Here is a 230,686-nt window from a genome sequence, read left to right as displayed (position 1 = left end):
GGCCGGCACGCTGTCCGGCGGTGAGAAGACCCGCCTCGCGCTCGCGGGCCTGGTGTCGTCGGCGGCCAACGTACTGCTCCTCGACGAGCCGACCAACAACCTCGATCCCATCTCGCGCGAGCAGGTCCTCGAGGCGCTGCGCAGCTACAAGGGCGCCGTGGTGCTGGTGACGCACGATCCCGGCGCGGCCGAGGCGCTCTCACCCGAGCGCGTGATCCTGCTGCCCGACGGCACCGAGGACCACTGGTCGCAGGACTACCTGGACCTCATCACACTGGCCTGACGGTCAGCACGCCGTTCTCGTCGGTCACCTCGACCGTGCGCCCGACAGACGGAAGCGCATCGGGCCACGCGTCGTCCGCCGTCGTGCGTCCGGCGACACGGCGCCCGTCGGGGGTCTCGGCGATCACCAGGGTGGCGTCGGGCGTCCCCGCGCGGCCGAACGTGGTGGCGGCGGCGAGCACCGTGGCGGGGCCACGGTGATCGGTGACGACGTCCGTGGACGCCGGGGCGACGGTGACGACGTCGCCGTCGCCGACGCGTCCGTCGGGGTGCGGTTCCGCGCCCAGCAGGACGGCGTGCTGGTGCGTCAGGTAGCCGCCGTTGGCGTGGACCAGAGCCGGACCGCCGCTGCGGTCGCGGCGGAGTCGACGCGTGGCCTCGGCGATGCCGTGCAGGCTGTAGCTCGACAGCGGGCCCCCGAAGAACGAGTGGCCGCCCAGCAGGGTGGGGAGCACATCGTCGGCGCCGCCGACCGACTGCAGTTGTGCCAGCAGCAGTTTCGGGACGATCGGGAAGCAACTGTAGGCGTCGACCAGGGCGGGTGGGCCCGCGACACCGAGCCGGTCGATCACCGACGCGAGGGCGGGGGAGTGCTGGAAGCTGCTGCGCAGCACCACATCCGGGGTGTCGGAGGCGCCCGCACCGCCCCACACGTGGACGACGCGATCCTCGGGGACGCCCGCGTCGCGCGCGGTCTGCAGCGAGCACACCACCACGGCCGCGGCCTGGTCGACGAAGGGCATGGCGTTCATCGACAGCGGGTAGGCGTCGGAGACGGCCCGGTTGTCCGGTGTCACGGACGCGATCCGATCGGCGGTGCGGACACCGGGGTTCCAGGCGACGGGGTGTTCCGCGGCGACGCCCGAGAATCGCGCGTACAGGTCCGCCGACTCCGCCCGAGCGCGATCGGCGGTGAGCCCGAGCGCGTGGGCCCGGGCGTTCTCGAACAACGGGTAGATCTGCACCGGCGCGAGGATGCCGGCGCGTTGCATGGCGGCGCTGCCGAGATCCTCCGGGTCGAAGGCGGGCGGTCCGCCGGGCTCGGCGGTCCATCCGGCCTCCACCGGGTCCCGGCCCGCCTTGCCGAGCGCACGCAGCGACGCCTGCGCCTCGCCGCCGACCACCAGGGCGACGTCGTCCGTCCCGTCGGCGATGCCGTCGGCGACGGCGTTCAGCAACGCCACCGGCCAGTGCCCGCCGACCGTCGTCGTGGACGACGTCCGCAGAGTCCAGCCGTGGCGACGGGCGAGGAGGCCGGGAAGATCGTCGTACCGCCAGCTGGTGGTCCGCACCGCGTCCACCCGCGTCACGGCCTGCGCGAGGCGGCCGGACCCGGTGTCGCTCAGCGCGCGACGGACGGCGTCGTCGACGAGGTCCAGCGGTTCCGCGGGGGTCGGCGCCGTGGTCGCCGACCCGCTCGCGAGGTCGGCGACCCCCACGATCACGGGCAGTCGTCGTGAATCGGTGCCGGTCATGCGCGCTCCCGTCGAACGGATTCCTCGACGAGGTCGAGGACGGCGGACAGGTCGTCGGTGTCCTGTCCCGAGGCCAGCCGGGTCACGAGCCCGTCCATGACCAGGTCGAGAAAGCCCAGCAGCACCGTGGTGGGCACGTCGTCACGCAGTCGGCCCGCGGATCGCTGACGCTCGAGGCGGGACAGCACGGCGCCCCGCAGTTCCACCGAGCGCTCGGTCCAGCCGGCCCGGAACTCGGCGTCGGTCTTGAGTCGGCGGGCGATCTCGAGGCGCGTGCCCAGCCAGTCGAAGTCCTGGGGCGCGGCCAGCATGTCGCGCATGACCTGTACCAGACCCTGCTCGGCGGCGACGTCGGCCATGCGATGGGCGTCGTCGCGGGCCAGCGCGAGGAAGAGTCCGTCCTTGTCGCGGAAGTGATGGAAGATCGCACCGCGGCTCAGCCCCGTGGCCTCCTCGAGCCGCCGGACGGTGGCGCCCTCGTAGCCGTACGCGGCGAAGCAGCGCCGGGCACCGTCGAGGATCTGACCTCGGCGGGCGGCGAGGTGATCCTCGCTGACCTTCGGCACGTCCGTCTCCTGTTCGTCGCACGGGGAGCCGGGCCACCATCGCAGAACGCGCACGACCGGCGAGCGATCGTGCGCGTTCCGCGTGGGGTGTCCGGCGAACGGGTCGGCTGAATCAGCCGATCATGTTGCGCAGCACGTACTGCAGGATGCCGCCGTTGCGGTAGTACTCCGCCTCACCGGGGGTGTCGATGCGGACCACGGCGTCGAACTCGATCTTCTCGCCGTTCTCCTTGGTCGCGGTGACGTGCATCGTCTTCGGCGTGCGGCCCTCGTTCAGCTCCGTGATGCCGGAGATGTCGAAGGTCTCGGTGCCGTCGAGCTTCAGCGACGACGCCGACTCGCCTTCGGGGAACTGCAGCGGCACGACGCCCATTCCGATGAGGTTGGAGCGGTGGATGCGCTCGAACGACTCGGTGATGACCGCCTTCACGCCCAGCAGGCGCGTGCCCTTGGCCGCCCAGTCGCGCGACGAGCCGGAGCCGTACTCCTTGCCGCCCAGCACGACCAGCGGGATGCCGGCCTCCTGGTAGTTCTGCGACGCGTCGTAGATGAAGGCCTGCGGGCCACCGTCCTGCGTGAAGTCGCGGGTGTAGCCGCCCGAGACGTCGTCGAGGAGCTGGTTGCGCAGACGGATGTTCGCGAACGTGCCGCGGATCATCACCTCGTGGTTGCCACGTCGCGAACCGAAGGAGTTGTAGTCCTTGCGCTCCACGCCGTGCTCGTCGAGGTACTGCGCCGCCGGCGTTCCCGGCTTGATGGAACCGGCCGGCGAGATGTGGTCGGTCGTGACCGAGTCACCCAGCAGCGCCAGCACGCGAGCACCGGTGATGTCGGAGACGGGCTCCGGATCCTTCGGCATGCCGTCGAAGTACGGAGGCTTCCGCACGTAGGTCGACTCGCTGTCCCACTCGAACGTCTTGCCGTCCGGGGTGGGCAGTCCGCGCCAGCGTTCGTCGCCCTTGAAGACGTCGGCGTAGCCCTTGGTGTACATCTCCTTCGAGATCGACGAGTCGATCGTGTCCTGGATCTCCTTGGGGGAGGGCCAGATGTCCTTCAGGAAGACGTCGTTGCCCTCGGAGTCCTGACCGAGCGCGTCGTGCTCGAAGTCGAAGTCCATGGTGCCGGCCAGTGCGTACGCGATCACCAGCGGCGGCGAGGCCAGGTAGTTCATCTTCACGTCGGGGGAGATGCGTCCCTCGAAGTTGCGGTTGCCCGAGAGCACCGCGGTGACCGTGAGGTCGTTGTCCTGGATGGCCTCGGAGATCTTCGGGTCCAGCGGGCCCGAGTTGCCGATGCAGGTGGCGCAGCCGTAACCCACGAGGTAGAAGCCGAGCTTCTCGAGGAACGGCCACAGGCCGGCCTTGTCGTAGTAGTCGGTGACCACCTGCGAGCCCGGCGCCATCGAGGTCTTGACCCACGGCTTGCTGGTCAGACCCTTGTCGACGGCGTTCTTGGCCAGCAGGGCCGCGCCGAGCATGACCGACGGGTTCGACGTGTTGGTGCAGGACGTGATCGACGCGATCGCGACGGCACCGTGGTCGAGGACGAACGAGCCCTGCTCGTCGGACTGGACCCGCACCGGGTTGGTGGGGCGTCCCTCGGCGTTGGTCGCGGCGGAGTGCAGCGGCTCGGCGTCGTCGTCCGCGAACGTCAGCGTCGCGGGATCGGACCCCGGGAACGTGCTGTCGAGCGCGTCGTCGAGCTTCGACGGGGTCGCGTCGACGTCCTCGCCACCCACGTAGTTGTGGATGTCCTTGCGGAACGCGGTCTTGCTGTCCGAGAGCAGGATTCGGTCCTGCGGGCGCTTCGGGCCGGCGATGGAGGGGACCACGTCGCCGAGGTCGAGCTCGAGGTACTCGGAGTACGCCGGCTCCTTCTCGGGGTCGTGCCACATGCCCTGCTCCTTGGCGTACGCCTCGACCAGAGCCAGCTGCTCCTCGGAGCGGCCGGTCAGGCGCAGGTAGGACACCGTCTCGTCGTCGATCGGGAAGATCGCGGCGGTCGAGCCGAACTCGGGGCTCATGTTGCCCAGCGTCGCGCGGTTGGCCAGCGGGACCTCGGCGACACCCTTGCCGTAGAACTCGACGAACTTTCCGACGACGCCGTGCTGACGCAGCATGTCGGTGACCGTGAGGACGACGTCGGTGGCGGTCACGCCCGGCTTGATCTCACCGGTGAGCTTGAAGCCGACGACGCGGGGGATGAGCATGGAGACCGGCTGGCCGAGCATGGCCGCCTCGGCCTCGATGCCGCCGACGCCCCAGCCGAGCACGCCGAGGCCGTTGACCATGGTGGTGTGCGAGTCGGTGCCGACGCAGGTGTCGGGGTAGGCCTGACCGTTGCGGACCATGACGGTGCGCGCGAGGTGCTCGATGTTGACCTGGTGCACGATGCCGGTGCCGGGCGGGACGACCTTGAAGTCGTCGAACGCGCCCTGGCCCCAGCGCAGGAACTGGTAGCGCTCGCCGTTGCGCTGGTACTCGATGTCGACGTTGCGCTCGAAGGCGTCCGCGCGGCCGAAGACGTCGATGATGACGGAGTGGTCGATGACCATCTCGGCGGGAGCGAGGGGGTTGACCTTCTCCGGGTCACCGCCGAGGGCGGTGACGGCCTCGCGCATGGTGGCGAGGTCGACGATGCAGGGCACGCCGGTGAAGTCCTGCATGATCACGCGGGCCGGCGTGAACTGGATCTCGATGGACGGATCGGCGGACGCGTCCCAGTTCGCGATCGCGTCGATGTGATCCTTGGTGATGTTGGCGCCGTCCTCGGTACGCAACAGGTTCTCGGCGAGAACCTTCAGTGCGTAGGGCAGCTTCTCGGTGCCGGGGACGGCGTTCAGACGGAAGATCTCGTAGGAGTTCTCTCCGACCTCCAGCGTTCCCTTCGCGCCGAACGAATCGATACTTGCGCTCACGTCAGCTCCAGTCGTCTTCTCTTCGCTACCGCCGACGGGGCTGTGTCGACGGTCTACGAGAGGAAGCGGGTCACCCTCGATCGGGTCGGATCGGGCTGGATCCGGCGCCGCTGCTCTCTCGGTTCGATCCTAACAGTACGCTTGTCCTGTAAAAAAGGCGCGGACCGACACGGATCGGCGCGCCGGGGACCGGCGTACAGCGCTCATCGTTCTCCACCGGACACACGGGTGCAACGGGCGGGGTCGGAGAGCCGACCGTGCCGTAGGGTTCGGCGCGATGTCGCTCTCACACGCCGTTCCGGTTCACGCCGCGCCCGCGGCGGCGGAGATCCCGCCGTTCGTGGACGTTCCGTCGACCCTGGCCGACGTCACCGCCGACGGCGTCGCGGCCCCGTCGGAGCTGGTGCCCGGCCTCGAGGCCGTGGTCGCCCGCGCGCGCGACGAGGGTGTCGACCTGCACATCGTCGTCCTGGACCAGCCGGCACGACTCGACTCGCACCTGCGTGACCTGGCCACCGAGGTGGGTGCCGCGGACGGTGGCACCGTGCTGGTGCTCGGGCCCGGCCAGGTGGGGTCCTTCAGCGACAGCATCGACCGCGTGACCCTCGAGGCGGGCCAGGACAGCGCCTACACCGCGGATCCGGTGGTGTCGGCCGACCAGTTCCTCGACGTCGTGACCGCACCGGGGCCGTCGTGGACGGGACTGACGCTGGCCCTGGTCGCCGTGGTCGCGCTCGTGCTGGGTGGCACCTGGTGGGCGAACGTGCGTCGCGGACGGGACGCTGCCGAGTTGGTCTCGACGCCGCCACCGACACCGGAATCGGGAGATGTCACGACGCGGAAGCCGGTCCGGCCCTCGGAGTAGGGACATCTCCCGCATCAATTTGTTCTGTCCATTTCCGGACAACCCCCTGATCAGCGCATATGCCGTTCTGGAACGACATCTGTGTCATTTGTGACTGGAGTTCCCTCAGCGGTCAGAGTGTCGTACGGTTCTCATGGCACTGCTTGGGGAAGAAGTGTCGCAGAGTGATGTTCGTGGTTGCCGAGTCGTGCGTGTCGGGCGCGAAGGCCGGTTCTCGTGTACTTGCCGCTGCGTCGTGCCTTCCCTCGGTGCGGTCTCACCGGCCGCAGGGGGTGCCACGGACTCGGTGGGGACACGAGGGAGACACAGGTGAGTCGAACCGGCTTGATGGGTCGGCGGACGGCCGCGGGCGGAACCCGGCGTCGGTCGATCGGTGTCGCGGCGCTGCTGCTGACACTCGCGGTGGCGACGTCCGCCGCCCCGCCGCTCGCGTCGGCCGTCCCGCCGCCGCCCCCCAACCCGTCGGACGCCGACATCGCCGGAGCGCAGGCCCGCGTCGGCGACGGTGTCGCGCGAGTGAGCGAACTCATCGACCGGGTCGCGGCTGCCAACCAGCAGCTCGCCGCCCTCGACGACGCCGTCGCGGTCAAGCGCGAGGACGTCAACAAGGCGCTCGTCGATCTGCAGAACGCCCGGTCCGCCGCGGACGCTGCGGCGGCCGCGGTCGCCCTCGCCCAGCGTGCGCTCCAGGACGCGGGCCAGGTCATCTCCGACGCGCAGCGCAAGTTCGACAGCGCGGCCGTCGGCGACTACATCCGCGGGACGGGTTCCGCCGGCGCCTCGTCGCTCCTGAACGCGAACGGACCACAGGAAGTTCTCGACCGCGCCCAGCTGCTTCGGATGCTGTCCGCCAAGCAGAACGCGGTGCTCGACGGGCTGCAGCGCGCTCGGACCGAGCAGGCCAACCGTGACTCGGCCGCCCGCGCCAGCAAGCTCGAGGCCGACCGGGCATCCGCCGCCGCCGACGCCAAGAAGAACGAGGCCGAGCAGGCGATCGCCGCCGCCGTGGCGGCCCAGCAGGACCAGGAGGCCCGCAAGGCCGCGGTCGAGGCGAACCGCGACGCCGCGGCCGCCGAGCTCGACCAGGCCCGCGCCGGCGCGGCCGGACTCGAGGGGCAGCGGGACGAGTACACCAGGTGGGACGCCCAGCGGCAGGCCGAGGAGGCCGCGGCCGCCGAAGCCGCTCGCCAGGCCGAACAAGCCGCCGCAGCCGCTGCGGCACGCGTGGCTGCCGATCAGGCGTCCGCCGACCGCGCCGCCGCTGCTGCCGCCGCGACCCCCGACCACACCGACCTGGTCGGCGCCACCCGTCCGGGGACGTCGTCGGGTGCCGGGACGTCGTCGGGTACCGGGACGTCGTCGGGTACCGGGACGTCGTCGGGTACCGGGACGTCGTCGGGTACGGGAACCGCCACGCCGAGCAAACCGACCACCCCGAGCAAGCCGAGCGTCGGCAAGCCCGCCGTGACCGGCAGCGCGGCGATCGAGTCGGTGATCGACCGCGGAATGTCGGTGCTCGGAACGCCGTACTCCTGGGGTGGGGGCAACGAGAACGGGCCCACGAAGGGCATTCGCGACGGCGGTGTCGCCGACAGTTACGGCGACTACAACAAGGTGGGCTTCGACTGCTCGGGCCTGATGATGTACGCGTTCGGTGGGCTCGGCATCTCTCTTCCGCACTACACCGGGTACCAGTACACGGCGGGCAAGCAGGTGCCGTCGTCCCAGATGAAGCGTGGCGACATGCTGTTCTGGGGTCCGGGTGCGTCGCAGCACGTGGCCCTGTACCTCGGCGACGGCACGATGCTCGAGGCGCCGCAGTCCGGTGACGTGGTGAAGGTGTCCCCGGTGCGGTGGAGCGGCATGACGCCGTACGCCGTGCGCATGATCGACTGATCGACCCCCTGCCCGTCAGAACGGGGGTGGTTCGTGGTCCGCCGCCTCGGCCGGGGTTGCGGGGAGTCCGAGGTTGCGGAGGCGGTTGCGGTTCCGCTCTTGTCGGCGGCGGGCGTGTTTCTGCTCGGTGCGGGGCGCGGGTCGGCGACGTTCGGTGAGACCGGGTGGTCGCGGCGGCGGTGGGTCGCCGAAGACGATGCAGTCGAGGCCGGGGTGGGTGTCGTGCCCGGTGAACGCCGGACCCAGCACCGTCCGTCCTTCGGGGATGGTGATGGTGCGGATCAGTCGGCTCGGGTCGGTGGGGTAGGGGTACTGGTCGTCGACGAAGTCCCCGAACGTTTTCAGTAGGTGGTGGAAGCGGCATTTGGCGCCGAGTCCGGTCGCGTCGGTGCGCCCACCCTGGTCGGGGTGGGTGTGGTCGTATTCGGTGATGTGGTCGAGGTCGGCGTCCCAGGCGGGTCTGTTGCAGCCGGGCCAGGTGCAGAACTGATCTCTCGCCCGCACGTAGGCATCGAGTGCCGCGGAGGGGCGGTACGGGTTCGACGGTTGCGTCGCCGGGAGTGGGGTGTCGGTGCCGTCCCCGAGTGGTCGGATGACGGTGCGGGGGTCGGTGGCGAGGCCCCGGACGTGGGCGCCGGAGATGATGCCGATGCCGGAGAGGAAGCCGACGCCGTCGACGGTGTCGAGACCGACGGGCTCCTCGCATCCGTGCGGGTCCTCCGCAACAGAATCCGACGCAACGGTATCCGGCGCGGACGGCTCCGGAATTACCGACTCGGCCGAGCCCGAACCTGCGTCGGCGTCGGGCAGAGGAGACGCAGAGGTGGGCTCGGTGTTCGGTCGCGGCAGGTGCTGTGGCGACCTGCAGACCCTCTCGTTCTCGGGTGCGGGGACGGGGCCGGTGAGGGTGGTGGTGTCGGTGACCAGGTGAATCACGATCCGCGGCGCGGTCGCTGCGAACGTGCCGACGTCGACGCTCTTGTAGCGGCAGTCGGTGATCGGGCGGTCGCAGTCGCACCCGAACTCGGTTCGGGTGACCAACGCGTAGTGCGCATCGGAGGCCCGCGCGGCCGTGGAGCGGGTGTCCTTCGGGCACACCTGCGACGCCAGGCGCTGCACCGCGGCGGCGGCGAGGGCGGTGTCTTCGGCGGACCGGGTGTCCGTCGTCGTGGCCATCCCGTCCCGCCCGGTCTCGACGGAGAAGTTGCGTTTCCGCTGCAGCCTGGCGCGGTGTTCGCGGACGGCGTCGGGGTTGCGGCGGTGCACCATTGTGTCGACCATCGTCTCCACCCGCTTCGTGGACCAGGTTCCGGGTTTGCGGAGGGCGGCGGCGATGTCGGCGTCGACGAGGGCGGCGTAGCACTGCCCCTCGATCAACTCCGTCCGGGAGACGATGGTGCGGATGTGGTGCGGGGTGACCACCCCGTCCCGCAAACATTGCGCCACCGTCGGGAGTCGATCCCGCAGCGCGACGGCATCGGTGAGCAGAGTGGACGCAGCCCACTGGGTGATCGACAGGGTGGTGGCGATCGAGGCGGCGCAGCGAGTGAACGCATCGAACTCCCGGCGGTCCTCGTCCTCGAACGGCACCACCGACTCCGTGTGCATCACCGCGGCGAGCTGGTACTTCAACCACTCCAAATAGGACACCCCGGCCGTCGCGTGCACCAATGCGTCCAACGCTTCGGCAGCAGGTAGGTCGGTCGTGGCAGGCAAGCCGAGCGCGGCGTGGTCCAGCGCAGCCCACGGCGTCACCGCGGACCGTGTCCCCACCTGCACTGCAGCCATGTTGTCGACCCCCCAGTCGCTCGTATGTTCGAGTGTACCGCCACCCACCGACACGGTCCATGACATGCACGCACGAACCGTCGGCGATCACGACCAGACCCCCGCGAACCACCGCTCGTCACTGCTCCCGGTCGGCAGTCGGTGGCACCTGCCATAGTGGACGAGGTCAGTAGTGCACACAGGGCATCCGGCGCGCGCGGAGCCTCGGGCAGAAAGCGGTGGTGTCGAAGGTGACCTCACGAGAGACGAACACGACCGACATGGCGCGGGACGTGCAGACGCTCGAGAAGGCCGTCTACGAGGTCAAGCGGGTCATCGTGGGTCAGGACCGGCTGGTCGAGCGCATTCTCGTCGGTCTGCTCGCTCGCGGCCACGTGTTGCTCGAAGGTGTTCCGGGCGTGGCCAAGACGCTGGCGGTGGAAACTTTCGCGACGGTGGTCGGCGGTACCTTCTCGCGCGTGCAGTTCACACCGGACCTGGTTCCCACCGACCTGATCGGCACGCGGATCTACCGGCAGGGCAAGGAGGAGTTCGACACCGAGCTGGGCCCGGTGGTCGCGAACTTCGTGCTGGCCGACGAGATCAACCGTGCCCCTGCCAAGGTGCAGTCGGCGCTGCTCGAGGTGATGGCCGAGCGGCACGTGTCCATCGGCGGGCGTACGTACCCCATGCCGGATCCGTTCCTGGTGATGGCCACGCAGAACCCCATCGAGAACGAGGGCGTGTACCCGCTGCCCGAGGCGCAACGCGACCGGTTCCTGTTCAAGATCGTCGTGGACTACCCGTCGGTCGAGGAAGAGCGCGAGATCGTCTACCGCATGGGGGTCGCGCCGCCCACCCCGCAGCAGGTCCTCGACCCGAATGAACTGGTTCGGCTGCAGAAGGTCGCGGCCTCGGTGTTCGTCCACCACGCTCTGGTCGACTACGTCGTCCGGGTCATCGCGGCGACCCGCAATCCGCGCGACGTCGGTCTGGACGACGTGGCGTCCTGGATCGCATACGGCGCCTCGCCGCGCGCGACGTTGGGCATCATCGCGGCCTCCCGAGCCCTGGCCCTGGTGCGCGGACGGGACTACGTGGTGCCGCAGGACGTCCTCGACGTCATTCCCGACGTGCTGCGCCACCGACTCGTGCTGTCCTACGACGCCCTGGCCGACGAGGTCTCCGCGGAGCAGGTCATCACCCGTGTTCTCCAGACGGTGGGGCTGCCGCAGGTCGGCGTCCAGGCCGTGCCCCAGCAGTCCCGGCCGCCCCAGCAGGGCCCCGCACCCCAGCAGGGCCCCGCACCCCAGCACGGCCCCGCACCCCAGCAAGGCCCGGCACCCCAGCAAGGCCCGGCACCCCAGCAGGCTCCCGCGGCCGACTCGTCGCGGTGACGGAGAGTCGGCACGGTCGGCCGCCGTCGTTCGCGTCGGGGTCGCTCGAGGATCCCCGGTTGACGTCGGCGCTGCGCACGCTCGAGCTGACGGTTCGCCGTCGGCTCGACGGTGTGCTGCACGGTGATCATCTGGGCCTGATCCCCGGGCCGGGGTCCGAGCCGGGCGACGCCCGCGAGTACCAGCCGGGAGACGACGTCCGGCAGATGGACTGGTCCGTCACGGCCCGCACCACGCAGCCGCACGTGCGGCAGTCGGTGGCCGATCGCGAGCTCGAGACGTGGCTGGCGATCGACCTCTCGGCCAGCCTCGACTTCGGCACCGCGGGCTGCGAGAAGCGCGACCTCGTGGTCGCCGCCTCGGCGGCGATCGCGCACCTGACCAGCGGGGGAGGCAACCGCCTGGGCGCGGTGATCTCCACCGGCGACCGTGTCGTCCGGGTCCCGGCGCGAGGTGGCCGCGCCCACGTGCAGTCGTTGCTGAAGACCGTGGCCACCACACCGCACGCGGCCGACGGCACCCGCGGCGATCTGGCCGGGGTGGTGGACTCGCTCCGCCGACCCGAGCGTCGCCGAGGTCTGGCCGTCGTGGTCAGCGACTTCCTCGGGTCGACCGAGTGGGAACGTCCGCTGCGCGCGATCGCAGCGCGTCACGACGTGCTCGCGGTGGAGGTGCTCGACCCGCGCGACCTCGAGCTACCGGACGTCGGCGACGTCGTGCTGCACGATCCGGAGACGGGCCGGACCCGAGAGTTCTCGGTCACCCCGCAACTGCGGGCCGATTTCGCTCGCGCCGCCGACGATCACCGGCGTCGGGTCGAGAAGATCCTGCGCGGGTGCAACGCGCCGCGGCTGACGCTCCGGACGGACGGTGACTGGATCGCCGACGTCGTGCGGTTCGTCTCCCGTCGTCGGTACGGCGCCGCGGTGGGAGCGAGCACGCGATGAGCCTGTCCGGATTCTCCGCGCCTTGGTGGCTGCTGTTCCTGCTGGTGGTCGTCGGCCTCGTCGTGGCCTACGTGTGGGCGCAGCGCCGCCGCGTCCGCAACACGCTGCGCTTCACCAACATGGAACTGCTCGAGCGGGTCGCCCCGGCCAGGCCGGGTCGGCTGCGGCACCTCCCCACGGCGCTCGTCCTCGTCGGGTTGCTCTTCCTCGGCGTCGCCCTCGCCGGTCCGACGTCCGATCAGCGGGTACCGCGAAACCGCGCCACCGTGATGCTCGTGGTCGACGTGTCGCTGTCGATGGAGGCCACCGACGTCGAGCCGACTCGACTGGCCGCCGCGCAGGAGGCGGGCAAGCAGTTCGCCGACGGTCTCACCCCCGGCATCAACCTCGGACTGGTCGCGTTCGCCGGCACGGCGTCGGTCCTCGTGTCGCCGACCGTGGACCGCGACGCGACCAAGTCGGCCATCGACCGTTTGCAACTGGCCGAGCGCACGGCCACCGGTGAGGCGATTTTCACCGCCATGCAGTCCATCGACACCCTGGGTGCGGTGCTCGGCGGATCCGACGCGGCACCGCCGGCGCGCATCGTGTTGCTGTCCGACGGCAAGCAGACGGTGCCCGACGATCCCGACGATCCGCGGGGTGGCTACACCGCCGCCCGTGAGGCCGAGACCAAGGGCATCCCGATCTCGACGATCTCCTTCGGCACCAGTTACGGCACCGTCGACATCACCGACGAGCAGGGGGACACGCAGCGCGTGGCGGTGCCGGTCGACGATCCGTCGCTGGAGGAGATCGCGAATCTCTCCGGCGGCAGCTTCTTCACCGCATCGAGCCTCGAGGAGTTGACCGAGGTCTACGACACGCTCGAGGAGCAGATCGGGTTCGAGACCACGCGGGGCGACGCGAGTCGGCCTTGGCTCATCGCCGGAGTCCTGTTCGTCACGGCAGGATTCGTCACAGCATTGTCGCTGCGCCAGCGGGTGCCCTGACGCACGTCGGTAGAGTACCGGCGGGCCGCCCCGGCCCCCGATCCTCGCGCCCAGCGGCCGGTCGGTCCCCGAGAGAGAGTCGAGAGTTCATGACGTCCGCACCCGAGTCCTTCGTCGCCCGGTCCGTTCTGGTCACGGGAGGCAACCGGGGAATCGGTCTCGCCGTGGCGCGTCGACTCGCGGCGGACGGGCACAAGGTCGCCGTGACCCACCGCAGCTCGGGTGCCCCGGACGGCCTGTTCGGTGTGCAGTGCGACGTCACCGACTCCGGGTCGGTCGACGCCGCGTTCACCGAGGTCGAGAAGCACCAGGGCCCGGTCGAGGTGCTGGTGGCCAACGCCGGCATCACCGACGACACGCTGCTCATGCGCATGAGCGAGGAGCAGTTCACCTCCGTCATCGACGCCAACCTCACCGGCGCGTTCCGCGTGGCCAAGCGCGCCAGCCGCTCGATGCTGCGCGCCCGCTTCGGCCGCTTCGTCTTCCTCGGCTCGGTCGTCGGCATGGCCGGTGGTCCCGGACAGATCAACTACGCGTCGTCGAAGGCCGGCGTGATCGGGATGGCGCGGTCGCTGACCCGCGAACTCGGGTCCCGGTCGATCACCGCCAACGTCGTCGCCCCCGGGTTCATCGACACCGACATGACCGCCGCGATGGACCAGAAGTACCGGGACATGGCGCTGCAGGCCATTCCGTTGCAGCGCGCCGGTACTCCCGAGGACGTGGCCGCCGTGGTCAGCTTCCTGGCCTCCGAGGATTCCGCCTACGTTTCCGGCGCGGTCATCCCGGTCGACGGCGGCATCGGCATGGGCCACTGACCTCCCCTTCTTCTCTCGTCGACGAAAGGCTCGAAATCCCCATGGGCGGATTGCTCGAAGGCAAGACCATTCTCATCACCGGCATCATCACGGACGCGTCCATCGCGTTCCACGCCGCCAAGATGGCGCAGGAGCAGGGCGCGACGGTGATCATCACCGGGTTCGACCGCCTGCGCCTGATCGACCGCATCGCGCAGCGGCTGCCGCAGCCGGTCCCGCCGGCCATCGAACTGGACGCGACCAACGAGGATCACCTCGCGGCCCTGGCCGACAAGGTGCGCGAGGTCGCCCCGAACGGTCTCGACGGCGTTCTGCACTCCATCGCGTTCGCCCCGCGCACGCTCATGGGACCGGACGCCAAGCCGTTCCTCGAGGGCCCCGGTCCGGACGCGGCCGCGGCGTTCCAGATCTCGGCGTGGAGCTACGCGTCGGTCGCTCGCGCCGTGCTGCCGGTCATGAACGAGGGCGGCTCCATCGTCGGCATGGACTTCGATCCGCGCACGGCCATGCCGTACTACAACTGGATGGGCGTGGCCAAGGCCGCGCTGGAGTCGGTCAACCGGTACGTCGCCCGTGAGGTGGGAGCCGCCAAGAAGGTCCGCTCCAACCTCGTGGCGGCGGGCCCGATCAAGACCCTCGCGGCCAAGGCCATCGCCGGTACCGCCACCGGCGACGCGGCGAAGATGAACCAGCTCAACGAGTACTGGGACGGCGCGGCCCCCATCGGCTGGGACGTCGACGATCCGACCGCGGTGGCCAAGTCCATCTGCGCACTCCTGTCGGACTGGCTCCCGGCCACCACCGGATCCATCGTCTACGTCGACGGCGGCGCGAGCCACAACACCTGGCTGCCCGAGAATCTCTGATCCGCCGGGCCGGGCCGGGTAGCTCCGCCCGGCCGGGCAGAATGGAGCCATGAACTACGACGCGCTGTTGTTGCTGTCCTTCGGCGGCCCGGAAGGCCCGGACGACGTGCGCCCGTTCCTCGAGAACGTCACGCGTGGTCGGGGCATCCCGCCGGAGCGGCTCGACGCGGTGGCCGAGCATTACCTGCACTTCGGGGGAGTCTCGCCGATCAACCGGTTGAACCGCGAGATCATCGCCGCGGTCGAGGCGGAGTTCGCGCTCACCGGCGTCGATCTGCCGGTGTACTTCGGCAACCGGAACTGGCATCCGATGGTGGAGGACACCGTCGCGAGCATGCGTGACGACGGCATCCGGAACGCGCTCGTGTTCCCGACGTCCGCGTGGGGTGGGTACTCCGGCTGCCGCCAGTATCACGAGGACATCGCGCGGGCCCGTGCCGCGGTGGGCGACGGTGCGCCGCAGCTGACGAAGCTGCGCCAGTACTACGACCATCCGTTGCTGGTGGAGTCCTTCGCCGACGCGATCACCGCTGCGCTGCACCGACTTCCGGCGGACCAGCGTGCGGGTGCCCGCGTGGTGTTCACCGCCCACTCGGTGCCGGTCTCGGCGGACGCGGCCGCGGGACCGCCGTCGGCGGGCGGGAATCTCTACAGTCGGCAGGTCGCCGAGGCGGCGCGCCTGTGCGCGGCCGCCGCCGGCGTCGCCCGACACGATCTGGTGTGGCAGTCCCGGTCGGGGCCGCCGCAGATCCCGTGGCTCGAGCCCGACATCTGCGACCACCTCGAGACGCTGGCGTCCGAGGGTGTCGGCGCAGTGGTCATCTGTCCCGTCGGCTTCGTCTCGGATCACCTCGAGGTGGTGTGGGACCTGGACACCGAGGCGGTCGAGAAGGCCGACGAACTCGGCATCACCCTGGAACGCGCCGGAACGCCGGGCGACGACCCGCGTTTCGCCACCCTGGTGCGCACCCTGGTGCAGGAGCGCACGTCCGGGCTGGCCCCGGCGCGGCTGGGGTCCGAGCCCGCCTTCGGAACCACCGTCGACGGATCGCCCTGCAACCCGGGGTGCTGCGAGCCGCCGGTGCGGCGGCGACCCGCCTGACCGTCACGGATGCAGGAAGCGGTCCACCGCGTCGGTGACGGCGACGCGGCGGGCCGTGCGGACCGCGGTGCGCAGTGAACGCACGGTGGTCTCCCGCGCCTCGGCGCCGGTGCTGGTGGGCGCCTCCGACGGCGCGGCGACGTCCGCGGCGTCGAGAATGGCGTCCACTCGGTCCGCGGTGTCCAGGACACGCGTGATGCGTTCGGAGAGACGGGGATACGGGTGCGACTGCGCCGCTGCGAGTCGCTGCTCGATGATCACGCGGGGATCACCCGCCCGCCGGGTGACCACCGCCGGTGCGGAGCCGAGAACGTCCGCCGCGTCCCGCACCACCTCGCGCATCGAGTACTCGACCTCGCCCAGCGCGGTGTCCCGGCGCGGGTGCGGCAGCACGATGCGAAAGACCGTCCAGCGCAGGACGTCCGGCCCCTCGACCGTGGGCACCAGGCCGACACCGGCGGCGCCGGGCACGCCCACCATCACACCCTCGCCGGCGGCCAGCGCGGCGGCGGCGAACGTGCTGCCGACCGGCAGCCCGGCAACGTCGCCCGCGACCGGCAGGACCAACTCCACGGTGGCCGAGGCCTCGTCGGCGGGGGCCGCGGTACGGAGAACCGACAGCAACGTGGCCGATCCGACGTCCTGCGGCGTCGGCCACGGCAGGTCCAGATCCTCCGCCACGGCCGGGTCGGCGGCGACCACCAACGTCAGCGGCGCCCACCGACCGAGCGCGTCGAGCACGTCGTCGGGTGCCGCGGCGCCGCCGAGCCAGGCGCCGGACCAGATCGCGAGTGTTGCGGAGGCTGAGGACACGGGAGAGAAGTCTAGGTGGGGGCACCGACACGGACGGCGTGGCGAGCGTGTTCCCGCGGCGACTCGGACTAGCGTGGATCGGCCCGACCGGGGCGGACACCGAGACGGACGAAGGCAGGACTCGATGGCGAGCCAGGGATACGGGGACATCTTCGCGGGCCATGCGCGACGACGACGCCCGGCGGTACCGACCGTCGCCGCCGAGCGCGACCTGGTGGTCGAGGACGCCGCGACCGGATTCTGCGGCGCCGTGGTGGGATTCGATCGGACGTACGACGGGGACTTCGTTCGCCTCGAGGACGGACGGGGGCGCACGCGCCTGTTCGCGATGCGGGAGGCGGCGTTCCTCGTGGACGGCTCACCCGTCACGCTGACGCGGCCCGCACCGAAGGCCGCCGCACCGCGACGGTCGGCGTCCGGCTCGACCCGGGTCGAGAACGCCCGCGCCTCGGTCGCTCTGCCGAGTCGAATCTGGGTGGAGGGTATCCACGACGCCGCGATCGTCGAGCGGGTCTGGGGTCACGACCTGCGCGTCGAGGGCGTCGTCGTCGAGTACCTCGAGGGTCTGGACAACCTGGCGGATCGGTTGCAGCAGTTCGACCCCGGCCCGACGCGCAAGGTCGGGGTCCTGGTCGACCACCTCGTGGCGGGGACCAAGGAGGAGCACCTCACGCGGTCGTTGGGGCCGTACGTGGAGGTCACCGGTCATCCGTACATCGACGTGTGGCAGGCGGTGAAGCCGTCGGCCGTCGGGATCTCGGCGTGGCCCGTGATCCCGCGCGGAACCGACTGGAAGACCGGCGTCTGCGACGAACTGGGCTGGGGGACACCGCGAGACGGCTGGCGCCGGGTGTACGACGCGGTGTCGTCGTTCCGGGATCTCGAAGCGCCGTTGATCGGTGCGGTGGAGCGCCTGATCGATTTCGTCACCGCGCCCGCCTGACACGCTTCCCGACGCACGCCTGTCCGATTCGCCCGGTTCGGGGACAGGTCGGTAACGATCGGTCGTCCAGCCCGGCGTGCACACCACGCGGTCGGATGTCGTGGTTAGGGTGGAGTCGTGGTTGCACTTCTGTGGCTCCTGGGTGCGGTGATCCTCGCCGCGGGTGAGGCGCTGTCCGGTGACTTCTTCCTGTCGATGTTGGCCGGGGGCGCGCTCGGCACCGCCGGCGTGTCCGCGCTGACCGACTTTCCGGTGTGGGGGGACGCGCTCGTCTTCGCGGCACTGTCGGCCGCGCTGATCCTCGGCGTCCGGCCGGCCCTGACGCGGCGGTTCTCGACTCCGCCGCCGACGCCCACGGGCGTCGCGGCCCTCACCGGTCGGACCGCCCGGGTTCTCGACCCGGTCGACGAGGTCTCCGGGACGGTGAGTCTGGACGGTGACGTGTGGACGGCGCGCCCGCTCGATCCCACGGAGGTGTACGCGGCCGGAACGACCGTCACCGTGATGAAGATCGACGGCGCCACGGCCGTCGTGTGGAAAGGACCCTAGATGGCTGAATACACCGCTCTGATCGCGCTGGTCGTCGTCGTCCTGTTCGTGGCCCTCGTCATGGCCAAGTCGGTCACCCTGGTGCCGCAGGCGGAGGCCGCGGTCATCGAGCGTCTCGGTCGGTACGCCAAGACCGTGTCCGGGCAGCTCACGTTCCTCGTGCCGTTCGTCGACCGCGTGCGGGCCAAGGTGGACCTGCGCGAGCGGGTGGTCTCCTTCCCGCCGCAGCCGGTGATCACCCAGGACAACCTGACCGTGTCGATCGACACCGTCGTCTACTTCCAGGTGACCAACCCGCAGGCGGCGGTCTACGAGATCAACAACTACATCGTGGGCGTGGAGCAGTTGACCACCACGACGCTGCGCAACGTCGTCGGCGGCATGACGCTCGAGGAGACGCTGACCTCCCGTGACTCCATCAACGGGCAGCTGCGCGGCGTGTTGGACGAGGCCACGGGCCGATGGGGTCTGCGCGTCGCCCGCGTCGAGCTCAAGAGCATCGATCCGCCGCCGTCCATCCAGGAGTCGATGGAGAAGCAGATGAAGGCGGACCGCGAGAAGCGGGCCACCATCCTCACGGCCGAGGGCAACCGCGAGTCGTCCATCAAGACGGCCGAGGGTGCCAAGCAGAGTCAGATCCTCTCGGCCGAGGGTGCCAAGCAGGCCGCGATCCTCGAGGCCGAGGGCGAGCGGCAGTCCCGCATCCTGCGCGCGCAGGGTGAGCGCGCCGCGAAGTACCTGCAGGCCCAGGGTGAGGCGAAGGCGATCGAGAAGGTCTTCGAGGCCATCAAGGCCGGCAAGCCGACCCCGGAGTTGCTCGCGTACCAGTACCTGCAGACCCTGCCGAAGATGGCCCAGGGCGACGCGAACAAGATGTGGGTGGTCCCGTCCGACTTCGGCGACGCGTTGAAGGGCTTCGCCAAGCAGCTCGGCGCGCCGGGGGAGGACGGAGTGTTCCGGTTCGAGCCCAGCGCACACGACGACGTCCGCAGCAAGCCCGAGGACGATTCGGACGAGGTCGCCGAGTGGTTCACCACCAAGACCGACCCGGCCATCGCCCAGGCCGTCGCGGCCGCGGAGGCAGTGGCGCGCAAGCCCGTCGACACCTCGCTCGCCGCGGCGGCGCGCGATCAGCGGGCGTCGGAACTCGAGCAGCCGGATACCAAGCAGCTCGACGGCTGAGCGCCCGGCCGGGGGTCATCGGAGCAGTGCGACTCCGACACCCCCGGCCGCGGCCGCCCAGAGAACGCTGGTGAACGTGCCGATGATGAAGTACTCCGACGACTGCGCGCGCCGCAGTTCCGGATAGCGGGCGAGCCCCTTCACCGCGAGGACGACGGCGATGCCCTCGGGCCACCCGGCCAGAATCGAGGCGACGACGGCGGTGCGCTCGAGCGCGCCGATCACCAGTCCGCCGCGCAGCACCGTGTCCGGGTCGTCGGCTGTGTCGGCCGTGTCGTTCATGTCGGCCGTGTCGTTCCCGTGCGCCGGATGGCGCGGCGCGAGGCGGAACACCGCGGGCACCAGCGACGTGCCGCCGACCACCGCGACGGCGCCGCACAGCACCACCGACACCACGGCGGCGACGCCGGTGACCGGGGTCGAGCGGGCCACCGCCGCCACCCCGGCGACGGCCAGGGCGACGGCGGCGACCGCGGAGGGCAACCACCGGGGCGACCGCTGCGCCGGGATCACCGACCCCACGAGCGCGACGATCAGGGCCACCACGACGATCACGATCATCCGACGACCTCCATCATCCGACGACTTCCTGCGCGCGCCGATCGGCGTCACCGAGCATCCGCGCGACGACGGGTCGCGCGGCCCGTTCGAGCTGCCAGCCCGCCACCGCGAGCCGTTGCGACACGGCCTGCGGCGTGATGGACAACGCCTCCGCGACGGCGGACTGCGACCCGAGGCGTCGGAGCGCGGCGACGGCGGCCCGGCCCTGCTCGGTGCGCCGGGTGACGAGCACGGCGAGCAGCGCGGTCACCGCGTCGGCGTCGGCCGCCGCGTCGGCGTCGACCCCGCGCACGGCGATCCGGGCCGGCGCACTCTTGGCGTCGTCGACGGCGTCGCGCGCCGCCTCGAACGCGAGACCGCGGCCGGCGCGGGTGGACTCGGGGAGCGGCATCTCGACCGGGCCCACGCCGATGCCGACGCTCCAGTGGCCGTCGTCGATCAGGGTGAGGGCCACGTCGAGGACGACGTCGGCCCGGTCGGAGACGGCCTGGATCTCGTCGCCGGCCGTTCGCTCGAAGGGACGGAGCAGCGGAGCGAAGTCGGGGTGCCGCACGATGTCGTTGACGCGATCGACGTCGCGTCTGCTTCCGCGTTGATCGACCGTCATGACGAACATCCGTCAACCCTAGAGACTTGAAACAGTGCGATCAAGCCTGCAGCATTGACGAGCGCGTACCGGAACCAAGGCTGCACCCTTGATCGGACCGGATCAAGGCTCCAAGCTGGACGGAACGGCGTCGTCGGACGCACCGGCATCCGCCAACGGGAGCCGGGCGTCCACCACCAGACCCGCCGCACCCACCGCGATGCACACCGCCGAGACGGTGAGCAGCAGCGGGTCGGCGTGCCCGGCGAGGGCATTGCCCAGCAGAACCACCCCGACCGTTCCGGGAATCACGCCGACCAGCGTCGCCAGCGCGAACGGGGTCAGGGCCACCGAGGACACCGCTGCGGAGTAGTTGACCACCGAGAACGGCACGGGTGCGATGAGCCTCAGGCTGCCCACCGCCAACCATCCGCGGCGTTCGAGGCGCGCGTCGACCGCGCGCGCCAGGGGGTGTCGGATGCGCCGGGCCACTGCGTCGCGCCCGACGGCACGCACCAGCACGAACGCCAGCACGGCGCTGACCGTGGTCGCACCGACCGCCACCGCGAGCCCGGTGACGGGTCCGAACAGCACGCCGGCCGAGACGGTGAACAGCGTCCGAGGGACGGGAAGAACCGTCATCAGGGCGTGGGCGACGAAGAACGCCACGACGAAACTCGGCCCGATCGCGACGGCCCACTCGCGCAGACGCTCGACGGAGGGCAGCGGGATCAGGGCGGCGACGACCACCAGCGCGACTATCGCGAGCAGCACCGCCGCGGCGCGGACCACCCTGGTCGAGTTCACGTGGACCGAGCGTAATCGGCCCCGACGCCACCGCGCCTCCGGTGGCTCGGCAAAGCTCGGAGGACCGATGCTCGGACGACCAAGCGTTGTGAACTTTGTCTCAGGTCCGACCGTCGCAGGACACACTCCGCTGTCGTGGGGTGCGGTTAACATCACAACCGTTCCCGCTGTCGAGACCGTCGCGGGCGGATCAGCCGGAGCCCGGCGCGAGCGCGTTCGAGAGGCAGTCATGGTGGCAACCGAGGGTGGCGTCCCGTCGCCGGCGCAGTCGCACGACACCGACGCGGTGGGAGCCGAGGTGCCGGTGCGCAGCGCCGAGGACGGCTTCGCGGCCTGGCGTGAGGCCGTCGCGGGCGTCCTGGCCAAGAGCCGGCGGACGGATCGGTCCGCCCTGCCCGACCGTCCCGAGTCCCTGCTCGAGACCACGACGTACGACGGCGTGACCATCGCTCCGCTCTACGGTCCCCTCGACGAGACGGCGGAACCGCCTCTCCCCGGCCACTTTCCGTACGTCCGCGGCGGGGACCCGCATCGCGACGTCCACGTGGGGTGGCGCGTCGCGGGGCGCTTCGGTCGCGACGGCCACGATGCCGAGACCGTCAACGGCCGCATGCTCGACGGGCTGCAGAACGGGGTCAGCGCGCTCTGGCTGTCCACCGCCGGCATCGGAGCCGACGGTCTGGCCACGGCCCTGACCGGGGTGCTGCTCGACCTCGCCCCCCTCACCCTCGACGCCGGGGCGGACCTGCCCGCGGTCGCCGACGCGCTGTTCGACGTCCTGCCGCCCGAGACGCAGGTCGGTGTGGCGCTGGGCGCCGCCCCGCTGACCGACGTCGTCGCGGGCGTCCCCGCGGTCTCCCTCGAGGACACGGTCGCGCTCGCACGCCGGGCCACCGAGGACGGTCGCGGGGTCCGGGCGATCACCGTCGACGGCACCGTGTTCCACGACGCGGGTGCGGCGGACGGTCAGGAGATCGGCCTCGCCGTCGCCGCGGGCCTCGAGTACGTGCGAGCGCTGGTGGCCGCCGGATCCACCGCGGCGGAGGCACTGTCGCAGCTCGAGTTCCGCTTCGCGGCCACGGATCAGCAGTTCGAGACCATCGCGAAGTTCCGTGCGGCCCGGCGCGTGTGGGCTCGAGTGGCCGAGGTCCTCGGCGCACCCGACCGGGGTGCGGCGCCGCAGCACGCGGTCACGTCCGCCGCGATGATGACGCAGCGCGATCCCTGGGTGAACATGCTGCGCACCACGCTCGCGGTGTTCGGCGCGGGCGTGGGTGGGGCCGACGCGGTCACGGTGCTGCCGTTCGACGTCGCCCTGCCCGGCGGCGCACCCGACGTCAGCGAGACCTTCGCCGCGCGCATCGCCCGCAACACCCAGTTGCTGCTGCTCGAGGAGTCGCACCTCGGCCGCGTCCTCGATCCCGCGGGCGGGTCCTGGTACGTCGAGTCGCTCACCGACGCCACCGCCGACGCCGCGTGGACCGTCTTCCAGTCCGTCGAACGCGCGGGGGGATACCGCGCCGCCCTCGACAGCGGGGAGATCACCCGCACGGTGGCCGAGACACGAGCTGCCCGCGAGCGGGACATCGCGCACCGACGCACGTCGGTCACCGGCGTCAACGAGTTCCCGAACCTGCAGGAGCCCCCGGTGACGCCCGGGGACGGCACGGTCGACGGCCGACCCGTGGCCCGCTACGCCGCCGCGTTCGAGGCCCTGCGCGACCGCAGCGACACCGTCACGGCCGAGCGCGGGAGCCGCCCCGTCGTGCTCCTCGCGCCGCTGGGCTCGGTCGCCGAGCACAACGCACGCACCACCTTCGCCGCCAACCTCATGGCGTCCGGCGGTATCGAGGCGGTGAACCCCGGGGCAGACGCCGATCTCTCGGCCGTCGCCGCGGAGACCGGGTCGCCCGTCGCCGTCCTGTGCGGCACCGACGCGCGGTACGCCGAGGAGGGACCGGCCGCCGTGCGCGCCCTCCGGAACGCCGGGGTGGCCACGGTCCTCGTCGCCGGGAAGGTCTCGACTTTCCCGAACAACGCGGAGAACGCCGACAACCCGGAGAACGCGGACGACGTCCCGGACGGCAGCCTCACCCTGTCGATCGACGCGGTGGCCGAACTGACTCGCATCCTCGACCTGCTCACGGGCGACCACGCCACCTCGGAGGGACAGCACGCATGACCGAGACGCCGAACACCGAGCTGCCGAACACCGAGCTGCCGAACTTCGGGACCATTCCGCTGGTCGACCCCGCCGCGTCCGACACTCCCGACACCGACACCGACACCGCCGCCGCCGACACCGATGCCGCTGCCCACATCGCCGCCGGCGCCGAGGCCAACGGGTACACCACCGACCAGGTCACCTGGTCCACCCCCGAGGGCATCGACGTGCGGCCGGTCTACACCCGGGCGGACCGCTCGGAGGCCGCCGAGCAGGGCTACCCGCTGGACTCCTATCCCGGCGCCGCGCCCTTCCTGCGTGGGCCGTACCCCACGATGTACGTCAACCAGCCGTGGACCATCCGCCAGTACGCCGGCTTCTCCACGGCGTCGGAGTCCAACGCCTTCTACCGGCGCAATCTCGCCGCCGGTCAGAAGGGTCTGTCGGTGGCGTTCGACCTCGCGACGCATCGCGGCTACGACAGCGACCACCCGCGTGTGCAGGGCGACGTCGGCATGGCGGGCGTCGCGATCGACTCCATCTACGACATGCGGCAGCTCTTCGACGGCATCGACCTCGGGTCGGTGTCGGTCTCGATGACCATGAACGGTGCCGTGCTGCCGATTCTCGCGCTCTACGTCGTGGCGGCGGAGGAACAGGGCGTGGGGCCGGAGAAGCTCGCCGGCACCATTCAGAACGACATCCTCAAAGAGTTCATGGTGCGCAACACCTACATCTATCCGCCCGAGCCGTCCATGCGGATCATCTCGGACATCTTCGAGTACACCTCGACGCACATGCCGAAGTTCAACTCGATCTCCATCTCCGGCTATCACATCCAGGAGGCCGGGGCGACGGCCGACCTCGAGCTCGCCTACACCCTCGCGGACGGCGTCGAGTACATCCGTGCCGGGCTCGCGGCGGGCATGGACATCGACACCTTCGCGCCGCGGTTGTCGTTCTTCTGGGCGATCGGGATGAACTTCTTCATGGAGGTGGCCAAGCTGCGCGCCGGCCGTCTGCTGTGGGCGGAGTTGGTGCAGCAGTTCCAGCCGTCGAGCCCGAAATCGCTGTCCCTGCGCACGCATTCGCAGACCTCGGGGTGGTCGCTCACCGCGCAGGACGTGTTCAACAACGTCGCCCGCACGTGCGTCGAGGCCATGGCCGCCACCCAGGGCCACACCCAGTCGCTGCACACCAACGCGCTCGACGAGGCCCTGGCGCTGCCGACGGACTTCTCCGCCCGCATCGCGCGCAACACCCAGTTGCTCCTCCAGCAGGAGTCCGGGACCACCCGGCCCATCGATCCGTGGGGCGGGTCGTACTACGTCGAGTGGCTCACCCATCAGCTCGCCGATCGGGCCCGGGCGCACATCGCCGAGGTCGAGGCCGCGGGCGGCATGGCGAAGGCCATCGGCGAGGGCATCCCCAAGCTCCGCATCGAGGAGGCGGCCGCGCGCACGCAGGCGCGGATCGACTCCGGTCGCCAGCCGCTGGTGGGCGTCAACAAGTACGTGCCCGACGAGCCCGATTCCATCGAGGTGCTCAAGGTCGAGAACTCCCGCGTCCGGTCCGAGCAGCTCGAGAAGCTCGACCGACTCCGGGCGGAACGCGACCAGGACCGCGTCGACGCCGCGCTCGCGGCGCTCACGGCCGGGGCCGAGTCCCGCGAGGGCGGGATGGAGACCAACCTCCTCGCGCTCGCCGTCGACGCCGCGCGGGCGATGGCCACGGTCGGCGAGATCTCCGACGCCCTCGAGAAGGTCTACGGTCGGCACCGTGCGGAGATCCGCACGATCAGCGGTGTCTACCGCGACGAGGCGGGGAAAGCGAGCAACATGGTGCGCGCAGGAGAACTCGTCGACGCCTTCGCCGAGGCCGAGGGACGACGTCCCCGCATCCTCGTGGCGAAAATGGGTCAGGACGGCCACGACCGCGGCCAGAAAGTGATCGCCACGGCGTTCGCGGACATCGGATTCGACGTCGACGTGGGCCCGCTGTTCCAGACGCCCGACGAGGTGGCGCGTCAGGCCGCCGACAACGACGTGCACGTCATCGGCGTGTCCTCGTTGGCGGCCGGTCACCTCACGCTGGTGCCCGCGTTGCGCGAGGCCCTGGCCGAGGTCGGACGTCCCGACATCATGGTCGTGGTGGGCGGCGTCATCCCGCCCGGCGACTTCGACGCGCTGCGCGAGGCGGGCGCCGCGGCGATCTTCCCGCCCGGCACCGTCATCGCGGACGCCGCGGTCGATCTGGTGCAGGCGCTCGCCGAGTCGCTCGGCCACGGAGCGAACGCCTGACCATGGCCGATCGACCCACCGTCGCCCGGCCCGTCGTCGACGTCGACGCCCTCGCGGACTCCGTGCGCGCGGGGGAGCGCGCGGGGCTCGCGCGCGCCATCACGCTCGTCGAGTCGACGCGCGACGACCACCGGGACCGGGCGCAACAGTTGCTCCAGCGACTTCTCCCGCACGCCGGCGGCGCCCACCGCGTGGGCATCACCGGCGTTCCGGGCGTGGGGAAGTCGACGTTCATCGACGCCCTCGGGATGTACCTGATCGGGCAGGGCCACCGGGTAGCGGTGCTCGCGGTCGACCCGTCGTCGTCGCGCACGGGCGGATCCATCCTCGGGGACAAGACGCGGATGGCCCGACTCACGGTGTCCGATCGTGCGTACATCCGGCCGTCACCGACGTCGGGCACGCTCGGCGGTGTCGCCAAGGCCACCCGCGAGACCATCGTGCTGCTCGAGGCCGCCGGCTACGACGTCGTCCTCGTCGAGACCGTCGGCGTCGGTCAGTCCGAGATCACCGTCGCCGGCATGGTCGACTGCTTCTGCTTCCTCACCCTCGCCCGCACCGGCGATCAACTGCAGGGCATCAAGAAGGGCGTGCTCGAGCTCGCCGACCTGGTGGCGGTGAACAAGGCCGACGGCAACCACATTCGGGACGCGAAGAGCGCCGCCCGTGAGCTGGCAGGTGCGCTGCGGTTGATCCACCCGCACGACGCGGTGTGGGTGCCGCCGGTGCTCACCACCAGCGCCATCGAGGAGACGGGCCTGGACGAGTTCTGGGCGACCGTCCTGCGTCACCGCGAGACCCTCACCGCCGCAGGGCAGTTCGAGGAGAAGCGGCGAACGCAGACCGTGCGGTGGGTGTGGACCATGGTCCAGGACCAGGTGATGCGACGGCTCGAGACCGATCCGGACGTGCGGACCGTGCGGGGTGACGTCGAGCGCCGCGTGGCCGACGGCTCACTCACCGCGGCGCTGGCGGCGCAGGAGATTCTGGCGGCCTACGACCGTCCCAGCGACATCTGAGCACGTCGCGCTGCGAACGCGCCGACCCTCGCCACGAGGTCGTCGAAGAAGGCCTCGGGGTCGGTGGCCACGGCGATGGCCGCGTTGGGTTCTCGCCCCCAGTGACCGCGTCGATCGGCCACCGTGGTTCCGCGGGTGAGGGTTCCGGCGAGTTCGACGTCGACCGTGGCCGTGCGGTACTCGGCGATCTCCGGACGCAGCGCGACCGCCGCGGCGAAGGGATCGTGCATGTGCGCGAGGTATCCCTCGCCCTGCGCCTCGTGGAACTCGAAGTAGAACCGGATGGCGTCGGCGAGGTGCCGCACGATCGGCACGTCGGGTCCGCCGGCCGCCGCGATCAGTCGGTCCAGGTAGTGCGGGTGCATCTCGATCGTCTCGGTGAGGTTCAGGCCGCAGACGATCGGCTCGCGTCCCGCCGGCGCCGCGGAGAAGGCGTCGAACACCTCCTTGGCGGCCTCCGGGTCGACCGCGACGTTCCACTCCGATGTCGGGGTCGTGTTGCCCGGGTGGTCGAACGATCCGCCCATGATCACCAGCCGCCGCAGCAGGGTCGGCAGGGTCGGCTCGAGGCGGAGCGCGAGGGCGAGGTTGGTCAGCGGACCGGTGACCAGGCCCGTCAGCTCGCCGGGGTGAGCGCGCGCCAGCTCCACCCAGGCGGTGGCCGCCGACCGCGCGGACAGCGACCGGGTGCTCGGCGGCAGGTCCGCGTAGCCGACGCCGAGAGGGCCGTGGGTGTCCTCGGTGGTCATGAGCGGAGCGACCAGCGGACCGTCCGCGCCGACGCAGACCTCGACGTCGTGGAGTCCGCAGAGATCGAGCCAGGACGCCGTGTTGCGCGTGACCTGCGCCGTCGGCACGTTGCCCGCCGTGCAGCACACGGCGACGATCTCGGCGGCCGGGTCGGCGGCGAGCAGGACCAGGGCGAGGGAATCGTCGATACCGGTGTCGACGTCGACGATCAGACGGGTGGTCACACGGTCTCCGGGGTGGGGTAGCGGGGCTCGTCCGAGCCCCATGGACGGGCGGGCCACGGGTAGTCGTCGTACTCCGCCAGGGCGGGTCGTGCGGTGCGGACGGACCCGTGCGTCACGGTGTGCGTCTCGGGGATCGGAGTGCGCTCGCCGCCGTCCGCCGAGCGCGGCAGGGCGAGCAGGTGTGCCGCCGTCCGGGCCAACGACGCCGTGACGGTGCGTCCGATCCCGCTCTGCGCCCGCAGGGCCAGCGCGTCCACGATCCCGGCCGCGAGGAGAGACCCGGTGGCGTGGTCGAGCGCCTGCACCGGCAACGCTCCGGGTCTGTCGTCCCTGCCGCACAGCACGGCGATTCCGTACGCGGCCTGCACCAGGCTGTCGAACCCCCGTCGACCCGCGAACGGGCCGCGCGTCCCCCACGCCGACACGGACGCGACCACGGCGCCGCCGGGCCGAACGGACTCGACGACGGACATCACCGTCGAACCCGGTCGGTACCCGCAGACCACCACGTCGGCGGTGGTCGCGAGGGCGGCGAGGCGATCGCGCTGGTCGGGATCCTCGACGTCGAGGAGAGTCGACGCCTTGCCCGCGCCGGTGTCGAGGTGCTGCGTCTCGATCTCGGGCAACCGCGGCGAATCGACGCGCAGCACCGCGGCGCCGAGCAGAGCCAGCGCGCGAGTGGCCACCGGCCCCGCGAGGACCCGGGTGAGGTCGAGGACGCGCATGCCCGCCAGAGGACGGCGGGCGTCGGTGGGCGCCTCGGGCAGCGACGACGTCCCGTCCGGGCGTACCGACGTCGTCACCAGGGGGCCGGTGGCGGCGAACCGACCCGCCGGCTCGTCGTCCCACGCCGACGGCGTCCGCACCGCGACCACCAGTGCACCCGCGGCGGCCGCCGCGGTCTCGATCTCCCGCGCCGACACGGTCGCGAGGGCGGCGGCGACGGCGGCCGGATCGTCGGGCACACCGAGCAGCGCACACAGCCGGTCCCGGTGGTGGGGGTAGTTCGCGTGCGTCCGCACCCACCCGTCCGCGGTCGGCCAGAAGCCGGACAGCGGCGCGAATCCCGGTGCGGCACTACCGTTCACGCGCAGCAGATCCCCGCCGCCGAACGACGACGCCACCCGGTCACCGTCGATCGACCACGGCTGCGGGTCGAGCTCCACGGCGCGGCGGTAGCGATCGACCGCGGAGCACAGCGCCGCCACGCTGCCCGTCGCGAGGGCGGGCACCGGCAGCGGGCCGGCCAGGACACCGGGCGACGGCGGCACGACCGCGATGTCCTGCACTCGCTCGTGGCCGTGGTCCGCCTCGTACTGCGTGAGGGTGTCGCGCACGCTCAGACCTTGCGGGCCGAGATCTCCATCCCGGCGGCGCGCAGGCGCGTGATCAGTGCGGTGCCGATACCGGACGCCGGGGTGAGCACACCGCCTCCGAGGGAGGGCAGCTCGTCGCGGTTCTTCACCAGGGCCAGCGCGGACTCGCCGAGCATCATTGCCGTGGCGGCGTAGCCGGGGTCGCCCTTCGCCTTCACCCGCGAGACGTAGTGCTCGCCGCTGGTGGTGGTCGTGTAGATGTCGACGACGAAATGACCCTTCTGCCGGGTCTTCTCGCTGGGGCCGCTGCCCGGAGCGGGCAGCACCTTGTCCAGCAGGAACCGCGTCGGCTTGAACGCCAGCCCGGCCACGAACGCGCCCAGCCCGGCGAGGACACCCGCCGCGAGGACGGGGGACGCGGGGGAGGAGCCCACGCTCATGACCTCGTTGTACTTGAAGGTCTTGCCGTAGGGGTAGCCGAGGATGGCGTTGGTGCGCCGCACCACGCGCGTGTTGTACGACGCCATGACGAACGGTGCCTTCCATCCCTTCAGCGAGGGGTGGATGGACGAGCCCTTGAGCACCGGAGCGTCGTTCTGGCGACCGAAGTCCGGCTCGACCGAACGATCGGGGCTGAGGGAGTACGGGCTCGCGGCGAGCTTGGCGGCGGCCCGGTCCTTGGTGATCTCGTCGATCTGACCACGCAGCGAGTCGATGGTGCCGCCGCTGACGCCGCCGCTCATCGACGTCACCACGAGGGTGGTGTCGGTGAGGTCGCCGGCGCCGTCCTCGGTGACCTTGCGGTGCAGTTCGAAGACCCCGATGTCGGACGGCACCGAGTCGAAGCCGCAGGAATGGACGATGCGTGCGCCGGTGCGTACGGCGGTCTCGTGGTTCTCGTCGGCGCTCGCGCGGGCGAAGAGCACCTCGCCGGTGAGGTCGACGTAGTCGGTGCCCGACTCGGCGCACACGCGGGCGAGGACGCGCCCGTACTTGGCGTACGGACCGACCGTGGTGAGGACGACGGAGGTGCGCTGCGCGAGCGCGGTCAGCGCGGCCTCGTCGTCGGCGTCGGCGACGACGAGGGGCCAGTCCGCCGCCCGCGCCGGAAGTCCCCGACGGGTCGATTCCAGCTTCTCCCGGCTGCGGCCCGCCAGCGCGACGGTGGTGCCGTCGGGGGCGTGCCGGGCGAGGTACTCGGCGGTCAGTGCTCCGACGAATCCCGTTGCGCCGTAGACGACGATCTCGAACTCGCGGGCGGTGGACTCACGCGTGGAATCGGCCATTCCCCGACACTACTAGCGCGCTCACCACGACCACGTGTGGACCGGCTCGCCGTCGTGCATGCGGTCGAGGTAGTCCGAGAGCATGCCCGCGAGAGCGCGATCGCGGTCGTCCCCCGCCCGCTCCCGGGCGGCCAGCGCCGAGCGTTGCCACACGGCGCCGTTCTGGCGTCGCAGACACCGCCCCTCGATCACCCGCAGGTAGCGATCGCGGACCTCGGGGTCGACGCCGAATGCGTCCAGGCCGGCCTCGGCCATCGGCAGCAGGCGCCGGAGCACGAGCTCCTGCGGTGACACCCATCCCACCTCCGGCCAGTACAGGCGCGCGTCGATGCCGCTGCGCGCGGCCGAGTGCAGGTTGTCCTGCGCCGCGTCGAAGGACATCTGACTCCACACCGGGCGGTCGGCGTCGACCAGGGAGCGCAGGGCGCCGTAGTAGAACGCGGCGTCGGCCATCACGTCGATCACCGACGGTCCGGCGGGCAGCACCCGGTTCTCGAGGCGCAGGTGGTGCTCGCCGTTCGAGGTGTCGTAGATGGGCCGGTTCCAGCGGTAGACCGTGCCGTTGTGCATCTTGAGCTCGGTCAGCTCGGGGGTTCGACCGGCCGCGAGCTCGGCCATCGGGTCCTGATCGGACACCACCGGCAGCAGCGCGGGGAAGTACCGCGAGTTCTCCTCGAACAGGTCGAAGATCGACGTGATCCAGCGTTCGCCGAACCACACCCGCGGCCGCACCCCCTGGTTCTTGAGCTCCTGGGGGCGGGTGTCGGTGGCCTGTTCGAACAGCGGGATCCGGGTCTCGTGCCACAGCGCGCGTCCCGCGAGGAACGGCGAGTTCGCCGCCAGGGCCACCTGCACCCCGGCCAGGGCCTGCGCGGCGTTCCAGTGGGCCGAGAACTCGTCCGGCGAGACCTGCAGGTGGAGCTGCACGGAGGTGCACGCCGCCTCCGGCAGGATCGTGTCGACGATGCGATGCAGCGACTCCGCCTCCCGGCTGCCCGGCAGCGGCACCCCGGTGACGTTCAGTTCGATGTCCTCGCCGCGGGCGGCGAAGATCTGCCGGTTCAGCAGGTCGTAGCGCGGATTCTCCGACAGCCAGCGCGCCGCGAAGTGCTCCTCGCGCAGGGTCGGCAGCATGCCGATCATCGCCAGCGCCGACCCCGTGCCCTTCGCTCGCTCGTCGGCGTGATCGAGCGACGCGCGCAGCTCGGTCTCGAGGGTGCGCATGCGCTCGCCGGCCAGCGGGGCGGGAGCGACGTTGATCTCGATGTTGAAGCGGCCCAGTTCGGTCTGGAAGTCCGGGTCGGCGATCGCCTCGAGGACCGCGGTGTTGGCCATGGCCGGATCCATCGCGTCGTCGACGAGGTTGAGTTCGATCTCCATGCCGATGCGCGGCTCGTCGACCGCGAAGGAGTCGTCGGCCAACATGGACGCGAGCGCGTCGAGGCACTGCTGGACCTTGCGCCGGAAGTCCTGTCGGTCCTGGCGGCTGAACGTGCGCTGCTCGACCTCGTCACCCATGGGGGACATCTCATCACGCAGCGGCAGGGCCGACGAAAGACAGGGGCCGACGAGAGACAGGGGCGGGAACGCGACGAAGGCCCCGGATCCGGAGATCCAGGGCCTTCGTGATGCTCTTCGACGTGTCCGAGGGGGGACTTGAACCCCCACGTCCGTTAATAGGACACTAGCACCTCAAGCTAGCGCGTCTGCCATTCCGCCACTCGGACCTGCTCGCACCCGAACTCGCGGTGCGCAGATGAATGTAGTCGATGCGCCGCGTCCCACCAAAACGGCACGTCACGCGGCGCCTACCCACCGCGCCCACCCACTACCCACCCGCACCGTCGATGGTAGGAACGAACCCGTGTCCAGCAGCGAGCAGAGCCCCGAGACCAGCCCCCAGAACACCGCGTCCGGCACCGCCGCCGGCACCGTCGCGGTCGAGGAGGTGGTGGACCTGGTGGCGTCGTTGATCCGCTTCGACACCACCAACACCGGCGACCCGGCGACGACCGTGGGGGAGCGCGAGTGCGCCGAGTGGGTGGCGCGGCAGCTCGAGGAGGTCGGGTACGAGACCGAGTACGTCGAGTCCGGAGCGCCCGGCCGCGGCAACGTGTTCGCCCGCCTGCCCGGGGCGGACCGCTCGCGCGGCGCACTGCTGGTGCACGGTCATCTCGACGTGGTGCCGGCCGAGCCCGCCGACTGGAGCGTGCACCCCTTCTCCGGTGCGGTCGAGGACGGCTACCTGTGGGGTCGCGGCGCCGTGGACATGAAGGACATGGTCGGCATGGCACTGGCCCTCGCCCGGCAGTTCCGCTCGCAGGGCACCGTGCCACCGCGCGATCTGGTCTTCGCGTTCCTGGCCGACGAGGAGGCCGGCGGCACGTGGGGCTCGCACTGGCTGGTCGAGCATCGACCGGATCTGTTCGAGGGCATCAGCGAGGCCGTCGGCGAGGTGGGCGGCTTCTCCCTGACCGTCGCCCGGCCGGACGGCGAGGAGCGTCGGCTCTACCTGGTGGAGACGGCGGAGAAGGGCCTGGCCTGGATGCGTCTGACCGCGAAGGCACGCGCCGGTCACGGGTCCTTCCTGCACGACGACAACGCCGTCACCTACCTCGCCGAGGCCGTTGCGGCCCTGGGCAAGCACCAGTTCCCGCTGGTGATGACCGAGTCGGTCACCGAGTTCCTCGCCGCCGTGTCGGCCGAGACCGGTCTGCAGTTCGACCCGTCGTCGCCGGACATCGACGGCACCCTGGCCAAGCTCGGGAGCATCGCGCGCATCGTCGGGGCGACGCTGCGGGACACCGCGAACCCGACCATGCTCGACGCCGGCTACAAGGCCAACGTCATTCCCCAGACGGCCACGGCCACCGTCGACTGCCGCGTGCTGCCCGGCCGCAAGGAGGCCTTCGAGCGCGAGGTCGACGAGTTGATCGGACCGCACGTGGAACGGTCCTGGATCGCCGACCTCGAGCCGTACGAGACCACCTTCGACGGGCATCTGGTCGACGCGATGAACGACGCCATCCTCGCGTTCGACGAGAACGGGCGGACCGTGCCGTACATGCTGTCGGGCGGAACGGACGCGAAGGCGTTCGCCAAGTTGGGAATTCGGTGCTTCGGCTTCGCGCCGCTCAAGCTGCCTCCGGAGCTGGACTTCGCAGCCCTGTTCCACGGAGTCGACGAACGGGTACCCGTCGACGCGTTGGTGTTCGGCACCCGCGTGTTCGAGCACTTCCTGCTGCACAGCTGACCCGGACCTCGGGTCGGCCACACCGACGTTCGAGAGGAATCGCCCATGTCACGGGACCCCTACGCCGACCTGCCGACGCTGCCCACGTTCGAGCTGACGTCGTCGGACATCACCGACGGCGAACCGCTGCACGAGGATCAGGTCAGCGGCATCATGGGCGCCGGCGGACACGACAATTCGCCGCAGCTGTCGTGGTCGGGCTTCCCCGCCGAGACCAAGAGTTTCGCCGTCACGGTCTACGACCCCGACGCCCCGACGGGCTCCGGCTTCTGGCACTGGGCCGTGGCGAACATCCCGGTCACGACGACCACACTGGTCTCGGCGGCAGGCGACGACTCCTCGACGGGTCTGCCGAACGAGGCGATCACGCTCAAGGGCGACGCGGGACTCGCGCGCTACATCGGCGCCGCTCCGCCGCAGGGGCACGGCGTGCACCACTACTACGTGGCCGTGCACGCGGTCGACGTCGAGCGGCTCGAGATCGACGAGACGGCCACCCCGGCCTACCTCGGCTTCACCCTCTTCTCTCACGCCATCGCCCGCGCCGTGATCCACGGGACCTACGAGCAGTAGGACGAGTACCGACGCGGTCGGCAGCGTCTGGCGTGCCGGGTCACGCCAGGTCGCTGCCGACCGCGTCGGACACCCGGTCGTAGCCCGCGGCGCGGGCCCGCTCGGCCAGCCCGGTCGCGAGGCGCCGAGCCCAGAACGGTCCGCCGTAGACGAATCCGGTGTAGCCCTGCACCAGCGTCGCCCCGGCGCGGATGCGGGCCCAGGCGTCGTCGGGCGTCTCGATCCCGCCCGCGGCGATCAACGTGACCCGATCGCCGACGCGGGCGCGCAGCCGTCGCAGCACGGCGAGCGAGCGGTCCGCCACGTACGGGCCGGACACCCCGCCCGCTCCGAGCTCGGCGGCTCCCGGGGTGCGCAGGCCGTCCCGCGCGATGGTGGTGTTGGTCGCGACGATGCCCGCCGCGCCGAGCTCGACCGCGAGGTCGGCGACCGCGTCGACGTCCTCGTCGGACAGGTCCGGCGCGATCTTCACCAGGACCGGCACCGACACGGCCGCGACGACGGCCCCGAGCAGCGGCCGCAGCGACTCCACGGCCTGCAGGTCGCGCAGGCCCGGAGTGTTCGGCGAACTGACGTTGACGACGACGAAGTCGGCCAGGGGACCGAGCAGCCGTGCGCTGGTGGTGTAGTCGACGGCCGCGTCCGCCGCGGGCGTCACCTTGGTCTTGCCGATGTTGGCGCCGATCGGCAGGTCACCGCGGCGACGACGCAGCCGATCCGCCACCGCACCGGCGCCCTCGTTGTTGAATCCCATGCGGTTGAGCAGCCCGCGATCGTCCGGGAGCCGGAACAGGCGCGGCGGCGGGTTGCCCGGCTGCGGCTGCGCCGTCACCGTCCCGATCTCGGCGAAACCGAAGCCCAGCGGTCCCCAGGCGTCGACGCCCTCGCCGTTCTTGTCGAACCCGGCCGCGAGTCCCACCGGGGTGGGGAAGTGCACGCCGAACGCCTCGGTGTGCAGGACCGGGTCGCGCACCACCAGCACCCGCGCCACCAGGGCGCGGAGCGGGGCGAACCGGGTGACCAGCCGCATCGCGGCGAACGCGACGTGGTGGATCCGCTCCGGCGGAACGAGGAACATCAGGCGCAGCAGAATCCGGTAGGGACTCACGTCGGTACGGTCTCCGTCTCTCTGGTCACAGTTCCGGTTGCGGAACGTGCTCGGCGGTCTTGCGGCGCTTGAGCAGCACGCGCCGGCTGCCGTCGGTGTACAGGCGGACACGGGAGAGTTCCCACCCGCCGAACTCGGCCGAGATCGCCAGCCGCATCGATGCGGTCACCCGCGTGACGTCGGGCGGCAGCTTGATCGGCACGTACTCCCAGTCCTCGGACTGGATCTGCCAGCTCGCGGGAACGGCTCGGTTCGGCATGGGCATCGCGACTTTCGGTCGGGGTCACTCGCGGGTCGGTATCACCTGCACACCGGCACCGTCGTTCGAGCCTACGAACAATCGTCCGGAACGCGAATCGACCGCGAGGGAATCGGGTTGCGTCACGGTGGGGAACCGCGCCGTCTCCACCGGAATTCCGCTCGAGACGTCGAACCCGAGCACCTCGTTGGTGGCCGTTGTCGTGACCCACACGGTGCCGGCGTCGTCGCACGCCACGGCGAACGGCGACCCCGCCACCGGATAGCGCTGGCGCATGATCAGGTCGTCGCCCGTGAAGATCATCAGCTCGTCGTCGGCGGTGTCGGAGACCACGATCGCCCCGGTGGCGCAGCCCACCGTGCGCGTCGCGCCGTCACCCGCCCGCAGTGCTTCCCCGAGCCGGTCGGCGGCGACGTTCACCGTGGTCACGGACGTCTGCCGGGTGTCCAGGGCCACCAGATCGTCCCCGGCGGGGACCAGTCCGTCGACCGACGCGAGGCCGCCGATCGACGACGTCACCGCTCCGTCCGCGTCGAGGACGGACACCAGACCCGTCGCGGACCCCACCGCGTACCCGTCGCCGAACACGGTGGCCGAGATCGCGCCGCCGTCGACCGGGAGTGCGGTGGCGGCACCCGACTCGGCGTCGACCCGCACGAGCCCGTCCGCCGTGGTGACCAGGATCTCTCCGGCGCGGCCGGGATGGACCGACGTGCCCGGCGACGGCAACTCGACCGCGCGCGGGGTGCCCGCGACCGCACCGTCGGTCGATCCGTCGGCGAGCAGCAGCCCGCCGTCGGTCAGCACGGCCACCACCGAGGTCTGCGGATCGACGGCCAGCGAGCGCACCGTCGTCGGCCCGCCGAGACCGGCGGGGGCGACGGTGCCGGCGGGCGTCGTCGCCTGCTCGGGCGAGGCGGCGGCCGTCTCCGGCTCGCGCGTGTTGGTGGGGGTCGACTCCGTCGTCTCCCCGCCGCACGCCGCGATCAGCAAAGCGATCGCGGCCGTGCCGATCACCCCGGCGGACCGGACGACGCGGCGCTGCGCCTTCGTCGTCGCAGGTCGGCGGTCTCGTCTCGTGCTGTCGTCGTTCACCATCGACTCCATCCGATCACGTTGCCCGCCGTGCGCGCCGGGCGGGGACGCGACAGCCGCACCGACGATGGGTACGGTCCGAAGTGTCCGTTACCGCTGGTTCCACGGGAGTGATCGACGTGCACCGTCCGACCCCGCCGGACTCGACCGGCTCCGGCTTCTCCGTCGAGGACGTCACCGCCGGCGCGCACGCGCACGGATTCGGGACGGCCGCCGACGGGCGTGCGTTCGCGTTCCGGGTGCGGGGGAAGACCCTGCGCGTGAAGGTCTACCGCCTCGGGGCCACCCCGACCGTTCCGGACGACGTCGACGTCGACGCGATCGCGGAGGCCGACGTGACCGACCTCGATCTCACCGACGAGCGGTCCGTGGTTGCCGCCGTGCGTGATGCCGTGGCGACGCTGCGCGCTCCCGACGATCCGACGCCGTCCGACACCACGCTGGTCCGGGCTTTGCTGGGCCGGCTGGGTGGGCTCGACCCCCGCGGCGGGTCGGCCTAGCGCCACGGCGAGCTCACGTCGTCCAACGCGGCCGCGATCGCGGCGGGCAGGTCGACCTCCTCGGCCGCGAGCACTCCGGTGAGTTGGCCGATGTCGCGGGTGCCCACCACCGTCGACGCCACCGACGGGCGGTCGCGCGCCCAGGCCAGCGCCACCGCGAGAGGTGAGGTTCCCAGTCCGTCCGCGGCGGTGAGCACCGCTTCGACCACTTTGCCGCCGCCGTCGCCGAGGAACGGGGCGATGCCCGCGGAGCGCAGCGGGTCGGCCCCGCGCGCGTCGGCCGGCACCCCGTCGCGGTACTTGCCGGTGAGTACGCCGCCGCCCAGCGCGGACACCGCCAGGACACCGACCCCGTGCCACGTCGCGGCCGGGACCAACTCGTCCTCGATTCCGCGTGCGAGCAGCGAGTACTCGGCCTGCGCCGCCACCACGGGGACTCGGGACGCCAGCGCCGCCACCTGCCAGCCGCGGTAGCCGCGCACGCCGACGTAGCGGACCCGGCCCGACGACACGGCGGCCTCGAGGGTCGAGGCGATCTCGTCGAGCGGCGTCCGGGTGTCCCACGCACCGACACTCCACAGATCCAGGTGGTCGGTGCCGAGGTCGCGCAACGTGCGGTCGAGACCGTTGAGGAGTGACCGCCGCGAGCAGTCGACCGTCCAGTGTCCGGCGGCGTCGGCGGGGGAGACACCCGAATCGACGCTGAGCACCAGATCGGCCCGCGGGACGACGTCGTCGAGAATCTCCGCGAGCACCCGCACGGCCCGGCCGTCGCCGTACGTGTCCGACGTGTCGACGAGCGTGCCGCCCGCCTCGACGAAGGCGGTGATCTGGGCCGCGGCGTCGTCGCCGTCCACCCCGCGCCCCCACTCGCCCGTCCCGAGTCCCAGGCGGGAGACGCGAAGTCCGCTGGTGCCGACGGTTCTGTGCTTCATGGTGGTGATCTGCTCGCTTCGTTGCCGGACGGCGGGTGACCCCGTGATCGAGGGACGACCCTAGTACGGTCGGCGATCGTGACGTCGACCGTGATCGCCGAATCCATGTCCTGGCTGCAGGCCCTCGTGCTCGGGGCCGTCCAGGGACTGACGGAGTTCCTGCCCATCTCCTCCTCGGGACACCTGCGCATCGTGTCGGAGGTGTTCTTCGGGGACGACGCCGGCGCGTCGTTCACCGCCGTCACCCAGCTCGGCACCGAGGCGGCCGTGCTGCTCTACTTCGCCAAGGACATCGTCCGCATCGTGCGGGCGTGGTTCCGCGGGCTGACCGACCGGTCCCATCGCGGCGATCTCGACTACCGCATGGGGTGGTACGTCATCTTCGCCACGATCCCGATCGGCGTCATCGGCTTCGTCTTCAAGGACGCCATCCGCACCGGCGCCCGCAACCTCTGGCTCGTGGCCACGATGCTGATCGTCTTCGCGCTGGTCATCGCGATCGCCGAGAAGGTCGGGTCGCAACGTCGTCCGATCGAGAAGCTCACCACCCGTGACGGCCTCGTCATGGGTCTCGCCCAGTGCCTGGCGTTGATCCCCGGTGTCTCGCGGTCCGGCGCCACCAGCAGTGCCGGCCTCTTCCTGGGGCTGACGCGACCCGCCGCCGTCCGCTTCTCCTTCCTGCTCGCGATCCCCGCGGTCACCGCGTCGGGCCTGTTCTCCCTGCCCGACGCGTTCTCCCCGTCCGGGGAGGGCCTGCAGGCGTCCGGGGCGCAGCTGCTGGTGGCCACGCTCGTGGCGTTCGGGCTGGGGTACGCGTCGATCGCGTGGCTGCTGCGGTTCGTGGAGAACCACTCGCTCAACTGGTTCGTCGGCTACCGCATCGTGCTCGGTCTTCTCGTGATGGCCCTGCTCGCCACGGGGACCGTCGCGGCGACCTGACGGGCGATCCCTAGGCTGGTCCCATGACGGTCATCCTGCTGCGGCACGGACGTTCGACGTCCAACACCGCCGGTACGCTCGCCGGCCGGTCCGAGGGCGTCGAACTCGACGAGCTCGGACGGGGGCAGGCCGAGAAGGTCGTCGACCGGCTCGACGGTCTCCCGCTCGGCGCGATCGTGCGGTCACCGCTGCTGCGGTGCGAGCAGACCGTGGCGCCGCTCGCCGCCGCCCGCGGCCTCGATCCCGTGGTGGAGCCCCGGTTGCTCGAGGTCGACTACGGCGACTGGACGGGCCGCGCCATCAAGGACCTGACCGGCGAGAAGCTGTGGAAGGTCGTGCAGCAGCACCCGTCCGCGGCCGTGTTCCCCGGCGGCGAGGGGCTCGCGGACGTCCAGGCCCGCGCCGTGCGCGCCGTCCGGGACCACGACGAGCGCCTGGCCGCCGAGGCGGGACACGACGTGCTCTGGGTCGCCTGCACGCACGGCGACGTCATCAAGGCCGTGCTCGCCGACGCCCTGGGCTCGCATCTCGACCAGTTCCAGCGCATCGTGGTGGACCCGTCGTCGATCTCCGTCGTCCGGTACACCGAGACGCGGGCGTTCGTCCATCGCGTCGGTGACCTCGGCGGCGACCTGAGCCAGTTCCTCCCACCGCCGCCGAAGCCCGAGGGCTCGGCCGACGGTGCCGGTGACGAAGCCGGTGACGATTCGGACGCCGTGATCGGCGGGTCGACGGGCCGCTGACCACCGTCCCTGGACAGCACGCGGATAATGACGATGGAGGTCGCCAGACCACCATCACCGCCGGAGGTGACCCCGCACGGGGCCCGGCGCGGATACGGAAGGTGAAAGTATGTCCCGCGCGATTCACGTCTTCCGCACTCCCGATCGGTTCGTCGCCGGCACGGTCGGCGAACCCGGCGATCGGTCGTTCTTCCTGCAGGCCGTGCACGAGGCCCGCGTCGTGTCGGTGGCGCTCGAGAAGCAGCAGGTGCAGGTGCTCGCGGACCGGGTCGGTCTGCTGCTCGACGAGGTGGCCCGACGCTTCGGTGCCGAGGTGCCGCCGTCGGACACCGACCCCTCCGACATCGACCCGCTGGTCACCCCGGTCGACGCCGAGTTCCGCGTCGGCACCATGGGCCTCGGCTGGGACGCCGACGCCGGGGCGGTCGTGGTGGAACTGCTCGCCATCACCGAGACCGAGATCGACGAGTCGGTGGTCCTCGACGACACCGACGAGGGCCCGGACGCGGTGCGCGTCTTCCTCAGCCCGGAACAGGCGCGGGAGTTCGCGGCGCGCAGCGAGCGCGTGATCGCCGCCGGGCGCCCGCCGTGCCCACTGTGTGGCGAACCGCTGACCTCGGGCGGCCACATGTGCGTGCGGACCAACGGCTACCGGCGCGGACCCGTCTCCGGGTCCGCCGTCACCGACTTCGGGGACGACTCCTGACCGCCCCCGACGATCTCGACCTGCTGCGCAGCGCCGAGCTGACCATCGTCGGCCGCGTCGTGCAGGCCTCCAACGCCACGCTCGTCTGCGAGATCGAGCGCCCCGACACGCCGCTGCGCTGCGTCTACAAGCCGGTGCGCGGCGAGCAACCGCTCTGGGACTTCCCGGACGGCACGCTCGCCGGCCGGGAGGTGGCGTCGTACCTGGTGTCGGACGCCCTGGGATGGGACGTGGTGCCCGCGACCGTGCTGCGTGACGGGCCCGTCGGGCCGGGCATGGTGCAGCGGTGGATCGACACCGTCGAGCGGCATCCCGAGTCCGGGGACGGCATCGACCTGGTGGACATCTGCCGCCCCGACCTGGTGCCGGAGGGTTACCTGCCGGTCCTGCGCGGCCACGACGAGACGGGCGAGGAGATCGTGCTCGTCCACGCCGACGATCCGCGTCTGCACCGCATGGCCGTCCTCGACGTCGTCCTCAACAACGCCGACCGCAAGGGCGGGCACGTCCTCGAGGGACTCGACGGCGCGGTCCACGGCGTCGATCACGGACTCGCGATGCACCGGGAGAACAAGCTGCGGACGGTCCTCTGGGGGTGGGCCGGCGACCCGATCGGCCCGGACCTCGTCGCCGATCTGGACCGGGTGTCCGGTGCGCTCCGCGGTGCGCTCGGGGACGACCTCGCCCCGCTGATCACCGACGCCGAGATCGACGCCCTGCACCGTCGCCTCCGCTCGCTGGTCGAGCGGCCCGTGATGCCGTCGCCCTCGTCGTCCCGGCCGCTGCCGTGGCCCGCCTTCTGAGCCTGGCGAACGGTCGGCCGACGGTCACCGGATAGGCTGGGCGCCATGCAGTCCTGGCCCGATGTCGCTGTCCCCACGGTTCCCGGCGAAGGCCCGGCTCTGCGCTTGTACGACACCGCGGACCGCGCCGTGCGGCCCGTCGCACCGGGTTCGACGGCCACCATGTACGTCTGCGGCATCACCCCGTACGACGCGACGCACCTCGGCCACGCCGCCACCTACCTCACCTTCGACCTGGTGCAGCGCGTGTGGCGCGACGCCGGCCACGACGTGCACTACGTGCAGAACGTCACCGACGTCGACGACCCGCTCTTCGAACGCGCCGCCCGCGACGGCGAGGACTGGCAGTCCCTCGGGCAGCGCGAGACCGACCTGTTCCGCTCGGACATGACGGCCCTGCGCGTGCTGCCGCCCCGCGACTACATCGGCGCCGTCGAATCGGTCGCCGAGGTGGTCGAGTTGGTGGAGAAGCTGCTCGCCTCCGGTGCGGCCTACACCGTCGACGACGCCGAGTACCCCGACGTGTACTTCCGCGCCGACGCCACCGAGCAGTTCGGGTACGAGTCCGGGTACGACCGCGACACCATGGCCCGCTTCTTCGCCGAGCGCGGAGGCGATCCCGATCGCGCCGGCAAGCGGGATCCCCTGGACGCCCTGATCTGGAAGGCGGCCCGGCCGGGCGAGCCGTCGTGGCCGTCGCCCATGGGACCCGGCCGTCCGGGCTGGCACATCGAGTGTGCGGCCATCGCGCTGAACCGGATCGGCTCCGGGTTCGACGTGCAGGGCGGCGGCAGCGATCTCATCTTCCCGCACCACGAGTTCTCGGCCGCCCACGCCGAATCCCTCACCGGCGCCGACCGTTTCGCGCGCCACTACGTGCACACCGGCATGATCGGGCTCGACGGGGAGAAGATGTCGAAGTCCCTCGGCAACCTGGTGCTGGTGTCGAAGCTGACGGCCGCCGGCGTGGACCCCGGCGCCATCCGTCTCGGCCTCTACGCCGGCCACTATCGGCAGGATCGCTCCTGGGACGACGCCACGCTCGTGACCGCGCAGCGGCGGCTCGAGGCGTGGACGGCCGCGGTGGCACTGTCCTCCGCGCAGTCCGCGGAGGACACCGTCGCTCGGGTCCGCCAGCACCTCGCCGACGACCTCGACACCCCCAAGGCCCTCGACGCCCTCGACGCCTGGGCCCGCGACGCCGTCACCATCGGCGGGTCCGACACCGCGGCGCCGGGTCTGGTCGCCGCCGCCGTCGACGCGCTGCTGGGTGTGCGGCTGCGCTGAGCACAGCGTGCGGCTCGGACTCCGTGAACGCGGTGTCCCGCCGCAATCGCGGCCGAGGCGCACACCCCGCTCGGTCCACAACCCGTGCTCGATCCCCGGGTCGAATCAGGCTGCGCCGCCACGCCACCTCGCGGTCGGCCTCGGTGATCACCCTGACCGGCATGCACCTCTGGACACGAGCACAGCTTCGCGCGTCGATGTCCGACGCGACCATCTCTCGCCGCTTCATCCGTGTCCTGCCCGGCGTCTACGGTGACGGCGATCCCGGGTTCGTCGATCGCTGTCGCGCCGTCGGACTGTGGCGCCCCGATGCCGTGCTGGCCCGCAGGACGGCCGGTCACCTGTACGGGTGGCTATCGGAGCCCGAGTTGGTCGACGTGATCGTGTCGCGGCGAACTCGCACGCCGCCCTGGCTGCGCGCCCGGGAGGGGTCGGCGCGGTCGGCGTTTCTGTCGGACTTCAGGGTCACCACCCCGGCCCACACGGTGGTGGACTGCGCCGCGGACCTGGACGACGGTGCCGCCGGAAAGCTCGTCGACGAGTGTATCGCCGCCGGCCTGACCGTGAGCGCGATCAGGGCGGAACTACGTCGCGGCGTCCGCCACAGCGCGCGTGTGCGTCGGCTGGTCGACACGGCCGCACGCAACTTCGCCTCGGAACCCGAACGGCTCCTGATCCGCGCCCTTGCGGGCCGCGGATACCGACTCGAGGCGAACGCTCGGGTGGGGCGCTTCGTGGTGGATCTACTCGACCGGCGCGCACGCGTGATCGTGGAAGTCGACGGTCTCGAATTCCACAGTGCGCAGGACGTCTTCCGCCGCGATCGGGTCCGGCAGAACGCGCTCCTGCTCTCCGGCTTTCTGGTCCTTCGCTACGCCGCGTACGACGTCTTACGGAACCCGGACGCCGTGGCGGCGGAGATCATCGACGTCGTGCGACGCCGACGCAGGTCGCTCGCGTGAGCAGGGCGTGCGGCTCGAACGGGAAGTCGGCGGTTTCCCGCTCGAGAAGCCGTCGAGGCGCACACCGTGCTCGGCCCTACACCTCCGCGAAGTCGAGTCCCCCCGACACCGGGGTGGGCACCCGCCGCCGCTGGGGGGAACCGAGGGCGGCGGCGAGGTCGGACCCGTCGTGTTCGGCGAGGAGCTCGCCGTCGTCCCAGACCAGCAGGGCGGCGCTCACGGTGTTCTCGGCGGTGGAGTGGGCCAGGTCGTAGTGCGCACACCCGGGGACTCCGGCGTAGGTGATCCAGAGGTCGTAGCCCGTCATGAACAGGTCCAGGTCGAATTGCACACTGAGGCCGAGCAATTCGCGGCGGCCGTTGTCGTCCACACCGGCGAACGCCTCGTCCAGCGCGAGCAGCCGGGGTGAGTGCGGATCGGCGGAGGACAGCATCACGTGCGCCGCGGCGAAGAGCGGAAGGTGCAGCGACACCGACTGTTCACCGCCGGAGAGCGCGCTGTGCCGTGCGACGGTGAGTCGATCCTCGGATCCGTCCGCGCCCAGGAGAGTGAAGGCGAATACCCGCCACTGCCGGTAGTCGAGTGCCTCCGTGAGGATCTCGGGGTACGAGCGCTCGGGGTGCGCCGCTCGCGCGGAGCGGATGCGCGCCGCGAAGTACGCCCGGATCCGGGCGAGGTCCTCGGGCGCCAGGCCGGCGCTGTCGCGTTCGAGCAGTTTCGACACCGCCCGCCCCTCCTCGTCGAGGGTGTCCGCAAGAACCCAGTGGACCCCGATGGTGGAGCCGGACGACATCCGTCGCTCCTTCATCTCCGCGCCCATCCGCGCGATGAGCGCCCGCGCGTCGACCGTGCGGTCGTGGATCTGCTGAGCCAGACCAGTGAGCAGAGCGTCCTCGAGGATGCGGCGTTCGGCGTCGGTGAGCAGCGACTCCTGGTCACGCCGAGCCTCGGCGACGCGGGCCGCGAAGTCCGCCACCGTGGATCGGCCGCGCTCGTCCTGGACACGCACCACCGTCACCCCGTCGACGGCGTCCCACTCGAGCCGGAAGTCCTGGCCCGACGACGCCAGTCCGGCGTCGAAGTCCTGCAACGCGGCGGTGAGTGCGCCGCGGGTGGTCTTGCGCGCGGAGTCGGTGGCCTTGACGTCGGCGGTGGCGGCGACGAGGGCGTCCAGCAGAGCGCGGACCTCGGGCGGCAGCACGTCCGGGACGTCGTCGGGGTGGGTGGCGGCCTCCATGCGGTAGAGCACCTGGTCGGGGGTGGACCACGCGGACTCACTGGTGGGCCAGGAACACGCCGGGGCCCCGAGCACGGCGAGCAGATCCCGCTCGGCGTACGGGGCGAGACGCCGTGCGTCGCCCAGGGTTTCGGTGATGGCCGCGGTCAGTTCCGCGGACGCCGCCCGCAGTGCGCCGTCGGCCGCGCCCGTGTCCTCGCCCGCCGCCGTCGCGGCCTTGCGGGCGGCGGTCTGCTCCTTCTTGCACTCCTCGATGCGGCGACGGACCACGGCCAGCTCGGCCTCGATCTGGTCCGCGTCGGCTCCGAGCGACTCGCGCAGCACCTCGAGCTTGGCGGACTGCTGCTCGTACCCGGTTTCGGCGATCGCGGCTTCCTCGGCGTACTCCTCGGCGTTCCCGACGGCCTCCTCGAGCCGCGCGGCCGCCTCGCGTTCGCGTTCCGCGGCGCGCTCGACGTCGCCGCGGTGGCGAAGCAGCGCGTGCCCGGTGTTCTCGAAGTGCCGGATCGCGGCGGCGAGGGCGTCGAGTTCGCGGCCGAGGTGGGGCGCCCGGTGCGTCACCGCCGCGGTCCGCAGAGCCTTCTCGGCGGCCGACTGCGCGGCCACCGCCGCGTCGAGATCGCGCTCGGCCGCCTCGGCAGCGGCCGTCCTGGATCGCAGAGCGCCCGCGGCTTCGACGGTGCTGCGCAGCGCGGCCGTCACCGCCGTCGTGCCGGGTAGCCGGTCGACCGAGCGGTGCACGGCGTCGAGCCGGACCCGCGCGTCGGTTCCGGCGCGCTCGGCGGCCTCGATGACGGAACGGATCTCGCCGATCTCGGCGTCGAGTTCGGCCGCGCGGGCAGCCCGGCGCCGCGCCCGCGCCGTGGCGCCGATGTACTCCGCCGCCGACTTGGTGTGGGACCCGAGCAGGACGCCGAGCGCGAACGTGCCGTCGGCGCTCACGCGGACGGATCCGTCGCCGCCGAGCGCCACCGACGTCAACACCCGCCGCACGGCCTCGGCCGACACGGCCGGGTGATCCTCGACGACCAGCACGTCCGCGAGCGACGGGCCGTCCACCGGGTCGAGCGCGGTCAGTGCCGTATCGCCGACGACGTCCACGGCACCGTCCTCGGCTACCAGCGCGTCCAGAACGCCGGCGGCCTCGAGCGCGGCCTCGATCCCGGCCGCGACCGCGTCGTCGACGCCGTCGGCGAACCGCACGAGCTGCCAGAGCGGGGTTCCGCTCGCCCGCGGGCCGCGCGTGTGGGGGACTGGCGGGGCGTCGTCGTGTTCCGCGGCGACACGGGCGCGGTCGGCCTCGACCTCCGCGAGACGACGACGCGCGTCGGCCGCGTCGCGCGCCGCGTCGCGGTCGGCCGCCCGCAGCGCGTCGGTGAGGTCGCGGGTGCGCTCACGCAGGGCGTCGCGGAGCGAGGGGGCGTCGTCGTCGCCGGTCGCGTCGAGAGCGTCGGCGAGGACCTCGGGCACGCCGGGGTCGTCGACGACGCGCGAGGCCTCGGTCCACCAGGAGCGCAACTCGCCGGCGCATCGTGCGCGCGCCGCGGCGACCGTGGCCTCAGCGTCGCGGACGGCCGCCAGCGCGCGATCACGGTCGTCCCGTCCGCGCTCGACCGCCCGTTCCGCCCGTGTCCGTTCGGCCGTCGCCCGGTCGACCTGCAGCACGGCGGCCCGCACCGCCCGGACGTCGGCGTCGCGTTCCTCCGCGTGACCGCGGACGGCGGCGGTGATGCGGTCCACCCGCGCATCGGCGGGCAGAGCCGTCCAGGCGATGCCGGCGTCCTCCGCCGCGGCGGTCAGCTCGTCCTCCGCCCGCGCGATCACCGCGGCCACCTCGCGGGCGCGCTCGGCCGCGGCCTCGGCGTCCCGGCGACGACCGTCGACGGCCTCCTGCGCCCGGACCGCCTTCTCGGCCTGCTGCTGGGTGGAGATCTCGAGCCGACGGACGGCGTCGGCGAGGTCGTCGAGTTGCTGCTTGCCCTCGTAGGCGGAGGATCGCTGCAGGGTCTGCTGGTCGGTCAGAGCACGGTCGAGGGCGCGGTCGGCTTCGTCGAACCGGCGCTCGGCGGCCTCTCGCTCGGCCCGGCGCCGCTCCTGCAGGGCTCGCGCGGCGAAGAGTGCGGTGACGGCGTGGTCGACGGCGTCCAGGCGGCGCTGCACCTGGTCGACGTCGGTGCGCGCCTGCACGGACAGGTAGCGGCCGTACACCCCGAGGAACGACGCCGCGGCGCGGTCCGCCTCGGCGATGCCCTCGAGCGCCCGGCCGACCTCCTCCATGTCGCTGAACGAGCGGGCGGCATCGAGGACGAGGTGCTCGTCGAGGGGGCGCAAGCCGTCAGACAGGGCGCGCGACAGGCCCTTGGGATCGAGGTTCTTCGCGAGCTGCGGACGGCGCAACGTCAGGATCAGGGTGATGAGCTGGTCGTACCGCTCCGCGCCGAGACCGAACATCCGCGCGTCGATCGCGGCGCGGTAGTCGATCGGCCGATCCACGATGGCGTCGGTACCGATCTGCTCGGCCAGTTGCTTCTTGGTGAGCGGCCGATCGTCGTCCCCGAGAAGCGAGAAGTCGACGCCCACCCGGCCGTCGACGACGAAGTACCACCGGGTGACCCTGTCGACCGACCGCGTGGCGCGCATGCCGATGCCGACGGTGACGCACTCGGGGTCGTCGGCGCGGCCGCGGCCGAATTCCATCCACACGTAGCTGTGGGCCGAATCCTGGCCCCGGTACAGCAGATTCGACTTCATGGTGCGTTCCTCGCCCGCGAAGGGGTTGAGGCGACGCGGTTCGATGCGGCCGTCGAGAACGAAGGGGTAGAGCACCTCGAGGGCCTTGGTCTTGCCCGACCCGTTGGGCCCGCGCAGCACCAGCCGTCCGTCGGCGAAGGAGAACTCCTGGTCCCGGTAGTCCCACAGGTTGACGATGCCCGCGCGCGTGGGGCGGAAGCGGGTGCTGCGTGTCACGAGAGATCCTCCGTGCGTGCGGATGCGAACAGGTCGGTGGCGGCCGGGTGCTCGCGCACCGTCACCACCACGCCGCGGTACCGCGCCAGCGCGGGCAGCGCGGCGACGCCGCCGTCGACCGGCGCGACGAGAGCGAGTCGGGCGAGCAGCGCGAGTGCCTCGCGCCGCAACCCGGCCGCGTCCGCGGTCCACTGGGCGGCGAACGTGCGTCCGTAGGTGCGGACGAGGGTGTCGACGGTCGCGTCGAGCCACGCATCGGAGACCACCGGGTGCAGCGTCGGTGCGGCGGGCTCGTCGTCCGGGTCGACCTCCGGATCGGGCTCGTCGACGAGCGTCTCGAAGACGCCGCCGGCGGGGACGGCCGTGTCCAGGGCCGCGACCAGGTCCGCGGTGCGGTCGAGGGTCACCGCGACGCGGGGCAGCGGCTCGCCGTCGGGGTCGAGCACCCGGTCCGCGATCTCCCCGGCCAGGAGCAACGCGACCTGCGCGACCGTCCCGGTGGACGGGAAGCGCACGTCGGACAGCCGCCCCGACGTGTCGATGAGCGCGACACCCTCGGCGCGGCGTTCCGCGGTCAGACCGGTGAGCAGCGCCACGTCCGCGATCGACCGAGCGTCGGGCAGGTTCTCCTCGACCGACGCGCCGTACACGACGGGGCGTTCCACCAGGGCGCGCCGCGCGCGCCGGGCGCGGTCGGCCGCGTCGCGCGGCGGGTCGGCGAGCAGGCCCGCCGCGCCGCCGAGGTGTTGGATCGGCCGCGCGGGTCGGAACAGCGCGGCGACGATCCCGGGGTCGATGTCGTACAGCGCCTCCCCGGCGTCGGGGTCGCGGGCCCAGCCGCCGGCGTCACCGTCGGCGATGGTGATGGCGCCGCGGGTGGCCAGCCAGGAGACCGCGTCGACGAAGGCGTCCCGGTCGGCCGCGCGGTCGGTGTCGAGGTCGATGCCGACCACGCGGCGCGCCTCGGCGGCGACCGCGTCGGCGAGCTCGGACAGGGTCACCTGATCGCCCGCGCGACCGAGCGCGGCGAGGACCAGGGCCGTCAACGCGTAACGACGACGGTCGAAGACCCGGTCGGCGGCCGTGCGGGCGGGGCGGGTGGCGTCCAGCCGGTCGACCACCGGATGCACGCGCGCCGTGGTCTCGGTGACCTCGAGCCGGTACCCGAACGCGTCGAGCAGGTCCTCGCGCAGTTCGGTGGCCCACCGCCGCACCAGGGGCAAGGCGACGCGGTCGGGGTAGGTCCGGGTGATCAGGTGGTGGGACAGCACCGTCCGGACGGCACGCTGGTAGTTGTCCAGGGCGAGATCGGGAACGGAATGCACCCTCATCGGGCACCTCCGCGCTCGCGCCGGGCGACGGTGACGGCCAGTTTGTCGAGGTGGAGCACCCCCCGATGGGTGCGCACCACCGTCGACCGCTCGTGCGGGGCGAGGGTGAGGAACGTCGCGCCCTCGGTCCCCGTGGTGGCGGCGATACGCCCCGACACGGGAACGCGGGCGCCCAGGGCCGCGTCGAGCAGGGACAGCAGGACGTCCGTCTCCTCCGGACCGAGCACCCGGCCGTCGACACCGGCACCCAGTGCGGCCGCGGCCTCGGACCGGCGGCGCTGCGCGTCGAGTTGGCGGTCGCGCAGCCGCCGCAGTCCGGCGTCGTTGCGGTGCACACGCGCCGGCGCCCCGGCCGCGGGGGCTCGTCCGGTCTCGGCGAGGGTTCGCGCGATCTCGACCGGCGGGGCGTCCCACCAGGAGCGGTGGTCGGGGATCACCTCGGCGTCGGGGTGCGCCATCGACAGGTGGCGCGGCCGACCGAGCCCGAACGTGGCGTCGAACAGCGCGTGCGCCGCGTCCTCGGTCGGCGCGGCGGCGAACCACCCGGCGAGATGGCGCAACTGCGACTCACGGCTGACGCCGGTCCGGCGGCTCTCGGTGACGCGCCGCAGCAGCGACAGCACGGCCGCGATGGCGATCGTCGTGCCCTCGCGCAGTCGGTCGACCTCCGCCGTGCCGTCCTCGGCGGAGAACCAGTGCACCAGACCGGCCCAGCGCGCCGCCCGGTCCGCGCGGCGGTCGTCGCGGGAGAGGAACACCCGCTCGTCGCTGTCCGCGGCGCGGTCGAGCATCGCCTCCGTGCCGGACTCCTCGACGGCGGTGATGGCGGCCGCGAGCTTCGGTGCGTACCGGGCGAGGTCGGAGGAGAACTCGCGCATGTGGGCGAGGAGAGCGTCCTTGTGCGCGAGGAAGGACGCCGGCGTGGCGTCCGTGGTGCGCACCAGGTCGCCGAGGGAGAGGTAGAAGTGCGCCGCGCGCGTGGCCATGTCGTCGAGCGCGGACTCGAGGCGACGCAACGTGCGGTGCACCCGGTCGGCGTCCCCCGCCCGGTTCGCCGCCGCCAGACCCGCGAGGTCGGCGAGCAGGTCGGGCAGTGCGAGCCGGGACAACGCGGCGTCGTCGACCCGCGCGGCGACGACGTCCTCCACCGCGCGATAGGCGTGGTAGCCGACCTGGCCGAACTGATAGACGTAGTGCCGATTGCGGTACTCCGCGAGGGTGGCGGCGCGGGAGCCGTCGTAGCTGCGTTCGAGGACGCCCCAGGCGTGGAGTTGCTCGAGCAGGGGGCCGATATCGGCGGCGACCAACGCCGCGTCCGGCTCGGTGCGCGCCAGGATGCCCGCGACGTCCCCGGCGTGCAGGAGCACCACGTATCCCGACCGGGCGTGGTCGAACGCGCGGAGAACCCGCAGGTAGTCCAGCCGTTTCTCGGCCGTGGCGAACGACAGCAGCCGCAGTCGGTCGTCCAGTGCGGTCGAATCGGTCACCGAAACAGGGTAGGGGGCGCCCTCGTCGGACCCCGCGGGGGTGGCGGGGCTCACCGCCGGGTCCCGCGCAGCACGAGCAGGGGCGCGGCGATGCCCAGCAGCAGCGCCGGGACGACGAACGCCACGTGCGGATGCACCGCGTAGAGAGGCGTCAGCGCCAGCGGGGCGGCGGCCGCGCCGAAGAATCGGAACGACTGCACCACGGACACCGCACCGCCCCGATTGGCGCCGGCCGAGCCCAGCACCGCGGTGTTGACCCCGACCAGGATCATCTGGGAGGCGACGCCGGCCGCGGCCCACACCAGCGCCACCACCAGCAGTACGTCGACGGTGCCGGCGACGAGCACTGCCGCCGCGCCCACCGGGGCGGCGAGGACGATGGTCCGGCGGGCACCCCACCGGTCGATCAGCCCGCCCGCGCGCCGCGCCGTGAGGATGCCGGCGACACCGAAGACCGTCAGCAGCAGTCCGCGCTGCGCGGCGGTGAGCCCGAAGGTGTCCTCGCCGCGGAAGGCGACGAGGAAGCTCAGGCCGCCGAGGGCGCCCCAGCCCAGGAAGGCCACCGTGGCCACCCGCAGGACCGGCAGGGTCAGCGCGTCGCGCAGCCGTCCGGCCGGCTCCCCCCGCTCGGCGGCGCGGTCGTCGTCGACCTCGCCGGGCAGTCCGGCGGCGCCGAGCGCCACCGACACCACCGCGAGGACGACGAAGGACAGCCGCCAGTCGAGTTCGGCGGACAGCCCGCCCACCAGGGGTGCGCTGGTCTGACCGGCCGCCTGGCAGGCGCCGAACGTGCCGAGGACGCGCCCGAGGCGCTCGCGCGGGGTGACCGCGGCCAGGGCCGCCAAGAGCAGGGGAGTGGTGAACGAGTTGGCGACGCCCTGCACCGCGCGAGCGCCGAGCAGCAGGCCCAGCGTGGGCGCGAGTGCGCAGGCCAGCGAGGACACCGCGTAGAGCGCGTACGCCCAGCGCACCGTCCGCACCCGACCCCACCGCGCGCCGAGCGTCCCCGAGACGAGCATGACCGCCGCGAACGGCAGCAGATACGCGGTGAGCGACGACGACGCGGTGCCCGTCGACACGCCGAGGTCACCGCCGATCTCCGGCAGCATCGAGGCCACGACACCGCCGCCGAACGGCCCGAGGAACCCGCCCGCGTACAGCGCGGCGACCCGCAGCGACGCCCGACGGCCCTCGCTCACCACCGGCGCGGCCGGTGAGCGGGGCTCACGCGCCGAACCGGCCCGGACCGCGTCGGCGCAGGTACCGCTCGAACTCCGCCGCGAGCGCGTCGCCGTCGACCTTCGCGACCGCCTCGTTCATGTCGACCTCGGCGTCGCCGCGCTCCTCGAGCGAGCGGACGTACTCGGCGATCTCCTCGTCGTCCTCGGTCATCTCGGTGACCTGCTGTTCCCAGTCCTCCGCCTGCGTCGGGAGCTCGCCCAGCGGGACCTCGATGTCGAGGACGTCCTCGACGCGCTGGAGCAGCGCCACCGTCGCCTTGGGGTTCGGCGGCTGCGAGACGTAGTGCGGCACCGCCGCCCACAGCGACACCGCCGGGACACCGGCACGGACGCACTGATCCTGCAGCACGCCGGTGATGCCCGTCGGGCCCTCGTACCGCGTCTGTTCGAGGTTGAACTGCTCGGCGGCGTCGGTGCTGTAGGCCGTGCCGGTCACCGGAACGGGGCGCGTGTGGGGCGTGTCGGCCAGCAGCGCGCCCAGGATGACGACGGTCCGCACCCCGAGTTCCTCGACGAAGTCGAGCAGGTCGTCGCAGAAGCTGCGCCACCGCATGTTCGGCTCGATTCCGCGCAGCAACACCACGTCGCGGTCGCTGCCGGGCGGCGAGCACAGCGACAGCCGGGTCGAGGGCCACTCGATCTCCCGCGTGACGCCGTCGACCTGGCGCACCGTCGGCCGGTTCACCTGGTAGTCGTAGTAGTCCTCGGAATCGAGCTCGGCCAGGGGCGTCGCGTCCCAGATCAGTTCGAGATGTTCGACGGCTCCGCTGGCCGCGTCACCCGCGTCGTTCCACCCCTCGAACGCCGCGACCATGACGGGGTCGCGCAGCGTCGGCACGGCCCGGTCGTCACCGTCGTCCGTCTCGCGGTCGCCCGAGGGCTCGAATGGCTCGATCACCCACCCAGCCTACGACCCCCCTCTCCCGCGCCGATGTGTCGTGGTCGCCCACTAGGCTTGAGGCATGCCTGCCGACTTCCGCTCACGCCTGCTCGATGCGCTGAACCAGCGCGTTGTCATCGGCGACGGGGCCATGGGCACCATGCTGCAGGCGGCGGATCTCACGCTGGACGACTTCCGCGGGCTAGAGGGCTGCAACGAGATCCTCAACGACACGCGTCCCGACGTGCTTCGCGCGATCCACCGCGAGTACTTCGAGGCCGGTGCGGACGCGGTGGAGACCAACACCTTCGGGTGCAACCTGCCCAACCTCGCCGACTACGACATCGCGGACCGGATTCGCGAGCTCTCCTACAAGGGGACGGCTCTCGCCCGCGAGGTCGCGGACGAGATGGGGCCCGGCCGCGACGGCATGGGCCGGTTCGTCCTCGGCTCGCTCGGGCCGGGCACCAAGCTCCCGACGCTGGGGCACGCGCCGTTCCGGGCGCTGCGGGACGCGTACGCCGAGGCCGCGCTGGGCATGATCGACGGCGGCGCCGACGCCGTGCTGATCGAGACCTGCCAGGACCTGCTGCAGGTCAAAGCGGCGATCCTCGGGTCGCAGGCCGCCATGGAACAGCTGGGCGTGCGGATCCCGATCATCACCCACGTCACGGTCGAGACCACCGGCACCATGCTCCTCGGCAGTGAGATCGGCGCCGCGCTGACGGCCATCGAGCCGCTCGGGGTCGACATGATCGGGCTGAACTGCGCCACCGGCCCGGCGGAGATGAGCGAGCATCTGCGCCACCTGAGCAAGCACGCCACGGTGCCGGTGTCGGTCATGCCGAACGCCGGTCTGCCGCAGCTCGGGCCGAACGGCGCGGAGTACCCCCTGGCGCCCGACGAGCTGGCCGAGGCCCTGCGCGGGTTCGTCACCGACTACGGCCTGGCGCTGGTGGGTGGCTGCTGCGGCACCACCCCGGAGCACATCCGCCAGGTCGCCGACGCGGTGCACGAGGTCCCGCGCGGCACCCGCACTCCGGCGCCGGAGAACGGCGTGTCGTCCCTCTACGCGGCGGTGCCGTTCGATCAGGACTCCTCGGTGCTCATGATCGGTGAGCGCACCAACACCAACGGCTCCAAGGCGTTCCGCGAGGCGATGATCGCCGAGGACTACCAGAAGTGCATCGACATCGCGAAGGATCAGACCCGCGACGGCGCCCACATGCTCGATCTCAACGTCGACTACGTGGGCCGCGACGGCGCGGCGGACATGGCGGCACTCGCGTCCCGGTTCGCCACGTCCTCGACGCTGCCGATCATGCTCGACTCCACCGAGCCGGCGGTGCTCGAGGCCGGTCTCGAACACCTGGGCGGCCGCTGCGCGGTCAACTCGGTGAACTACGAGGACGGTGACGGGCCGGGTTCGCGCTTCGAGCGCATCATGCAGCTGGTCACCCGTCACGGCGCCGCCGTGGTCGCCCTCACGATCGACGAGGAGGGCCAGGCGCGGACCGCGGAGTGGAAGGTGCGCATCGCGGAACGCCTGATCACCGACATCACCGAGAACTGGGGTGTGCCGAAGTCCGACATCATCATCGACGCGCTGACCTTCCCCATCTCGACCGGGCAGGAGGAGGTGCGCCGGGACGGCATCGAGACGATCGAGGCCATTCGCACGCTGCACGAGCGGCATCCCGAGCTGCACTTCACGCTGGGCATCTCCAACATCTCGTTCGGCTTGAATCCGGCTGCGCGACAGGTCCTCAACTCGGTGTTCCTCCACGAGTGCACCGAGGCCGGCCTCGACACCGCCATCGTCCACGCGTCGAAGATCCTGCCGATGGCGCGGATTCCGGAGGAGCAGCGTCAGGTGGCGCTCGATCTCGTCTACGACCGTCGGCGGGACGGGTACGACCCCCTGCAGGCGCTCATGGCGCTCTTCGAGGGTGTCTCCGCCGCGTCGGCGCGCGAATCGCGGGCGCAGGAACTCGCCGGTCTGCCGCTGTTCGAGCGGCTCGAGCGGCGCATCGTCGACGGGGAGCGCGCCGGTCTGGGCGACGACCTCGACGAGGCGATGCAGACCACGCCGCCGCTGGCCATCATCAACGAGACCCTGCTGTCCGGCATGAAGACGGTCGGCGAGCTCTTCGGCTCGGGTCAGATGCAGCTGCCGTTCGTGCTGCAGTCCGCCGAGGTGATGAAAGCCGCTGTCGCACACCTCGAGCCGCACATGGAGGCGAGCGACGAGGACGGCAAGGGTCGCATCGTCCTGGCCACCGTCAAGGGCGACGTGCACGACATCGGCAAGAACCTCGTCGACATCATCCTCAGCAACAACGGCTACGAGGTGGTCAACCTCGGCATCAAGCAGCCCATCCAGGCCATCCTCGACGCCGCGGTGGACAAGCGGGCCGACGTCATCGGCATGTCCGGACTGCTGGTGAAGTCCACCGTGGTGATGAAGGAGAATCTCCTCGAGCTGAACGCCAAGGGTGTCGCGGAGCAGTTCCCCGTGCTGCTCGGCGGCGCGGCGCTCACCCGCAGCTACGTCGAGAACGACCTCGCCGAGGTCTACGAGGGCGAGGTCTCCTACGCCCGCGACGCGTTCGAGGGGCTGCGCCTCATGGACAGCATCATGAACACCAAGCGCGGTGTCGCTCCCGCCCCCGACAGCCCGGAGGCACTCGCCGCGGCGGCCAAGGTGGCCGAGCGCAAGGAACGCCACGAGCGCTCGCGCCGGATCGCCGAGAAGCGCAAGGCCGCCGAGGTCGCGGTGGAGATCCCGGCGCGGTCGGACGTCGCGGTGGAGAAGGAACTGCCGACGCCGCCGTTCTGGGGCAGCCGCATCGTCAAGGGCATCGCCCTGGCCGAGTACTCGGGACTGCTGGACGAGCGCGCCCTGTTCCTCGGCCAGTGGGGGCTGCGCGGCGCGCGCGCCGGCGACGGCCCGACCTACGAGGACCTGGTGGAGACCGAGGGTCGGCCGCGGCTGCGGTACTGGCTCGACCGGCTCAGCACCGACGGCATTCTCGCCCACGCCGCCCTGGTCTACGGGTACTTCCCGGCGGTCTCCGAGGGCGACGATCTGGTGGTGCTCGAGTCCCCGGAACCCGATGCGCCGGAACGGGTTCGGTTCACCTTCCCGCGCCAGGACCGCGGGCGGTTCCTGTGCATCGCGGACTTCGTCCGATCGCGGGAGCTCGCGCGCGAGACCGGGGTGGTCGACGTCCTGCCGATGAACCTGGTGACCATGGGCCAGCCCATCGCGGACTTCGCCAACGAGCTCTTCGCGGCCGACGCCTACCGCGACTACCTCGAGGTGCACGGTATCGGCGTCCAGCTGACCGAGGCGCTGGCGGAGTACTGGCACCGCCGCGTCCGCGAGGAGCTCGTGCTCCCGAGCGGCCGCTCGCTGGTCGACCAGGATCCCGACGAGGTCGAGGGCTACTTCAAGCTGGAGTACCGCGGCGCGCGGTACTCCTTCGGCTACGGTGCCTGCCCCGACCTCGAGGACCGCATCAAGCTCGTCTCGCTGCTCGAGCCGCAGCGCATCGGCGTCGACCTGTCGGAGGAGCTGCAGCTGCACCCGGAGCAGTCGACCGACGCGTTCGTGCTCCACCACCCGGAGGCCAAGTACTTCAATGTGTGAGACCTTCGATGTCTGAACTCCAGGCCGTCCTGTTCGACATGGACGGCACGTTGCTCGACTCGGAGCGGCTGTGGGACGTCGCCGTCTACGAGCTCTCCGCGCGGCTCGGCCGCGAGCTGACACCCGAGGTCCGGGAGTCGACGCTGGGCAACTCCATGCAGGGAGCGCTCGCCAAGGTGTTCGCGCACGTGAGGCGGGAGGCGACGGCGGAGAACCTCGCCGAGGCCGCGGAGTGGCTGAACGGTCGCGTGCGCGTGCTGTTCGCCGACGGTCTGCCCTGGCTTCCCGGGGCCGCGGAGACCCTGGACGCGGTGAAGGCCGCCGGTCTGGGCTGCGCGCTGGTCACCAACACCGAGCGGGCGTTGACCGAGGTCGCGCTGGAGACGCTGGGCCGGCACCGCTTCGACGCCACGGTCTGCGGCGACGAGGTCGCGTCGGCCAAGCCGGCGCCCGACCCCTACCTGCGGGCGGCCCACCTGCTCGGGGTCGACCCGGCGTCCTGCGTCGCCGTCGAGGACTCGCCCACGGGAACGCAGGCCGCGAGCACCGCCGGGTGCGCGGTGCTCGTCGTGGGCAGCGAGGTCCCGGTGCCCGCGGGACCGGGCCGGACGTTCCGCGACGGGCTCGTGGGGGTCACCGTCGACGAGCTCCGGGACGTCGCGACGCGGCGACCCTGACCGCTGCACGTCGCGTCGCTGCGGCGTGGAACAATCAGGCCCCGTGAAGAACTTCGAATCCCTGTTCGCCGAGCTCACCGACCGTGCCGCCACTCGTCCCGAGGGGTCGGGCACGGTGGCCGCGTTGGACGCGGGTGTGCATGCGCAGGGCAAGAAGGTTCTGGAGGAGGCCGGCGAGGTCTGGATCGCCGCGGAACACGAGTCCGACGAGGCCCTGGCCGAGGAGATCTCGCAGCTTCTCTACTGGGTGCAGGTGCTCATGGTGGGCCGGAACATCTCGCTCGAGGACGTCTACCGACATCTGTGACGCCCGCCGTCGCCCCTCCTTCTCACCGACTCCCGAAAGCCGAACCATGTTGCGTGTCGCCGTTCCCAACAAGGGCGCCCTGTCCGAACTCGCCGCGGAGATCCTCACCGAGGCCGGATACCGCCGCCGTACCGATTCCCGTGATCTCACGGTGCTCGACCCCGCCAACAACGTCGAGTTCTTCTTCCTCCGCCCCAAGGACATCGCCATCTACGTCGGGTCGGGGGAGTTGGACCTCGGCATCACCGGCCGTGACCTCGCACTCGACTCCGGTGCGCCGGTGGCCGAGCGCCTGGCGCTGGGCTTCGGCTCCAGCACGTTCCGCTACGCCGCCCCCGCCGGCCGCGAGTGGTCCCCGGAGGATCTCGCCGGGCTCCGCATCGCCACGTCGTACCCCAACCTGGTGCGCGCCGACCTCGCCCGACGCGGCCTCGAGGCCACCGTCATCCGCCTCGACGGCGCGGTGGAGATCTCCATCCAGCTCGGCGTGGCCGACGCCATCGCCGACGTCGTCGGCTCCGGACGCACCCTGCGCCAACACGATCTGGTGGCGTTCGGCGAATCGTTGTGCGACTCCGAGGGTGTGCTCATCGAGCGCGAGGGGTCCGATGCCGACGACCGTGCCCGCAACCAGCTGATCGCCCGCGTCCAGGGCGTGGTGTTCGCCCAGCAGTACCTGATGCTGGACTACGACTGCCCGCGCACGCTGCTCGACCAGGCGGTCGAGATCACGCCGGGGCTCGAGTCGCCCACGCTGTCGCCGCTGGCCGACGAGGCCTGGGTGGCCATCCGGGCCATGGTGCCGCGCAAGGGCCACAACGCGGTGATGGACCGTCTGGCCGACCTGGGCGCGAAAGCGATTCTGGCGTCGGACATCCGGTCCTGCCGGGCGTTCTAACCCCGCGCGCGGACCTCGAGCGTCTGGAAGGACCGCCCGACGGGACCGTGCTCGTCGTGCAGGACGGCCGAGCACAGCCCCACGCCGTCGTCGCTCAGCGCGGTGCTCGCCTGCACCCCGACCCACTCGCCGCGCGGCACGCGCACGATCTCGACCGTCAGGTCGGTGTTGAGGAACGTGTGACGGGTGGGATCGATGCGCGCGGCGACGCCGTTGGCGATGTCCGCGACCGCGAACAGTCGCACGATCGGTGACGTCGACTCACCCTGCACCACAGGGTGTTTCGGCCGAGCCCACACCGACCCGGGACCGTTCTCGCCGGCGGACTCGCCGCCGCGGAAGTCGAGGCTGTCGAGGAACCCGCCGTGCCAGTGCTCGGGGAACACCCAGCGGGACTCGCTCTCGTGCGGACCGGGACGTAGCGGAGCGTCGACGTCGTGGGCGATGTCGGCCGTGTCGGACGTCGCGATGCGCCATCCGGTGGCGCGTGCGACCGTGCGGGGGCGGCCGCCGGGGCCGTCGGCGACCAGTTCCGCGGACAGCATGGACACGCGGCGACCGGGCCGCTCCACCCGGGCGCGCACGTCGAGCTCGCCCACCGGGATCGGTCCCAGGATCTCCATGGTGACCCGGGCGAGTCGGCTGCCCTCCTGCGGCGCGCACTGCTCGAGCGCGCGGGCGAGCAGTGCGGACGGGGGAGCGCCGTGCTGCATGGTCTCCGCCCACACGCTGGTGGTGAACGCGGTCGCCCGGACGCTCTCGACGCCCTCCCGCCGCGCCGCGATCGGCACGAAGAGGGCGGTCACGACGTCGCCTCCGCGCCGGGCCACCCCGGGTACTCGGGTGGGGTGCCCCCGAAGGACGGGCACAGCGCCTGGTAGTCGCACCACGAACACAACCGGCTCTTTCGCGGCCGGAAATCGCCGGTCTCCCCGGCGGTGCGGATGGCCGCCCAGATGGCCGTCAACGTCCGCTCGAACCGGACGAGCTCGTCGGCGTCGGGCGTGTAGGTGAGCTCCTGACCGTCCGCGAGGAAGATCAACTTGAGCTGCGCCGGCACCACCCCGCGGGTGCGCAGCAGCACGAGGGCGTAGAACTTCATCTGAAACAGGGACTTCGGCTCGGCCAGCTCGCGCGGGGCGCGGCCCGTCTTGTAGTCGACCACCCGCACGGCACCGCTGGGCGCGACGTCGATGCGGTCGACGATGCCGCGCAGCACCACACCGTCGGCCAGCTCGGTCTCGACCGACTGCTCGCAGGACTCCGGCTCGAAGCGGGTGGGATCCTCCAGCGCGTAGTACCCGGCCACCAGGGCCTGCGCCTCCGCCAGGAACTTCTCGACCTCGTGCTCGGCCACCACGTCACCGGCGAACTCGCGCTCGGCCTTCACCTCGTCCCACGACTGGTCGATCAACGCGACCGCGCGCTCCGTCACCCGATCCGCCGCCGGTAACCCGAAGAGGTTCTCGAGCACGCGGTGGACGAGCGTGCCGCGCAGTTGCGCCTTGGACGGGGGCGCCGGGATGCGATCGATGGCACGGAACCGGTAGAGCAGCGGACACTGCTTGTAATCGGCGGCGCGGGACGGCGACAGCGCCGGACGGCGCCGCACCCGGGGCTCGGTGGAGATGCTCACGGCTCACGACACTAAGCCCGACCACCGACAAGCTCGGGCACCTGCCCTACAGTTCTCGGGGCGCGTCGCGCGTCCCGAGACCCCCGTTCGAGAGGAACCCCCCACCGTGGAGCCCACCGGCACCGAGTCCGCACCGAGACGGAGCGGACCCTTCCGGGTAGGCGACCGGGTCCAGCTCACCGACGCGAAGGGCCGCCACTACACGGTGGTGCTCGAGGAGGGCAAGGAGTTCCACACCCACCGCGGCGGTATTCGGCACCAGGATCTGCTCGGCGCCGACGAGGGGTCGGTGGTCACGTCCACCAACGGCACCCCCTACCTCGCCCTGCGCCCGCTGCTCGTGGACTATGTGCTCTCCATGCCCCGCGGCGCGCAGGTCATCTACCCCAAGGACGCCGCGCAGATCGTCCACGAGGGCGACGTCTTCCCCGGCGCCCGGGTCCTCGAGGCCGGTGCCGGATCCGGCGCTCTGACGTGCTCGCTGCTGCGGGCGGTGGGGGAGTCGGGGCAGGTCGTGTCGTACGAGGTGCGCGACGACCACGCCGAGCACGCCGTCCGCAACGTCGAGACCTTCTTCGGGACGCGTCCGCCCAACTGGGATCTGGTGATCGACGACGTCGCGGCGTTCGACGTCGCACGGCACGGCGGTCTCGTGGACCGCGTGGTCCTCGACATGCTCGCGCCCTGGGACGCCCTGCCGGCGGTGTCGAACGCCATCGTCCCCGGCGGCGTCCTGATCGTGTACGTCGCCACCACGACGCAGCTGTCGAAGGTCGTCGAGGCGTTGCGCGCGCAGGAGTGCTGGACCGAGCCGCGCTCCTGGGAGTCGATGGTGCGCGGCTGGCACGTCGTGGAACTGTCCGTCCGCCCGGAACATCGCATGCAGGGCCACACCGCGTTCCTCGTCTCGGCCCGCCGCCTCGCCGAGGGCACGGTGACCCCGAAACCGCAACGCCGCGCGGGCAAGACGGGCAACACGCCCAGCTGACCGACGCGGCGACTCCCGGCCGCTGACCTCGACGTCCCGCACGTATCCGTATCTGGCGGTAGCGTTGATCGATACGTTTCGGGAGGAGTCCTGCATGAGCCCTACTGATCACTCGGACCAATCCGCACTGGCGGCGGAACTCGAGTCGCTGCGCGCGGAAGCCGCTGCCCTTCGTCGTCAGCTCGCGGCATCGCGTGGGGGCACGCTGCCGTCCGCCGAGGTGCGGGACCTCGAGAACAAGATCGAGACGCTGTCGGTGCGTAACGGCAAGCTGCTCGAGACGCTCAAGGAAGCGCGTCAGCAACTGATCGCCCTGCGCGAGGAGGTCGATCGACTCGGCGCCCCGCCCAGCGGCTACGGCGTTCTGGTCCACGTGTTCGACGACGGCAACGTCGACGTCTTCACCTCGGGCCGCAAGATGCGGCTCTCGTGCTCGCCCAACATCGACGTCGAGGCGCTGCGCCCCGGCCAGACGGTGCGGCTGAACGAGGCCCTCACCATCGTCGAGGCGTGCGAATTCGAGCGCGTCGGGGAGATCTCGGCGCTGCGGGAGGTGCTCGACGACGGCCGGCGCGCCCTGGTGGTCGGCCACGCCGACGAGGAGCGCGTCGTGTGGCTCGCGACGCCGCTGCAGGAGATGGCCGACGACGAGTCGCCGGAGGATCCGGACGGGCCGTCGCGGCGGCTGCGCCCCGGCGATTCCCTACTGGTCGACACCAAGGCCGGCTACGCCTTCGAGCGCATCCCGAAGGCCGAGGTCGAGGACCTGGTCCTCGAGGAGGTGCCGGACGTCGGCTACGAGGACATCGGCGGCTTGGGCCGGCAGATCGAGCAGATCCGCGACGCGGTGGAGCTGCCCTTCCTGCACAAGGACCTCTTCCGCGAGTACTCGCTGCGTCCGCCCAAGGGTGTGCTGCTCTACGGTCCGCCGGGCTGCGGAAAGACGTTGATCGCCAAGGCCGTCGCCAATTCGCTGGCCAAGAAGATCGCGGAGGCCAAGGGCGAGGACGCCCGCGAGGCCAAGTCGTTCTTCCTCAACATCAAGGGCCCGGAGCTGCTCAACAAGTTCGTCGGCGAGACCGAGCGCCACATCCGGCTCATCTTCCAGCGGGCGCGCGAGAAGGCGTCCGAGGGTACGCCGGTGATCGTGTTCTTCGACGAGATGGACTCCATCTTCCGCACCCGCGGGTCGGGCGTGTCGTCCGACGTCGAGACCACGGTGGTGCCGCAGCTGCTCGCCGAGATCGACGGCGTGGAGGGCCTCGAGAACGTCATCGTCATCGGTGCCTCCAACCGCGAGGACATGATCGACCCGGCCATCCTGCGGCCCGGCCGCCTGGACGTGAAGATCAAGATCGAGCGCCCCGACGCCGAGTCGGCGCTGGACATCTTCTCGAAGTACCTCGACGAGTCGCTGCCCGTCGCGGCGGACGATCTCGCCGAGTTCGGCGGCGATCGCGCTGCCTGCATCCGGGCGATGATCGAGCGGGTCGTCGAGCGCATGTACGCCGAGAGCGACGACAACCGCTTCCTCGAGGTCACCTACGCCAACGGTGACAAGGAAGTGCTGTACTTCAAGGACTTCAACTCGGGCGCGATGATCCAGAACATCGTCGACCGGGCCAAGAAGTACGCGATCAAGTCGGTGCTCGACACCGGTACCAAGGGCCTGAGTGTCCAACATCTCTTCGACTCGATCGTCGACGAGTTCGCGGAGAACGAGGACCTGCCCAACACCACCAACCCGGACGACTGGGCGCGCATCTCCGGCAAGAAGGGCGAGCGCATCGTCTACATCCGCACCCTGGTCACCGGCAAGAACGCGAGCACGAGCCGGTCCATCGACACGGAGTCGAACACCGGCCAGTACCTCTGACCGGACACCGGTCCGACCGGCCGAGCCCCCGCGAGCACCCGCTCGCGGGGGCTCGTCCGCGCTCCTGGCCTAGGCTCGAATCATGGAGCGCATCATCGGTGTCGAGGTCGAGTACGGAATCTCCTCACCCACCGAGCCGACCGCCAACCCGATCCTCACGTCCACGCAGGCGGTGCTGGCCTACGCCGCGGCGGCCGGCGTGCCCCGCGCCAAGCGGACCCGGTGGGACTACGAGGTGGAATCGCCCCTGCGCGACGCCCGCGGGTTCGATCTCGGTCGCTTCAGCGGGCCGGCCCCGGTGATCGACGCCGACGAAGTCGGTGCGGCCAACATGATCCTCACCAACGGCGCCCGGCTCTACGTCGACCACGCGCATCCGGAGTACTCCGCTCCGGAGGTCCGCGACCCGCTCGACGCGGTGATCTGGGACAAGGCGGGCGAGCGCGTCATGGAGGCCGCCGCCCGGCACGCGTCGTCGGTGCCCGGAGCACCCCGCCTGCAGCTGTACAAGAACAACGTCGACGGCAAGGGCGCCTCCTACGGCACCCACGAGAACTACCTCATGTCCCGCGAGACGCCGTTCTCGGCCATCGTGGCGGGGCTGTCGCCGTTCTTCGCCTCGCGTCAGGTGTTCACCGGATCCGGCCGAGTGGGCCTCGGACAGTCCGGTGACGAGCCGGGGTTCCAGCTCTCGCAACGCGCGGACTACATCGAGGTCGAGGTCGGGCTCGAGACGACGCTCAAGCGCGGCATCATCAACACTCGCGACGAGCCGCACGCGGACGCCGACAAGTACCGCCGCCTGCACGTCATCATCGGCGACGCGAACCTCGCCGAGATGGCCACCTACCTCAAGGTCGGGACGACCGCACTGGTCCTCGACGTCATCGAGGCGGGGGTCGACCTGACGGATCTGCAGCTCGCCCGGCCCGTCACGGCCGTCCACCGCATCAGCCACGACCCGACCCTGCGCACCACGGTGGCATTGGCCGACGGCCGCGAACTCACGGCGTTGGCCCTGCAGCGCATCTACCTCGAGCGCGTCTCGCGCCACCTCGACAGCCGCGGCGAGCGGGATCCGCGCGCGGACGACGTCGTCGAGAAGTGGGCGATGATCCTCGACAAGCTCGAGCGCGACCCGATGGAGTGCGCGACCCTGCTCGACTGGCCGGCGAAACTGCGTCTGCTCGAGGGGTTCCGCACGCGCGAGGGTCTCGGCTGGTCGGCACCCCGCCTGCACCTGGTCGACCTGCAGTACTCGGACGTCCGGCTCGACAAGGGCCTGTACAACCGCCTCGTCGCCCGCGGGTCGATGGAGCGCCTGGTCACCGAGCAGCAGGTCATGGACGCCGTCTCCACGCCGCCGTCGGACACCCGGGCCTACTTCCGCGGGGAGTGCCTGAGGCGCTTCGGCTCCGACATCGCCGCCGCCAGCTGGGACTCCGTCATCTTCGATCTGGGCGGCGACTCTCTCGTGCGCATTCCCACCCTCGAGCCGCTGCGGGGGAGCAAGGCGCACGTCGGCGCGCTGCTCGACTCCGTCGATTCCGCCGCGGAACTGGTCGACCAACTCACCGGCTGACCCCGTACGACCGCGCGTTGCCACCCCCGCCCGCGACGCGCTCGGTAGGCTCGAAGATCCACGCGACGAACCGGTGGTACGACGAGGAGGCCCGCAATGGCACAAGAGCAGACCACACGCTCCGGCGGTGGCGACGACGACGAGGGTGCGGCCGAGGGCGCGTCGGGCCAGGAGCGACGGGAGAAGCTGGCCGAGGAGACCGACGATCTCCTCGACGAGATCGACGACGTGCTGGAAGAGAACGCCGAGGACTTCGTCCGCGCCTACGTCCAGAAGGGTGGCCAGTGACGGAACCCGAACGCCGCAACACGGGCGACACGCTCGCCTACGGTTCCCCGTTCTCGTCCTTCACCGACCATCTCCGCGCCTACGCGCCGCACCTGTTGCCGGAGAACCGGTTTCGATCGGATCTCGCCGGCGCCGCAGCGTTCTCCGAGGAGGCTGCCATGAGCGACATCGCGCCTCACGGCACGACGATCGTGGCGATCACCTTCGACGGTGGCGTCGTTCTGGCCGGTGACCGGCGCGCGACGCAGGGCAACCTGATCGCCAGCCGCGACGTCGAGAAGGTCTACGTCACCGACGACTACTCGGCCGCCGGTATCGCGGGGACGGCCGGCATGGCCATCGAGCTCGTGCGGCTGTTCGCCGTCGAACTCGAGCACTACGAGAAGATCGAGGGCGTTCCGCTCACGTTCAACGGCAAGGCCAACAAGTTGTCGTCGATGGTGCGGGCCAACCTTGGTGCCGCCATGCAGGGTCTGGCCGTGGTCCCCCTGCTCGTCGGGTACGACCTCGACGCCGCCGACGCCCGTCGAGCGGGGCGCATCGTGTCCTACGACGTGGTGGGCGGCCGCTACGAGGAACGCTCCGGCTACCACGCGGTGGGGTCGGGTTCGCTGTTCGCCAAGTCGGCGATGAAGAAGCTCTACCGCGACGGGCTCACCGAGGACGAGGCCCTCCGGGTCGCCGTCGAGGCGCTCTACGACGCCGCCGACGACGATTCCGCCACGGGCGGACCGGATCTGGTGCGCGGCATCCTGCCCACGGCCGTGGCCATCGGGGCAGGCGGCGCCGCGTTCGTCGAATCCGCGCGCACCGAGGCCCTCGCGCGCGCGATCGTGCAGGACCGCACGGAAGGGGGCGAGCGTCGATGACCATGCCGTACTACGCGTCGGCCGAGCAGATCATGCGCGATCGCTCGGAGTTGGCGCGCAAGGGAATCGCCCGCGGACGCAGTGTGGTCGTCCTGACCTACGCGGACGGGGTGCTGTTCGTGGCGGAGAACAGATCCTCCGCCCTGCACAAGGTGAGCGAGCTCTACGACCGCCTGGGCTTCGCCGCCGTCGGCAAGTACAACGAGTTCGAGAACCTGCGGCGGGCGGGGATCGTGCACGCCGACACCAAGGGCTACACCTACGACCGCGCGGACGTCACCGGCCGATCGCTGGCCAAGGCGTACGCGCAGACACTGGGCACCATCTTCACCGAGCAGCTCAAGCCGTACGAGGTCGAGATCTGCGTGGCCGAGGTCCCGCGGGTGGGCGAATCCGGTGCGCCGCAGCTCTACCGGATCACCTACGACGGCTCGATCGTCGACGAGCGGGACTTCGTGGTGATGGGCGGCACCACCGAGCCGATCACCGCGGCCCTGCGCGAGGCCTACCGCGCCGATCTCGATCTGGCGTCCGCCGTCGGCATCGCGATCACGGCGCTGCAGGACGGGACGTCGACCCCGACCAACGGCGGAGGCGAGCCGGCGGAGCGCCGGGTCCTCGAGGTCTCGAGCCTGGAAGTGGCCGTGCTGGAACGCCATCGGCCGCGGCGAGCGTTCCGCCGCATCGGGGGAGCGGCGCTCGAGGCCCTGTTGCCGTCGTCGGGTAGCGGGCCGAGCAGCGCGCCGGATGCCGGAACCGATCAGCCGACGCCGCCCGGTCCGTAGACGGTGAGCAGCGAGGGTCGGGCGAGAAAGTCGAAAGCCCGGCCCTCGCCGGCGATCTCGCCGTCCACGGCCACGGACACGGGCGGGCCGTCGTGCCGGACGGACAGCGACGTCACGTGTTCCTGCCGGTAGGTCGGTGAGGACCCGAGCGTTCCGGTGAGTGCGGCGGCGGCGAGTCGGGTGCGGGAGAAGCGCAGGCGCGCACGCAGATAGCGCACGTCCAGGATCCCGCCGGCGATCGACGGGCGGGACATCGGCACCTGATCGGTCGGCGCGTAACTTCCGTTGCCCACGAACAACATCCAGACCGGATCGACGCGGTCGCCGACGACGGCGTGCAGCGGTCTGGCCACGGCCAGCACCGCCACCATGGCGGCCGCGGCGGCGGGCCACTTGCCCACGCGGTCGGTCCACCGGTCCCGCAGTCGCACCGTGTCCGGATAGCCGCCGATGCTCGCGGTGTTGACGAAGAGCGTCGGTTCGCCCCCGTCGATGCTCACGCTGCCCAGGTCGACGCGCGCGGCGTGGCCCCGTTCGACCGCGGCGGCCGTCGTCGTCACGCGGGTCAGCCCGATGTCGCGGGCGAAGTGGTTGAGGGTGCCGCCGGCGAACACGGCGAGCGGGAGGTCCGTCCGCACCGCCGCCGCGACCGCCGCCGCCACCGTGCCGTCGCCACCGCACACCCCGAGCGCGTGGACCGACTCGTCGATCTCGGCTCGGAGCCGCGTCGCGAAGTCCTCGCCGTCGTTCGGTCGGACGAATCGCGCGTCGGGAAGAGCTTCGGCCACTGCGGCGACGACGTCCGAATTGTGCGTTCCAGCAGCCGGATTGACGAGAACGAGCAGTCCGCGCCCGCGGTGCAGGGCCGGCGCTTCACCGCGGCTGCCCAGGCGGGCGGGCGTGGTCGACCGGACGGCCCACCAGCGGCGGGTCCCGAGCGCGACGCCCGCCCCGATGCCGGCGCCGACGACGACGTCCGAGGGCCAGTGCACCCCCACGTGGACCCGCGAGTACGCGACGGCGGCGGCGAGGGGAGCGACGAGCATCCCGGCGACGGGCGATTCGAGCGCGACCCCCGTCGCGAACGCCGCGGCGGACGCGGCGTGTCCGGACGGGAACGACGACGAGACCGGCCGCACGCCGAGTCGTCGCAGGGCCGGAACGGCGACGGCCGGGGGACGATCGCGGGGGAGGAGCGGTTTCAGCACGCCGTTGGCGACCGAACTCGCGCCCGCCACGGCGAGGAGTCCGCGCACCGCACCGCGACGACGCGGGCCGCCGGCGGCGGCCAGCGCACCCGCCACGAGCACCCACAGCACGCTGTGGTTCGCGAGGCCCGTCAGGCCGCGCAGGATCGGGTCGGCGGGTCCGGGGCGCGCCGCGAAGCTCGACCGGACCAGCGCCAGATCGACGGCTCGGGTCCGGTTGCGAAGCGATCGTGCGCTCATCGCTGCCACCCTACGGTCCGGCCGTGGTTGTACTGTCGAAGTGTGGAGCGACGAATCATGGGGATCGAGACGGAGTTCGGTGTCACGTGCACGTTCCACGGGCATCGTCGGCTCAGCCCGGACGAGGTGGCGCGGTACCTCTTCCGTCGCGTGGTGTCCTGGGGACGCAGTTCCAACGTGTTCCTGCGCAACGGCGCCCGGCTCTACCTCGACGTCGGGTCGCACCCCGAGTACGCGACCGCGGAATGCGACTCGCTCGAGCAGCTGGTCACGCACGACCGCGCGGGAGAGCGGGTGCTCGAGGACCTGCTGGTCGACGCCGAGCAGCGCCTGTCCGAGGAGGGCATCGGCGGCGACATCTACCTGTTCAAGAACAACACCGACTCGGCCGGCAACTCCTACGGGTGCCACGAGAACTACCTCGTGGTGCGCGCGGGCGAGTTCTCCCGCATTTCCGACGTGTTGCTGCCGTTCCTGGTCACCCGGCAGTTGATCTGCGGCGCCGGCAAGGTGCTGCAGACGCCCAAGGCGGCCGCGTTCTGCCTCTCGCAGCGCGCCGAGCACATCTGGGAGGGCGTCTCCTCGGCCACCACCCGGTCGCGGCCCATCATCAACACCCGCGACGAGCCGCACGCGGACGCCGAGAAGTATCGCCGGCTCCACGTCATCGTGGGCGACTCCAACATGGCCGAACCCACCACGATGCTCAAGGTCGGCAGCGCGGCCCTGGTGCTCGAGATGATCGAGGCGGGCGTCTCCTTCCGAGACTTCGCTCTGGACAACCCCATTCGCGCGATCCGCGAGGTCTCCCACGATCCCACCGGTCGACGTCCGGTGCGGTTGGCCGGCGGTCGCCAGGCCAGCGCGCTCGAGGTGCAGCGCGAGTACCACGCGCGGGCCGTCGAGCACCTGCGCAACCGGGCGCCCGACGTGCGCATGGAGCAGGTCGTCGACCTGTGGGGCCGCACGCTCGACGCGGTGGAGGCGCAGGACTTCGCCAAGGTCGACACCGAGATCGACTGGGTCATCAAGCGCAAGCTCTTCGAGCGGTACCAGGACCGGTACTCGATGGACCTGTCGGACCCGAAGATCGCGCAGCTCGATCTGGCGTACCACGACATCAAGCGGGGTCGCGGCGTCTTCGACGTCCTCCAGCGCAAGGGCCTGGTCACCCGGATCACGGAGGACGCCGCCATCGACGAGGCGGTGAACACGCCCCCGCAGACCACGCGCGCGAAGCTCCGCGGCGAGTTCATCGCCGCCGCGCAGAACGCGGGCCGCGACTTCACGGTGGACTGGGTCCACCTCAAGCTCAACGATCAGGCCCAGCGGACCGTCCTGTGCAAGGACCCGTTCCGGTCGGTGGACGAGCGGGTCGAACGGTTGATCGCGTCGATGTGACCCGATCCCCGGGTCGGCGTTGCGGCGACCGGTGGTGGGCACCGGACCCACTAGTCTGAACGCGTGGCAGTGTCCAAAGTCGAGCGGCTCATGAACCTGGTGATCTGCTTGCTCTCCACCCGGCAGTTCCTCACGGCCGAGCGCATCCGTGCCTCCGTCGCGGGATACGAGGATTCGGTGAGCGACGAGGCGTTCGGGCGCATGTTCGAGCGCGACAAGAACGAGCTGCGTGACCTCGGTGTGCCGTTGGAGACGGGCCAGCTCTCCCGGTTCTCCACCACCGAGGGGTATCGGATCAACCGGGACCGCTACGAGCTCCCCGACATCGATCTCGCTCGCGACGAGGCGGCGGCCGTGGCCGTGGCCGTGCAGCTGTGGGAATCGCCGGAGCTGACCTCGGCCGCGCAGAGTGCGATGCTCAAGCTCCGCGCCGCCGGGGTGCAGGTCGACCCCGAGCATTCGCCCGCGGCCGTGACGTCCATTCCGGCGCGCAGCCGCGGGTCGGAACCCGCCCTGGGCAAGCTCCTGTCCGCGATCGACGCCGGCAAGTCGGTGCGGTTCACCCACCGGGCGTCGCCGACGGCGGAGTTCCGCACCCGCACGGTCGAGCCGTGGGCCGTGGTGACGCACTCGGGTCGTTGGTACCTGGTCGGCCACGACGTCGACCGGGGCGACGTGCGGACGTTCCGACTCTCCCGCATCGGGGACGACGTCGAGGCGTTCGGCCGCGCCGGCTCGGTACGAAAGCCCGACGGCGTGGACCCGGCGGCCGTCGTCGCCCGCGCGGCGGGAACCGGGGACGTCGCCGGAACGGCCCGAGTGTGGGTCCGGGACGGCCGCGCGGAGGAGATCCGGCGCCTGGGGACGGCCGCGGAGACGCGGACCGTGGCCGGCGTGACGGGCACGGTGGTCGAACTGTCGGTGCGGTCGTGGGAGTGGGTCGCCCGCGTGGTCGCCGGGCACGGCGCGGACGCGATCGTGCTGGCCCCGGACGACTTGCGCGAGCAGGTGATTCGCATCCTCACCGTGGTGGCCGATCGCGACGGAGTCGGTGGAGTCAGTGGAGTCGGTGGAACCGCGGACCGCGACGGTGCGGTGATCTCGTCGTGAGCGCCCGCCTGTCGTCCCGCCTCGCGCGGCTGCTGAACCTGGTGCCGTACTTCATCGCGAACCCCGGTATCAGTGCCGCCGACGCGGCCGCCGAGCTGGGGGTGACCACCCGGCAGCTCATGGAGGACCTGAACCAGCTCTGGCTGTGCGGGCTACCCGGATACGGTCCGGGCGATCTCATCGACCTCTCCTTCTCGGAGGAGAGCATCCAGGTGACCTTCTCCGCCGGGATCGACCGGCCGTTGCGGCTGACCTCGACCGAGGCGACGACGCTGTCGATCGCCCTGCGGTCGCTGGTCGAGATGCCGGGAATGGTCGACCCCACCGCCGCGCACCGCGCCATCGCCAAGATCGAACAGGCGGCGGGCGTCGCCGCGCCGACGTCCGGGCCCGCCCGCGACGACGCCCCGGAGGAGAGCCCGGCCGTCGCCACCGTGCGCGGGGCCCTGGCCCGCGGCCGCGCCCTCGACCTGACGTACTACTCCGCGTCGCGCGACGTGGTGTCCGAGCGCACCGTGGACCCGGTGCGCATCGTGCTGGTCGACGATCACAGCTATCTGCAGGCGTGGTGTCGGGTGGCCGAGGGCGTCCGGCTGTTCCGCCTCGATCGCATCGACGCGGCCACCGAGCGCGCGGACCCGTCGTCCCCGCCCCGGACGGCGGTCGCCGAGGACGAGGCCCTCGATCTCTTCCACGACGACCCGTCGCTCCCGGTCGCCCGGTTGCTGGTGCGGCCCGACCACGTCTGGATCCTCGACTACTACCCGATGGACCGCGTGCTCGACCACGCCGACGGGTCGGTGGAGGTCACCATGCGATTCGCCACGCTGGACTGGATGTCCCGGCTGGCGATCGGTCTGGGATCCGGGGTGTCGGTGCTCGGTCCGGACGACCTGGTGCGGGCCGTCACCGCACGATCGCGGGCGGCGTTGGCGGCCTATCGAGCGGCGGGCGGCGAGACGCAGGAGTCGCTCGGTGAACAGTGAGCGACACCTTCGTTCCGCGCCCGATCGCGGCCGCTGACGCGGAGTCCGGTCCGGTAGCATCGGCCTCACCGATACTGGGAGGTTTCAACATGGGTGCCCTACAGCCCTGGCACTGGATCGTGCTGATCATCGTGATCGTGCTGCTCTTCGGATCCAAGAAGTTGCCCGAGGCAGCGCGTGGACTCGGTCGCTCGATGCGCATCTTCAAGAGCGAGGTCCAGGAGATGCAGAACGACGGCAAGAAGGGCGAGGCACCGGCCCCGCAGGCCCCCGCGCAGCAGCCGCCGGCTCAGTTGCCGCCCTCCGCCGCGCAGGTCGATCCCACTCCCGTCGCCCCGTCGTCCGACGTGCGTGACGAGCACCCGCGTTCCGCCTGATCGTTCCTCTCCTGGTCCGCTGCCGTCACCGCACCGCGGTCACGGCAGCGGACGCGTCGACCCGGAAGACTTGATTCGTGCGCATACCGTTCGACCCGCGACAGCGACGACGTCGCGTCAACCCCGACGGCACCATGTCGCTGGTCGAGCATCTGTACGAATTGCGGACGCGTCTGCTGTGGTCGATGCTCGCCGTCCTCCTCACCACCGTGGTCGGCTTCTTCTGGTACTCCCACTCGCTGTTCGGCATCGAGTCCCTCGGTGACCTGCTCCGCGGTCCCTACTGCTCGCTCCCGCCGGAGAGTCGCGCCGATCTGAGTGCCGACAACGCGTGTCGCCTGCTGGCCACCGGACCGTTCGAGCAGTTCATGCTCCGGTTCAAGGTCGCCATCACCGCCGGCGTGGTCCTGGCCTGTCCCGCGTGGCTGTACCAGATCTGGGCGTTCATCACCCCCGGTCTGTACAAGCACGAGCGTCGCTACGCCGTCGCCTTCGTCACCGCCGCGGCCGTGCTGTTCGTCGCCGGCGCCGTCCTCGCGTACGTCGTGGTGGCCAAGGCGCTGCACTTCCTGCTCACCATCGGTGACAACGTCCAGATCACCGCGTTGAGCGGCGCCGAGTACTTCGGCTTCGTCATCAACCTGCTCGTCATCTTCGGCGTCAGCTTCGAGATCCCCCTGCTCATCGTCGCGCTCAACGCGGTGGGAGTACTGCGCTACGAGAAGCTGCGGAACTGGCGGCGCGGGCTGATCTTCGCCATGTTCGCGTTCGCCGCGGTGGTCACGCCGGGCGGCGATCCCTTCTCCATGACCGCGCTGGCGTTGGCGCTGTGCGTCCTGGTCGAGTTGGCCATCCAGGTGGCGCGCCTCAACGACAGGCGACGCGCCCGCCGTGAGACCGAGCAGTGGGGCGACCTCTCCGACGACGAGGCGTCGCCGCTCGATGCAGCCCCGACGCCCGTCTCGCAGCCCACCTCGGTCCGACTCGACGAGCGGGCGGACTACTCCGACACGGTCTGACGCCACGGTCGACGGCTACTGTGGATTTCGTGTCCACCGAGAGCGACCGCGTCACCGTCGCGGCAGACCTGGACGGGCCCCGGCTGACGGAGTTCACGTCGCTGTTGCCGTTCCCCCTCGATCCGTTCCAACTTCGCGCGTGCCGTGCCCTCGAGGACGGCCACGGCGTCCTCGTCTGCGCGCCGACGGGCGCGGGCAAGACCGTCGTCGGTGAGTTCGCCGTCCATCTGGCCCTGTCGACGGGAGCCAAGTGCTTCTACACGACACCCATCAAGGCGCTGAGCAATCAGAAGTTCGCCGAGCTGACCGCGCGGTACGGCCGGGGCCACGTCGGGCTGCTCACCGGCGATCAGAGCATCAACTCCGACGCGCCGATCGTGGTGATGACCACCGAGGTGCTCCGCAACATGCTGTACGCGGAATCGCCTGCGCTGCGCGGACTCTCGCACGTGGTGATGGACGAGGTGCACTACCTGGCGGACCGGTTCCGCGGCGCGGTGTGGGAGGAGGTCATCCTGCACCTGCCGGAGGACGTGCGACTGGTCAGCCTGTCCGCGACCGTGAGCAACGCCGAGGAGTTCGGCGCGTGGATGGAGACCGTACGCGGTGACACCGCCGTCGTGGTCGACGAGACGCGCCCGGTCCCGCTCTGGCAGCACATTCTGGTGGGCCGGCGCCTGTTCGATCTGTTCGACGTCGACGCCAATGCCGGCTCCGCCGGCCCGGTGATCGACAAGACACTGGTGCGGTACGTCAAGGAGCGGGTCAACGCCGAGCGCATGGGTGCCTGGGAGGCGCCCCGGGGACGCGGCCGATCCGGGCGGGGCGGCGGCGGTCGACCCGGGCGACCGGAGAGTCGGCCCATCCCGCGGCCGGAGGTGATCAAGCTCCTTGACGAGGAAGGCCTGCTCCCGGCGATCACGTTCGTCTTCAGCCGCGCCGGCTGCGACAGCGCGGTCGATCAGTGCCTGCGGTCGGGTCTGCGGTTGACCACCGAGGAGCAGGCGGTGCAGATCGGCGAGGTGATCGAACGTCACACCGCGGAGATCCCCCGCGGCGACCTCGAGGTGCTCGGGTTCTGGGAGTGGCGCGACGCGCTCGAACGGGGCCTCGCCGCCCACCACGCCGGGATGTTGCCGGTCTTCCGGCACACCGTCGAGGAGCTCTTCGTCCGCGGTCTCGTGCGGGCGGTGTTCGCCACGGAGACGCTGGCGCTCGGGATCAACATGCCCGCGCGCACCGTCGTCCTGGAGCGGTTGGTCAAGTTCAACGGCGAGACCCACGCCAACCTGTCGCCGGGGGAGTACACCCAGTTGACCGGGCGTGCCGGCCGACGCGGCATCGACGTCGAAGGACACGCCGTCGTGCTGTGGCAGTCCGGCGTGGAGCCCACCGAGGTGGCCGGACTGGCGACCACGCGCACGTTCCCGCTGCGCAGCTCGTTCCGCCCGTCGTACAACATGGCGATCAACCTGGTCGAGCGCATGGGGGTCGACGCGTCGCGGGCACTGCTGGAGCGGTCGTTCGCCCAGTACCAGGCCGACGCGTCGGTGGTCGGGCTGGTGCGCGGCATCGAACGCGGCGCAGCCACCCGCAACGAGTTGCTGACCAAGCTGGGCGGCGCCGATTCCCCCTACGTCGAGTACACCGAGCTGCGGGCCCGGCTCAAGGAACGCGAACGGGAGCTCGAGCGACAGGGGCGGACGGACCGGCGGAACGACGCCGTCACCTCACTCGTGGGGTTGCGGCGCGGCGACGTGATCTCCATTCCGTCCGGCCGGCGGTCGGGGCTCGCCGTGGTCCTCGAGACCGACACGAACTCCGTCGACCCGCGTCCGCTGGTGCTGACCGAGGACAAGTGGGCGGGACGAGTGTCGTCGGCCGACTTCCCGACGCCCGTCTCCGCCCTCGGGTCGATGCGGCTGCCGCGCCACGTCGATCACCGCACGGCCCGCACGCGGCGCGACCTGGCGTCGGCTCTGCGCAGTACCGGCATCACACCGCCGGGGCGTGGGCGTCGGGTGCGGTCGTCGGCGGCGGACGACCGCGAGCTGTCCACCCTGCGGCGGGCCGTGCGGTCGCACCCGTGCCACACGTGGCCCGACCGCGAACACCTGGCCCGGCTCGCCGAGAAGTACAGCCGCGTCGAACGCGAGACCGACGCCATGCGGCAGAAGGTCGCCGCCACCACCAACTCGTTGGCGCGAACGTTCGACCGCATCCTCGCCCTACTGTCCGAACGGGGCTACGTCGAGCACGCCGAGGGCGAGGTCCGCGTCACCGAGCGTGGAACGAAGCTCACCCGGCTCTACTCGGAATCGGACCTACTGGTGGCCGAGTGCCTGGCCGAGGGCGTGTGGCGCGGACTCGGGCCCGCCGAGCTGGCGTCGGTGGTGTCCGCGGTGGTCTTCGAGTCGCGGCAGGAGGGGGAGAGCATGGCGCAGGGCCCCACCGGCAACGTCCGTCATGCGCTGGCCCGAACGCTGTCGACGTGGCACGACCTGCGCGCCGACGAGATCCGGCTCAAACTCCCGCCCACTCGGGAGCCCGACACCGGGTTCATGATCGCCATGTACAAGTGGGCGCGGAAGGAATCCCTCGAGGACGTCCTGTTCGCAGCGGGACAGCACGGCCGCGCCCTGTCCGGCGGTGACTTCGTCCGGTGGTGTCGCCAGGTCATCGACCTCCTCGACCAGATCCGCACGGCGGCACCCGACACCGACGTTTCCGGCGCGGCGAGCAAGGCGATCTCGGCGATCCGGCGCGGCGTCGTCGCCGTCGACGCCGCGTGACCGGGTACGGTGCGACCGGAACAGCCGACGCGGTGCATGCGCGATGCGCGTCGGCACGACGCACGCTGACTCGACCGACGCAGTGGAGGCGACCATGACCGGCCCGTACGACAAGAACGATCCGTCGCAGCAGAGCGACGGCGGGTCGACCGGCGGCTCGGACCCGTCCACCCGGTCGTTCGAGGGCCAGTACCCGCCGCCCGGACAGAGCCCGTACCAGCAGGGGTACGGCCAGCAGCCCCAGTACGGTCAGCCCCAGTACGGTCAGCCTCGATACGGACAACAGCAGTACGGCCAGCCCCAGTACGGGCAGCCGGGCTACGGTCAGCAGCCCCAGTACGGGCAGCCGGGCTACGGTCAGCAGCCCCAGTACGGGCAGCCGGGCTACGGTCAGCAGCAGTACGGACAGCAGGCGTACGGCGAGGCCCCGGCGTACGACCAGCAGCCCTACGGTCAGCACCAGCCCTACGGCGGCCAGGGGTGGCAGAACCCGCAGCAGTCGTCCTCGTCGTCGAAGAAGGTGCTGCTGATCGTCGGCGGTGTGATCATCGCGCTGATCGCCGCGATCGTGGTGGTCGGTTCGCTGGTGCTCGGTTCGAACACCTTCGACAACGCCGCTGTTCAGGACGGTGTCGCGAAGATCGTCACCGAGAGCTACGGCGCCATCGACGTGTCCGACGTGTCGTGCCCCTCCGGTCAGAAGGCGGAGACGGGCACGCAGTTCACGTGCACCCTCACCACCGACGGTGTGCCTGGATCCGTGACGGTCACCGTCAAGGACGACGACGGTACGTACGAGGTCGGCCGCCCCCGCTGACAGGCCCGACCGACCCCCGTCCGTCAGAACGGGGGCGGTTCGTGGTCCGCCGCCTCGGCCGGGGTTGCGGGGAGTCCGAGGTTGCGGAGGCGGTTGCGGTTTCGCTCTTGTCGTCGGCGGGCGTGTTTCTGCTCGGTGCGGGGCGCGGGCCGTCGGCGTTCGGTGAGACCCGGTGGTCGAGGTGCGGGTGGGTCGCCGAAGACGATCATGTCGAGGCCGGGGTGGGTGTCGTGGCCGGTGAACGCCGGCCCCAGCACGGTGCGTCCTTCGGGGATGGTGATGGTGCGGATCAGCCGACTCGGGTCGGTGGGGTCGGGGTACTGGTCGTCGACGAAGTCCCCGAACGTTTTCAGTAGGTGGTGGAAGCGGCATTTGGCGCCCAACCCGGTGGCCGATGTCTGGCCGCCCCGGTCGGGGTGGGTGTGGTCGTATTCGGTGATGTGGTCGAGGTCGGCGTCCCAGGCGGGTCTGTTGCAGCCGGGCCAGGTGCAGAACTGATCCCTCGCCCGCACATAGGCATCGAGGGCGGCGGAGGGTCGGTACGGGTTCGACGGTTGCGTCGCCGGGAGTGGGGTGTCGGTGCCGTCACCGAGCGGGCGGATCACCGAGCGGGGATCGGTGGCGAGGCCGCGGACGTGGGCGCCGGAGATGATGCCGATACCGGCGAGGAAGCCGACGCCGTCGACGGTGTCGAGACCGACAGGCTCCTCGCAACCCGGGGAACTGCGTTCCTCGGCGTCGGTGCCGGTGGTTTCGGCCGCGTCGCCCTCGGTGCCAGTGGTGTCAGTGGCGGCGGTGTCGGTGTCGGCGGTCTCGGTGTCGAGCACCTCACCGGTCGCATCGGCGTCGGCGGTGATATCGGCTCGACACTCTGATTCCGGTTCCGCCGCAGGCTGTTCGACCGCCGCCGACTCGGTGGAAGTCGGGCCCGCGGCGGAGTCAGCACGGACCTCGGCGTCGCCGTTGAGCCCATCCGGTGAGACCCGTCGATCGGCAACAGATTCCGTGGCCACCGACTCGGTCGAGCACGCACTCGCGGTGGGTTCGGTCGAAGCGTCGGTGTCGGCGTCGGTGTCGGCCTCTGGCCGCGGCGTCGGGGAGGTGTCCGCGTTCGATCGCGGCAGGTGCTGCGGCGACCTGCACACCCTCTCGTTCTCGGGTGCGGGGACGGGGCCGGTGAGGGTGGTGGTGTCGGTGACCACGTGGATCACGATCCGCGGCGCGGTCGCTGCGAACGCGCTGACGTCGACATTCTTGTAGCGGCAGTCGGTGATCGGGCGGTCGCAGTCGCACCCGAACTCGGTCTGAGTGACCAACGCGTAGTGCGCATCGGAGGCCCGCGCCGCCGTCGACCGGGTGTCCTTCGGGCACACCTGCCCTGCCAACCGCTGCACCGCGGCGGCGGCGAGGGCGGTGTCTTCGGCGGACCGGGTGTCCGTCACCGACGCCATCCCGTCCCGCCCGGTCTCCACGGAAAAGCTGCGCTTCCGCTGCACCCTGGCGCGGAGTTCACGGACGGCGTCCGGGTTACGGCGGTGCACCATTGTGTCGACCATCGTCTCCACCCGCTTCTTAGACCAGGTTCCGGGTCTACGCAACGCGGCGGCGATGTCGGCGTCGACGAGGGCGGCGTAGCACTGCCCCTCGATCAACTCCGTCCGGGAGACGATGGTGCGAATGTGGTGCGGGGTGACCACCCCGTCCCGCAGGCACACCGCGACCTTCGGGAGCCGATCCCGCAGCGCGACCGCATCGGTCAGCAGAGTGGACGCAGCCCACTGAGTGATCGACAGGGTGGTGGCGATCGAGGCGGCGCAGCGAGTGAACGCATCGAACTCCCGGCAGTCCTCGTCCTCGAACGGCATCACCAACTCCGTGTGCATGACGGCGGCGAGCTGGTACTTGAACCACTCCAGGTAGGACACCCCGGCCGTCGCGTGCACCAACGCGTCCAACGCCTCCGCAGCAGGTAGGTCGGTGGTGGCAGGCAAGCCGAGCGCTGCGTGGTCCAGCGCAGCCCACGGCACCGCACCGTCGGCACCTGCCCCCACCTGCGTCGTGACCATGTTGTCGACCCCCCAGTCGCTCGTATGTTCGAGTGTACCGGCACCCACCGACACAGTCGATGACACGCACGCACGAACTCGCGCGGGGCGAAGCCTGGCCGACCTACCGACCGCGGGCCATGGCCTTCCGTAACCGCTCCGCGGAATTCTCCAGGCCCAACTCGGCGGCGAGGGCGTCCAGACGCTCGGGGTCGACGGGCTCGGTGGGGAGGTCGTCGGACGTGGACCACAGGATCTCCGCGTCGGTCACCACCCGCACCACGGGGAGGGCCGCGTCGATGTACTCCCGCGCCGCCGCGAGTTTGGCGCGCATGCCGGCCGCGAGGTCCGTGTCGCCCGAGTCGGCGGCGGCCAGCAGGGCCTCGAGCGATCCCCACCGCGTGATGAGCGACGACGCCGTCTTCTCGCCCACGCCCTTGACCCCGGGGAGACCGTCCGACGAATCTCCGCGCAGCAGAGCGAGTTCCGCATAGGCCGGCCCGGGGCGATCGGTGGGCACACCGTACTTCTCGGCGACCTCGGCGGGCCCGAAGAGCTCCGCCTTGGCCAGTCCACGCCCGGCATAGAGAACGCGGACCGGAACGGGCTCGTCCGCCACCACCTGCAGCAGGTCGCGGTCACCGCTGACGACCACGACGCGGTCGTGACGCTCGGTGGCGGCGAGGGTGCCCAGGACATCGTCGGCCTCGAGTCCCTCCGCGCCCGCGGTCGCGATGCCCGCCGCCGCCATGAACTCCAGAATAAGGTTCACCTGCGGCCCCAGGGCATCGGGAGCTTCCTCCGCGTCGGGTCCCGCGGCCGACTCCTCGAGCACCCGGTGGGCCTTGTACGACGGGACGAGGTCGACCCGGAACGTCGGTCGCCAGTCGAGGTCGAGGCACACCGCGAGTCGCGTGGGCTGCGTCCGGGTGATCAGGGAGGCGACCATGTCGACGAACCCGCGGACCGCGTTCACCGGGCGTCCGTCCGGCGCGGTGATGGACTCGGGAAGCGCGTGGAACGCACGGAACCACAGGCTCGCCGCGTCGAGCAGCAGGACGGTGCCGGGAGCGGAATCGTCGGTCATGGTGGCTCATCCTGCCGTATCGGGCCGTCCGCGCATCGGCGGACGGCCCGCCTCGATAGCCTGGCGGCATGACGCGTTTTCCTGCCGAGGTGTACCGAGATCGACTGAGCCGAGCGGCGGAGCTGATGCGCACCGCCGGCGTGGGTGCGCTGCTGGTGACGCCGGGTCCGGACCTTGCCTACCTCCTCGGATCCCGCGCCGAGTCGTTCGAACGGCTCACCTGCCTGGTGGTCCTCGCGGACGCCGAGCCGTTCGTCGTGGTCCCGCGCATCGAGCTGGCGGCTCTCCAGGACTCGGCCGCGGCGGACCTCGGGCTCGAGTTGCGCGACTGGGTGGACGGGCAGAACCCGCACCGCATGGTGACCGACGCGGTGCCGCCGCAGGCCCCGGTGGCCGTGGCCGACGCGATGCCCGCCCTGCACCTGGTTCCGATCGCCGACGCGCTCGGGTCCGTGCCCGCGCTCGCGACGCCGGTGCTCCGCGAACTGCGCATGGTCAAGGACGCCGCGGAGATCGACGCGCTGCGCCAGGCGGGGTCCGCGATCGACCGGGTCCACGCCCGCATGGCCGAACTCCTGGTGGTCGGGCGCACGGAAGCCGAGGTGGCGCAGGCGATCTCGGACGCCATCGTCGAGGAGGGACACACCGAGGCGGCGTTCGTCATCGTCGGTTCCGGACCGCACGGAGCCGACCCGCACCACGAGGTGTCCGACCGCGTCGTCGAGACGGGCGACGTCGTCGTCATCGACATCGGCGGGCCCGTCGAGCCCGGCTACTACTCCGATTCCACGCGCACCTACGTCATGGGGGAGCCCGACGCCGACGTCGCGGCCCGGGTCGCCGTGCTCGAGCGGGCCCAGCAGGCGGCAGTCGACGCGGTGCGTCCGGGCGTGACCGCCGAGGCCGTCGATGCCGCCGCCCGCGACGTGCTGGCCGAGGCCGGTCTCGCCGACGTGTTCCTGCACCGCACCGGCCACGGCATCGGGCTGTCGGTGCACGAGGAGCCGTACATCGTGGGCGGCAACGACATTCCGCTCACCGAGGGCATGGCGTTCAGCATCGAACCGGGCATCTACTTCCGCGGCGAGTGGGGCGCCCGCATCGAGGACATCGTGGTGGTGACGGCCGACGGGTGCGAGTCCGTCAACACCCGCCCGCACGGCCTGACCGTCCTCGCCGGCCGATGACGCTCGACCACCTCGCGACGATCGCGCGCGAGGGCGATCGCCTGGCCGCCATGCCGGCCGACGCCCTGTTCGCGCCCGTCCCGACCGTGCCGGGGTGGACGCTCGAGCACGTCGTCCGTCACACCGGCAAGGTGCACCGGTGGGTCACCGGCGTGCTGCGGGCGGGGCCGGGTGCCGACGTCACGCGCATCGCGAAGGAGGACACCGCGTCGCTGCCCAAGGGCGCCGCCGCACTGGAGGCCTACCGGGACTCGCTGCACGCGCTGCTCGACGTCCTGCGCGCGACGGACCCCGACACGCCGACGGAGACGTTCGTCGGGCTGCGCACGGCCGCGTTCTGGACGCGGCGGACGGCCCACGAGGTGAGCGTGCACCGCATCGACGCCGCCGACGCCGTCCACGCCGCGGGTGGTCCTGATCCCGAACCCCTGGATGCGGTCTCGGCGGCCGACGGGATCGCCGAACTCACCGAGCTGCAGTACGTCCACCGGCTGCCGGGGGACCGCCTCGCCCCGGGCACCCACGGGTCGACGGTGCATCTGCACGGCACCGACGACGCTGCAGCGGAATGGCTTCTGACGCTCGGTCCCGAGGGGGTCACCGCCCGACCGGGCCACGAGAAGGCCACCGTCGCGCTCCGCGGCCCCACCCCCGACCTCTACCTCGTGCTGTGGCGGCGCCGCCCGCTGGACCTGCTGACCGTGTTCGGCGACCGGACGGTGGCCGAGGCGTTGCTCGAGGCGTCCCGCTTCTAGAGATCGCGCAGGGACGCCGAGCCGAGCACCCGCGACACCGCGATCTCGACGACGACGCGCTGCGGATTCTCCCGCGGCGGCTTGTACCTGGCGGCGTACCGGTTCTCGGCGTCCCGCACGCTATCCGCGTCCCGCACCACCCGCGACGGGCCCTCGAGGGTCAGCCAGCGAGCGCCGTCCACCTGGGTGACCGCGGCGTACCCGCCCCGCTCGGCGTTGCGCACCTTCTGCGACCCCTCCCGGGTGATGATTCGGGCGGTCCCCGCTTCCGCGTCCCACGTGAAGCCGACGGCGACGACGTGCGGCGTCCCGTCCGGACGCAGGGTCGCGAGCGTCGCCAAGTGGCGTTCGGTGAGGAACGCGACGGCGTCGGCGTTCAGGGACGAAGCGTCGCTGGGCATGCCGATCACGGTACCGGGGGGCGGCGGCGACCCGTCGGTGGAGGACGGCGAGACCCATGGAGGACACTGGGGCGGTGACAGATCCCGGAACCGTGGTGTTGTTCGGCGGCCGCAGCGACATCGGCGTCGAGTTGGCCGCCCGGATCACACCGGGCCGACGGGTGGTGCTCGCCGCCCGGCGCAGTCACGACCTGGCGGCATCCGTCGCCCGCATGGAGTCCGCCGGGGCCGCGGCGGTGGGCACGATCGAGTTCGACGCCGACGACCTCGCGTCCCACGCCGACGTCCTCGCCCGCGTCGAGTCCGAGCACGGGCCGATCGGCACCGTGGTGGTCGCCTTCGGCATCCTCGGCGACCAGGGGCGGGCCGAGACCGACGCCGCACACGCGGCGGCGATCGTGCACACCGACTACACCGCGCACGTCCACCTCCTGACGCTCGTCGCGGACCTGTTGCGCCGACGGGGATCCGGCGAGATCGTCGTCTTCTCCTCGGTGGCGGGGGTGCGGGTTCGTCGCGCCAACTACGTCTACGGCTCGGCCAAGGCGGGTCTCGACGGGTTCGCCTCGGGTCTGCAGGATGCGCTGCACGGCAGCGGAGTTCGGCTGGTGCTGGCGCGGCCGGGGTTCGTGATCGGGTCGATGACCGAGGGCATGTCGCCCGCGCCGATGTCGAGCACGCCGGAGCAGGTGGCCGACGCCGTCGCGGCGGCCCTGCGCACCGGACGCGACACCGTGTGGATTCCCGGGCGCCTGCGTCCGGTCTTCGCGGTGATGCGCCTGCTGCCGCGCGCGGTGTGGCGCCGGATGCCGCGATGACGGTGATCGACGTGGTCGGGATCGGTGCCGACGGGTGGGACGGCCTCGCACCGGCGTCGCGCGACGCGGTGTCCGCGGCCGAGGTGCTGTTCGGTTCGTCCCGTCAGCTCGATTCGGTGCCCGGGAAAGCCTCGGGCGCGCACCGTGTTCCGTGGCCGACGCCCCTGCTTCCGGCGCTGCGATCGACCCTCGACGAGCATGCCGACCGGCGACGGTGCGTCCTCGCCAGCGGCGATCCGATGTTCCACGGGATCGGCGCGACGCTGGCGCGTGTCCTCGGCGCCGACGCCCTCCGCGTGTTCCCGCACCCCAGCTCGGTCTCGCTCACCTGCGCGCGGGTCGGATGGTCGATTCCGGACGTCGAGGTGGTGTCTCTCGTCGCGCGCGACGTCGCCACCGTGCTGCCCGCGCTGCATCCGTCCGCGCGGCTCGTGCTGCTCTCCGAGGACGACGCCACCCCGGACGCGGTGGCTACCCTGTTGCGGGAGAACGGGTTCGGCGACTCCCGGCTGACCGTGCTCGAATGCCTCGGGGGGAGCACCGAGCGGGTTCGCAGCGCGACGGCGCAGGACTGGCGGGCCGACGACGTCGACCCGCTCCACACGATCGCCGTCGAGGTGCGGGGTGACGGTCCGCGGCGCACTCGGAACCCCGGGCTTCCCGACGACGCGTACGCCGGCGACGGCCAGCTGACCAAGCGGGAGGTGCGCGCCGCGACCCTCGCCGCCCTCGATCCGGCACCGGGAGAACGGCTCTGGGACGTGGGCGGCGGTTCCGGCAGTATCGCGATCGAGTGGATGCGGACCCACCCGCGGTGCCGAGCCGACACCTTCGAGCGTGTCCCGGAGCGGGCCCTGACCATCGCCGCGAACGCCCGCGCCCTGGGTGTCCCCGGACTCACGATCCACGGCCCCGCGCCGGCCGCCTTCACGGAGGCCCCGACACCCGACGCCGTCTTCGTCGGCGGCGGGGCAACCGCTCCCGGCATGCTCGACGCCTGCTGGGCGGCACTGGGTCCCGGCGGACGCATCGTCGTCAACGCCGTCACCGCGGAGACCGAGGCCGTGGTCTTCCGCTGGTTCACGGAGAAGGGTGGCACGTTGCGTCGCATCCAGATCCAGCGCGCCGAACCGGTGGGCGGCTTCACCGGGTGGCGCCCGCAGATGCCGGTGACACAGTGGTCCGCGGTGAAGGGACAGCGCGCATGACCGTGTACTTCGTGGGCGCCGGACCCGGCGCCGCGGACCTCGTCACCGTGCGCGGTGCCCGCATCGTCGCCGCGAGTCCGGTCTGTCTCTACGCGGGATCGCTGGTGCCGCAGGAACTTCTGACCAGCTGCCCACCCGACGCGCGGGTGATCGACTCCTCCCGGATGACCCTCGACGCCATCGTCGCCGAGATGGTCGACGCCACCGCCCGCGGCGAGGACGTCGCCCGTCTGCACTCGGGCGACCCGTCGCTCTACAGCGCGGTCGCCGAGCAGTCCCGACGGCTCGACGCTGCCGGCGTCGACCACGAGATCGTCCCCGGCGTCCCGGCGTTCGCGGCCGCGGCAGCCGCGCTGAAGCGGGAACTGACCGTGCCGGAGGTGTCGCAGACCGTCGTCCTCACCCGCATCTCGACCCTGTCGACAGCCATGCCCGACGGCGAGGATCTCGCGACGCTGGCCCGCAGCCGAGCGACGATGGTGATCCACCTCGGCGCCCGGCAGATCGAGCCCATCGCCGTGGAGTTGGCGCAGCACTACGGTGCGGACTGCCCGGTGGCCGTCGTGGCGTTCGCGAGCCGGGACGACGAGACGATCGTGCGGGGCACCCTCGCCGACATCGCCGCCGCGACGGTCGCGGCGGGCATCGTCCGCACCGCCGTCATCGTGGTCGGCCGCGTCCTCGCCGCCCGCGGTTTCCCGGACAGCTTCCTGTACTCCAGCGCACGACGCGCACTCGATCACTAGCGGCCGCCCTCGTCGGGCTCCTCGTTAAGGTCGAGGCATGCACGTTCTCCTGCTCGGTGGCACGTCCGAAGCCCGCCAACTCGCCGCCGCCCTGAACGGCCGTCGGGGCATCGAGGTGACGTCGTCCCTCGCCGGCCGCGTCGCCGACCCCGCCCTGCCGGTGGGGCAGGTCCGCAGCGGCGGCTTCGGGGGCGTCGACGGGCTGCGCACCTGGCTGCGCGAGCACGAGGTGACGCACCTGGTGGACGCGACCCACCCGTACGCGGAGACCATGACGCGCCACGCGGTGCAGGCCGCCGCCGAGGAGTCCGTTCCGCTGATGGTGCTGCATCGGGCGCCGTGGACCCCGCTGCACGAGGACCGATGGATCGACGCGCCGTCGATGGCCGACGCCGCCGCCGTGATAGCGGACCACCCCGAGTGGGCTCGGGTCCTGCTCACGATCGGGCGGCAGGGCGTCCACCACTTCGCGGACCTGGACGACCGCGAGTTCACGGTGCGGTGCATCGATCCGCCCGAGGATCCGATGCCGCCGCGGACCACGGTGCTGGCCGAGCGCGGGCCGTTCGACCTCGACTCCGAACGAGAGTTGTTCGCGCGCATTGACGCCGACGTCCTGGTGACCAAGAACAGCGGCGGCAAACTCACCTCGGCGAAGCTGCGCGTGGCGCGTGAGCGCGGTCTACCCGTCGTGATGGTGCAGCGGCCCCCGCTCCCGGACGGCACGCCGTTCGTCTCGACGGTCGCGGAGTGCGAGCGGTGGGTGCTGACGACGCAGCCGGTCAGGTCCGCGCGGACTCCGTCGAGTACCGACGAGACGTGAACACCCGGGGCGTCGGCCCCGAACGGTCCACCGCCGTCGTCGACGCACCGACGATGAGCAGGCACCGCATGTCGATGGTGTCCGGGTCGAGGTCGGCCAGGTCGACCACGGTGACCGTCTCCTCGGGGCCCGACACGTCACGGCCGACGATCACCGGCGTCGCAGGATCCCGGTACTCGAGCGCGAGCTCCTTGAGCGTGACGACCTGTCGGCGTCGTGTCCGCGAGGCGGGGTTGTAGATCGCGACCGCCATGTCCGCGGCCATCACCGCTCGCAGACGGTGCTCGACGACGTCCCACGGCTTGAGCCGGTCGGACAGCGAGATGACGGCGTAGTCGTGCCCCAGCGGCGCACCGACCCGGCTGGCGACGGCGTTGGCCGCCGTCACCCCGGGACACACCCGGACGGGGACGTGTTGCCATCGCGGCTCGGCCGCCACCTCGAGCACGGCGGCGGCCATCGCGAAGACGCCGGGGTCACCCGACGACACGACCACCACGCGCGCCCCGCGGGCCGCCAGGTCGAGTGCCATCTCGGCACGCTCGGACTCGACCCGGTTGTCGCTGGCGTGCCGACGCTGTCCCGGCCGCGCGGGTACCCGGTCGATGTAGGTGGTGTACCCGACGAGATCCGTGGCCCGCGCGAGCTCCTCCCGCACCTCCGGCGTCGTCCAACGGGCATCGCCCGGGCCCAGGCCGACGACGACCACCTCGCCCGCGGCGGGCGCCTCGGTCGCCGCGTACGACGGGCTGGGGACCACGGCGATGGAGAAGTACGGCACGGCCGTCTCGTCGACGTCGGCGAGGGACCCGACCCGCTCGCCGTCGGTGCTGGCGCGCTCGACGTACCGCGCCTCGTCCAGTCGTCCCGCATCCGAGAGTGCCTGGCGCACAGCGGGAAAGGTGCGGCCCAGCTTGAGGATCGCCGCCGAGTCCGTCTCCCGGAGACGACGGGTGAGCTCCGGTACCGGCAGCGTCCCCGGCAGCACGGTGAGCACCTCCTCGCCCTCGACCAGGGGCTCGCCGAGCGCGGCGGAGGCGGCGCTGACGCTGGTGACCCCGGGCACGATCTCGGTCTCGAAGCGGTCCGCCAGGCGCACGTGCATGTGCTGGTACGAGCTGTAGAACAGCGGGTCGCCGGCGGCCAGGAGCGCCACGGACCGACCCGCCGCGAGGTGCACCGCGAGACGCTCCGCGGCCTCGGTGTAGAAGTCGGCGATGGCGCCGTCGTACCCCAGCGGATGGTCGGTGGTGCCGGTGGTGACCGGGTAGACCAGGTGCTCCTCGATCTGATCGCCGCGCAGGTACGGCTCCGCCGTGCGCCGAGCGATGCTGCTGCCACGGGCGCTGTGGAACGCGACCACGTCCGCCTCGGCGATCACGCGGGCGCCCTTCACCGTGACCAGCTCCGGATCACCCGGCCCGATCCCGACGCCCCACAGCTTGCCGGTCACTCCCGCTCCGTCGCCAGCGCGTTGACGGCCGCCGCCGTGATGGCACTGCCGCCGCGGCGGCCGAGCACCACCAGGTGATCGAGACCGAGCGACGACGCCACCAGGTCGTCCTTCGACTCCGCCGCGCCGATGAATCCGACCGGGCCGCCCACGACGGCCGCCGGACGCGGCGCGCCCGCCTCGAGCAACTCGAGCAACCGGAACAGCGCGGTGGGCGCGTTCCCGATCGCCACGACCGCACCGTCCAGCCGGTCGACCCAGAGATCCACCGCCGCAGCGGTTCTGGTGGTGTCCAGGGCTCGGGCCATGTCCGGCACGCGCGGGTCGTTCAGCGTGCAGATCACCTCGTTGTCCGCCGGCAGCCGTCGCCGCGTGACACCCGCGGCCACCATCGTCGCGTCGCACAGCACCGGCGCCCCCGCGCGCAACGCGGCGCGGCCCTTCGCCACGACGTCGGGCGTCGACGCGATCGACTGCGCCAGATCCACCTCACCGCAGGCGTGGATCATCCGCACCACGACCTGCGCGACATCCGCCGGAAAGGCCAACAGGTCCGCCTCCGCGCGGATGGTCGCGAACGAGCGCCGATAGATCTCGTCGCCGTCGCGCACGTAGTCGTACATGGGAACCCACGATAGGGAGACGGGTCGTTAACAGTGACGACGACCCCGACGATGTGACGGTCACCACCCCGTCGACGAATCCCGGGAGCGACCATGACCCACACCGCCCGCCGTGCCACCCTCGCCCTGCTCACCGTCGGCGCCGCCGCCGGAGCGCTCCTCGCCCCCGGCGTCGCCGCCGCCGCGCCGCTGCGGGGGCCGGATCTGCAGGTGGTGCGCTCGAGTGTCTGCACCGCCACCGTCACCAACCGCGGCGACGTGACCGCGACGGGTGTGCGGCTGCAGTATTTCGGCACGATCTTCAGCAATGTTTCGGCCCCGGACCTCGCCCCCGGCGCGTCGATCCCGTACACGTACATCGACTGCAATTTCGCGCCGCAACTTCCCGTCTTCGTGTTCGCCTATGCCGGCAACGGCGAGACGAATCCCTTCGACAACCTCGCGCAGGTGAACCCCTGACCGGGGCCTAGGTACGGCGATAGCCCTCGCCCGTCGCCACGACGTCGGTGACCTCGCCGACGGGTCGGCCGCAGCGACGCTCGCACCCCACCCAGTGCTCGCGGCCCGTGCCGATCTCGTCGGCGGCCACCGCCGCGTCGAGGTCGGCGCGGACGTCCGCGCGGGACTTGGCGCAGCCGGGGGAGCCGACGCACGAGCTCACCCGCGCCCAGGGCGACTCCGCGTCGAAGATCAGGCCCATCGGGGCGAGGACCCGCACCACCTGCTCGGCCGCCCACTCGTCGAGGTCCACCAGGATCAGCGAGCGCCACGGCGTGACGATCACGTCGCGCTCGACGGCGGCGAGGAACTCCGCGGTCCGCGCCGGCAGGACGCCGTGCGCGACGGTCGCGCCCAGCGCCACCGTCGCGTCGCGCTGGACGAACCAGCCGAGGGGCGCCGTGTCGGCGGGAGCGACGGTCAGAGGCGCCGCGGTGGCCGTCACGGCCAACCCGGCCAGCACGTCCGCCGCGCCGCCGGGGAGCTCGGCGATGCGCCAGTGACCGTCCCGCGCCGCGCGGAACGCCCGCGCCGCCGCCACCATCAGGTCCACCGCGTCCGCACGCGCGACCCGCACGCCGGTGTCCTGCCCGGCGAGGATCAGCGCGAATTCGCCGTCACCCACCGCGTGAACCCCGATGTCGGCACCGAGACCGGACACGTCGCCCCGGCCGTCGTCGAGCGCGAACAGGATGCGCCCGGGCAGGTCGGCGAGCTCGGCGTCGGCGAGCAGCGCGTCGTCGAGATCGCCGACGAGGTCCCGTACGTCCGCGTCCCCGTCGACCCGGCCCGACAGGGGAGAGGCCAGGATGTTGCGGACCCGCTCGTGCGTCTCCGACGGCAGCAGCCCGGCTGCGGCGAGGCGCCGCGCGAGCTCGTCGGGATCCGACACCGCCCGCAGTTGCACGTTGCCCCGTGAGGTGAGCACCAGGTCACCGTCGCCGAGCTCGGTCGCCGCGCCCGCCAGCACGCCCAGCTGGGCCGAGGTGATCCGGCCGCCCGGCAGACGCACTCGGGCCAGGGCCCCGTCCGCCGCGAGGTGGACCTGCAACGCGCCGGGGCAGGCGTCGGGACGGGTGCGGTCGGGCGAGCTCACCGGTCCAGATTACGGACGGGCCCGATCTCGCCGTACGATCACGCCAGGAGCAGCGGGGAAGCCGGTGGGAATCCGGCGCGGTCGCGCCACCGTGACCGGGCGGTACTCGCCCGGAAGTCGGACCTCGGGCTGCTCGCCGACACACTCTGCCGATGGGGCGCGAACACCCCGAGGAAGGCACCACCGCATGATTCTGCTGCTCTCGACCTCCGACACCGACCTGCTCAGCGCCCGTGCGAGCGGTGCGGAGTTCCGGTGGGCCAACCCGTCGCGCGTCCTGGTCGACGAGCTCCCCACCCTGCTCGAGGGCATCGACCTCGTCGTCGTCCGCATCCTCGGCGGCCGCCGCATGTGGGAGGCGGGCATCGACGCCGTCCTCGCGTCGGGCCTGCCGGTGGTGATGCTCGGCGGCGAACAGGCCCCGGACGCGGAACTGATGGAGCTGTCCACCGTGCCCGCCGGCGTCGCCGCGCAGGCGCACCAGTACCTCGCCGAGGGCGGCGCCGAGAACCTCCGCCAGCTCGCCTTCTTCCTCTCGGATACCGTGCTGCTCACCGGACACGGCTTCGCCGAGCCCGCGCACCTGCCGACGTGGGGCCATCTCGATCGACCCGACGGCGCCGCCACCGGGCCCACCGTCGCCGTCCTCTACTACCGCGCCCAGCACCTCGCCGGGAACGTCGGCTACGTCCACGCGCTGTGCGACGCCATCACCGCGCACGGCGCCCGGCCCCTGCCGATCTACTGCGCGTCGCTGCGCAACGCCGACGCCGACCTGCTCGCGACGCTGCGACGGGCCGACTCGATGGTGGTCACGGTGCTCGCCGCCGGCGGGACCAAGCCCGCCGGTGCGTCCGCGGGTGGCGACGACGAGGCGTGGGACGTGGCCGAGCTGGCCGCCCTCGACGTCCCGATCCTGCAGGGTCTGTGCCTGACCAGCCCGCGCGCGACGTGGGAGGCGAACGACGACGGCCTCTCGCCGCTCGACGTCGCCACCCAGGTCGCCGTGCCCGAGTTCGACGGGCGCATCATCACGGTCCCGTTCTCGTTCAAGGAGTTCGACGACGACGGCCTGAGCACCTATGTCCCGGACCACGAGCGCTGTGCGCGCGTCGCGGGCATCGCCGTGCGGCACGCGCGGCTGCGTCACATCCCGGCGGCGGACAAGCGCGTCGTCCTCATGCTGTCGGCCTACCCGACCAAGCACGCCCGCATCGGCAACGCCGTCGGGCTCGACACCCCGGCCTCGGCGATCCGCATGCTGACCCTGATGCGCGAGCACGGGTACGACGTGGGCCCCGAAACCGGCGACGACGCCGTCCCGGGACTCGCCGCCCGCGACGGCGACGCCCTGATCCACGCCCTCATCGCCGCGGGTGGGCAGGACGCCGACTGGCTGACCGCCGAGCAGCTCGAGGGCAACCCGATTCGCATCTCGGCTGCGCGCTACCGACGGTGGTTCGCAACGTTGCCGGACGACCTCCGCGAGGGCGTCGTCGAGCACTGGGGCGAGGCGCCCGGCTCGCTCTACGTCGATCGCAGCGCCGACCGGGACGGTGAGATCGTCATCGCCGCACTGCAATTCGGCAACGTGGTCCTCATGGTGCAGCCGCCGCGCGGGTTCGGCGAGAACCCCGTCGCGATCTACCACGATCCCGATCTGCCCCCGAGCCACCACTACCTCGCCGCCTACCGGTGGCTGGCCGCCCCGGTCGAGGACGGCGGGTTCGGTGCCGACGCGGTGGTGCACCTGGGCAAGCACGGCAACCTCGAGTGGCTGCCGGGCAAGACGCTGGGCATGTCCGCCTCGTGCGGAACCGACGCCGCGCTGGGCGATCTGCCGCTGATCTACCCGTTCCTGGTCAACGACCCCGGCGAGGGGACGCAGGCCAAGCGCCGGGCCCACGCGACGCTGGTCGACCACCTCATCCCCCCGATGGCCCGAGCGGAGAGCTACGGGGACATCACCCGGCTCGAGCAGTTGCTCGACGAGCACTCGAACATCTCCACCCTCGACCCCGCGAAGCTCCCCGCCATCCGTCAGCAGATCTGGACGCTGATGACGGCGGCGCAGATGCACAAGGACCTCGGCCTCGAGGAGCGGCCCGACGAGGAGGTCTTCGACGACATGCTCCTGCACGTCGACGGCTGGCTCTGCGAGATCAAGGACGTGCAGATCCGCGACGGCCTGCACGTGCTCGGCGAGGCCCCCCACGGCGAGGCCGAGGTGGACCTGGTGCTCGCGATGCTCCGGGCCCGGCAGATGTGGGGCGGCGAGCGCACCGTGCCCGGACTGCGGGAAGCGTTGGGGCTCAGCGAGGACGGCGACGAGGCCCGTTCCTCCGTCGACGCGATCGAGGAGCAGGCGCGCGGCCTGGTCGCCGCCCTGGCCCGCGCGGACTGGGCCGAGAGCGCGGTCGACGACATCGCGGCCGGCCTGCCGGACACCGTCGCGGACATCCTGCGCTTCGCCGCCGTCGAGGTGGTGCCGCGCCTGCGCGCGACCGACCAGGAGGTCGAGCGCGTCCTGCACGCCCTGAACGGCGGGTTCGTGCCCGCCGGCCCCAGCGGCTCACCCCTGCGCGGGCTGATCAACGTGCTGCCGACCGGGCGCAACTTCTACTCGGTGGACCCGAAGGCCGTGCCGTCCCGCCTGGCGTGGGAGACGGGCCAGGCGATGGCGGAATCCCTGGTCGCGCGGTACCTCGCCGACCACGGCGAGTACCCGTCGTCGGTCGGGTTGTCGGTGTGGGGGACCAGCGCGATGCGCACCTCCGGTGACGACGTCGCCGAGGTGTTCGCCCTGCTCGGTGTCGCACCGGTGTGGGACGAGGCGTCGCGCCGCGTCACCCGCCTCGAGGCGATTCCGCTCGCCGAGCTGGGCCGGCCGCGCATCGACGTCACCGTGCGCATCAGCGGGTTCTTCCGCGACGCCTTCCCGCACGTGCTCGCCCTGCTCGACGACGCGGTCCGGCTGGTCGCGGCGCTGGACGAGCCGGCCGAGCAGAACTACGTCCGCGCCCACATGCAGGCGGACCTCGCCGAGCACGGCGACGAGCGTCGGGCCACCACCCGCATCTTCGGGTCCAAGCCGGGGACCTACGGCGCGGGACTGCTGCAGCTGATCGACAGCAAGAGCTGGCGCAGCGACGACGACCTCGCGCAGGTCTACACGACGTGGGGCGGCTTCGCGTACGGGCGCGGCCTGGACGGTGTGCCGGCGGCGGACGACATGCGCGCGTCGTACCGCCGGATCGCGGTGGCGGCCAAGAACACCGACACCCGCGAGCACGACATCGCCGACTCGGACGACTACTTCCAGTACCACGGCGGCATGGTGGCCACGGTGCGGGCGCTGACCGGAACGTCGCCCGAGGCGTACATCGGCGACAGCACCCGCCCCGAGTCCGTGCGTACCCGCACGCTGCACGAGGAGACCTCGCGCGTGTTCCGCGCCCGCGTGGTCAACCCACGGTGGATGGAGGCCATGCGGCGCCACGGGTACAAGGGCGCGTTCGAGATGGCCGCCACGGTCGACTACCTGTTCGGGTACGACGCCACCACGGGCGTCGTGCAGGACTGGATGTACGAGAAGCTCACCGAGAACTACGTGCTCGACGAGACCAATCGCAAGTTCATGGAGACGTCCAATCCGTGGGCGCTGCACGGCATCTCGGAACGCCTGCTCGAGGCCGTCGAACGCGGCATGTGGGCGGAGCCGGATCCGGCGATGCTCGCCGATCTGCGCGCGGCCTACCTCGAGACCGAGGGCGAGCTCGAGGGCAGCTGAGCGCCTAGTCTGGTGCGCATGACGAACCCCTTCGGCGAGGTCGGTACCGCGAAGTACGTCCTGTTGACCACGTTCACCAAGGACGGCACCCCGAAGCCGACGCCCATCTGGGCGGCCCTCGACGGCGAGCAGCTGCTCATGTGGACGCAGCGGGAGTCGTGGAAGGTCAAGCGGATTCGCACCACCCCGCGCGTCACCGTGGCCACGTGCGACCGCAGCGGCAACAACGCCGGCCCCGCGCTCGAGGCCACCGCGGAGGTGCTCGACGACGCCGGGACCGAACGCACGCGGAAGGCCATCGCCGCCAAGTACGGCCTGGTGGGCAAGATCGGCGTCACGTTCTCGGCGCTGGTCAAGGGCAAATCGAGCACCGTCGGACTGGCCGTCCGCCGCGCCTGAGCGGTCAGCGCGCCGCGCTGATGCCCCCTAACGCGCCGCGCTGACCGACGACATGTGGAAGTCCGGCACGCGCAGCGGCGGCATCGCCGCGCGGGTGAACCAGTCCGACCACTCCCGCGGCAGCGTGGGGACGGTCGCGCCGGCCTCGGTCGACCGACGGAGCAGATCCAACGGGCTCTCGTTGAAGCGGAAGTTGTTGACCTCCGCGGTGATCCGGCCGTCCTCGACGAGGTAGACCCCGTCGCGCGTCAGTCCGGTGAGCAGCATGGTCGTCGGATCGACCTCGCGGATGTACCAGAGCGTCGTCAACACCAGGCCACGCTCGGTCCGGGCCACCATCTCGTCGAGGGTGCTGCCGGTGCCGCCGGTCATCACGAGGTTGTCGCCCGGCACCGTCGGACGGGTGCCGAACTCGGCGGCCGCACTGCGCGGGTAGGCCAGCGCGGAGATCACCCCGTCGTCGATCCACTCGACGCGCTCGGCGTCGGCGCCGTTGTCGAACACCGACACCGAATCCGACGACGCCTCGGCGACCACGAACGGTGCGTACTCGAGGCCCGGTTCCGCCGGGTCCGAGTACAGCGTGAGACCGAGGGTGCCGAGCCGCTCGCCGACGCGGGTGCCGCCGCCGGGCGCGGAGAGGGCCGTACGACCCTCGTGCGCTCCGCGTCCGTCCATCGACCACATGAGGTCGATCATGAGATCCGCGACGGCCGACGGCGGAAGGATGGTCTCGTAGCGGCCCGCCGGCAGCTCGACCCGCCGGGCGGACCAGTCGAGGCGTCGGGACAGCTCGGCCAGCATCCCGTCGACGTCGAGTCCGACGAAATCCCGCGTGTGCGTGCCCACCCAGGCGCTGGCACCGTCCAGCAGACCGCCGCGCTTGCCGTTGATCTCGAACGACCCCGTGGGCTCGACCGTCCGCCGGCGCACGCCGGTCGAGGTGCCGAGCCACAGGGTGCGCACGGTGTGCCGGGCGAAGCCGTAGAGCGCGTCGGCGCCGTCGAAGCCCCGAGCGAGGCCGGGCACGATCGACTCGAACACCTCGATGCCGCTGCGGGCGGCCACGTCGCCCCAGCCGGCCTCCGGCTCATCGCCCGCGATCAGCGGCAACGCGTCCGACGCCGGGGGAGCGGTGCGGGCGGCGTCCTCCGCCGCGCGCACCACGGCGACGACGTCGTCCGGATCGGCGCTCGTGGACGACACCGTCCCCACCCGCGCCGTGTCGCCGTCGCGGACGATGGACACCACGGTCCACGCCCGGCTGTCGGCGATGCCGTTGGTGGTCATGGAATTGCCCGCCCACCGCAACGACGCCGCGGAGACGTCGGCGACGAGCACGACGGTGTCGCTCACGGTCGCCGCGAGCAACGCGCGCTCGACCAGGTCGTGCCCGGCGAGAACCACGGGTGCGCTCATCGGCCACCCTCCGTTCTGGTGTTGAGGACGTTCACGCCGCGGAACAGCGCGGCCGGGCACCCGTGGGACACGGCCGCCACCTGACCGGGCTGCGCCTTGCCGCAGTTGAAGGCGCCGCCGAGGCGCCACGTCGACGGCCCGCCGACCGCCTCCATCGAGCCCCAGAAATCCGTCGTCGTCGCCTGGTAGGCCAGATCACGCACCTGACCCGCCAACCGCCCGTTCTCGATGCGGAAGAACCGCTGGCCCGTGAACTGGAAGTTGTAGCGCTGCATGTCGATCGACCACGACTTGTCCCCGACGACGTACACGCCGTGCTCGACGTCGGCGATGAGGTCGTCGACGGTCCGGTCGACCGCCGGGTCGGGCTGCAACGACACGTTGGCCATCCGCTGGATCGGCACGTGCTGCGCCGAGTCGGCGTAGGAGCACCCGTTGGACCGGTCCAGACCCAGGCGGTGGGCGAACACGCGGTCCAGTTGGTAGCCCACCAGCACCCCGTCCCGCACCAGATCCCACGACTGCGCGGCCACGCCGTCGTCGTCCCAGCCGACCGTGGCCAGGCCGTGCGGCTCGGTGCGGTCGGCGGTGACGTGCATGACCGGACTGCCGTACTGCAGCGTGCCGAGACGATCGGGCGTCGCGAAGGAGGTGCCCGCGTACGCGGCCTCGTAGCCGATGGCGCGGTCGTACTCCGTGGCGTGGCCGATCGACTCGTGGATGGTCAACCACAGATTGGTCGGGTCGATCACCAGATCCGTCGGACCCGGCTCGACGCCCGGCGCGGCGACCTTCTCGCGCAACCAGTCCGGAATCCGCGCGAGCTCGTCGTCCCAGTCCCACAGGCCGTCCGGTCCGGCACCGTCGCCCACCAGGTACTCCCAGCCCCGGCCCGTCGGGGGAGCGAGCGTGCGCATCGAGTCGAACCCGGCGTCCCCGCCGACCGATACCGCCTCGAGCTGGGGGTGCAGCCGGACGCGCTGCTGGGTGATGCGGGAGCCGGCCAGGTCGGCGTAGAACGTCTGCTCCTTGACCTGCTGCACCGAGGCGGTCACGTGATCGACCCCGTCCGCCGCGGACAGGCGGGCGGACCAGTCGGCCAGCAGGTCGGTCTTCTCCGCCGTGGGCACCGCGAACGGGTCGATCGCGTAGTCGCTCACCCGGACGACGTTCTCGTACACCGGCTCCGGGGCGAGGACCACGGGATCGCGGTTCAGCTCGCGCAGGGCCAACGCCACGCGCACCGCCGCGCTCGCCACCGCGACGGCGTCGTCGACCCGCAGTCCGGCACCGGACGCGAACCCCCAGGTGCCGTCGACGATCACCCGCACGGCCAGCCCCACCTCGCCGCCGTCCACCGCGGACTGCACCGCACCGTCCCGCAGGTGTAGGGACTGCGTGAGCACCCGGTGGACCCGCAGATCGGCGTGCGTGGCGCCCGCGGCGCGCGCCGCGGTGAGGGCCCCGTCCGCGAGCGCGTGCAGGGGGAGAGCCAGGAAATCGGCGTCGACGTCTCTCACCGACGTCACGCTAGCCGAATTGTTGCCAGCCGAGCCGGATCACGAGGGCCACGACCACGACCAACAGCACGACGCGCACGAAGCCGGCGCCGCGCGCGAGCGCCATCCGCGACCCCACGACCGACCCGACGACGTTCGCCACCGCCATCGCGAACCCCAACGCCCACAACACGTCGACCGTCAGCGAGAAGAACGCCAGCGCGCCCAGGTTCGACCCCAGGTTGATCACCTTCGCCATCGCCGCGCTGCGCACGAACTCCGTGCCGAGCAGCGTGGCGAACGCGATGATGAGGAAGGTGCCGGTGCCCGGTCCGAGAATGCCGTCGTAGAACCCGATCGCCACCGCCGCCGTGATCACCACCAGCACCACGCGGCGACGGGTCGGCGGCTCGCCGATCACCACCCCCACCGTCGGACGCGCCGTCACCAGGATCGCCACGGCGACGAGCACGACCAGCACGATGGGGACGAAGAGGTCCTTGTCGATCAGGCCGACCACCGCGGCCCCGCACGCCGACCCGGCCGCGGCGAGCACGCCTGCCGGCGCCATCAGCCGCCACTGCAGGGGCACCCGGCGCGCGAACGTCACCACCGCCGCCGACGTGCCCGCCACCGCCGCGAGCTTGTTGGTCGCCAAGATGGTCTGCTGCGTGGTCGCGGCCGGGGTCACCAGGAGCAGCGCGGGCAGCAGGATCAGCCCGCCACCGCCCACCACGGCGTCCACCCAGCCGGCGGCGAGTGCGGCCGCGAGCAGAACCGACCAGTCACCGACTCCCATGGCGGCCATTCGATCACAGCTAGAGTTCGACCCCGATGCGCCCGCTCACCACCTGGTTCCGAACCCACCCGTTCGCGGCGGACGGCCTGCTCGCCGCCGCGCTCTTCGTGCTGGAACTCACCGGACTGGCCGGCGTCGGTGAACCGGCGGTCACCGTCGCCCTCGCACTGGCGCTGGCGACCGCTCTCGCCTGGCGACGCCGCGCTCCGCTGGTGAGCGCCTGGGCGGTCTACGCGCTGCTCGTGCTCGGCATCGTCGCCGACCGCATCGTGCGGTTCTCCGACGCGCCGCCGCCGGGCCAGCTCTTCGCGGTGGTGATGCTCTACACGCTCGTGCTCTACCGGGACCGGCGCCTCGCGGCGCTGTACGCGGGCGCGCTCCTCGTGGCGGAACTCGCCTCGCGCGTCGTCCTCGGGACGGACTTCGTCTTCATCGCGTTCTTCCTGCTGCTCTACGTGCTCGCCTGGATCACCGCCGCCTATCTCGGCGCGCGACGCGCCTACATCGCGGAGGTCAGCGCCCGGCTCGCGGTGGCCGAGGCCGACCGGGACCGGCGCGCCGTCGAGGCCGTCTCGGCGGAGCGCACCCGCATCGCACGTGAGCTCCACGACGTCGTCGCCCACGCCGTCAGCGTCATGATCGTCCAGGCGGACGGGGCCGGCTACGCCCTCCGCGCGGATCCGGATCGCGCCGAGGCCGCGCTGCGCAACATCTCCACGACGGGCCGCGCGGCCCTCGCCGAACTGCGCCGCACCGTCGCCCTCCTGCGCACCGACGACGCCACCACCGCACATCCCGAGTACGGCACGGCCGCCCTCGCCCGCGTCGTCGAGATGATGCGGGCAGCGGGACTGACCGTCTCGATGGAGATGAGCGGCGACCTCGACGCCGTGCCCCCGTCGATCTCCCTCGGTGTGCACCGCATCGTGCAGGAATCGCTCACCAACGCCCTCCGGCACGGCGGGGACCGACCGCGGGCGACCGTCGTCGTCACCCGCGACACCGACGCGGTGTCGGTGACCGTGACCAACACCCCCCGGCGGCCGGGGTCGACGCCGCCGCCGGACGCCGCCGACCCCGGTGCGGCGCTGCCGGGCGCTCTGCTCAGCGGAACCGGATCGGGCTTCGGGGTGATCGGGATGCGGGAACGGGTCGCCGTCCTCGGCGGCGACCTGCACGCGGGCGACGCCCCCGACGGCGGGTGGGAGGTCCGTGCGGTGATCCCGCTCGACCCCGCCGAGCAGACCGCACAGTAGTTTCTCCGCCATGACCGTCTCGGTGCTCGTGGTCGACGATCAGGAACTGATGCGCATGGGCCTGTCGATGGTGCTCGGCGCGCAGGACGACCTCGAGGTCGTGGGGGAGGCCGCCGACGGCGCCTCGGCGCTGGCCGCCGTCGACCGCCTCCGACCGGACGTCGTCCTGATGGACGTGCGCATGCCGGGTATCGACGGCGTCACCGCCACCGCCCGCATCACCGCGGACTTCCCGGACGTGCGGGTGGTCGTGATGACGACGTTCGACCTCGACGAACACGCCCTCGGCGCCCTGCGCGCAGGGGCCAGCGGCTTCCTGCTCAAGGACACCCCGCCGGAGGACCTGGTGTCCGCCATCCGCAGCGTGGCGGTCGGCGACGCCGTCGTCTCGCCGCGCGTGACCCGACGACTGCTGACCAATCTCATCGCCGAACCGCCGGCCGACCCGCAGCCGAGTCCCGAGATCGACGCGCTCACCGACCGCGAGCGGGAGGTGCTGCTGCTCATCGCGGCGGGGAAGTCCAACGCGGAGATCGCGGCCGAGCTGGTGCTGTCGGAGGCGACGGTGAAGACCCATGTCGGCCGCGTCCTGGCCAAGCTCGGTCTGCGCGACCGGGTGCAGGCCGTCGTCCTGGCCTACGAGCGGGGCCTGGTGCGGCCGGGTTCGTGACTCGGGAGAAAAACGTGCCCGTCGATCGTTGACCGGGCATGGTCGCATTTCTTCTCTACCTCGTGGTCGAGGTCGCCGCCCTGGTCTGGCTGGCGTCCACCGTCGGTTTCCTCTGGACCGTGGCGGTGGTGCTCGGCCTGTCCGCGCTCGGACTGATCGCGATGCGGTCCCAGGGTCGACGCGTCCTCGGGGAGCTGCGCGCGGCGAACACCTCGCGTCGTCGCGGACCGGCCGACGCGGCGGCGTCGGCCGGCGCGGTGACCGACGGCGCTCTCGTCGCGTTCGGGTCGATCCTGCTGTTGATCCCCGGGCTGGTCTCCTCGATCCTCGGCCTGTTGCTGATGATCCCCGTCACGCGCGCGGTCCTGCGTCCCCTCGTGGCCCGCGCCGCGGCGCGCCGGGTGGAGGCCGCCGTGGCGTCCGGCCGGCTGGTGACCACACGCAGCCGCTTCCGGAACGGTCACGTCGTGATCGACGGCGACGTGGTGGCCGAGCCGACCGATCCCCGGCCGCGGGCGACCCCGCAGGTCATCGAAGGCCCTGTCATCGAAGGCACTGTGATCGAGGGCACCCCCCGGCCCGACGGGCGGTGACCCGCGGGCGGGCGTCGCGCGCCGACGGGCAGACTGAGCCCGTGAGCACGCAACTCCTCGTCGGCGGACGGATCTACAGCCCGACCAACCCGGACGCGACGGCGATGGCCGTCACCGACGGCACCGTGTCCTGGATCGGGGAGGACCGACCCGGACGCGCCCTGCATCCCGACGCCGAGATCGTCGACCTCGGCGGGGCGTTCGTCGCCCCGGCCTTCGTCGACACGCACGTGCACACCACGGCCACCGGCCTCGCCCTGATCGGCCTCGACCTCGGCGCCGCCGAGTCGCTCACCGCCTGCCTCGACCGGGTGCGCCGCTACGCCGCCGAGCACCCCGACACCGTGGTGTGGGGACAGAACTGGGACGAGACCACCTGGCCCGAGCAGCGGCCGCCGACCACCGCCGAGCTCGAGGAGGCCGCGCCGGGGCGCGCGGTGTACCTGACCCGCATCGACGCCCACTCGGCCGTCTGCTCCGAGGCGTTGCGCCGCGCGGCCGGAGTCCCCGCCGAGTCCGATACGCCCGTCGTCGCCGACGCCCACCATGCCGTCCGGCGGGCGGCCCGCGCGTTGCTCACCGCCGACGACCGGCACCGCGCCCGCGTCGCCGCGCTCGATCTCGCCGCCTCCCGCGGCGTGGCCGCGGTGCACGAGTGCGCCGGCCCGGACATCTCCGGTCTCGCCGACCTGGGGGAGCTGCTCACGGTCGAGCACGGCGTCGAGGTGCGCGCCTATTGGGGTGAGGCGGTCACGACCGCCGACGACGCCCGCGACCTGCTCGCCGCCACCGGAGCCCACGCCCTCGGCGGCGACCTCTTCGTCGACGGGTCGATCGGCTCGCACACCGCGTGGCTGCACGACCCCTACTCCGACGCGACGACCAGCGGTCTGGCCTACCTGGACCCGGACGCGATCGCTGCCCACCTCGCCGCCTGCACCACCGCGGACATCCAGGCCGGCTTCCACGTGATCGGCGACGCCGCCACCGGTGCCGTCGTCGAGGCGATCGAGCGCGTCGCCACCGACCTCGGCGGTCCCGCCGTCGCCGGTCGCGGCCACCGTCTCGAGCACCTCGAGATGGTCACGGCCGAGCAGGCCGCCGTCCTCGGCGCGCGCGGCGTCATCGCCAGCGTGCAGCCGGTGTTCGACGCGTACTGGGGCGGCGAGCACGGCATGTACGCCACCCGACTCGGCGCCGAGCGCGCCCGCGCGCTCAACCCTCTGTCCCTCCTGGCGTCGTCGGGCGTGTCGCTCGCGCTCGGCTCGGACTCGCCGGTCACCCCGCTCGACCCGTGGGCCGGTGTCCGCGCCGCGGTCCACCACCGCACGGCGGGCAGTGCCATCTCCCCGCGCGCGGCCTTCGCGGCCGCGACCCGCGGCGCCTGGCGAGCCGGCGGCGTGCGCGACGGGGTGGCGGGCACGCTGGTGGCCGGTGCCCCGGCGAGCTACGCCGTGTGGGACGTCGACGAGCTGGTGGTCAGCGCGCCGAAGGACTCGGTGCAGCGGTGGTCCACCGACCCGCGCTCGCGCGTGCCCGCGCTGCCCCGACTCGACGACGACGCCCGCGCCCCGCGCTGCCTGCGCACGGTCCACCGCGGAGTCACGGTGTTCGGCTCGTGATTCTCCTCGGGCGGACCCTGGCGTCCGCCGTGGCCGGTCTGCTGCTGTTCCTGTCCTTCCCCCCTCGCACCCTGTGGTTCCTCGCGCCGGTGGCGATCGCGCTGGTGGTCCTCGCCCTCACGGCGCCCGGCCGCGACGGGCGGACCCCGCGGCTGCGTACGGGTGCGCTGCTCGGCGCCGTGTTCGGGCTCGGGTTCTTCCTTCCGCTGCTGCCGTGGATCGGGGTCTACGTCGGACCGCTGCCGTGGATCGCCCTCTCGGTCGCCGAGTCGGTGTTCCTCGCCCTGTTCGGCGTGCTCGCGGTCCTGACGTCCCGGTTGCCGCTCGCGCCGCTGTGGATCGCCGCCACCTGGTCCGCGACGGAATGGGTGCGCAGCACCGTGCCGTTCGGCGGCTTCCCGTGGGGCCGGCTCGCGTTCGGACAGTCGGAGTCGGTGCTGCTGCCGATCGCCTCGCTGGGCGGCGCCCCGCTGCTCTCCTTCGCGGTGGCGCTGATCGGCACCGCGCTCGCCGCCGCCGTGGCGGCGGTCCTCGGGGGCGCCGGTCGGCGCACGGTCGCCGCGGCCCTGATCGTGGCGGTCGCGATCCCCGTGGGCGGCGCCGCGCTGCGGACGACGCTCGCCGGCCCGACGGACGGTGACCGTACCGTCGTCGTCGCCGCGATCCAGGGCAGCGTGCCCCGGCTGGGGCTGGACTTCAACGCGCAACGACGGCAGGTGCTCGACAACCACGTCCAGGAGACCCTGCGCCTGGCCGACGAGGTCGACGCCGGGCGCAGTCCGCGCCCCGACGTGGTCGTGTGGCCGGAGAACGCCTCCGACGTGGATCCGACGCGCGACCGGACGGCCGCGGACGCGATCTCCGCCGCGTCGATCCGCATCGGCGCACCCATCCTGGTGGGGGCCGTGCTGGCCAACGCCGACGGCACCAGCACCAACTCGGTGCTCGTGTGGGACGGTGCGGCCGGGCCGGGGGAGCGGCACGACAAGAAGATCGTCCAACCCTTCGGCGAATACCTGCCGTACCGGAGCTTCTTCCGGCTGTTCTCCTCCTACGCCGACTCGGCGGGCAACTTCGTCCCCGGCTCCGGCGACGGCGTGGTGCTTACCCCCGAGTCCGCAGAGTCCGCAGAGTCCGCCGGGTCCGATGCGGTGGCGCTCGCCGTCGGCGTGGCCACCTGCTACGAGGTGGCGTTCGATCGCGCCCCGGCCGAGGCGGTGACGGCCGGGGCGCAGATCCTCGCGGTGCCGACCAACAACGCGACGTTCGGCGACACCGAGATGACCTACCAGCAGCTGGCGATGTCGCGGGTGCGGGCCGTCGAGCATTCGCGGAGCGTCGTGGTCGCCGCGACCAGCGGGGTCAGCGCGATCATCGCGCCGGACGGGTCGGTGACGTCGCGAACCGCACTGTTCGACGCCGACCACCTGGTGGCGACCGTCGGGGTGCGCTCCACGGTCTCGCCGGCGACGGTCTGGGGCGCCCGGATCGAGGCGGCGCTGGTGGCGCTCGGCGCGGCGGCCGCGCTGGTCGGCGGCGTCGCCGCGGTCCGTCGGCGCCGTGCCGGCGAGCCGGACCGTCGGGACCCTGTCCGAACAAAAACGACGGGTACCGAGGAGTCGGCCGAGAACGCGGGTTCATGTAACAATTCACCGGTCGAACCCGACACCAATAGTGAGACATCACCAATCCACCCGGCCGGCAGAGGCGAATAACAGACCAAGAGTCCTGCAACCGCCGACCCGGGAGACCCTACATCCGACATCGATAGAACCCCTTTTCCCATCACGGCACCACGTACGGAGCGACCACGGTCGGGGACACCGAGTCACACGTACGAGGCGGACCGCGCGCTGCGGTCGTCCTCAGCGGAGCCTGTGCGCTCCTCGGTGAGATGTGTGCGTCGCTCGTCGCCCTCGACGAGCGAACGGAGCACCTTCGATGACGTCGACCACGACGTTCGAGCCCACCGGCAACACCCGCGATCGCCGATTCGGGGCGTTTCCGCTCAGCCCGGCGCAGACCGGGTTGTGGTACGCGCAGAAGTTGGCACCCGAGGTCCCGCTGACCGTGGCCCAGTACGTCGACGTGGCCGGTCCGTTGGACGCGGACCTCGTCGGCGAGGTGGCCGCCACCGTCGGCGCGGAGCTGCAGTCCGGGTGCATTCGCGTGGTCGAGGTCGACGGCCGACCCCACCAGGTGGTGGACACCGAGTCGGTGCACACGCGTCGCCTCGACCTTCGCGGTGAGGCCGACCCGGTGGCCGCGGCGCACCGCTGGATGCGGCAGGAGATGCACACCCCCGTCGACGTCGAACGCGACGCACTGACGGTCAACGTGCTCCTGCGCGTCGGCGACGAGCGATGGTTCTGGTACACCCGTATGCACCATCTCGCCGGCGACGGCTTCGGTGCCGTGACCGCCCTGCGCCGGGTGGCCGAGCTGTACACCGCCCGCGCGCACGGAACGGACGTCGCGCCGCACCGTGCGCACGACCTGGCCGAGCTCTACCGGGCGGAGGAGACCTACCGGCAGTCGCCGCGCTTCGCGACCGACCGCGAGTACTGGGCGGCCAAGACGGCCGGACTGCCGGAGCGCTTCTCGCTGGTTCCGCGGTCCGCCCCGGCGGCCGCCACCCGTCGCCGCGTGGACGGCATCGCCCCGACTTCCGTCACCGAGGCCATCGCCGCGGTCGCCGCCCGCGTCGACGGCACCGAGGCCGCCGTGCTGGTCGCCGCCATCGCCGCGTACCTGCACCGCGTGACCGGCTCCGTCGAGGTGGTCCTCAGTCTGCCCGTGTCGGTACGCACCACCGCCGCCCTCCGCCGCTCCGGAGGCATGTTCTCCAACGTGGTGCCGCTGCGGCTGCGCGTCGAGCCGCACACCACGCTGGACGAACTGATCGCCGCCGTCACCCTCGAGATCACCGGCGCACTCCGACACCAGAAGTACCGCCACGAGGACATCCGCCGCGACCACGGCAGCGGCACCGACCAGCGCGGGTTCTTCGGCCCGATGGTCAACATCATGCTGTTCGACTGGAGCGTGCGGCTCGGCGACCTGACCGGACGGCTGCACAACCTCTCCAGCGGACCCGTCGAGGACCTCGCCTTCACCATCTACAACAGCAGCACCCCCGGCGCGGGACTCAACATCGACCTCGAGGCCAACCCCGCCCTCTACGACGACGACGTCCTGGGCGCCCACCACCGGCGGTTCCTCGCCTTCCTCGGGGCGCTGCTGACCCGGCCCGAGGACGCGCCCGTCACCGACGCCCCCGTGTTCCTGCCGGACGAACTCGAGACCGTCGTCGAGACGTTCAACGACACCGCGACGGACGTCGCACCCGACACCCTGTGGGACGCCGTCGCCCGCCGGGTCGCGGCGACGCCGGACGCACCCGCCCTGACGTTCGGAACCACCACCCTCACCTACGCCGAGACCGCGGACCGCGCCGGCCGGGTGGCCGCCGCGCTGCGGCGACGGGGTGTCGTGCCGGGGGACCTCGTCGCCCTGTCGATGCCGCGGTCGCTCGAGCTGGTGCTCGGGATGTACGGCATCCTGCACGCGGGCGCCGCCTACCTCCCGCTCGATCCGGAGCAGCCCGCCGAGCGCATCGCCGCCGTCCTCGACACCGCCCGTCCGCGATGCGTGCTCACCCGCGACGACGTCGTCGCGGCCGTCGCCGACGCCGGCGATCCGGTCGCGCCCGTCCCGACGCACCCCGACGATCTCGCCTACGTGCTGTTCACCTCGGGATCCACCGGGGAGCCCAAGGGCGTCGCGGTCACCCACCGCGCCATCACCAACCGCCTCGAGTGGATGCAGCACGAGTACCCCCTCGCCGCCGACGACGTCGTCCTGCAGAAGACGCCGGCGACGTTCGACGTGTCGGTGTGGGAGTTCTTCTGGCCCCTGCGCGTCGGGGCGCGGCTGGTGATCGCCGAACCCGGGGTCCATCGAGAGCCGCGTCGGCTGCTCGCCGCGATGACCGACGCCGCCGTCACCACCGTGCACTTCGTACCGTCGATGCTGGCCGCCTTCGTGACCGAGATGCGCGACTCGCGCGTCACCCCCACCCACCTGCGCCGCGTCTTCAGCAGCGGCGAGGCCCTCCCGGCGGACACGGCCGCGGCGTTCACCGACCTCACGGCCGTCCCGCTGCACAATCTGTACGGCCCCACCGAGGCGGCCGTGGACGTCACGTACCGCCGATTCCGGGCCGGCGACGTCGGCACCGTGCCCATCGGACGGCCGGTGTGGAACACCCGCGTCCACGTCCTGGACGCCCGGCTGCGGCCGGTGCCGGTGGGCGTCGCGGGAGAGCTCTACCTCGCCGGGGTCCAGTTGGCCCGCGGCTACCTGGGGCGGCCGGATCTCACGGCCGACCGCTTCGTCGCCGACCCGATCGCCCGAGACGGCACCCGCCTGTACCGCACGGGCGATCTGGCGCGATGGCGCGGCGACGGTGACCTCGACTACCTCGGACGCACCGATTTCCAGGTGAAGGTCCGCGGGCTGCGCATCGAACTCGGCGACGTCGAGGCCGCTCTGCTGGCCCATCCGGGAGTCGACCACGCGGTGGCGGTGGCCCACACCGACGGCCGGGGCGAGACCCGGTTGGTCGGCTACGTCGCCGGTCCGCACGCCGACTCGATCGCACCGGACGACGTCCGCACCACCGCGGCGGCGCGGGTGCCGGCGTACATGGTGCCCGACGTCGTGACCGTCCTGCCCGCGCTGCCCCTCGGCAGCAGCGGCAAGGTGGACCGGCGGGCACTGCCGGAGCCGACGCCCCCCTCGATCGCCGACGACGTCGCCCCGCGCACCGATCTGGAACGCCGCATCGCCGCCGTGCTGGCCGACGTCCTCGAGATCCCGGCGCCCGGCGTGCACACCAGCTTCTTCGACCTCGGCGGCACCTCGCTGTCGGCGACCCGCGTGGTCGCCCGCCTGTCGACCGAGCTCGACCGCCACGTGGGACTCGACGACCTCTTCACGGCCCCGACCGTGGCGCGGTTGGCCGACCGCCTGTCCGCCGTCGACGCCCCCGCCGACCGGCCGCCGCTGGTGCCCGTCGAGCGACCGGACCTCGTGCCGCTCTCGCCGGCCCAGCAGCGCCTGTGGTTCCTGAACCGGCTCGATCCCGCCTCGCCGGTCTACAACATGCCGCTCACGCTGGAGATGACGGGAACGCTCGATCGCGCCGCGTTGCGTGACGCCCTCGCCGACGTCGTCGCCCGGCACGAGTCCCTGCGCACCGTCTTCCCCGACGGCCCCCACGGACCGCACCAGGTGATCGAGGACCCCCGCCCGCAGGACCTCGAGCCGATCGAGGTGACGGAGTCCGCGTTGCGCGAGCACCTCGCCGTGCTCGTCGGGCAGGGCTTCGACGTGCGACGCGACCACCCCATCCGGGCGCGCCTGTACCGCGTGGACGTCGACCGGCACGTGCTGGCGGTGGTCCTGCACCACATCGTCGCCGACGGGTGGTCCTTCGGGCCGCTAGCGACCGACGTCGCCCGCGCGTACGCGGCCCGCGCCGCCGGCCGCGCCCCCGAGTTCGCGCCGTTGCCGGTGCAGTACGCGGACGCCGTCCTGTGGCAGCGCGCCGTGCTGGGTGACCCGAGCGACCCCGACAGCCTGCTCGCCGCGCAGACCGCGTTCTGGACCGAGCGGCTCGCCGGGCTCCCGGAGGTGCTCGATCTTCCGACCGACCGGCCGCGTCGGGCCGACCCCGGCGTCGCCGGCGCCGTGCACACCTTCACCGTCGACGCCGACCTGCGCGCGGCCGTCACCGCGCTGGCCTCCGCGCACTCGGCCAGCGCGTTCATGGTGGTCCACGCCGCCCTGTCCACGCTGCTCGGACGCCTCGCCGACACCGACGACGTCGCCGTGGGCACCCCGGTGGCCGGACGCGGCGACCGGGCGCTGGACGGGGTGGTCGGCATGTTCGTCAACACCCTCGTCCTGCGGTCCGCGCCGACGCCCGATCGACCGTTCGTCGAGCTCCTGCGCTCCGTGCGGGACGACGACCTCGAGGCCTTCGCCCGCGCGGACGTGCCGTTCGACACCGTCGTCGACGCCGTGGCCGCCGACCGCACGTCGGCGCACCACCCGCTGTTCCAGGTCATGCTCTCGTTCGACAACCTCGCGCCGGCCACGGTCACCCTGCCCGGGCTGACGGTCACCGCGAGCGACGTCGACACCGGTACCGCCAAGTTCGACCTCACCGTCGAGATCGTGGACCGGCCCGGCGGCGGCTACGACGCCCGCCTCGGATACGCCACCGAGCTGTTCGACGCCGCGACCGCGGCCGACCTCGCCGCGCGGTTCGTCGCCGTGCTGCGACAGGTCACCGCCGACCCCGAGGTGCGGGTCGGCGACGTCGATCTCACCCTCGCCACCGATCCCGCGCCGGCGACCGACCCCGTCCTCGTGGGCCCGCCGGGCGGCGCGCCCACCACGCTGCCGGACCTGCTGCGCGCCACCGCGGCGCGGTTCCCGGACCGCGACGCCGTCGTCGACGCCGACCGCACGCTCACCTACCGCGAGCTGGACGATCGGTCGGACCGCCTGGCCGCGGCCCTGGTGGACCTCGGCGTCGGACCCGAGGTCCGGGTGCCCGTCTGCGTGGGAAGATCCGCGGCGTCGCTGATCGCCCTGTGGGCCGTCGCCAAGTCCGGCGGCGCCTACACCCCGCTCGACCCGAAGTACCCGGCCGACCGCCTCGCCTCGATGGTCGCCGACACCGGCGCCGCCGTCGGGCTCGCCGGCGACGAACGCACGATGCTTCCGGATGGGGTGCGGTGGCTCGACCCGCGTGTCGATCGTGCGCCCGTCAGGGACGCCCGAACCGCCGAGCACATGCCGTCGCCGCACCCCGACCAGGCCGCGTACCTGATCTTCACCTCGGGCTCCACGGGGCGCCCCAAGGCCGTCGTGGTCTCCCACCGCGGCATCGCCGACCTCGCGGCCGACACCGCGGCCGCCGCGCGTCTCGACGAGACCGTCCGCGCGCTGCACTTCGCGTCCCCGTCCTTCGACGTCTCGCTCATGGAGCTGCTCATGGCGTTCGCCGTCGGCGGCGCCGTGGTGCCGGTTCCCCTCGACGTCTACGGCGGCCGCGAACTCGCGGCGCTGCTGCGCGACCGCCGGGTCACGCACGCCGTGGTCACCCCCGCCGCGCTCGAGACCGTCGACCCCACCACCGTGCCCGACCTGCGGGTCGCGGCCGTCGGCGGCGACGTCTGCACACCCGCGCTGGTCGAGCGGTGGGCGCCCGGCCGCACCATGCTCAACGTCTACGGCCCCACCGAGGCCACCGTCGTCGTCACCCGCACCGCGCCGATGACGCCGGGGGAACCGGTCACCATCGGCCGCGCCCGCGCGGGCGTCGTGACGCGGGTGCTGGACCGCCGGCTCCGCCCGGTCGCCCCCGGCGTGCGCGGCGAGCTGTACCTGTGTGGGCCCAGCCTGGCCCGCGGATACCAGGGCCGCCCCGGTCTCACCGCGGAACGCTTCGTGGCCGACCCCGACGGGCCGCCCGGATCGCGGATGTACCGCACCGGTGACGTCGTCGCGCTGCGGACGAACACCGGCCTCACCGCCGACCCGGACAGCCGGGCCATCCACTTCCTGGGCCGCGCGGACCACCAGGTGAAGGTGCGTGGCCACCGCGTCGAGCTCGCCGAGGTCGACGCGGTGCTGCAGACCCACCCGGCGGTCACCTGGTCGGTCACGCTGCTGGTCGACGCCGACCGCCGGGACGTCGCCCGGCTCGTCACCTACGCCGTGACGGACGCGCCGGACCACGACGCGCTGACGGCCGACCTCCTCGACATCGCGCGCCGCGCCCTGCCGGACTACATGGTCCCGGCCTCGATCGTGCGGTTGGACGCGTTGCCGCTGACGCCGTCGGGCAAGCTCGACCGCCGGGCGCTGCCCGTGCCGGCCCCGCCGGAGAGCGACGTCCCGCACGAGCCACCGGCCACCGAGACCGAACGGATCGTCGCGGCGGCCGTCGCCGACGCCGTCGGGCTCGATCGGGTGGGTCGGCACGACCACTTCTTCCACGTGGGTGGCAACTCCCTCACCGCGACGCGGGTGGCGGGGGCGCTGTCCGACGCTCTGGGCCGGGACGTCGCGGTGCGCACGGTGTTCGAGGACCCGACCGTCGCGGCGCTGGCGGCGCGCCTGGACTCCGCCGCGGGCCCTGCGCGGCTGCCCCTGGTCGCCGTGCCGATCGACGAGCGCCCGGACCGGGTGCCGCTGTCCCCGGCACAGCAGCGGCTGTGGTTCCTGAACCGGCTGGACCCCGAGTCCGACGCGTACACCATCGCGCTGTCGGTCACCGTCGACGGACCGTTGGATCGGGACGCGCTGCGGCACGCGATGCTGGACGTGCTGGACCGACACGAAGCCCTGCGCACCGTCTATCCGGCGACCGACGACGGGCCGCACCAGGTGGTCCGCGCCGTCACCGATCCGCTCGAGGTGCGCGACGTCGACGCGGACTCCGTCCAGGACGCCCTGCTCGAGCTCGCGCATCGCGGTACCGACCTGACCACGACGACACCCGTGCGCGCCGTGCTGCTGCGCGTGTCCGACACCCACCACGTCCTCGGGGTGGCCGTCCACCACATCGCGGCCGACGGCTGGTCCATGCGGCCGCTGACCCGCGACCTCGTCGCCGCCTACGCCGCCCGGACCGACGGCCTCGCTCCGGACCTGCCGCCGCTGCCCGTGCAGTACACCGACGTCACCCTGTGGCAGCGTCGCGTGCTGGGCGACGAGGCCGACCCCACCTCCCGCGCCGCCGCCGACCTGGCGTTCTGGACCGAGACCCTGCGCGGCGCACCCGACGAGTGCACGGTGCCGGGGGACCGACCGCGCCCGGCCCTGCCCGGTCTGCGCGCCGGGACCCGCGAGTTCGCGGTGCCCACGGAGACGATGGCGGGTCTCACCGACGTCGCCGCTCGGCGCGGCGCCACGCGGTTCATGGCCCTGCACGCCGTGCTCGCGTCGGTCCTGGGCCGCCTGGCCGACACCACCGACGTCGTCGTCGGCACCCCGGTCGCCGGGCGCCACGATCCGGCGATGCACGAGCTGGTCGGGATGTTCGTCGGCACCGTCGCCCTGCGCACCGCGATCGACCCGGCGGACAGCTTCCTCCGCACGGTGGACCGCGTCCGCGAGACCGACCTCGACGCCCTCGCCCACACCGAGCTGCCGTTCGAGCGGGTCGTCGACGCCGTGGCGCCGTCGCGCGCCGCGGGTCGTCATCCGCTCGTGCAGGTGGTCCTCACCGTCGACGAGCCGGTCGACACCACCGTCTCGGCCGCGGGTCTGACCTGGTCGGCCGCGCCGATCGAGCTGGACCGCAACAAGTTCGACCTCGACGTGGCCGTGCTCGGCACGCCCCGGGGGTGGACTCTGCGGATCACGTACAGCCGCGATCTGTACGACGCCGCCACGATCGACCGACTCGGTGAGCGACTGCTCGCCGTCGCCGACGCCGCGGCGGCCGATCCGGATCGCCCCCTCGGCGACGCACCCCTGCTCGCCGCCGAGGAACGGGCCCGGCTCGCCGAGGACGCGGGGTCCGCGGACGAGGTGGCCCCGCCGGCGCTGCTGCCCGACCTCTGGGCCACGGCGGTGCGCCGCGGACGTGACCGGCTCGCCGCCATCGGTACCGCGGGGGAGCAGGTCACCTACGACGAGCTGGATCGGCGGGCCGACCGTCTGGCGCGGCACCTGTTCGCCTGCGGAGCCGGCCCCGAGGACGTGGTGGCCGTCGCGCTGCCACGGTCGCTCGCGGCGGTCACGGCCGTGCTCGCGGTCGCGAAGACCGGCGCGGCGTGGGTGCCGGTGGACCCGCGCTATCCCGCGGACCGCGTTCGGCACATGCTCACCGACTCCGGTGCGCGGCTGGGCATCACGACGACCGAGCACCGACCGGACGCCGACGTCGCGGACGTGACCTGGGTCGACGCCGAGGACGTCCCGGTCGACGCGATCGACCGCCCCGTCACCGACGCCGACCGTCGGACTCCGCTGCGAGCGGACCACGTGGCGTACGTGATCTACACCTCCGGATCGACGGGCGTGCCCAAGGGCGTGTCCGTCACCCACTCGGGGCTGTCGGCCTTCGCCGACGCCGAGCGGGCCCGCTTCGCCGTGGACGACGACGCGCGCGTCCTGCACGTGGCGTCGCCGAGCTTCGACGCGTCCGTGCTGGAGTTGCTCATGGCGGTGGGATCGGCGGCGACGCTGGTGATCGCGCCGCCGGACGTGTTCGGTGGACGCGAGTTGGCCCGGCTGCTGCGCCGCGAACGCGTGAGCCACGCCTTCGTCACCCCGGCCGCGCTCGCCACGGTCGACCCCGCCGACGGGGACGGACTCCCCGATCTGCGGACCGTCGTCGTCGGCGGCGAGGCAGTGGGCGCCGACCTGGTCCGACGCTGGGCGCCCGGTCGGTCGATGGTCAACGGGTACGGACCGACGGAGACGACCGTCGTCGCGACCACCGACGTGGTGCGGGCGGAGTCCCTCGTCACCGTCGGCACCCCGATTCCGGGCACGCGGGCCGCCGTGCTCGACGGCCGCCTGCACCCCGTCCCGCGCGGCACGACCGGTGAGCTGTACCTCGCCGGCCGCGGGGTCGCCCGCGGCTACCTGCGCCGAGCCGGGCTGACCGCGGGACGCTTCGTGGCGGACCCGACGCGCACGGGGGAGCGGATGTACCGCACCGGCGACCTGGTCCGATGGACCGCCGACGGCCGGCTCGAGTACGTCGGCCGCACCGACACGCAGGTCAAGCTGCGCGGCTTCCGTATCGAGCCCGGCGAGATCGACGCCGTCCTCACCGCACGCGACGACGTCTCCTTCGCCCACACGGCCGTCCACGTGGACGAGTCGGGCACGCCCGCGCTGGCCTCGTGGGTGGTCCCCACCGCGGGGGCGAGCGTGGACACCGACGCGGTCCTCGCCGACCTCGCCCGCACCCTGCCGGCCCACCTCGTCCCGGCCACCGTGACCGTCATGGACGCCGTACCGCTCACTCCGGTGGGCAAGCTCGACGCCCGCGCCCTCCCGGCGCCGGTCCGCACGGCCCACCCGCACCGCCCCGTCGAACTCCCCGCGACGCCGGGGGAGCAGCTGGTCGCCGACGTCCTGGCCGGCGTGCTCGGCGACGGCATCGGCCCGATCGGGCGGGACGACGACTTCTTCGCACTCGGCGGCAACTCGCTGCTGGCGACGCAGGTGGTCGCGCGCCTCGGCACGCGAACGGGGACCACTGTTCCCGTCCGCGTGCTGTTCGAGCACCCGACGGTGCGGGCGCTGGCGACCCGTGTCGCGACCCTCGCCGCGGACGACACCCCCGCACTCGGCAGCATCCCCCGGCCGGACCGGCTGCCGCTGAGCGCATCCCAGGCCCGGCAGTGGTTCCTCAACCGGGTCGACCCCACCTCGCCGCTCTACAACGTGCCCGTCGTCGTGCGCCTGACCGGTGCGCTCGACGTCGACGCGCTGCGCGCCGCGCTGACCGACGTCACCGCACGGCACGAGGTCCTGCGGACCGTCTACCCGGACTCGGCGTCCGGGCCGCACCAGGTGGTCCTGCCGGTCGAGCGCGCCGAGGTTCCCCTGACCACGATCGACGTGACCGAGAACCGGGTGCGCAGCGCCGCGCTCGCCGCGGCCGGAACGGGCTTCGACGTCACCGTCGACGCGCCGCTGCGCGCCACCCTCCTCCGTCTCGACCCCGCCGCCCACGTGCTGGTGCTGGTGCTGCACCACATCGCCGCCGACGGCTGGTCGCTCGGGCCGCTGGCCGCCGACCTGGCCGCGGCGTACGACGCCCGCACCGCGGGTCACCCGCCCGAGTGGACCCCGCTGCCGATCCAGTACGTGGACCACACCCTCTGGACCGACGCCCGGCTCGGCGACGAGAGCGATCCGACGTCGCTCCTCGCCACCCAACTGGCCTGGTGGACCGAGACCCTCGACGGCGCTCCGGACACCCTCGGAATTCCCACGGACCGACCGCGCCCCGCCACGCCGTCGTACCGCGGCGGCACGGTGGTCGCCCGGGTCGACGACGATCTCCACCGTCGGCTGCACGCGGCGGCCGCGGCGGAGGGCGCCACCCTGTTCATGGCGGTGCACGCGGCCCTCGCCGTCACTCTCGGTCGCCTCGACGGTCGCTACGACACGGTGGTCGGCACGGCCCTCGCCGGCCGCGGCCACGAGGCGCTCGATCGGCTCGTCGGCATGTTCGTCGGCACCCTCCCTCTGCGAACCCGGATCGATCCGCGCTCGTCGATGCAGGAGGCGCTGCGCGCGGTCCGCGCCGTGGACGTCGAGGCGTTCGCCCGCCCCGACGTGCCGTTCGAGCGGCTGGTGGAAGCGGTCGCGCCGACCCGGTCCGCCGCGCGTCACCCGATCTTCCAGGTGATGCTCACCGTGCGGGACGACGTTCCCGGACGCGCCCGCATGGGCACCGGTGCGGCGGCCGTGGAGGCCGAGGTGGCCGATCTCGACGTCGCGGTGGCCAAGTTCGACCTGCAACTGACGGTCACCGAACATCGGGCCGAGGACGGCACACCGGCCGGACTGACGATGGCCCTGGACCACGCCGTCGACCTGTTCGACGAGACCACCGCCCGGACGCTGCTCACCCGCCTCGACGCGGTCCTGCGCACCCTCGCGACCCGACCGACCACCGCGGTCGGTGCGATCGACCTCCTCACCCCCGAGGAGCGCGGCGCGTTGGTCCCCGTCGGAGGGCCTCGCCCCGACGCGCCCCGGACCCTGGCCGCGGTCCTCGACGACGCCGTCCGGCGTTCACCCGACGGTGTGGCCGCGGAGCATCTCGGACGGTCGATCACCTATCGCGAGCTCGACGACCTCACCGACCGGTGGGCTCGTCTGCTCGTCGCGCGCGGCGCCCGCCCGGACACCCTCGTGGCCGTGGGTGTCCCGCGCTCGCTCGACTCTCTGGTGGCCGTGCTCGCGGTGGCGCGGTCGGGCGCGGGCTTCCTGCCGATCGACCCGGCGTACCCGGCCGACCGCATCCGGCACATGCTCACCGACGCCCGTCCGACTCTCGGCCTGACCACGGCCGAGCATCGCGCGGCGGTGACGGTGAGCGGCACCGACACCGAGTGGCTGACGCTCGACGACGCCACCCTCGCAGCGGGTCCGGTCGCCCCCGGTCTGCTTCCCCGGGCCGGCGCGAGCCACCCGGCCTACGTCATCTACACCTCGGGCTCGACCGGAACCCCCAAGGGCGTGGTGGTCACGCACGCCGGCGTCTCGAACTTCGCCGCCGAACTCGCCGACCGCCTCGAGGTGACCGGCAGCTCGCGGGTGCTGCACTTCGCCTCGATCAGCTTCGACGCCGCCGTGCTCGATCTGCTCTTCGCGCTCGGCGCCGGCGCGACGCTGGTGATCGCACCGACGACGATCGTCGGAGGACGAGAACTCGCCGAGTTCCTCGGGCGGGAACGGGTGACCCACGCCTTCGTCACCCCCGCCGCGCTCACGACGGCCGATCCGGCCGCCGCGACCGACCTCACCCATCTGGTGGTGGGCGGTGACGCCTGCTCCCCGGACCTCGTGGCGCGCTGGGCACCGGGACGGAAGTTCCACAACGCCTACGGACCCACCGAGACCACCGTCGTCACGGTCATGACGGACCCGCTCGAGGCGGGTGCCCCGATCACGATCGGCTCACCCGTGCGCGGCGTCGCCGCCGTCGTGTTGGACCGACAGTTCGAACCGGTGCCGTACGGCGTGGTGGGCGAACTGCACCTCACCGGAGATGCGCTGGCCCGCGGCTACCTCGGCCGGAGCGGACTCACGGCGTCGCGCTTCGTCGCCGCGCCGCACGGCAAGCCGGGGGAGCGGATGTACCGCACGGGCGACCTCGTGCGGTGGCGCCGCGGCGACTCCGGACCGGTCCTGACCTACGTGGGCCGGTCTGATCACCAGGTGAAGGTCCGCGGCTTCCGGGTCGAGCTCGGCGAGATCGACGCCGCCCTCGAGACGCACGACGACGTCGAGTTCGCCGTGACCCTCGGCGTGTCCGACGACGACGGGGCCACCGTAGGACCGACCTCGCTCGCGTCGTACGTCCTGGTGCGGTCGGGCGCCGCCACGGACGGCCCGGCGCTGCGACGCTTCCTGTCCCAGCGCATGCCGTCCTACCTGGTGCCGACCTCGGTGACGCTGCTGGACTCGGTCCCCCTGACGCCCACCGGCAAACTCGACCGGCGGGCCCTGCCCGCCCCGGCGCCGCTCGCCGAGCACACGTACCGCGCCCCGACCACCGAGACGGAGGCCCTGATCTGCACGGTGTTCGCCGAGGTGCTCGCCGTCGATCGGGTGGGGCTCGACGACGACTTCTTCGCGATCGGCGGCACGTCGCTGGTGGGTGTGCGCGCCGTGGCCGACCTCGGGGCCCGGCTCGGCCGTACCGTTCCGGTGAGCCTGCTGTTCGGCGCCTCGACCCCGGCGGAGCTCGCGATCGCCCTCGACGCCCCGACCGCCGGGACCGACGATCCGCTGGCGCCGGTGGTGACCCTGCGGGCCGGCTCGACGTCCGAGCCCCCGCTGGTGTGCGTCCACCCCGCCTTCGGTCTGGCGTGGTCCTACCACGGACTCGCCCGTCGACTCGGGGGCGACCGCACCGTGCTGGGTCTGCAGACGCCGACGCTGACCGGCGACCGTCCGGAGTTCGCCTCGATCGAGGAGATGGCGAGCGACTACGTCGACCGTTTGGTCGCCGTGCAGCCGGACGGGCCGTACCACCTGCTCGGGTGGTCCCTCGGCGGACTGATCGCGCACGCGATGACCGCCGAACTCGAGCGGCGCGGCAACCGGGTGGCGACCCTGGCGATGCTGGACAGCTACACGCTCACGGCCGAGTACCTCGACCGGGTGCCCACGCTGCGCGACCTGATCGAGGAGGTCACGGGCACCCCGCTACCGGAGGGTCTAGACCCGACCCCCGGGGACGCGGCCGACCTGGCCCGGGCGGCGGGCGACGGGGCCGCGGCGCTGACCGCCGACGTCGTCGAGCGCTTGTATCGCGGCTACGTGCACGGAACGACGCTCGCGCACCGGTACCGGCCGGTTCCGGTCGACGCCGACGTGCTGTTCTTCTCGGCCACCGCCGACGAGGTCAACGCGCACGACACGCGTCGCCGCGCCGCCGCCTGGACGCCGTTCGTGCGGGGGACGGTGCGCGATCACGCCGTACCGTACGCGCACGCGCACCTCACCGCGGATCGGGCGCTCGACGTGGTCGTACCGGTGCTCGACGAACACCTCGGGCCCCGACACCGCTAAGGTGTCGGGGCCCGAGGGGGGTCGCTGTGTCCTAGACGCCGGCTCCGCGTCGTTTGGCCTTGAGCAGGTCCAGCCGCTCCTTGAGCAGCTCGTCCAGCTCCTCGACGGACCGACGCTCGAGCAGCATGTCCCAGTGGGTACGCGGGGGCTTGACCTTCTTGGCCTCCGGCGCGGTGCCCTCGATGAGGGTGCCCTCCATGCCGTTACGGCACAGCCAGGTGCCGGGGAGCTCGGCATCGTCCGCGAAGGGGACGTCGAAGATCTCGCCGTTGTCGGTCTTGTATCGAGCCATGCGCCGAGGCGCGAGGTCGTGGTCGCGATCGGTCTCGTAGCTCACCGCTCCGAGTCGGCTACCTCGAAGTACACGGTCTGCCATGGGGAGTCCTCTCTGTCGGTGCCTCGGGTTCAACGCGTCGAGCGCCGGAAACGTTCCCGCACGAACGCACCATCCTACCCCCGGTATCGTCGACGACCGTGATCGGCAGACGGCGACCGGCGACGTGCGCATGGTGTGGGCGCCCGGTCGAGGAGTCCGCGACCGGGCGGCGGCGGCGCTACTGCCGACAGTCCTGCCGCCAGCGCGCCTACGAGCAGCGCACTGCGGCGCGTGGCACACCGGTGCCCGACGACGCCGTCCTGTTGACCGCCGCCGAGGCCGAGGCCCTGGCCGACCGCGCGTTCGGGGTGCGCTGCGCCGCCGAGGACGTCGCCACGGCCGTGGCGGAGGGTGCCGACGCCGAGGAACTCGCCGCGCTGTCGGCGCACCTGGTGGAGATGGCCCGCGACGCCGAGCGGCTCCGCTGACCCGTCGTCAGAGTGGGCCCAGGTCCGACGGGTGGTACCCGACGGGATAACCCGGGTAGGTGCGATTGCGCGGGTCCCGCGCGATCCGCGAGGTCCGCCGGGGCGGGAGATGCCGCACCGCCCGCGCCCGTGCTCGCAGGCCCGCCTCGGCGACCCGGCGCGCACCCGGCGCCGCGGCGGGGAACCCGAACGCGCGGCGCATGTCGTCGTCGATCATCGCGTGGACCACACCGCGGATCGCCGGACGCGACACCGCCGGATACCAGGAGGCGAGCAGCTCACGGGTGTAGGTCCCGATGCGGCGGTTGTCGGGCGCGAAGCCGAACCGGTCGTGCTCGTACTCCATCCGGAACGCGTGGAACTCGGCCACGGACTCGGGGACGTCGGCGATCCCCATCCGGGACCCGACGGCGCGGTAGAACTCCACCGCGGCCCGTCGCTCGTGGGGATGGAGTCGGCGCCAGCCGTAGCGGTCGATCCAGTCGAGGGGGTCGAAGGCGAAGGTCGACAGGACGTAGAGCATGTCGTCGCGGTCGATGTCGTACCGCGCGTGCAGGCGGTTGACCGTCCGCAGCGACGCTCGGCCCCGCTCGGAGTCGTACCCGTGCCCGACCAGTTCGGACATGAGCAGCGACGTGTCGTCGTACCGCTTCTGCGGACGCTTCTCGAACTCGCCGGTGCGCGCGAGCAGAGCCGAGATGCTCGGAACGCAGTAGGTGCGGAACAGCGCGAACTCGAGCGAGCGCTGGTAGTCCCAGGGGAACTCGTACCCGGCGGTGATGCGGTGGATCGCCTGCGCGTCGGCCACGGGATCGAGCCGCTCGATCGTCTCGAGCCAGCCGTACCGCCCGCGGCCGCGCTGCGGAAGCGTCGTGCTCACCGCCGGCGCCGACCGTGGATCTTGGTGAGCAGGAAACGGGCGATCGCGACGTCGCGCCGCCTGCGCGTCATGGTGACCAGGTTGAGCGGCGGCGCGAATCGCTGCGTCGTGACCGACTTGACGCGCGAGAACTCCCGCAGCCCGTCCGCGCCGTGGATGCGCCCGAAGCCGGAGTCGCCGACCCCGCCGAACGGGAGGGCACCGATGGCGGCGAACCCGAGCACCGAGTTGATGCTCACCACGCCCACCCGGAGGCGGTCCGCGGCGCGTCGCCCGGCCGCGGCGGATCCGGTGAACACCGACGCGCCGAGGCCGTACTTCGAGGTGTTCGCCCGGTCGATCGCCTCGTCGAGGTCGCGGACGCGGTTGACCACGACGGTCGGGCCGAACGTCTCCTCGACCTGCGCTTCGCTGTCCTCGGGGACGTCGAGCAGCACCACCGGGTCGACGTACGGCGGACGGACCGACTCGGGACCGCCGACGACGGCCCGGCCACCGCGCGCGAGCGCGTCCTCGACCTGCGACCGCACCACGTCGACCTGACGGGGGAGGGTCATCCGGCCGTACTGCGCGTCGGCGGCGTCGCCGACCCGCAGGTCGGTCACGCGCGCGACGAGCTTGTCGACGAACCGGTCGGCGAGTGCGTCCACCACGTAGACGCGTTCCACCCCCGCGCACGTCTGACCGGCGTTGCCCATGGCTCCGAAGGCGGCGAACTCGGACGCGGCGTCGAGGTCGGCGCCCTCGTCGACGATCAGCGCGTCCTTACCGCCGCCCTCGACCACGATGGGGGTCAACGTCTCGGCGCACGTGGCCATGACCTTCTTGGCGGTGGCCGTCGAGCCGGTGAACGCCACCTTGTCGACGCCCGCGCGGGCGAGGTGCGCGCCGACCGCTCCGTCGCCGACGACGGTCTGCAGGACCGAGTGCGGGGCCGACAACGAGTCCCACGTGTCGGCCAGCCACGTGCCCGTTCGCGGGGTCAGTTCGCTCGGCTTGAAGACGACGGCGTTACCCGCGGCCATCGAGTAGGCGATGGACCCCATCGGGGTGTAGACGGGGTAGTTCCACGGTCCGATGACGCCGACCACACCCATCGGCTCGTAGCGCACCGACGCCGCCTGATTGGCGCTGACCAGACCGGGCAGGACCGACCGTTCCCGGAGTACCCGGCGAGCGTTCTTCGCCGCCCACGTCAGATGCTCGACGGCCAGCATCACCTCGAGCAGGGCGTCGTCGGCCGGCTTGCCCGTCTCCTCGCGGACGACGTCGACCAACGACGCCGAGTTCCGGGCGACGACGGACTTGAACTCGAGCAACCAGTTCTTGCGGTCGTCGTGGCTCAGTCCGCCCCACCACCGCGCGGCGTGACGGGCCCGCCGGACCGCGTCCTCGACTCGGTCCCGATCGGTGGGAATGGACGTCTCGTCGATGGTCATGCATGCCGACACTAGGCGCGCCCGCGGGGCCGGGCAATGACCGATCCGTCCGATCCGGGTGACCGTCAGAGACCCGAGCACCCGCTCACGGGAACGTCGGCGAACCGGTCCATCATGTAGCGCGCCGCCGCGCCCCCGTAGCCGTCGATCAGCTGCGGCCCGAAGTGATTCGGCAGCACCGCGCCGGGGAGGATCGGCGGGAGTTCGTCGGTCAGGAACGTCACCGCGCCGCCGCGACCGCACCAGTCCTCGGCGAGCCGACGCGCCTGGCCGTAGGGCACGGTGTCGTCGTTCCGTCCGCTGGTGACGAAGACCGGCGCCGAGGGACGAAGGCTGCCGATGCGCTGCTGCGCCAGGATCGGGCCTGCCTCCGGAATGGTGCCGAGGTTCTCGAGCAGCGGCCGGCCGTCCCGGGTCAGGGACTCGGTGCGCAGGAACGGGTGCCGCAGGATCGTGTCGGCGATGCACTCCGTCGACACCTCGGCGAGCAGGCGCTTGCCGGTCTCGGTGGTGCGCTCGTCGACCCGGGCCTGCAGCTCGGGGTGACGCTCGACGAAACCGTTGAGTGCGTAGCCGATCACGCCGCCGATGAGCGTGCCGTCGACGGTCCCGAGCACCTCGAGCAGATCGGCGGTGGGGGCACCGGCCCACGTTCCCTTGACGTTCAGCTCCGGTGCGTACTGCGCGGCCAGTTCCGCGGCGGCCGCGGTGGCGCCGCCACCCTGCGAGTAGCCCCAGAATCCGACGGGCGCCGCGGGGTCGCCCGCGAGGGAGTTGGCGGCCCGGGCCGCGTCCAGCACGGCGTGCGCCTGCTCGAGCCGGTTGACGTAGGTGTGCAGGCCCGGCGTACCGAGACCGATGTAGTCCGTGACGAAGACCCGTGCCCCCATCGCCCGCCAGAGAGTGGACGACACCAGCTCCTGGTTGGCGGACAGCGACGGCGGGGACAGGGCCGCGTTCAGTCCGGTCGAGAACGCGCGGGACGGTGCGCACTGATCGCCCTGCCCGATGGTGCCCGGGGCCACCACGATCGTCGGGCGGGGCCCGGCACCGGTCCACGGACCGCCCGCGTCGAGGTACGTGCCGGTCACGGCGACGGGATCGCCCGCCTCGGTCCGCGAGGTGTACATGACGCGGGTGCCGGTGACCGGGTAGGCATCGCCGGGCGCTGGGGCCGCGAGATAGACCGGCATCGGCTCGGTCCGCACGACGGCGCCGGGCGTGGTGTCGAACTGCGCCGGGGGAGTGTAGAAGTCCGGCGCGGCGGCCGCGGTGGGGGCGGCGAGCACCGGCAGCGTGGCCGCGATCAGGGCGACGGCGATCGCGCCGACCGTTCCTCGGATCGAACGTGTCATGGTGACCTCTCGTGTCAGACGACGGTGCCGACGTCGCGGGCGGTGATGGAGTCCATGGCGCGCTCCGCCACGGCGGCGATGGTCATGGACGGGTTGCAGGCGGCGCAGTTGCCGGGAATCAGCGCGCCGTCCAGAACGTAGAGGCCGCGCTGGCCGAGCACGCGCCCGTCGAGGTCGCACACGGCGTTCATCGACGCGCCGCCCAGGGGATGCCAGGTGGACGGGAACGCGGCGTTGGTGTCGATCAGCACGCTCCCCGGCCCGGCGATCGCCTGCACGCGGGGGCCGATGGTGGAGGTCTGGATCGCGGCGTCGCCCTCGTACGGCCACCGCAGGATCGCGTCGTCCTTCGCGGCGTCGTAGACGAAGTGGCCCCGGGCGTCGCTGACCCCGTAGCCGACCAGCACTGTCGTGTGCTCGTTGATCCCGAGTTGCGGCATGGACGCCTGAATGACCGTCGACGCCGTGCGGGGATTCGACCAGTCGAGGCTGCCGTAGACCACCGGCCCACCCTGGACCGGTCCGAAATCGTGCTCGGCGGTGGACCAGGCGTAGATGCGGTCGGCGTTCGACCCCCAACCCCGGCCGAGCGCGTCGGGCAGATCGGGGATGCGCCCGGCCGCCGCGGCGCGCATCAGCAGGCGGGTGGTGTTCATGGTGCCGGCCGCCATGACCAGCGTGCCCGCGGTGAGGATCAGGTTCTCCAGGACGGTGCCGCGCTCGTCGATGCGCTCGACGTACACCGTCCACCGGCCGTCGGCGGCGCGCTCGACGTCGGTGACGTGATGCAGGCTGCGGACGTCGACCAACCCCGTGGCCTCCGCGGCGGCGAGGTAGGTGACGTCCACGGAGTGCTTGCCACCGTTGTTGACGCCCATCGCCCCGTCGCCGTTGGTGTAGGACGGGCGCATCTTGCCGGCGAGCTCGTCGAGGGCGAACTGCCAGTCGATCGGCATCGGGATCTTCGACACCGGTTGCCCGGCCCGGCGGGCGTTGGCGGCGAACGCCCGCGGAGCGGCGTAGGTCGGGGACTCGATCAGCGCGTCCGGCGCCACCTCGAGGCCGAGCATGCGCGCCACCCGTGGGTAGTGGACGCGGTTCATCAGATCCCAGTCCAGCTCCTCGGGGAACTGGGTGAGGAAGACGTCCTTCGCCGGTTGGAGCGTCATGCCCTGGTACACGAGCGAGCCGCCGCCGACCCCGGCCGGGCAGAGCACGGTCATGTTCTCTCCGGGGACCGCCTCGACGAGGCCGGCGTACCGACCGACGTCGAGGGGGCGGCCGAAGAGGTTGGCGCCCGAGCCGTACCAGAGGAGCCGCTCGTCGGGGGCCGTCGCGGACGGGAACGTCGTCGAGTTCGGACCGCTGGGCCAGCGCCGACCGCGTTCGAGGACCGTCACCGGCACGCCTGCTTCGGCGAACCGCAGCGAGGCGACGCCGCCGCCGAATCCGGACCCGATCACGAGGACTCGATGGTCCTCGCGCGTGAGGGCGACTCGCCGCGGGCCGGCCGTTCCGCGGGGCGACGCGCTCGCGGTCGTCCCTACCACCGTGCCGGCCACGGCCGCCCCGAGGGCGCCCACCGCCCCCGTCACGAACGCACGTCTGGTCACCGTCATCGTCGGAATTCCCCCCCTGGTGTCACCGGCGGTGACCAGTTAGACACTTTCAGCCGGAAGTGTCAAGCGTCACGGGGGTCCGGATCTGCCCGCATCGACCGGGGAAGGGTGCGACGCAGGAACGTGCGCAAGGCGTCGTCGTCCCGCGTCCGAGCGTCGTCGAAGATCACCACCGACAGCCCCAGTCGTACCACCAGCAGTGCGATGTCGGCGAGGGCCTCGTCGTCGATCGCCGGGTCGATCTCGCGGAGCGGGGCGAGCAGCGGGAGGAGCACGGGGAAGGCCTCGTCCACGACAGCGTCGCCCAGAATGGGATTCGCCGAATCGAGCCGGAGCAGGGTCGCGAGCACCGGATGATCGCGCACCGCTCGGCGGCCCGTGACCAGCAGATCGATCACGAAGTCCCGCGGCGAGACGGCCGAGGCCCCGCCCGCCCGCAACCGCCCGAACACCTCGAGCGCCAGTTCCTCGAGAGACTGCGACACCATCTCCTCGCGTGACCCGAAGTGCGCGTAGACGGTCTGGCGAGAGACCCCGGCCACCTGCGCCACGGCGGCGATGGTCACGGCCTCGAACCCTCCGCGCTCGATGACCTCCCACGTCGCCCGCACCACCCGGTCACGGGCGCTCACGCGGCCACCCGACGGTGCGCGCGGAGGGCGAGCGCACCCGCGACGGCGACGAGCGCGGCCACCACCGCGGCGAAGACGATGCCTGCCGTCGTCACGCCCACCGCGCGCGTCAGCATGCCCTCGGCGACGACGGGGACGCTGATGGCGACGTAGGTGACGACGAAGTACGCCGAGGTCGTCGATGCCTTGAGGTCCGGCGGTGCTCCCGTGGCGATGCCCGCCAGTCCGCGTGCGAAGGCGATGCCCTGGCCCGCGCCGCCGGTCAGACCGGCCGCGGCGAGCACCGGCCACCATCCGGTCAGCAGGGCTGCGACCAGCAGGACCATGCCCGCGAGCATCGCCCCCACGGCACCCGCGTCGGCGCCCCGCTCGGACAGTCGACGGCCGAGGAGTTGGCCGACCAGCGACCCGCCCATGACCGTCACCACGAGTCCGGACTGGCCGAGCACGGACTCGACGCCGGCCACCTGCGCGGCGATCGTCGGAGCGAGGGCCGTGAACAGTCCCATCACCGCGAATCCCGCGAAGCCGAGGATCGCGGCGCGCACGAAGAAGTCACGCACGGTCTCGGGGACCGCGGGGGAGAGGGGGCGGAGTGGGCCGGGGCGTCGCGGCCGGGTCTCCGGCACCACCGCGACGATCAGGGCCGCGACGACGACGAGGATCAGGTGCACCGCGTACGTCGTCCGCAGCGGATGCGGCGCCAGCGTCACCAGCACCGCCGCGAGCACGGGCCCGGTGCCCAGACCGCCGATGGTCGCCAGACTGGCCAGCAGCGGTGCGCGCGCGGACCACCGTCCCTGCGCCATCTCGATGGTCGCCACCGACGCGGTGCCGACGAACACCCCCGCCGACAGGCCGGAGATCACGCGAGCGATCAACAGCACGGCCGTGTCGTCGGCGAGGAGGAACACCGCATCGCTCACCGCGGCGAACGCCAGACCGAGGCCCAGCACCGGGCGGCGTCCGAGCACGTCGGACCAGGTGCCGAAGGCGACGAGCGCAGCGATCACGCCCACCGCGTAGACGGCGTAGACGACGGTGACGGTGAGGACCGAGAATCCGAACTCGCGTTCGTAGTGGGTGTACAGCGCGGTGGGCATGGTGGTGCCCACCATGACCGTCAGCAGCACCACCGCGAGACCCAGCGTCTGCGGCGCGCGCCCCGCCGTCGTCACGCGAACGTCCGACGCACGACGACGCGCGGGAACCCGCCGGCCACGGCGTCGGTGGTGGCGACCATCTCGAATCCGGCGGCCTCGAACACCGACCGCACGCCGACGAACGCCATCGTGAGGTCGACCTTCTCGCCCCGATTGTCGACGGGATAGGCCTCGACGGCCGGGGCGCCGTTCGTCCGCGCGTACTCGGCGGCGCCGCCGACCAGCGCGTGCGACACACCCTGCCCACGGTGTCCGGGGCGCACCCTGACGCAGATGATCGACCACACCGGAAGGTCGTCCACCGGAAGAATCTTGCGCGAGCGGGCCACCGGGAGCTCGGCACGCGGCGCGACCGCGGCCCACCCGACCACCTCGTCGCCGACGTAGGCGAGGACACCCGGCGCGACGTCCCGGCGGCACAGCTCGAGCATCGCGTCCCGCCGCTCGGTGCCCTGCAGCTCGCGGTGGACCTTCGCCGGCAACCGGTGACTGAGACACCAGCAGACGTTCGCGCCCGGGTTCTTCGGCCCGACCATGACCGCGACGTCGTCGAACCGCGCGGCAGTCGCGGGCAGAATTCGTACCTCGCTCGTCATGACCCGCCTTCCGCGGACACTCCGGCCCGCACGTATCCGGCGCCGACGCGACCGACGGCAACACCGTGAAACAGTATGCTGGCCAACACCGTCAGAGCCATGACGTACAGAACGAAGAAGGCGTCGTCCAGGTCGGCCATCTCGTTCCAGGCGAGCAGTCCGAAGACGATGGACGCCGAGCCGCGGGGGCCGAGCATCGCCACGGCGCTCCGATCTCGCCGGGCGAAGTCGCTGCCGAGCAGGGCCAGCCGGGTCGGCAGGATGCGCACCACCGTGAGCGCCGCCGCGACGAACACCACGATCTCCCAGCCGGGCAGCCCGACCCCGATCAGATACGACACCGTGGCACCGAAGACGAACCACATGGCGGTACTGCTGAGCACCGCCAGGTCCTCGACCATCGCCAGTTCCGTGGTGTCCACGGTTCGTCCGGCCGTGCGAGACGCGTGGAACACGATGCCGGCGACGAACGCGGCCACGAACCCGTTGCCGGACAACACCGTGGCGCCGGTGTAGGACAGGAACACCAGCAGCACGACGGCGAGACGAACGCCGCGCGGGTCGGCGAGGCCGCGATCGACGACGAATCGGATGGCGCGCGCCCCGCCGTAGCCGACGACGGCGCCGACCCCGCCCGCCACCACCGAGGCCTGGATCCCGTGCAGCACGGCCTCGGCGGTGCTCTCGTGCGGGCCGTCGTCGTCGATCAGCGCCAGCGCGATCACGAAGATCGGCGCGACGATGCCGTCGTTGTATCCGCTCTCGACGTTGAGCAACCGCCGGACGCGGAGCGGAATTCGGTGGTCGCGCAGCAGAGTCGAGGCGGGGGAGAGGTCGGTGGGGACCACCACGCAGGCGATCACCGCCAGCACCGCCAGCGGCAGATCCGTGAACAGCACGGCGCCCAGACCGAGGGCGAGCGCCATCGAACCGGGCAGGGCCAGGGCGAGGAGCCGCACCGAAGCGGACCGCTCGCCGCCGAAGAGTCCGCCGCGGACCTCGGTGGCGTCGACGAACAGCAACAGCGCCAGGACCAGCTCGACCACCTTCTCCGTGGCCGGAGCGTCGATCAGTTCGGTCAGGTCCACGCCCGTCAGCGGGGCGACGATCATGCCGGCGACGACCACGATCAGCGGCGCGGAGATCCGACGCGCGGCGAGACTGCGTGAGACGAGAAGACAGGCCAGTCCGACACACAGTCCGACCACCACGAACGGCCCCACCGCGTCACCTCCCGAGTCTCGGTGCAGATCACGATGGCATGAGTGGTCTCGCGGTGCGAGGTTCGCCGATCGCCCACGAGGGGCATGATGACGCCATGCGGCCACCGGGGAACGATGCACTGACCGATTTCGACCGAATCGAGTTCACGGCGCACGGCCGATCGGCGCCGGTGTACCGGCTCGGGACCGGCCCCGCCGTCGTCGTGATGTCCGAGATGCCCGGCATCACCCCGCGGGTGGCGGATTTCGCCCGCGCGGTGGCCGCCCTCGGCTGTACCGCGGTGGTGCCGCACCTGTTCGGGCGGGACGGTCACGATCCCCGAGCGAGTCGCGTGCCGGCAGCCGGCTTCGCTGCCTCCGCCGTGCGGGCAATGGTCCCCGCCTGCATCAGCAGTGAGTTCACCGTGCTCGCGACGGGTAGGTCGTCGCCGATCGTGACCTGGCTGCGCGCACTGGCCGCCAAGGAGCACGAGCGCTGCGGCGGACCGGGTGTCGGCGCGATCGGCATGTGCTTCACCGGTGGGTTCGCGTTGGCCATGGCCGCCGACGATCGTCTGATCGCGCCCGTGCTGTCCCAGCCGTCGCTGCCGTTCGCGGTCACGCCGAGCCGGATCCGGTCCATCGACGTGGACACGGACGACCTGCGGACCGTCGAGAGCCGCTGCGCCCGCGGCGACCTCCGCGTCCTCGGTCTGCGCTTCCAGGGCGATCGGATGAGCCCGTCGGGACGCTTCGCGTGGCTGAAGGAGAGACTCGGGGACGCGTTCACGGCCCTCGAGCTACCCGACGCGGCGGCGAACCCCGACGCTCCCGGTCCGCCGCACTCGGTACTGACCGAGGGCCTGATCGACCGCCCCGGTGAGCCGACCCGAGAGGCGCTCGACCAGGTCCTGGCCTTCTTCCGTGAGCGACTGCTCCCCGGCTGACCCGGGTCACGGCTCGATCACCACTCGCCCGATCAGCGCGCCGTCCATCCGGAACCGGTAGTGCAGGTCGACGACTCCGCCGGGGAAGTCACCCTCCAGGTGCTGACGGACCTCCACGCCGGTGTCGGTCGCGGTCGCGCCGGTGAACTCGGCGGTGTAGGTGAACGGGCTGCCACTGACGGCCTCGGCCATCCAGGTCTCGATCGCAGCACGGTGACCCCCGCCGCATCCGTGTCGGTCCGGCACGATCCCGCGCTGACGGTGTGGGCCGTGACCGACACCATCGACCTCGCGGACATCGACACGTGGTTCGCGGCGGCCCTGACCACGCAGCTCGCGGCGGTCGGCCCTGGACCCTCCGCGATCGCCCCCGGCGGCCTCTACGACCGCGACCTGTTTCTCGAATCGCGTGGTGCGGCAACGCTGTTCGTTCCCGCGCCCGAGCAGGTCGACCCACCGGCCGACGTCCGCGCCGCGGTTCTGCCCGACGCCGACCACGCCGTGCTCACCCACGTCGGCGGGTGTCACGCGAGAGCGAGGAACAGCTTCTCCAACTCGGCTTCCGTCATGGGCTCCTTGTCCGTGCCCTCTCCGGTCAGGCATTCGCGGAGCCCGGTGGCGACGATCTTGAACCCGGCCTTGTCGAGAGCACGCGACACCGCCGCCAGTTGAGTGACGACGTCCTTGCAGTCACGGCCGTTCTCGATCATCGAAATGACGCCCGCGAGTTGGCCGTTGGCGCGGCGAAGCCGGTTCAGAATGAGTGCGATGCTGTCCTCGTCGCCGATCATGGCGTGCTCCTGTTCGAGAGTTCTCCTGGTACGCATCGTACCCCAGGGGGCATCAGGCGAGCCCGTCTCCGGTGCCACCGAGGGCGGCGATCGCTGCGCGCAGCCTCTCGCCGGCGTCGCGGGCGACGTCGGCGAGAGCCGGTTCTCCGGTGGCCTGGACCATGACGTCGGGATTCATGGCGTCGACGACGATCGCGCCGTCGCGGTCGGGGTCTTCACGGACGACGACGTTGCAGGGCAACAGCAGTCCGATGGTCCGCATGATGCCGACGGCGCGGTGGGCCAGCGGCGGGTTGCAGGCGCCGAGGATCAGGTAGCGCTCCATGTCCTCGCCGAGCTTGGCCTTCAGGGTGGCCTGCATGTCGATCTCGGTGAGGACCCCGAAGCCCTGGTCGGCGAGGGCGTCGCGGGTGCGCTGGACGACGGTGTCGAAGTCGGTGCCGGTCAGTGTGGTGGAGAGAGCGATGCTCATGGTGTGTTCCTTCCGTGTGGGTGGTGCTGACGTCAGTGAGAGAAGCCGATGGACGGGAGGACCTTGCGGAGCCAGGCCGGTGACCACCAGGCGGCGCGTCCGGTCACCCGCAGCAGGACCGGCAGCAGGATCAGTCGGATGAGCACGGCGTCGAGGAGCACGGCCACGCCCAGGATGATGCCCATCTCCTTCGGCGGGAGCGGGTCGGCGAGGGCGAAGGTGAAGAACACGGCGACCATGACCGCGGCGGCGGCAAAAATGACGCGCCCGGAGTGGGCGAGACCGTCGATCATCGCGGTCGCGGCGTCACCGGTGCGTTCGTGGTGTTCCTTGGCGGTGGCGAGGAGGAAGACGGTGTAGTCCATGGCGATGGCGAAGATCATCGCGAAGAAGAACACCGGGCCCCACCCGTTCAGGAATCCCTGCGGGGTGAAACCGAGCAGCGAGGCGCCGTGGCCGTCCTGGAAGATCAGCTTCGCGACGCCGAACGCGGCGGCGGTGGAGAGCAGGCTGACAGCGGCGCCGAGGAATGCGATCAGCGGAGCCTGCAGTGCGACGAGGAGCAGCACGAATCCGAGGACCAGGATGATCGCGATCACCAGCGGCAGGTAGTCGTTCAGGGCCTGCTGCAGGTCCAGGTTCTCCGCCGGGGCTCCGCCGAGCAGGGCCGGCTCGGGGAGCTCGCTCCGGAGGTCGGCGAGGATCGTGCCCATCGACGCATCCGACGGGTCGACCGTCGGGATTGCCTGCAGCAGTGCGTAACCGGAGCCGTCGGCGGCGGGTTGCGGCGGGGTGACCATGGCGATGCCGGGCACCTGCGACGCCGCGGCGGCGGTGTCGGCGGCATCGGATTCGGGCACCACGATCTGCAGGGCGCCGGGGGCACCGTCGCCGAACTGCTCCTGCACCAAGGCGTAGCCCTGGCGGACGGGCGCGTCGTCGGGGACGACGGAGATCGAAGGCATGGCGACCTTCAGGCCGAGAACCGGGAGGGCCAGGGCGACGAGGACACCGATCGAGGCGAGCGCGAACGGCCACGGATGCCGGTGCAGGAGCGCACCCCATCGGGCGAAGACGGGGGAGCGGTGCTGCTGGCGCGTGGCGTAGGGGAGTGCGGCCGCGTTCACCTTCGGTCCGAGCGCGCCCAGGGCGGCGGGCAGCAGAGTGAGGGTGGCGAGCAGGACGAAGGTGACGGCGAGCATGATGCCGACGGCCATGGTTCGCACGGCGGGGGCGGGGACGATCAACACGGCGGAGAGGCTCACCAGCACGGTGATTCCCGACAGGACAACGGCCTTGCCGGCGGTGTCCATGGTCTCGGCGACGGCGGCGCGGGGATCGTTCGAGCGGAGGGCGTCGCGGAAGCGGGCGACGACGAACAGGGCGTAGTCGATGCCGAGGGCGAGGGCGAACATCATGGCGAAGTTCATGGCCCACACCGAGATCGGGGTGACCTCGTTGAGCAGTACCAGCCCGCCGGCGGACGCGACAAGGCCGGCGATGGTGAGCAGCAGCGGCAGTCCGGCCGCGACGAGCGAGCCGAACGCGAGGACCATGATGACGAGCGTGACGGGCCAGGAGATCAATTCGGCCTGGATCATCGCGTCGTGGTTGGCCTTGTTGAAGTCCGACCACAGCGCCGACGCGCCCGTGGGGTAGACCTCGACACCGTCACCGGACAACGCGGTGAGCTGTTCCTTGACGCTGTCGACGGCGGTGACCATCTCGTCGGTGGTGCCCGCGGCGCCGGCGATCAGGATGCCGGTGCGTCCGTCGGGGCTGATCGTCGTCCCCGGCTGCGGGGGCACGATCTCACTGAAGCGGTTGTCCGAGGACAGGATTCGGGTGGCGTCGGCCAGCGCCGCGGTTGCGGCAGGGTCCGTCAGGGATCCGGCGTCGTTGTGGACGACCACCTGCACCGCCGCCGAGGAATTGCCGCCGAAGTGTTCCTCGGCGAGTTCGCGGACCTGCACCGATTCCGACCCGTTGGCCTGCCAACCGGCGCCGGCGAGTGACGAGAACACCGACGGCGCGGCGGATCCGAGGGCGATCAGCACGATCAGCCAGGCGCCGAACACGCAGCGACGGCGGGTGACCATGACGGCGCCCCATCTGCCGAGGCGACCGGGTGATGTCTCCGGGTTGTGACCGGGCCGGGACTCGGCGACGGTGTCGGACTGGGACACGGGTAACTCCTGTGCGGGTAGTGGAATCGAGAGGGTCGCAACGGGACCGCTGACCGCGGCGTCAGCGGCGGAACAGCGAGCGCAGACCGCCGGACGCGCGGGGTGTCGCGGAGCGGTCGCACGTGCATCGACGGGACGTCGGCGCGGACGCCATCACGCTGTCGACGTGACGGCCGCATCCCGACCACGTCGTCTTGCCGCACGTGGAACACGGAACGGGACTGCACATGGCGAACTCCTGGGATGTCGGGGCGGGATACGAGCCAGAGTGACATATACGTCCGGGGGTATGCAAGTACCGGTGGGGGTATCTGTCACCACGTCGCCCGCGAAGCACTGGCCGATTGCGGACCGTGCTCACGCCGTGATTCACACGACGGGGGACCTTGACGAGATCCTGACGCCGATGGGAAGAAAAACAACGACACGGGCCATTCCGAGTCCCGCCTCTGATTCCTACGGTCGACACATGCCACAGCGACAGGAACTGCCCACCCGCTTCGACCACGCGCCCACGGGATCGGGAGCACTGCTCCTCGTCGCCCTCGTGGTGTTCGCCATCGGCTTGTCACTGCCGATGCGCGCATGGATCCTCTGACGGTTGTCAGGCCGACGTCAGCGGCGGGCCCTCACTCCGCAGCGTGACAGACGGCTTCGACGTTGTTGCCGTCCGGGTCCCGCAGGAACACGCCGTAATACGCTGCGTGGTACTGCGGCCACACCCGCGGTGCATGCAGAATCTCCACGCCCCGTGCGACAGCGCGTCGGTACACCTCGTCGACAGCGTGGCGAGTGGGCGCGGTGAACGCGAGGTGGATCGGTCGAGTGCCGTGATCAACGAGCGGGTTCACCCAGAATCGGGGAAAGTCGTCGACCCCGGCGATACCCACGAACGGACCGTCGTCTCCGCCGTACCGCAAGACTTCGTGAAGTCCGAGGGACTGGAAGACGTCGACGTAGAACGCCACGGCCGCATCGATGTCGGCCGCCTGGATCGACACATGATCGAGCATGCGCGAAATCGTAGTGCTCGATGGTCCGGCAATCCTCAGGACTACTGTGGTCGCCGACGAAAATGCCGCCGCTGTGCTTCCCACGACCACGTCGAAAGTCGACGCGTCGAAGGCGTCGGACACGGTCGTGGCAGGTTGAGACGTGTTCCCGCATTCAGCCTCAACTCGTCCCAGGTTCAGTGCCGATAATTTATATTATGACATAAGCGCAGTTTAACCACTAGATTTCGGATGCATGGCCAGCTGGTGTGGGCGTGGTTGACCACCCACTGGTTCCTCCCGGACGACGACACCCGCAACGCGGCGCTGCGTCGGCACCACCTGTCCGTGCCCCGCTCGGTGGCCCTGACCGCGCGCTGGTCGACCCTCTAGCCGCCGGTACACGAGTCGCCTCACGTGAAGTCGCCGAAACCCCAATCCGGAGCCGAGCCGCAACGAGTAGTTCCCGAGGTCGGCGCTCGTTCGAACTCTAGCGCCCCAATCGCCGCAACGCCCCCAACTTCGGCAGCGGAACGAAGAATCTGCGCGTCCGATAGGCCCCCAAAACAAACAAACCGGTCTATCCTGTGTCGTGTACCACTGGGCGTCTGCTCAGGAACGCATCCAGCAGTTGAGAGAGGAACACCATGAAGGCCAAGAAGCCCTACACGTCACCCAAGTTGCGCAAGGTCGGAACTTTCCGCGCGGACACCGGCTACGCCCGTCGCCGGTTCCCCGAACCGCTTCTCAACATCTCCCTCGGCTGAACAACGGGTCGAATGACGCGAGCGTTTGAGTGCCCCTTCCTCGTCTTACCGGACGAGGAAGGGGCACTCCCTGATGAATACCGTCGCCGATACAGTCTGAGCGACTCGATCGACTACCCCTCCGGTCGACCATGGATAGTGGGTCGCTGGCATCCGAACCTTTGTGTCCGCGCCGGTACCGGGCGCGCGGCGATAGCTGTCCTCGGAACGACCGATGTGACGGCCACAGACCTCGAGCATGAAATCCGCTCCGGGCGATTAAGCGCGGAGCACCTACAGCGGAGCCGCCGCGGCCAATTCGTTGTGGTCACGTGGCAGGAGCTCGTCGGCACCACGACTGCCGGCCCAGCTTCCGGAATGACGGCGATCTATCACACGCGTCTCACCGATAGCAGGGAACACCTGATTTCGAGTAGCGCCAGACTCCTTGCAGGTGCCGTCGACGCCGCACCCGACGCCGAGGCCCTTGCCCTACAATTACTGGACTTCATGCCGCACCCGGTCAATCACACGGCCATGTGGTCCGGAGTCGAATGCGTTGAGCCAGGGAACATTCTGACGAAAGGGAGCCGAGGTAACTACTCCACCCGACGATGGTGGCATCCTCCATCCCCCACCCGAACTTTGCATGACGCTCGAGAAGACGTCCGCCGGGAGTTGATCGCGGCGGTCGAGCTCCGCACCGGCATGGGCCCGAACTTCGCAGCTGACCTCTCCGGAGGTTTGGATTCCACTCCCATATGCCATCTAGCCGGCCGCAGCGGCCGGCAATTCGTCGCTCGCACGGTTGCTAGCCGCGACGCGGCAGACCAGGATATGGAATGGGCTGCGAAGGCGGCGTCATCCATCCCCGGCTTGGTGCACCTCAAAATTCCGGCCGAGAACGTCCCCCTCTACTACTCGGAACTCGACGCCCCGGTCGCTCCCACCGACGAACCGGCGACGACATTACTAGAGGCCGGTCGACAGTTCGTAGGCCTGAAAGAAGTGTCTTCCAATGCGGAGACGCTGCTCACTGGCGTCGGCGGCGATCACCTCTTCACCCCACCGTTTGCGCTGCTGCGAACCGCACTGCAGACCCAACCTGCCCCTGCGCTCAAGCGAATCAGACAAGCCAGCCTCCAGAACGGGTGGCGCCTGCGTGACGTACTGGCCAGCGCACGCCCGATTGATTACCCGACGTGGATCGACAGGTGCAAGAACACCCTCGACCGCAGGCCCTCGCTCGGCGCACACGCCTTGGATTGGGATAGCCCCCCACATCTCCCTGCATGGGCGACATCGAATGCGCGGGATGCCGTTATAAGCGCACTCGAAGCGGCCTCTCGGCATGCCACCCCACTGTCCCAAGACCGCGGACAACACGCAGACCAGTACATGATTCATCACGGAACCCGAATCGCGAGAGTACTCAACGAAGGAGCCTTTTTTCACCACGCCATTCGGTTCGAGCACCCCTACTTCGACGATCGACTCATCGAGAGTTGCATGCAGATTCGACCCCTCGAACGTTCTGATCCATGGAACTTCAAACCCGTCATCAAGAGTGCAATGCAGGGAATTATCCACCCTGCCATGCAGCTACGCCAAGACAAAGGAGCGGGCAGCGTCGACAAGTACGCAGGACTTGCGAACAATAGACAGCGAATCAGCGATCAGATCGAAAACTCTCTTCTAGCCGAAATGGGACTGATCGACGTATCAAGATTAAAGTCCGAGATCGACGGGGCACCGCAGATCGCCGTGCTGACCGAACAACTCGACGCAACCCTTGCAACAGAGAAATGGTTGAGAACAGCATTATGAAGCGCTCGCTCCGACGGCCGAAGCACGATCCGTTCCGTCTCGATCCCTCGTCTCACGTGGAGATATCCAAAGGCGTGTCCCAGACCCGAACCGAGGATGGCATGGTCCTGCTTGATGGACGAACCGGCAAGTACTGGACACTCGACCAGGTTGGGACCGACATGCTCGAAAGCTTCGAATCCAACGCCTCCACCGCGGAAACTATTGCAGTCATCACAGCCAAGTACGAAGTATCGACCACAACTGTCGAGAGCGACGTGAAAGCACTCCTGCGCGACCTGGCCGCAGAAGGAATGGTTCGCATCAAATGAGCTTCCAGACCACTTTCGAGCGGCCACACAATAGCGTGTCACTCCCCATGCGCGCCTTAGCAACCATATGCATAACAACGGCGCGTCTTTTGGTACGACTCCAGGTGACCGCTTTAGTGCGAGTCCTCACGCTCGTGAGCCGAAACGCGCGGCCAGCGACCCACTGGCAGGCTGAGCGATCCCGAGACGCCGTGATTGTCTCAAGCATCTACTGCGCGGATCAAAACGGTTGTCTCCTCAGGTCGACCTCTGCGGCCCTACTCTGCTTGGTCAGATATCAGCGGTGGCCGGCATGGCTTGTCGGGGTCCAGGAGCGTGCACCGTTTGCCGCACATGCATGGATCGAAGCCGACGCGACTCCAGTCGGTGAAGCAAAACTGATCTCTCAGTTCCGCCCCCTGATCGAGGTCTCAGCTGGACCGTAAGCGCCTGCGCGTAGACCGCGCCCGCAACTGGAGTGGTTGACCGAGCGCGCCGGGTGAGCACCAACCCTGTGCGATGCCGCTTGCTGGCGCCATCCAGATGCATAGCGGCCATACGTGTACGCACAGACGGATGCAACACTCAGTAGTCATCACGATCAACACCGTTCGCCAATCCTGGGAGAACAGCATGCCGCCCACTCCGCGCAAACCACCGGCCGGCCACTCACGACCTGCTGGGGTTCCGCGCCGCGCCAGAAAAGTGGCTGGTCGGACTTCCACGGACTTGCCTTCACGGCCCCAACGCGCCGAGGCGCAGACCGAACCGTCCGGGGAGAAAGAGGAAGTGGCCGGCGCTCCACTCCACGAGACCGCAGAAGAGTCGGAGTCCAGTTCTTCCCGATCTGAGCCACGCGGTCGTCGAACAGATTTCAAACAGTTCCGGCAATCGAAGGTGCTGATGCTGTTGTCGGGTCTCACCGTCGTCTTCGCGATCTTCGCTGTAGTGGCGTTCTTTCAACCCGGCGTTAACAAGGTCGACAACACAGCATGGGTCGATACCGATGGCACTGCTGAAGTCACCGCGGCCGCGCGGGATGCTCTTGAGACTGTGTTCAGTTACAAGTTCGATACCATCGACGAGGACCAGGCCGCTGCTCGAGCCGTGCTGACTGATGAACGCCGCGCGGAATACGATTCGACCGCAGAACAAACGAAGCAGAGCGTCCTGCAGACAACGACGATAGCGACATCGACTGTCACTGACATAGGCGTGACTGTTTTGAACAATGACCGGGCCGAGCTTGTGGCGAGTTTGGACGTCTCCGCCAGCCAGGATTCGGTCGACCGCGGAACAGTGCAGACCCCGGCCGTGGTCACGATGGAACGTGTCGACGGCAAGTGGTTGATCGCAGCAATCGATAATCGGTAGAACCGTCGAGTCCACTCGACCAACCACGGGGACTGTGTTGTCCCACGTGCGAGCCGAACGAGGCATCGTGCACAGACATGAGTCCGGGCGCTGAGTTACGGGGTTCAGACCGACTATCCGACCGCGGCGCCACAGCTCGAGTCACCTGCAAGTTCTCGCTGACCATTGGCGGGAACGCGGGCCCCGCCAGGTGAACACCGATACCGAGTTCGAATCTACGCGCAAGGACGGAACAATTGCTACGACGGGGACTGGCAACTCCTGGCCGAATCATCGAGTTGCTGGTTGTTCCTGGGCTGGTCGCTCTAGGCATTGTGTTGCTGCTGCGCCAGAGGGTTCCGCGATTTGCAGTCTTCGGTTGGGCACTACTCGCTGGAACGGTCTTGGCTTTTCCAGTCTTCGTGCTCGTGGTTGCGGGCGTGTACCCACAGAAATAGGTTGATCCCGCGGGGCGCCCTATCCCGCAGTGCTCGCCCAAGTTCGATACCGAGATCGGTCACTGGCTCTTCGACGCCGGTGACCGATCTCGTCGGTCCACCATCCGATCAGCGGACCGCGTCACGCCTTGACAGCGGCGTACTATTTCCTGTGGCCGTCGGAACCCTGCGTGCCCCGTTCGAGCAGTCATTGGAGGGCAGCGAAGTGGTTGGTACTGGGCCTGCGGTGAAACCGGGACCTCGCGGAAGGTCTCGTTGGTCGGGCCCCGCCCTCACCGCCTCAACTGGGGTTTTCGCAGCTTGTCTCGCTTGTTCGTTTATTGACTGGTGGCCGGGTGTCGGGCACCAGGTCGACTCATTCGGGAATGGCGCGGTTGCCTTATTCTCCGGCTTGATACTCATGGGACTCGGGTGTCTCTGGGTGTTCAAGGTTGTAAAAGATTTGCGGTCGAAGCAACTGACGTGGTGGCTCTTAGGGCCACCGGCCTTCGTGGCAATTTTTTTTCTTATACTACTGATATTCCCCCGAGAGTCGTTCGCGGACACTCGTGAGCAGTTCGACTCAATCGTTGCGGCCGCTCCGACCACTGCCGGTACAATAGAGGGAACAATTCAGCTAGGTCCCTTCAGCATCAGTCGGGTAGTACGCACGGTAGATGGATCGGTTTACTTCTACAATGCGGATCGGACATTGTTGTCTGCATCTGGGGGGTGGGTGTTCGCCCCGAACGGTCGGCCGGAGAAGCCTGAGGGCTACGCCATGTTCGAGACGGAATACATCGACGGGGGTTGGTTCGAGTTCAGGGCTCGACTGCAGTGAGCCGTTACCGCCATACCTGAGGTCACGCCGGAACCGCCTTGGCCGCCGGCCAGATGGGGTGGACGCTCCGCCGCGCCGCCGCCTACATCAGGCACACAGCAATCTTGCCCGACCGAAGAATCTCGCCATGCCAATTGGCGTTCCGTCAGGTAAAGGCTACGGCCTTGCGACATGGAGCCCGCCACGACGAGCTGCGGGACCAGACATTCACTGTCAGTTCTGCTCGGTGGCGGCGCGCCACAGGTCGATGATGTCCGCGCGCAGAGGCGACGGCCCCCTCGATCGGACGGTACGTCCGCTGTCGATTCGCTCTGTCAGCTCTCGTAGGCGTTCGGCGCCGTTCGCGTTCCAGTCGTGAGAAAGGGCCCAGACGTACACCTCGTCTGCAGGCAACGGGTAGCCGGCCGCGTGGAGCGTCTTCAGTACTGCAACGGCGTCGCGGTGGTCGAGAGTCCCGGCCAGATTGTTCGCGTGGTTGACCATAGCGCTCAGGGCCGTCAAACCCTGAACTACAACGGGATCCAACACTTGACTGGCGTCCCTCGTGCCGTCGTCACGGGCTCCGTCGAGACGGACAGGACGAGCTACGAGCACCCATGTCGATACCTCGTCGGCGTTCCACGGGATGACGCACAGTGCGCGGGTACGAGCATCGTCGGCTATCGCGGCGAGCTTCTCGCGGGTCGGCCACGCGGCGAGCACGGGTCCGCCGTTCCAACCGTCGATGCGACCGCGTGATCCTGCGACGACCACCCCGGGACGCAAAGCAAGGCGGGCGAGGACACCACTACGGGGCAGACTCGACTTCAGCGGGAGGAAGAGCAGCACGGTGCCGCCGATATCGCGGTGCGTCCGGACGATCCACTGCACGGCCTCGCGCTGGGCGCCGTCCGGGTCGCCCGCGCCGTCACGGGTCACAGCAGTCGGGTAGGTGCGCTGCATGGAAGCCTTTCTGCCGCAGAAACCCTCGGCTAGGACCAGCCCGGCCGCTGTTTGCGCCAGGGAACCCGACCTCAGAACGCTACAGTCGGCGCACCCTGACCGCATTGTTCATACCGGCAACCTGCATCTTGCCCGCAACGATGGCCGCTTCAGGTCGGTATGCGTAGCGGTATTCATAGTGGTACTCGTCCTGGCGCCACACCGATCCGTCACTCAACTGCACGATGGTGTCTCCAGACCACCCGGACCACTCACCGTCGACACGTAGTGTCATTGCTCGACTAACTTCCGCTCGCGAACTTCTATTCGATGTAGGCGCCGGTGGTGGGGGAGTAGTAGACGGTGCCGCCGAGGAAGGCTTGGCGGGTGCCGATACCGTCGCCGGCGGGTGCTTCGGAGCTCTTGGGGTAGGACAGGGTGCTGCTGGGTCCGCCGAGGGACTTGTAGAGGTCGAGAATTGCACCGCACACCGGGTACGGGGTGGGCCAGTAGGACTGGCATGTCGCCGCGGCGGTGGCCTGCGGGGCGGTGGGTGCGGGCTGGGCCATGGCCTGTCCGGCGCCGGTGAGGGCGAGGGCGGCGCCGAGGACGCTGGCGGTGGCGAGGCGGACGCGGAGTCCGGTGCTGCGGCGGGCCGGGGTGTGTGTGGTGGTCACGTGGAGGGCTCCTTTGCGGGGGAGTGCGGTGAGCTCACGGGTGCGCCGACACCGACCACCCTCTCGGTTATTTGATCGCCGACGAGGGCGGACTTCCGGACGGCGTCGGCCGTCTCGCACGGTTCCAGAACGGGTCGATCTACTGGTCACCGGCAACGGGTGCATGGCCCGTGTACGGAACCGGTGACATCAATACTGGCCGGATCATGGGCAAGTGGGCCGCGACCGGATATGAACGCGGCAGTCTCGGCTATCCGATCGAAGACGAGAAGCCGGGTATCGATCCCGGGAGTCTGCAGCAGACCTTCCAACGGGGCACCATCGGGTGGCCGATCACGTTCGCAGACAGTCCAGCCAACAGCAATATCGGCACGGATTGGGACGAACCATCCGCCGCCGAGGTCGAGGCAAATTGTCCCACCTGCGGAGACGACGAACGAATCGATATCGAGGGTCTCGCCTACCTCACCGTTCCACAACCTGCCCCCACGAGCTCCGTGCCAGACGGAACCGGCGGAACCCTGAATCGGACCGCCGAGGCCCCCGCCGACAGTGCCCCTATTGCCGAGCCGGCCCCTGACGCCCTCATCTCGTGTGATCAATTGGTACCGGACCTGACCGCAGGGCCGGACGAACTCGTTCTCTGCAGTCCGACACCCGAGATGCTGAAAGAGCAGGGACTACTTGATGAGGGCGGTAGCGCGCAACGCGTGGCTGAGCCGGAGACATCTCTTTCCCGTCAAGAATGCCGATCCTTGCCGCAACGGCAATGGGGAGCCGACCGCGGCTACGCGTGCATGTGGCGCGAGGATTGGACCTTCATCTACAACCGTAATTCTTCTACCCCCACTCCTGGCGCTACACCGGTCGGGCGCTTCAACTACATCCAGGAACACGAACTGACGACCCAGTGGAACAATTCGGCGTGGACCGGCAAGTCTGCGATTCACTTCTTCACTGGAGGCGTCAACGGCATTGCCACAGAGGCGCTGATGTCGGTCTCACCCACATGTAGTAGTTCGGGAACCGGATGCCCCGTTACCGGCTCGGGATTGTCGAACGTGCCTGTTGCGTTCAATACCGACCTCGAGACGACGTTCACCGTCTCGAACGGGTCACTCGCTGCGGGAGCTCAGGTCACCAACAACACGACCTCGAAGTGGGTCTTCACCCACCCACAGACGAACCCCCTGAAGTGGAACGCCCCGGAGGCACGCTTTCCGCAGGTGCGGTGTGACCGCGCCGCGTCGTTGACCGGGCAAGGATGCGTCATTCCTGCAGCCGAGCCCATCTTCGACATCAGTTCACGGGAGGTCCTGTCCCACTCGGAACACATCCAACGCGCACAGTTGACCGGACTCCCCGGCGCAGTGGGCGGGGTACCTCTTCGACGGCTCGTTGACCCGACCGCGATCCAGGCGAACCGCAACTCGTCGTGCAACCGGATTCCCGGCCCGCGCGACCCCGACACGGACTGCGACGAGTACCCGTTTGCCTCCACATACGACGGAGGTTTTTCGGCCGGAACAGTCGCCCGCACCTACGATGATTGCAACGTCGGCGCGGGTCTTCAAGGTGGCGGAGGTATCGCAGTCCTCGACCCGGACGATCTCGCCGATGAAGGGCCCGGCATCAGCATGTGCTTCATCGACCGAGGGGACAACCGGAGTGGCGGTGGTTACCTGAGTTGGTTCTTCCGCAAGCAACGACTGCTGGATGCCGAGACGTTCTACGTCAACTAGCGGGCTACACAGCTGATGGGGGAGTCGATCGACTCCCCCATCGGTGGGGCACGGTGATAGTCATTCGGGAAGGTCAGGAATGGACAGCAGAGCAGGGCTGGTTTTCGTCGATCACGATCAGTTCGCGATCGGTCGTGCGGATGCCGACACCATGAATGTTGCAGTCAAAGGAACCCTTCTCGAAGCGGGGTCCGGATTCGTCGGGGTCTACACAGGCGTTTCCTACGGGCCTGCTCGCGTCATTGTCGACGTCCTGGACGCCGCTCCCGACGTGTCTGAGCTCGAATCCTGGGAAGTGGTCGAAGAAACCGTGCTCACCAGCGCCGAACCGCTAGTTGTGATGTCATTGAACGGCTCGATCGTCGATGACATCGGCTCGATCCCCTCCGGGACTTACACCGTTCGTTGTCACGCCGTCGGCCGCGACACGCATACCGGTCTGGAAGTCACCGATGCGACCGAAACTTACTACTTCCAACTGTGGCCTTCGGCGTATCCAAACGAGCTGACGGTTCGCACGCTGCGGAAGATCGATCGCGCGTGGAGCCGTGAGGAGGACACCTCTCACGAGCCGACTCGTGTGGTCCCCGAGCCCGACTTCAATTATGTCTACGTCAGAGCAACGGACGGCGAAGTCCGACGGGTGGATCGACACAGTGTCGAAGCCGACAGCGCTCGGGAATGGAGAAGGGAACACGGTGGACGCCCGTTGTCCGCCGATCTCAAGGCGACAACCTACGCGAGATTCGTCGCTTCGCTGGACAGAGACTTACTCGACCGGATCGCTGCAAGCGACGGAGACACTCAACTCCGCTTCGCACGCTGGTGTGCCCAGCGTGCATTCGAGAAAGCAGACATGATTCATGTTCCATGGCTCCAAGAGTTGGTGGAGAAGTTGAACAACGGAACATTGGACAGAAAAGATCTTCACGACGCCAAACAACGCATGGACGATGACAACGCCATAACACTGCGGTTGGTGACCGGCCTTCCAGGTGAACCGGAAACCGTCCAGCAGCATCAAGCGTTACTTGCACTTGAAGTTATTATGCTGGAGGATTTCAGTCCGCTGAAAATCGCAGTATGGTCGTACCGACATGCATCGCAAACGTTCGGAATGGAATACCCGGATCTGATACGCGCCGCCAACCTTGCGTTCCCTCCAGACTAGAATCGGAGGCGTCGAATAACCCGTTCCAGTCAGCGTCTCTAGCGATCCGGGGTATGTGAAACGGTGCGAGCGGTTCGCGTACGCAGCTACGTCCACCCGCAGACGCCCGGCGCCCGCTCGGATGACTCCGGTCGGCAGGACGCTGCATCCACTCACGGGGCTGTTGACGGCTGCCTTCGGGTCCGTGTCGCCAGAACGGCCGCCACCAAGGACGCGGCCACCGCGGCGGCGATCGCAGTCGCGGTCGCGGGGACCACACTGCCGGGCGCCGGGATCTCGATCGGCTGATCGTTCGGCACCCATCCGAACACACCGCTCGGACGCTTACCCAATGCCGAGAAGCCGAACACCGCACATATGACGGGAAGCAAAACCCCCAGGGCAAGCACTGACGGGTCGGACACCAGCGACGACGCGTAGGAATACGCCGCTGCCGTAGGCAGGACAGCCGCGTAAGCGACCGTGGAGGCGGCGTTGTCCCACATCAACCCTGATGCGCATACGACCGCCAATACGCAGCACCCCACCACGGTCGACGGGACGCGCCGCGCAAGAAGGAAACCTACAGCGATTCCTACCAAGGCGAGTGGCGCCAACCACCACCCGCTCCAGGTCATGCCGTTGATGGTCGTGGCCGCCACGGCCAGACCAGCGCACACGAAACCACCGTCCCGTCCGCACCGCACCGCAACCACCCCCACCACGGCCACGGTCACCGCGACTGCGGTCACCCACTGAACCGTCGACGACGCACTGTCACCGAACGAGACGTACACCGCCCACGTCACCACCGCAGCGATCGCCACCATGGTCGATCCGGACCCACCGGCCGCCATCGGCGCCGTTGACCCGGTTGTCGTCGCTACGGCGCACACGACCAACGCGAGGACGAGCACAAGGACCACGATCGGCACCAGCGTGGTCGCGTAGCTACCACCGAGGCTGATCGACCAGTCTCGCGGGGATCCGAAGCGTGCGTCCAAGTCCCGTCGGACGGGATACGCGCAGGCTGCGCCGACGATCACAGCCACCGCTACGGCTCGATCGGACCGGGCCGTCGACACGGCGAAACCCAGGAGCAGTCCGGCTGCGAGCCCGGTCGTCGTGGGCGCCAGCCCGGTCGGCACATCGACCACCGACGGTGCTCCGAGAATGAAAAGTCCGGCGCCCGCACCCAAGGCCGGCGCGAGCCGGTACTTCCCACCGACCCACAAAGCGACCACGACAACGACCAATGCGATCCCGACTGCCCACGACGAGTTCAAGAACCGGTCGGACCAGTTGTTTCCGAAGACGTACGGCGACCGGGTATCGGTCTCAGCTTGATACAAGTCGATCGGCCGGGCATTGGACAACGCCCACACCGCGACGAGAGCTGCGCCGCCGGCCGCGCCGAGACTGGACAAAACAGCAGGCGATAATCGCACGCGACGACCTTACGGGAGGAAGAGGGCAACGAGTGGGTGCGCCCGCGGAGCAGTCATTCGCTCCTGACGATTGGCTCGGGTCGTAGTGGCGCTTTCGTCCACATGCCCTTCGGGGCCGGCTCCTCGCCCGTGCGAGTCAGGACGATCGAGCCCGCACTGACTTCACCTACCGCCATGTCGCCACTGACACGGTGCTGGATCCCTTCGATCTCCACGACAACTGTCAGCAGTCCGATCCTCTGGATGACCTCTCCCCGCCGCAGTTCCCAGACATCCGACTCGGCGAGCATCATCATTTCCCGCCGCACATCATCGGGATCCGGCGTGATGATCACGACGTGATCTCCGTCGATCACCTGGAGCCGGTAGCTGCCACTGCGTCCAGCAGTACCTTCGCGGTAGCGGACGGTGTATCCGAGTGGGGCTGCAAGGTCGTCGAGTTCGCGTGCTGTGGACATCCCTGACATGGTCGCTCCTAGCTACTAACAGGTCGGTCGATTATCGAACGGTTTCATAGCTCCGCAGCCCTATCGTTCCGTCGCAGTACAACGCGAGGCACCCGTGTCGGATAGGTTGCCTGTAACTCACGGCGTCGCGCCGCGACCGCATCCAGGGCAACTGTCATGGGAGTCGGTTGCAACTCGGTTACGTCATCCCAGGCGTCCCGCCCATCAATCGTCTGCGACAACGTCTCGTGCATGAGGGCAAGCATGGGTTCGTCGCGGGACCACGCTCGCCGGCAATTGGCGTCGTGCCGCTCGCGATGTACAGCGCCGTCGAACACTCTTCCTTGCACATTGTCCGCACACAACAAAGTAAGCACATGGGGTCGTCGCGAGCAGTCAATCTGCCGACCGCTACGTGGCCACGAGAGCGTCAACTGCCTTCTGCACTGCCCTCCGCTGCGGCTGCTCCGGCCACTTTTTTCGCGGCATCGGCCATCGAGATGTCGCCGATCGTCAGACCGGACCGCGCGGCCAGGAGTGGGCTGATATCCCGGAGTGCGTCGAAGGTGGTGTCGTGGGCTATCGGAATGACCCTGTCGGTCGCAAGCAGCGCTGACAACTCTTTCCCGGCGATACCGCTTGTCGACTTGAGACCCTCGAGAAGGGCCGGCGTCACCAACACGATACCGATTCTTGAGTTGGCCAGCCCCCTGTCGATCTCTTGGAGCAGCGACTTCCCGAGACCGACGTCGTACTCGCTGAACCAGACTGTGGCTCCGTTCGTTATGAGCAGATCGCACAGTTCCTTTGCTGCATGCTCGCGGTCGTCCCACGCATGACACAGGAAAAGGTCACGCCGCTCGGGATGGGTCCGAGCGATCATCTCCGCCTTCTGCGCGAGGGGTTCGATCGTGCGCCATTCAATCGCGCTGTAGGACACCGACCCGCCCCCTCTCAGACGGCGGGAATTAGCTCTCGAGGACGACCCACCCCCGGATGAGCTACCACCGCTCGTCGAGCTGACGCTGCTCGAGTAACGCGGGGTGGGGGCGTAGGACGGGGAGTAGGAGTAGGACCGCCGCGACCCGCCTCTGCACGTCGGGCAGTTCGCTTCGGCTGCCGCCGAACGGTGGCCATAGACAGGTGCAGTGCAACCAGACATATCGGAAGTCTACGAGAACCCACCGACACGACCTTCGATTCTGGTTGTTCAGAAGACGTCGAGTGCATCTCTGATCACCGCCGGGGAGCTCGAGACTCGACCGAGCTGAGCGCGCCTCTGGGATCCGAAGTCCTTGACACGACGCGACACGGGTCGCCGGTCGCACTCGATCGGCGCGTCGTAATCAGAAAACTTGTGGAACTGCCCGCCCTTGGAGGCGGTGGCGGTTCACCGCCATCCGGCGAGACTGAATGGTTTGTTTTGAGCGATTTGCGAGTTTGGTCCATTTGCACTTCGTGCGACATGCCCCCAGGATGCGAGTGACGACCGGCAATCGGACCGGTCGTATTCCTCTCCGAGAGAGCAGCATCCATGACGACCCTTGCTCGGCCGCCACGGCGGAAACCGATGTTCTCCTCGACCCCGCGGGCGGTACTGACCGCCGGCATGATCGCAGTCCTGATGGCCACCGGCGGGGGGCTGGTGGCCACAGCGCAACCGTCCACTACCCCGGCCGCACCGACCAGCTCCGCGCCCCCTGCGTTGCAGCAGCAAGCCCCCGCACCGGCCGATCCGTGCGCCACCACCACGGCACCGACCACCACGACCACGACAGTGGCCCCGTCGACAACCACACCGGCGACGCCGACCTCGTGCACGGAAGCGCCGACGCTTGCCCCGTCCACCTCGCAGGCACCCACCACAGCGTCCGAGGCACCGAGTGCCGCTGACACACCGGCACCGGCACCGTCGAGCACGACGCCGGCCACCACCAGCCTGACCCCCAGCACGGAGGCCACCGCGCCGACACCTACCGGTGAGCGGATCCCGTACACCGGGTTGCCGACGGAGAACCCGAACAGCACCCTGGTCCCCGGCAAGATGCGCTCGGACCGTGAGGAGTGGCCCGAGGGCTACACGAAGGAACAGGCCGACGAGGCCGAGATCGGCGAAGCCCGACTGCTCGCCAAGCAGCGCACCTCCCGTGCCGCTGTGACCTGCCAGAGGTACTGGCCCGCCCCCCACGACGTGTGCGGCGCCATCCGCGACAAATACAACTCCCTCGGCGGCACCTTCAGCTTCCTGCTGCTCCCCACCAGCGGAAACATCATCAACCCCGGCAACACCGGCGAACGAGTCACCTTCATGAACGGGCCGATCTACTGGTCCGCCGCCGGCGGAGCACACCCCGTCGTCAACAGCTTCCTCAACCGCTGGGGCATCCTCGGCTACGAAGGCAGCTACCTCAAGTACCCCACCACCGACGAGATCGTCCTCCCCGACGGCGGCCGCCGCCAGGAGTTCCAGGACGGCGCCATCTACGTCGCCTTCCAGAACGCCATCGGCTCCGCCATCCAGAACGGACCACTCCGCGACAAGTACAACAGCGTCGGCGGACTCACCCCCGGCAGCAGCTTCCTCGGCTACCTGACCGGAGACCACATCCGCACCCTTCCCGACGGCCTGGGACAGATGGCCCGCTTTCAGAACGGAGTTATCTACTGGCACCCGGTCCACGGCGCGCACTCTATAACGGGACTTCAGCTTGCAATGTGGCAATTCCGGGGGTACGAAAACGGCCACTACGGATACCCTCAAGACGACGGACAGATTATCGACGGGAAACCGACACAGCTATTCCACAAACAGCAAATGATGATCTTTGAGACCTTCGAGGTCGACGCCGCAGGCGGGAATGGCGGTGGTCCTGTACCGGGAACGACTCGAACGTCCTTTACTTTTCAGCAAGGCGGCACTACATCCCGTAGCGCCTTCGATCCCCTTATGCGGGTCGATGGCCAAGTAAACTTCTGGGCCGACGGCAACCCATTTGCTTGGGGCATCAAGTACACCGAGGAGACATATCAACACGGAATAGCTGGCGGAGCAACTCCGACAACTTGCGATGGCGAACTCTATCGAGACGGGGTTAAAACCGGCACAGTTTATCATAAAAAGTCAGAACTTGGCGCACTTGACTACCCTTTCCATAGCCACGTCGATAACAACCCCAAGAATGACAAGTGGAATCGACTCAAGCTAATGTGCTGGTGGTACCGGACATCCCACCAAACCGTCGAGACGATTACTTACCTCGATTTCAGGCTGCTATCGCAGGACTATCCAACACCGCAGGGGAGAATTGCAGAACGCAGTGAGTAATCGTTTCTCGGACACAGGGAGTGAGGAATGCCGTTGGCGAATAGAGATACTCTTCGAACCACCTGCAGGCCTTGCTTCAGCCGTCACGGCAGCTCTGATTCGAGTCTCCAATGACACCTACGTATCGGCAGGATTCGATCAATTCGACCCTGGCAAATGGACCGTCGAAACGACAGTTGTCTACGAAGGGAAGCTTGGTCTACTTCTGACACTTCACAGACAAGCCGTACCTCTGCATGTGTTCTCAGCAACATGGGACAATGATGTGGAAGATCTCACTCGACAGATTGCGGATAAACTGCAAGATGCCGATGAGTGGCTTCAATGGCCATCAGCGAACGGGTCCATACTGACCGCGCGCCTCAACAACGGGTTGGCCGTGTGGGAACAGAGGGGCGTCGTCATTTCGAGGATAGGTGACCTGCGCACGCGCATCTGACCTGCTGGACACATCGGCAGCAGTTGCGACTGCCAAAACGCCGCGACCCTCGGGGATTACAAGCCCCGGGGGTCGCGAGCTGGCGAACTACAATCAGCCACACATGCAACCAGAGAAGATCGGCGTCGACGCATAGCTGAGCGACGTCCGGTGGCAGCGAGCTTAGCCTGCCTGCGCACCTTACGGTCCGCGAGTGTTCCCAGCTACCGACATCGAGAATTATTACCGATAATCTACATTATGTCAGTTCGGATCGACCCACCGGCCTACGCCCGCTCCACCACCGACACGACGACGGCACTCACCTCGTCGTAGGCCTCCTGCACCGTGAGCGCGCCATCGGCCGCCGCGGCGGAGACGGCGTCCGCGGCGCCCAGTAGGCCGACCATCGCCGGCGTCGACACGACGCCGTTCCGCGTATGCGGCGCCAGGATCCGTCGACACTGATCCGCGTACGCCTGGTCCGCCCGTCGTTTGTAGTCCGCCAGCTCGGTCGACCCCTCCAGCGCGGCGGCCACCCCGGCGAGTTCGCGTCCACGGCGCACCACGCAGTCCACGTACGAGACCGCGATGGCTCGCGCGGTGTCGACCACCCCGCCGCTGCCGACCTCCGCCACCGCCGCGTCCAGTGCAGCGGACTGCTCCGCGTCGTACTCCTCGAACATGGCGACGACCAATCCGGCGCGCGTCGAAAAGTGGTCGTAGACAACGGGTTTCGTAATTCCAGCGACCTCCGCGAGACGTCCGAGGGTCAGGGCGTCCGCACCGTCCTCCCGCACCACGCTCCAGGCGAGATCGAGCAATTGGCGCCGCCGGTCCGCTCTGGTCATACGCTGCCGCACCACCCGACACTCCCCTTCGTCGCGCGCTATCTACCAACAGTAATTTACGCGTGGTAGCTTCCAAGAGAAACCTACCATCGGTACATAGCCGGAAGGGGCCTTCCCGTGCGCACTCTCGTCGTCGTCGACCATCCCGACACCACCTCGCTGACCCACCACGTCGCCCGTCGTCTCGCGGACGACATCGCCCACCGAGGCGACGACGTGGCGATCGCTGACCTCCACGCCGAGGGCTTCGACCCGCGGTTCACCCTGGCGGACCGACAGCGGTACAGCGCCGGCGGCCCGCTTCCCTGCGATGTCGCGGCCGAGCAGCGCCGACTGGACGACGTCGACCACCTCGTCCTGGTGTTCCCCGTGTACTGGTGGTCGGTGCCCGCGACCCTGAAGGGGTGGATCGACCGGGTCTTCGTGCGCGGGTGGGCGTTCGACGACACGGCCGTTCCCGTGGAGCGCAAGCTCGGGCACCTCACCGTCCACCTGGTGGCCGTCGCCGGCGAGGACGCGGCGGGATTCGCGAAACGGGGTTACGACACTGCGATGGCAACGCAACTCGAGACCGGAGTGATCGGATACTGCGGCGCACGTCTCGGCGCGCGGGTGACGCTCCACTCCTCGGAAACCACGTCGCCGGACGCGCTCGCACGCGCCGTCGACGACGCGGTCACGTCGGTCACCGCGGCGCAGGTCGCCGCCCCCGTGCGAACGTGTGTTCGATTTCTGTCGGTGGGTCGGTCTACTCTGTCGTCGGTGTCGGGGGACACCTGATCGGCGAGACCGTGACGGGGGGTGAGGGCGATGACCGTGATCGACGACGTCCTCGCGTCCCAGCGGGCCGCGCACGCCGCGTACGCGGCCACCGTGCGCGGCGCCGTCTCGTACGTCACCGACGGTCCGTCGGGCCATCACGACGCCGACGCCATGGAGCGTGCCCTCGTCTCCGAGGTGGCCGCACGGCTCACGGTCAGCCGCCGCACCGTGCTGGACTGGATCGGAACCTACTGCGCGGCACCGGCTGCGGTGCGGGATGCGTTCCACTCGGGACTGCTGCCGTGGGCGGCGTTCCGGTCACTGTGCCGCGCACTCGCGGGCACGACGCATCGTGACGAGCGGCTGGTCGGTCGCCTGATCGATGCCGCGTGCGGCGCCACTCCGGGGTCCGTGCCCGCCGCCATCGACGGCGTTCTCGCGGAGTACGACGCCACCTGGCACCGGAAGGCCCGCGAAGCAGCGACCGCCCAGCGTGGGATGACGGTGCGTCGGCTCCCCCGCGGCCAGGCCGAACTCCGCCTGCGAGGGCCGGCCGAGACGATCGCGGCCATGAGTCGGCGCGTGACCGACGCCGCACGACGGCTCTGCGGCACCGACTCGAGGCTTCTCCCCGCGCGACTGTTCGACGCCGCGCACGCCGTGATCACACGCGGCGCTCTGTCCTGCACCTGCCCCGACCCGGTCTGCCCGCACCGTGACGTCGACACGACCACACTGCCGATCCCCCGCGCCTGCATCGTGATCGACGCCGCCACCGCGGCCGGCCTGTCCGGCGAGCCCGGTCACCTGCTCGGCTGGGGGCCGGTTCCGGCCGACACCGCACGCCACCTGGCGGCGGACGCGACGTGGCAGGCCGTCATCACCGAGGCGACCTCGAGCCCGCCGGCCCGCACCGATCGGGACCCCCAGCAGGCGGACCCTCCACTGCCGGTGGCGAATGCTCATCGCCGCGGGCGGCCCCGTCGGCTGTCGGGATGGGTGCCCGATGTCGGATCGACCGAGCGATCGACGGCCTGGGCCGCCATGCGCCTCGCGCTCGAGCTCCTGCGTGCGCATCCCGAGCAGGAGGATCGATTCCGATTGCCCCCGCCGAATCGGATCGCGACTCCCCCGCCACCGTCGGCGCTCGTCTACGCGCCGAGCGCTGCCCTCCGCACCGTCGTCGAGGCGCGATACGCCACCTGTGTCGCGCCGGGATGCCGCGTGCCCAGTTCCGACTGCGACCTCGACCACGTCGAGCCGTTCGACCACGACGAGCCGCTCCTCGGCGGCTGGACCGAGCTGACCAACCTCGAACCGCTGTGCCGCACCCACCACAACGACAAGACGGCCGGCCTGTGGAGCTACCGCATGCTCGACCACGGCATCGTCGTGATCCGAGATCCTCACGGGCACACGTACTTCACCGCGCCCGACAGGCTCGACCGTTGAGCGGGATTAGTTGTACTGCCCGGGGACGTTGGTCAATCGGCTGATGGGCGTTGCTCTGCCGATGGCGGAGTGCTGCCGGTGGTGATTGTAGGTGTGGAGCCAACCGGGTAGGGCTGCGCGGCGTGCACGCTCGGAGGAGTAGTGGCGGGCGAATGCCCACTCACCTGCGAGGGTGCGGTGAAAGCGTTCGATCTTGCCGTTGGTCTGCGGTCGGTAGGGGCGGGTGCGTTTGTGGCTGACGCGCAGGTCGGCGCAGGCGTCTCGCCAGGCGTGGGATCGGTAGCAGCCGCCGTTGTCGGACAGGACGCGTTCGACGACGACCCCGCGGTCGGCGAACCAGCCGACCGCCCGGCGCAGCACGGCGACGGCGGTGGCTGCGGTCTCGTCGTCGTGGATTTCGGCGTAGGCCACGCGGGAGTGGTCGTCGACGACGGTGTGCACGTAGGCGTGACCGAGCAGGACGTCGCGGTGTTTGCTGCGGGCGGTGCCGGGTGTGGCCCGGCGGTTGATGTTCCCCGCGGCGCGGCCGACGAATCGCCAGCCGCCGCCGACGGGGATGTTGCCGAGTTTCTTGACGTCGACGTGGATCAGCGAGCCGGGGTGGTCGTGTTCGTAGCGACGGATCTGTTCCCCGCTGCGAATGTCGATGTGCGAGAGTCGATTAAGTCGACATCGCACCAGAACGGCGTGCACGGTGGAGGCGGGTAGCGAGAGGGTCGAGGCGATCGCCGACGGGGAGAGTCGACGCCGCCACCGCAGCTCGACGATGCGGCGCACCACGGCGGTCGGGGTGCGGTTCGGGCTGCGATGGGGCCGGCTGGATCGGTCGGTCATCCCGGCCTCGCCCATGGCCGCGTAGCGGGTGGCCCACCGCTTGGCGGTGGGCCAGGACACGTGGAAATGCTCGGCGGCTCGGACGATCGGCCACCCCTCGTCGACGATGCGACGCGCGAGCAGCAATCGGCCCCGAGGGGTCAGTACGGCGTTAGCGTGGACCACGAAGGTCTCCTGTCGTTGGGAGTGTGTGTTTCAGCAGCTCCACTCCACGACAGGAGACCTTCGCTCATCAACGACCGCTACAGCGTGTCGTCACACCTTCTCGACCAACCTCCCCAGGCAGTACAACTAGAAGGACCCGCCGCCGAGGATGTGCACCAGACCCAGCACCAGGAAGCTGGCCACGTACAGCGGTCCGCGAATCGGATCTCCGGCGGATGCACCCTCGCGCAGCCATTCGACGATGTCGGTCACCATCACGTCCTCCTGTGCTCGTCGGTGTTGTGGAAGACAGGATACGAAGCGAACCGACCGGGTGTCATCCTGCCGCGTCGGCGGGATCTCCGAAGCGAATGTCGAAGGGCCGCTGCGTCACCGGCATCTCGTGCAACCGGACGTACTCCTCGGCGATGACGTCCGGGTCGTAGTAGGTGCCGGGCGCCACCGGGCCGCACACCGTGACCGTCGAGCACCCGATTCCCCGCGGCGCCCACTCGGTCGCCAGGAGTTCCACCAGCGCCCGCAGTCCCGCCTTGCCCAGCGACAGCGTGGTCAGCGTCGGCAGCGGCGTCGGCATGCCCGCGGTGGCCAGGAACGATCCGCCGCCGTGATCCGCCATCCGCGGCAGCAGGAACGCCGCCGCCGTCACCGCCCCACCGACGTTGACGGCGTACGTGTCCGCCACCGTGCGCGCATCGAGATCGGTCACGCGGTCGGTGCGGATGACTCCGGCGTTGTAGACCACCACCTCGGGCACCCCGAGGCTGTCCACCAGATCGCCCAGCGCTGCACGAAGCCCCGCCTCGTCGGCGACGTCCGCGAGAACCCCGGCCTTCGGGGTGTCGAGGTCGGCCAGCACCCCGTCCACCGTGGTGCGCGAGCGCGCCACGACGCCCACCGGCCGTCCGGTGGCGGCGAACCGCCTCGCCACCGCCCGACCGATTCCCGGACCCGCCCCGATCACGACCACCGCACCCATGCCGCCTCCTACCCCGCTCCCGGCGACGCTCGTCGCCGCCCCGGTCCGGCATACCCCGTCTGTACCGTGGGCGACCGTGACTCTCTCCCGTACCACCGTGATCCTGGCCGCTTGCGCCACCGCCTCGCTCGCCCTGGCGGGGTGCAGCAGCAGCGACACCGCCGCGCCGACCGACACCACCTCGGCAGCGGCCGCGGCGACCACCGGCGCAAGCACCGGCACCGCCGACTCCCCCCGCACGACGTGCCCCACCGCGGAGCCCGCGGACGACGCGGCGGCGGACTGGACGCTCGACGGAGACACCGGCTCGATCGCCGTGGTCGGGCCGACGGCCGACACCGCTCCGCGCGTCGACGTGCAGGGACCGTTCTCGGTGGCCGAGACCCGCGTGCAGACCCTGACCGCCGGCGACGGTCCGGTCGTCGGTGACTCCGCTCGGGTGTCGGTCTGCTACCAGGGCGTCAACGGCCGCGACGGGTCGGTGTTCGACAGTGCCTTCGAGCGCGGCGCGCCGGTCGCGTTCCCGCTCGCGAACGTGGTCCCCGGCTTCCAGAAGGCGATCGCCGGTCAGACGGTCGGGTCGACGGTGGCCGTCGCCGTGACGTCGGCGGACGGGTACCCCAGCGGTCAGCCGCGTGCCGGTATCGAGCCCGGCGACAGCCTCGTCTTCACCATCGACATCCTGGACGCCACCGCCTGATGTCGCCGGTTTCTCGACTCGACGGGTCTTAGGTTAGCCTCTGCTCGGTCGCGCACCAGCGCGATGCGGTCGTCGACAGCACGGCGACCGATCACCGTGGAGAAGGATCCCTCGACTCGTGCGTGCTCGTCGTCTCGGCCTGGTGGCCGTCGCAACCCTGACCTTCGGCACCCTCGTCGCCTGCGGCGCGTCGGAGGAGGTGACGGAATCCACCGCGGCCACCACCGACGGCGGCACCGTCTACCCGCTGACTCTCGACAACTGCGGCGAGACGGTGACCGTCGACGCCCCGCCCTCGCGCGTGGTCTCGCTGGACCAGGACTCGACCGAGATCCTCCTCTCGCTCGGCCTGCAGGACCGCATGGTGGGCACGGCGTCGTGGACCGACCCCGTGCGCGCAAATCTCGCCGAGGCCAACGCCGCGGTGCCGCGCCTGGCCGACAACGCCCCCACCTACGAGGTGGTGCTCGACACCGAGCCCGACTTCGTCACGGCGTCCTTCGGTCGGCACTACAAGCAGGGCGGCGTCGCCGAGCGCGCACGCTTCACCGAGGTCGGCGCCCCGGCCTACCTGTCCCCCACCGACTGCGACAACGGACGCAGCGTCAACGGCGGCAACGCCCGCACCACGCCGCTGACCATGGATTCGCTGTACCAGGAGATCACCGAACTGGCGGCGATCTTCGACGTGAACGAGCGCGGTGCGGCCCTGGTCGACGAGCTGAAGTCGCGCGTCGCCGCCGCCACCGAGGGAGTCGAGAGCGGCGAGACGACGGCCGCGTTCTGGTTCGCCGACACCACCAGCCCGTACATCGCCGGCGGCTACGGCGCCCCGAACCTGCTCGCGACGTCGCTCGGGATCGGGAACGCCGGCGCCGACATCCAGGACGACTGGGCGGCTCTGGGATGGGAGAGCGTGGTGGACCGGGACCCGTCGATCCTGGTGCTCGGTGACCTGACCCGCGACCGCTTCCCCGGCGATCGCCTGGCCGACAAGATCGCCTTCCTCGAGTCGGACCCGGTCACCAGCACCATGACGGCCGTCCGCGAGAAGCGCTACCTCACGTTGCACGGCGCCGAGATGAATCCGTCCATCCAGCTGGTCGACGGCCTCGAGAAGATGTCCGCCGGTCTGCGCGAGCTGGGCCCGTCGTCCTGAGCGCGCCCGCCACGGACCGGCCGACGCCGATCACGCCGTCGGCGCCTCCGTCGCGCCGCCTGCGGTGGACGCTGCTGGCCGTCGGAACGCTGGCCCTCGGTGTGTTCTCGGTTCTCGTCGCCATCACCCTGGGCCCGGCGAACATCTCGCTGGTCAACGTCCGCGACGTCCTCCTCAATCACCTCGGGATCACCGACGTGACGGTGAAGGCGAGCAAGGACGCCATCGTCTGGGAGGAACGCCTCCCCCGCGCCCTCGTCGCCGCGGCCACCGGTGTCGGCCTCGGGATCTGCGGGGCGGTGATGCAGTCGCTGCTGCGCAACCCGCTGGCCGACCCGTTCGTCCTCGGCATCTCCTCCGGCGCGTCCACGGGCGCCGTCGTGGTGGGCGTCCTCGGCGTCGGCGGCGCCTCGCTGGGTCTGTCCGGCGGCGCGTTCGTCGGCGCGCTGGTCGCGTTCGCGCTGGTGTTGTTCCTGGCGCGGATGTCCGGCGGCGGCACCGACCGCGTGATTCTCGCCGGAGTCGCGGCGACGCAACTGTTCTCGGCCCTCACGTCCTTCGTCATCTTCGCGTTCGCGGACTCGGACGAGACCCGTGGCGTCATGTTCTGGCTGCTGGGGTCCTTCGAGGGGGTGCGATGGAACGACGTCGCCCTCTGCGCCGCCGTCGCCGCCCTCGCCGCGATCCTGTGCTGCTACTACGCCTTCGTGCTCGACGCGTTCTCGTTCGGTAGCTCGGTCGCGTCGTCGCTGGGCGTCGACGTCCGTCGGGTTCGCCTGGCGTTGCTCGTCGGCACCGCGCTGGTCACCGCGGCACTCGTCAGCGTCGCCGGCGCGATCGGCTTCGTCGGGCTCGTGCTCCCCCACGCCGCGCGGTTGCTCGTGGGGCCGAATCACGCCCGCCTCGTTCCGGCGACGGCACTGATCGGTGCGATCTTCATGGTGTGGGTCGACGCCGTCTCCCGCGTGGCCTTCGCCCCCACTCCGTTGCCGGTCGGCGTCGGCACCGCGCTCGTCGGCGTCCCGGCGTTCATCGCGATCATGGCGAGAGGACGACGCGCATGACGTTGCGAGCATCGGCGGTCACCTGGGACCGCGGCGGCGCCCTCGTGGTCGACGGGGTGACGATCGATCCGCGACCCGGCGAGATGCTGGGCCTCCTCGGCCCCAACGGGTCCGGGAAATCGTCGTTGCTCACCCTGATGGCCGGGGCCGCCGCCCCGACGTCGGGACGGATCGACCTCGACGGTGCCGACCTCACGACTTTGCGCCGCAAGCACATCGCCCGCGCAGTCGCCGTCGTGGACCAACACGCGCACACCGACGTCGACGTCACGGTGCGGGACGTGGTCCGGCTGGGTCGGATTCCCCACCGCGGCGCGTTCGGGCCGTCGGCCGACGACGAGTCCGCGGTCGCGGCCGCTCTGGACCAGACGGGCCTGACCGACAAGGCCGGATGCCTGTGGCGGCGCCTGTCCGGCGGCGAACGCCAACGTGCGCACATCGCCCGCGCCCTGGCGCAGCAGCCGCGCGAGCTGCTGCTCGACGAGCCCACCAACCACCTCGACATCCACCACCAGCTCGAGATCCTGGCGCTGATCGCCCGCCTGCCGATCACGAGCGTGGTCGCTCTGCACGACCTGAATCTGGCCGCGCTGTTCTGCGATCGGATCGTGGTGATGCAGGACGGGCGGGTGGTCGCCGCGGGCACGCCGTCCGACGTGCTCACCGAGGACCTCGTGGCCCGCGTCTACGGAGTGCGGGCCGTCGTCACCCGGGAGAGCACCGGTCGCGTCCACATCCGCTTCGAGCCGGGGGCTCCTACTCCCCCGTCGGACGCACCGCCAGCTCCACCAGCTCGGCCTCGCGAGGTGTCGTCAGCGCTGTGACGATCAGGTGCGCGACGGTCACCGGCGACATGCCGTGTGCGGCGACGTCGGCGCGGAACCGGTCGGCGTCGGATCCGGTGGCGGCGTCGGCGATCGGCGTGGCGACGTAGCCGGGTGCGACCGTGGTGACGCGGACCGGATGCTCGGCGAGTTCCAGCCGTAACCCCTCGGCGATGGCGTGCGCTGCGAACTTCGTTCCGCTGTAGACCCCCATCGTGTCCCGCGGCACCCGTCGTCCCGACAACGAGGACAGCACGACGACGTCACCCGCGCCCGAGGCGATCAGATGCGGGACCGTCGCGCGCAGGGTGTGGAGCAGGCCGATCACGTTGACCTGGACCAGGTTCGCCATGTCCGCCGGGTCGTCGGTGGCGACGTGGATCGGGCGGGCGACACCGGCGGAGGCGACGACGCCGTCGAGTCCGCCCAGCTCGTCGGCCGCACGATCGACCGCGGCGATCAACGCGGCCGCGTCCGTGACGTCGGCCGGGACGGCGAGGCCGCCGATCTCCTCGGCCAGCGCGGTGAGCTCCGCGTCGCGACGGGCGATCAGGGCGACGCGGGCACCGGCGGACGCGGCGAGACGCGCTGTGGCCGCGCCGATTCCGCTGCTCGCGCCGGTGATCAGGAGGCGTCGTCGGGTCAGCGTGCCGGTCACGATCGGAGCGTCTCGGGCGGGCCGGACACGGCGTGGATCAGCGTCATGGTGGCCAGTATGAGCCAGACCGGATCGGTACGGACCGGGACGGACGGGCCCACGGCACCTCTTTCTTGAACCATTCCAGTTTGGGAGGCATACTGGTCCGCGTGACCACGACGACGTACACGGAGATGCTGCGCGGTGCGGCCCTTCGCGTCACCCGGCCCCGCCTCGCGGTGCTGGGAGCGGTTCACGACCACCCGCACGCCGACACCGAGACCGTGTTCGGGGCCGTCCGGGCCACCCTGCCCGGCGTCTCCCGGCAGGCCGTCTACGACGTCTTGCACGCTCTGACCGACAACGGTCTCCTTCGTCGGATCCAGCCGTCCGGTTCCGTCGCGCGGTACGAGACGCGAACCGGCGACAACCACCACCACGTCGTGTGCCGCGTCTGCGGCGCGATCGCCGACGTGGACTGCGCGGTGGGATCGGCCCCCTGCCTCACCCCGGCCTCCTCGCACGGGTTCACCGTCGACGAGGCCGAGGTCGTGTACTGGGGTCGGTGCGAAACATGTTCCGCTCAGCGTCATTCCGTGACACACACCAGTGAACAGCCCACACTCCGGAGGGGAATTTCGTGACCGAAGATCACGTCACTCGCGAAAAAGAGATGAACGAGCATCAGCCTCAGGACGGGGGCGCCGCCGAGGGCGGTAAGTGTCCGGTGATGCACGACCGGATGCCCACCCCGGTCGAGGGTGGCGGCAACCGTGAGTGGTGGCCGAAGTCCCTCAACCTCAAGATCCTCAAGAAGAACCCGGCCGTGGGCGACCCCATGGGCGACGACTTCGACTACAAGGCCGAGTTCGAGTCCCTCGACCTGAACGCGGTCAAGGAGGACATCCGGGCGCTGATGACGCAGTCGCAGCCCTGGTGGCCCGCCGATTTCGGGCACTACGGCCCCTTCTTCATCCGCATGGCGTGGCACGCCGCGGGCACCTACCGCAAGCAGGACGGACGCGGCGGCGCCGGCTCCGGCATGCAGCGCTTCGCTCCCCTCAACAGCTGGCCGGACAACGCCAGCCTCGACAAGGCACGCCGGCTGATCTGGCCGGTCAAGCAGAAGTACGGCCGCAAGCTGTCCTGGGCCGACCTGATCGTGCTCACCGGCAACGTCGCCATCGAGGACATGGGTCTGCCGACCTACGGCTTCGCCGGCGGCCGCGTCGACTCGTGGGAGCCCGAGGAGGACGTGTACTGGGGCCCCGAGCAGACCTGGCTGGGCGACGAGCGGTACGACGGCGACCGCACGAGCCTCGAGAACCCTCTCGCCGCGGTCCAGATGGGTCTGATCTACGTCAACCCCGAGGGCCCCAACGGTGAGCCCAACCCGCAGCAGTCGGCTCTCGACATCCGCGAGACCTTCGGCCGCATGGCGATGAACGACGTCGAGACCGCCGCCCTGGCCGTCGGCGGCCACACCTTCGGCAAGGTGCACGGCGCCGCCGATCCCGACAAGTACGTCGGTGCGGAGCCCGAGGGTGCCCCCATCGAGCAGATGGGTCTGGGCTGGAAGAACAGCTACGGCACCGGCCACGGCGCCGACGCCATCACCAGCGGCCTCGAGGGCACCTGGACCCCGACACCCACGAAGTGGGACAACACCTTCCTCGAGACGCTGTACGGCTACGAGTGGGAGGTCCACAAGGGACCGGGCGGCGCATGGCAGTGGCGTCCGAAGGACGGCGCCGGAGCCGACCTGGTTCCCGACCCGGCGGACCCGACCAAGCGCCACCAGCCGATGATGCTGACCTCCGACCTCGCGATGCGCGTCGATCCGATCTACGAGAAGATCACGCGCCGCTGGCTCGAGCACCCGGAGGAGCTGGCCGAGGAATTCCAGAAGGCCTGGTTCAAGCTCACCCACCGCGACATGGGACCGGTCTCGCGCTACCTCGGACCCGAGGTGCCGTCGGAGACCCTGCTCTGGCAGGACCCGATCCCGGCCGTCGATCACGAGCTGATCGGTGAGGCGGAGATCGCCGAGCTGAAGTCGACGATCCTGAATTCGGAGCTCACCCCGACGCAGCTGATCAAGGCGGCCTGGGCCGCGGCGTCGTCGTTCCGCGGGTCGGACAAGCGCGGCGGCGCCAACGGCGGTCGCCTGCGTCTGCAGCCGCAGATCGGCTGGGAGGTCAACGAGCCGGACGAGATCGCACAGGTCGTCCGCGTGCTCGAGGGCATCCAGGAATCGTTCTCGGGCACCGTGTCGTTCGCCGATCTCGTGGTGCTCGGTGGCGTCGCCGCCGTCGAGCAGGCCGCGAAGGAGGCGGGCGTCCCCGTCACCGTGCCGTTCACGCCGGGCCGCATGGACGCCACGCAGGAGAACACGGACGTCGACTCGTTCTCGGACCTCGAGCCGAAGGCGGACGGGTTCCGGAACTTCCTCGGCAAGGGTCAGCGTCTCCCCGCGGAGTACTCGCTGGTCGACCGCGCCAACCTGCTCACGCTCAGCGCTCCGGAGCTGACGGTGCTGGTCGGTGGCCTGCGTGTCCTGGGCGCGAACCACGGCGGCTCCACCCACGGTGTGTTGACGAACTCGGTGGGCACGCTCACCAACGACTTCTTCGTCAACTTGCTCGACATGGGCACCGAGTGGGTCCCGACCGCCGAGGAGGGCATCTACGAGGGCAAGGACGCGGCGACGGGCGAGGTCCGCTGGACCGGCACGCGCAACGACCTGGTGTTCGGCTCGAACTCCGAGCTGCGCGCTCTCGCCGAGGTCTACGCCTGCGACGACGCCAAGGAGAAGTTCGTCCGTGACTTCGTCGCGGCCTGGGACAAGGTCATGATGCTCGATCGCTTCGAGCTCTCCTGATCCGTCCGGATCGCGGTCACGCGACCGACAACGGCGCCCCCGTACTCACCGAGTGCGGGGGCGCCGCCGTGTGTGCGAACGAATGGGCCGGCGCAGCACCGCGCGCACGAGGGTCGACGCCATCGAGCCGTACCCCGCGACGCTCCGCCGCTGCGTCGCGATCGAGAAGACCGTCGTCGTGATCCCCGGCGCGGGCGGTCGACCGGCGACGCGGTCCGCGAGCCAGGCGAGAGACAGCGGCACCGACAACGGCAGCAACGTGATGTGCTCGCTGGTGCGGTCACGCAGGTACTCCACCGACGCGCCCGCGTCGCGATACCGCTGCACCTGTCCGTCCACGTCGTCGACCGCGATGATCTGGTCGTGCGTCGCCTGCACCACGAGCATCGGGAAGTCGGGAGCTGTGCTGCCCGGTCGGATCTCGTCGAAGATCGCCACCATCTCCGGCAGGGCGACCAGCTCGGTGAGCGGCAGCGTGGTGTGGCGCTCGAAGTCGTAGCCGCGCAGCCGGACGATGGCGGCCATCGTGGTCATCCGCTCGACCGAGGTCAGGATCTCGAGTCCTTCCGCGGTCACGTACCGGCGCAACAGCCGGTCGAACTCCGGGTAGGTGCGGCGGAGGCCGGCCACGACCAGGATCGGGAGGGCGGCGTAGGGAGTCCCGTTGAGCCGGAGGAACGCCGACGCCGGGTCACCCACCGGTGAGCCGAGCACCGCCCCGACGACGCGGAGTTCGGGCGCGTGCTCCGCGACGCCCTCCGCAGCCCAGGACGACGCCAGTCCCCCGCCCGAGTACCCCCACAGCGCCACCGGGGTGTCGGCCGGCGAGGCCGCGCGCTCGAAGGACAGGGTCGCCCGGACGGCGTCCAGCGTGCAGTACCCGGGTTCGGACGGCGCGCCCCAGTGACCCTCCGCCCCCTCGTGATCGGGGATGGTGACGGTCCATCCCAGGCGCACGGCGTGCAAGGCCAGCAGGAACTCGAACTGCGGCACCGTCCCGCGCGCATGCGAGTGCCACCGCAGCGCGTAGGACGGGAAGGAGCGACCGGACACCGCGTCGATGGCGCACTGGTACGACAGCAGGGGCCGTCCGCCGGCGCTGCCCCGGCCCGAATCGGCCGGGAGGAGCACCGTGGTGACACTCGTGTGCGGACGGTTCTCCAGATCACGGGTCCGGAACAGCAATTGCCACGCGTCGATGCGCTGCCGCAGCCGCCCGAAGAGCGCCAGACGCACCGGCCGCGTGCGCAGCACGGTTCCGCACGCCACGGTCTCCCAGCCGTCCGGCGCGGTGTAGAACGGGTCCCGCTCCGGCGGCGTCACCGGACCTTCCGACCATTCCTCCGCCACCCACGGTTCCGCGGTGGCGTCCTCCGGCTCGACCGGTCGCGGTGCAGTCATGGGGACTGTCTACCCCGGGATGTCGATTCAGCCTTCGACGGTGCCCACGACGGTCGCGGGATCGTCGTCCGTCGCGCGCGCCAGCGGCGGCACCAGAGCGTCGACCGCGTACGGCAGCGACAGCGGCGAGGCGAACCCGAGCGCGGCCGGCACGTCGGTCCCGAACTTCCCGGTGTACACGGTGCGGTCCTCTGCAACGACCGGCAGGCTCTGCAGCAGAGCGTCGTTCGCGACGTCCTCGCGGTCGACCCCGAGGAGGACCAGGGTGTCCTGGTTCAGCAGGTCGTAGCGCTCCGCGCTCACCGTGCCCGTGGTCTCCGGCGTGACGAAGCCGAGATCGGTGAAGAAGCGGTTGCGGGGATCCCCGGCCTCGAGGATGTAGAAGGTGCCGTCGAGGTACAGCGCCACGGCGGCGGTGCGGCCGGCGAACGACGGGTTCTCGGTGGTGGCCGTGGCGAACGACTGCTCGACCTCGTCGCGCACCGCGTCCGCCTCGGCCGTGCGCCCGAGCGCCGTGCCGTAGGCCGCGAGCTGATCGCGCCACCCCGGCGTCTCCGCGCCGTCCGCCCCGGGGATGTCTCCGACCGTGGTGGCGATGCGGCCGAGCTGCTCGTACTGCGACGGTTCGAGGTAGGCGTAGGTGGCCATGACGAGATCCGGCGACGCGGCCGCCACGCCCTCGAGGTCCAGTGTGTCGCTCCCGACCTCGGGAATGTCGGTGCCCGCCAGCTGATCCTGCGCCCAGGGGCGGGTGCGGTACTCGTACCCGGTGAACCCGCGGGTGGCCACCGGCGTCACCCCGAGGGCGAGCGCGAAGTCCTGATCGTTGTACCCGGCGGTGACCACGCGCTCCGGCGCCGACTCGACCGTGACCGTCCCGAACTTGTCGGTGATCTGCGCAGGAAACGCGCCGTCGGACGACGCCGCCGGGGCGCCGTCGTCGCCCTGGCTGCACGCAGCGGTGCCGAGCAACAGAACCGCGGCGGCGGCGGAGAGGGCGACGGTGTGGCGCATGGGGGGCCTTTCGACAGGAACGACGGTATCGAGGTAAGGCTAACCTCATGCCCCCGACGCGTCGGTGTCGGTCCCTATCCGATCTCGAGTTCGGTGGCCAACCGCCGCCAGTCGTCGATCGGCGGCACGGCCATCGACTCCCCCAACACTTGCACCAGGACGGTCGTCGCCCCCGCGTCGAGGTGCTCGCGCACCCGGCGCACGGTGGCCTCGAGCCCGCGGGTGACCATGGCGTCGGCCAGGCGGTCGCTGCCCCCGCGCACGAAGTCCTCCTCACCGAAACCCAGTCGCGCCCAGTTGTTCCTATAGTTCGGCAGCCCGGTGTAGATGTTCAGATGCGCGTGCGCGCGCTCGCTCCAGACGCTCTCGTCGGCGTCCGCCGCCGGGTCCACCACGGCAGCCTGCTCGACGATCAACCGCGGCCGATCCGCGTGCCCGGCGTCCAGGATCTCGCGCGCCGTCGCCGTGTGCTCGGGCGTCACGAGGTACGGGTGCGCGCCGGCGGTCCGGTCGCGCGAGAGTTCGAGCATCTTCGGGCCGAGCGCCGCCAGGACCCGCGGGGCGTTCGTCTCCTCCCCCGCCACGGCGGCCGGCGCCGCATCGAGCGCGTCCAGGTAGTCCCGCATCGCCGCGACGGGCTTGCCGTACTGGTGGCCGCGCATCCGTTCGACCAGCGGCGCGTGCGAGACGCCGAGCCCGAGGACGAACCGACCGCCCGACGTCGCGTGCAGGGTGCGGGACGCCGACGCGGTGGCCACGGCGTCCCGCGCGTAGATGCTGGCGATCCCGGTCCCCACCTCGAGTCGCTCGGTCGCCGACAGGTAGAGCTGGGCCGCGGTGAGCGCCTCGCGCCCGTAGGCCTCGCCGAACCACAGGGACTGCCATCCCTGCGCCTCGATCTCGCGCGCCGTGTCCTGCGCCTGTCGTGCCGGGACGCCGTCGAGCGTGCCGGTCCAGAGTCCGATGGTGGGGCGATGGTCCGGTGTCGTCATGGACGTCAGTGTGCCCCGCCGCGCTCGAGGACAACCCGGAGGCGATCGAGCGTCGCCTCGATGTTGGCGGTGTTGCCCGCACGCCGGTCCCGCACGCCGGTCGCGAGGCCGCCGAGCCCGACGAACCACGACGGCCGCCGGTCCCACATCCGCTCGGTGACCAGAGTGCCGCCGTCGGACGCGGCCTCGACGTCGTAGCGCCAGTGCGCGATCGGCACGACGCCGCGGGGGCCGTAGTCCACGTCGAAGGCGAAGGCCCGCCCCGGGGTCGCCTCGGTGACGGTGCAGCGGGTCGACCACCGGCGCAGTCCGTTGCGGTTGCGCCCGCGGAAGACGGCGCCGGGGCTCGCCTCGGTCCCGGCGACCCACTCCATCGACTCGGCCTCGACGGCGACGGACGCCAGTCCCGCCAGGTCGGTGACCAGCGCGTACACCGCGTCGGGGTCGACCCGCACGGTGGTCGATCCGGAGGCGAGCGCGGGGCCGGCGGGTGACGTCATGACCGGAGCGTAGGCGGTTGTCGCCCAGAGTCAAGAACGCGACCGAGCCGTCCGGCAGTCTCGGGTGTCGCACCGTGTCGTCGTCGATCGTCAGGAGAGCTCGTGCCGAAGTTGCCCCCGTTCCGTTTCCCCGGCTCCGTCGCGCTGGTCACCGGCGCCGCCAGCGGCATGGGTGAGCAGATGGCCTACGAGTTGGCCCGTCGCGGAACGGATCTGGTGATCCTCGATCGCGACGGCGAGCGTCTCGCCGACGTCGAGAAGGCGCTGCGCGCACAGTCGCCCGGGCGGTCCGTCGACGCGGTCGTGGCCGACCTGTCCGATCTCGATTCCCTCGGCGTGGTGCTCGACGACGTCCTCGAGCGCCACCCCCGCATCGATCTGCTGATCAACAACGCCGGCATCGCGTTCGGCGGCTCGTTCGAGCAACTCAGCGCCAAGGACTTCGACGCCGTGATGACCATCAACTTCACGGCACCCGTGGACATCACCCGACGCCTGCTGCCCACCCTGCGACGGTCCCACGGCGCGCACATCGTGAACATCTCGTCGCTCTTCGGCATCGTGGCCCCGCCCGGACAGTCGGCCTACTCCTCGAGCAAGTTCGCGATCCGCGGGTTCACCGAGAGCCTCCGTCACGAGCTGGCCGGGCACATCGGCGTCACGTCCGTCCACCCCGGCGGCATCAAGACGCGCATCGCCGAGACCGCCGGCAGCGCGGCCGGCGCCACCGAGAAGGAGATCGCCGACGGCAAGGCCACCTTCGCGCGACTCCTGACCTACCCCGCCGACAAGGCGGCCCTGCGCATCCTCGACGGCGTCGAGAAGCGCAAGGGGCGCGTGCTCATCGCGGCCAGCGCGTTCAGCGTGGACGCCCTCGCCCGGCTGTTCCCGGCGTCGTACTACGCGGTCATGCGCCGCGGCATGTGAGTCAGGAGAGGTCGAGAGCGGCGACCAGGTCGGCTTCCACCCGCGCCTTCTCCACGCCCAGCGACGCGAGCAGACCGTCGCCGTTCTCGTTCTCCAGGAGCGCGAGCAGGATGTGCTCGGTGCCCACGTAGTCGTGTCCGAGCCGCAGCGCTTCGCGGAAGGTGAGTTCCAGAGCCTTCTTGGCCGCGGCGTCGAAGGGGATCAACGGCCCGCGGTCCGCGTCGCGATCCACGGTCGGCTCGGCCGCCGCGAGGGCGGCGTCGCGGATCGCGTCCGCCGACTGCCCCCCGCCACACAGGAACCGGTAGCCCAGTGAGTCCGGTTCCGCGAGCAGCCCGAGCACGAGGTGCGCCGGCGAGATCTCGGTCGATCCGAGCCGGTGCGCCTCGTTCTGCGACACGACCACCACGTTGCGCGCCCGCGGCGTGAAGCGGCCGAAGCCCTGGCTCGCGTCCATCGGCTTCTCGTCCGGCGCCTTCGGGACGAACTTCTTCTGCGCGGCCTGCTTGGTCACGCCCATGCTCCTGCCGATGTCCGCCCACGAGGCGCCGGACCGTCGTGCCTGGTCGACGAAGTGACCGATCAGGTGATCGGCCACCTCGCCGAGGTGGTCCGCCAGCACCATGGCGTTGCTCAGTCGGTCGAGCGTGTCGGGGTGGGTCGACGTGATCGCCCGGATCAGATCGTCGAGGCGTACGTCGGTGACCGGAGTCGGAGTCGTCATGCGTCAACGATAAGTTGACGACTCGCTACCGTCAACTACTGGTTGACGCTCCCACGCGCTCGCGACGCGGCGTTCCCTTCAGCGTCCTGCTCAGATCTCCCCGCAATGTGGTGAGGCTGTCGAGCACGTAGTTCTGCCGCACCTGCCACGGACCGCGATCGCCCTGACGCGGGAACGCGTCGATCGAGCGCTGGACGTAGCCGGACTGCAGGTCGAGCAAAGGCCGCTCCTCGAGTGGGCCGTCCGGGGTGGGCACCACGGCGCCGAACCCGCGCTTGTCCATGAAGTCGAGCACCCGGCACACCAACCGGTGGGTGATGTCGGCGCGCAGCGTCCACGACGCGTTGGTGTAGCCGATGCAGATCGCGAAGTTCGGCACTCCCGTCATCATCGCGCCCTGCCAGACGAACTGCTCGGACAGCGTCACCGGCACGTCGTCGACGCGCAGTTCGATGCCGCCGAACGCCAGGAGCTGCAGGCCCGTCGCGGTGATCACGATGTCCGCCGGCAGCGTCGTTCCCGACACCAGCCGAATGCCGTCGGCCTCGACCCGCTCGATGCGGTCGGTGACCACCGACGCCTTCCCCTTCTTCATCGCCCGGAACAGATCGGCGTCGGGCACCGCGCACAGGCGCTGATCCCAGGGGTTGTAGTCGGGGGTGAAGTGCTCGGCGACCAGCGTCTCGTCCTTCAGGATCCGGGTCGAGAGGTTGGTCAGCAGCTTCCTCGCCGCCTGCGGGCGACGGCGGCAGAACTGGTAGAACGCCGTCGAGAAGGCGATGTTCTTGAGGCGAATGACGGTGTGCGCCAACTGAGCCGGCAAATACTTGCGCAGCGTGTCGGCGCGCTTGTCCCGGCCGGGGACGGCGCTGATCCACGTGGGGCTGCGCTGAAGCATGGTGACGTGCTCGGCGTCGGGGGCCATGGACGGCACCAGGGTCACCGCGGTGGCACCGCTGCCGATGACCACCACCCGCTTGCCCGTCCAGTCGAGGTCCTCCGGCCAGAACTGTGGATGCACCACGTCTCCGGCGAAGGTGTCCAGCCCCGGGATGTCGGGGTCGTAGCCCTTGTCGTAGTCGTAGTACCCGGCGCAGCTGTAGAGGAATGTGCAGGTCAGCGTGTCCGACCGGGTGGTGCCCTGCTCGTCGGTGATCTCGAGGTCGAGGGTCCACCGCGAGTCCGCCGTGGAGAAGTTCGCGCCGACCACCTTGGTGCCGAAGCGGATGTGCCGGTCGATGCCGAACTCGCGGGCGGTCTCGTGGATGTAGTCGAGGATCGACGCGCCGTCCGCGATGGACTTCGCGTCACGCCAGGGCTTGAACTGGTACCCGAGGGTGTACATGTCGGAGTCCGACCGCACCCCGGGGTAACGGAAGAGATCCCAGGTGCCGCCGATGGCGTGGCGGGCCTCGAGGATCGCGAAGGACTTCTCCGGATGCTCGGTGGACAGCCGATATCCTGCGCCGACGCCGGACAGTCCGGCCCCGACGACGACGACATCGAGGTGGCGGGCGAGATCGCGCTCGGTGGAGGTCATGCCGTCCAGTGTTCCGGCCGGCCGCCGCCGACGCTTGACTTCGGACGACAACTCCTTGACTCTGTGCGACATGCCCGCCATCAGATCGGCCGGACTGCGCGGATTCCGGGCCGCGGTCGCGGAACTGGGCGGCGACGCCGAGGACTTCGCCCGCACGGCCGGCCTGCCGGTGGCCGCGCTGGACGCCGACGATCTGCTGGTCGAGGACGTCGCCATGGCGGCCACGCTGGAGGTGGCGGCCGAGGCGCTCGACTGCCCCGACCTCGGGCTGCGGATCGCCCGCCGACAGGACCTCGGCATGCTGGGGCCGCTCGCCCTGGCCATCCAGAACTCGTCGACCGTCGGCGAGGCGCTCGAGTGCACCGAGCGGTACCTCTTCGTCCACGCCCAGTCGCTCTCGCTCGCCGTGGAGGACGATCCCTACGGCGCGCCGGGCGTGGTGGCCCTGCGCTACGGCACCCGGCCGGGCGTGATCGCCCCCATCCAGGGAACCGACCTCGGCCTGGGCTTCCTGCACCGGGCCACGATCGCTCTGGTCGGCGGACCGTACGGGCTGCGGTCGGTGGAACTGCCCTACGACCCGCCCGCACCCGTGGCCGTGTACGAGCGCTTCTTCGGCGTGGCCGTCCGACCCGGGCGCGCCGCGGCCATGCTCCGGGTTCCGGCCACGCTGGCCGCCCGGCCCCTCCACGGCGGGGACGACGCGCTGCGGCGCCTGGCGCTGGCGTTTCTCGCCCAGTCCGGGCCGGGCGCGGGACCCGAGGTGTCACCGCGGGTGCGCGCCATCGTCGCGCAGTCCCTCGGCACGGGCGTGCCGACGGTGTCGGGCGCCGCGCATCTGCTGTCGATGCATCCGCGGACTCTGCAACGGCGCCTGGCCGCGGAGGACACCTCCTTCGGCGCGATCCTGGACGACGCCCGACGCGACGAGGCCCGCCGCTACCTCACCACCACCGACCTGCCGATGACCCAGATCGCCGCCGCCGTGGGGCTGGCCGAGCAGTCGACCTTCACGCGCGCCTGTCGGCGCTGGTGGGGTCGGACGCCGACGGACGTGCGACGGCGCGGTGCGCCCTGATGTGGACGGCGCGGTGCGTTGTAGCTGGTTCAGCCGAACTCGGTCGACGGCACGTCGGTCTCGTCGTCGGTGATCGCGGCGACGATGCGGTCGGCCACGACGTCGGGATCGAGACCCTCCGGCATCCGCGGCGCCTCACCCGCCACCGGCCGGGTCGCCAGGCCCGTCTCGGTGTGCGGAGGCCGGACGTCGACGATACGGATCTTGCGGCGTCGGGCCTCGGGCCGCGCCGCGGCGAGGAACGCGCCGATGCCGGCCTTGGACGCGCTGTAGGCGGCCATGCCGCCCACCGGCTTCTCGGCCACGACGGCACCGAGGTTGACCACCACACCACCCTGTTCCACCGTGCCCAGCGCGGCCCGGACCAGCCGCAGCGGACCGAGGAGGTTGACCAGGAGCAGGTCGTCCACCGTGTCGTCGTCGACCTCGGCGGCGGGACCGAACGCGACCACGCCGGACGCGATGACCACCCCGTCGAGGTGTCCGCCGTGCTCGGCGGCCTCGGCCACCCACCGGGCCGGCACGGTCGGATCGATCAGGTCGCCGGTGAGCACGCGGGCGTCGTCGCCGCCCACCTCGGCGAGTCGGTCGGCGTCCCGGCCCGCGAGGGACACGGACGCGCCCGCCGCGATCAGCCGACGGGCGATGCGCGATCCGAGTGCACCGGACGCACCCACCACCAGGAAGTGCTTGCCGTTCGGGTCCATGTCAGTTCCCCATCTCGGCGAGCGGCGTGACGGCGGCGGCCGTCGCGGCACGGGCCCACCCGGCGGGGTCGTCGCCGTGCGGGTTCAGACAGACCGTGTCGATTCCCATCGCGGCGTAGGTCTCCATCTCCCGCAGGAATCCGTCCCGGTCGGCGACGGGGTCGAGCGAGGAGATGATGGTCTTCTCGATCTCGGCGGGATCGCGTCCCTCCCGCTCGCAGTGCCCGCGCAGCACCTCGAGCTTGTGGGCCACGGTCTCGGTGTCGGCAGCGAACAGGTTGCACAGCGAGGCGTACCGCGCCACGAACGCAAGCGTCTTCTTCTCCCCGGACCCGCCGACCATGATCGGCGGTGCCGGCGACTGCAACGGTCGGGGTTCGCAGATGGTCTCCTCGAGCGTGTAGTGGGCGCCGCGGTAGGGCCCGTCGTCGTCGCTCCACATCTGCCGCACGATCTGCAGGGTCTCCTCGAGCCGCTCGAACCGCTCCTTCATCGGCGGGAACGGCACGCCGAGGCCCTTGTGCTCGCGCTCGTACCAGGCGGCGCCGATGCCGAGCATCGCGCGACCGCCCGAGAGCACGTCGAGCGTGGTGACGGTCTTCGCGAGCAACCCGGGGTGCCGGTAGGTCACCCCCGTCACCAGCAGCCCGAGCCGGATCGACTCGGTCCGGCCGGCCAGGAACCCCAGACCGGTGTAGCCCTCGAGCATCGGGTCCTGCGCCGTGGCCAGGTTCTCCATCTGGAACCAGTGGTCCATCAGCGTGAACAGCGTGCACCCGCCGTCCTCGGCGGCGCGGGCGGTGTCCGACAGCAGCGTCGCCGTCGCGGCCGCCCCGCCCGGATAGCTGAAGTACGGGTAGTGGACGGCCAACTGCACGGCGGATCCTCTCGTCGGGGGCTCTCGGTCGGGGGCCTCTGCAGAGTGTTTCGGTCACACCGGAGCGTACGGACGAGTCGGAACGGGAACAGTCCCCTCGACAGCAACGTTCGTCGGAGTGCGGGCTCGCGCGAAGCGTGTCGGGCCGGAAGACTAGCGTTGGGCCGTACACCGGAACTTTTTCTAGGAGCGAAACACATGAGCGTCGAGACGAACGAGAAGAAGCGCCACCACGTCGTCGTCATCGGTTCCGGCTTCGGTGGCCTGTTCGGAACGCAGGCACTCAAGCGGGCCGACGTCGACATCACGCTCATCGCCCGCACCACGCACCACCTGTTCCAGCCGTTGCTGTACCAGGTCGCCACCGGCATCCTCTCCGTCGGCGAGATCGCCCCGGCCACCCGCGTCATCCTGCGCAAGCAGAAGAACGCCGAGGTGCTGATGGGCGACGTCGAGAAGATCGACCTGGCGAACAAGACGGTCACCTCGCGACTGCTCGAGCGGGAGACGGTCACGCACTTCGACAGCCTGATCGTCGCCGCCGGTGCGCAGCAGTCCTACTTCGGCAACGATCACTTCGCCGAGTTCGCCCCCGGCATGAAGACCATCGACGACGCCCTCGAGCTGCGCGGGCGCATCCTCGGCGCGTTCGAGCAGGCGGAGCTGTCCAGCGACCCCGCCGAGCGGGAGCGCCTCATGACCTTCGTCGTCGTCGGCGCCGGGCCCACCGGCGTGGAGCTGGCCGGGCAGATCTCCGAGCTCGCCACCCGCACGCTCGACGGCGCGTTCCGCAACATCGACGCCCGTGACGCCAAGGTGGTCCTGCTCGACGCCGCGCCCGCCGTGCTGCCCCCGATGGGCAAGAAGCTGGGCGAGAAGGCCGCCAAGCGGCTGCGCAAGCTCGGCGTCGACATCCAGCTCAACGCCATGGTGACCGGTGTGGACAACGACGGCATCACCGTCAAGGACAAGGACGGCACCGAGCGCCGGATCGAGTCGCAGTGCAAGGTGTGGTCGGCCGGCGTGCAGGCGAGCCCGCTGGGCAAGCAGCTCGCCGACCAGTCCGACGGCACCGAGGTGGACCGCGCGGGCCGCGTCGTGGTCGAGCCCGATCTGACCGTCAAGGGCCACCCGTCGGTCTTCGTCGTCGGCGACATGATGTCCGTGCCGGACGTCCCCGGCATGGCGCAGGGCGCCATCCAGGGCGCGCGCTACGCGGCGAAGGCGATCAAGGCGGGCCTCGACGGGCAGGAGCCGAGCCAGCGCAAGCCGTTCTCCTACTTCGACAAGGGCTCGATGGCCACCGTGTCGCGCTTCAGCGCGGTGTGCAAGGTGGGCAAGCTGGAGTTCGGCGGGTTCGTCGCGTGGGTCGCGTGGCTCGGACTGCACCTGTTCTACCAGGTGGGATACCGCAACCGCCTGACGACCGTGATCTCGTGGTTCGTGACGTTCCTCGGCCGCGGCCGCGCGCAGATGGCCTCGACGGAGCAGCAGGTGTTCGCGCGCCTCGCCATCGAGCAGCTCAACACGTTGGAGAAGGAGAACCGCATCGACGACGCGGCACTTCCCACCCGCACCATCGAGTCGAACACCGCGGCCGGACAGCGCGACGAGCACGCCGAGGCCGATTCCGAGGGCCGACGCAAGCAGGTCGACAGCACCGAGAAGCGCGCGGCGTCGGGCGCCTCCCCGGCCCGCACCGAACGCGCGGGCTGACCGGGGGACGCGTGCGTCAGCGCCCGATGGCGCCGGTGTCGGTGATGTTCTGCAACCGGACCTGCCCTCGGGCGATGGCGCGGTTCTGCTCGTCGGTGATGGTGACCAGCCAGAGCTGCTGAGTGCGGCCACGGTGGATGGGCAGGGCTTCCCCGGTCAGCACGCCCTCGCGCGCGGCGCGCAGAAAATCGGTGGAGTTGGCCACGCCCACCACGTGGCCACCGTCGAACCACAGCCCGGCGCCCGTGCTGGCCAGGGACTCCACGACGGCACAGTGCACGCCGCCGTGCACGATGCCGAAGGGCTGGAGCAGTTCCGGACGCACCTCGTAGGTGGCGGTCACCCGGTCCGGCCCGAGGTCCACGAACGTCAGGCCGAGAAGTTTGCCGAAGCCGGTGTCGAGCAGGGCGGCCATCTCGGGGTCCACGGTTGCGGGGCGGGGCGTCTCGGGGGTCGTCTCGGGGGTGGTCATGGCCCCAGTGAATCAAAGGCCGTGCCCGTGCCGGCGGCCGAGGTGGAACGAGATCGGTGGGCGCCGCGAACGACCGGCGTTCGCGGCGCCCACCGGGGCACGGATCGGGTGTCACTGCAGCCCTCAGGACATCCGCACGATCCGACGCGGCCAGGGACGACTGTATAGGACAGGCTTCCCTAAGTCATGCGGTTCGTCGTGGCGCGTACGGGGAGACCGATGTCGGTGAACGCGTCGAGCAACGCCTGCCCGCGCTGCCACCCCACCTCGCTGTCGACGGCCCCCAGGTAGGGAACCCGCGCCGAGGCCCCCAGCACCGAGTTGCCGACGATGCGCGCGATCGCGGCGTCGTCCACCGGTCCGAGTTCGGCGAGCCCTCGTGCCACGACGTGCAGCGACAGCGACGCGCGATGCGCCGTCCATGCGGCCAGGGACCGTTCGCACGGCACCGACACCACACCGCGCACCGGCGGGCGACCGCTTGCGTCGCGCAGGGTGACGTCCCGGACACCGACCCAGTCGATCCCGACGTCACTGTCGAGGTGGATCCACACGTTCTCCGGTCCGGGATCCCACACCTGCCCGACCCCGACGAAGGCCGCCGCCACACGACCGACCACGCAGTGGACCAGATCGGTGGCCACCCGGATCGACGCACGCGCCGGGTCCGACCGGTCGGCCGCCGCCCGCGCCTGCAACGCGGCGAAGCGGCCCGACGAACCGCCGGAGGCGAGCGCCCACCAGCGGCGTCGGGACTGCACGGCCATGTTCGCCACCGCGTACACCCGCGGCGCGTCGGGGTCGAGATCGCGCAGACGCGACATGGCGCGGTCGAACTCGGTCGCCACTCCGACGTCGTCGAGGACGGTCATCGCTTACCTCCTGCTCAAGAATTGAGGTAAGCCTAACCTGACGCCGGGAGACGGCGGCGTGGCGTCCGTCACGCACCCGTGACGCTCGGCCCGGTCGGGTCGCGGGACTATGGTTAGGCTTGCGTAACCATCCGGGTGCGCCCGACCGACCACACGACCGACCGGCGAGGAGGCGACGTGTCCGAGAGCACCGTCCCGTCCCCCACCGCGCCGCCGGCGGATCGGGACTACGCCTCCCTGGACCGGCGGCCACCCGCCGTCGCGTCCCGCGTCGTCGCCCACACGGTCGACGTCGCGCTTCCCGCCCTCCCCCTGCTGATCGGCGTCGTCGTCGTCCTCTCCCTGGCCGACGCCAACGGCGGCGGAGAGATCGACAGGGCCGTGTTCGGCGCCCTGGCGCTCGCGTCCGCCCTCGGCGTGGCGTTCTGGAACCGCGGCCTGCGCGACGGGCGGGCGGGACAGAGCGTCGGCAAGACCATGGCGGGGTTGGTGCTGCGCGACCGAGACCACCACGGCGCCATCGGGATTCGCGCAGCCGTCACCGGCGGACGGACCGCCGAGGTGGTGCGGGTGGACGTCGCGGCGGCAGACGGCTTCGCCCCGATTCCCGCCGACACGTCGTCGGCCGCGACCCGACGCCGCCGCACCGGCGGACTGATCGTCCTCGCCGTCGCCCTGGTTCTGGTGATCGCCATGTCGATCGCCGTCGGGGCCCGGCCGCTGACCTTCGCGGAGATCGCCCACGCGCTGCTGTCCTCCACCGGCACGGACACCGACGTGATCGTCCGGTCCCTGCGCCTGCCCCGAACCGCGCTGGGATTCCTCGTCGGCGTCGCCCTCGGGGTCGCCGGCGCCCTCATCCAGGGCCACACCCGCAATCCCCTCGCCGACGCCGGACTCCTCGGCTTGAACGCCGGCGCCGCCTTCTTCGTCGTCATGGCGATCTACCTGTTCGGCATCGCCTCTCCCGGCGGCTACCTGTGGTTCGCCTTCGCCGGCGCGGCCGTCGCCAGCGTCGTGGTGTTCGGCAGCGCGTCGATCGGCGGCGGACGGGCCAACCCCCTGTCCCTCGCCCTGGCCGGCGCCGCCGTCGCATTCTTCCTCCAGGCACTCACCAACGCCGTCGTCCTGCTCGACCAGGCCACGCTGGACAGCTACCGCTTCTGGATCGTCGGGTCCGTCTCCGGACGCGGCATCGACATCTTCTGGACGGTCCTGCCCTTCGTTCTCGCCGGCCTCGTCGTCGCCGCGGCCGGGTCGCCCGCGTTGAACACCATCGGCCTCGGCGACGACGTCGCCCGGTCGCTCGGGACCAACATCGCCCTGACGCGCACGGCGGGCATCGTCGCCATCACCCTGCTCACCGGCGCCGCGACGGCCGCCTGCGGACCCATCGCCTTCGTCGGTCTGGTCGTGCCGCACATCGCCCGGTCCATCGTGGGACCGGACTACCGCTGGATCGTCCCGTTCTCGGGCGCACTCGGCGGACTGCTCCTGCTGATCGCCGACGTGATCGGCCGCGTCGTCGTGCGGCCGGGCGAGTTGCAGGTCGGCATCGTCCTCGCGCTGGTCGGCGGGCCGTTCTTCATCGCCCTCGTCCGCCGCCGCAAGCTGGTCGCGCTGTGATCGCCCCGCCCGGCGTCGCGGGTCGTCCGGCCTTCCGCGTCGGTCGGTTCTCCACGGTGCGCCGCCCCACCCGTGTGGCGATCACGCTCGCCGTCACCGCGGTGCTGTTCCTCGTGTTCTGCCTGAACATCGGCCGCGGGGACTACCCGCTGTCGATTCCCGACGTCGTGAACGTGCTGTTCGGCGGCGGGTCGCGCATCGAGCGCTTCGTCGTCACCGAACTCCGCCTGCCCCGCGCGCTGACGGGCGTCCTGGTCGGAGCGGCGCTCGCAATCGCGGGAGCCGTCACGCAGTCGATCACCCGCAACGCCCTCGCGAGCCCCGACATCCTGGGGATCACCTCGGGGGCCAGCGTGGCGGCGGTGGCGCTGATCGTGCTCGGCGGAAGCGGAACGGCCGTCGGCCTGCTCGCGACCCTGGGCACCTCGACCGCCGCGCTGGTCGGCGGATTCCTCACCGCCGCCCTGATCTACCTCTTCGCCTGGCGCGGCGGGGTGGAGGGGATGCGGCTGGTGCTGATCGGCATCGCGATCAACGCCATGAACATCGCGCTCATCGGCTGGTTGTTGGTCAGCGCCACCATCACCGACGTCACCCGCGCCCAGCTCTGGCTGACCGGCACCCTGGCCGGCGCCACCTGGACGCAGGTCTGGCCGGTGTTCGCCGCGGTCCTCGTCCTCGGCACCGCGACCCTGGCGCTGTCCTTCCGCCTCAACGCCATGCGCCTCGGCGGCGACACCGCCCGCGCACTGGGTGTGAACGTGCAGCGGTCGCAGGCGGCGCTGCTCGTCGTGGCCGTCGCGCTGGCCGCGGTGGCCACCTCCGTCGCCGGCCCCATCGGCTTCGTCGCCCTCGCCGCGCCGCAGATCGCGCTGCGGCTCACGCGCTCGCCGGAACCGCCGATCGTCGCGTCGGCCGTCGTCGGTGCCGTGGTGGTGGTGGGCTCGGACCTCGTCGCGCGCACCGTCCTGCCGATCGAACTGCCCGTCGGCATCGTCACCTCCGCACTGGGCGGCCCCTTCCTGCTGTACCTGATGATCAAGGCCAATCGAAAGGCGTCGGTATGAGCGCTCCCCACCTCGCGCGCACGGCCCCCGGGCACCCCGCCGACGAGCACCGACTCGCGGCCGACGGCATCTCCGTCGGGTACGGCGATCGCGTCGTCATCGACGGACTCGACCTCGCCGTGCACACGGGAGTCGTCACCACCGTCATCGGACCGAACGGCTGCGGCAAGTCGACTCTGCTGCGCGCGCTCGGGCGACTGCTGACCCCGCGGTCCGGACAGGTGACGCTGGACGGCAAGGCGATCGACAGCATGAAGACCCGCGACGTCGCCCGCACCCTCGGCGTCCTCCCGCAGTCCCCGATCGCCCCGGAGGGCCTGACGGTCGCCGATCTCGTCGCCCGTGGGCGCCACCCGCACCAGTCCTGGATCCGGCAGTGGTCCCGCGACGACGAGGCCGAGGTCGCCCGCGCCCTCGAGCTCACCGGCATCGCGGAACTCGCCGAGCGGCCGGTCGACCAACTCTCCGGCGGTCAACGGCAGCGGGCCTGGATCTCGATGGCCCTGGCGCAGGGCACCGACGTTCTCCTGCTCGACGAGCCCACCACCTACCTGGACCTCGCACACTCCATCGAGGTGCTCGATCTGGTGGACCGCATGCACGACGAGATGGGCCGCACCGTGGTGATGGTGCTGCACGATCTCAACCTCGCCATCCGGTACAGCGACCGCCTCGTGGTGATGCACGAGGGCTCGATCGTCGCCTCCGGCACTCCCACCGAGGTGATCTCCGAGCAGCTGCTGCTCGAGGTGTTCGGGCTGGCCGCGGCCGTCATCGACGATCCGGTGTCCGACCGCCCGCTGGTGGTGCCGATCGGCACGCGCCACGTGCACGACCGGCGCCCCGGCCGGGAGCAGCCGACGCGCTAGCGGTCCAGCATGGTGCGCACGAGCCGCACGCTCTGCGCGATGGACACGTCGGGCAGGTAGGCCCGACCGATGGCGTTGCCGATGCTCGGCAGCGCCGCGGGATCCGGGAACGTCATGTACATCGGCTCGTAGACCGGCTGGAACTTCGACTTGAACGCGAGCAGCGAGCGGAACCCGTAGACCGGTTCGAGGGTGCGGCCCACGACGTCGAGCAAGCGGTCGAGCACGGTGGACAGCGTGGTGGTCTGCGGGCTGTCCTCCGCGGGGTCGCCGACTTTCGCCAGCGGTGCACCCGAGAGGCTGAGGAACTGCGCACCCTCCTCCTGCAGCGACAGCGCGGCGGAGGCGATGAGGAACTCCATCGCGGGCCGGAATCCCTCCGTGCGACGCCGCATGAAGTCGAGCGTCCACCCCACCACGACGCCGTCGCGGTACACCGGCATCCACGAGGTCACGCCGTGGACGGTGCGGTGCTCGTCGATCGCGACGAGGCAGCGCACGGCCGGGTCGTCCACCTCGTCGAGGCCACCGAGAGTGAAGCCCATCTCCGGCATGCCCTTGTCCGCGACCCACTCCTCCGAGATGGCGGTGATCTGGTCGGTCACCGCCAGCGGCGCGGTGGGGAACGAGATCCACTCGGCCGCCACGCCGGCCTTCTTGGCGCGGTTGACCGCCGTGCGCACGTCCTGGAACTTCTTGCCGGTGAACGCGAGGTCCTTCAGGGGCAGCACGGTCTCCTCCCCGACCTGGATGCTCTCCCATCCGAGGTCCGAGGTGATCGACGCGGCGTCGGGAGTCACCGAGTAGAAGCACGGTGACCAGCCGTTGGCGGCGGCGTACTCGGCGAAACCGACGATCGCGGCGCGGCGGCCGGCCGGGGGGCCGACCGGATCGCCCGTGGTGAGGGCGATTCCCGAGATGACCCGGAACGCGACGTAACTGCGGCCGTCGTCGGCGAACCAGTAGCGGTTGCCGCGCCAGGTGGTCATCCAGGACAGCGCGCTGCCGCTCGACGCGGTCAGCAGCTCGCGCGCACGCTCGGCCGCCTCGGAGTCGACGCCGTAGGAGATGCGGAAGAAGGACGCGGCGGTCACCGCGATCAGCACCACCCAGAAGACGATGCCCGTCCACTCGTAGAGAAGTGTGGCGGGTCCGCTGTTCGGGAGGAAGGGCGGGTCGAACCACTGCAGCAGCACCGGGGGCACCAGCCGCTGCGGGTAGTCGAGCAGCAGCGTGGTCGGCGCCGGATCGCCGTCGAAGCTGCGTCGGATTCCCGTGCCCACCAGCACGTAGAGCACGCCCAGCGCGATCGCCGTGCCGCCGACCGTCGTCCACAGCCTGCGGTAGGTGCCGCGCGGCGCGGCCACGTCGAAACGTCGGCGGGTGACGACGAGCAGAACGAGCACCAGCACGGGGACCACGAACGGCACCACCGACCGGTAGAACGTCGGCTCGGCCGTGCCGTAGAAGATCGTGTCGGTGTCGTCGACGTAGCGGATGAGGACGTTGGCGGCCGCGAGCACCACGAGCGCCGCCTGCGCGACGACGGCGGCGATCCAGGCGAACCGGCGGCCGCGGCGCAGACCGTCGGCCAGCACCAGGAGGTAGATCGACGGGAGCACGCTGGCGACCACCGGCCCCAGCCCGCCGAGTCGCAGGTCGAGCAGACCGCGACGGCACTCGGCCGACGCCGAGTCCGCGCCGCACACCAGGTCGACCTCGTCGACCGTCCACGGCTGGCTGCGGAACAGTTCTCGGAGCACCGCGAGGGGTCCGACCGCGTGCGGGGAGAACGCCGCGATCATCGGACCGAGCGCGCTCGCCGCGACCACGAGTGCGACCAGCACCCGCTCCTCGCGCCGCGTCCCGGCCAGTCGCGATCCGCGCGGGGAGCGCCCCACCAGGACCGGTCCCACCGCCGCACCGACGACGACGGTCGCCAGCGCCATGACGTCGCCGAGGTGCCCGCCGAACAGGGCGAGCACGGCGGTGAACGCCAGCAGACCGACCCGGATGCGTCGACGCCACAGCGTCGTCGCCGAGGCGCTGGCCGCCATGAGCGTGCCGAGGATCCACGCGAACGGCCCGGAGAAGACGCCGAGGTGCAGTTGGAAGCCCCAGGCCTCGTCGAGCACGCGGGCCGCCGCCGCGAATCCGAGGGCCACCAGCGAGCCGCCCACCTGGGTCAGCAGCGCCACCAGCGCGAATCTGCGGGACCCGAGCCGTCGTTCGGTCGGGGCCGCGATCGCGAGCAGCAACACGGTCGAGGCGAGGGCCGCGAGCCACCCCACGACCACGAGGCCGGACGTCAGCGGCGTCCACAGGCGCAGGTTCTCGATCGGCACGATGCCCAGCGCCAGGTGGTGGTCGACGAAGCTGCGCACGCTGCGGGTGGTGAGCATGCCGACCACGAAGACGCCCCACATGATCGCGAGGACACCCAGCGTCACGGGGGCACGCCGGGCACCGTCGCGGATCGTCGGGATCGCACGTCCGACCTGTCGGGCCACCGCGACCCGGGCGCGGCGCCGCGTCGAGGGCGGGGTGTCGGCCGGGGCGTCGACCTTCTCGGTGTCGTTCACGAGGTGATTCCTGTTCTCGTTCCCAGCCAGCCGATCTCGCGTCGGAGGCCTTCGGACCACGTCTGGTAACTGTGCCCGCCGGGCACCTCGAGGTACTGCACGTCCATGCCGGCCGCCCGGGCGGCGGCGACCAACTGCGCGGCGTAGCCCTTGTACTCGGGATCGTCCGCACCGACGACGAACACGCCGGCCGACCCGTCGTACCGCTTCGTGGCCAGGAGGTTCATCGGGTTGACGGCCTCGAACGCGGCCTCGCTCCCGCCGAACGCCGCGTCGAGCGTGCGTCGGCGGTCCCCCAGCGTCGGTTCGAGCTGGCCGGACAGGACGAGGAACGTGGGATACACCTGCGGGAAGTTGGTGGCCATCTGCAAAGCGCACGTGCCGCCGTAGGACAGACCGCCCACGGCCCACGCCGAGGGGTCCGGGTCGATCTGCAGCGTGCCGCGCACCCAGGCCGGGACGTCCGTCGACAGGTAGGTGGCGACGTTGCCGAGCGGCGAGTCGACGCAGAGGGGGTTCGCGACCGCACTGCCGGTGGCGTCGGCGACCACCACGACGGGCGCCAGACCACCGTGATCGGCCGCGTAGGCGTCCATCGTCTGCACCAGGCGTCCACCGGTCAACCAGTCGTCCGGCGCACCCGGCTGGCCGGCCATGAGCACGAGGACGGGCAGCAGGGGTCGGCGCGGCGCGAAGTACGCCGGGGGAAGGTAGACCTGCGCGTTGCGCGCCGCGAACCCCGACACCGTGCCGGGAATCGGCGTGTCGAGAATGCGGCCGCCCGACGGCAGGTCCGCGGGAGGCGTCCAGACGGACTCGAGGGACGACCCGGTGATCGGGTCGGCGGTCCGGTTCGTCGCCTCGTCCAGGCCGACCTTCTCGGCGGCGTCGAGGCCCAGCGCGCTGCCGACGGTGGGGTACGCGGCGAACACGAGATTGACCTGCAGGGCGGCGGTCGCGACCACGGCGACGGTGGCGAGCAGGGCGAGGACCGTCGTCCACCAGCGGCGCGCGGCGACGACGCGCGGGACCACCAGCAGCAATCCGAGCAGACCCACCCCGATCCAGACGTAGACGGACGTCTGGATCGGATCGGGAAATCCGCGCCAGATCTTCTCGACCACGACCCAGCCCACGACGGTGAGCACGACGGCGGCGATCAAACAGATCGGCACCGACCGCAGGAGATGTCCACGACGTCGCGACAGCACCAGAACCGCGAGGCCGACGGCCCCCGCGAACGTGACGACGGTGGGAAGCGGTCCACTGACCAGCGAGGTGTCGACGAGGGCCACGGCGTCACAGTAGCGCCGCCGCGCACGAGCGCGGCGGGTCCGCGCTCACGGGCCGCGACGCGCCCTACTACGACCCGTAATACGCACCCGTGTCGGAGAAGCACTAGCATGTGCGGAATGGCAGGCCTGGGCGATCTCGAACGTGCGGTGATGGAACATCTCTGGGCCAGCGACTCCCCGCAGACCGTGCGGCAGGTCCACGAGGCGCTCGCCGCCCAACGGGAACTGGCGTACACCACGGTGATGACGGTGTTGCAGCGGCTGGCCAAGAAGAAGCTGGTGACCCAGCGCCGGGACGACCGCGCGCACCGGTACGCCCCCGTCCACGGACGCGAGGAACTGGTCGCGAGCCTCATGGTGGACGCGCTGGACCAGGCCGACCGGTCCGGCGGCCGCGCCGCCGCGCTGGTCCACTTCGTGGGCCGCGTGGGGGCCGACGAGGCCGCAGCTCTGCGCAAGGCTCTGGCAGCATTGGAGGAGCAGGACCCCGAGCCCCGCTCCGACTGACCGAACCCGAGGACATGAACGCACCGACCGCGCTCGTTTTCGCCGCCCTGGCGTTGCTGCTGGCGGGGCCGATCCCGGCGATGCTCGCCCGCGCGACGTGGCCGCATCGGACGCCGCGGGCCGCCCTGGTGCTGTGGCAGGCGATCGCCCTCGCCGCCGTCCTCTCCGCCTTCTCCTCCGGTCTCGCCATTGCGAGCCAGCTGCTGGTGCCGGGCCCGGACGGGCGCCCCACCACGGCCCCCACCGCCGAGATCGCCGCCCTCGGGCTGCCGCTCTGGATCGTCTACGTCACGGTCTTCGTCGTCACCCTCGTCATCGGGGCACGCCTGCTCTGGGCGACGTCGCTGGTCGCGGTGAAGACCCGTCGACGACGCGCTCGTCACCGCACGCTGGTCGACATCCTCGACCGCGGGTCCGACACGCCCTCCCGGCACGGCACCGACGTCCGGGTGCTCGACTCCGCCGACCCGATCGCCTACTGCCTACCCGGCCTGCGCCAGCGAGTGGTGCTCAGCGAAGGCACCCTCACCAACCTCGACGACGCCGAGCTCGCCGCTATCCTCACCCACGAACGGTCGCACCTGCGGGCGCGGCACGATCTGGTGCTCGAGGCGTTCATGGCGGTCAACCAGGCTTTCCCCCGCGTCGTGCGCAGCCGGTCGGCGTTGGGGTCGGTCCAGCTGCTGGTCGAGCTGCTCGCCGACGACAGCGCCGTCCGCGCCACCGGGCCCAAGCCGTTGGCGCGTGCGCTCGTCGCGTGCGCCGGGTCCGCGGCGCCCCGCGGCGCCCTGGCCGCCGGCGGGCCCAGCACGCTGGTCCGCGTTCAGCGCCTCGCCCGGCCGGGTACCGATCACCGCGTGGCCGCCCTCGCCTACCTCGCCGCCGCCGTCATCCTGGTGGTGCCGACCATCTACGTGGCCGTGCCGTGGCTGACCGAACTGCGTCGACTCGTCGGGCATCCCTGACCACGAGGCTCCCCCCGGCACGGTTGCGCTGCTCACACCGGTCGTCCGCGACGGTCGTCGTCGCGTAGGGTGGTCGATGGTTCGTCAGTCGAACCATCAGATATTCGATACGGCACGTTCTTTTCTTCACCGCCCCCGTGATGCGCAGGCGCATACGGTCCACGCGGTGTTTCGAGACACCTTCTTTCGTTGTTCGGCGGGTCTTCCCCGCGCATCGAGCCAGGTGATGTGTGCCCTGGCTCGTCCTCGTCGCGCGGCACCCTCGGTGCCGTCGACCTCGGCGCGCCCGCAACCCGAGAGGTCCCCCGCGTTGACCGACGCCACACCGTTGTCCCCCGCCGCTGATGCGGCCGTTACTGCCACCTTCGCCGAGCTCGGCCTCCCCGCCCCCGTGGTGACGGCCCTCGCGTCGAAGGGCATCACCGTTCCCTCCCCCATCCAGTCGATGGCCATCGGCGACGCGCTCGCCGGGCGAAACGTGCTCGGCCGCGCCCAGACCGGGTCCGGCAAGACGCTGGCCTTCGGCCTGCCGATGCTCGCGCGCCTCGCGGCGTCGGGCGAGAAGCCGGCGGCGAAGCGCCCCCGCGCCCTGGTGCTGGTCCCCACCCGCGAACTCGCGTTCCAGGTGGTCGATTCGCTGCAGACCTACGCCGCTCCCCTCGGCCTGTCGGTGCGCCCGGCGGTCGGCGGCACCCCCTTCGGCCGGCAGGCCGATCAGCTGCGCCGCGGCGTCGACGTGCTCGTCGCGACGCCGGGACGCCTGGGCGATCACCTGCGTCAGGGCACCTGCCTGCTCGACGACGTGCGCATCACGGCTCTCGACGAGGCCGACCAGATGGCCGACATGGGCTTCCTCCCCGAGGTCCGCGAGGTCCTCGGTCTCACCCCCGCGGACGGACAGCGCATGCTGTTCTCAGCGACCCTCGACCGTGAGGTCCAGTCGCTGGTCCGCCGGTTCCTGCCCGATCACGTCCAGCACTCGACCGGCGACAGCAAGGCCGCCGTCGAGTCGATGGAGCACTACATCCTCAACGTGGGTCGCGGTCAGAAGGACCTCGTCCTGTCGGAGATCGCGGCACGTCAGGGTGGGCGCACCATCATGTTCGCGCGCACGAAGCTCGGCTGCGAGGGCATCACCGACCGGCTGCGCGCCGTCGGCATCCACGCCGAGTCGCTGCACGGCGGCAAGGCGCAGAACCAGCGCACCCGCGTGCTCGATCGGTTCAAGAACGGCCGCACCCCGGTGCTCGTCGCCACCGACGTCGCCGCCCGCGGCATCCACGTCGACGGCATCGACCTCGTCGTCCACGTCGACCCCCCGGCCGACCACAAGGACTACATGCACCGCGCCGGTCGCACGGCGCGCGCCGGCGCCGCGGGCACCGTCGTCGCCATCGCCCTGCCGAACCAGCGTCGCACCATGGGACGCCTGACGGGCATGGCCGGCGTGAAGGTCACCGAGGTCGACGTCTCCCCCGGGTCCGCCCGGCTCGGCGCCATCACCGGCGCGCAGAAGCCGTCGGGCGAGCCCGTCCGCGAGGCACCCCGCCGCGAGCGTCCCACCGGCGCCCCGCGTCGTGGCGGCAGCGAGGGCGGCGGCTACCGCGGACGCAGCAGCGAGGGTGGCTACCTTGGACGCAGCAGCGAGGGTGGCTACCGCGGCCAGGGCGCACCCCGTCGCGACGCCGCACCGCGTCGTGAGGGCGCACCGCGTCGTGAGGGCGCACCGCGCCGCGACGCCGGTACCCACGGCGGCGGCTTCCGCAGCCGCGCGTCGCACGCCTCCACCGACTAGCCACCGGCACACAGGGCCCCCGTCCGGCCCCGGACTTTTCAGCCGGGGCCGGGCGGGGAAAACTGGGCCCATGACCTCCCCTCGCGACACTTCCGACGGATCCACTCCCCTCGCCCCGATCGGCGTCACCGGCCTCGCCGTCATGGGTTCCAACCTGGCGCGCAACTTCGCGCGACGCGGCCACGTCGTCGCCGTGCACAACCGCAGCAGCGCCAAGACCACGGCGTTGATCGAGAACCACGGCAGCGAGGGCACGTTCGTCCCGTCGGAGTCCATCGAGGACTTCGTCGCCAGCCTCGAGAAGCCGCGCCGCGTGGTGATCATGGTGAAGGCCGGCGATCCCACCGACGCGGTGATCGAGGAACTCGCGGCGGTGATGGAGGAGGGCGACATCATCATCGACGGCGGCAACGCGCTGTACACGGACACGATCCGTCGTGAAGCGGACCTGAAGGAGCGCGGTCTGCTCTTCGTCGGTGCCGGGATCTCCGGCGGCGAGGAGGGCGCCCTGAACGGGCCGTCGATCATGCCCGGCGGACCGGCGAAATCGTACGAATCCGTCGGACCCCTGCTCGAGTCCATCGCCGCGCAGGTCGACGGCACCCCCTGCTGCACCCACATCGGACCGGACGGCTCCGGCCACTTCGTGAAGATGGTGCACAACGGTATCGAGTACGCCGACATGCAGCTCATCGGCGAGGCCTACCACCTGCTGCGCGACGCGCTCGGCAAGGATCCCGACGCGATCGCCGACGTCTTCCGCACCTGGAACGAGGGCGACCTCGAGAGCTACCTCGTCGAGATCACCGCGGAGGTGCTCTCCCACAAGGACGCCAGGACCGGCACGCCGCTGGTCGACGTGATCGTCGACGCGGCGGAACAGAAGGGCACCGGCCGCTGGACGGTCAAGTCCGCGCTCGATCTCGGCGTTCCCGTCACCGGCATCGCCGAAGCGGTCTTCGCGCGGGCACTGTCCGGCGCGCGGGGTCAGCGCGCCGCGGCTCGCGGGCTGGCCTCCGGCAGCCTCGCCGACAAGCCGCAGGACGTCGACGCGTTCGTCGAGGACATTCGGTCCGCGCTCTACGCCTCCAAGGTGATCGCCTACGCCCAGGGCTTCGATCAGATCGCGGCCGGCAGCGCCGAGTACGACTGGAACCTCCACCCCGGCGACCTGGCCACCATCTGGCGCGGTGGCTGCATCATCCGCGCCCGGTTCCTGAACCGCATCAAGGACGCTTACGACGAGAACCCCGAGCTGCCCAGCCTGATCCTGGCGCCGTACTTCCGCGAGGCCGTGGAGAACGCGGTCGACAGCTGGCGGCGGGTGGTGTCCACCGCGACGCTGCTCGGCATTCCGGTGCCGGGCTTCGCCTCCGCCCTGTCCTACTACGACGGACTGCGCGCCGAACGTCTCCCCGCCGCCCTGACGCAGGGCCTGCGCGACTTCTTCGGAGCGCACACCTACGAGCGGGTCGACGCCGAGGGCAAGTTCCACACGCTGTGGAGCGAGGACAGGTCCGAAGTCCAGGCGTGACGCCGTGACCTCGTCCAGCTCGTCCGCGTCGTGGTGGGCCGCGATCGTCCTCGCACTGATCGCCGCCGCCCTCTTCGCGTGTGCGGCCGTGGCCCAGCAGTCCGCCGCCGCGGCCGCGCCCGAGGGTGCGCTCGTGCGCGGCGTTCTGACCAGTGGGCGATGGTGGGCCGGGGTCGGGGGCGACCTGGGCGGCTATCTCGTCCAGGTCGCCGCCCTCGCGGTCGGATCGGTGGCGGTGGTGCAACCGGTGCTGGTCAGCATGCTGCTGTTCGCGCTCCCCCTGTCCGCGCGGTTCTCCGGGCTGCGCATGCGTCCGTCGACCTGGCTCGCCGCGTTCGGACTGACGGCCGCGCTGGTGGTCTTCGTCGCGGTCGGCGAACCGACGGAGGGCGACGCCGACGCGCCGTGGTCGGCGTGGGCGTGGCCGTTGGCCGCCGTCGTCGCAATCGCCCTCGTCGCGGCCGCCGTGGGTGTCCGCGCGGGCGGCCGGGCGTCGCGGGCCGCGTTGTCGTTCGGCATCGCCGGTGGGCTGCTGCTGTTCGGCGTCGCGGTCGCGTTCACCAAGTACGTCACCGATCTCGTGGAACGGGGACTGCTGGTCGCGGCGACGTCCTGGCAGACCTACGCCCTCGTCGCCGCCGGGGTGGCCGGGTTCTCCCTCCAGCAGCGGGCGTTCCAGGCGGGCCCGCTCGCGGCGTCGTTGCCCGCCGTGACCATCGGCGAGCCGCTCGCCGCGGTGGTGCTGGGCGTGCTGGTGCTGCAGGAACGCATCGAGGTCGGCGGGGGCCGCGGTGTCGTCGTCGCCGCTTCGATCGCGGTCATGGTCGTCACCACCGTCCTACTGAGCCGGGTGCAGGCCGGTGTGGGGAGCGCCGGGACCGCTCGGTCCGGGCCACTGCCGTCGTCGCAGTAGGATCGCGTTCCGTGCAGTTCCTCCACGATCGTCGCCCGCCGTACGACCTCACCTACGACGACGTCTTCCTCGTCCCCAATCGGACCGACGTCACGTCCCGCTTCGACGTCGACCTCGCCACCACGGACGGAACCGGCACCACCGTGCCCGTCGTGGTCGCCAACATGACCGCCGTCGCCGGCAAGCGGATGGCCGAGACGGTCGCACGCCGCGGCGGCATCGTCGTCGTACCACAGGACGTGCCCACCGAGGCCGTCGCGGAGACCGTCGCCTTCGTCAAGAGTCGCCACCTCGTCGCCGACACCCCCGTCACGCTCAGCCCGGACGCGTCGGTGTCCGATGCCCTGGCGCTCATGCCGAAGCGAGCGCACGGCGTCGTCGTCGTGGTCGAGGCCGGACGCGCCGTCGGTGTCGTCACCGAGGCCGCGTGCACCGACGTCGACCGATTCGCCCGCCTCGGGACGGTCATGGAGAGCACGGTCGTCACGGCGCCCGTGGACACCGATCCGCGGGCGGTCTTCGACCTGCTCGAGGCCCGGCACGAGAACCTCGCCGTCCTCGAGACGAGCGACGGCTCGCTGGCCGGTGTGCTCACCCGCACCGGCGCGCTGCGCAGCGCCATCTACCGACCCGCCGTCGACACGCAGGGCCGCCTGCGCATCGCGGCCGCCGTGGGCATCAACGGCGACGTCGCCGCCAAGGCGAAGGATCTGGTGGACGCCGGCGCCGACCTGCTGGTGCTGGACACCGCGCACGGCCACCAGCACAAGATGCTCGACGCTCTCGCCACCGTCGCCGCACTCGGGCTCGGCGTCCCGCTCGCCGCCGGCAACGTGGTCTCGGCGTCGGGCACCCGCGATCTGATCGAGGCGGGCGCCGACATCGTCAAGGTGGGCGTCGGGCCGGGTGCGATGTGCACCACCCGCATGATGACCGGCGTCGGTCGACCGCAGTTCTCCGCCGTCGAGGAATGCGCCGCCGCCGCGCGCGCACTGGGCAAGCACGTCTGGGCCGACGGCGGCGTGCGGCACCCGCGCGACGTCGCTCTCGCGCTCGCGGCCGGCGCGTCCAACGTGATGATCGGATCCTGGTTCGCCGGCACCCACGAGTCTCCCGGCGACCTCCGTGTCGACGCCGCCGGCGTGGCGTACAAGGAGAGCTTCGGCATGGCGTCCAAGCGGGCCGTCGCGGCTCGGACCGCCGCCGACAGTGCCTTCGATCGCGCGCGCAAGGGACTGTTCGAGGAGGGCATCTCGAGTTCTCGGATGCGGCTCGACCCGGAGCGCCCCGGTGTCGAGGACCTGCTCGACCACATCTGCGCCGGGGTCCGCAGTACCTGCACCTACGCGGGTGCGCGGTCGCTGGAGGAGCTGCACGCCAAGGCGGTGTTGGGAATCCAGTCCGCCGCCGGGTTCGCCGAGGGTCGGCCGCTGCCCACGGGGTGGTGACCCCCTCGGTGGCCGTCGAGTCGACCGGCGCGGTTGACCACCGGCACGGCCGGGTATCGCACCCCGCACGAACCACACCACGCGGACTCCGTTCCGCGCGGACCGCTCGATCGAGGAGGACATCGGTGCCCGTGGCACCCAGCGACACGTCGGAGGGATCCACAGCCGAGCCGGGTCTTCCCGGCTCGTCCCACGCCGCGGCGGTGCCGCGGTGACCGTGCTCGTTCCCGTCCTGTCCCTTCTGGGCTTCGTCGCGTTGACCGCCGGCACCGCCCTGTTCGTGGCGGCGGAGTTCTCGCTCACCGCGCTCGAGCGCAGCACCGTCGAGGCGGCCGCTCGGGACGGTGACACGCGCTCGCGCCGGGTGCTCGGGGCGCACAAGACGCTCTCCCATCAACTCTCGGGGGCCCAGCTCGGCATCACCATCACCACGCTGATCACCGGCTACATCGCCGAACCGGTGCTCGCGCGGTTCATCTCCCCCGTCGCCGGCGCTCTGGGCGCGTCCGATTCCGTGGCCACCGCGGTGTCCCTGGTGCTCGCGCTGGTCCTCGCGACCTCGCTGTCGATGGTGTTCGGGGAACTCGTGCCGAAGAACCTGGCCATCGCCGATCCGATGGGGGTGGCCCGCGTGGCGGCCGGCCCCCAGGCGGCGTTCTCGTCGGTCTTCCGGTGGGCCATCGACGGCCTCAACGGGACCGCCAACTGGCTGGTACGCCGACTCGGGATCGAACCCGCCGAGGAACTCCGCTCGGCGCGCTCCCCGCAGGAACTCGGATCGTTGGTCCGCTCGTCCGCCGAGCACGGGTCGCTCGACGCCCGTACCGCCCGATTGGTCGACCGGTCCCTGCAGTTCGGGGACCGGAGCGCCGACGAGCTGATGACGCCGCGCGTGAAGATCGAGACCCTGTCGGCCCAGGACACGGTCGCCCACCTCATCGACACCGCGGCCCGCACCGGCTTCTCCCGGTTCCCCGTGGTGGCGTCGGGCGATCTCGACGACACGCTCGGCGTCGTCCACATCAAGCACGCGTTCACCGTGCCCGCCGAGGAGCGCGCCACCACCCCCGTGCGGCGACTGGCCCAGAAGGTGCCGACCGTGCCGGCCAGCCTCGACGGCGACGCGGTGATGGACCGGGTCCGAGCCGACGGCATGCAGGTCGCGCTGGTGGTCGACGAGTACGGCGGCACCGCGGGCATCGTCACCATGGAGGACCTCATCGAGGAGATCGTCGGCGACGTCCGCGACGAGCACGACACGCCCGAGGTCGACGTCCAGCGGGTCGGCGACGGATGGCTGTGCTCGGGTCTGCTGCGCATCGACGAGGTCGGCGAACACACCGGCTACGCCGCCCCGAGCGGGGACTACGAGACCCTCGGCGGGCTGGTCCTGACCCGGTTCGCCCGCATCCCCGACGCCGGGGACCGCGTGGTGCTGCCGACGGCGACCGGCGAATCCGACGACGACGCCCACGGCGGATGGATCGCCCGGGTGGAGGCGATGGACGGTCGACGGATCGACCGCATCCTGCTGCGTCCCGCCGATCCCGAGGAGATGAGCCGCACGCGCGGTGCAGAAACCGAGGACCGTCGTGGGTGATCTCGCCGCGGTCGGCCTCGCCGTCGTCCTGTTGCTGCTCAACGCGTTCTTCGTCGGCGCGGAGTTCTCGCTGATCTCCGCGCGACGCGACCGCCTCGACAGCCTCGTCGCCCAGGGCAAGACCAGGGCGTCCGTCGTGATCGAGGCCGGTCAGAACCTCTCGCTGATGCTCGCGGCCGCCCAGCTCGGCATCACCATCTGTTCGATCCTGCTCGGCCGGGTGGCGGAGCCGGCGGTCGCGCACCTCATCGAACGGCCCTTCGAGTGGGCGGGCCTGCCGGAGCAGTTGCTGCACCCGATCGGCTTCACCCTGGCCCTGATGATCGTGGTGGTCCTGCACATCCTGATCGGCGAGATGGTGCCGAAGAACATCGCCATCGCCGGGCCCGAGTCGACCGCGATGCTGCTGGTGCCGATGCACCTGCGGTGGCTGGCCGTCGCCAAGCCGTTGATCGCGTTCTACAACCTCTGCGCCAACCTGACGCTGCGCGCCCTGCGGGTCGAACCCCGCGACGAGCTCGAGTCGTCGGTGTCCGCGGACCAGCTCTCCGACATGATCGGCGAATCCCGGTCGGAGGGCCTGATCGACGAGGAGGAGCACCGCCGGCTCACGCAGGCGCTCGAGACGTCGGGGCGGACCGTCCGCGAGGTGCTCATCCCGCTGGACAAGGCTCGGACGGTGCGCACCGGACCCGACGGGCCCACTCTGGGCGCGATCGAGGAGGCGGTGCGGGAGACCGGTTTCTCCCGCTACCCGGTGCGCGACGACGCCGACGGCCTCATCGGCTATCTGCATCTGAAAGACGTCCTCGACCTCATGGCCGACCCGGACGCGGACGCCGATACGGTCATCCCGCGTTCCGACGTGCGGATGCTGCCCGTGGTGGACGGCCGGACGCCGCTGGACGAGGCGTTGGCGCGGCTGCGCAGCCGTCGCAGCCACCTCGCGGCGGTGGCGGAACCGGGGCGGGGCACCATCGGCATCGTCGCGCTCGAGGACCTGGTCGAGGAGTTCGTGGGGACGGTGCGCGACGGCACCCACCGCGTCGAGGACGTCGTGCCGGGTCCGGACGAGCCGAGATGATCGTGCTCGATCCCGCCGACCTGGCCGCGCGCCGGGCGGCACACGAGCAGCGCGTGCACGACGCCGTCGGCGACTACCTGGAGCGTCGGGCGAGCGGGGCGGCCCATCCGGTGATCGACTTCCTCTTCACCTACTACAGCCTGAAACCGGGGCACCTGCGGCGGTGGCATCCCGGCCACGGCGTCGCCCTCGTCGGCGAGGGCGCGGCGGCCTACCGCGACCGCACCGGCTACACGTCGGTCACCGTGGACGGCGCTCTCGCGACGACGGTGTCCGACGAGTTCCTGGCCAAGCGCCTCGCGGCGGTCGAGTTCGTGCACACCCTGCTGACCCGCACCGCGGCACGGCCGGCGCGGCTCGGCTGCTTCGGGTTGCACGAGTGGGCCATGGTCTACCGGGGCGGCGACGACGCCCTGCGCCACGACGTCCCGCTGCGACTCGGGCACGAGGGGACCGACCGGGTGGTCGAGGAGATGCCGCTGCGGTGCACGCACTACGACGCGTTCCGCTTCTTCACCCCCGACGCGGTGCCGCGCAACGACACCGCGCTCTCCCCCGACCACCGGCTGCGCACCGAACAACCCGGTTGCCTGCACGCCGCGATGGACCTCTACAAGTGGGTGGCCAAGCTGGGTCCGCTGCTGCCGTCCGATCTGCTGCTGGACTGCTTCGACCTGGCGCGCACCGCGCGCGAGATCGACATGCGGGCCAGCCCGTACGACCTGCGGGGGTACGGCTACGCCCCGATCGCCGTCGAGACGCCGGCCGGCCGCGCCGAGTACGTCCGGGCGCAGCAGGACGTCGCGGAGCGAGCGACCGGATTGCGCGCGCGCGTCGTCGAGGGGTGTCGGTCGCTCCTGGTGCACTCCGGTCGCACTACCAGTGGGTAACATCGTCCACGGCGCGGCAACGGTGCCGCGGCCGACGAGAAGTCGAGTGAGGGGCTACAGATGACGGAACGCGTCCAGGTCGGAAGTCTGCAGGTTGCCGCTGTGCTGCACGAGTTCGTGGAGAAGCAGGCTCTGCCGGGTACCGGTGTGCAGGCGGACGCGTTCTGGTCCGGGGTGCAGTCGCTGCTGACCGATCTCGCCCCGAAGAACCGTGCTCTGCTCGCGACGCGCGACGAGATCCAGGGCAAGCTCGACGCCTGGCATTCCGAGCACCCGGGCGCCGACTACGACAAGGCCGAGTACAAGGCGTTCCTGCAGGAGATCGGGTACCTCGAGGAGCAGCCGGCTCCGTTCTCGATCACCACCTCCGGGGTGGACCGGGAGATCACCTCCACCGCCGGTCCGCAGTTGGTGGTGCCGGTGCTCAACGCCCGCTTCGCGATCAACGCCTCCAACGCCCGCTGGGGTTCGCTCTACGACGCCCTGTACGGCACCGACGCCATCCCCGAGGACGGCGGCGCGGAGAAGGGCACCTCCTACAACCGGGTCCGCGGCGACAAGGTCATCGCCTACGCGCGGGCGTTCCTCGACGAGGCCGTGCCGCTGGCGTCGGGCTCGCACGCCGACGCCACCTCCTACGTCGTCGACGGCTCCGCCCTGTCGGTGACCCTCGCCTCGGGTGAGACCACCGGACTGGCCGATCCGTCGCTGCTGGTCGGCTACACCGGCGAGCCGTCGGCGCCGACGGGCATCCTGTTCCGTCACCACGGGCTGCACCTGGAACTGCAGATCGACGCCACCAGCCCCATCGGCAGCACCGACGCCGCCGGGGTGAAGGACGTGCTGGTCGAGTCGGCCGTCACCACGATCATGGACCTCGAGGACTCCGTCGCCGCCGTCGACGCCGAGGACAAGGTCCTCGGCTACGGCAACTGGCTGGGCCTGATGCGCGGCGACCTCGCCGAGGAGGTCACCAAGAACGGCAAGACCTTCACCCGCACCATGAACCCCGACCGCGTCTACACCGCCCTCGACGGCTCCGAGCTGGTGCTGCACGGCCGCTCGCTGCTGTTCGTGCGCAACGTCGGGCACCTGATGACCACCGACGCGATCCTCGACGCCGACGGCAACGAGGTCCCCGAGGGCATCCTCGACGCGATCATGACCTCGCTGTGCGGCATGCACAGCCTCACCGGTGAGGTGGAGCTGACCAACAGTCGCACCGGCTCGCTCTACATCGTCAAGCCGAAGATGCACGGCCCCGCCGAGGTCGCGTTCACCGACGAGCTGTTCGCCCGCGTGGAGGACCTGCTGGGTCTGTCCCGCAACACCCTCAAGGTCGGCATCATGGACGAGGAGCGGCGCACCACCGTCAACCTCGCCGCCGCCATCGCCGCGGCGAAGGAGCGGGTGGTGTTCATCAACACCGGCTTCCTCGACCGCACCGGCGACGAGATCCACACCTCCATGGAGGCCGGACCGGTGGTCCGCAAGGCCGAGATGAAGAAGCAGACGTGGATCGCCGCCTACGAGGACTGGAACGTCGACACCGGCCTGGCCGCCGGACTGGAAGGCAAGGCGCAGATCGGCAAGGGCATGTGGGCGATGCCGGACCTGATGGCCGACATGCTCGAGCAGAAGATCGGCCACCCGAAGGCCGGCGCCAACACCGCCTGGGTGCCCTCCCCGACGGCGGCGACCCTGCACGCGCTGCACTACCACCAGGTGGACGTGTTCGCCCGCCAGGAGGAGATCGCGCAGTCCACGCGGGCCACCGTCGATCAGATCCTCGAGATCCCGCTGGCCACGGACACCTCGTGGAGCGCGGAGGACAAGCAGCGCGAACTCGACAACAACTGCCAGTCGATCCTCGGCTACGTCGTGCGCTGGATCGACCACGGTGTGGGCTGCTCGAAGGTGCCCGACATCGACGACGTCGCTCTTATGGAAGACCGTGCCACGCTGCGCATCTCGAGTCAGTTGCTGGCCAACTGGGTGCGTCACGGTGTCGTCTCCGAGGACGACGTGCTGGCCTCCCTGCACCGCATGGCGCCGGTGGTCGACCGACAGAACGCCGGCGACCCCAGCTACCGGCCGCTCGCCGAGAACTCCGAGACCAACATCGCGTTCAACGCGGCGAAGGACCTCATCCTCCTCGGCACCGAGCAGCCCAACGGCTACACCGAGCCGATCCTGCACGCACGCCGGCGCGAGTACAAGGCCGCCAACGCGCGATGACCACCCGTGGGTAACCACCGCCGCGGCCACGCCGATCGCCGCCGACGCGGCGTCTCGCGCGGTCTGATCACCACGGTCGTCGTCATCGCCGTGCTCGCGGCCGCGGTGGTCGGGTGGTTCGCGGTGCGCGACCGAGCCGACGAGGAAGCCGCGCAGGCGGCTCGGGCGTGCGTCGAGGGCCCGGCGACCCTCGCCGTCACGGCGGACCCGGACGTCGCGGGCGTGCTGCGCACGCTCGCCGACGACTGGACCGCGACGTCACCGGTGGTCCGCGACCGGTGCATCACCGTCGAGGTGACCGCCGTCCCGACGGCGGTGGCCGGCGAGGCCCTGGCCGCGCCGACCTACGACGCCGCCGCGGCAGGACCGGAGCCCGCTCTGTGGGTGCCGGCCGACTCCGCGTCCGCTTCCGCCGCGGTCGCCGCTCGGGGCACGGATCAGACTCCGCGCTCGGTGGTCACCTCACCGGTCGTGCTCGGCACGGCACCCGCTCTCGCGGAGGCCCTCGCCGGGTCCGGGTGGACGGACCTGCCGGCACTCGCGTCGGCGGGCTCGGATGCGCTCCGCGCGGTCGGCGCCGAGACCCTGCGTCTCGCTCTGCCGCCCGGTCCGAGCACCGCGGCCGCCCTCGTCGCCGTGGCCGGCGATCCCGCCACCGCGACCGGCCCCCTGACCGTCGAGCGGGCGACCTCGACCGACGCCGTCTCGGCGGTGTCGCGGACCGCGCTGGCCGCGGCGGCGCTCGACGGGCAGGGCGGGCAGGACGCGAGCCCCGACACGGCGCTCGACGCCCTCGTCGCGGCACCGGATCCGATCGCGGCACTCGTGCACGCGGTGCCGGTGACCGAGCAGAGCCTGGCCACCCGGATTCGCGAGGGGCAGCAACTGGCGGCGTTCCGACCCGCCGGGCCGACACCCATCGCGGACCACCCGGGGCTCGTCCTGTCGACGGCCGACGAGACCGGCCGTGCCGCGGCTGCGGAGTTCCTCGACGTGGTGCGGTCCCCGGCGGGTCGCGAGGCGTTCCTCGCCGCAGGTTTCCGCGTGCCCGGCGGGTCCGCCGACGGGTCCGCGGACGCCGCTCCCGACCCGATCGCCGGACTCGACTTCCCCCCGGTCGACACGGTCGCCCCGGTTCCGACGCCCGACGCGCGGGCCGCGGTGCTCGGCACCGCCGCGGCGCCGAGTCGACCGGCCTCCACCACCGTGCTGCTCGACGTCTCCGGGTCGATGGAGTCGATCGACGGCGGGGCCACCCGGCTCGACAACGTCCGTGCGGCCCTCGACGAGACCCTGAGCGCGCTGTCCGGCGACGGTCGTGTCGGCCTGTGGGTCTACAGCCGCGGCCTCGACGGGCCGCGCCCGTACCGAGTGCTCGCCCCCCTGGGCCCGGCGACGGAGAGCGCACGGAGCGGCACCGCGGGACTGGCATCGATCACCCCGCAGACCGCCACGTCGACGTACGCCTCCGTGCTCGCGGCCTACCGCTCGGCCGTGGAGAACTGGACCCCCGACGGCCCCCAGTCCGTCCTGCTCGTGACCGACGGACCCAACGACGACACGTCGATCTCGTCGTCGTCGTTCCTGCAGTCCCTGGCCGACGCCGCCGACCCGGCGCGGCCGGTCCGCCTCGACATCGTCTCGCTGGCGGACAATTCCGATATCGACACCCTGCGGACCGCCGCAGGGCAGACAGGTGGAGACGTGATCGTCACAGCATCGTCCGACCCCGGCCTGGCCGGCACCCTCGCGCGACTGACCTCCGCCCGGTGATGCGCATGGCGGTGTTCGCCGTCGTCCTCGGACTCGTGACGTTCTGGCTGCACCGACGCCTCGTCGTCGCGAGCGACCTGCGCCGCGGCACCGGGCGTGTGGTCGATGCGGTGCTCGTGCTGTTCTGGGCCGCGGCCGTCGTCGGCATCGGCTCCGGTGAGGTTCTCGACCCCGCGTGGGCCCGCTACGTCGCCTACCCGGGTCTGAGCTGGCTGGCCGTCCTGCTCTACCTCGTGCTCGGCTCCGTCCTGATCGCCCTGCTCGCGGGGCTGATGCGGCTCGGCGCCGCCGCCGCGCGTCGGGACGGGACCGACGCCCGCCGCACCACGGTGCGCCGGGCCAACACCGTGCTCGTGCTGGGCACGGTCGCGGCGGTGGGCTACGGCGTGGTGGACGCGGCCTCGCCCGAGGTCACCCGCACCGAGGTGGGCCTGCCCGGCCTGCCCGCGTCGTTCGACGGCATGCGGGTGGCCGTGGTGTCGGACCTGCACGTCGGGCCCGCGCGGGGCGACCGCTTCGTCGCCGGCGTGGTCGACGAGATCATGGCGCAATCGCCGGATCTGATTCTGGTGGCGGGCGACCTGATCGACGGCACCACCGAGCTGGTCGGGCCTGCGCTGGCACCCCTGAGTGGCCTCGAGGCTCCGCTGGGCGTGTTCGTCACCAGCGGCAACCACGAGTTCTACGCGGGCGACGGCGGACAGTGGCTGGATCTGTTCGACTCCCTCGGACCCACCGTGCTCCGCAACGAGTCGGTGCAACTCCGTCGCGGGTCCGACACGATCGACCTGGTGGGCATCGAGGACCTCACCGCCCCGGAGCCGTACCAGCCGGATCTGCCCGCGGCGCTGAGCGGCACCGACCGGGACGACTTCCAGCTGCTCGTCGCGCATCAGCCGAAGCAGGCGCTCGAGGCGTCGGACCTCGGCGTCGACCTGCAGGTCTCGGGCCACACGCACGGCGGGCAGATCTGGCCGATCCCCTACCTGGTGCCGCTGCAGCAGCCCACCGTGCAGGGCCTCGACACAATCGGGAACACCACGATCTACACCACCCGCGGCGCCGGCGCCTGGGGCCCGCCCGTGCGGATCGGCGCGCCGCCCGAGATCACGATGCTCGAACTCCGGACGGCGGCCTGATCCGACGCGGCTACTCCGCGAACGCCTCGAGCGGCGGGCACGAGCACACCAGGTTGCGGTCGCCGTGCGCCCCGTCGATGCGGCGCACGGCCGGCCACACCTTGGGCCGTCGGAGTCCGGCGGGGTAGACGGCCTCCTCACGGGTGTACGGGTGGGTCCACTCGGTCACCAGGCAGTGCGCCGTGTGCGGGGCGCCCCGCAGCGGGTTGTCCTCGACCGGCCATTCGCCGGACGCGACCCGATCGATCTCGCCGCGAATGGCGATCATGGCGTCGACGAACGCGTCGATCTCCTCGAGGTTCTCGCTCTCGGTCGGCTCGACCATGAGCGTGCCGGCCACCGGGAAACTCATCGTCGGGGCGTGGAAGCCGTAGTCGGCCAACCGCTTCGCGACGTCGTCGACCGTCACGCCGGTGCGCGCGGTGATGGGTCGCAGATCCAGGATGCACTCGTGGGCGACCATCGACTTGTCGCCGGTGTAGAGCACCGGGAAGTACTCGTCGAGCCGGCGGGCGATGTAGTTGGCCGACGCGATGGCCGTGAGCGTCGCACGACGCAGCCCGGTGGCCCCCATCATGCGGATGTAGGCCCACGTGATCGGCAGGATGGACGCGCTGCCGTAGGGCGCGGCCGACACGGCGCCGGTCTCGCCGAGCCCGTCGACGTGCGGGTGGCCGGGCAGGAACCGGGCGAGGTGCGAGCGCACCCCGATCGGGCCGACCCCCGGTCCGCCGCCGCCGTGGGGGATGCAGAAGGTCTTGTGCAGGTTCAGGTGGCTGACGTCGCCGCCGAAGCGTCCGGGCCGGGCCACGCCGACGAGGGCGTTGAGGTTGGCACCGTCCACGTAGACCTGGCCGCCGGCGTCGTGCACCGCGGCGCAGATGTCGGCGATCTCGTGCTCGTAGACCCCGTGGGTGGACGGGTAGGTGATCATGATGGCCGCGAGCGTGTCGGCGTGCTCGGCCACCTTGGTCCGCAGATCGTCGACGTCGACGTCGCCGTTGGGGCGGCAGGCGACGACGACGACCTTCATGCCGGCCATCACCGCGGACGCCGCGTTGGTGCCGTGCGCGCTGGACGGGATCAGGCAGATCGTGCGCCCCTCGTCACCGCGGTCGAGGTGGTAGTTCCGGATCGCGAGCAGACCCGCGTACTCCCCCTGGCTGCCGGCGTTGGGCTGCAGCGAGACGGCGTCGTAGCCCGTCACGGCCACCAGCCATTCCTCGAGGTCCCGCACCACGCGCAGCAGGCCGGGGGCGTCCTCGGCCGGCGCGAACGGGTGCACCTGCGAGAACCCGGGCCAGGTGATCGGCTCCATCTCGGCGGTGGCGTTGAGCTTCATCGTGCAGGATCCCAGCGGGATCATGCTGCGGTCGAGCGCGATGTCCTTGTCCGACAGCGAGCGCAGGTAGCGCAGCATCGCCGTCTCGGTGCGGTAGCAGACGAACGCCGGGTGCGTCAGGAACTCGGTGCGGCGCGCGAGCGCGTCGGGAATCGCCGGTTCCGACGGCTCGACCGCCTCGGCGGGTGCCCCGAAGGCGCGGAGGACGGCGGCGACGTGCTCGTCCGTCGACGCTTCGTCGGTCGCGATGCCGACGTGGTCGTCGTCGACGTGCCGCAGATTGATGCCGGCGTCACGCTTGGCGGCGGCCACCACCTCGGCAGCGCGTCCGGGGACGCGGGCGAGCACGGTGTCGAAGAACGACGCGTGAACCACGTCGACGTTCGCAGCGCGCAGTCCGGCGGCGAGCGAGGCGGCGTGTCCGGCGACGCGGCGCGCGATGGCGGTCAGGCCGTCGGCACCGTGGTAGCTCGCGTACATCGCGGCGACCACGGCGAGAAGGACCTGCGCCGTGCAGATGTTGCTGGTGGCCTTCTCGCGGCGGATGTGCTGCTCGCGGGTCTGCAGCGCGAGTCGGTAGGCGACGGAGCCGTCGGCGTCCTTGGAGACACCGACCAGGCGTCCGGGCAGCTGCCGGGCGTGCGACGCCCGCACGGCGAGGTACCCGGCGTGCGGTCCGCCGAAGCCCATCGGCACGCCGAAGCGCTGGGTGGTGCCGAAGCACGCATCCGCGCCCTGCTCCCCCGCCGGGGTGATCAGCGTGGCGGCGAGCAGGTCGACGCCGACCGCGACCAGTGCGCCGCGCTCGTGCGCGGCCGCGCACAGGTCGGTGACGTCGAGCAGCCGGCCCGACGCGCCGGGTGACTGGGTGATCACGCCGAAGCAGTCGCCCTCTGGCAGTCCGTCGGCCAGATCGGCGGCGACGACCTCGATGCCGAGCGGCTCGGCGCGCGTGTCGATCACGGCGCGCGTCTGGGGAAAGAGGTCGGTGTCGACGATCACCCGCGCGGACCTCGACTTGCCGGCGCGTCGCAGCAGTGTCATCGCCTCGGCGGCGGCGGTGCCCTCGTCGAGCATCGAGGAGTTGGCGATCTCCATGCCGGTGAGGTCGGCGACCATCGTCTGGAAGTTGAGCAGGGCTTCGAGGCGGCCCTGGCTGATCTCGGGCTGGTACGGGGTGTAGGCGGTGTACCAGGCCGGGTTCTCGAGGATGTTGCGGACGAGCACCGGGGGCGTGAGCGTCGCGCTGTAGCCGGTGCCGATCATGGACACGGCGACGGTGTTCGAGGCGGCGAGTGCGGCCAGTTCGGCCAGGGCCTCCTGCTCGGACACGGGCTCGGGCAGTGCCTCGAGCCCGTCCGCGACGCCGTTCGGGGCGTGGTCGAGGATGTCGGCGGGCACCGCGGCGGCGGCGAGTGCCTCGAGGCTGTCGACGCCGATCACGTCGAGCAGACGCGCGGTCTGCTCGGCATCGGGCCCGATGTGGCGGTCGACGAAGGTACGTGCGGTCACGGAATACTCCCGAGGGGCTCGCGGTGAGGTGCACGTCCTCCGCGCAGGGAAGGACGCCCCTCCCCCTCTGTCCTGTGCCCGTGACCACGGGCGCCTGAGAGATTCGGCGCGGGTGCGCCTTTCCCCGTGGGCGGGTGGGCTGTTCCACCGCTTTCCAGAGGCGTCGGAGCCCGCACGGTCCGGGGGCCTGAGAGATTGACGGAGAGGTGCTGCTCCTTCGGCGCTCGACTCGGCCACCGTGATCCGGTGTGCCGTGTCGAAGCTCTCCCGTGCGGCGTCGACGCACGGCCGAGTATAGGCCGGGTTCAGCCGGTCTTGCGGTTGGCGCGGTTCTTGCGGCGCGACGCGAGTTCGTCCTCGGGCGTCGGCTGCGCCTCGCCGCCGTCGGCCCGCTCCGCCGGGAAGTCTGCGATGGTGCCGGTCAGCTCGCGCATGGCGCCGCTGACGGCGATGCCGAACACGCCCTGTCCGCCCTGGAGCAGGTCCACCACTTCCTCGGCGGACGTGCACTCGTACACGGTGGTCCCGTCCGAGAACAGCGTGATGCGGGCCAGATCGGCGACACCGCGGCGACGGAGGTGATCCACGGCGACGCGGATGTTCTGCAGCGAGATGCCGGTGTCGAGCAACCGCTTGACGATCTTCAGGACCAGGATGTCCTTGAAGGAGTAGAGACGCTGGCTACCCGATCCGGCGGCGCCGCGGATGGAGGGAACCACCAGGCCGGTGCGGGCCCAGTAGTCGAGCTGGCGATAGGTGATGCCGGCGATCTGGCACGCGCTGGGAACTCGGTAGCCGACCAACTCGTCCGGCACGGAATCGTCGGGGAAGAGGCCGGGCTGCACCTCGTCCGCACCGACCGCACTGTCCGCACCGTGGACGGACTGCGGAGTCTGCTGCGGCTCCTGCGGCTGATCTGCCACGTTGTTCTCTCCCTCTCGGATGTGTCACTCGCGGTGAAACCGGCGATGAACTCCGTGACATCCGACAACTCGACCTCGTGGTCGAGACTACGCCTGTCGCGCCGACGGCACGTCCTTCATCGACCCGAACGCTAGAGATCGCCGGGAGGCTGCACAACGCGCCACGCGGAGAGTCTGAACCTCAAGTCGAGGGTGAGACTGGATCGTTACCCGTCCGTGGCCTTGAAGTCGTCCGGCGAGATGGTGTCGAGGAACTCCTTGAACTTCTCCACCTCGTCCTCCTTCTCGTCCGGCATGACCAGGCCGGCCTCGGCGAGCACGGACTCCTCCGCGTGGATGGGCACCCCGGCCCGCAACGCGATGGCGACGGAATCGGACGGGCGCGCGGACACGCGGACGTTCTGGTCGAACACGAGGTCCGCGTAGAACGTCCCGTCCTGCAGGTCCACGATCCGCACCTCGCGCAGCGTGCGACCGAGGGCGGTGACGATGTCCCCGATCAGATCGTGCGTGAGCGGCCGCGGGGGCTGCACCCCCTGCTGTTCCAACGCGATGGCCGTGGCCTCGGTCTGCCCGATCCAGATGGGCAGGTACCGCTCGCCGTCCTCCTCACGCAGGAGGAGAACCGGCTGGTTCTGGGGCTGCTCGACCCGAATTCCGATGACGCGCATCTCACTCATCGCGTTTGCCTCCCACCTGCTCGACACACCCGTTCGAGTGTAGTGACGCCCACCGACGTCCGTCGCGGCTCGGTGGGTACCGACGGACGTCAGTCCAGGACGCCGCGCACGGCGGCCTTGACCAGAGACGTGTGCAGGGTCAGCGACAACGCGGCCAACTCCCGCACCAGTTCCTCCGCACGGTCGCGCGCTCCGGCGTCCCGGCCGAGGGCCACCGGCCCGGCGACCTGCGCCAGCAGCGTGGCTTCGCGGTCGGCCGCGAGCTTGAACGCCCGCAGGTGCCGCACCTCGAGCCCGTACTGCGCCATGGCGGCCGCGGTGCGCACCAGCACCACCGCGTCCTCGTCGTAGAAACCGGCCGGACCCGGGGTCAGCAGACCCGCCTTCTGCAGGTCGAGCAGGAACGGCTCGTCGACCCCGGCGCGCTCGAGCAGGTCGGCGCGGCTCATGCGGACCCGGCGCTCGCCGAGGAACTCCGACGGGGACACCGCCGACACGGCCGACACGGTCGGCGCCAGCGCGAGAGCCCGCGGTCCGCGACGGGGCCCGCGGGTCGCCGACCCGTCGACCGGGTTCACGGTCGCACCCTCGTCGAGCGCGTCGAGCTGTTCCTTGATGACCTTGAGGGGGAGGTAGTGATCCCGCTGGGCGGTGAGCACGTACTTCAACCGCTCGCAGTCCTGGATCGAGAAACGGCGGTACCCCGACGCCGTCCGTTCCGGGGAGATCAGTCCCTCGGCCTCGAGGAACCTGATCTTCGAAATGGTGACGTCGGGGAAGTCCGGGCGGAGTCGATCGAGAACGGTCCCGATCGACATGCCGCCGCTGGAGGACTGCTGCCCGACTGCGGTCATCGACTGCCCGCGGACGCCTCGCCGGCCGCGCCGCTCGCCTGACCCCTCGGCCCGGTCAGGAACACGAGGCGGAACTTGCCGATCTGCACCTCGTCGCCGTTCGCGAGCACCGCGGAGTCGACCGGCTCACGGTTGACGTAGGTGCCGTTGAGGCTGCCGACGTCGACCACCTGGAAGTTGTCGTCGTCCTGACGGAACTCCGCGTGACGACGGCTGACGGTCACATCGTCGAGGAAGATGTCGCTGTCGGGATGGCGGCCGGCCGAGGTGGTCGGCTGGTCGAGCAGGAAGCGCGATCCGGCGTTGGGTCCGCGCTTGACGACGAGGAGGGCCGATCCGACGGGCAGCCCCTCCACGCCCGACACGGGGGCTTCGGACGACGTCCCCTGCGCGGCAGCGGAATCCATCTCGTTCAGGAAATCCGCGCGGAAGACCGACGTGGTCTCCGCGGGGGCCTCTCCGTACACGCCGTCGTTGCCGTTGTCGCTCACGTTTCTCCTCCTCGGTCCGGTCGGTCGGGACTGGGCCGACCGGCTCGGCACATTTCAGGTGGTGCTTCTGTCCGGCGGACTGCCGGGTGCTGCTGTCGGACACTCGGCCGTGGGGGCCCGCTCCCGACGGTCGCACGGCGACGTGTCGCCCGCGACCGACGTGAGGACTTTACCGACCGTACCTTGCGGACCGGGCCCCACGGGCACGCTTGCCCACCGGGTGGCGTCGGCCGTTATCCGGATGTGATGGACGCGTAGGCCTCGGCGTCCAGCATCCCCTCGAGCGCGTCGTCGAGGTCGGACTCCGACGCCACGGTCAGGTCCACCAGCCACCCGGCACCGTAGGGGTCGGAGTTGACCAGCTCGGGGTCACCGTCGAGGTCGCCGTTGACGGCGGCGACGGTGCCGCTGAGGGGTGCGTAGATGTCGGACACGCTCTTGGTGGACTCGACCTCGCCGAGGGACTCCCCCGACGTCACCGTGTCGCTCTCCGCGGGCAACTGCACGAACACCACGTCGCCGAGCTGCGACTGGGCGTAGTCGGTGACGCCGATGCGGACGGTGGTCGGTCCGGTGCGCTGCACCCATTCGTGTTCGGCCGTGTACCGCAGTTCGGCGGGAATGTCGGTCTGGCTCACGTGGTCTCGGTCCTTTCGGTCACCGTGCGGCGAGCGTGCGTCCCGGACGGGTCACCGCTGCCGCGCCGAGCGTAGGGGCGCACCCGACGGACCCGCAAGCACGGGTCGATCAGCGGGCCTCGCGGACGGGCAGGCGACGAACCGGGCCCAGCGCCAGACGCAGATACAGCGCCCCCGTCCACACGTACAACCCCGTGCCCCACACGAGCAGGGCGGCGGCGACCGGACGCAGGGCGTCGGTGACCGTCGTGTCCAGATGCGCGGCGAGCAGGAGCGGAAGGGCGACCATGACCACGAACGTCGCGGCCTTGCCCAGGTAGATCACCTCGGGCGGGCCGAGGCCTCGGCGCCGGTACAGCAGCAGGGCGGCCGCCAGGACGGCGTCGCGGCCCACCAGGACCACCGCGACCCACCACGGCACGATGCCCGCGATCGCGAATCCGGCCAGGGTCGCCACCACGTAGAGGCGGTCGACGAAGGGATCGAGCAGCGCGCCCAGCGCGGAGGACTGATCGAGGATCCGCGCGAGTTTGCCGTCGAGGAAGTCGGTGGCCCCACTCACCAGCAGGAGGACGAGGGCCCATCCGTAGGCGCGCTCGGCGAGCAGCAGCCACAGGAACACGGGCACACCGACCAGCCGAATCACGCTGAGCGCGTTGGGAACCGTGACGATGCGGTCCGCCAACACGGCCGCGATCGTGCCGGTGGGCCCCTCGGGCTCGGCGGGCTCGGCGGGCTCGGGTGCCGTCATCGCCCGAGCATGGCACACCCCCGTCAGCGCCAGGCGAACACGGGTTGCTCGAAGTCGGCGACGCGCGTGGCGCGCCCGTGCAGGACCACCTCGCGGAACTGGTGGACGACGGCACCGGTCGGGGCGTGGATGCGCGTGGTGCGGAAGGGCCACTGCACCACCGGGCGGGGCGATTCGGGGATCGCGACGAACTGCGCGTCGACGTCGATCTCGGCCGCGCTGACGCGGTAGATCACCTCCACCTCGTCGGGGTTGGGGCGCAGCGGCCCGTCCGCATCCGCGATCCAGACGACGAACGGGGTGATGACGTAGCCCGATCGCGTGGCGTAGTCGTCGAGCCGGCCGAGAAGGCACTCGGGTCCGACCCGGATCCCGACTTCCTCGTCGAGTTCGCGGAGCACCGCCTCCGCCGCGCTCTCCCCGTCGTCGAGGCGGCCCCCGGGCAACGCGAACTGGCCGGGGTGGGCGCGCATCCGGGTGGGTCGCCGGGTGAGGACGAGTTCCCGCGCGCCCGGCGCGCCCGCCACCGCCAGGGCGACCGCGGCGCGCCGATGCCCCCCGGTCGTCAGCGGACGCGCGTCGAACGCCGCGAGACGGGCGACGATCGCGTCGCGTTCGAGTCGGGTGTCGGGCACCGGTCCGTCGGTCACCCGGTCATTCGATCACGGGGTGGGTCGGTCACGGGGTGGGTCGATCACTGGGTTATCCGGAACGGTCGCACGCCCGGTGCGGAGGACTGCGGCAGGAGCCGGGCGCGGTCGTCGGGCAGCACGAGTTCGACGACGGCCGCGGGGTCGATGCGGTAGGGCTGCGTCAGCACCACCCCCGCGAACGCCTTGCGCAGACGCGACATCTCGGCCCGCACGGTGATGGCCCGACCGTGGTCCCCGAACAGGTCCGCCGCGAGCTCTGCGGCGGTGCGGCCGTCGCGGTGGACGGCGAGCAGGAACAGGATCTCCGCGTGCCGCGGCGTCGCCTCGTGACTCCACCGCCCGAACCGGCTCTGCACCTCCACCAGCGTGCGCGCGGTGTCGGAGACGTCGATCCGCAGAGTGGTCGGCACGCTCTCGCCTCCCACCACGGTGTCGGCGGGATCCGCCGGGCGCACCATCCATCCACCGGGCAGCGGCTCGACGTCGCACACGCCGAGGGACGGCACCCAGAGCTGCCCCGCGGCGACGTCGGTCGGCAGCATCACCCGGGAGCGCACCGGCACCGACGCGACGGCGGCGACCCACCCGTGTCCGTCGACGGCCAGCGCCGGTCGGTCGCACCGCGCGAGCATGGGCGCGGCCACCGACCGCAGGGTGTCGAGGGAGAGCCGGTGCTTCTCCCGCAGCTGCGCTTCCGCCAGGCGCGACACGGCGTCGATCAACGCCAGGGTGGTCGGGTGTACCGACGACGCCGGACCGCTGACGTCGACCAGCCCGATCACCCGGCCGGTGCGGGGATCCTGGATGGGCGAGCTGGCGCAGGTCCACGCGTGGTGGGACCGGACGTAGTGCTCGGCCGAGAAGATCTGCACGGCCGAGCGCGACACCAACGCCGTCCCGATCGCGTTGGTCCCGACGCTGTCCTCGGCCCAGTCCGCGCCCTCGACGAAGCCGAGGCGGTCGGCCCGGTCCAGCACCGCGGGCGCACCGCTGCGCCAGAGGACCCGGCCCCTACTGTCGGCCACCACCAACAGGTTCTCGGAGTCCTGCAGGACGGACCGCAGACTCCCCGTGAGGTCGGGCAGGATCTCCTCGAGGCCCGATTCCCGGCGCAGTCGCTCGAGCTCGCCGGCTCCGAGCGCGTCCGCCGGCCCGGCGTGGTCGGGGTCCACGCCGAGACCCTGCACCCGCCGCCACGAGTCGCCGATGACCTCGCGGGGCCGCGCCGGGGCGCGGCGACCCGACATCGTGGCGTCGTAGACCTCGGTGAGCAGACGCGCGTAGAGGCGCGGATCCTCGCCGGCGGAGACAGCGGGTTCGGGGTCGGCGGTCGGAGACATCGTCATCTATTGTGCTCCGTATCACACGGCGCGGCCACCTCGGGGTGGGTCACCGATAGACCAGCCCGCCGTCGATCAGACCCGACTGGCCCGTCATGTACGCGGCATCGGGGCCCGCGAGGAACGAGACGTACCCGGCGACGTCCTCGGGCGTTTCCGCGCGGCCGAGCGCGATACCGCCGACGAACTTCTCGTAGGTCGCGCCCCTCGGTGCGCCGGTCAGGTCGGCGAACCGCTGGTCGATCTCCACCCACATGTCGGTGCCGACGACGCCGGGGCAGTAGGCGTTGACGGTGATGCCCGCGGAGGCGTACTCCTTCGCCGCGGCCTGCGTGAGCCCGCGCACCGCGAACTTCGTGGCGCTGTAGACGCCGAGCATCTCGAACCCGTCGTGTCCCGCGATCGACGAGGCGTTGACGATCCGGCCCCGCACCCCCCGGGCGAGGAAGGACGCCGCGGCCGCCTGGATTCCCCACAGCACACCGTCCACGTTGACCCGCCAGATGCGGGCGACCTGGTCCTCGGTCGTCTCGGACAGCGGGCCGACCAGGGCGATGCCCGCATTGTTGACCATGACGTCGAGGCCGCCGAGTTCGGCGACGGTGCGATCGACCGCGTCGTGCACCTGTCCGCGATCCCCGACGTCCGCCGTCACGGTGACGGCCCGGCGGCCGAGGGCACGCACCTCGGCGGCCACCGCGTCCAGCGTGTCCGCGTGGACGTCGAGCACCGCCACGTCGGCGCCGTCGCGGGCCAGCCGCAGGGCGATGGCCCGTCCGATGCCGCGGCCCGCGCCGGTGACCAGGGCGACCTGTCCGTCGATGCTCATGTGTTCTCCTTCGTTCGGGGGTGGGGTCGGGTGTGCTCAGCGGGTGGGGTCGACGAGCACCTTGGTCTTGCGACCGGCGTGCAGGGCGTCGAAACCCTCGGTCACGACGTCCTCGAGCGCGATGTGCTCGACCCATCCCGTGGTGTCGTAGGTCCCGGCGTCCATGAGGGCGATCACCGCCTCGTAGTCGGCCGCGGTGTAGCAGAGGGACCCCTGGATCCGGGACTCGTTCATGACCAGGTTCAGCAGCGGGGTCTCGAGGGGCGTCTCGTAGATGGCGACGCTGACCATCGGTCGGCGCGAGCCGACACACGCCAGGGCGGTCTCGACCGCGGGGCGCACCCCCGCGGCGTCGTACACCGCGTCGGCGCCGCGGCCGTCCGTGGTGTCCGCGACGAAGGCCGGGACGTCGACGTCGGTGGGGTCGAGAGTCCGCGCACCCAGGGCGGCGACGGCGGCGCGCCGGTCCGCGGACGGCTCGACCACGTACACGTTCTCGAGGCCCTTGCCCCGCAGCGCGAACCAGAGTCCGATCCCGATCGGCCCGGCCCCGAACACCAGGGCCGTGCCGTCGGCGGGCGGCTCGCCGAGCGTGGCCGCGTGATAGGCGACGGACATCGGCTCGACCAGAGCGCCGAGTTCGAGCGACACCGAGTCCGGCAGGCGGTGGAGCATGTGCACCGGCACCACCGTGCGCTCGGCCATTCCGCCGTCGGACATCAACCCGTGGAACCCGATCCGCTGGCACACGTTGTAGTTGCCGGCGCGGCAGGGCGGGCAGTGTCCGCAGCGGTGGATCGGCTCGACCGCCACCCGGTCCCCCACCGCCCACCCGTCCACGCCGGACCCGACGGCGGCGACGGTTCCCGAGAACTCGTGGCCCATCGTCAGCGGCGCCTGCCGGCCCGTCAGCGGGTGCGGCGAGGTGGGCACGAAGATCGGGCCGGCGTAGTACTCGTGGAGATCCGTTCCGCAGATGCCGTTGAACGCGACGTCGACGGCCACCTCCCCCGGTCCCGGCTCGGGAGTGGCCACGTCCTCGATCTCGACCCGGTGGGGTCCGTGGTAGACGGCTGCGCGCATCGTGGGGTCCGTTCGGTCGGGGGTCGGTGTCGGCTTCTGAGTCGGTGTCGGCTTCTGGGTCGGTACGAGCCCCGATGCTGCTGTGGCGCAGGCCACTCGCAGAAGAGTTGCACGCGGTTGCATAGGCTTCGGCCGTGGCCGACGACCTCCCGCTCCCCCTGGCCGGCATCCGCGTTCTCGAGCTGGGGAACTACATCGCCGCGCCGACCGCCGCCCGGCTGCTGGCCGATTTCGGCGCCGAGGTGATCAAGGTCGAGCGGCCGCACACGGGCGACGAACTGCGGAACTGGCGGCTGTACGCCGGGACCACCTCGATGCTGTTCCGCACCCTCAACCGCGGCAAGAAGTCGGTGGTGATCAACCTGCGGACCGACGCGGGACGCCGCGACGTCCTCGACCTCGTCGCGGTGTGCGACGTGGTGCTCGAGAACTTCCGCCCCGGCACCCTCGAGCGGTGGGGGCTCGGCCCGGAGGAGATGAACGCGGTCAACCCCGAGGTCGTCCTCGCCCGCATCTCCGCGTTCGGCCAGACCGGCCCCCTGGCGTCGCGGCCGGGCTTCGCGGCCGTCGCCGAAGCCCACGGCGGACTGCGCGAGCTGGTGGGCGACCCCGACCGCCCGCCGTCGCGCACCGGGGTGTCGATCGGCGATTCCATCGCCGGTCTGTACGCCGCGTTCGGTGCGGTGACCGCGTTGCTGCAGCGCGAGCGCACGCGCCCGGGTGCGGTGCCGCTCCGGGCGCGCAGCATCGACGTCGCGCTGAACGAGGCCGTGCTGTCAATGATGGAGTCGTTGATTCCCGACTACCTCGCGTACGGCGTCGAACGTCGTCGCACCGGTGGGCGGACCGAGGGCATCGCCCCGTCCAACGCCTACGTCTGCGCCGACGGCCTGTCCGTCGTCGTCGCCGGGAACAGCGACGCCATCTTCGGTCGCTACATGCGCCTGATCGGGCGCACCGATCTCGCCGACGACGCGAACCTGGCCACCAACGCGGGTCGATGGGCGCGACGGGACGAGATCGACGACGCCATCGGAGCGTGGGCGGCCGAGCGCACCCGCGACGAGGCGCTACGCCTGCTCGACGAGGCCGAGGTGCCGGCCGGCCCCATCCACACCGCGCGCGACATCTGCGCGGACGAGCAGTACGCGGCCCGCCACATGATTCAGCACTTCGAGGTGGACACCGGCGCGCCGGAACCGGCGACGGTCGGCTTCCCCGGCATCGTTCCCGTCCTCGGCGAGCGCTCGCTGCCCGTCCGGTCGATCGGACCGGACCTCGGCGCTCACACCGACGAGGTCTACCGCGACCTGCTCGGTCGCCCCGCCCCCACCCCCGATCGGAACGGACAGCCATGACCGACCACCGCATCCTCGTCACCTCCGAGATCCCCGAGCCCGGCCCGACGATCCTGCGGGAGTACGGCAACGTCACCTTCTGCGACGAGCCGATCGACGCCGACGCGCTGCGCACCGCCGTCACCGACGGCAGTCACGGCGTGGTGCTCGCGCAGCTGCGCGACCGCTTCGACGCCGACCTGCTGAGCCGGGCCACCCTCGCCGGCATCTCGAACTACGCGGTGGGCTTCGACAACATCGACGTCGACGCGGCGCAGCGCCACGGCATCGTCGTCGGCAACACCCCGGGCGTGCTCACCGACTCCACCGCCGACATCGCGGTCCTGCTCATGCTGGCGACGGCGCGACGCGCGGTCGAGGCCGATCGAGTGGTGCGCACCGGCGGGTTCCAGGGCTGGCAGCCGAATCTGATGCTGGGCACCGACGTCTCGGGACGGACGCTGGGGCTCGCCGGTTTCGGTCGCATCGCCAAGGCCACCGCCCGGCGCGCGCTCGGGTTCGGCATGACCGTCCTGTTCTGCCCGCGTCCGCCGTCGGATCGCGACGTCGCCGACCACGAGCTGGGCGACCTCGTCGGCCGGGTCACGCACGTCGACTGGCCGACCCTCGTGCGGGAGAGCGACTTCCTCTCGCTGCACGTGCCCCTCACCGACGACACCCGCCACCTCGTCGACGCGGACGTCCTCGCCGCGATGCGCGACGACGCGATCCTGATCAACACCGCTCGCGGACCCGTCGTCGACGAGACGGCGCTGGTCGAGGCGTTGCGCGACGGCGTGATCGCCGCGGCGGGACTGGACGTCTTCGAACGCGAACCGGAGCTCGCGCCGGGACTGGCGGATCTGCCGAACACGGTGCTGCTCCCCCACGTCGGCAGCGCGACGGTGTCGGTGCGATCGGAGATGGCGCGGCTGTCGGCGCTGAACGCCGTCGCCATCGCCCGCGGTGAGGAGCCGCCGCACCGCGTGGTCTAGCGCTGCAACCCCGTGCAACTCTCGCGGCGGAGTGCCGTCGGAGCGTGTGCTGTGCATCACAGCGTCCGTGTGACGCTCGACACGCACCGATCTTCGAACGGGAGAGCAGTACCCATGACTCAGACTCTCGAACCGCCCACCACCACCGACCGGTCGCCGCAGCAGCGGGTCGACGCCTGGCTGGCGGATTTCGACCGCGCCCTGGCCGCCCGCGACGTCGAGGGCGTCGCGGCCCTGTTCGCCACGACCAGCTTCTGGCGCGACCTGGTGACGTTCACCTGGAACATCAAGACCGTCGAAGGCCGCGAGCAGATCGCCGACATGCTCGGGGCTCGCCTCGACGACGTCGACCCGCGCGGGTTCCACACCACCGAGACCCCGGACGAGGCCGACGGCGTGTACTCCGCCTGGATCGCGTTCGAGACGGCCACGGCCCGCGGGTCGGGCCACCTGCGTCTGCGGGAGAACGCCGACGGTGACCTCGAGGCGTGGACGCTGCTGACGACGATGCAGGAACTCAAGGGTCACGAGGAGCCCCGCGGACACCGTCGTCCGATGGGCGCCGTGCACGGGTCGAACAAGGAGACCAAGACCTGGGCGGAACGACGCGAGCTCGAGGAGAAGGAACTCGGCTACTCCGTGCAGCCGTACGTGCTGATCGTCGGTGGCGGTCAGGGCGGTATCGCCCTCGGCGCGCGGCTGCGCCAGATGGGCGTGCCGGCCATCGTCGTCGACCGGAACGACCGGCCCGGCGACCAGTGGCGCGGCCGCTACAAGTCGCTGTGCCTGCACGATCCGGTCTGGTACGACCACCTCCCCTACCTGCCCTTCCCGGACAACTGGCCCGTCTTCGCCCCGAAGGACAAGATCGGCGACTGGCTGGAGATGTACACCAAGGTGATGGAGGTCCCCTACTGGACCAGGACCACCGCCGAGTCCGCCACCTTCGACGAGGAGACGAAGCAGTGGACCGTCGTCGTCGATCGGGACGGCGAGAAGGTGACGCTCACCCCGAAGCACCTCGTCATGGCGACGGGGATGTCGGGGAAGGCGAACATCCCGAACTTCCCCGGTATGGACGTCTTCCGCGGCGAGCAGCACCACTCGTCGCAGCACCCCGGGCCCGACGCCTACGTCGGCAAGAAGGTCGTGGTGGTCGGCTCCAACAACTCGGCCCACGACATCTGCAAGGCCCTGTACGAGACGGGTGCCGACGTCACCATGCTGCAGCGCTCGTCCACGCACATCGTCAAGTCCGACTCGCTGTGCGAGATCGCGCTGGGCGACCTCTACTCCGAGCGGGCCGTGCAGAGCGGAACCACTACGCAGAAGGCCGATCTCACGTTCGCCTCACTGCCGTACCGGATCATGCACGAGTTCCAGATCCCCGTGTACCAGCAGATCGCGGAGAAGGACAAGGACTTCTACGACCGCCTCGCCGCCGCCGGCTTCCAGCAGGACTTCGGTGACGACGGCTCGGGGCTGTTCATGAAGTACCTCCGCCGCGGATCCGGTTACTACATCGACGTCGGCGCCTCCGAGCTCGTCGCCGACGGGTCCATCAAGCTCGTGAACGGCCAGGTCGACCACCTGACCGAGACCGCCGTGGTGCTCGCGGACGGCACCGAGCTCGAGGCCGATCTGGTGGTCTACGCCACCGGCTACGGCTCGATGAACGGCTGGGTCGCCGATCTGGTCGACCAGGAGACCGCCGACAAGGTGGGCAAGGTGTGGGGCCTCGGCTCGGACACCACCAAGGACCCCGGTCCCTGGGAGGGCGAGCAGCGCAACATGTGGAAGCCGACCCAGCAGGAGAACCTCTGGTTCCACGGCGGCAACCTGCACCAGTCGCGCCACTACTCGCTGTACCTCGGGCTCCAGCTCAAGGCGCGGTACGAGGGCATCGACACCCCCGTCTACGGGCTGCAGGAAGTGCACCACCTGAGCTAGGCGGGATCGCGTCCCTCCGGCACGGTGACGAGCCGCACCGACCGCTCGATGTCCTCGCGGTCGGGCTCGAGCCACGGCGGCAGCTTCAGCGCGCGGCCGAGCTCGAGCAGCGGCTCGTCCACGTCGAATCCCGGTGTGTCCGTGGCCACTTCGAGCAGAACACCACCGGGTTCCCGGAAGTAGATCGACGTGAAGTACTGCCGGTCGAGAATTTTCGTGACGTGGTGGCCGCGATCGACCAGGTACTCGCGCCACAGTTCCTGGGTGGCGTGATCGGGCACCCGGAACGCGATGTGGTGCACGGTGCCCCCGGCCACCACCCCCGGCTCGCCGCGGGAGTCGGCGACCACGTCGACGAGGTGGCCGGGGCCGCCGGGGCCGGCCCGCAGTCGGGTGCGATCCGGCAGTTCGGACTCGACCCGCATGCCGAGGTCCTCGACGAGCGTCGCGACGGTGCGCTCGCCGTCCCCGACCGTCAGCACCGAGGAGTGCTGACCGCGGATCGCGTGCTCCCCCGGCACCGAGGCGGAATCCCACGGATTCCGCGGATCGACCACGCTCGACGCGACCAGTTCGAGCCGCAACCCGTCCGGATCGCGGAGCTCGAGACGCTCCTCGTCCGAGGTGCCGGTGATGGCCGCGTCCACGCCGAGCGCGGTGAGATGGTCGCGCCACCATCCGAGCGAGGCCTGCGGAATCGAGAACGCCGTGGCGGTCGACTGGCCCACACCGATTCGCCCCGTCGGCACCTTCTGCCACGGGAAGAACGTCATCAGCGTGCCGGGCGTCCCGGACGAGTCGCCGTAATAGAGGTGGTAGGTGGACGGATCGTCGAAGTTCACCGTCCGCTTCACCAGGCGCAGTCCCAGGACCGTGACGTAGAAGTCGACGTTGGTCTGCGGATCGTCGGCGATGGCGGTGACGTGGTGCAGCCCCTCGGTGCGCGGCATCATGCGTCGAGCGTAGGCCGCGTCGCTACTGCCCGAGCCAGAGACGCTTGCGGCAGACGGTCAGCATGGCGTCGGCCACGGCGGGATCGACGCGCACCGCCTTGCTCTCGAGGAGATCCTTGGCGCGCGTGAAGAACTGGGTGGTCGACAGACCGAACTCGACCAGGATGTCCTCGGACCGCCCGCCACCGTAGGCGTACCAGCGCTGCAGGAATCCGATCACGGCGTGGTCGTCCGGCGCCGGGAGGGTCTCGGCCGCCGGTGTCGCCCCGAGCGTCGTGGAAGAAGATGCTGCTCGGGATGCGACAGGGAAAGGTGTACTCGTCACGGATGGAGTATTCACCATCGCTCCGACAGTCCGATGGCGGTTCCGTGAACACCGTGCGCGCGTCGGAACGCGGCGGCCGTTGTTAGTGTCGGCGAATGGAACAGACGTATCCCTTCGCCGGTCACAGCCCCTCCGTCGCCGAGGATGCGTGGCTCGCTCCGGGTGCCGCCGTGATCGGCCGCGCCACTCTCGCGGCCCGCACGGCCGTGTGGTTCAACGCCGTCGTGCGCGCCGACGCGGAGGCCATCTCCATCGACGAGGAGAGCAACATCCAGGACGGGTGCGCCCTGCACGCGGACCCCGGCGCGCCGTTGACCGTCGGCAAGCGGGTGAGCGTCGGGCACAACGCCGTGCTGCACGGCTGCACCGTCGAGGACGACGTGCTGATCGGCATGGGCTCCACCGTGATGAACCGCGCCCGCATCGGTACCGGCTCCATCGTCGCGGCCGGCGCCCTGGTCACCGAGGGCACGCAGATTCCGCCGAACTCGTTGGTGGCCGGTGTGCCCGGCAAGGTGCGGCGGGAGACCACCGAGCAGGAGCGCGAGGCCATCGGCTTCAACGCCGCCGGCTACGTCGCGCTGATGGAGCAGTACCGGGGCTGACCTCTCGGACAGGCCCTCGAGAAGGACACCGAGAAGGACACCGAGAACGAGAAAAGCGGCTCCGGACGTGATGTCCGGAGCCGCTTCTCGCGTCGGGCTGACAGGATTTGAACCTGCGACCACTTGACCCCCAGTCAAGTGCGCTACCAAGCTGCGCCACAGCCCGCGGTCCACACGAAGCGGACCGTGCATCCCCTCTCGGGAACGGTGAAACACTACCTCAGGCGCGGCGCCGGAAGCCAATCGCCTCGCGGCCTCCGGTCACCCCGCCCGGGTAGCTACTTCCGACGCTCGCGCTTCTCCCGGATGCGGACGGAGATGCGCACGGGGCTGCCGTCGAAGTTGAACTCCTCGCGCAACCGACGCTCGAGGAACCGGCGGTAGCCGGCCTCGAGGAAGCCCGTGGTGAACAGCACGAAGGTCGGGGGGCGCGTCCCGGCCTGCGTCGCGAACATCACCCGCGGCAGACGCCCGCCACGCATGGGCGGCGGGGTCGCGGCGACGACGTCCTTCAGCCAGGAGTTCAGACGGCCGGTGGGAATGCGCTTGTCCCACGAGTCCAACGCCGTCTCGAGCGCGGGCACCAACTTCTGCACGGCGCGACCGGTGCGCGCCGAGACGTTGACGCGCGACGCCCACGGCACACGCGCGAGGTCGCGATCGATCTCCCGCTCGAGCTGGTGGCGCCGGTCCTCGTCGACCAGGTCCCACTTGTTGAAGGCGATGACCAGGGCGCGACCGGCCTCGGCGACCATCGACAGCACCCGCAGGTCCTGTTCGGAGATGACCTCGGAGGCGTCGATCAGCAGGATCGCGACCTCGGCAGCGTCGATGGCGCCGCGGGTGCGGAGCGAGGCGTAGAACTCGGCGCCGCTGGCGTGGGTGACGCGCTTGCGCAGCCCGGCGGTGTCGACGAACCGCCACACCTTGCCGCCCAGCTCGACCAGCGAGTCCACCGGGTCGACGGTGGTGCCGGCGACGTCGTGGACGACGGACCGCTCGTCCCCGGTCAGCTTGTTCAGCAGGGACGACTTGCCGACGTTCGGCTTGCCCACCAACGCCACTCGGCGCGGCCCGGCGACGCCGGTACCCTCGCGCGGGGTCTCCGGGAGCACCTCGAGCACGTCATCGAGCAGGTCGCCGGTGCCGCGGCCGTGCGTGGCGCTGACCGTGCGCGGCTCGCCGAGCCCGAGCGACCACAACGCCGCCGCCTCGGACTCCACCCGCTCGTCGTCGACCTTGTTGGCCACCAGGATCACCGGGGTCTTGGACCGACGCAGCACGCGGGCCACCGCCTCGTCGGTGGCAGTGGCACCGACGACGGCATCGACCACCAACAGGATGGCGTCCGCGGTCTGCATGGCCTGCTCGGCCTGCCGGGCGACGGACTGCTGCATGCCCTTCGCGTCGGGCTCCCAGCCGCCGGTGTCCTGCACCATGAACCGTCGGCCGGACCAGTTGGCCTCGTACGAGACGCGGTCGCGGGTGACGCCGGGGACGTCCTCCACCACCGCTTCACGACGGCCGATGATGCGGTTGACGAGGGTCGACTTGCCCACGTTCGGCCGTCCGACGACGGCGAGGGTGGGGACGGCGACCTCGGGCTCGTCGCCCTCGGGAGCGTCGAGATCGAGCTCGTCCCAGTCGGTTTCGTCGGTCCAGACGCCGTCGGAGGCGAAGACCTCGGTGACATCGGTGAGATCGTGGTCGCTCATGATCGAGCTCCTTGCAGGTCGTGGACCAGCCGCAGCAACGCGTCGATGACGCCGTCCTTGGTCAGGTCGCTCGTGTCGACGGTGACGGCGTCGTCCGCGGGACGCAGCGGCGACAGGGCGCGCGTGGAGTCCGCGAGGTCACGACGCTGGACGTCGGCGAGCACGCCGGCGTAGTCGTCGCCGCGGCCGTCGGCCACGTTCTGGTCGTTGCGTCGCGCGGCGCGAGTCTCCGCGGACGCGGTCAGGTAGATCTTGAGGTCGGCGTCGGGCAGGACGACGGTGCCGATGTCCCGTCCTTCGACGACGACGCGGTCGCTGCGCATCGCGATGTCGCGCTGCATCGCCACGAGCTTCTCGCGCACGGCCGGGACGGCGGACACGGCGGAGACCGCCGCGGTCACCTCGGCGCCGCGGATGGGCCCGGTGACGTCCTCCCCCGCGACCTCCACCCGCTCGGCGGTCGGGTCGGTCCCGATCTCGAGCGGCAGCGACGCGACGGCCGCGGTCACGGCGTCGACGTCGGTGGTGTCGACGCTCTGCGAGAGCACCCACACGGTCGCCGCGCGGTACATCGCGCCGGTGTCGAGGTACGACGCGCCCAGGCGCGACGCGAGCAGCCGCGACACCGACGACTTGCCGGTGCCCGACGGGCCGTCCATCGCGACGATCAGACGCTCGCCTCCACCGGCGCTCACAGCCCCACCGCCCCGTAGAGGCTGCCGACCTCGCCACGGCCGAGGACGCGCAGCGTGCCCGGCCGCTGATCGCCCAGGGCGACGGCGCCGATGTCGGTGCGGACCAGGCGCCGCACGGGGAAACCGACCGCGTCGAACAGACGGCGCACGATGTGCTTGCGGCCCTCGTGCAGCACCACCTTGACCAGCGTGCGGCCCTCGTTGACGTCGAGGATGGTGAAGGCGTCGACCTTGGCGGGGCCGTCCTCGAGCTCGACCCCGGCGCGCAGCTGCTTGCCGATGCTGCGCTCCATCACCCCGTGAACGGTGGCGAGGTAGGTCTTCGACACCTCGAACGACGGGTGCATGAGTCGGTGGGCGAGATCGCCGTCGTTGGTCAGCAGGATAAGGCCCTCGGTGTCGGCGTCGAGGCGGCCGACGTGGAACAGACGCTGTCCGGCCTGAACGCGCTCGGAGACGATGTCGCCGATGCAGGGACGGCCGAGGTCGTCGGACATCGTGGACTGCCAGCCGCGCGGCTTGTTCAGCGCGATGTGCACCAGGTCGGCCTTGACCACCACGCGGATGCCGTCGACGCGCACCACGGCGCTGCCCGGGTCGACCCGCACGCCCTGCTCGGTGACGATGCGGCCGTCGACCTCGACGCGGCCCTGCTCGATGAGTTCCTCGGCCGCGCGGCGGGAGGCGACGCCGGCCTGCGCGAGCACCTTCTGCAACCGCACGCCGTCCTCGGGTGCGACGTGCGGACGACGCGAGGTGTCGGTGTTCTGGTGCCGTGCGGGCTTGGCGTTGGAAATCGTCGGCGTCGCCGGGGTGGCCTTCTCGGGCTTCGGCTTGCGCGCGCCGGCCTTCGGCTTGCGGGGGTACTTCGCCCCGGTGGTGCGCGTCTCGGTCCGGCGCGTGTACGCCGCGGCGGCCACCTTCTTGTTGGGGCGCTTCTTCTTGCGTTCGGTCGTGGTGTCGGGGTTCGCGTCGGGATGGTCGTCCCGGTCCGGTGTGCCGTCACGGCGAGCGGAGTCAGTCACTGCGTCTACCTATTCGTCTGTCTCGGTTCCGAACTCGGTCGTCGGGTTCGGCTCGGCCTCGGCTCGGCGCTGTGCGCGCAGAACCCGAGGGTCGGTGTCCATGCTGTCATTGATGTCGTCGATCATGTCGACGCCGGGCAGCAGCGGTGCCAGTTCGGGAAGATCGCCCAGCGACGACAACCCCAACCGTTCGAGGAACATGTCCGTGGTGACGTACTGCGTCCCACCGGAGTCGGGATCGGGTCCCGCCTCGGCGATCAGTCCGCGGGCCAGCAGGGTCCGCATCACACCGTCCACGTTCACCCCACGCACTGCACCGACCCGTGCGCGGGTAACCGGTTGACGATAGGCGATGACGGCGAGCGTTTCCAACGCCGCGCGCGTGAGCTTGGACCGGGCGCCGTCGAGCAGGAGCCTCTCGACGTACGGCGCGTACTCCGTGCGGGTGTAGAACCGCCACCCGTCGCCGACGAACCGCAGGTCGATGCCGCTCCCCCGCGCCGTGAAGTCCGCGGCGATCCGGGTGAGCAACGCCTCGATGCGCGCTCGGTCACACCCCGTCGCGGAGACCAGCTGATCGACCGTCGCGGGACTGTCCACGACCAGCAGGATCGACTCCAGCGCGCCGCGCAGCTCGACGTCGGTGAGCGTCTCGTCCGGCTGCGGCTCGTCGGTCGAGTCGTGCTCCGGCTCGGTCATCCGTAGTCCTCCATGCGGGTGGTGTCGAGATCGTCGTCGTCGCCGGTCCACCGCACCTGCAGCGCACCCAACGCCTCGGGCTGGTCGAAGGTGACCGCCTTCTCCCGGTACAGCTCGAGCAGCGCCAGGAAGCGGACGACGATCTCGACGGGCGCGGTGCAGTCGGCCACCAGGTCGGCGAACTCGGTCCAGGCGCCTTCGCCCCGCTCCCGCAGCATCGCGAGCACGGTCGCGGCGTGCTCGGCCACCGAGACGGGCGCCTCGTGCAGGTGGCCGAGCCCGACGGTGGGGATCTCCCGGGGCCGGAACGCCGTGGCCGCGATCTCCGCGAACCGCGCCGGGTCCACCCCGAGCAACACCTCCGGCAGCAGGCCGTCGAACTGCTCCTCGAGCGACACCGACCGCGGATAGCGGCGCAGCGCCGCGCTCTCGAGTTCGCCGAACAGCTGGGCCACCTGCTTGTACGCGCGATACTGCAGCAACCGAGCGAACAGCAGGTCCCGCACCTCGAGCAGCGCGAGGTCCTCGGCGTCGTCGACGTCTCCCGCCGGGAGCAACCGGGCCGCCTTGAGATCCAGCAGAGTCGCCGCGACCACCAGGAATTCGGTGGTCTGGTCGAGTTCCATCGCCGCGCCGAGTTCCCGTGTGTACGCGATGAATTCGTCGGTGACCCGGTGCAGCGCCACCTCGGTGACGTCGAGGCGGTGCTGCCCGATCAGCGTCAGCAGCAGGTCGAACGGGCCCTCGAAGTTGTCCAGCCGGACCTCGAAGCGCTGCCGCGACGACCGTGCAGTGTCGGGCTCAGCAGGCTCGACGGGGGGCGCCGTCACCCGCGCGGCGAGGTGTCTCGGTGGATGACTTCGCGGGCCAGGGACCGGTACGCCTCCGCGCCCGACGATTTGGGCGCCCAGGTGGTGATCGGCTCACCGGCCACCGACGTCTCCGGGAAGCGGACGGTGCGGGTGATGACGGTGTCGAAGACCACGTCGCCGAACACCTCGACGACTCGGTTCATGACCTCGCGCGAATGCAGCGTGCGCGCGTCGAACATGGTCACCACGATGCCCTCGAGCGTCAGCCGCGGATTGAGTCGGTCACGCACCTTGTCCACGGTGTCGTTGAGCAGCGCGAGACCGCGCAGGCTGAAGTACTCGCACTCCATCGGGATCAGCACCGAGTCGGCGCACGCGAGCGCGTTGACGGTCAGCAGGCCGAGCGACGGCTGGCAGTCGATGAGGACGTAGTCGTAGCGGTCCAGCACGGGATGCAGGACCCGGCCGAGCGTCTGCTCACGACCGACCTCGGTGACCAGCTGGATCTCCGCGGCGGACAGGTCGATGTTGCTGGGCAGCAGGTCCATGCCGTCGACGCGCGTCCGCATGAGGACGTCGTCGATCGACACGCGCGGCTCGACCAGCAGGTTGTGCACGGTGAGTTCGAGTTCGTGGTGCGGCACGCCGAGGCCCGCGGACAGCGCGCCCTGCGGGTCGAGGTCGACCAACAGGACCCGACGGCCGAACTCCGCCAACGACGCCCCGAGGTTGATGGTCGACGTGGTCTTGCCGACGCCGCCCTTCTGGTTGCACATGGCGATGACCGTGGCGGGGCCGTGAGAGGTGAGCGGGGCCGGTTCGGGGATCGCGCGCGGGACGCGGCCGGTGGGGCCGAGTTCGGTCGCGGGACCCGAGTGGGCGGGCTCCGGCTCCGGGGCGCGCGTCCGGAACAACGCGCCGTCGTCGTGTGCCGTGGACACCCGCGCATCTCCCCTCGCCTCGTACGGACCGGTCACACCGGAACGCTACCGCGTGGACCGAGCGGCGCCGACGCGGACACGCTACCGAGCGCGGGGATGGGCCTCGGCCCACACTTCCCGCAGGGTCGTCACCGTCACCAGGGTGTAGATCTGCGTCGTGGTCACCGAGGCGTGACCGAGCAGTTCCTGCACCACGCGCACGTCCGCGCCGCCGTCGAGCAGGTGGGTCGCGAAGGAATGGCGCAGGGTGTGGGGGGACACGCGCGAGCCGATGCCGGCGCGCTCGGCCGCGGTCTGGAGCACCTGCCACGCACTCTGCCGGGACAGCCGTCCGCCGCGCGCGTTGAGCAGCAGCGCCGGAGTACTGCGGGAGACCAGCGAGGGCCGCCCGCGCACCAGGTACGCGTCGACGGCCGCCATCGCCGGTCGGCCGACCGGCACCACCCGTTCCTTGCCGCCCTTGCCGCGCAGGATCACCGACCGCGACTCGGTGTCGATGTCGTCGACGTCCAGGCCCACCGCCTCGGAGATGCGGGCGCCGGTGGAGTAGAGCAGTTCGAGCAGTGCGCGGTCGCGCAGGCCGCGGGGGGTGTCGGCCGACTCCCCGGCGGCCGCGTCGAGCAGGGCGAACACCTCGTCCACGGGCAGCGATTTCGGCAGCCGACGGCCGGGTGCGGGCGGCTTGACCCCGGCGGCGACGTCCGTCTCGACGGTGCCCTCGGTCAGGGCGAACCGGTGGACGCCGCGGACGGCGATCACCGCGCGGGCGGCCGAACTGGATGCGAGCGGCGGGTAGTCCCCCGTGCCGGTGCGCAGGGCCTCGACGAAGTCGCCGACGTCGTGTCGGGTGACGTCGGACAGGCGCGTCCGCCCCCGCTGCGCGAGGAAGTCGGCGTAGCGCACCAGATCTCGCCGATAGGACGTCACGGTGTTGCGCGCCGCGCCCCGCTCGACCGTCAGGTGGTCGAGGTAGGCCTCGATCACCTCGGTGGGACCGTCAGCCGCCATGCGCGCGGCGCTGCTCGAACGCCGTGGGCCGATCACGCCACGGCGCATCGGCCGGCCGCATCGGCACGGACCGCGAGCGCACCGCCGCGACGGCGAGGATGCCGGCCACCGCGGACGCGTTGACGATCTCGCCGGACAGCACGCGGGCGAGGGCGTCCTCGACGGGTAGGCGCACCAGCTCGATGTCCGCTTCCTCGTCGTGCGCCTCGGGTCGATCGACCTCCGACAGACCCTCGGCGAGGAAGATGCGGACGGTCTCGTCGGTGAAGCCGGGCGACGCCGCGACGTCCACCAGCACCGAGAACGACGTGGCCGCCAGCCCGGTCTCCTCGGTCAGCTCGCGCCCGACCGCGTCGACCGGGTCCTCTCCGGGCTGGTCGAGCAATCCCGCCGGCAGCTCGAGCAGCCGGCGACCGAGCGGATGCCGGTACTGCTCGATCAGGACGATGCGGTCCTCGTCGTCGATCGCCACCACGGCGACGGCGCCGTGGTGCTCGATCACCTCGCGTTCGGCCGTCCGGCCGCCCGGCATCGCGACACGGTCCCGGCGCAGGGCGAGGATCGCCCCCTCGTACTCGAGCTCGCTGCCGAGCACCTCGAAGTCGTGTCGCTCCGCCATGTCGCCTCAGGCCTTCTCGGTCGAGTCGGCGGTCGCGGTGGGCTCTGCGGCCTCGACGGGCGTCGCGGGCTCGGCCTGCGCCGCGTCACCGTGCACGTCGACGGGCAGGCGCTCCTCCGACTTGTAGGCCAGTGCGGCGGCGATCAGCCCGGCGAACAGCGGGTGCGGACGGGTCGGCCGGCTCTTGAGCTCCGGGTGCGCCTGCGTGCCGACGAAGAACGGGTGCGTCTTCTTCGGCAGCTCGACGAACTCCACGAGGTGCCCGTCGGGCGAGGTGCCGCTGAACCGCAGGCCGGACGCCGCGATGCGATCGCGGTAGCTGTTGTTGACCTCGTAGCGGTGACGGTGACGCTCGGACACCGACTCGCTGCCGTAGGTCTGCGCCACGACGGAGCCCTTGGCCAGGGTCGCGGGGTACGCACCCAGTCGCATGGTGCCGCCGAGGTCGGCCTCGCCGGCCACGGCCTGTTCCTGGTCGGCCATCGTCGAGATGACCGGCTGCGTCGTCTCCGGCTCGAACTCCGCGGAATTGGCGTCGTCGAGTCCCACGGAGCGGGCCGCCTCGATGACCATGCACTGCAGGCCCAGGCAGAGCCCGAGCGTCGGGATCCGGTGCGTGCGGGCGTGGGTGATCGCGCCGAGCTTGCCCTCGATGCCGCGGATGCCGAAGCCGCCGGGGATGACCACGGCGTCGATGTCGGCGAGGGCGAGGCGGGCGCCGGCCGCGGTGTCGCAGTCGTCGGACTGCACCCACACCAGCTCGACCTTGGCGCGGTTGGCGAAGCCGCCGGCGCGCAGCGCCTCGGTCACCGACAGGTAGGCGTCCGGCAGGTCGACGTACTTGCCGACGAGGGCGACGCGCACGGTCTCGCGCGGCGAGTGCACCCGCTCGAGCAACGTGCCCCACACCGACCAGTCGACGTCGCGGAACGGCAGGCCGAGCTTGCGGACGACGTAGGCGTCGAGGCCCTCGCCGTGCAGCACCTTGGGGATGTCGTAGATGGACGGGGCGTCGGGCGTGGAGATGCAGCCGTCGACGTCGACGTCGCACATGAGCGCGATCTTGCGCTTGAGGCCGTCCGGCACGTCGCGGTCGGACCGCAGGATCAGCGCATCGGGCTGGATGCCGATGCTGCGGAGCGCGGCCACCGAGTGCTGCGTGGGCTTGGTCTTGAGCTCACCGGACGGCGCGAGGAACGGCACCAGCGAGACGTGCAGGAAGAACACGTTCTCCCGGCCGACGTCGTGGCGGACCTGACGGGCGGCCTCGAGGAACGGCTGGGACTCGATGTCGCCGACCGTGCCACCGATCTCGGTGATGACGACGTCCGGCGCCTGGCCCTGGAGGTCCGGGCCGCGCATCGCGAGGATGCGCGCCTTGATCTCGTCGGTGATGTGCGGAATGACCTGGACGGTGTCGCCCAGGTACTCGCCGCGCCGCTCCTTGGCGATCACGGTCGAGTAGACCTGTCCGGTGGTGACGTTCGCGTACCCGGAGAGGTCGCGGTCGAGGAAGCGCTCGTAGTGCCCGACGTCCAGATCGGTCTCGGCGCCGTCCTCGGTGACGAAGACCTCACCGTGCTGGAACGGGTTCATCGTTCCGGGGTCGACGTTGAGGTAGGGGTCGAGCTTCTGCATGGTGACGCGCAGGCCACGTGCGGTGAGCAGCTGGCCCAGGCTCGAGGCCGTGAGACCTTTGCCGAGCGACGACGCGACGCCGCCGCTGACGAAAATGTGCTTGATGTCGGCCCGCGTGTGAATGCGTGACTGCAAAGAAACTCCCGTGACGGTGCGACTCGACGCCGAAGCCGAATCGGTTCACGATTCGACAGGTCGAGTGGTTCGGAACCCGGCCGACCCACGGGACTTCACGGTAACACCTTCGGACCCGTCCGGGTGTCACCCACGGCGCGTGTCTACCGCGTCGGCGCCCCGACGGTCACTGCCGTGGCACCGGGACCGGTACCGAAGCGCCCGGATCCACCGCCGAGCTGATCCTGCAGCGCGAGCACGGTCGTGATGCGCCCGGACACCCGATCGACGTCGTCGACGGTGCTCGTTCCCGCGGCGAGAGCGGAATCGGATCGCACGACGGCGATGGGACCGCTGCCGGTGGCCGCGTCCGGTCGGCCCGCGAGGACGACGCCGGCCCCCCGGCCGTCGAGCGCGCCCGCGAACCGCGCGACGATCGCGCCGCGATTGCCGTCCGCCCCCGGGTCCTGCGCCGCTCCGGTCACGATCACCGCGAGCTGCCCGGGCGCCACCGCGCCGTCGTCGTACGTCAGGAATCCGCCGCCCCGCAGCGTGTCGAGGGCGAGGGCGAGTTCGTCCGGTGTGCTCCGGGGTTGCGCCGACGCCGGATCGAGCAGCAGCACGGTGCCCAGCAGGTCGCCGGCGAGGCTGCCCTGGTCGACCGCGCCCGTGCGCAGCTGCGCGCCGGCCGGGACGACGTTGGTCAGTCGGGTCCGGAGATCGTCGCCGCTCGCTGCGGAGACGAAGGCCTCGGTCAGTCCGACGCGACCGCTGACCCGGCCGCTTGCGTCGCCGATGAGGCGAGTGACGCCCTCGACGTCGGCGGGGTCGGCGTCGGGGGTCGTCACGACGACCACCGAGCGGTCCGTGAGAGCGCCGGCGACGACGCGCGGCGCCACGGCGTCGTCGAACCCGTCGGCGGCGTTGAGGCGCTCACCGAGGGCGTTGTTGGCCTGGTCCAGATCGTCGACGCGGGTCTGCAGATCGTCGCGGTCGTCGCGCAGGCCGGACAGGACGCGGCCGGACAGCAGCCCGGATCCGAGCACCACGCCGACGGCCAGCGCCAGGAAGACCGCGATGAGAGAGACGGTGTGCTGGCGGAGCGAGATCACCGAAGCAGCCCCTGAACCCACAGCGCGAAGGAGTTCCAGGTGTCGATCGCCCAGTCGAGGGTGGCGCCGCTGCCGTTGGTGACGACCAGCGCGACGATGACGGCGACCAGAGCCGCGAGGACGAGCAGGGCGACGGCGGCACCCGAGACACGGCTGCGGTAGAGCGTCGCCATCGCCTTGGCGTCGACGAGCTTGGGCCCGACCTTGAGGCGGGTCATGAAGGTCGACGGGGTGCTCGCGCGCTTGCCGGCGTCGAAGAACTCGTCGAGCGAGGCCGAGCACCCGACGGTGACGATGAGCGAGGCGCCGTGATGGTCGGCCAGCAGCAGGGCGAGGTCGGACGCCGTGCCGGTCGCGGGGAACGTCATCGCCCCGATCCCGAGGTCCTGGATCCGCTCGAGACCCGAGGCGTGGCCGTCGGAGTCGGCGGGCAGGACCACCTCGGCGCCGGACTTGAGGGTCCGGCTGCTGACGTCGTCGGGATCACCCACGATGAGGTCGGGGCGGTACCCCGCGTCGGCGAGGGTGTCCGCGCCGGCACCGACGCCGATGAGGATCGGCGAGTACTCCTTGACGAACGGGCGCAGCGCCTTGAGGTCGGCGACGTGATCGGGACCCTCGGCCACCACCACCACGTGACGACCCTGCATGTCGACGTCCACGTCCGGCACGCCGACGCCGTCGATCAGCAACGGCGATTCGGTCCGGATGAACTCGATGGTGTTGCCCGAGAACGCTTCCAGATGATCGATGAGACCGGACTTGGCCTCGATCATGCGGTCGGACACGTCGGCTTCGGTCTGCTCGGTGCCCTCGACGAGCACCCGCTCCCCCGCGTAGACGGTGCCCTCGTGCAGGCGCACCTTCGCGCCGTCCTTGATCTTCTTGAAGACCTCGGGCCCGGCCTCGTCGATCAGCAGGACGCCGCCCGCCACCAGGACCTCGGGTCCCAGGTTGGGGTAGCGACCGGAGATGGACGCCGACGCGTTCACGACGGCGGTGACCCCGGCCTGGACCAGCTGGTCGGCCGTGAGGCGGTCGAGGTCGAGTTCGTCGAGAACGACGACGTCCCCGGGACCGACACGGCGCAGCAACTTGGCCGTGGAGCGGTCGACGCGGGCGATTCCCGTGACTCCGGGAAGCGAGTCGGTGCTACGCGAGAGCAGAGCCGGCATCTTCATGGGTTCGATGATGGAGAACGACGGCGCGCGGATGAGGGAGGCGCGCCGTATCAACTACCACATCGTTCACACGAGTCACACCGGCGGGTGATCCCCACCCATGACACGTCACGACGTCAGGACGCCGCGGCGCGCCGTTCCGCGGTGGCCGTGTCGAGCAGTTCCTCCGCGTGCGCCCGGCCGGTCTCGGTGTCGTCCAACCCCGCCAACATGCGCGCCAACTCCACCACGCGATCGGACTCGCTCAGCGTCCGCACCCCGCTGCCCGGCCCGCCCTTGCGGCTGTCGGTCTTGTTCACCACCAGATGCGTGTCGGCGAACGCCGCCACCTGCGGCAGGTGGGTCACCACGATCACCTGGTGGGTCCGGGCCAGACGGGCCAGCCGCTTGCCGATCTCCACGGCCGCGCGGCCGCCGACACCCGCGTCGACCTCGTCGAACACCATGGTCGACCCGGCGTCCGACTGCGCGAGGACCACCTCGAGGGCGAGCATCACGCGAGACAGTTCGCCGCCCGATGCGCTCTTGGTCAGCGGTAGCGACTGCGCCCCGCTGTGCGCCGCGAGCCGGAACTCCACGTCGTCGACACCCGACGACCCGGCGTGCAGAGTGGTGTCCCCCACCTCGAGCGCGACGCGGTCGTCCGGCGACGCCGGGCGCGGTCGCACCTCGACCTCGAGCTTGGCCTTGCCCATCGCGAGTCCGGCCAGCTCCGCACTGACGGCCTTGGCCAATCGGCCGGCTGCCTTGGTGCGTGCCGCGGACAGTGTGGCGGCCACCGCCGCGGTCGCCGCCGCGCCCGTCCGCACCCGGTCCGCGAGCGCCGCGAGTGCGTCGGCCGACACGTCGAGGCCGGTCAGCCGCTCCCGGGCGTCCGCCGCCCACGCGAGCACTCCGTCGACGTCCGCGGCGTACTTGCGGGTGAGGTTCTTCAGTTCGGCCTGGCGCGAGAGCAGGGTGTCCAGTGACTCCGGGTCTGCCGGCAGGTCGTCGAGGTACGCCGTGAGTTCGGCCCCGACGTCCGTGACCACGGCGATCGCTTCGGCCACCCGCGGCGCCAGCGCTCGCAGCGTCTGGTCGTCGGCCGACTCGATGCGATCGCGGGCCGACCCGAGCAGCGCCATGACGGACGCGTCGTCCGGGTCGTCGCCGCCCGTGAGCGCGGCACGGGCGCCCGCCGCCGCGTCGCGCAGGCTGTCGAGATCGCCCAGCCGACGCACGGTGGCCGAGATCGTCGCGTCCTCGCCGGGCTCGGGTGCGACGGCGTCGATCTCCTGCAACGCGAACGTCAGCTGATCCGCCTCCCGAGCCATCTCGCGGGCTCGCTCGGTGCGATCGCGCAGCTCGCCGACGGCGGCGAGCCAGTCGCGCCGCCGAGTGCGGTACTCGGCGAGCAGGGCCGTGACCGCGTCGCCGGCGAACCGGTCCAGAGCCGCGCGCTGCTGGTCGCTGCGCTGCAGGCGCAACTGGTCGTTCTGCCCGTGGACGGTGAGCAGCGACCCCGTGAATTCCGACAGCACGCCGGCCGGGACGCTGCGGCCGCCGAGGTGGGCGCGCGAGCGACCGTCCGTCGACACCGAGCGGACGGCGATGATGCTGTCGTCGTCGTCCCGCCGCGCACCGGTGGATTCGAGCAGGGCCTCGACCTCGGTGCGCGCGGGGTCGCCGACGGTGTCGGTGGTGAACCGGCCCTCGACCACGGCGCGGTCCGCACCCACGCGCACGCGACCGGCGTCGGCGCGCGCACCGGAGAGCAGGTGGAGTCCGGTGACCACCATCGTCTTCCCCGCGCCCGTCTCTCCGGTGAGGACCGTCAGGCCCGTCGAGAACGTCGCGGTGGCCTCGGCGATGGCGCCCAGCCCGTCGATTCTGATTTCGGACAGCACGCGGCTACGTCACCCTCCCCCGCCAGCCGGTGACCGGCAGCGCGAACTTGTGGACCAGTCGATCGGCGAACGGCGCGGAGTCCAGCCGCACCCATTTGATGGGCTCGGACCCGCGGACCACCTCCACGCGCGCACCGGGCGGGAGCGTCATGGTGCGGCGGCCGTCGCAGAACACCAGCGCCTCCCGGCCACCGTCGAAGATCTCGACGGCGATGTGCGACTCGGGGCTGGTGACCAGCGGGCGGGCGAACAGGGCGTGCGCGTTGCTCGGAATCACGAGGATGGCGTCCAGCTCGGGCCACACGACCGGTCCGCCCGCGGAGAAGGCGTACGCCGTCGATCCCGTGGGGGTGGCGAGGAGAACGCCGTCGCACCCGAAGGCGGACACCGGCCGGTCGTCGACCTCGAGCACCACCTCGAGCACCCCGAGGCGGGACGCGTTCTCGATGCTGGCCTCGTTCAACGCCCAGCCGCGCTCGACGACCCGACCGTCGACCAGCACCGAGATGTCCAGCGTCATGCGCGGCTCGATGCGGTAGGTGCGGCGCACGACGATGTCGAGCGTCTCCTCCAGCGCGTCCGCCTCGGCCTCGGCGAGGAAGCCGATGCGTCCCAGGTTGATGCCGAGCACCGGAATGGACGCCCCGCGCGCCAGTTCCGCCGCCCGCAGGAACGTGCCGTCCCCGCCCAGGACGAGCACCAACTCGCACCCGACGGCGGCGGCCGGACCGAACTCCACCACGGCCACGTCGGCGTGCGGTTCGGACAGCGCGTCCACGCCCGAGGTGGACTCGAGCCGGGACGTGTCGTGCTCGTCGACCAGCACCCGCAGGCCGATGCCGTGCTCGTGGAAGACCTTGGCCGCGCGGCGGGCCGTCTGTTCGATGTCGGGGCGCCCGGGGTGGGCGACCAGCAACACCGTGCGCTCCGGGACGGTCTCGGAGCCCGGCAGAACGCTCATTGGGGCCCCTTCGCAACAGCCGCCGCGACCAGGTCCTCGACCGTCGGCTCGGGCTCGCGGGCGGGATCCGCGTCCGGCTCGACGCCCGCGGCGGTCAACCAGAGGAAGTACTCGACGTTCCCGGACGGGCCCGGCAGTGGGCTGGGGGCCACTCCGCGTGTGCGCAGACCCGCCGCCTCGGCGGCCCGCGCCACGTCGACCACGGCCGCGGCCCGCATCGCGGGATCGCGGACGACGCCGCCGGCACCCACGCGGTCCTTGCCGACCTCGAATTGCGGCTTCACCATGGGCACGATGCTGCCACCCGGTGCCAACGACGCGACGAAGGCAGGGAGCACCAGTGACAACGAGATGAACGACAGATCGGCCACGATCAGGTCGACGGGCCCGCCGATGCTCTCCGCATCGACGGTGCGGACGTTGGTCCGGTCGTGCACGATCACGCGGTCGTCGCTGCGCAGCCGCCAGACGAGCTGGCCGTAGCCCACGTCGACGGCCACCACCTCCCGCGCCCCCTTCGACAGGAGCACGTCGGTGAAACCGCCGGTCGACGCCCCCGCATCGAGGCATCGTGCCCCGGTGACGGTCAGGCCCCGTGGTTCGAACTCGGCGAGAGCGCCGAGCAGCTTGTGCGCGCCCCGCGACGCCCAGGAGACCTCGTCCGCGACCTCGACGACCCGCAGCGCGGTTCCCGGCTCGACGGCCGTGGCCGGCTTGGTGGCCACGGACCCCGCGATCAGCACTCGCCCCTCCGAGATCAACTCCGAGGCATGCTCCCGCGATCGGGCCAGACCCCGGCGAACCAGTTCCGCATCGACCCGCGCACGACGGGCCATCAGGACTTGTCCACCGAGCTCAGTGCATCGACGAGGACGTCGTGCGCCCGGCCGAGGATCTGGGCGCGCCGGGTGAGGGAGACCAGGCCGTGGACGTCCGCGGTCCCGGCGCCGGTGGGCACCTGTGCCGCACGGTCGGCCTCGGCGAGCAACTCCCCCACGGCGGCACGAATCGCTTCTGGATCCGGCGCAGCCTCGTCCGCACCACCGCGCGAGGAGGGCAGGTGGTGACCGGGGAGGGGAACGGACGACGTCATCGCCGACCACGCTAGCGGATGGGTCCGACAGGCTCGGCGGCGTGGTGCGACGGTCAGGATCGGCCGTACCACTCCTCGACGACGGCACGTGCGGCGTCGTCGACGCCCTCGATCGTCTCGACTCCGTCCATCGCCCACACCGCGGGCAGAATCGACCGCAGGGCGTCGGCCCACGTCGGTTCGACACCCGACTCCGCGGCGCGGTCACTGCCGGAGGCCAGGCGCACGACGGTCCCGTCGCGGTCGACCGACCACCGATCCGTGGCGGCGATCAGCGACGCCGACTCGTCCTCGAGCAGGACGGCGAGCGAGGACGCGAGATGCGTGGGGCGCTGGGCGGGCTCGGCCCACAGCACGTCGTCGACGGTGCTCACCCCCGTCAGCACGAGCAACGAAGGGATACCGACGGTGTTGGCCCCGGCGATGTCGGTGTCGAGGCGGTCCCCCACCACGAGCGGGGACGACGCGCCGGACCGCGTGAGCGAGTCCGTCATCAACGGCGCCTCCGGCTTGCCCGCGACCCGCGGGGTCGCGCCCGTGGCCGCGGCGACGGCCGCGACCATCGCACCGTTACCCGGTCCCAATCCCCGCGGCGTCGGGAGGCTGGTGTCGGCGTTGGCGGCGACCCAGACCGCTCCGGCGCGGACCGCGTACGTCGCCTCGGCGATGTCCGCCCACGCGGTCGTCGGCGAATGTCCCTGTACTACGGCGTCCGGCGTCGGCTCGGCCGACCGGGTCGTCCGCAGTCCCGCCGCCTCCACCTCGGCGGCGAGGGCGTCGGTTCCGACGATCAGCACCGTCGACCCCGCCGGCACCAGGTCGGCCAGCAACCTGGCTGCGGCCTGGGAGGACGTCACCACGGTCTCGTCGGGAGCGTGGAACCCCAGATCCCGGAGGTGCTCGGCCACGGCCGCCGGCGTCCGACTCGCGTTGTTGGTGACGTACCAGAGCGAGGACGAGCAGTCACGGAGCACGTCCACGGCACCCTCGACGGGATCGGGCCCGCGGTAGAGCGTGCCGTCGAGATCGAGCAGCAGTGCGTCGTGACGATCCGTCAGTCGGGTCACGGGCCGGTCAGCTCGTCGACCCGGTCCTCGGCGTCGGTCTCGCCCTCGGTGTCGGCCGCCGCGGCCCGCAGGAACCACTGCAGTCCGTCCTCGGCTCGGCCGGCGGCGACCAGTGCATCCGCGTACGCGTAGTAGTAGCGCGCGGCCGCCGACCCGGTGCGGTCGCCGTCGAGGTCCGCCGTCTGCAGCGTCACCACGGCCTGGTCGTACTGACCCATGTCCATTCGGGCACCGGCCACGACGATCCGCAGTTCGGCCGCGTCCTCCCCCGTCAGCAACCGAGCCTCGTCGCTCCGACCGAGTTCGATCGCCCGCTCGGGTCGACCGAGTCCGCGTTCGCAGTCCGCCATCACCGAGAGCAGTCCGGGTCCGCCCGCCATGCGTCGCGCGGCGCGCAGCTCGGACAGTGCTTCCGCCCATTCACCGGCGTGGTAGGCGGCGATGCCGGCGGTCTCTCGCACGACGGCGATCCGGCCGGCACGGCCCCGCGCAGCCCGAGCATGGGCGAGTGCGGCAGCGGGATCGTCCGCGATCAGCCGGCTGGTCATCACGAGGTGACGTGCGACGGTCTCCGCGTTCGACTTGTCCAGGCTGAGAAGGTCGCGACGGACCGCGCCCTCGAGATCCTTGGGCTCGACGTCGTCGGGCAGGTCGGGCTCGGGTGCGCGCGCCGGGCGGGAGTCCGCGCCGCGGCCCTGGCCGGCGCGCGGGCCGGACGCACCCTCGCCGCCACGACGGCGGTGGTCGTTCTGGGGCCGGCCGCCACGGTCCGGCCGCCCCGCGGAGGTGCCACCCTGCAGGGGTCCGCCCGCGCGGCGGTCGGTGTGTCGACGCCGGTCCTGGCTGCCCGCATCGTCACCGCGGCGGGGAGCACCCTGGTGACCGCCGCGGCGGTCGCGCGAGGCACCCGACCGGTCGTCGCGTCGCGGGCGATCGTCGCGTCCGCGTGCGTCGTCGGCCGGGCCGTCCGGAGTGGGAATGTCGGACACGGGCGAGCCTTTCGTCGGTCGGCACTGCTGGGTGCAAAATGCTGAAGAAACACGAAAGGGGACCCACGTGAATGGGTCCCCTTTCGGAAAATAATGTTCGGCGGTGTCCTACTCTCCCACACCCTGTCGGGTGCAGTACCATCGGCGCTGGAGGGCTTAGCTTCCGGGTTCGGAATGGGTCCGGGCGTTTCCCGCTCCGCTATGGCCGCCGTAACTCTGTGAAACTGTCACACGTGTGGAGACACGGTGTGTTGTTTCAGATACTGCACAGTGGACGCGTAGCTTCTTCGTGGTAAGTCCTCGGCCTATTAGTACCAGTCACCTGCACCCATTGCTGGGCTTCCAGTTCTGGCCTATCAACCCGGTGGTCTGC

General features: G+C 71.0%; 196 protein-coding genes, 2 tRNA genes, 2 rRNA genes, 1 pseudogene and 1 riboswitch (1 of these 202 cut by a window edge). Of the genes and pseudogenes, 98 read left to right on the top strand and 103 right to left on the bottom strand.

Going from position 1 to position 230,686, the window contains the following annotated elements; all coding sequences use genetic code 11:
* Positions 1 to 283: the 3' end of an ABC-F family ATP-binding cassette domain-containing protein gene (locus HQ603_RS05390; RefSeq protein WP_222683523.1), read on the top strand. 1,349 nt of this gene lie to the left of the window's left edge; 283 of the gene's 1,632 nt are visible here — the last part of the coding sequence; its start codon lies beyond the left edge, outside the window; the stop codon is at positions 281 to 283.
* On the opposite strand, the gene HQ603_RS05385 is transcribed toward HQ603_RS05390, so the two are convergent.
* The 3 genes from HQ603_RS05385 to HQ603_RS05375 all read right to left on the bottom strand — a co-directional run bounded on the left by HQ603_RS05385 (position 270) and on the right by HQ603_RS05375 (position 5,240).
* Positions 270 to 1,757, bottom strand: coding sequence for an acetyl-CoA acetyltransferase (locus tag HQ603_RS05385; RefSeq protein WP_222683522.1), 1,488 nt, complete (start codon positions 1,755 to 1,757; stop codon positions 270 to 272). The genes HQ603_RS05390 and HQ603_RS05385 overlap by 14 nt on opposite strands.
* On the bottom strand, positions 1,754 to 2,323 hold the full coding sequence (locus HQ603_RS05380; protein ID WP_222683721.1) for a TetR/AcrR family transcriptional regulator: 570 nt from the start codon (positions 2,321 to 2,323) through the stop codon (positions 1,754 to 1,756). The genes HQ603_RS05385 and HQ603_RS05380 overlap by 4 nt, the downstream gene beginning before the upstream one ends.
* Positions 2,324 to 2,435: 112 nt before the next feature.
* On the bottom strand, positions 2,436 to 5,240 hold the full coding sequence (locus HQ603_RS05375) for an aconitate hydratase (RefSeq protein WP_222683521.1): 2,805 nt from the start codon (positions 5,238 to 5,240) through the stop codon (positions 2,436 to 2,438).
* 277 nt (positions 5,241 to 5,517) lie between these two features.
* Between HQ603_RS05375 and HQ603_RS05370 the strand changes: the two genes are divergently transcribed.
* Both HQ603_RS05370 and HQ603_RS05365 read left to right on the top strand, forming a co-directional pair.
* Positions 5,518 to 6,105, top strand: a complete 588-nt coding sequence (locus tag HQ603_RS05370) for an Rv1476 family membrane protein (RefSeq protein WP_222683520.1) — start codon at positions 5,518 to 5,520, stop codon at positions 6,103 to 6,105.
* Between the two features lie 327 nt (positions 6,106 to 6,432).
* On the top strand, positions 6,433 to 8,001 hold the full coding sequence (locus HQ603_RS05365) for an NlpC/P60 family protein (RefSeq protein ID WP_222683720.1): 1,569 nt from the start codon (positions 6,433 to 6,435) through the stop codon (positions 7,999 to 8,001).
* Positions 8,002 to 8,016: 15 nt separating this feature from the next.
* On the opposite strand, the gene HQ603_RS05360 is transcribed toward HQ603_RS05365, so the two are convergent.
* Entirely contained in the window at positions 8,017 to 9,789 is a 1,773-nt protein-coding gene (locus HQ603_RS05360) for an HNH endonuclease signature motif containing protein (RefSeq protein ID WP_222683519.1), read from the bottom strand.
* 260 nt (positions 9,790 to 10,049) lie between these two features.
* Between HQ603_RS05360 and HQ603_RS05355 the strand changes: the two genes are divergently transcribed.
* From HQ603_RS05355 to HQ603_RS05330, 6 genes are all read left to right on the top strand, one after another.
* Positions 10,050 to 11,165: a chaperone MoxR1 gene (locus HQ603_RS05355; protein ID WP_222683719.1), complete on the top strand. Its 1,116-nt coding sequence runs from the start codon at positions 10,050 to 10,052 to the stop codon at positions 11,163 to 11,165.
* Entirely contained in the window at positions 11,162 to 12,112 is a 951-nt protein-coding gene (locus HQ603_RS05350; RefSeq protein ID WP_222683518.1) for a DUF58 domain-containing protein, read from the top strand. Before HQ603_RS05355 ends, HQ603_RS05350 begins: the two co-directional genes overlap by 4 nt.
* Entirely contained in the window at positions 12,109 to 13,104 is a 996-nt protein-coding gene (locus HQ603_RS05345; RefSeq protein ID WP_222683517.1) for a VWA domain-containing protein, read from the top strand. Before HQ603_RS05350 ends, HQ603_RS05345 begins: the two co-directional genes overlap by 4 nt.
* Before the next feature lie 89 nt (positions 13,105 to 13,193).
* Positions 13,194 to 13,922 carry a 3-oxoacyl-ACP reductase FabG1 gene (gene fabG1 / locus HQ603_RS05340; RefSeq protein WP_222683516.1) on the top strand — a complete coding sequence of 243 codons (729 nt, stop codon included), beginning with the start codon at positions 13,194 to 13,196 and terminating at the stop codon, positions 13,920 to 13,922.
* Positions 13,923 to 13,963: 41 nt separating this feature from the next.
* A complete protein-coding gene (gene inhA, locus HQ603_RS05335; RefSeq protein ID WP_222683515.1) occupies positions 13,964 to 14,788 on the top strand; it encodes an NADH-dependent enoyl-ACP reductase InhA in 825 nt (274 codons plus the stop codon).
* A gap of 49 nt (positions 14,789 to 14,837) precedes the next feature.
* Entirely contained in the window at positions 14,838 to 15,890 is a 1,053-nt protein-coding gene (locus HQ603_RS05330) for a ferrochelatase (protein ID WP_222683514.1), read from the top strand.
* Between the two features lie 3 nt (positions 15,891 to 15,893).
* Here HQ603_RS05330 and HQ603_RS05325 read toward each other — a convergent pair whose 3' ends face one another.
* Positions 15,894 to 16,703 carry a hypothetical protein gene (locus HQ603_RS05325; RefSeq protein WP_222683513.1) on the bottom strand — a complete coding sequence of 270 codons (810 nt, stop codon included), beginning with the start codon at positions 16,701 to 16,703 and terminating at the stop codon, positions 15,894 to 15,896.
* Positions 16,704 to 16,827: 124 nt separating this feature from the next.
* Between HQ603_RS05325 and HQ603_RS05320 the strand changes: the two genes are divergently transcribed.
* The 3 genes from HQ603_RS05320 to HQ603_RS05310 all read left to right on the top strand — a co-directional run bounded on the left by HQ603_RS05320 (position 16,828) and on the right by HQ603_RS05310 (position 19,377).
* Complete coding sequence (locus tag HQ603_RS05320; protein ID WP_222683512.1) at positions 16,828 to 17,646, top strand: DUF3097 domain-containing protein; 819 nt, start codon at positions 16,828 to 16,830, stop codon at positions 17,644 to 17,646.
* Positions 17,647 to 17,763: 117 nt separating this feature from the next.
* Positions 17,764 to 18,195 (top strand): NfeD family protein, encoded by a 432-nt coding sequence (locus tag HQ603_RS05315; RefSeq protein WP_222683511.1) that lies wholly within the window; start codon positions 17,764 to 17,766, stop codon positions 18,193 to 18,195.
* Positions 18,196 to 19,377, top strand: a complete 1,182-nt coding sequence (locus HQ603_RS05310; RefSeq protein ID WP_222683510.1) for an SPFH domain-containing protein — start codon at positions 18,196 to 18,198, stop codon at positions 19,375 to 19,377.
* Between the two features lie 15 nt (positions 19,378 to 19,392).
* Here HQ603_RS05310 and HQ603_RS05305 read toward each other — a convergent pair whose 3' ends face one another.
* The 3 genes from HQ603_RS05305 to HQ603_RS05295 form a co-directional block, all read right to left on the bottom strand.
* Positions 19,393 to 19,938 carry a hypothetical protein gene (locus tag HQ603_RS05305; RefSeq protein WP_222683509.1) on the bottom strand — a complete coding sequence of 182 codons (546 nt, stop codon included), beginning with the start codon at positions 19,936 to 19,938 and terminating at the stop codon, positions 19,393 to 19,395.
* 13 nt (positions 19,939 to 19,951) lie between these two features.
* Positions 19,952 to 20,554, bottom strand: a complete 603-nt coding sequence (locus HQ603_RS05300; RefSeq protein ID WP_222683508.1) for a hypothetical protein — start codon at positions 20,552 to 20,554, stop codon at positions 19,952 to 19,954.
* Positions 20,555 to 20,647: 93 nt separating this feature from the next.
* Complete coding sequence (locus HQ603_RS05295; protein WP_308126373.1) at positions 20,648 to 21,331, bottom strand: TVP38/TMEM64 family protein; 684 nt, start codon at positions 21,329 to 21,331, stop codon at positions 20,648 to 20,650.
* Positions 21,332 to 21,560: 229 nt separating this feature from the next.
* On the opposite strand from HQ603_RS05295, the gene HQ603_RS05290 reads away from it, so the two are divergent.
* From HQ603_RS05290 to meaB, 3 genes are read left to right on the top strand one after another with little or no spacing between them, the layout of a single operon-like run.
* A complete protein-coding gene (locus tag HQ603_RS05290) occupies positions 21,561 to 23,513 on the top strand; it encodes a methylmalonyl-CoA mutase family protein (protein WP_222683506.1) in 1,953 nt (650 codons plus the stop codon).
* Positions 23,510 to 25,795, top strand: a complete 2,286-nt coding sequence (gene scpA, locus HQ603_RS05285; RefSeq protein WP_222683505.1) for a methylmalonyl-CoA mutase — start codon at positions 23,510 to 23,512, stop codon at positions 25,793 to 25,795. The genes HQ603_RS05290 and scpA overlap by 4 nt, the downstream gene beginning before the upstream one ends.
* A 2-nt stretch (positions 25,796 to 25,797) precedes the next feature.
* Positions 25,798 to 26,814 carry a methylmalonyl Co-A mutase-associated GTPase MeaB gene (meaB, locus tag HQ603_RS05280; protein WP_222683504.1) on the top strand — a complete coding sequence of 339 codons (1,017 nt, stop codon included), beginning with the start codon at positions 25,798 to 25,800 and terminating at the stop codon, positions 26,812 to 26,814.
* Here the strand turns inward: meaB and HQ603_RS05275 are convergent.
* From HQ603_RS05275 to HQ603_RS05255, 5 genes are all read right to left on the bottom strand, one after another.
* Positions 26,790 to 27,830, bottom strand: a complete 1,041-nt coding sequence (locus HQ603_RS05275) for a nucleoside hydrolase (protein WP_222683718.1) — start codon at positions 27,828 to 27,830, stop codon at positions 26,790 to 26,792. The two genes, meaB and HQ603_RS05275, sit on opposite strands and share 25 nt — an antisense overlap.
* Positions 27,785 to 29,125 carry a CoA transferase gene (locus HQ603_RS05270; RefSeq protein WP_308126371.1) on the bottom strand — a complete coding sequence of 447 codons (1,341 nt, stop codon included), beginning with the start codon at positions 29,123 to 29,125 and terminating at the stop codon, positions 27,785 to 27,787. Before HQ603_RS05270 ends, HQ603_RS05275 begins: the two co-directional genes overlap by 46 nt.
* A gap of 2 nt (positions 29,126 to 29,127) precedes the next feature.
* A complete protein-coding gene (locus HQ603_RS05265; RefSeq protein ID WP_222683503.1) occupies positions 29,128 to 30,390 on the bottom strand; it encodes a saccharopine dehydrogenase family protein in 1,263 nt (420 codons plus the stop codon).
* A gap of 21 nt (positions 30,391 to 30,411) precedes the next feature.
* Positions 30,412 to 31,908: a glutamate-cysteine ligase family protein gene (locus tag HQ603_RS05260; RefSeq protein WP_222683502.1), complete on the bottom strand. Its 1,497-nt coding sequence runs from the start codon at positions 31,906 to 31,908 to the stop codon at positions 30,412 to 30,414.
* 123 nt (positions 31,909 to 32,031) lie between these two features.
* Positions 32,032 to 32,117, bottom strand: a tRNA-Leu gene (locus HQ603_RS05255).
* A 137-nt stretch (positions 32,118 to 32,254) separates the two neighbouring features.
* Between HQ603_RS05255 and HQ603_RS05250 the strand changes: the two genes are divergently transcribed.
* Positions 32,255 to 33,643: a M20/M25/M40 family metallo-hydrolase gene (locus tag HQ603_RS05250; protein ID WP_222683501.1), complete on the top strand. Its 1,389-nt coding sequence runs from the start codon at positions 32,255 to 32,257 to the stop codon at positions 33,641 to 33,643.
* A gap of 45 nt (positions 33,644 to 33,688) precedes the next feature.
* Positions 33,689 to 34,216 (top strand): YbhB/YbcL family Raf kinase inhibitor-like protein, encoded by a 528-nt coding sequence (locus HQ603_RS05245; RefSeq protein WP_222683500.1) that lies wholly within the window; start codon positions 33,689 to 33,691, stop codon positions 34,214 to 34,216.
* 40 nt (positions 34,217 to 34,256) lie between these two features.
* Here the strand turns inward: HQ603_RS05245 and HQ603_RS05240 are convergent, their stop codons facing one another.
* From HQ603_RS05240 to HQ603_RS05230, 3 genes are read right to left on the bottom strand one after another with little or no spacing between them, the layout of a single operon-like run.
* Positions 34,257 to 35,324 (bottom strand): quinone-dependent dihydroorotate dehydrogenase, encoded by a 1,068-nt coding sequence (locus HQ603_RS05240; RefSeq protein ID WP_308126370.1) that lies wholly within the window; start codon positions 35,322 to 35,324, stop codon positions 34,257 to 34,259.
* A gap of 25 nt (positions 35,325 to 35,349) precedes the next feature.
* On the bottom strand, positions 35,350 to 35,583 hold the full coding sequence (locus HQ603_RS05235) for a DUF5703 family protein (RefSeq protein ID WP_371830966.1): 234 nt from the start codon (positions 35,581 to 35,583) through the stop codon (positions 35,350 to 35,352).
* A gap of 24 nt (positions 35,584 to 35,607) precedes the next feature.
* Positions 35,608 to 36,690: a YncE family protein gene (locus HQ603_RS05230; protein WP_222683498.1), complete on the bottom strand. Its 1,083-nt coding sequence runs from the start codon at positions 36,688 to 36,690 to the stop codon at positions 35,608 to 35,610.
* A 107-nt stretch (positions 36,691 to 36,797) separates the two neighbouring features.
* Here HQ603_RS05230 and HQ603_RS05225 point away from each other — a divergent pair, with 107 nt between their 5' ends.
* Entirely contained in the window at positions 36,798 to 37,178 is a 381-nt protein-coding gene (locus HQ603_RS05225) for a hypothetical protein (RefSeq protein ID WP_222683497.1), read from the top strand.
* Here the strand turns inward: HQ603_RS05225 and HQ603_RS05220 are convergent.
* Complete coding sequence (locus tag HQ603_RS05220) at positions 37,175 to 38,113, bottom strand: aldo/keto reductase (RefSeq protein ID WP_222683496.1); 939 nt, start codon at positions 38,111 to 38,113, stop codon at positions 37,175 to 37,177. The two genes, HQ603_RS05225 and HQ603_RS05220, sit on opposite strands and share 4 nt — an antisense overlap.
* A 93-nt stretch (positions 38,114 to 38,206) precedes the next feature.
* Here HQ603_RS05220 and HQ603_RS05215 point away from each other — a divergent pair, with 93 nt between their 5' ends.
* The 6 genes from HQ603_RS05215 to HQ603_RS05190 all read left to right on the top strand — a co-directional run bounded on the left by HQ603_RS05215 (position 38,207) and on the right by HQ603_RS05190 (position 43,553).
* Positions 38,207 to 39,052, top strand: coding sequence for an undecaprenyl-diphosphate phosphatase (locus tag HQ603_RS05215; RefSeq protein WP_222683715.1), 846 nt, complete (start codon positions 38,207 to 38,209; stop codon positions 39,050 to 39,052).
* A 23-nt stretch (positions 39,053 to 39,075) separates the two neighbouring features.
* The gene (locus HQ603_RS05210) at positions 39,076 to 39,795 is read left to right on the top strand and encodes a histidine phosphatase family protein (RefSeq protein WP_222683495.1); all 720 of its coding nucleotides are present in this window, start codon (positions 39,076 to 39,078) and stop codon (positions 39,793 to 39,795) included.
* Positions 39,796 to 39,904: 109 nt separating this feature from the next.
* A complete protein-coding gene (locus HQ603_RS05205) occupies positions 39,905 to 40,501 on the top strand; it encodes a DUF3090 domain-containing protein (RefSeq protein WP_068151548.1) in 597 nt (198 codons plus the stop codon).
* Positions 40,498 to 41,304, top strand: a complete 807-nt coding sequence (locus HQ603_RS05200; RefSeq protein WP_222683714.1) for an SCO1664 family protein — start codon at positions 40,498 to 40,500, stop codon at positions 41,302 to 41,304. Before HQ603_RS05205 ends, HQ603_RS05200 begins: the two co-directional genes overlap by 4 nt.
* A 45-nt stretch (positions 41,305 to 41,349) precedes the next feature.
* Entirely contained in the window at positions 41,350 to 42,591 is a 1,242-nt protein-coding gene (gene mshC, locus HQ603_RS05195) for a cysteine--1-D-myo-inosityl 2-amino-2-deoxy-alpha-D-glucopyranoside ligase (protein ID WP_222683494.1), read from the top strand.
* Positions 42,592 to 42,734: 143 nt separating this feature from the next.
* Positions 42,735 to 43,553 carry a DUF559 domain-containing protein gene (locus HQ603_RS05190; RefSeq protein ID WP_222683493.1) on the top strand — a complete coding sequence of 273 codons (819 nt, stop codon included), beginning with the start codon at positions 42,735 to 42,737 and terminating at the stop codon, positions 43,551 to 43,553.
* A gap of 76 nt (positions 43,554 to 43,629) precedes the next feature.
* Here the strand turns inward: HQ603_RS05190 and HQ603_RS05185 are convergent, their stop codons facing one another.
* From HQ603_RS05185 to HQ603_RS05165, 5 genes are all read right to left on the bottom strand, one after another.
* Complete coding sequence (locus HQ603_RS05185) at positions 43,630 to 47,757, bottom strand: TIGR02680 family protein (protein WP_222683492.1); 4,128 nt, start codon at positions 47,755 to 47,757, stop codon at positions 43,630 to 43,632.
* A complete protein-coding gene (locus tag HQ603_RS05180) occupies positions 47,754 to 49,088 on the bottom strand; it encodes a DUF2398 family protein (protein ID WP_222683491.1) in 1,335 nt (444 codons plus the stop codon). The genes HQ603_RS05185 and HQ603_RS05180 overlap by 4 nt, the downstream gene beginning before the upstream one ends.
* The gene (locus HQ603_RS05175) at positions 49,085 to 50,545 is read right to left on the bottom strand and encodes a TIGR02677 family protein (RefSeq protein ID WP_222683713.1); all 1,461 of its coding nucleotides are present in this window, start codon (positions 50,543 to 50,545) and stop codon (positions 49,085 to 49,087) included. Before HQ603_RS05175 ends, HQ603_RS05180 begins: the two co-directional genes overlap by 4 nt.
* A gap of 80 nt (positions 50,546 to 50,625) precedes the next feature.
* Complete coding sequence (locus HQ603_RS05170; RefSeq protein WP_222683490.1) at positions 50,626 to 51,774, bottom strand: MFS transporter; 1,149 nt, start codon at positions 51,772 to 51,774, stop codon at positions 50,626 to 50,628.
* Positions 51,775 to 51,799: 25 nt separating this feature from the next.
* A complete protein-coding gene (locus HQ603_RS05165) occupies positions 51,800 to 52,630 on the bottom strand; it encodes a PAC2 family protein (RefSeq protein ID WP_222683712.1) in 831 nt (276 codons plus the stop codon).
* A 148-nt stretch (positions 52,631 to 52,778) separates the two neighbouring features.
* Here HQ603_RS05165 and metH point away from each other — a divergent pair, with 148 nt between their 5' ends.
* Genes metH through hisG form a run of 4 tightly spaced genes read left to right on the top strand, consistent with a single transcriptional unit; the run spans position 52,779 to position 58,230 of the window.
* The gene (metH, locus tag HQ603_RS05160; protein ID WP_222683489.1) at positions 52,779 to 56,348 is read left to right on the top strand and encodes a methionine synthase; all 3,570 of its coding nucleotides are present in this window, start codon (positions 52,779 to 52,781) and stop codon (positions 56,346 to 56,348) included.
* Between the two features lie 8 nt (positions 56,349 to 56,356).
* Positions 56,357 to 57,025, top strand: coding sequence for an HAD family hydrolase (locus tag HQ603_RS05155; protein WP_222683488.1), 669 nt, complete (start codon positions 56,357 to 56,359; stop codon positions 57,023 to 57,025).
* A gap of 43 nt (positions 57,026 to 57,068) precedes the next feature.
* Entirely contained in the window at positions 57,069 to 57,332 is a 264-nt protein-coding gene (locus tag HQ603_RS05150; RefSeq protein ID WP_222683487.1) for a phosphoribosyl-ATP diphosphatase, read from the top strand.
* 46 nt (positions 57,333 to 57,378) lie between these two features.
* Entirely contained in the window at positions 57,379 to 58,230 is an 852-nt protein-coding gene (hisG, locus tag HQ603_RS05145) for an ATP phosphoribosyltransferase (protein ID WP_222683486.1), read from the top strand.
* Here the strand turns inward: hisG and HQ603_RS05140 are convergent.
* Together HQ603_RS05140 and HQ603_RS05135 are read right to left on the bottom strand one after the other, a co-directional pair.
* On the bottom strand, positions 58,227 to 59,036 hold the full coding sequence (locus HQ603_RS05140) for a thioesterase family protein (RefSeq protein WP_308126369.1): 810 nt from the start codon (positions 59,034 to 59,036) through the stop codon (positions 58,227 to 58,229). The two genes, hisG and HQ603_RS05140, sit on opposite strands and share 4 nt — an antisense overlap.
* Entirely contained in the window at positions 59,033 to 59,860 is an 828-nt protein-coding gene (locus tag HQ603_RS05135) for a RecB family exonuclease (protein ID WP_371830974.1), read from the bottom strand. Before HQ603_RS05135 ends, HQ603_RS05140 begins: the two co-directional genes overlap by 4 nt.
* A gap of 112 nt (positions 59,861 to 59,972) precedes the next feature.
* On the opposite strand from HQ603_RS05135, the gene HQ603_RS05130 reads away from it, so the two are divergent.
* The 6 genes from HQ603_RS05130 to prcA all read left to right on the top strand — a co-directional run bounded on the left by HQ603_RS05130 (position 59,973) and on the right by prcA (position 66,254).
* Complete coding sequence (locus HQ603_RS05130; RefSeq protein WP_308126368.1) at positions 59,973 to 60,854, top strand: tRNA (adenine-N1)-methyltransferase; 882 nt, start codon at positions 59,973 to 59,975, stop codon at positions 60,852 to 60,854.
* 94 nt (positions 60,855 to 60,948) lie between these two features.
* Positions 60,949 to 62,730 (top strand): proteasome ATPase, encoded by a 1,782-nt coding sequence (gene arc, locus HQ603_RS05125; RefSeq protein WP_222683482.1) that lies wholly within the window; start codon positions 60,949 to 60,951, stop codon positions 62,728 to 62,730.
* Positions 62,731 to 62,812: 82 nt separating this feature from the next.
* A complete protein-coding gene (gene dop / locus HQ603_RS05120) occupies positions 62,813 to 64,312 on the top strand; it encodes a depupylase/deamidase Dop (protein WP_222683481.1) in 1,500 nt (499 codons plus the stop codon).
* A 96-nt stretch (positions 64,313 to 64,408) separates the two neighbouring features.
* Entirely contained in the window at positions 64,409 to 64,600 is a 192-nt protein-coding gene (locus HQ603_RS05115) for a ubiquitin-like protein Pup (protein WP_222683480.1), read from the top strand.
* Positions 64,597 to 65,469, top strand: a complete 873-nt coding sequence (prcB, locus tag HQ603_RS05110; RefSeq protein ID WP_222683479.1) for a proteasome subunit beta — start codon at positions 64,597 to 64,599, stop codon at positions 65,467 to 65,469. The genes HQ603_RS05115 and prcB overlap by 4 nt, the downstream gene beginning before the upstream one ends.
* A complete protein-coding gene (gene prcA, locus HQ603_RS05105) occupies positions 65,466 to 66,254 on the top strand; it encodes a proteasome subunit alpha (protein WP_222683478.1) in 789 nt (262 codons plus the stop codon). The genes prcB and prcA overlap by 4 nt, the downstream gene beginning before the upstream one ends.
* Here the strand turns inward: prcA and HQ603_RS05100 are convergent.
* A complete protein-coding gene (locus HQ603_RS05100; protein ID WP_222683477.1) occupies positions 66,230 to 67,702 on the bottom strand; it encodes a bifunctional phosphatase PAP2/diacylglycerol kinase family protein in 1,473 nt (490 codons plus the stop codon). The genes prcA and HQ603_RS05100 overlap by 25 nt on opposite strands.
* 42 nt (positions 67,703 to 67,744) lie before the next feature.
* On the opposite strand from HQ603_RS05100, the gene pafA reads away from it, so the two are divergent.
* The 7 genes from pafA to HQ603_RS05065 all read left to right on the top strand — a co-directional run bounded on the left by pafA (position 67,745) and on the right by HQ603_RS05065 (position 76,204).
* Complete coding sequence (pafA, locus tag HQ603_RS05095; protein ID WP_222683476.1) at positions 67,745 to 69,103, top strand: Pup--protein ligase; 1,359 nt, start codon at positions 67,745 to 67,747, stop codon at positions 69,101 to 69,103.
* A gap of 63 nt (positions 69,104 to 69,166) precedes the next feature.
* Positions 69,167 to 70,213 (top strand): helix-turn-helix transcriptional regulator, encoded by a 1,047-nt coding sequence (locus tag HQ603_RS05090; protein ID WP_222683475.1) that lies wholly within the window; start codon positions 69,167 to 69,169, stop codon positions 70,211 to 70,213.
* The gene (locus HQ603_RS05085; RefSeq protein WP_222683474.1) at positions 70,210 to 71,199 is read left to right on the top strand and encodes a helix-turn-helix transcriptional regulator; all 990 of its coding nucleotides are present in this window, start codon (positions 70,210 to 70,212) and stop codon (positions 71,197 to 71,199) included. The genes HQ603_RS05090 and HQ603_RS05085 overlap by 4 nt, the downstream gene beginning before the upstream one ends.
* A gap of 89 nt (positions 71,200 to 71,288) precedes the next feature.
* Positions 71,289 to 71,576 carry a Sec-independent protein translocase subunit TatA gene (gene tatA / locus HQ603_RS05080; RefSeq protein ID WP_222683473.1) on the top strand — a complete coding sequence of 96 codons (288 nt, stop codon included), beginning with the start codon at positions 71,289 to 71,291 and terminating at the stop codon, positions 71,574 to 71,576.
* A 77-nt stretch (positions 71,577 to 71,653) separates the two neighbouring features.
* A complete protein-coding gene (gene tatC / locus HQ603_RS05075) occupies positions 71,654 to 72,595 on the top strand; it encodes a twin-arginine translocase subunit TatC (protein WP_222683472.1) in 942 nt (313 codons plus the stop codon).
* Between the two features lie 29 nt (positions 72,596 to 72,624).
* On the top strand, positions 72,625 to 75,387 hold the full coding sequence (locus HQ603_RS05070; protein WP_371830965.1) for a DEAD/DEAH box helicase: 2,763 nt from the start codon (positions 72,625 to 72,627) through the stop codon (positions 75,385 to 75,387).
* A gap of 94 nt (positions 75,388 to 75,481) precedes the next feature.
* Complete coding sequence (locus HQ603_RS05065; RefSeq protein WP_222683471.1) at positions 75,482 to 76,204, top strand: DUF4333 domain-containing protein; 723 nt, start codon at positions 75,482 to 75,484, stop codon at positions 76,202 to 76,204.
* Positions 76,205 to 76,227: 23 nt separating this feature from the next.
* Here the strand turns inward: HQ603_RS05065 and HQ603_RS05060 are convergent, their stop codons facing one another.
* Positions 76,228 to 78,270 carry an HNH endonuclease signature motif containing protein gene (locus HQ603_RS05060; RefSeq protein ID WP_222683470.1) on the bottom strand — a complete coding sequence of 681 codons (2,043 nt, stop codon included), beginning with the start codon at positions 78,268 to 78,270 and terminating at the stop codon, positions 76,228 to 76,230.
* A 103-nt stretch (positions 78,271 to 78,373) separates the two neighbouring features.
* On the bottom strand, positions 78,374 to 79,336 hold the full coding sequence (locus HQ603_RS05055) for a 5'-3' exonuclease (protein ID WP_222683469.1): 963 nt from the start codon (positions 79,334 to 79,336) through the stop codon (positions 78,374 to 78,376).
* A gap of 68 nt (positions 79,337 to 79,404) precedes the next feature.
* Between HQ603_RS05055 and HQ603_RS05050 the strand changes: the two genes are divergently transcribed.
* Together HQ603_RS05050 and HQ603_RS05045 are read left to right on the top strand one after the other, a co-directional pair.
* The gene (locus HQ603_RS05050; protein WP_222683468.1) at positions 79,405 to 80,523 is read left to right on the top strand and encodes a M24 family metallopeptidase; all 1,119 of its coding nucleotides are present in this window, start codon (positions 79,405 to 79,407) and stop codon (positions 80,521 to 80,523) included.
* Positions 80,520 to 81,278: a maleylpyruvate isomerase family mycothiol-dependent enzyme gene (locus HQ603_RS05045; RefSeq protein ID WP_222683467.1), complete on the top strand. Its 759-nt coding sequence runs from the start codon at positions 80,520 to 80,522 to the stop codon at positions 81,276 to 81,278. The genes HQ603_RS05050 and HQ603_RS05045 overlap by 4 nt, the downstream gene beginning before the upstream one ends.
* Here the strand turns inward: HQ603_RS05045 and HQ603_RS05040 are convergent.
* Complete coding sequence (locus HQ603_RS05040; protein ID WP_222683466.1) at positions 81,275 to 81,679, bottom strand: PPOX class F420-dependent oxidoreductase; 405 nt, start codon at positions 81,677 to 81,679, stop codon at positions 81,275 to 81,277. The genes HQ603_RS05045 and HQ603_RS05040 overlap by 4 nt on opposite strands.
* A gap of 56 nt (positions 81,680 to 81,735) precedes the next feature.
* On the opposite strand from HQ603_RS05040, the gene HQ603_RS05035 reads away from it, so the two are divergent.
* The 4 genes from HQ603_RS05035 to HQ603_RS05020 are packed head-to-tail and all read left to right on the top strand — an operon-like array spanning position 81,736 to position 85,274.
* A complete protein-coding gene (locus HQ603_RS05035) occupies positions 81,736 to 82,497 on the top strand; it encodes an SDR family NAD(P)-dependent oxidoreductase (protein ID WP_222683465.1) in 762 nt (253 codons plus the stop codon).
* Complete coding sequence (cbiE, locus tag HQ603_RS05030) at positions 82,494 to 83,705, top strand: precorrin-6y C5,15-methyltransferase (decarboxylating) subunit CbiE (RefSeq protein WP_222683464.1); 1,212 nt, start codon at positions 82,494 to 82,496, stop codon at positions 83,703 to 83,705. Before HQ603_RS05035 ends, cbiE begins: the two co-directional genes overlap by 4 nt.
* The gene (gene cobM / locus HQ603_RS05025; protein WP_222683463.1) at positions 83,702 to 84,451 is read left to right on the top strand and encodes a precorrin-4 C(11)-methyltransferase; all 750 of its coding nucleotides are present in this window, start codon (positions 83,702 to 83,704) and stop codon (positions 84,449 to 84,451) included. Before cbiE ends, cobM begins: the two co-directional genes overlap by 4 nt.
* Before the next feature lie 37 nt (positions 84,452 to 84,488).
* The gene (locus HQ603_RS05020) at positions 84,489 to 85,274 is read left to right on the top strand and encodes a cobalt-precorrin-6A reductase (RefSeq protein WP_222683462.1); all 786 of its coding nucleotides are present in this window, start codon (positions 84,489 to 84,491) and stop codon (positions 85,272 to 85,274) included.
* On the opposite strand, the gene cobJ is transcribed toward HQ603_RS05020, so the two are convergent.
* Positions 85,234 to 86,727, bottom strand: a complete 1,494-nt coding sequence (cobJ, locus tag HQ603_RS05015; RefSeq protein ID WP_222683461.1) for a precorrin-3B C(17)-methyltransferase — start codon at positions 86,725 to 86,727, stop codon at positions 85,234 to 85,236. The two genes, HQ603_RS05020 and cobJ, sit on opposite strands and share 41 nt — an antisense overlap.
* Complete coding sequence (locus tag HQ603_RS05010; protein ID WP_222683460.1) at positions 86,724 to 87,350, bottom strand: precorrin-8X methylmutase; 627 nt, start codon at positions 87,348 to 87,350, stop codon at positions 86,724 to 86,726. Before HQ603_RS05010 ends, cobJ begins: the two co-directional genes overlap by 4 nt.
* A 93-nt stretch (positions 87,351 to 87,443) precedes the next feature.
* Here HQ603_RS05010 and HQ603_RS05005 point away from each other — a divergent pair, with 93 nt between their 5' ends.
* Positions 87,444 to 87,809, top strand: a complete 366-nt coding sequence (locus HQ603_RS05005; protein WP_222683459.1) for a hypothetical protein — start codon at positions 87,444 to 87,446, stop codon at positions 87,807 to 87,809.
* 7 nt (positions 87,810 to 87,816) lie between these two features.
* Here the strand turns inward: HQ603_RS05005 and cobG are convergent, their stop codons facing one another.
* The gene (gene cobG / locus HQ603_RS05000) at positions 87,817 to 88,944 is read right to left on the bottom strand and encodes a precorrin-3B synthase (RefSeq protein ID WP_222683458.1); all 1,128 of its coding nucleotides are present in this window, start codon (positions 88,942 to 88,944) and stop codon (positions 87,817 to 87,819) included.
* A 187-nt stretch (positions 88,945 to 89,131) separates the two neighbouring features.
* Between cobG and cobN the strand changes: the two genes are divergently transcribed.
* Together cobN and HQ603_RS04990 are read left to right on the top strand one after the other, a co-directional pair.
* Positions 89,132 to 92,734, top strand: a complete 3,603-nt coding sequence (gene cobN / locus HQ603_RS04995; RefSeq protein ID WP_222683457.1) for a cobaltochelatase subunit CobN — start codon at positions 89,132 to 89,134, stop codon at positions 92,732 to 92,734.
* An 18-nt stretch (positions 92,735 to 92,752) separates the two neighbouring features.
* Positions 92,753 to 93,133 carry a PPOX class F420-dependent oxidoreductase gene (locus tag HQ603_RS04990; RefSeq protein WP_222683456.1) on the top strand — a complete coding sequence of 127 codons (381 nt, stop codon included), beginning with the start codon at positions 92,753 to 92,755 and terminating at the stop codon, positions 93,131 to 93,133.
* A 27-nt stretch (positions 93,134 to 93,160) separates the two neighbouring features.
* Here the strand turns inward: HQ603_RS04990 and HQ603_RS04985 are convergent, their stop codons facing one another.
* Genes HQ603_RS04985 through HQ603_RS04975 form a run of 3 tightly spaced genes read right to left on the bottom strand, consistent with a single transcriptional unit; the run spans position 93,161 to position 96,850 of the window.
* Positions 93,161 to 94,552 (bottom strand): metallopeptidase TldD-related protein, encoded by a 1,392-nt coding sequence (locus HQ603_RS04985; protein ID WP_222683455.1) that lies wholly within the window; start codon positions 94,550 to 94,552, stop codon positions 93,161 to 93,163.
* Positions 94,549 to 96,081, bottom strand: a complete 1,533-nt coding sequence (locus HQ603_RS04980; RefSeq protein ID WP_222683454.1) for a TldD/PmbA family protein — start codon at positions 96,079 to 96,081, stop codon at positions 94,549 to 94,551. Before HQ603_RS04980 ends, HQ603_RS04985 begins: the two co-directional genes overlap by 4 nt.
* A 1-nt stretch (position 96,082) precedes the next feature.
* A complete protein-coding gene (locus HQ603_RS04975; protein WP_222683710.1) occupies positions 96,083 to 96,850 on the bottom strand; it encodes a TSUP family transporter in 768 nt (255 codons plus the stop codon).
* A 35-nt stretch (positions 96,851 to 96,885) separates the two neighbouring features.
* On the opposite strand from HQ603_RS04975, the gene HQ603_RS04970 reads away from it, so the two are divergent.
* The 6 genes from HQ603_RS04970 (at position 96,886) to HQ603_RS04945 (ending at position 116,348) form a co-directional block, all read left to right on the top strand.
* Positions 96,886 to 98,106, top strand: coding sequence for a sensor histidine kinase (locus tag HQ603_RS04970; protein WP_222683453.1), 1,221 nt, complete (start codon positions 96,886 to 96,888; stop codon positions 98,104 to 98,106).
* Positions 98,107 to 98,116: 10 nt separating this feature from the next.
* Positions 98,117 to 98,776 carry a response regulator gene (locus HQ603_RS04965; protein ID WP_222683452.1) on the top strand — a complete coding sequence of 220 codons (660 nt, stop codon included), beginning with the start codon at positions 98,117 to 98,119 and terminating at the stop codon, positions 98,774 to 98,776.
* 38 nt (positions 98,777 to 98,814) lie between these two features.
* The gene (locus tag HQ603_RS04960) at positions 98,815 to 99,369 is read left to right on the top strand and encodes an FxsA family protein (RefSeq protein ID WP_222683451.1); all 555 of its coding nucleotides are present in this window, start codon (positions 98,815 to 98,817) and stop codon (positions 99,367 to 99,369) included.
* Positions 99,370 to 99,410: 41 nt separating this feature from the next.
* A complete protein-coding gene (locus HQ603_RS04955; RefSeq protein WP_308126367.1) occupies positions 99,411 to 100,991 on the top strand; it encodes an amidohydrolase in 1,581 nt (526 codons plus the stop codon).
* Positions 100,988 to 102,706 (top strand): apolipoprotein N-acyltransferase, encoded by a 1,719-nt coding sequence (lnt, locus tag HQ603_RS04950; protein WP_308126366.1) that lies wholly within the window; start codon positions 100,988 to 100,990, stop codon positions 102,704 to 102,706. Before HQ603_RS04955 ends, lnt begins: the two co-directional genes overlap by 4 nt.
* 226 nt (positions 102,707 to 102,932) lie before the next feature.
* Positions 102,933 to 116,348 carry a non-ribosomal peptide synthetase gene (locus tag HQ603_RS04945; RefSeq protein ID WP_222683450.1) on the top strand — a complete coding sequence of 4,472 codons (13,416 nt, stop codon included), beginning with the start codon at positions 102,933 to 102,935 and terminating at the stop codon, positions 116,346 to 116,348.
* Positions 116,349 to 116,379: 31 nt separating this feature from the next.
* Here HQ603_RS04945 and HQ603_RS04940 read toward each other — a convergent pair whose 3' ends face one another.
* Positions 116,380 to 116,724 (bottom strand): RNA polymerase-binding protein RbpA, encoded by a 345-nt coding sequence (locus tag HQ603_RS04940; protein ID WP_222683449.1) that lies wholly within the window; start codon positions 116,722 to 116,724, stop codon positions 116,380 to 116,382.
* Positions 116,725 to 116,822: 98 nt separating this feature from the next.
* Between HQ603_RS04940 and HQ603_RS04935 the strand changes: the two genes are divergently transcribed.
* A complete protein-coding gene (locus HQ603_RS04935) occupies positions 116,823 to 117,152 on the top strand; it encodes a hypothetical protein (protein ID WP_222683448.1) in 330 nt (109 codons plus the stop codon).
* A gap of 7 nt (positions 117,153 to 117,159) precedes the next feature.
* On the opposite strand, the gene HQ603_RS04930 is transcribed toward HQ603_RS04935, so the two are convergent.
* The 8 genes from HQ603_RS04930 to HQ603_RS04895 form a co-directional block, all read right to left on the bottom strand.
* A complete protein-coding gene (locus HQ603_RS04930) occupies positions 117,160 to 118,131 on the bottom strand; it encodes an oxygenase MpaB family protein (protein WP_371830973.1) in 972 nt (323 codons plus the stop codon).
* Positions 118,029 to 119,471 (bottom strand): aldehyde dehydrogenase family protein, encoded by a 1,443-nt coding sequence (locus tag HQ603_RS04925; RefSeq protein ID WP_222683446.1) that lies wholly within the window; start codon positions 119,469 to 119,471, stop codon positions 118,029 to 118,031. The genes HQ603_RS04930 and HQ603_RS04925 overlap by 103 nt, the downstream gene beginning before the upstream one ends.
* 65 nt (positions 119,472 to 119,536) lie before the next feature.
* Positions 119,537 to 120,826 (bottom strand): lipase family protein, encoded by a 1,290-nt coding sequence (locus tag HQ603_RS04920; RefSeq protein ID WP_222683445.1) that lies wholly within the window; start codon positions 120,824 to 120,826, stop codon positions 119,537 to 119,539.
* A 14-nt stretch (positions 120,827 to 120,840) separates the two neighbouring features.
* Positions 120,841 to 122,445: a GMC oxidoreductase gene (locus tag HQ603_RS04915; RefSeq protein ID WP_222683444.1), complete on the bottom strand. Its 1,605-nt coding sequence runs from the start codon at positions 122,443 to 122,445 to the stop codon at positions 120,841 to 120,843.
* 62 nt (positions 122,446 to 122,507) lie between these two features.
* A complete protein-coding gene (locus HQ603_RS04910; protein ID WP_222683443.1) occupies positions 122,508 to 123,077 on the bottom strand; it encodes a TetR/AcrR family transcriptional regulator in 570 nt (189 codons plus the stop codon).
* On the bottom strand, positions 123,074 to 124,255 hold the full coding sequence (locus HQ603_RS04905; protein WP_222683442.1) for an MFS transporter: 1,182 nt from the start codon (positions 124,253 to 124,255) through the stop codon (positions 123,074 to 123,076). The genes HQ603_RS04910 and HQ603_RS04905 overlap by 4 nt, the downstream gene beginning before the upstream one ends.
* Entirely contained in the window at positions 124,252 to 124,836 is a 585-nt protein-coding gene (locus tag HQ603_RS04900; protein WP_222683441.1) for a GNAT family N-acetyltransferase, read from the bottom strand. Before HQ603_RS04900 ends, HQ603_RS04905 begins: the two co-directional genes overlap by 4 nt.
* A complete protein-coding gene (locus HQ603_RS04895; protein WP_068144670.1) occupies positions 124,833 to 126,059 on the bottom strand; it encodes a cation:proton antiporter domain-containing protein in 1,227 nt (408 codons plus the stop codon). Before HQ603_RS04895 ends, HQ603_RS04900 begins: the two co-directional genes overlap by 4 nt.
* Positions 126,060 to 126,154: 95 nt before the next feature.
* Between HQ603_RS04895 and HQ603_RS04890 the strand changes: the two genes are divergently transcribed.
* Complete coding sequence (locus HQ603_RS04890; RefSeq protein WP_222683440.1) at positions 126,155 to 126,985, top strand: dienelactone hydrolase family protein; 831 nt, start codon at positions 126,155 to 126,157, stop codon at positions 126,983 to 126,985.
* A gap of 6 nt (positions 126,986 to 126,991) precedes the next feature.
* Here HQ603_RS04890 and HQ603_RS04885 read toward each other — a convergent pair whose 3' ends face one another.
* The 4 genes from HQ603_RS04885 to HQ603_RS04870 all read right to left on the bottom strand — a co-directional run bounded on the left by HQ603_RS04885 (position 126,992) and on the right by HQ603_RS04870 (position 130,434).
* Positions 126,992 to 127,234 (bottom strand): nuclear transport factor 2 family protein, encoded by a 243-nt coding sequence (locus HQ603_RS04885; RefSeq protein WP_371830972.1) that lies wholly within the window; start codon positions 127,232 to 127,234, stop codon positions 126,992 to 126,994.
* Positions 127,235 to 127,509: 275 nt separating this feature from the next.
* The gene (locus tag HQ603_RS04880; RefSeq protein ID WP_222683439.1) at positions 127,510 to 127,776 is read right to left on the bottom strand and encodes a metal-sensitive transcriptional regulator; all 267 of its coding nucleotides are present in this window, start codon (positions 127,774 to 127,776) and stop codon (positions 127,510 to 127,512) included.
* Between the two features lie 52 nt (positions 127,777 to 127,828).
* Positions 127,829 to 128,248: a DUF302 domain-containing protein gene (locus tag HQ603_RS04875; protein WP_222683438.1), complete on the bottom strand. Its 420-nt coding sequence runs from the start codon at positions 128,246 to 128,248 to the stop codon at positions 127,829 to 127,831.
* 32 nt (positions 128,249 to 128,280) lie between these two features.
* Positions 128,281 to 130,434, bottom strand: a complete 2,154-nt coding sequence (locus HQ603_RS04870) for an MMPL family transporter (RefSeq protein WP_371830964.1) — start codon at positions 130,432 to 130,434, stop codon at positions 128,281 to 128,283.
* 469 nt (positions 130,435 to 130,903) lie between these two features.
* Here HQ603_RS04870 and HQ603_RS18830 point away from each other — a divergent pair, with 469 nt between their 5' ends.
* A complete protein-coding gene (locus tag HQ603_RS18830) occupies positions 130,904 to 131,032 on the top strand; it encodes a hypothetical protein (RefSeq protein ID WP_261767753.1) in 129 nt (42 codons plus the stop codon).
* A gap of 31 nt (positions 131,033 to 131,063) precedes the next feature.
* Here HQ603_RS18830 and HQ603_RS04865 read toward each other — a convergent pair whose 3' ends face one another.
* Positions 131,064 to 131,570 carry a VOC family protein gene (locus tag HQ603_RS04865; RefSeq protein WP_245811116.1) on the bottom strand — a complete coding sequence of 169 codons (507 nt, stop codon included), beginning with the start codon at positions 131,568 to 131,570 and terminating at the stop codon, positions 131,064 to 131,066.
* A gap of 108 nt (positions 131,571 to 131,678) precedes the next feature.
* Here HQ603_RS04865 and HQ603_RS04860 point away from each other — a divergent pair, with 108 nt between their 5' ends.
* From HQ603_RS04860 to HQ603_RS04835, 6 genes are all read left to right on the top strand, one after another.
* Entirely contained in the window at positions 131,679 to 131,819 is a 141-nt protein-coding gene (locus tag HQ603_RS04860) for a hypothetical protein (RefSeq protein WP_222683437.1), read from the top strand.
* A 254-nt stretch (positions 131,820 to 132,073) separates the two neighbouring features.
* Positions 132,074 to 132,193, top strand: a complete 120-nt coding sequence (locus HQ603_RS04855; protein WP_222683436.1) for a lasso RiPP family leader peptide-containing protein — start codon at positions 132,074 to 132,076, stop codon at positions 132,191 to 132,193.
* A gap of 216 nt (positions 132,194 to 132,409) precedes the next feature.
* Positions 132,410 to 133,999 (top strand): asparagine synthase-related protein, encoded by a 1,590-nt coding sequence (locus tag HQ603_RS04850; RefSeq protein WP_222683435.1) that lies wholly within the window; start codon positions 132,410 to 132,412, stop codon positions 133,997 to 133,999.
* The gene (locus HQ603_RS04845; protein WP_222683434.1) at positions 133,996 to 134,310 is read left to right on the top strand and encodes a lasso peptide biosynthesis PqqD family chaperone; all 315 of its coding nucleotides are present in this window, start codon (positions 133,996 to 133,998) and stop codon (positions 134,308 to 134,310) included. The genes HQ603_RS04850 and HQ603_RS04845 overlap by 4 nt, the downstream gene beginning before the upstream one ends.
* Positions 134,307 to 134,735: a lasso peptide biosynthesis B2 protein gene (locus HQ603_RS19195; protein ID WP_222683433.1), complete on the top strand. Its 429-nt coding sequence runs from the start codon at positions 134,307 to 134,309 to the stop codon at positions 134,733 to 134,735. Before HQ603_RS04845 ends, HQ603_RS19195 begins: the two co-directional genes overlap by 4 nt.
* Before the next feature lie 130 nt (positions 134,736 to 134,865).
* The gene (locus HQ603_RS04835; RefSeq protein ID WP_222683432.1) at positions 134,866 to 135,663 is read left to right on the top strand and encodes a hypothetical protein; all 798 of its coding nucleotides are present in this window, start codon (positions 134,866 to 134,868) and stop codon (positions 135,661 to 135,663) included.
* Between the two features lie 1,470 nt (positions 135,664 to 137,133).
* Here the strand turns inward: HQ603_RS04835 and HQ603_RS04830 are convergent.
* The gene (locus HQ603_RS04830; RefSeq protein WP_222683431.1) at positions 137,134 to 137,862 is read right to left on the bottom strand and encodes a hypothetical protein; all 729 of its coding nucleotides are present in this window, start codon (positions 137,860 to 137,862) and stop codon (positions 137,134 to 137,136) included.
* Positions 137,863 to 138,164: 302 nt separating this feature from the next.
* The gene (locus tag HQ603_RS04825) at positions 138,165 to 138,518 is read right to left on the bottom strand and encodes an LGFP repeat-containing protein (protein ID WP_308116004.1); all 354 of its coding nucleotides are present in this window, start codon (positions 138,516 to 138,518) and stop codon (positions 138,165 to 138,167) included.
* Positions 138,519 to 138,589: 71 nt separating this feature from the next.
* Here HQ603_RS04825 and HQ603_RS04820 point away from each other — a divergent pair, with 71 nt between their 5' ends.
* Both HQ603_RS04820 and HQ603_RS04815 read left to right on the top strand, forming a co-directional pair.
* Entirely contained in the window at positions 138,590 to 140,260 is a 1,671-nt protein-coding gene (locus tag HQ603_RS04820) for an LGFP repeat-containing protein (RefSeq protein ID WP_222683430.1), read from the top strand.
* A gap of 79 nt (positions 140,261 to 140,339) precedes the next feature.
* Positions 140,340 to 141,431, top strand: coding sequence for a hypothetical protein (locus tag HQ603_RS04815; protein WP_222683429.1), 1,092 nt, complete (start codon positions 140,340 to 140,342; stop codon positions 141,429 to 141,431).
* A gap of 152 nt (positions 141,432 to 141,583) precedes the next feature.
* On the opposite strand, the gene HQ603_RS04810 is transcribed toward HQ603_RS04815, so the two are convergent.
* The 3 genes from HQ603_RS04810 to HQ603_RS18825 all read right to left on the bottom strand — a co-directional run bounded on the left by HQ603_RS04810 (position 141,584) and on the right by HQ603_RS18825 (position 144,244).
* The gene (locus tag HQ603_RS04810; protein WP_222683428.1) at positions 141,584 to 142,858 is read right to left on the bottom strand and encodes a hypothetical protein; all 1,275 of its coding nucleotides are present in this window, start codon (positions 142,856 to 142,858) and stop codon (positions 141,584 to 141,586) included.
* A gap of 53 nt (positions 142,859 to 142,911) precedes the next feature.
* On the bottom strand, positions 142,912 to 143,316 hold the full coding sequence (locus tag HQ603_RS04805; RefSeq protein ID WP_222683427.1) for a hypothetical protein: 405 nt from the start codon (positions 143,314 to 143,316) through the stop codon (positions 142,912 to 142,914).
* Positions 143,317 to 143,734: 418 nt separating this feature from the next.
* A complete protein-coding gene (locus tag HQ603_RS18825) occupies positions 143,735 to 144,244 on the bottom strand; it encodes a toll/interleukin-1 receptor domain-containing protein (protein WP_308116003.1) in 510 nt (169 codons plus the stop codon).
* 669 nt (positions 144,245 to 144,913) lie between these two features.
* Here HQ603_RS18825 and HQ603_RS04795 point away from each other — a divergent pair.
* The gene (locus tag HQ603_RS04795; RefSeq protein ID WP_261773390.1) at positions 144,914 to 146,629 is read left to right on the top strand and encodes an LGFP repeat-containing protein; all 1,716 of its coding nucleotides are present in this window, start codon (positions 144,914 to 144,916) and stop codon (positions 146,627 to 146,629) included.
* A gap of 705 nt (positions 146,630 to 147,334) precedes the next feature.
* On the opposite strand, the gene HQ603_RS04790 is transcribed toward HQ603_RS04795, so the two are convergent.
* Entirely contained in the window at positions 147,335 to 147,898 is a 564-nt protein-coding gene (locus HQ603_RS04790) for a TetR/AcrR family transcriptional regulator (RefSeq protein ID WP_261773389.1), read from the bottom strand.
* Between the two features lie 117 nt (positions 147,899 to 148,015).
* Between HQ603_RS04790 and HQ603_RS04785 the strand changes: the two genes are divergently transcribed.
* Positions 148,016 to 148,678: an NAD(P)H-dependent oxidoreductase gene (locus tag HQ603_RS04785; protein ID WP_222683424.1), complete on the top strand. Its 663-nt coding sequence runs from the start codon at positions 148,016 to 148,018 to the stop codon at positions 148,676 to 148,678.
* A gap of 30 nt (positions 148,679 to 148,708) precedes the next feature.
* Positions 148,709 to 150,112 carry an HNH endonuclease signature motif containing protein gene (locus tag HQ603_RS04780; RefSeq protein WP_222683423.1) on the top strand — a complete coding sequence of 468 codons (1,404 nt, stop codon included), beginning with the start codon at positions 148,709 to 148,711 and terminating at the stop codon, positions 150,110 to 150,112.
* A gap of 6 nt (positions 150,113 to 150,118) precedes the next feature.
* Here HQ603_RS04780 and HQ603_RS04775 read toward each other — a convergent pair whose 3' ends face one another.
* From HQ603_RS04775 to HQ603_RS04770, 3 genes are all read right to left on the bottom strand, one after another.
* Entirely contained in the window at positions 150,119 to 151,111 is a 993-nt protein-coding gene (locus HQ603_RS04775; RefSeq protein WP_222683422.1) for an IS481 family transposase, read from the bottom strand.
* 126 nt (positions 151,112 to 151,237) lie between these two features.
* Entirely contained in the window at positions 151,238 to 151,363 is a 126-nt protein-coding gene (locus HQ603_RS18820) for a hypothetical protein (protein ID WP_261773484.1), read from the bottom strand.
* A gap of 64 nt (positions 151,364 to 151,427) precedes the next feature.
* On the bottom strand, positions 151,428 to 152,087 hold the full coding sequence (locus HQ603_RS04770; RefSeq protein WP_222683421.1) for an SDR family oxidoreductase: 660 nt from the start codon (positions 152,085 to 152,087) through the stop codon (positions 151,428 to 151,430).
* Positions 152,088 to 152,163: 76 nt separating this feature from the next.
* Between HQ603_RS04770 and HQ603_RS04765 the strand changes: the two genes are divergently transcribed.
* The 4 genes from HQ603_RS04765 (at position 152,164) to HQ603_RS04750 (ending at position 155,834) form a co-directional block, all read left to right on the top strand.
* Positions 152,164 to 152,787, top strand: coding sequence for an FKBP-type peptidyl-prolyl cis-trans isomerase (locus tag HQ603_RS04765; protein ID WP_308126365.1), 624 nt, complete (start codon positions 152,164 to 152,166; stop codon positions 152,785 to 152,787).
* 118 nt (positions 152,788 to 152,905) lie between these two features.
* The gene (locus HQ603_RS04760; protein ID WP_222683419.1) at positions 152,906 to 153,946 is read left to right on the top strand and encodes an ABC transporter substrate-binding protein; all 1,041 of its coding nucleotides are present in this window, start codon (positions 152,906 to 152,908) and stop codon (positions 153,944 to 153,946) included.
* A gap of 101 nt (positions 153,947 to 154,047) precedes the next feature.
* On the top strand, positions 154,048 to 155,010 hold the full coding sequence (locus HQ603_RS04755) for a FecCD family ABC transporter permease (protein ID WP_222683418.1): 963 nt from the start codon (positions 154,048 to 154,050) through the stop codon (positions 155,008 to 155,010).
* Positions 155,007 to 155,834: an ABC transporter ATP-binding protein gene (locus HQ603_RS04750; protein WP_222683417.1), complete on the top strand. Its 828-nt coding sequence runs from the start codon at positions 155,007 to 155,009 to the stop codon at positions 155,832 to 155,834. The genes HQ603_RS04755 and HQ603_RS04750 overlap by 4 nt, the downstream gene beginning before the upstream one ends.
* On the opposite strand, the gene HQ603_RS04745 is transcribed toward HQ603_RS04750, so the two are convergent.
* Positions 155,767 to 156,492, bottom strand: a complete 726-nt coding sequence (locus tag HQ603_RS04745; protein WP_222683416.1) for an SDR family oxidoreductase — start codon at positions 156,490 to 156,492, stop codon at positions 155,767 to 155,769. The genes HQ603_RS04750 and HQ603_RS04745 overlap by 68 nt on opposite strands.
* 173 nt (positions 156,493 to 156,665) lie before the next feature.
* Here HQ603_RS04745 and HQ603_RS04740 point away from each other — a divergent pair, with 173 nt between their 5' ends.
* Both HQ603_RS04740 and katG read left to right on the top strand, forming a co-directional pair.
* Positions 156,666 to 157,115 (top strand): Fur family transcriptional regulator, encoded by a 450-nt coding sequence (locus HQ603_RS04740; protein WP_068144709.1) that lies wholly within the window; start codon positions 156,666 to 156,668, stop codon positions 157,113 to 157,115.
* A gap of 29 nt (positions 157,116 to 157,144) precedes the next feature.
* The gene (gene katG, locus HQ603_RS04735) at positions 157,145 to 159,352 is read left to right on the top strand and encodes a catalase/peroxidase HPI (protein ID WP_222683415.1); all 2,208 of its coding nucleotides are present in this window, start codon (positions 157,145 to 157,147) and stop codon (positions 159,350 to 159,352) included.
* A 45-nt stretch (positions 159,353 to 159,397) separates the two neighbouring features.
* On the opposite strand, the gene HQ603_RS04730 is transcribed toward katG, so the two are convergent.
* The 4 genes from HQ603_RS04730 to HQ603_RS04715 form a co-directional block, all read right to left on the bottom strand.
* On the bottom strand, positions 159,398 to 160,753 hold the full coding sequence (locus HQ603_RS04730) for a lipase family protein (RefSeq protein WP_222683414.1): 1,356 nt from the start codon (positions 160,751 to 160,753) through the stop codon (positions 159,398 to 159,400).
* A gap of 27 nt (positions 160,754 to 160,780) precedes the next feature.
* Positions 160,781 to 161,767, bottom strand: a complete 987-nt coding sequence (locus tag HQ603_RS04725) for an ABC transporter substrate-binding protein (protein WP_222683413.1) — start codon at positions 161,765 to 161,767, stop codon at positions 160,781 to 160,783.
* 74 nt (positions 161,768 to 161,841) lie between these two features.
* Positions 161,842 to 162,759: a TIGR03620 family F420-dependent LLM class oxidoreductase gene (locus HQ603_RS04720; RefSeq protein WP_222683411.1), complete on the bottom strand. Its 918-nt coding sequence runs from the start codon at positions 162,757 to 162,759 to the stop codon at positions 161,842 to 161,844.
* A 5-nt stretch (positions 162,760 to 162,764) separates the two neighbouring features.
* Complete coding sequence (locus HQ603_RS04715; protein WP_222683409.1) at positions 162,765 to 163,259, bottom strand: SRPBCC family protein; 495 nt, start codon at positions 163,257 to 163,259, stop codon at positions 162,765 to 162,767.
* A 102-nt stretch (positions 163,260 to 163,361) separates the two neighbouring features.
* Between HQ603_RS04715 and HQ603_RS04710 the strand changes: the two genes are divergently transcribed.
* Positions 163,362 to 164,186 (top strand): SDR family NAD(P)-dependent oxidoreductase, encoded by an 825-nt coding sequence (locus HQ603_RS04710; protein WP_222683408.1) that lies wholly within the window; start codon positions 163,362 to 163,364, stop codon positions 164,184 to 164,186.
* 1 nt (position 164,187) lies between these two features.
* Here the strand turns inward: HQ603_RS04710 and HQ603_RS04705 are convergent, their stop codons facing one another.
* Positions 164,188 to 164,910 carry a Clp protease N-terminal domain-containing protein gene (locus HQ603_RS04705; protein WP_222683406.1) on the bottom strand — a complete coding sequence of 241 codons (723 nt, stop codon included), beginning with the start codon at positions 164,908 to 164,910 and terminating at the stop codon, positions 164,188 to 164,190.
* Positions 164,911 to 164,941: 31 nt separating this feature from the next.
* Positions 164,942 to 166,450 carry a flavin-containing monooxygenase gene (locus tag HQ603_RS04700; protein WP_222683405.1) on the bottom strand — a complete coding sequence of 503 codons (1,509 nt, stop codon included), beginning with the start codon at positions 166,448 to 166,450 and terminating at the stop codon, positions 164,942 to 164,944.
* 70 nt (positions 166,451 to 166,520) lie between these two features.
* Between HQ603_RS04700 and HQ603_RS04695 the strand changes: the two genes are divergently transcribed.
* Complete coding sequence (locus tag HQ603_RS04695; protein ID WP_222683403.1) at positions 166,521 to 167,528, top strand: AraC family transcriptional regulator; 1,008 nt, start codon at positions 166,521 to 166,523, stop codon at positions 167,526 to 167,528.
* Positions 167,529 to 167,557: 29 nt separating this feature from the next.
* Here HQ603_RS04695 and HQ603_RS04690 read toward each other — a convergent pair whose 3' ends face one another.
* Both HQ603_RS04690 and HQ603_RS04685 read right to left on the bottom strand, forming a co-directional pair.
* Positions 167,558 to 168,235: an SDR family NAD(P)-dependent oxidoreductase gene (locus tag HQ603_RS04690; RefSeq protein ID WP_222683401.1), complete on the bottom strand. Its 678-nt coding sequence runs from the start codon at positions 168,233 to 168,235 to the stop codon at positions 167,558 to 167,560.
* A 1-nt stretch (position 168,236) separates the two neighbouring features.
* Positions 168,237 to 169,112: an LLM class F420-dependent oxidoreductase gene (locus HQ603_RS04685; RefSeq protein WP_222683400.1), complete on the bottom strand. Its 876-nt coding sequence runs from the start codon at positions 169,110 to 169,112 to the stop codon at positions 168,237 to 168,239.
* A gap of 198 nt (positions 169,113 to 169,310) precedes the next feature.
* On the opposite strand from HQ603_RS04685, the gene HQ603_RS04680 reads away from it, so the two are divergent.
* The gene (locus HQ603_RS04680) at positions 169,311 to 170,828 is read left to right on the top strand and encodes an NAD(P)/FAD-dependent oxidoreductase (RefSeq protein WP_222683399.1); all 1,518 of its coding nucleotides are present in this window, start codon (positions 169,311 to 169,313) and stop codon (positions 170,826 to 170,828) included.
* Positions 170,829 to 170,844: 16 nt separating this feature from the next.
* Here the strand turns inward: HQ603_RS04680 and HQ603_RS04675 are convergent, their stop codons facing one another.
* Positions 170,845 to 171,300, bottom strand: coding sequence for a PaaI family thioesterase (locus tag HQ603_RS04675; protein WP_222683398.1), 456 nt, complete (start codon positions 171,298 to 171,300; stop codon positions 170,845 to 170,847).
* 179 nt (positions 171,301 to 171,479) lie between these two features.
* Complete coding sequence (locus HQ603_RS04670) at positions 171,480 to 172,172, bottom strand: hypothetical protein (RefSeq protein WP_222683396.1); 693 nt, start codon at positions 172,170 to 172,172, stop codon at positions 171,480 to 171,482.
* Between the two features lie 177 nt (positions 172,173 to 172,349).
* Between HQ603_RS04670 and HQ603_RS04665 the strand changes: the two genes are divergently transcribed.
* From HQ603_RS04665 to HQ603_RS04655, 3 genes are read left to right on the top strand one after another with little or no spacing between them, the layout of a single operon-like run.
* The gene (locus tag HQ603_RS04665; protein ID WP_222683394.1) at positions 172,350 to 173,798 is read left to right on the top strand and encodes a FecCD family ABC transporter permease; all 1,449 of its coding nucleotides are present in this window, start codon (positions 172,350 to 172,352) and stop codon (positions 173,796 to 173,798) included.
* Positions 173,795 to 174,865, top strand: a complete 1,071-nt coding sequence (locus HQ603_RS04660; protein WP_222683393.1) for a FecCD family ABC transporter permease — start codon at positions 173,795 to 173,797, stop codon at positions 174,863 to 174,865. The genes HQ603_RS04665 and HQ603_RS04660 overlap by 4 nt, the downstream gene beginning before the upstream one ends.
* Complete coding sequence (locus tag HQ603_RS04655) at positions 174,862 to 175,734, top strand: ABC transporter ATP-binding protein (RefSeq protein WP_222683391.1); 873 nt, start codon at positions 174,862 to 174,864, stop codon at positions 175,732 to 175,734. The genes HQ603_RS04660 and HQ603_RS04655 overlap by 4 nt, the downstream gene beginning before the upstream one ends.
* Here the strand turns inward: HQ603_RS04655 and HQ603_RS04650 are convergent.
* Positions 175,731 to 178,160 (bottom strand): rhomboid family intramembrane serine protease, encoded by a 2,430-nt coding sequence (locus tag HQ603_RS04650; protein WP_222683704.1) that lies wholly within the window; start codon positions 178,158 to 178,160, stop codon positions 175,731 to 175,733. The genes HQ603_RS04655 and HQ603_RS04650 overlap by 4 nt on opposite strands.
* A gap of 152 nt (positions 178,161 to 178,312) precedes the next feature.
* Positions 178,313 to 179,611, bottom strand: a complete 1,299-nt coding sequence (locus HQ603_RS04645; RefSeq protein WP_222683389.1) for an alpha/beta hydrolase — start codon at positions 179,609 to 179,611, stop codon at positions 178,313 to 178,315.
* A 108-nt stretch (positions 179,612 to 179,719) separates the two neighbouring features.
* Between HQ603_RS04645 and HQ603_RS04640 the strand changes: the two genes are divergently transcribed.
* The 12 genes and pseudogenes from HQ603_RS04640 (at position 179,720) to HQ603_RS04585 (ending at position 195,497) form a co-directional block, all read left to right on the top strand.
* The gene (locus HQ603_RS04640) at positions 179,720 to 180,118 is read left to right on the top strand and encodes a BlaI/MecI/CopY family transcriptional regulator (protein ID WP_222683387.1); all 399 of its coding nucleotides are present in this window, start codon (positions 179,720 to 179,722) and stop codon (positions 180,116 to 180,118) included.
* A gap of 14 nt (positions 180,119 to 180,132) precedes the next feature.
* Positions 180,133 to 181,083 (top strand): M56 family metallopeptidase, encoded by a 951-nt coding sequence (locus HQ603_RS04635; protein WP_222683385.1) that lies wholly within the window; start codon positions 180,133 to 180,135, stop codon positions 181,081 to 181,083.
* 310 nt (positions 181,084 to 181,393) lie between these two features.
* Positions 181,394 to 182,875: pseudogene (locus HQ603_RS04630) on the top strand (DEAD/DEAH box helicase); the annotation flags it as partial.
* Between the two features lie 73 nt (positions 182,876 to 182,948).
* Positions 182,949 to 184,412, top strand: a complete 1,464-nt coding sequence (gndA, locus tag HQ603_RS04625) for an NADP-dependent phosphogluconate dehydrogenase (protein WP_222683384.1) — start codon at positions 182,949 to 182,951, stop codon at positions 184,410 to 184,412.
* Positions 184,413 to 184,416: 4 nt separating this feature from the next.
* On the top strand, positions 184,417 to 185,325 hold the full coding sequence (locus HQ603_RS04620; RefSeq protein WP_222683383.1) for a DMT family transporter: 909 nt from the start codon (positions 184,417 to 184,419) through the stop codon (positions 185,323 to 185,325).
* 11 nt (positions 185,326 to 185,336) lie between these two features.
* A complete protein-coding gene (locus HQ603_RS04615) occupies positions 185,337 to 186,773 on the top strand; it encodes a GuaB1 family IMP dehydrogenase-related protein (RefSeq protein WP_222683382.1) in 1,437 nt (478 codons plus the stop codon).
* A gap of 211 nt (positions 186,774 to 186,984) precedes the next feature.
* Positions 186,985 to 188,373: a hemolysin family protein gene (locus HQ603_RS04610; protein WP_222683380.1), complete on the top strand. Its 1,389-nt coding sequence runs from the start codon at positions 186,985 to 186,987 to the stop codon at positions 188,371 to 188,373.
* Positions 188,366 to 189,457: a hemolysin family protein gene (locus HQ603_RS04605; protein WP_222683378.1), complete on the top strand. Its 1,092-nt coding sequence runs from the start codon at positions 188,366 to 188,368 to the stop codon at positions 189,455 to 189,457. The genes HQ603_RS04610 and HQ603_RS04605 overlap by 8 nt, the downstream gene beginning before the upstream one ends.
* Complete coding sequence (locus tag HQ603_RS04600) at positions 189,454 to 190,347, top strand: 3-methyladenine DNA glycosylase (protein WP_222683377.1); 894 nt, start codon at positions 189,454 to 189,456, stop codon at positions 190,345 to 190,347. Before HQ603_RS04605 ends, HQ603_RS04600 begins: the two co-directional genes overlap by 4 nt.
* Before the next feature lie 60 nt (positions 190,348 to 190,407).
* On the top strand, positions 190,408 to 192,585 hold the full coding sequence (locus HQ603_RS04595; RefSeq protein ID WP_222683375.1) for a malate synthase G: 2,178 nt from the start codon (positions 190,408 to 190,410) through the stop codon (positions 192,583 to 192,585).
* Between the two features lie 6 nt (positions 192,586 to 192,591).
* Positions 192,592 to 194,358 (top strand): VWA domain-containing protein, encoded by a 1,767-nt coding sequence (locus tag HQ603_RS04590; protein WP_222683373.1) that lies wholly within the window; start codon positions 192,592 to 192,594, stop codon positions 194,356 to 194,358.
* The gene (locus tag HQ603_RS04585) at positions 194,355 to 195,497 is read left to right on the top strand and encodes a metallophosphoesterase (RefSeq protein WP_222683371.1); all 1,143 of its coding nucleotides are present in this window, start codon (positions 194,355 to 194,357) and stop codon (positions 195,495 to 195,497) included. The genes HQ603_RS04590 and HQ603_RS04585 overlap by 4 nt, the downstream gene beginning before the upstream one ends.
* 10 nt (positions 195,498 to 195,507) lie before the next feature.
* On the opposite strand, the gene gcvP is transcribed toward HQ603_RS04585, so the two are convergent.
* The 11 genes from gcvP to HQ603_RS04530 all read right to left on the bottom strand — a co-directional run bounded on the left by gcvP (position 195,508) and on the right by HQ603_RS04530 (position 206,593).
* Positions 195,508 to 198,351 carry an aminomethyl-transferring glycine dehydrogenase gene (gcvP, locus tag HQ603_RS04580; protein ID WP_222683369.1) on the bottom strand — a complete coding sequence of 948 codons (2,844 nt, stop codon included), beginning with the start codon at positions 198,349 to 198,351 and terminating at the stop codon, positions 195,508 to 195,510.
* Positions 198,352 to 198,516: 165 nt separating this feature from the next.
* Positions 198,517 to 198,631, bottom strand: a riboswitch (glycine riboswitch).
* A 25-nt stretch (positions 198,632 to 198,656) separates the two neighbouring features.
* The gene (locus HQ603_RS04575) at positions 198,657 to 199,274 is read right to left on the bottom strand and encodes a MerR family transcriptional regulator (protein ID WP_371830963.1); all 618 of its coding nucleotides are present in this window, start codon (positions 199,272 to 199,274) and stop codon (positions 198,657 to 198,659) included.
* A gap of 206 nt (positions 199,275 to 199,480) precedes the next feature.
* A complete protein-coding gene (locus HQ603_RS04570; protein ID WP_222683367.1) occupies positions 199,481 to 199,954 on the bottom strand; it encodes a bifunctional nuclease family protein in 474 nt (157 codons plus the stop codon).
* An 89-nt stretch (positions 199,955 to 200,043) separates the two neighbouring features.
* Entirely contained in the window at positions 200,044 to 200,808 is a 765-nt protein-coding gene (gene ftsR, locus HQ603_RS04565; protein WP_222683366.1) for a transcriptional regulator FtsR, read from the bottom strand.
* Positions 200,805 to 201,299 (bottom strand): glycogen accumulation regulator GarA, encoded by a 495-nt coding sequence (gene garA, locus HQ603_RS04560; protein WP_222683364.1) that lies wholly within the window; start codon positions 201,297 to 201,299, stop codon positions 200,805 to 200,807. Before garA ends, ftsR begins: the two co-directional genes overlap by 4 nt.
* A gap of 233 nt (positions 201,300 to 201,532) precedes the next feature.
* Positions 201,533 to 201,937, bottom strand: a complete 405-nt coding sequence (gene gcvH, locus HQ603_RS04555; RefSeq protein WP_222683362.1) for a glycine cleavage system protein GcvH — start codon at positions 201,935 to 201,937, stop codon at positions 201,533 to 201,535.
* Positions 201,938 to 202,046: 109 nt separating this feature from the next.
* Complete coding sequence (locus HQ603_RS04550) at positions 202,047 to 202,688, bottom strand: CDP-alcohol phosphatidyltransferase family protein (protein WP_222683360.1); 642 nt, start codon at positions 202,686 to 202,688, stop codon at positions 202,047 to 202,049.
* Between the two features lie 23 nt (positions 202,689 to 202,711).
* Positions 202,712 to 203,338: an NUDIX hydrolase gene (locus HQ603_RS04545; protein WP_308126364.1), complete on the bottom strand. Its 627-nt coding sequence runs from the start codon at positions 203,336 to 203,338 to the stop codon at positions 202,712 to 202,714.
* Between the two features lie 44 nt (positions 203,339 to 203,382).
* Entirely contained in the window at positions 203,383 to 204,681 is a 1,299-nt protein-coding gene (locus HQ603_RS04540) for a GAF domain-containing protein (protein ID WP_222683701.1), read from the bottom strand.
* A gap of 49 nt (positions 204,682 to 204,730) precedes the next feature.
* On the bottom strand, positions 204,731 to 205,510 hold the full coding sequence (locus HQ603_RS04535; protein ID WP_222683358.1) for an acetoin reductase: 780 nt from the start codon (positions 205,508 to 205,510) through the stop codon (positions 204,731 to 204,733).
* Positions 205,511 to 205,546: 36 nt separating this feature from the next.
* Entirely contained in the window at positions 205,547 to 206,593 is a 1,047-nt protein-coding gene (locus tag HQ603_RS04530) for a 2,3-butanediol dehydrogenase (RefSeq protein ID WP_222683356.1), read from the bottom strand.
* Between the two features lie 134 nt (positions 206,594 to 206,727).
* On the opposite strand from HQ603_RS04530, the gene HQ603_RS04525 reads away from it, so the two are divergent.
* The 3 genes from HQ603_RS04525 (at position 206,728) to HQ603_RS04515 (ending at position 210,875) form a co-directional block, all read left to right on the top strand.
* Positions 206,728 to 207,951 (top strand): CaiB/BaiF CoA transferase family protein, encoded by a 1,224-nt coding sequence (locus tag HQ603_RS04525; RefSeq protein WP_222683354.1) that lies wholly within the window; start codon positions 206,728 to 206,730, stop codon positions 207,949 to 207,951.
* Positions 207,948 to 208,925: a 2-hydroxyacid dehydrogenase gene (locus HQ603_RS04520; RefSeq protein WP_222683353.1), complete on the top strand. Its 978-nt coding sequence runs from the start codon at positions 207,948 to 207,950 to the stop codon at positions 208,923 to 208,925. The genes HQ603_RS04525 and HQ603_RS04520 overlap by 4 nt, the downstream gene beginning before the upstream one ends.
* 114 nt (positions 208,926 to 209,039) lie before the next feature.
* Positions 209,040 to 210,875, top strand: a complete 1,836-nt coding sequence (locus HQ603_RS04515; protein ID WP_222683352.1) for an NAD(P)/FAD-dependent oxidoreductase — start codon at positions 209,040 to 209,042, stop codon at positions 210,873 to 210,875.
* Here the strand turns inward: HQ603_RS04515 and HQ603_RS04510 are convergent.
* Both HQ603_RS04510 and HQ603_RS19090 read right to left on the bottom strand, forming a co-directional pair.
* A complete protein-coding gene (locus HQ603_RS04510; RefSeq protein ID WP_222683351.1) occupies positions 210,872 to 211,828 on the bottom strand; it encodes a ring-cleaving dioxygenase in 957 nt (318 codons plus the stop codon). The genes HQ603_RS04515 and HQ603_RS04510 overlap by 4 nt on opposite strands.
* A 22-nt stretch (positions 211,829 to 211,850) precedes the next feature.
* Positions 211,851 to 212,048 (bottom strand): DUF3263 domain-containing protein, encoded by a 198-nt coding sequence (locus tag HQ603_RS19090; protein WP_222683349.1) that lies wholly within the window; start codon positions 212,046 to 212,048, stop codon positions 211,851 to 211,853.
* A 200-nt stretch (positions 212,049 to 212,248) separates the two neighbouring features.
* Between HQ603_RS19090 and HQ603_RS04500 the strand changes: the two genes are divergently transcribed.
* The gene (locus HQ603_RS04500) at positions 212,249 to 212,758 is read left to right on the top strand and encodes a gamma carbonic anhydrase family protein (protein ID WP_222678717.1); all 510 of its coding nucleotides are present in this window, start codon (positions 212,249 to 212,251) and stop codon (positions 212,756 to 212,758) included.
* A 92-nt stretch (positions 212,759 to 212,850) separates the two neighbouring features.
* Here HQ603_RS04500 and HQ603_RS04495 read toward each other — a convergent pair.
* From HQ603_RS04495 to HQ603_RS04400, 20 genes are all read right to left on the bottom strand, one after another.
* Positions 212,851 to 212,924: transfer RNA gene (locus tag HQ603_RS04495), tRNA-Pro, on the bottom strand.
* A 112-nt stretch (positions 212,925 to 213,036) separates the two neighbouring features.
* A complete protein-coding gene (gene der, locus HQ603_RS04490; protein ID WP_068147885.1) occupies positions 213,037 to 214,473 on the bottom strand; it encodes a ribosome biogenesis GTPase Der in 1,437 nt (478 codons plus the stop codon).
* Complete coding sequence (cmk, locus tag HQ603_RS04485) at positions 214,470 to 215,132, bottom strand: (d)CMP kinase (RefSeq protein WP_222683700.1); 663 nt, start codon at positions 215,130 to 215,132, stop codon at positions 214,470 to 214,472. The genes der and cmk overlap by 4 nt, the downstream gene beginning before the upstream one ends.
* A 32-nt stretch (positions 215,133 to 215,164) precedes the next feature.
* The gene (locus tag HQ603_RS04480; RefSeq protein ID WP_308126363.1) at positions 215,165 to 216,193 is read right to left on the bottom strand and encodes a pseudouridine synthase; all 1,029 of its coding nucleotides are present in this window, start codon (positions 216,191 to 216,193) and stop codon (positions 215,165 to 215,167) included.
* Positions 216,194 to 216,202: 9 nt separating this feature from the next.
* Positions 216,203 to 216,892, bottom strand: a complete 690-nt coding sequence (gene scpB, locus HQ603_RS04475) for an SMC-Scp complex subunit ScpB (protein ID WP_222683347.1) — start codon at positions 216,890 to 216,892, stop codon at positions 216,203 to 216,205.
* The gene (locus HQ603_RS04470) at positions 216,889 to 217,722 is read right to left on the bottom strand and encodes a segregation and condensation protein A (RefSeq protein WP_222683346.1); all 834 of its coding nucleotides are present in this window, start codon (positions 217,720 to 217,722) and stop codon (positions 216,889 to 216,891) included. The genes scpB and HQ603_RS04470 overlap by 4 nt, the downstream gene beginning before the upstream one ends.
* The gene (locus HQ603_RS04465; protein ID WP_261773403.1) at positions 217,719 to 218,618 is read right to left on the bottom strand and encodes a ParA family protein; all 900 of its coding nucleotides are present in this window, start codon (positions 218,616 to 218,618) and stop codon (positions 217,719 to 217,721) included. The genes HQ603_RS04470 and HQ603_RS04465 overlap by 4 nt, the downstream gene beginning before the upstream one ends.
* A 108-nt stretch (positions 218,619 to 218,726) precedes the next feature.
* On the bottom strand, positions 218,727 to 219,653 hold the full coding sequence (gene xerD, locus HQ603_RS04460) for a site-specific tyrosine recombinase XerD (RefSeq protein WP_261773387.1): 927 nt from the start codon (positions 219,651 to 219,653) through the stop codon (positions 218,727 to 218,729).
* Positions 219,643 to 220,272: an NUDIX domain-containing protein gene (locus HQ603_RS04455; protein WP_222683341.1), complete on the bottom strand. Its 630-nt coding sequence runs from the start codon at positions 220,270 to 220,272 to the stop codon at positions 219,643 to 219,645. Before HQ603_RS04455 ends, xerD begins: the two co-directional genes overlap by 11 nt.
* A 6-nt stretch (positions 220,273 to 220,278) precedes the next feature.
* Positions 220,279 to 222,045, bottom strand: coding sequence for a CTP synthase (locus HQ603_RS04450; protein WP_222683339.1), 1,767 nt, complete (start codon positions 222,043 to 222,045; stop codon positions 220,279 to 220,281).
* A 143-nt stretch (positions 222,046 to 222,188) separates the two neighbouring features.
* On the bottom strand, positions 222,189 to 223,136 hold the full coding sequence (locus tag HQ603_RS04445; RefSeq protein ID WP_222683338.1) for a copper transporter: 948 nt from the start codon (positions 223,134 to 223,136) through the stop codon (positions 222,189 to 222,191).
* Entirely contained in the window at positions 223,133 to 224,317 is a 1,185-nt protein-coding gene (steA, locus tag HQ603_RS04440; RefSeq protein ID WP_222683698.1) for a putative cytokinetic ring protein SteA, read from the bottom strand. Before steA ends, HQ603_RS04445 begins: the two co-directional genes overlap by 4 nt.
* A gap of 116 nt (positions 224,318 to 224,433) precedes the next feature.
* A complete protein-coding gene (recN, locus tag HQ603_RS04435; RefSeq protein ID WP_222683336.1) occupies positions 224,434 to 226,203 on the bottom strand; it encodes a DNA repair protein RecN in 1,770 nt (589 codons plus the stop codon).
* 4 nt (positions 226,204 to 226,207) lie between these two features.
* On the bottom strand, positions 226,208 to 227,164 hold the full coding sequence (locus tag HQ603_RS04430; protein ID WP_222683334.1) for an NAD kinase: 957 nt from the start codon (positions 227,162 to 227,164) through the stop codon (positions 226,208 to 226,210).
* Positions 227,161 to 228,000 carry a TlyA family RNA methyltransferase gene (locus HQ603_RS04425; protein ID WP_222683327.1) on the bottom strand — a complete coding sequence of 280 codons (840 nt, stop codon included), beginning with the start codon at positions 227,998 to 228,000 and terminating at the stop codon, positions 227,161 to 227,163. Before HQ603_RS04425 ends, HQ603_RS04430 begins: the two co-directional genes overlap by 4 nt.
* On the bottom strand, positions 228,000 to 228,257 hold the full coding sequence (locus HQ603_RS04420; protein WP_222683325.1) for a hypothetical protein: 258 nt from the start codon (positions 228,255 to 228,257) through the stop codon (positions 228,000 to 228,002). Before HQ603_RS04420 ends, HQ603_RS04425 begins: the two co-directional genes overlap by 1 nt.
* 53 nt (positions 228,258 to 228,310) lie before the next feature.
* The gene (locus HQ603_RS04415; protein WP_222683324.1) at positions 228,311 to 229,324 is read right to left on the bottom strand and encodes an HAD-IIA family hydrolase; all 1,014 of its coding nucleotides are present in this window, start codon (positions 229,322 to 229,324) and stop codon (positions 228,311 to 228,313) included.
* On the bottom strand, positions 229,321 to 230,313 hold the full coding sequence (locus HQ603_RS04410; protein ID WP_308126362.1) for a hypothetical protein: 993 nt from the start codon (positions 230,311 to 230,313) through the stop codon (positions 229,321 to 229,323). The genes HQ603_RS04415 and HQ603_RS04410 overlap by 4 nt, the downstream gene beginning before the upstream one ends.
* Before the next feature lie 95 nt (positions 230,314 to 230,408).
* A 5S ribosomal RNA gene (gene rrf, locus HQ603_RS04405) occupies positions 230,409 to 230,526 on the bottom strand.
* A 75-nt stretch (positions 230,527 to 230,601) separates the two neighbouring features.
* Positions 230,602 to 230,686 (bottom strand): 23S ribosomal RNA (locus HQ603_RS04400); the annotation flags it as partial.

Origin of the sequence: Rhodococcoides corynebacterioides, assembly GCF_019834675.1 — a bacterium.
Taxonomy (GTDB): Bacteria; Actinomycetota; Actinomycetes; order Mycobacteriales; family Mycobacteriaceae; genus Rhodococcoides; species Rhodococcoides corynebacterioides_A.
The sequence above is the reverse complement of the archived record's forward strand: the minus strand, read 5'-3'. Positions and strand labels throughout refer to the sequence as shown.

What these genes read in the sequence shown, in the direction of transcription:
- HQ603_RS05385 (WP_222683522.1), bottom strand. Translation starts at nt 1,757, where the DNA reads ATGACCGGCACCGATTCACGACGACTGCCCGTGATCGTGGGGGTCGCC.
- HQ603_RS05370 (WP_222683520.1), top strand. Translation starts at nt 5,518, where the DNA reads ATGTCGCTCTCACACGCCGTTCCGGTTCACGCCGCGCCCGCGGCGGCG.
- HQ603_RS05365 (WP_222683720.1), top strand. Translation starts at nt 6,433, where the DNA reads ATGGGTCGGCGGACGGCCGCGGGCGGAACCCGGCGTCGGTCGATCGGT.
- HQ603_RS05360 (WP_222683519.1), bottom strand. Translation starts at nt 9,789, where the DNA reads ATGGCTGCAGTGCAGGTGGGGACACGGTCCGCGGTGACGCCGTGGGCT.
- HQ603_RS05355 (WP_222683719.1), top strand. Translation starts at nt 10,050, where the DNA reads ATGGCGCGGGACGTGCAGACGCTCGAGAAGGCCGTCTACGAGGTCAAG.
- HQ603_RS05345 (WP_222683517.1), top strand. Translation starts at nt 12,109, where the DNA reads ATGAGCCTGTCCGGATTCTCCGCGCCTTGGTGGCTGCTGTTCCTGCTG.
- fabG1 (WP_222683516.1), top strand. Translation starts at nt 13,194, where the DNA reads ATGACGTCCGCACCCGAGTCCTTCGTCGCCCGGTCCGTTCTGGTCACG.
- inhA (WP_222683515.1), top strand. Translation starts at nt 13,964, where the DNA reads ATGGGCGGATTGCTCGAAGGCAAGACCATTCTCATCACCGGCATCATC.
- HQ603_RS05330 (WP_222683514.1), top strand. Translation starts at nt 14,838, where the DNA reads ATGAACTACGACGCGCTGTTGTTGCTGTCCTTCGGCGGCCCGGAAGGC.
- HQ603_RS05320 (WP_222683512.1), top strand. Translation starts at nt 16,828, where the DNA reads ATGGCGAGCCAGGGATACGGGGACATCTTCGCGGGCCATGCGCGACGA.
- HQ603_RS05310 (WP_222683510.1), top strand. Translation starts at nt 18,196, where the DNA reads ATGGCTGAATACACCGCTCTGATCGCGCTGGTCGTCGTCGTCCTGTTC.
- HQ603_RS05305 (WP_222683509.1), bottom strand. Translation starts at nt 19,938, where the DNA reads ATGATCGTGATCGTCGTGGTGGCCCTGATCGTCGCGCTCGTGGGGTCG.
- HQ603_RS05300 (WP_222683508.1), bottom strand. Translation starts at nt 20,554, where the DNA reads ATGTTCGTCATGACGGTCGATCAACGCGGAAGCAGACGCGACGTCGAT.
- HQ603_RS05290 (WP_222683506.1), top strand. Translation starts at nt 21,561, where the DNA reads ATGGTGGCAACCGAGGGTGGCGTCCCGTCGCCGGCGCAGTCGCACGAC.
- scpA (WP_222683505.1), top strand. Translation starts at nt 23,510, where the DNA reads ATGACCGAGACGCCGAACACCGAGCTGCCGAACACCGAGCTGCCGAAC.
- meaB (WP_222683504.1), top strand. Translation starts at nt 25,798, where the DNA reads ATGGCCGATCGACCCACCGTCGCCCGGCCCGTCGTCGACGTCGACGCC.
- HQ603_RS05275 (WP_222683718.1), bottom strand. Translation starts at nt 27,830, where the DNA reads ATGGGGCTCGGACGAGCCCCGCTACCCCACCCCGGAGACCGTGTGACC.
- HQ603_RS05265 (WP_222683503.1), bottom strand. Translation starts at nt 30,390, where the DNA reads ATGGCCGATTCCACGCGTGAGTCCACCGCCCGCGAGTTCGAGATCGTC.
- HQ603_RS05260 (WP_222683502.1), bottom strand. Translation starts at nt 31,908, where the DNA reads ATGGGTGACGAGGTCGAGCAGCGCACGTTCAGCCGCCAGGACCGACAG.
- HQ603_RS05245 (WP_222683500.1), top strand. Translation starts at nt 33,689, where the DNA reads ATGTCACGGGACCCCTACGCCGACCTGCCGACGCTGCCCACGTTCGAG.
- HQ603_RS05235 (WP_371830966.1), bottom strand. Translation starts at nt 35,583, where the DNA reads ATGCCGAACCGAGCCGTTCCCGCGAGCTGGCAGATCCAGTCCGAGGAC.
- HQ603_RS05230 (WP_222683498.1), bottom strand. Translation starts at nt 36,690, where the DNA reads ATGGAGTCGATGGTGAACGACGACAGCACGAGACGAGACCGCCGACCT.
- HQ603_RS05220 (WP_222683496.1), bottom strand. Translation starts at nt 38,113, where the DNA reads ATGAAGCACAGAACCGTCGGCACCAGCGGACTTCGCGTCTCCCGCCTG.
- HQ603_RS05210 (WP_222683495.1), top strand. Translation starts at nt 39,076, where the DNA reads ATGACGGTCATCCTGCTGCGGCACGGACGTTCGACGTCCAACACCGCC.
- HQ603_RS05205 (WP_068151548.1), top strand. Translation starts at nt 39,905, where the DNA reads ATGTCCCGCGCGATTCACGTCTTCCGCACTCCCGATCGGTTCGTCGCC.
- mshC (WP_222683494.1), top strand. Translation starts at nt 41,350, where the DNA reads ATGCAGTCCTGGCCCGATGTCGCTGTCCCCACGGTTCCCGGCGAAGGC.
- HQ603_RS05180 (WP_222683491.1), bottom strand. Translation starts at nt 49,088, where the DNA reads ATGAGGGTGCATTCCGTTCCCGATCTCGCCCTGGACAACTACCAGCGT.
- HQ603_RS05165 (WP_222683712.1), bottom strand. Translation starts at nt 52,630, where the DNA reads ATGGTCGCGGCGTTCGAGGGGTGGAACGACGCGGGTGACGCGGCCAGC.
- metH (WP_222683489.1), top strand. Translation starts at nt 52,779, where the DNA reads ATGCCTGCCGACTTCCGCTCACGCCTGCTCGATGCGCTGAACCAGCGC.
- HQ603_RS05155 (WP_222683488.1), top strand. Translation starts at nt 56,357, where the DNA reads ATGTCTGAACTCCAGGCCGTCCTGTTCGACATGGACGGCACGTTGCTC.
- hisG (WP_222683486.1), top strand. Translation starts at nt 57,379, where the DNA reads ATGTTGCGTGTCGCCGTTCCCAACAAGGGCGCCCTGTCCGAACTCGCC.
- arc (WP_222683482.1), top strand. Translation starts at nt 60,949, where the DNA reads ATGAGCCCTACTGATCACTCGGACCAATCCGCACTGGCGGCGGAACTC.
- dop (WP_222683481.1), top strand. Translation starts at nt 62,813, where the DNA reads ATGGAGCGCATCATCGGTGTCGAGGTCGAGTACGGAATCTCCTCACCC.
- HQ603_RS05115 (WP_222683480.1), top strand. Translation starts at nt 64,409, where the DNA reads ATGGCACAAGAGCAGACCACACGCTCCGGCGGTGGCGACGACGACGAG.
- prcA (WP_222683478.1), top strand. Translation starts at nt 65,466, where the DNA reads ATGACCATGCCGTACTACGCGTCGGCCGAGCAGATCATGCGCGATCGC.
- HQ603_RS05100 (WP_222683477.1), bottom strand. Translation starts at nt 67,702, where the DNA reads ATGAGCGCACGATCGCTTCGCAACCGGACCCGAGCCGTCGATCTGGCG.
- tatA (WP_222683473.1), top strand. Translation starts at nt 71,289, where the DNA reads ATGGGTGCCCTACAGCCCTGGCACTGGATCGTGCTGATCATCGTGATC.
- HQ603_RS05065 (WP_222683471.1), top strand. Translation starts at nt 75,482, where the DNA reads ATGACCGGCCCGTACGACAAGAACGATCCGTCGCAGCAGAGCGACGGC.
- HQ603_RS05060 (WP_222683470.1), bottom strand. Translation starts at nt 78,270, where the DNA reads ATGGTCACGACGCAGGTGGGGGCAGGTGCCGACGGTGCGGTGCCGTGG.
- HQ603_RS05055 (WP_222683469.1), bottom strand. Translation starts at nt 79,336, where the DNA reads ATGACCGACGATTCCGCTCCCGGCACCGTCCTGCTGCTCGACGCGGCG.
- HQ603_RS05050 (WP_222683468.1), top strand. Translation starts at nt 79,405, where the DNA reads ATGACGCGTTTTCCTGCCGAGGTGTACCGAGATCGACTGAGCCGAGCG.
- HQ603_RS05045 (WP_222683467.1), top strand. Translation starts at nt 80,520, where the DNA reads ATGACGCTCGACCACCTCGCGACGATCGCGCGCGAGGGCGATCGCCTG.
- HQ603_RS05040 (WP_222683466.1), bottom strand. Translation starts at nt 81,679, where the DNA reads ATGCCCAGCGACGCTTCGTCCCTGAACGCCGACGCCGTCGCGTTCCTC.
- HQ603_RS05035 (WP_222683465.1), top strand. Translation starts at nt 81,736, where the DNA reads ATGGAGGACACTGGGGCGGTGACAGATCCCGGAACCGTGGTGTTGTTC.
- cbiE (WP_222683464.1), top strand. Translation starts at nt 82,494, where the DNA reads ATGACGGTGATCGACGTGGTCGGGATCGGTGCCGACGGGTGGGACGGC.
- cobM (WP_222683463.1), top strand. Translation starts at nt 83,702, where the DNA reads ATGACCGTGTACTTCGTGGGCGCCGGACCCGGCGCCGCGGACCTCGTC.
- HQ603_RS05020 (WP_222683462.1), top strand. Translation starts at nt 84,489, where the DNA reads ATGCACGTTCTCCTGCTCGGTGGCACGTCCGAAGCCCGCCAACTCGCC.
- HQ603_RS05010 (WP_222683460.1), bottom strand. Translation starts at nt 87,350, where the DNA reads ATGTACGACTACGTGCGCGACGGCGACGAGATCTATCGGCGCTCGTTC.
- HQ603_RS05005 (WP_222683459.1), top strand. Translation starts at nt 87,444, where the DNA reads ATGACCCACACCGCCCGCCGTGCCACCCTCGCCCTGCTCACCGTCGGC.
- cobN (WP_222683457.1), top strand. Translation starts at nt 89,132, where the DNA reads ATGATTCTGCTGCTCTCGACCTCCGACACCGACCTGCTCAGCGCCCGT.
- HQ603_RS04990 (WP_222683456.1), top strand. Translation starts at nt 92,753, where the DNA reads ATGACGAACCCCTTCGGCGAGGTCGGTACCGCGAAGTACGTCCTGTTG.
- HQ603_RS04985 (WP_222683455.1), bottom strand. Translation starts at nt 94,552, where the DNA reads ATGAGCGCACCCGTGGTTCTCGCCGGGCACGACCTGGTCGAGCGCGCG.
- HQ603_RS04975 (WP_222683710.1), bottom strand. Translation starts at nt 96,850, where the DNA reads ATGGGAGTCGGTGACTGGTCGGTTCTGCTCGCGGCCGCACTCGCCGCC.
- HQ603_RS04970 (WP_222683453.1), top strand. Translation starts at nt 96,886, where the DNA reads ATGCGCCCGCTCACCACCTGGTTCCGAACCCACCCGTTCGCGGCGGAC.
- HQ603_RS04965 (WP_222683452.1), top strand. Translation starts at nt 98,117, where the DNA reads ATGACCGTCTCGGTGCTCGTGGTCGACGATCAGGAACTGATGCGCATG.
- HQ603_RS04960 (WP_222683451.1), top strand. Translation starts at nt 98,815, where the DNA reads ATGGTCGCATTTCTTCTCTACCTCGTGGTCGAGGTCGCCGCCCTGGTC.
- HQ603_RS04945 (WP_222683450.1), top strand. Translation starts at nt 102,933, where the DNA reads ATGACGTCGACCACGACGTTCGAGCCCACCGGCAACACCCGCGATCGC.
- HQ603_RS04940 (WP_222683449.1), bottom strand. Translation starts at nt 116,724, where the DNA reads ATGGCAGACCGTGTACTTCGAGGTAGCCGACTCGGAGCGGTGAGCTAC.
- HQ603_RS04925 (WP_222683446.1), bottom strand. Translation starts at nt 119,471, where the DNA reads ATGACCATCGACGAGACGTCCATTCCCACCGATCGGGACCGAGTCGAG.
- HQ603_RS04920 (WP_222683445.1), bottom strand. Translation starts at nt 120,826, where the DNA reads ATGACACGTTCGATCCGAGGAACGGTCGGCGCGATCGCCGTCGCCCTG.
- HQ603_RS04915 (WP_222683444.1), bottom strand. Translation starts at nt 122,445, where the DNA reads ATGACGGTGACCAGACGTGCGTTCGTGACGGGGGCGGTGGGCGCCCTC.
- HQ603_RS04900 (WP_222683441.1), bottom strand. Translation starts at nt 124,836, where the DNA reads ATGACGAGCGAGGTACGAATTCTGCCCGCGACTGCCGCGCGGTTCGAC.
- HQ603_RS04890 (WP_222683440.1), top strand. Translation starts at nt 126,155, where the DNA reads ATGCGGCCACCGGGGAACGATGCACTGACCGATTTCGACCGAATCGAG.
- HQ603_RS04880 (WP_222683439.1), bottom strand. Translation starts at nt 127,776, where the DNA reads ATGATCGGCGACGAGGACAGCATCGCACTCATTCTGAACCGGCTTCGC.
- HQ603_RS04875 (WP_222683438.1), bottom strand. Translation starts at nt 128,248, where the DNA reads ATGAGCATCGCTCTCTCCACCACACTGACCGGCACCGACTTCGACACC.
- HQ603_RS18830 (WP_261767753.1), top strand. Translation starts at nt 130,904, where the DNA reads ATGCCACAGCGACAGGAACTGCCCACCCGCTTCGACCACGCGCCCACG.
- HQ603_RS04860 (WP_222683437.1), top strand. Translation starts at nt 131,679, where the DNA reads ATGCATGGCCAGCTGGTGTGGGCGTGGTTGACCACCCACTGGTTCCTC.
- HQ603_RS04855 (WP_222683436.1), top strand. Translation starts at nt 132,074, where the DNA reads ATGAAGGCCAAGAAGCCCTACACGTCACCCAAGTTGCGCAAGGTCGGA.
- HQ603_RS04845 (WP_222683434.1), top strand. Translation starts at nt 133,996, where the DNA reads ATGAAGCGCTCGCTCCGACGGCCGAAGCACGATCCGTTCCGTCTCGAT.
- HQ603_RS19195 (WP_222683433.1), top strand. Translation starts at nt 134,307, where the DNA reads ATGAGCTTCCAGACCACTTTCGAGCGGCCACACAATAGCGTGTCACTC.
- HQ603_RS04835 (WP_222683432.1), top strand. Translation starts at nt 134,866, where the DNA reads ATGCAACACTCAGTAGTCATCACGATCAACACCGTTCGCCAATCCTGG.
- HQ603_RS04830 (WP_222683431.1), bottom strand. Translation starts at nt 137,862, where the DNA reads ATGCAGCGCACCTACCCGACTGCTGTGACCCGTGACGGCGCGGGCGAC.
- HQ603_RS04815 (WP_222683429.1), top strand. Translation starts at nt 140,340, where the DNA reads ATGGACAGCAGAGCAGGGCTGGTTTTCGTCGATCACGATCAGTTCGCG.
- HQ603_RS04805 (WP_222683427.1), bottom strand. Translation starts at nt 143,316, where the DNA reads ATGTCCACAGCACGCGAACTCGACGACCTTGCAGCCCCACTCGGATAC.
- HQ603_RS04795 (WP_261773390.1), top strand. Translation starts at nt 144,914, where the DNA reads ATGATCGCAGTCCTGATGGCCACCGGCGGGGGGCTGGTGGCCACAGCG.
- HQ603_RS04790 (WP_261773389.1), bottom strand. Translation starts at nt 147,898, where the DNA reads ATGACCAGAGCGGACCGGCGGCGCCAATTGCTCGATCTCGCCTGGAGC.
- HQ603_RS04780 (WP_222683423.1), top strand. Translation starts at nt 148,709, where the DNA reads ATGACCGTGATCGACGACGTCCTCGCGTCCCAGCGGGCCGCGCACGCC.
- HQ603_RS04770 (WP_222683421.1), bottom strand. Translation starts at nt 152,087, where the DNA reads ATGGGTGCGGTGGTCGTGATCGGGGCGGGTCCGGGAATCGGTCGGGCG.
- HQ603_RS04750 (WP_222683417.1), top strand. Translation starts at nt 155,007, where the DNA reads ATGACGTTGCGAGCATCGGCGGTCACCTGGGACCGCGGCGGCGCCCTC.
- HQ603_RS04740 (WP_068144709.1), top strand. Translation starts at nt 156,666, where the DNA reads ATGCTGCGCGGTGCGGCCCTTCGCGTCACCCGGCCCCGCCTCGCGGTG.
- katG (WP_222683415.1), top strand. Translation starts at nt 157,145, where the DNA reads ATGAACGAGCATCAGCCTCAGGACGGGGGCGCCGCCGAGGGCGGTAAG.
- HQ603_RS04730 (WP_222683414.1), bottom strand. Translation starts at nt 160,753, where the DNA reads ATGACTGCACCGCGACCGGTCGAGCCGGAGGACGCCACCGCGGAACCG.
- HQ603_RS04725 (WP_222683413.1), bottom strand. Translation starts at nt 161,767, where the DNA reads ATGCGCCACACCGTCGCCCTCTCCGCCGCCGCCGCGGTTCTGTTGCTC.
- HQ603_RS04720 (WP_222683411.1), bottom strand. Translation starts at nt 162,759, where the DNA reads ATGACGACACCGGACCATCGCCCCACCATCGGACTCTGGACCGGCACG.
- HQ603_RS04715 (WP_222683409.1), bottom strand. Translation starts at nt 163,259, where the DNA reads ATGACGTCACCCGCCGGCCCCGCGCTCGCCTCCGGATCGACCACCGTG.
- HQ603_RS04705 (WP_222683406.1), bottom strand. Translation starts at nt 164,910, where the DNA reads ATGACGACTCCGACTCCGGTCACCGACGTACGCCTCGACGATCTGATC.
- HQ603_RS04700 (WP_222683405.1), bottom strand. Translation starts at nt 166,450, where the DNA reads ATGACCTCCACCGAGCGCGATCTCGCCCGCCACCTCGATGTCGTCGTC.
- HQ603_RS04695 (WP_222683403.1), top strand. Translation starts at nt 166,521, where the DNA reads ATGCCCGCCATCAGATCGGCCGGACTGCGCGGATTCCGGGCCGCGGTC.
- HQ603_RS04690 (WP_222683401.1), bottom strand. Translation starts at nt 168,235, where the DNA reads ATGGACCCGAACGGCAAGCACTTCCTGGTGGTGGGTGCGTCCGGTGCA.
- HQ603_RS04680 (WP_222683399.1), top strand. Translation starts at nt 169,311, where the DNA reads ATGAGCGTCGAGACGAACGAGAAGAAGCGCCACCACGTCGTCGTCATC.
- HQ603_RS04675 (WP_222683398.1), bottom strand. Translation starts at nt 171,300, where the DNA reads ATGACCACCCCCGAGACGACCCCCGAGACGCCCCGCCCCGCAACCGTG.
- HQ603_RS04670 (WP_222683396.1), bottom strand. Translation starts at nt 172,172, where the DNA reads ATGACCGTCCTCGACGACGTCGGAGTGGCGACCGAGTTCGACCGCGCC.
- HQ603_RS04655 (WP_222683391.1), top strand. Translation starts at nt 174,862, where the DNA reads ATGAGCGCTCCCCACCTCGCGCGCACGGCCCCCGGGCACCCCGCCGAC.
- HQ603_RS04650 (WP_222683704.1), bottom strand. Translation starts at nt 178,160, where the DNA reads ATGTGGGGCGTCTTCGTGGTCGGCATGCTCACCACCCGCAGCGTGCGC.
- HQ603_RS04640 (WP_222683387.1), top strand. Translation starts at nt 179,720, where the DNA reads ATGTGCGGAATGGCAGGCCTGGGCGATCTCGAACGTGCGGTGATGGAA.
- HQ603_RS04635 (WP_222683385.1), top strand. Translation starts at nt 180,133, where the DNA reads ATGAACGCACCGACCGCGCTCGTTTTCGCCGCCCTGGCGTTGCTGCTG.
- gndA (WP_222683384.1), top strand. Translation starts at nt 182,949, where the DNA reads ATGACCTCCCCTCGCGACACTTCCGACGGATCCACTCCCCTCGCCCCG.
- HQ603_RS04600 (WP_222683377.1), top strand. Translation starts at nt 189,454, where the DNA reads ATGATCGTGCTCGATCCCGCCGACCTGGCCGCGCGCCGGGCGGCACAC.
- HQ603_RS04595 (WP_222683375.1), top strand. Translation starts at nt 190,408, where the DNA reads ATGACGGAACGCGTCCAGGTCGGAAGTCTGCAGGTTGCCGCTGTGCTG.
- HQ603_RS04570 (WP_222683367.1), bottom strand. Translation starts at nt 199,954, where the DNA reads ATGAGTGAGATGCGCGTCATCGGAATTCGGGTCGAGCAGCCCCAGAAC.
- ftsR (WP_222683366.1), bottom strand. Translation starts at nt 200,808, where the DNA reads ATGACCGCAGTCGGGCAGCAGTCCTCCAGCGGCGGCATGTCGATCGGG.
- HQ603_RS04550 (WP_222683360.1), bottom strand. Translation starts at nt 202,688, where the DNA reads ATGACGGCACCCGAGCCCGCCGAGCCCGCCGAGCCCGAGGGGCCCACC.
- HQ603_RS04540 (WP_222683701.1), bottom strand. Translation starts at nt 204,681, where the DNA reads ATGTCTCCGACCGCCGACCCCGAACCCGCTGTCTCCGCCGGCGAGGAT.
- HQ603_RS04535 (WP_222683358.1), bottom strand. Translation starts at nt 205,510, where the DNA reads ATGAGCATCGACGGACAGGTCGCCCTGGTCACCGGCGCGGGCCGCGGC.
- HQ603_RS04530 (WP_222683356.1), bottom strand. Translation starts at nt 206,593, where the DNA reads ATGCGCGCAGCCGTCTACCACGGACCCCACCGGGTCGAGATCGAGGAC.
- HQ603_RS04520 (WP_222683353.1), top strand. Translation starts at nt 207,948, where the DNA reads ATGACCGACCACCGCATCCTCGTCACCTCCGAGATCCCCGAGCCCGGC.
- HQ603_RS04515 (WP_222683352.1), top strand. Translation starts at nt 209,040, where the DNA reads ATGACTCAGACTCTCGAACCGCCCACCACCACCGACCGGTCGCCGCAG.
- HQ603_RS04510 (WP_222683351.1), bottom strand. Translation starts at nt 211,828, where the DNA reads ATGATGCCGCGCACCGAGGGGCTGCACCACGTCACCGCCATCGCCGAC.
- HQ603_RS04500 (WP_222678717.1), top strand. Translation starts at nt 212,249, where the DNA reads ATGGAACAGACGTATCCCTTCGCCGGTCACAGCCCCTCCGTCGCCGAG.
- der (WP_068147885.1), bottom strand. Translation starts at nt 214,473, where the DNA reads ATGAGCGACCACGATCTCACCGATGTCACCGAGGTCTTCGCCTCCGAC.
- cmk (WP_222683700.1), bottom strand. Translation starts at nt 215,132, where the DNA reads ATGGACGGCCCGTCGGGCACCGGCAAGTCGTCGGTGTCGCGGCTGCTC.
- scpB (WP_222683347.1), bottom strand. Translation starts at nt 216,892, where the DNA reads ATGACCGAGCCGGAGCACGACTCGACCGACGAGCCGCAGCCGGACGAG.
- xerD (WP_261773387.1), bottom strand. Translation starts at nt 219,653, where the DNA reads ATGGCGGCTGACGGTCCCACCGAGGTGATCGAGGCCTACCTCGACCAC.
- HQ603_RS04455 (WP_222683341.1), bottom strand. Translation starts at nt 220,272, where the DNA reads ATGGCGGAGCGACACGACTTCGAGGTGCTCGGCAGCGAGCTCGAGTAC.
- steA (WP_222683698.1), bottom strand. Translation starts at nt 224,317, where the DNA reads ATGAAGATGCCGGCTCTGCTCTCGCGTAGCACCGACTCGCTTCCCGGA.
- HQ603_RS04430 (WP_222683334.1), bottom strand. Translation starts at nt 227,164, where the DNA reads ATGAGCGTTCTGCCGGGCTCCGAGACCGTCCCGGAGCGCACGGTGTTG.
- HQ603_RS04425 (WP_222683327.1), bottom strand. Translation starts at nt 228,000, where the DNA reads ATGGCCCGTCGTGCGCGGGTCGATGCGGAACTGGTTCGCCGGGGTCTG.
- HQ603_RS04420 (WP_222683325.1), bottom strand. Translation starts at nt 228,257, where the DNA reads ATGACGTCGTCCGTTCCCCTCCCCGGTCACCACCTGCCCTCCTCGCGC.